Genomic DNA, 230,686 nt, shown 5'->3' with positions numbered 1-230,686 from the left:
ACAGCCACCGCCCGGTGAAGGCCTTCGACGTCCTCGGTGTGTCCTTCTCCACCGAGCTCGGCTACACCAACCTCCTGACCGCCCTGGACCTGGCGGGCATCCCGACGGTGGCCAAGGACCGCACCCTGGACGACCCGATCGTCATGGCGGGCGGCCACGCGGCCTTCAACCCGGAGCCGATCGCAGACTTCATCGACTGCGCGGTGATCGGCGACGGCGAGCAGGCCGTCCTGGAGGTCAGCAAGATCATCCGCGCCTGGAAGGAGGAGGGCCGCCCCGGAGGCCGCGAGGAACTCCTCCTGCGCCTGTCCAAGACGGGCGGGGTGTACGTCCCGGCCTTCTACGACGTCGAGTACCTCCCCGACGGCCGCATCGCCCGCGTGGTCCCCAACCGCTCGGGCGTCCCGTGGCGTGTCGCCAAGCACACGGTCATGGACCTGGACGAGTGGCCGTACCCCAAGCAGCCGCTCGTCCCGCTGGCGGAGACCGTCCACGAACGCATGTCGGTGGAGATCTTCCGCGGCTGCACCCGCGGCTGCCGCTTCTGCCAGGCAGGCATGATCACGCGCCCGGTGCGCGAGCGCTCCATCACGGGCATCGGCGAGATGGTGGACAAGGGCCTGAAGGCGACGGGCTTCGAGGAGGTGGGCCTGCTGTCCCTCTCCTCCGCCGACCACAGCGAGATCGGCGACATCGCCAAGGGCCTCGCGGACCGCTACGAGGACGACAAGATCGGCCTCTCGCTGCCCTCCACCCGCGTGGACGCCTTCAACATCGACCTGGCGAACGAGCTGACCCGCAACGGCCGCCGCTCGGGCCTCACCTTCGCCCCGGAGGGCGGCTCGGAGCGCATCCGCAAGGTCATCAACAAGATGGTCTCGGAGGACGACCTGATCAGGACCGTCGCGACGGCCTACGGCAACGGCTGGCGCCAGGTGAAGCTGTACTTCATGTGCGGCCTGCCGACGGAGACCGACGAGGACGTCCTCCAGATCGCCGACATGGCGACCCGCGTGATCCAGAAGGGCCGCGAGGTCTCGGGCTCCAACGACATCCGCTGCACGGTCTCCATCGGCGGCTTCGTCCCGAAGCCCCACACCCCCTTCCAGTGGGCGCCGCAGCTCTCCTCGGAGGAGACGGACGCGCGTCTGGAGAAGCTCCGCGACAAGATCCGGGGCGACAAGAAGTACGGCCGCTCGATCGGCTTCCGCTACCACGACGGCAAGCCGGGCATCGTCGAGGGCCTGCTCTCGCGCGGCGACCGCCGCATCGGCGCGGTGATCCGCGCCGTCTACGAGGACGGCGGCCGCTTCGACGGCTGGCGCGAGCACTTCTCCTACGACCGCTGGATGGCCTGCGCGGACAAGGCGCTGGCCCCCTACGGCGTGGACGTCGACTGGTACACCACCCGCGAGCGCACCTACGAGGAGGTCCTCCCCTGGGACCACCTCGACTCGGGCCTCGACAAGGACTGGCTCTGGGAGGACTGGCAGGACGCCCTCGACGAGACGGAGGTCGAGGACTGCCGCTGGACGCCGTGCTTCGACTGCGGGGTGTGTCCTCAGATGGACACGGCCATCCAAATCGGCCCGACCGGCAAGAAGCTGCTGCCTCTGACGGTCAAGAACGCGGGTCCGGCGCCGGCTTCGAGCGGTCACGCGCACTGAGGTGGGCGAGGCACTCGATCGGGTGATGGAGGCGGTGGCGGGGGCGAGTGAGGAGGAGGTAGCGGCTGCGCTGGCTGCTGTCGGCGTTTCTGGACGTCGGCCGGCGGCCCAGAAACGGACCCTCTGTACGCCCCTGCCGGAGTCGGCAGGCTGCTCGCGCATTCGCTCAGAGGTGGAGTGGGTCTGAGCTCGCTGCGGTGTCGGGCGTCGATCTTCACCGGCCGGGCACCAGGAGATGGACTCGACGACCGGGCCGGTATCCCGGCAGTGCGCGGATCCGGCCGCGATTGGTCACTTTCCGTCGATGCCGGGCTGGATCTCCAGCGTGAAGGCCGCGTCCTCGGGGCCAGTGCCTTCTTCGCCCGCCCACACGATCACGCGCACGTGCTGCTCGCTGATGCCGTTCACCTTCCACTCGGTCACAGGGTCGGTGACGACGCGGGCGGCGACGTATGTGGCATCCTCGCTCCGGGACTCGGTGGTGACCCTTCCCCGCCACCGGTGGGAAGCGCCGCCGTGGGGGCGCCAGCCGTGCGAGCCGTGTGGCTCCTCCGACTCGGTACGCCCACACCCTCTCGGTGCCCATGGCACCGTTCCTGTCACCAAGGAGCCCTCATGCGCCGGATCGGATCGAGCCCGTTGAGCGGGGCAGTGCGACGGGGCAGTCCTGTCCGGACCTCATCCAGGCCGACGACGGGGACTTCCTCGCGATCGGGAAGCCCGCCTGGCTCAGCTTCCGCGACGGCACTGCGGGTCGTCGCCGCAGGGGGCGACTTCTGGGCGGCCGACTGCTACCACCATCAGCAGTACCTCGACAAGAATCCTGCCGGGCACTGCGGGCTGGGCGGGACGGGGGTCAAGCTGAGTACCCCATTCGAGACCAACTGGGGCGCCTCGTGCCCGACGGGCATCGCTCCGGCGCCTGAGGCCATGGAGCAGTAGCGATCCGCGCTGGCATCTGACCCGGCCGAGGGGCAGACCGAGCAGTCATGAGCGGGCTGGCGACACACGCCTGGAGAGCGTGCGCCGGGCCTCGGTCGACCCCGAACGCCGGGCTTGTGCGCGCGTCCGGCCGGGGGAAACCCGACGGCAGGCGGTGGCCGGGTTAGCGTCGACCTGCATGCGGCGTGGGAGCACGGGAGGTGCCGCGATGTCGACAGCTGGGTCACGCAGCGAGGCGGCACTCCTGCCGATCGTCCTCGGGCTCGCCCTCGCTTTCACGGTCACGGTCCTCGACCCGCTGGTGCTCAGCCTGAACCTGCCGCAGGTGACCCGGGCCCTGCATGTACCGCCGCAGCTCGTCGGGCTGCTGGGGGGAGCGGCGACGCTGGTGATGGCCGCCTCCGTCCTAGCCGCGGGCAGGCTCGGGGACGCCTTCGGGCTCAAGCGGCTGCTGATGCTGGGGCTGGGCGTGGTCACGGTCGTCGACCTGCTCTCCATGCTTTCTCCCGGCTACGGCTTCCTGCTGGCGATGCGCTTCCTGGCCGGCCTGGGGATGACCGCGTTGCTGGGAGTGCCGCTGGCCCTGCTGAAGGTGACCGTGGCGCCGGAGAAACGGCCGGTGGCCATCGGAATCATGATGGCCGTCGACGTGCTCCTGTGCGGGGTGACCCCGACATTCGCGGGCTGGGCGGTGGGAGCCGTCGGCTGGCGCTTCCTGTTCTTGATCGCGCCGCTGGTGTGCCTGGTCTCGCTCTGGTTCATCGCCCGGTGCGTCCCGGAGTCACCCATTCAGCCGGGCCGTCGCCTCGACGTGACCGGTGTCGCTCTGGTCGGGCTGACCCTGCTGGGCCTCGTCATCGGTCTCGCCGCAGCGCAGAACGGACTCTGGCGACCCGAGACCTGGATCCCGCTGGTGATCAGCGCCGCCACCGCGGTGCTGTTCGTGCTCCATGCCCGCAGCGCTCCTGATCCCGTGGTGGACCTGACGCTGTTCCGCAACACGCCGTTCAGCGTGGCCCTGGCCGCGACCCTCACGCTGAATCTTCTGATCGCCGGCCTCAGCATCGTCCTGGGGCAGTTCGGCAGCGTGGTGCTGAGGATGTCCCCCGGGTCCATCGGCCTGCTGTACCTGCCCGGCACACTGCTGATCGCCGTTGCCGTGGTCCTTGCAGGGCGCCTGATCGGGACACACACACCGCGGCCGGTGATGGTCACCGGCCTGCTGGTGATGGCGGCGAGCGGACTGCTGTTGGCGGGCACGGCCGGTCCCACGATGGCGCTGTGGCTGCTGGTGCCGACCACATGGCTGTGCAACCTCGGGTCGGTGGTCACTTCCGCATCGGTGTCCGAGACGGTCCTCTCCCAGGCTCCGCCCGGGCATTCCGGAACGGTGGCCTCCGTACAGATGGCCTTCGCCGTGACCGGCAGTGCTTTGGGGCCCACCCTGTACCTTGTACTGCTCGACTTGTTCTTCCAGCGAGAGTGGCTGGCGGATGCGAAGTCACGCGGGCTGTCGGTGTCCCGGGCCGAGCAGTCCGTGGATGCTGTGCGCAGCGGGATGGCTCAGACGCCGGGCGGCACCGCATACGACCCGAATCTGCTCCGTCAGGCCTCGGGGCTGAATCTCAGTCTGGACTTCGCCGACGGACTGCGGCTCACCATGCTGACGGTCAGCATCCTGCCGCTCGTCGTGGCGGTGGTGGCCTTCATGCTGATGCCTCGCCACAAGGAGTCCCGCGCTTAGGGCTCGGCCTGCTCGGACTCAAGTGGCGGGCCCACCACGACGCTCCTAAAATGTGCGGTTCCTCGCACTGGGTGGTGAGCGTCTCGTTCTGCCACCTGATCTGCCCTGCGATGCCGTGATCAGCACATCCTGGCGCCGGTGTTTCTTGAGCCAGTTCGGTGAGTGGCGTTATCGCAACGGCATGCGTTACCGCGGCAGCGCGCCAGAATTGATATCGCCCGCATGTTCCTCCGCAGTGATACGCGGGGGAGGCGGCAAGCCGCGCATCGGAAGGCGGGCCCTGTTGACCAACGGCGGCGGCAAGGACACTTTGGCCGGAATGCTGATCCTCGGCAGGAGCGGAATCGATCACGACGTGTATGAGGGTTACCTGCCGGTGGGCGGTGACCATGAACTACAGCGTCATTTGCTGAACAAGTTGAGGACCAGCGCGACGACTCGGCGCACCAAGGTGGCTCGCGTGCACGTCCATGACGACTTCTATGGCAGACCGGCCATGGAGTTCACCGACGCCGGCGTAACGGTGGATCATTATCGGACCGATTTCACGGTCGGACACACCGCTTGCTACACCGGTTACATTCCGGTCATCCTGCACGGCGGCTATGATCACGTCTGGTTCAACATCGAGCGATCCGCGGACGACCCCCACGTAGTGTGGGACGGTGAGGAAATCAGCCATCAGTGGTGCAAGAGCAGAGAATATCAATTGATATCGTCACAACTGTTCTCGGACCTTACCGGCTGCAGCTGGTTCAGGGGGTTCGATTCCACGCTGCGCGGGCTTTATGACCACGCGATCTATCGCATAGTCGGCGCTCGACCCGACCTCCTTCGCCAGACACACTCATGCAACTATGAAAAGCCTTGGTGCGGCCGATGCCCTAAATGCTGCTTCTGTTACCTCATGACGACCGCATTTCTGGGCGAAGATTACGCTCGACGATTGTTGGGCGTGAGAGAAAGCTTGCTGGCGGATCCCCGGAACCTTCCAGTATGGGAGTCCCTCATGGATTCGTCCCAGGTAGCCTGGGAATGCGTACCATCTCATCAAGAAATTGTGACCGCGGTGGACCAGTGCCTTGCACGAGGCGTCGATTACCCGGTACTACGCCGCTACGCGCCTGGGCACGCGATGGCGGCGCGACTCCGTGCACATTTCATGGACATCGATTGGTCGAATGTTCCCGCCTCAATAGCGTCGGCCGTCCGTGATCTGGCGCACGAGTCCGCCTGAGCAATGGGATGGGCGTCCCTGAACGGACGCTCCGGTGAGGATCAGGCGTATCCCGAACAGACCGGCGCCCGGGGTGGGTGGCATGACAGCACAACCTCGCGGGGACGAGGGTCAAGCCAAGTGCCCCACCCGGGACGCACTGGGGAGCCTCCTGCCCGACCGGCATCGCGCCCGTTTCCAGGGAGGATGAGCGCTGACCTGCTCGTACACCGGTGACATCGACTCCGGCGAGTGTCTGCAGATGGATACGTGGGTACAAGTAGGCCCGACCGGCAAGAAGTTGCTGCCGCTGACGGTCAAGAACGCTGGTCAGGCGCCCACTTCGAGCGGTCACGAGCACTGACGTGAGCGAGGCGCTCGATCGAGTGATGGAGGCGCTGGCGGGGGCGAGCGAGGACGAGGTGGCGGCTGCGCCGGCTGCGGTCGGCGCTTCGGTCCCTCGCCCGTGGGCGCCGCTGGAGTCTCCTCGGACGCCGTTGCCGGGCCCTGGAAGCACCCCGCACATCGTTTCCGAGGTGGAGTGGGTCTGAGTGACCTGCTGGCTTGTGCGTGACTGCGTGGCTCCGCGAGTCGCCGCCGGGCTGTCCGGCAATAGAGCACGGGAGGTCTCGTAGGCGAGAAGCTGAAGTTGGCCAACTGGGCAAGGCCGAGGAGCCCAAGCAGGAGACCGGATACCGGCCGCCGTCGAGGAGAACCCGCAGGCGGTCATTCGTGGCCGGCGAAGTGATGGCCGCTCGTTGAAAACGACCACCTCCTGCTCGGGGGCGACCCCCCACCTGCTCAGTCGATCTCTCCACCGATATAGCACCTGACCTGCGAACGGACGCCACAGTCGCAGTCCGGCCGGCCAGTGGCTGGAGAAGCTGCCTCGCATGCCATGCCCGGCGGGCACGTAGCGCCTTTGGGTGCTTCGATGGCGGAAGTGTGAAGGGAGACGCTGGTGTCTGTGGCCCGGTCGTTGTCGCCTGAGAGCGTGACCGAGCTGACCCGGGCGCTGGACCTGAGCGGGGTGTTCGCCAACGGCACGCTCGGCGGGGTGCTGGCCCGGGCCAGTCGTCTGGATCTGTTCGGCTTCCTGGTCATCGGCATCGTGTCCGGCCTGGGCGGGGGAATCCTCCGCGACACCCTGCTGCAGCACGGCACGCCCGTGGCCTTGACCGACTACACCTATCTCACGGTCGCCACGGTCGGCACCCTGCTGGCTTTCGTAGCCGATCTGAGCCGCCACACGTCCGGTTGGGCCTTCAACCTCCTGGATGCCTCGGCGCTGAGCGTCTGGGCGGTCGCCGGGGCGCAGAAGACGCTCGCTGTCGGCCTGGGCTGGCTGCCGGCCGTGCTCCTGGGCGCCATCACAGCGGTCGGCGGCGGGGCGATCCGGGACCTGTTGCTCGCACGGACCCCTTCCGTCTTCGGCGGCACGCCGTTGTACGCGACCGTCGCGATCGTGGTGAGCGCGGTGTTGGTGGTCTGCAGCCGGTTCGGCGCATCCACCGTAGGTGTCCTGGCCGGAATCACGGTTGGTATCTCGCTGCGGCTGGCCGCGTTCCACTGGGGCTGGAAGCTGCCGGGCAGCCGCGACTGGCGGCTGGGGTCGTCCAAGCACCGGGATCCCTGACATGAACGGGCGCTGCGATCACCCACCGATAGGGAGGAGTACACAGCCATGACGCCCAAGGACATTGCGGATGCTGTCCTGGCCGGGCTCGGTGACATCCGCTCCGAGCTTGAAAAGGTCTACAAGGACCTGCACGCCCACCCCGAGCTGGGACACCAGGAGCACCGCACCGCGACCCGGGTGGCGGAACGCCTGAGAAACTGCGGCTACCAGGTACACAAGGGGATCGGCGGCACCGGTGTGATCGGTGTGCTGGCCAACGGGGAGGGTCCGACCGTTTTGCTGCGGGCCGAGATGGACGCTCTGCCGGTCCTCGAGGAGACCGGTCTGACCTACGCCAGCACAACCGAAGCTACGGACGCTTCCGGCCGCCGGGTGCCCGTGGCGCATGCCTGCGGTCACGACATGCACGTCACCTGCCTGTTGGGGGCTGCGCGGCTCATGGCCGCCGCGCCGGGGGCGTGGCAGGGCACGCTGGTGGCCTTGTTCCAGCCTGCCGAGGAGCCGGGGGACGGTGCTGACCGGATGCTCGCCGACGGGCTGACCGACCGTGTTCCTCGCCCGGACGTCGCCTTCGCCCAGCATGTGCTTCCCTATCCGGCTGGGCAGGTCGGCACGCGCGCCGGGTCCTTTCTCTCCGCGGCGGACAATGTGAAGATCACTGTCCATGGCCGGGGCGCTCACGGCTCGGCACCGCAGGCCGCCATCGACCCCGTGGTGATTGCCTCGATGATCGTCGTCCGGCTCCAGACCATTGTCTCGCGCGAGCTGGCCGCCACCCAGCCGGTCGTGGTCACGGTGGGCTCCGTCCAGGCGGGCTCGAGCGGCAACGTGATTCCGGAGTCGGCCGAACTGCTGGTGAACGTGCGCACGTACGACGACGAGACCCGGCGGGCCGTCCTGGCAGCCGTGCGGCGCATCGTCCACGCCGAGTGTGACGCCTCCGGGGCGATTCGCGCGCCGCAGATCGAGGAGGGCACCCGCTTTCCACCGACTGTCAACGACGACGTGGTGACCCGCGAGGTCTCCGCCGCTTTCGCCGCGATGTTCGGAGAGCGCGCGGTCACTGTCGAGCTGCAGAGCGCTAGCGAGGACTTCAGCCGGATCCCGGACGCCTTCGGCGCCCCGTACACCTACTGGGCCCTGGGCTGTGTGGATCCGGACGCCTACCAGGCCGCCCGGCAACGCGGCACCGTGGCCCAGGACATCTCCGTCAACCACAGCCCCCGCTTCGCACCGGTCCTGCAGCCCACACTGGACACCGGCGTCCAGACCCTCGTCACAGCCGCACTCACCCACCTCGGGGAACCGACTCGCACGAGTTGATGAGCTTCCGGCCTGCTCGCCTCTGATGCCGCAGCACAGCAGCAATCGGCCGCCTCGGCAGCGCCCGCGCAGCTTGCGCGGCTGCAGTTCTCGACGCCCACAGCACCGGTGCTTCACACCTCCGTCGAGGAATGCGGGTGGGCCGAGGCGGATCCACGCAGTCACCTGGACGGATCTGCCAGCACGCGCCCCGCTCCCGGCCGTGGTTTCGTTCCTTGCATAACTCCCTGATTGGATCGAGGAACCGATGACTACGTACAGGGTCGGCTACTTCGTGGGAAGTCTGGCGACTCACTCCATCAATCGGACGCTCTCGAAGGCTCTGACCCGGCTGGCCCCATCTGATTTGGAATTCTTCGAGATTCCGATCAAGGACCTGCCTCTCTACAGTTACGACTACGACAGCGACTACCCTGCTGAGGGCAAGGCGCTCAAGGATTCCATCGCCTCCGCCGATGCCCTCCTATTTGTGACCCCTGAGTACAACCGATCCATTCCGGGCGCCCTCAAAAACGCCATTGACTGGGCCAGTCGCCCCTGGGGTAGCAACTCATTCGCGCACAAACCCTCCGCTGTGATCGGAGCGTCCCCCGGCGCCCTCGGCACTGCCCTCGCCCAGCAGAGTCTGCGCGGTGTCCTAAGCTTCTGTGACTCGCCGCAAATGAATGCACCGGAGGCCTATGTCAAATTCAAGCCCGATGTTTTCACCAGCAACGGAGAAGTCGTCGACGAGCATACGGAACGTTTTCTCCGAGATTTCATGGAGGAATTCCGGGACCACGTTGTCCGGGTTCTCACGGTGCTCCCGCCAAAACCCTGAAGTGTGCGGACTCGGGTTCGTTACGCTCGCTGACAGGAATCACGAAGGGCTTCATGTGGTCGACCGGCCGACAACGCGGACCTGCATCCCGCGCCCATGCCCGGCTACGCGGGCCGACCTGCTGGGCGAGAGGTTGTTCTCGATGGAACACCTCTACTCCTGGGGTGGAGGTGGAGCAGGTCGACCGTTCTTCGGACCAGGCTACGTCTGGGCGGTCCACCGGTCCTACCGGCAAAAGCTGATGTCACCTTCGAAGGGGCCATCCCTGCGGGTGCGGGGAGTAGCGGGGCGCCCGCCGGCGGGAGGAGTCCCGCACGGGACCGTCCCCGCGGGTGCGGGGAGCAGACCGCGACGGTCGGGGCGCGCCAGTACCCCGCCAGGCGGCGTCCGGCACGTTCTAGGACGCGCCGTCGCCGGCGGTATCGCCGCAGCGCGGTCCGATGCGGTCGACTACTTGCTCGCTCCATGCCCGGATGACCGCCGCCTGCTCGGGGGCGAGTGAGCCGAAGAAGTGGCGGCGGATGTTCTCGGCATGCACGAGGATGGCGCTCTGGGCGGCGCGGCGGCCCTCGGCGGTCAGCCCGACCCCCGCGCGGCGACCATCGGCCCCGTACTGGGTGCGCTTGACGAAGCCGCGCTTTTCCATGCGGGTCAGCTGATGTGAGACGCGGCTCTTGTCCCAGTCGAGCGACTCGGAGAGCTCGCCGACACGCATCTCGCGGCCGGTAGCCCTCCACAGCGTCACCAGCACGCTGAACTCGGCCTTCGAGATATCGCAATCACGCTGCAGACCACGCTCCAGCTCCCTGGTGAGCAGGCGCTGCGCGCGCATCCAGGTATCCCAGAACTCCCACTCCTCGGGTTCCAGCGATCGCGTCTCCGTCATGTCGCCGAGGATATCGCGACCAGCGGAGTTGTCACTTCAACTCCCCCCGATCTAGAGTTGATGTATCAACTCTCCCGGAAGAAGACCATGACACTTCGCATCGCACTCATCCTCGGAAGCACCCGCCCCGGACGCCGCGGCGACCAGATCGCCGCCTGGGCGCTGGAGGCCGCCCGCGCCCACGGGGGCGCCGACTACGAACTCATCGACCTCGCCGACCACAATCTCGGCAACCTCGACGAGCCCGGCAACCCAAACCTCCAGCAGTACCAGTACGACCACACCCGCGCCTGGGGCGCACTCATTGACAGCTTCGACGGCTACGTATTCCTCGTCCCCGAGTACAACCGCTCCTACCCCGGAGCCCTGAAGAACGCCCTGGACTACGTCTACCGGGAGTGGAACGACAAGGCTGCAGGGATCATCAGCTACGGCGGCTGGGTCGCCGGGGCACGGGCCGCCGAGGCACTGCGGCTCGTCCTCGCTGAACTCCAGGTGGCCACCGTCCGGGCCCAGCCCACCATCTCGACACACCCCTCGTTCCACACCGGCACCTTTGTCCCCCAGGAGGGCCTCGACACCGCCCTGGGCGGCATGCTCGACCAGGTGATCGCCTGGTCCGGCGCCCTGCGCGGAGTCCGTGAGGCCAAGGCGCAGACGGCCACGGCTGCATGAGGCCCGGTTCGTGGCCGATCACGTGAGCGGACGTGGCGAGCTGACGGACACTGCAACGCATCCGCCTCGCCATCACCGTCAACGGGCAAGAACAAGCTGACCCGACCCGCTTCAAGAACCGAGGCCGACGCCCATACAGGGCGCCGGCCTCGGCCCGGTTGGGCACGAGCCGTTCTCCGTCCGTCGTGCCAATGCCCGTCCTCGCCGTCCACCACAGAGGAGAATCCGTCGGTCCCGGATCGAACAGGGGTCGAGACCCTTTGGTCCGGCGGGCTGTCGGGGCCCGTCGTCCAGTCCGGATCCGATGTGCTTCACGCCACCGCTCCGCCCCCTCCTCACGGCCAGGGAACCCACTCGCTCGGGGTGGGGCCGGCCATGAGGCAGATGACGGCTTCTTTGCTCATGAGGCGAGGATGCCGATGCCGTCGCCGAGCAGCTTGAGGCCGAGGACGAAGAAGAGCACCGCCATGACGGCGACGTTGTGACGGGTGGCCCACTCTCGCCAGTTGCCGAGCACGCTCTTCGCTCGTTCGCCCATGAGCAGGTAGACGGCGAGTGGTGCGAGTACGCCGATCGAAGCGGTGATCACAAAGATGGCGAGGGTGCCGATCTGTTGCGGGAGGGAGATGTCGGCTGAGCTGATCGAGGCACCGGCGGCAATGGTCAGAGGCGCGTTCTTGGCGTTGGCCGCCGACAGCAGGACCCCGAGTCCGAGAATCTTGAGCGGGGTGAAGCGGTCGATCGCGGCCATCCACTTGGGCAACTGCGCCTGTGAGGGGTCGGCAGGGCGTCGACGCCACAGCCGGGCACCGAACAGAGCCAGGAGCAGGCCGAGGGCGAGTTTCAGGGCGCCTACCCAGATGGCCGGGTGCTTGTGGGTGGAGGCGCCACCCGAGCCTCCCACGGCGAGCATGATCGCTCCCAGGGCGGTGAGGCCCAGGACCCAGCCGAGGGCGAAGAGCGGGCCGTTGAGGTGACCTCGGGGCGTGGCCAGGATGAGGATGATCGCCACGATGGGCAGGGGACTGACTGCGACAGCGGCTGCCAGGCCCAGTACATCACCGACAGCGTGTCCCAAGGTGGCCTCCGTTGAGCGTGGGTCGGACGGCTGGCGGCGAGGTGCCGGTTCTGCCCTGCCGCAGGCAGACCGAGCTTCTGGCCGAAGACGGTGGCGTGTCCATCGTCACCCGACGCGGCACGCCGTGCGCGTTGCGTGCGCCGGAGGAGTTCTGCCGGCGGCTGGAGGCCGGATTTCTTCAGCGCGCGTTCGAACGTTGCCGGTGCCTACGCTGAGGGTGGCCGATCGCTGGGGCCCTGCCTGCGGGCACGGTTCGGCCCCGGCCGCGGATCATCGACAGCTCCCTTCCCGGGGTGCCGGTGCCCAGGCCGAGGACCGGCGCAAGGAGATGAGCGCGCGCATCGGCACGCTCCACGACGCACGGTGGGTCCTCTTCGACGACGACACGCGCCTGATGTTCGCCACGAACTTCGACGGCGACTGGGACGCGTACATCGATGACTTCGCGAAGTACGTCCCTGACGTCTTCGGCGCCATGCTGCGGCACACCGAGGACTACCCGGGCATCAGCGCCCCTGACATCAAGGACCGCATTGTCGAGCACCAGGTCACCGCATGCTCGTACTTCCGTACCTACCCGGAAGCGACAGCCAAGGACATCGACAAGGCGCTGGCCGTCCGGGAGAAGTTCCAAAGCCTGCTCGATGAGGTCGGCTGACGGTCGCCCTCCCGCAGGCAAGACCGCGGCTGAAGCCACCGGGGGACAGCCGCGGTTGGCAACGGGGGCTCGTGGGTGTGTCGACACCCCGTCGATCGGTGGTCGGTGGCAGGCCTGTTGGTTGAGGGACGCGGTTCCGGCGCCGGCAACCCCGCCGGCCTGTGATGAGAATTCCCCTTCGAACGGACTTGGGGAATCATCGGCGGCACGGTGTACTTCAACAAGAGGGAAACGGCCCCACGTGGTCTCGGGCGCGGGCTTCGTGGCCGTGCTCTTCGCTGCCGCACCGCCGCCGTTCGACGCATATGGCATCCTCAACTCGGCGAATATTTCCGGGGTTGCCTGGAACGCCGACTCGGACCACAAGTGCGTGGAGGTCAAGGTGCCTACGTTCCTCCCGTACGAATACTCCGGCGGCCACTGCAAGTAGCCAACTCCCGTAGACCGGACATCCGTAGAGAGAGGATCGAGGACATGGAAACCTTCACCGGGCCGTCCATCCTCATCGCGGCCGCGGCGGTGATCCTGGCACTCAAGTACCGCCGACGTCTGGCCGGGCAGCAGCCGCTGCGTGTCACCTCGACGGCATCCGGCCGTATCACCGTCGCGGTGGCCTTCATCGCGGGGTGCGCCTGGGCGTGGTCGCAGGGGCCGTCCGTCGTCAACGCCGGCGTACTGGGTCTGAGCCTGGCCCTCCTGGTGGGCGTGGTCGCCGAGTTCCTGATGAGCAGGACGGCGCGACGCTGACACGCTGAGGTTCCCGGTGCGGGGCCGGAGTCCGGGAGGGCTCCGGCCCCGCTCGTATGTCGACGGAAGGTGTCCTCGCCGAAGACCGGGTCTGCCACACGGATCGGTTTCGTGGAGGTGCCGGCGGGGGCGAGCGAGGAGCTGTCCGTGGCCGGTGTTCCACGTCCTCGGCTCTGGCCGCCGGCGACCCGGCGGGCGTGATGAGAGGTGGAACCGGGGCGGGCCGGTGACCGTCTCAGGGGTGTGAAGACACGAACGGTCACCGTGCTTCTCGCGGTTGCCGCCTCGACGATGCTGGGCGCGTGCGGCAGAGCGGCGCGGGTCGCCGGACAGAGCGGTCCCCCAACAGCTCCCGTCCGGAACGGAACGCAGCCCTTTTCGGCGGCGCGTCCGATCTCTGTCAGCCAAGACGGGCGTGTCCTGTCCGTCAAGGCGGTCGGAGGTGGCTGTGAGACCCCCGGTCTTGCGGCCCGGGAGGGGACGGGGACGGTGACCTTGACGATCAAGGTCGTCTTCCGGGAGGAGCCGGGCCAGGTCTGTGCCGCCAACGCCGTGGTCGTGCCGCTGCACGCGACGCTGGCGCGGCCACTGGACGGACGCAGGCTCATCGACGGATCCACTGGGCGGCCGGTGCCTTCCCCTGTTCTGACTTCGTCGGACCCGCCTGCGCGCTGACCCGGCCACCTGCTCGGACAGAAGAGCGACCCGAAGGACGGGGCAGCCCCTGAGGGCGGCACCGTCCAGGGCGTCATCCACGCTCGCCCCGGGCGCGGGTGTACGAGGCGGGCGTCGCCGGGGATCGTGTGCCGCAAGATGCTGACGCCTGCCGGGAACATCGGGGGCGCCGGACACGTACTCTAGGTAGCAGTACCACCGCTCTCACGAAGGACTGAACGACACTGGGCAAGCGACAGCCCGAAGGCCCGCCGCCCGCACCCGCGGTGCAGCGCATTCGACTGCGCTACACCAAGCGCGGCCGCCTCCGGTTCACCAGCCACCGTGACTTCCAGCGCGCCTTCGAGCGTGCGCTGCGCCGTGCCGAGGTGCCGATGGCGTACTCGGCGGGGTTCACGCCGCATCCGAAGGTGTCGTACGCCAATGCCGCACCCACCGGCACGGGCAGTGAGGCGGAGTACCTGGAGATCGCGCTCACCGAGGCGCGCGACCCGGAGCGGCTGCGTGTCCTCCTCGACGAGTCGTTGCCCCCCGGGCTCGACGTCCTCGAGGCGGTCGAGACCCGCACGTCGGGGCTCGCCGACCGGCTGACGGCCTCCGTGTGGGAGCTGCGGCTGGACGGCGTCGACCCGGCCGAGGCGGACCGCGCGGTGGCGGCCTTCAACGCGGCCGCGAGTGTGGAGGTCCAGCGCCTGACCAAGAACGGCATGCGCACCTTCGACGCCCGTCCCGCCGTCGCGAGCCTGGAGCGTGTGGAAACGCACAGTTCGCCGGCTGATAGGCCGAGCGACCAGCCCTGTGCGATACTGCGGCTGGTTGTTCGGCACGTGACGCCTGCCGTACGACCCGACGACGTCCTGTCCGGTCTCCGCGCCGTGGCCGACCTGGCGCCGCCGGTCCCCGCAGCGGTGACCAGGCTGGCGCAGGGGCTGTTCGATGAAGAGACCGGCACGGTGACCGACCCGCTCGCGCCCGACCGCGAGGCAGCAGCGACCGAGCCGCATCCGGCCGCCGCCACTGCCGCCGCGACGGCGTCGGCGTAAGGAAGGTCCCGCGTAGGGACGGACGTCGTAGCGCCGCCCTCGTACTCGGGAGCCACCTGGGTCGGGCAGCGCACCGACCAGAAGACTTTCGCCAGGCCGTGCACAACAAGGGGTACGGAACCGGCGAGACAGGACACAGAGAGCTCCCGTGCGGCGCCCGCGCCCCGGACGGCGGCACCGCGCACAGCGCGAGCCGCGGACGTCACCGGTGATCGATGCCGGACCAGGCGCGGCGCCCGGGAGCCTGACGGGAGAAACGCCCGCATGCTCGAACCGATCGAACCCACCGAGGGTTCCGAGAACAACACCCCCAGCGACACCCTGCCGCCGCGCCGCCGACGCCGCGCCGCCTCGCGGCCGGCGGGCCCGCCGAGCGCCGGCGCCGACGCCGCGACCGCCGAGGTCACGGTGACCGACCCCGCGAACGGGTCCGGGCCGGCCACGCCGGCGGAGGCGGAGCCCGAGACCGCTGGGACGGAAGAGACCGAGGAGACCGGGGCGGTGGCCGAGGCCGCCGTTTCCGGTGCCGCCGGAGCCGAGCCCGCCTCCGCGGAGGCGCCCGCTCCGGCCCGTTCGCGTCGCCGTGCCACGCGTCGTGCGTCGGCGCCCACCGGGTCGCCCGCGTCCGCTGAGGCCGTGGAGGTCGTCGTACCCGCCGGTGACGACGGTGACGAGGCAGTCCAGGCCCCCGCGGCCGAGGCGGAGCCGGTCGCCGCGGCGGTGTCCCCGCCGGCCCGTCCGCGTCGCCGTGCCACGCGTCGTGCGTCGGCGCCCACCGGGTCGCCCGCGTCCGCTGAGGCCGTGGAGGCCGTGGAGGTCGTCGTGCCCGCCGGTGGCGACGGTGACGAGGCAGCCCAGGCCCCCGCGGCCGAGGCGGAGCCGGTCGCCGCGGAGGCGCCCGCTCCGGCTCGCCCGCGTCGTCGTGCGACGCGCCGCGTCTCGACGCCCGCCGGATCGCCTGCTGCGGTCGAGGGCGCGGAGGACGCGGAGACTGCCGAAGCCGGGACGAAGGCGGACGAGCAGGTTCCCGCCGCCGAAGAGCCTCAGACGCCTGCCTCCGAAGAGCCTCAGGCGCCCGCCGCCGAAGAGGCCGGCCCTCGCCGGACCCGTCGCCGCGCCACCCGCCGGGTGTCCGTGCCGGCCGCCGGGTCCGAGGGCGCCGCCGACGAGACCCCGCAGGCCGAGGCCGCCCCGACGGCCGGCCCGAGCGAGAAGGCCGAGGCCGTCGAGGAAGGCGCCCACGCCCCCGCCTCGGAGCCTGCCCCCGCCCCCGCAGCGGCTGGCGAGGCCGAGCCGGTCGCCGAGGAGGCCGCCCCGCGCCGCCGCCGTCGCGTCGTCCGCAGGGCCGCCGGCGGCTTCGCCGAGCCCGCGCAGCCCGCGCCCGCCGCCGAGGAGGCGCCCGAGGCCGTGCAGCGGCCCAAGCGGCCCGCCGTCGCCGTCTTCCAGGCGCCGGTGTTCACCGAGCCGATGTTCCAGACCCCGGAGCGGGCCGCCGCTGCGGCTGCCGCCGAGGCCGCGGACCAGGAGGAGGCCGCCGAGGAGGAGGCCACCGGTGCGCGCCGCCGCCGTCGCCGCCGCGGCGGTGACGAGGAGCCCGTGGCCGTGACGGCCGAGACCGCCACCGATGAGGTGGAGGAGGCCGAGGAGCCGGAGGAGTCCGCCGAGGGCGAGGAGGCGGAGGAGACCGGTGCGCGACGGCGTCGCCGCCGTGGTGGCCGTCGCCGTCGCCGTGGCGAGTCCGCCGAGGGCGAGTCCGCGGAGGGCGAGGAGAGCGAGGAAGCCGCCGCCGAGCAGGCCGCGCAGGACGCCGAGGACACCGCCGAGCAGGTGGCGGAGGACATCGAGGAGGCGGCCGGGGAGCACGCCGAGGAGAGCGCGTCCTCCAGCAGCCGGCGCCGCCGCCGTCGGCGCCGCCGGGCCGGTGAGACGGTCGTGGACACCGAGCCCACCACCGACGACCCGGAGCGCACGGTCGTCAAGGTGCGCGAGCCGCGCAAGGCCGCCGAGCCGTCCGACGAGGTGCAGTCCATCAAGGGCTCGACCCGCCTGGAGGCCAAGAAGCAGCGCCGCCGGGAGGGCCGCGAGCAGGGCCGCCGCCGCGTCCCCATCATCACCGAGGCCGAGTTCCTGGCCCGTCGTGAGGCCGTCGAGCGTGTGATGGTCGTCCGGCAGAGCGGCGAGCGCACGCAGATCGGCGTCCTCGAGGACGGCGTGCTCGTCGAGCACTACGTCAACAAGGAGCAGTCGACCTCGTACGTCGGCAACGTCTACCTGGGCAAGGTCCAGAACGTGCTGCCGTCCATGGAGGCCGCCTTCATCGACGTCGGCAAGGGCCGGAACGCGGTGCTCTACGCCGGTGAGGTCAACTTCGAGGCGCTGGGCATGGGGGGCGGCCCGCGCCGCATCGAGACCGCCCTGAAGTCCGGCCAGTCGGTCCTCGTCCAGGTGACGAAGGACCCGATCGGCCACAAGGGCGCCCGTCTGACCAGCCAGGTCTCCCTCCCGGGCCGCTACCTCGTGTACGTCCCCGAGGGCTCGATGACCGGCATCAGCCGCAAGCTGCCCGACACCGAACGGGCCCGGCTGAAGACCATCCTCAAGAAGATCGTCCCCGAGGACGCGGGCGTCATCGTGCGCACCGCCGCCGAGGGCGCGAGCGAGGACGAGCTGCGCCGGGACGTCGAGCGCCTGCAGGCGCAGTGGGAGGACATCCAGAAGAAGGCGAAGAACGGCAACGCGCCGACGCTGCTGTACGGCGAGCCCGACATGACCGTCCGGGTCGTGCGCGACATCTTCAACGAGGACTTCACCAAGGTCATCGTCAGCGGTGACGAGGCGTGGGAGACGATCCACGGGTACGTCTCGCACGTCGCGCCGGACCTCGCGCCGCGCCTGCAGAGGTGGACCAGCGAGGTCGACGTCTTCGCCACCTACCGGATCGACGAGCAGCTCGCCAAGGCGCTGGACCGCAAGGTGTGGCTGCCGAGCGGTGGTTCGCTGGTGATCGACCGGACCGAGGCGATGGTCGTCGTCGACGTCAACACCGGCAAGTTCACCGGTCAGGGCGGCAACCTCGAGGAGACCGTCACCAGGAACAACCTGGAGGCGGCCGAGGAGATCGTCCGCCAGCTCCGGTTGCGCGACCTGGGCGGCATCATCGTGATCGACTTCATCGACATGGTGCTCGAGTCCAACCGGGACCTGGTGCTGCGACGTCTGCTGGAGTGCCTGGGCCGTGACCGCACCAAGCACCAGGTCGCCGAGGTGACCTCGCTGGGCCTGGTGCAGATGACCCGCAAGCGGGTCGGACAGGGGCTGCTGGAGTCGTTCTCCGAGACCTGCGTGCACTGCAACGGCCGTGGCGTGATCGTGCACATGGACCAGGCGTCCGCGAACGGCGGCGGCAAGCGCAGGAAGCGCGGCCGGGGCGGCGCCGAGGCCGAGCCGGAGACGCACGAGGCGGTGGCGGAGGCCGAGGAGGCCGCCGCGGTCGCGGTCGCCGAGGAACCCGAGGTCGCGGTTCCGGCGGCGCTGTCCGAGTCGGCCGTGACGGAGTCGCTGATGGACTCGGTGGCCCCGGACGAGGAGCTGTACAGCAGCGTGGCCGAGGCGGAGGCCGCCGCGTCCCGGGGCCGTACGCGGCGCCGGGTGAGCCGGCGGGCGTCGGCTCCGGCGGGTGCCCCGCGGACCGAGGAGCGGGCGCCGAAGTCCCGTACGGACGAGCGTGTCCCGAAGTCGCGGTCCGAGGCGGAGGCGGAGCCGGTGGCGGCCGAGGACCCGGTCGTCGAGGCGCCCGCGCCGGTCGGGGAGGAGGCCGCGCCCAAGGGCCGTACGCGCCGCCGGGCGACCCGCAAGGTGTCGGCGCCGGCCGGTGCGCCCGCCGAGTCCGCCGCGGTGACGGTCACGGAGGCCGCGCCGCAGCCCGCCGAGGAGCCGGAAGCCCAGGCCTCGACCCAGCCCGTCGCCGAGCCGGTCGAGGCCGTGGAGAGCGCGGCCCCGGCCCGCCCGCGCCGCCGTGCCGTCCGCAAGGCCACGGCGCCGACGTCGTCGGAGGAGACGGCGGTCGTCGTCGTTCCGTCGGCGGCGGAGGCCCCGGGGGAGCAGACGGAGGCTCCCGCGGAAGCCGAGCCCGAGGCGGCTGCGCCCGCCAAGAAGGCGGCCCGCAAGACCGCCAAGAAGGCCACGGCGAAGAAGGCCGCCACCAAGACGGCGGTCAAGAAGACGGCGGCGAAGAAGACGGCCGCGAAGAAGACCGCTGCCAAGAAGACGACCGCCAAGAAGACGGCGGCGAAGAAGACGGCGGCGGCCGAGCAGCGGGCTCAGTCTGCGGTCTCGGTCACCGCGGAGGACTGACCCTCCGACAGGAGGACTGGCCCTCCGACGCCACGGCACCGTGCCGACGGCGGCCCGCCCGGAGAGATCCGGGCGGGCCGCCGTGGTGTGGAGGAGCGGCGAACAGGACCCGGTTTGACCCGTCCCGACCCTGCCCCGTAACCTTGACCGTCGGCGTGTCCACTGATGCGCCACATCCCCGTAAACCTCTTCCTTCCGGACACGGGTCGTGGCCGGGAGAGGTCGCTCGCGTGCGTCGCAGGGCGGCTGGCCTGCGGGGGTGCCGTTCCCGAGCGAAGAGAGTGAGATCCGCGTGTACGCCATCGTGCGCAGCGGTGGTCGCCAGCACAAGGTTGCTGTCGGCGACATCGTTGAGGTTGACAAGATTTCCACTGCCAAGGTTGGCGACACGGTCGAGCTCTCGACCCTGCTCGTGGTCGACGGCGACTCCGTGACCAGCGACCCGTGGGTGCTGGCCGGCATCAAGGTCCAGGCTGAGGTCGTGGACCACCACAAGGGCCAGAAGATCGACATTCTGCGCTACAAGAACAAGACCGGTTACCGCCGTCGCCAGGGCCACCGCCAGCAGTACACGGCGATCAAGGTCACCGAGATCCCCACGGCTGCGAAGTAAGGGACTGAGAACAGATGGCACACAAGAAGGGCGCATCGTCCACCCGGAACGGTCGCGACTCCAACGCCCAGCGGCTCGGCGTGAAGCGCTTCGGCGGTCAGGTCGTCTCCGCGGGTGAGATCCTGGTCCGTCAGCGCGGCACCCACTTCCACCCGGGCGCGGGCGTCGGCCGTGGTGGCGACGACACGCTGTTCGCTCTGCAGGCCGGTGCGGTGCAGTTCGGCACCCACCGTGGCCGCAAGGTCGTGAACATCGTTCCGGTCGCCTGAGTCGCCTGATTCACGGCTTCGACCGAACGTCTCGCGAGGCGGACCTCACTTCCCGGTCGGGAAGGCGGGTCCGCCTTTCGCTTGTTGTACAGCACGTCACCCATACGTTTTCTGGAGGCACTGAACCATGACCACCTTCGTGGACCGCGTCGAACTCCATGTCGCCGCGGGTAACGGAGGCCACGGCTGTGCCTCCGTGCATCGCGAGAAGTTCAAGCCGCTCGGCGGCCCCGACGGCGGCAACGGCGGCCGGGGCGGCGACGTGCTCCTCACCGTCGACCAGTCGGTGACCACGCTGCTCGACTACCACCACTCCCCGCACCGCAAGGCCACCAACGGCAAGCCCGGCGAGGGCGGTTTCCGCTCCGGCAAGGACGGCCAGGACCTGGTCCTGCCCGTCCCGAACGGCACCGTCGTCCTCGACAAGGCGGGCAACGTGCTGGCGGACCTGGTCGGCCACGGCACCTCGTACATCGCCGCCCAGGGCGGCCGCGGCGGCCTCGGCAACGCGGCGCTGGCCTCCGCCCGCCGCAAGGCGCCCGGCTTCGCGCTGCTCGGCGAGCCCGGTGATGTGCACGACATCGTGCTGGAGCTGAAGACCGTCGCGGACGTGGCCCTCGTCGGCTACCCGAGCGCGGGCAAGTCCTCGCTGATCTCCGTGCTGTCCGCCGCCAAGCCGAAGATCGCCGACTACCCGTTCACCACCCTCGTCCCGAACCTGGGCGTGGTCACCGCGGGCTCGACCGTCTACACCATCGCCGACGTCCCCGGGCTCATCCCGGGCGCCAGCCAGGGCAAGGGACTGGGCCTGGAGTTCCTGCGGCACGTCGAGCGGTGCAGCGTCCTCGTGCACGTGCTGGACACGGCCACGCTGGAGTCCGACCGCGACCCCGTCTCCGACCTCGACATCATCGAGGAGGAGCTCAAGCAGTACGGCGGCCTCGACAACCGCCCGCGCATCGTCGTCCTCAACAAGATCGACATCCCCGACGGCAAGGACCTCGCCGAGATGGTGCGGCCCGACCTGGAGGCCCGCGGCTACCGCGTCTTCGAGGTGTCCGCGGTGGCGCACACCGGGCTGAAGGAACTGTCGTACGCCGTCGCCGACCTGGTCGCGAAGGCGCGCGCCGCCAAGCCGAAGGAGGAGGCGACCCGGATCGTCATCCGGCCGCAGGCCGTCGACGACGCGGGCTTCACCGTCACGCGCGAGGCCGACGGGCTCTTCCGCGTGCGCGGCGAGAAGCCGGAGCGCTGGGTGCGCCAGACCGACTTCAACAACGACGAGGCCGTCGGCTACCTCGCCGACCGGCTCAACCGCCTCGGCGTCGAGCAGGAGCTGATGAAGGCGGGGGCGAAGCCCGGGGACGGCGTCGCCATCGGGCCCGAGGACAACGCGGTCGTCTTCGACTGGGAGCCGTCGGTGATGGCCGGCGCCGAGATGCTCGGACGGCGTGGCGAGGACCACCGGCTCGAGGGCGTACGACCTGCCGCGCAGCGGCGCAGGGACCGGCAGGCCGAGCGTGACGAGGCAGAGCGCGAGTTCGACGACTTCGAGGCGTTCTGACGGCCGGGGGCCCCGGATTCGGGGCCCCCGACTCCAGCGGGACCGTCCGATCGTGGGGCGGGTTTGGCCCGTCAGGGTGCGGGACCTGTCCCATCGCGGGGCAGGTCCGGCCCCGTCTCGGCGTGGTCCGGCCCCGTCGCGGCGCGGGACCGCCCCGTCGCGGCGCGGGACCGCCCCGTCGCGGCGCGCGACCGGTCATCGTCCGCTTCCTGGACCGGTGCGCGGCACCCGTGCGTCTTCGCGTAGATTGCCGGGCGGGAGCGGTACCGCGCGCGAGGGGAAGAACAGCAGGTGGCAGGCGCAAGGCAGGCCGTGGAAGAGGCCCACAGGATCGTCGTCAAGGTGGGCTCCTCCTCACTGACCACGGCCGCGGGCGGGCTCGACGCCGACCGCGTCGACGCCCTCGTCGACGTGCTCGCCAAGCACCGTAAGCAGGGGGCGGCCCGAAGGGCCTCCGCCGAGGGCGGTGGCAGGAGGCGGGCGGACGGCGGAGAGAGGGAGGTCGTCCTCGTCTCCTCCGGTGCCATCGCCGCAGGTCTCGCGCCCCTCGGCCTGCGCCGCCGCCCTCGCGACCTGGCCCGCCAGCAGGCTGCCGCGAGCGTCGGCCAGGGCCTCCTGGTGGCCCGCTACACGGCTTCCTTCGCCCGCTACGGCATCCGCGTCGGCCAGATCCTGCTGACCGGCGACGACACCAGCCGCCGTGCCCACCACCGCAACGCCTCCCGCACCCTCGACAAGCTCCTCGCGATGGGCGCGCTGCCGGTCGTCAACGAGAACGACACCGTCGCCACCGACGAGATCCGCTTCGGCGACAACGACCGCCTCGCCGCGCTCGTCGCCCACCTCGTCCGGGCCGACCTGCTGGTCCTGCTCTCCGACGTGGACGGCGTCTACGACGGCGACCCCAGCAAGCCCGGCACGTCCCGGATAGCCGAAGTACACGGGCCGTCCGACCTGGAGGGCGTCGAGATCGGCAGCGCGGGCAAGGCCGGTGTCGGCACCGGGGGCATGGTCACCAAGGTCGAGGCGGCCCGGATCGCGGCGGCGGCCGGCATCCCCGTCGTCCTCACCTCCGCCGTGCACGCCGCCGACGCGCTGGCGGGCCGCGACACCGGCACCTACTTCCACCCCACCGGCAGGCGCTCCGCCGACCGGCTGCTGTGGTTGCAGCACGCCTCCGCCCCGCAGGGCGCCCTCACCCTCGACGACGGGGCCGTGCGGGCGGTCGTCGAACGCCGCAAGTCGCTGCTGCCCGCCGGTATCGCGGCGGTCGAGGGCGACTTCAGCGCGGGCGACCCCGTCGAACTGCGCGACGGCGAGGGACGGGCGGTCGCGCGCGGGCTCGTCAACTTCGACGCCAAGGAGATCCCCCTGCTGATCGGCCGCTCGACCAGGGAACTGGCGCGCGAACTGGGCCCCGCCTACGAACGCGAGGTCGTCCACCGGGACGACCTGGTCGTCCTGCACCCGTGAATCCGTAGGCCCGCATTCCGCACGCCCGCGGTTCCGCAAGCCCGCGTTCCGCACGCCCGCGGTTCCGCAAGCCCGCCTTCCGCACGCCCGCGGTTCCGCAAGCCCGCGTTTCGCGGCGTCCGCGAGGGAGCCGGAAGTCCCGCACTCCCGGCCCGTCCGGTGAGGGACGTTCCGCAAAACCGCCCCATGGGCCCCCGCGGCCTGCTGCACTGGTCGTGGGGACTGCTCGACCGACGGAGTCCCTGGCACCCATTCCGCACGAGCACCGCGTAAGGAGGCCGTCGTGAGACGAGTGCGCCCTGGGGCGGCGCCCCGCGGTCGTGGCACCTCCGGTGCCGCCTGGGGCGGCAGCCCGCGCAGGGCCGACGAGCAGCGCGCGCTGACCAGCGTCCCGGCCGGGCAGGCGTCGTACCAGGAGCCCGGCGAGTTGCCCCGGCTGTGGCACGTCACGCTCAGTGTCTCGGGCGAGGAGACGCCGCTCGAGGAGGTGCGGCGTTCTCTCGAACAACTGGCCAACGACCATCCCTTCCTGCTGACCAGCCGCTACGCGCGCGACCACGCCGAGATCCGCTACTGGGAGGAGGCCCGCGACCTGCACGACGCCGCGGCGGTCGCGCTGCGCCTGTGGGGCGAGCACCGGCAGAGCGCGGGGCTGCCGCCCTGGGAGATCGTCGGCCTGGAGGTCGTCGACCGCGACACCTACCACCAGCGGGTCACCGAGGGGTACGGGCCGCCACCGGCCACACCGGTCGGAGTTCACCCGTTTTGAGCGCGTCTCGGTGTGTGGAACGAGCCCTGAAGGGGGACGTCCGGCGCACTACGCTTCCCTCATGACCACGCTCTCGCCATACGACTCCATGTCCCCGGTGGCCCAGGCCGCCTACCGCGCCCGGGCCGCCGCCGCAGACCTCGCGCCGCTGCCCCGGTCCGAGAAGGACGACGCGCTGCTCGCCATGGCGGACGCACTGGAGGTCCGCACGAGCGAGATCGTCGAGGCCAACGCCAGGGACATCGCCAAGGCCCGGGAAGCCGGCACCAGCGAGGCGATCATCGACCGGCTCACGCTCACCCCCGAGCGGATCCGGGCCATCGCCTCCGACGTCCGGGACGTCGCCGCCCTGCCGGACCCGGTCGGCGAGGTCGTCCGCGGCTCCACCCTGCCCAACGGCATCGACCTGCGCCAGGTCCGCGTCCCGCTCGGCGTCATCGGAATCATCTACGAGGCCCGGCCGAACGTGACCGTCGACGCCGCCGCCCTGTGCCTGAAGTCCGGCAACGCGGTCCTGCTGCGCGGCTCGTCCTCCGCCTACGAGTCGAACACCGCGCTCGTACGGGTGCTGCGCGACGCCGTGGGCGGCGCCGGGCTGCCCGCCGACGCCGTGCAGCTCGTGCCCGGCGAGAGCCGCGAGTCGGTGCGCGAGCTGATGCGCGCCCGCGGCCTGGTCGACGTGCTCATCCCGCGCGGCGGCGCCTCCCTGATCCGTACGGTCGTCGAGGAGTCCACCGTCCCGGTGATCGAGACCGGCACCGGCAACTGCCACGTCTACGTCGACGCCCGGGCCGACATCGACATGGCGATCGACATCCTGATCAACTCCAAGGCGCAGCGGGTCAGCGTGTGCAACGCCGCCGAGACGCTGCTGGTCCACCAGGACATCGCACCCGAGTTCCTGCCGCGCGCCCTGGACGCCCTCGCGGACGCCGGGGTCACCGTGCACGCCGACGAGCGCGTGATGGCGTACGCCAAGGACTCCCGGGCGACCGTGGTGGAGGCGACGCCCGACGACTGGGACACCGAGTACCTGTCGTACGACATCGCCGCCGCCGTCGTGGACTCCCTCGACAGGGCCGTGTCACACATCCGGCTGTGGAGCTCCGGGCACACCGAGGCGATCGTCACCACCTCGCAGCAGGCCGCCCGCCGATTCACCCAATTGGTCGATTCGACGACGGTCGCCGTGAACGCCTCCACGCGCTTCACGGACGGCGGCCAGTTCGGCTTCGGTGCGGAGATCGGGATCTCCACCCAGAAGCTGCACGCCAGGGGCCCGATGGGGCTGCCGGAGCTGACCAGCACCAAGTACATCGTCACCGGCGACGGGCATGTACGGCGCTGAGTGAGCGCTCGTTCCATCCCCGCCGTGACGGTTGCCGGCAGCCACCGGTGAACCGTCTCGCCAGGCGGATGAATTTCCCTACCGCCTGCCCAAAATGACCCCCCAGGTCTACTCTGGATCCGTGCCGGAGGACGTGGGGGGCATGCCGTTCGCTGACGGCCAGGAGCCCGACGACGACCGCGACCGCGGAGCGATGGACGAAGAGTTCGCCTCCGCGGTCTTCGACGAGGCCTGGATACGGGCCGCCGCGGTCCACGAGCCGACGGCCGTGGAGCGACTCCTCGCCGCCGCCCAGGCCCGTGCCGACGCCCAGGAGGCGGAGGCGCGCCGGGCGCGCGGCAGGGCGGCACGGGGCGACGACGAAGCCTATGACGACGGGTTCGGGTCCGACGACGGCTTCGGCCGCGGCCTGGACCCCGACGACCTGGACGACCTGGACGTCCTGGAGGGCCGCTACGGCACCACGGGCCCCTTCGGCAGGGCCTACGGCAAGGGCGCCCGCTGGCACCGCCCGGTCGCCTGGATGCTCGCTCTCGTAATGGGCATCGGCATGGTCGCCCTGGCCTTCACCGCGGTGTACCGGGGCGGGTCCTCCGGCCGTCAGGACCAGGTCCCCTCGCCCGCCCCGACCGGCCTGGAGCAGGGTCAGGAAGCCAGCGCGGGCACCGGCCCCTCGGCTTCCGCGGAATACTCGCCGCCGGCGTTCTCGGCGGTCCCGCGGACTCCCTGACCGCCGAACCGACCGTCGAACCGGGCGTTCCACAAGCTCACGGGGGGATACGCCGTCCCGTCCTCGCAGCGGGCGCCGAGCCGGGTTCGAAACTCGTGCGAAATCCTGGTGAGGACCTGTCAGAACTTGTCGTGTACCAGGGCGTTTACCCGGGCTCCGGGAGACCTACTCTGAAGATATGGGCGGGCCTGGAGACCCACCCGAGGGGCGGCCCGAGGGTGCTCCCAGCGGTGGCGAGGACGAGTACCGATCCGTCGTGTTCGACGAGTCGTTCGTGCGGGCTGCCCGCCTCCAGGAGTACTCCGCCGAGGAGCGGATGGCCGACCACGCCCTCGCCGTCCGCCGTCGCCCGTTCCTGCACCGCTCACTGCCCAGACAGGCGCTGATCCTCGTCCTGCTCATAGCCGTCGCCTTCGCCACCGCGATCTACATGGGCGTACGCCACCCGTACCAGACGCCCAGGGCGCAGACCGTGGAGCCGCTGCGCATGACGGTGATACCCCTGGCCCCGCAGTCCGCCGTACCCGGCGCCACCGACCCGGAGGAGCTGTACGCGCACAGCCCCGCCGCGCAGTTCCGTGTCGGCGCCAAGGGCATCACCTTCCCCGCCGCCCGGAGTACCGCACACTTCTCCGAGAGCCAGGTCTACGCCGCCCTGGGCATCGCCAAGGACTACCTGGTCGAGTCCTCGCTGGACCCGGCCGTCCTCACCGGCGGTGCCGTCCGCCCGGTGCGCCTGCTGCTCGACCCGCAGCAGCTCGACCAGTTCGACCAGAGCTTCTCCCACCCCGTCGCGGACGGGCGGCACGCAGCCACCGGCTGGCTGGTCCGCTTCGATCCCTCCCACGCCCGGCTCGCCGACCAGAACATCCGCGTCCAGGGCACGCTCCAGGCCACGGAGACCAACTCCGACAGGCTCGAGGTCAGCGCCGACCACACCGTGGTGTACGCGCTGAAGCCGGCCGGCTCCGACGCCAGGGCCAGGGCGTCGCTGTTCACCGTGCGCCGCGAGCTGACCTTCCGCTTCGACCGTGACGACCTGCGCCTGAACCAGGCCGAGGTGGTCGCCGCCTACGTCCAGGCCGGACCGCTCGCCTGCACCGAGGACACCGCGAGCCACCTCAGGCCGCTGCTCGCCGGCCAGACCGCCAAGGCGGGCGGCCCGGCCGGCACCGACCCCTTCGCGACCGACAGCCCGACGGCCCTGTGCGGCACGCTGTCGACGAGCGCGGAACCGAGGGTCCAGGCGCACTGATCACCAGGGATTCCGACAGTTGCCGAAGCCGCCGGGCCTGTGCGGTGCGGGTGGCCGTCGCCGGGTCTATCCGGTGCGGGGTCGGCCGTCAGTCGTGGCCGTAGGGGCTCTCTTCGCCCGGGTGGCCGTCTTCCGGATCGCGCGGCGCGTCCTTGGGAGCGCCGCCCGAGAAGCCCGCGAAGCCGCGCCGCACCCGCTCGCCGAGGTCGCCCGCGCCGCCCGCGATGTCGTTGACCAGCTTCATCAGCGGGTCCTTGGACTGCCTGACCTCGTTCGCGTAGCTCGCCGCCGACTGCCGGAACGAATCCGACACCGAGGTGTCCCCGTCCTCGCTGCGGCGCGGGTAGTGACCGTCCATGATCCGCTGGTGGTCCCGGGACGCGGCCCACTTCTTCAGCTCCGCCGCGCGAACCGTGGTGAAGGGGTGCGTGCGGGGCAGCACGTTGAGGATCTTGAGCACGGAGTCCCGCAGATCGCCCCCGGCCTCGTACTCCTCGGCCTGCTCGAGGAACGCGTCCACGTTCATCTCGTGCAGATGGTTCCCGCCCGCCATCTTCATCAGCCCGCGCATGGAGGCCTGCAGATCCTGCCCGACCAGGAGACCGGCCCGGTCCGCGGACAGCTCAGACTTGCGGAACCATTCCCGCAGCGCGGTCACGATCGCCATGATCGCGAGGTTTCCCAGCGGTATCCAGGCGACCCGCAGCGCCAGGTTGGTCAGGAAGAGCAGGACGGTCCGGTAGACCGAGTGGCCCGAGAGCGCGTGTCCCACCTCGTGGCCGACGACCGCCCGCATCTCCTCCTCGTCCAGCAGTTCCACCAGTCCGGTCGTCAGGACGACGATCGGCTCGTCGAGGCCGATGCACATCGCGTTCGGCCGTGGGTCCTGGGTGACGTACATCGGCGGGACCTTCTCCAGGTCCAGGATGTAGCAGGCGTCCCGCAGCATGTCGTTGAGGTGGGGGAACTGCGCGTCCGAGACCCGCACCGAGTCGGAGAGGAACATCAGCCTGAGGCTGCGCTCGGGCAGCAGACCGCTCAGGGCCTTGAACGCCGTGTCGAAGCCGCTCAGCTTCCGCAGGGCCACCAGGGCCGAACGGTCTGCCGGGTGTTCGTACGCGCGCGAGGAGATCCCCGGAAAGCGCCTGCGCTGCCTGCTGGGCGCGTACTCACCGTTCTGACCCTGACCGTCGTCGGACATGTGTTCCCCCACGTGTCTGATGGCTCACTGTGCGCGGCCCGCGCGGTGCGCCTCCGAAGCGGTGTCCAGCCTAGGCGGAGATACGGTGACAGGGCAGCACACCACAAGGAGCGATCTCATGGAGCACACCGCCACCGCCTGGCTCACCGAGGCAGCCGCGGCCACCGCCCGACAGGGCTCGGGCAACCTGCTCCGAGTCGTCCTGATCGTGATGGTCCTCGGCTGCGTCCTGACCGGCTGGTTCCTGCTGCGGGGCTACAAGCGCAAGGACTGAGCCGGTCGCGCCGTGGCGCGGCGCCCGGCAGGCCGGAACCGCCCGCCCGGACCGGCCCGGCGCGATCCGGCGCGCGGCCCCGCGTCCAACGGCGGAGTCGCCGTGATGCCCGGGAACGCGCCCGCATACGATGAGCCGACGTCTTTATCCCGCCCACACCGGATAGGTACTGCCGAAGATGAGCTTCCACAGCACCGCTGCCCAGTTGGCCACCCTCGCCGAGGGGGTGGGCGAGCGCCACGCGAGCCTCAGCCCCTTCGTGACCGGCGGGAGCGCCCTCGCCGTCCTCCTCCTGCTGCTGTGGATCACCACCCGCTTCAACCGCGACCGCTGAGTCCGGCGAACGGTCCGGTCGTGGCCCCCGGGGGGCCTGCGGACCGGTGTCCGCCGACCGGGCCGGTAGGGTCTGCACGCATGGGAGAGCAGCACACGCCCACCGGTCCGGCGAAGGGCACGGGATCCGGCCCCGGGAGCGGGCCGTCGAACCCGGGCAAGCGCCGCCTCGGCGTCATGGGCGGAACATTCGATCCGATCCACCACGGCCACCTGGTGGCGGCCAGCGAGGTCGCCGCCCAGTTCCACCTGGACGAGGTCGTGTTCGTGCCCACCGGGCAGCCGTGGCAGAAGACCGACCGCAAGGTCACCCCCGCCGAGGACCGCTACCTGATGACGGTCATCGCGACCGCCGAGAACCCCCAGTTCTCGGTCAGTCGCATCGACATCGACCGCGGCGGTCCCACCTACACCACGGACACCCTCCGTGACCTGAAGGCCCTCAACCCCGACACCGACCTCTTCTTCATCACCGGCGCCGACGCGCTCAGCCAGATCCTCACCTGGCGCTACACGGACGAGCTGTTCTCCCTGGCCCACTTCATCGGCGTCACCCGCCCCGGGCACACCCTGACCGACCCGGGCCTTCCCGAGGGCGGCGTCTCGCTGATCGAAGTTCCCGCGCTCGCCATCTCGTCCACGGACTGCCGTGCGAGAGTCGCCAAGGGCGAACCCGTCTGGTACCTGGTGCCGGACGGCGTGGTGCGCTACATCGACAAGCGGCAGCTGTACCGCGGCGAGTGAGCCGAGAGGGGCACCGGTGAACGATCGATACGACGGATACGCGGGCGGCGACCAATACGAGCTCGTCGGCTACGACGAGTTCGGACAGCCTGTGTACCGGCAGGTGCCCGCACAGCGGACCCCGCAGGCCTACGACCCGTACGGCACCCAACCCGGCCGGCAGCACCAGGGCTACGGCTACGACCCGTATGCGACCGGCACCCAGCAGCCCGTGGGGCCCAACCACACGGGCCAGCAGCCGCCTGTGTCCTCCCATGACACCGGCCAGCAGCCGCCCGCTCCCTCGTACGATGCCTACGCCCCCTACGGCACCACCTCCGCGAGCGGCGGCCACGACCCGTACGGCCAGGCCGCGACCAGCGGCCGGCAGCCGCGCGTCGCCGAACAGACCGCCTACATCCCGCACCAGGCGGGCCCGGCCGACGGCGCCCCGGGGCACGGGCCCGGAACCGGCTTCGCCGACCGGGGAGCGCCCCGCGACGACGAGACCTTCGCGACGGATCCGCAGGGCGAGCGCGACTACCGCACCGAGCAGTTCGCCTTCGTCGAGGAGCCCGACGGCGACTCCGAGGACGTCATCGACTGGCTGAAGTTCACCGAGAACCGCACCGAGCGCCGCGAGGAGGCCCGTCGCCGGGCCCGCAGCCGGGTGATCTCGCTGGCCGTGGTCCTCGCCCTGGTGGCGTTCGGCGGCGTCGGCTACCTCTGGTACGCGGGCAAGCTGCCCGGCCTCTCCTCCGGCGGCAGGTCCGGCACGGCGACGACGGCCGCCGCCGCCCAGAACCGCGACGTGATCGTCGTCCACCTGCACAACACCAAGGGCGGCGGCACCTCCACGGCGCTGCTCGTCGACAACACCACCACCAAGCAGGGCGCCACCGTCCTGCTGCCCAACTCCCTCGCCCTGACCTCGGACGACGGCAGCACGACCACCCTCGCCAAGTCGGTCGCCGACGACGGCTCCTCCGGCACCAGCGACGCGATCGACTCGGTCCTCGGCACGAAGATCGAGGGCACCTGGCGCCTCGACACCCCCTACCTGGAGAACCTCGTCGAACTCGTCGGCAACATCGAGGTCGACACCAACGCCGACGTCCCCGACCCGGATGCCAAGAAGAAGGGCGGCGCGCCCCTCGTGCACAAGGGGCAGGCCCAGACCCTCAGCGGCAAGATGGCCGTCGCCTACGCGACCTACCGCGCCACCGGGGAATCCCAGGACGCCCAGCTGGAGCGGTTCGGCCAGGTCATGCAGGGCGTGCTGCGCAAGATGTCCTCCGACCCGCAGGCCGCGACGACCACCGTGCAGACGCTCGCCCAGATCCTCGACCCCTCCCTGACCGACAAGGATCTCGGCACCTTCCTGGCCAAGCTCGCGAACCAGGCCAAAGAGGGCGACTACAAGACCGCGCTGCTGCCGGTCCAGTCCGACGGCACCATCGGCCGGAACGCCACCGACACGGTGGTCAGGACCCTGCTCGGTGGCACCGTGAAGAGCCCCCAGGCCGGGGAAGCCGTCCGGGTCGGCCTCAAGAACGCCACCGGTTCGCAGACAACCGCCGAGCAGGCCCGGGTCGCCCTCGTCAACGGCGGCTACACCGCCGTCGGCGCCGGCTCCGGTCCCGCGCAGGCCACCTCCCGGGTCACCTACGCCGACGACGGCGACAAGCAGAACGCCATCGAGGTCGCCAAGACCCTCGGCCTGCCCACCAGCGCCGTCAAGAAGGGCACCGGCGCCTCTAACGTGAACGTCTCGGTCGTGCTCGGCAAGGACTTCAAGTCGTCCTCGTGACGCGGGCCACACCCCAGGCCCCGGGGCGTGCTCCATTAATCACATGGGGTGCCGTCGGCGGTCCGTGAGACCCTTGAGGTATCACTGACCGCCGACGGAAAGCCTTGTAGTGACCGCCACGGACCGCTCTCTGGAACTCATCAACACCGCCGCCCAGGCGGCCGCCGACAAGCTCGCGCACGACATCGTCGCCTACGACGTCAGCGATGTACTGTCGATCACGGACGCCTTCCTTCTGGCATCTGCCCCCAACGACCGCCAGGTCAAGTCGATCGTCGACGAGATCGAGGAGCGGCTGCTGAAGGAGCTCGGCGCCAAGCCGGTTCGCCGCGAGGGCGACCGCGAGGCTCGCTGGGTGCTCCTGGACTACGTCGACATCGTGGTGCACGTCCAGCACAGCGAGGAGCGCGTCTTCTACGCCCTGGAGCGCCTGTGGAAGGACTGCCCCGAGCTGGACCTGCCGCCCGACGCCAAGGCGACCCGCGGCAAGGCCGAGGAGCACGCCAGGCTGCAGGCCGCCCGGGACGCCGCCGAGCTGGACGCCGAGCTGGGCGGGGAGCTGCGGTGACGGTAGCGGGCACCGACACGGCGAAGAAGGGCCGGGGGCGCCGGATCATCCTGTGGCGCCACGGGCAGACGTCCTGGAACGTGGAGCGCCGCTTCCAGGGCTCCACGGACGTCGAACTGACCGAGACCGGCATCGGCCAGGCCCGCCGTTCCGCGCGCCTGCTCGCCTCGCTGAAGCCGGACGCCATCGTCGCCTCCGACCTCAGGCGCGCCACCGCCACGGCCGCCGAGCTGGCCACGCTCACCGGCCTCGAGGTCGCCCTCGACGAGGGGCTCCGCGAGACGTATGCGGGCGTCTGGCAGGGGCTGACCCACGAGGAGATCGTCGTCCGGTACGGCGAGGAGTACGCGGCCTGGAAACGCGGCGAGCCCGTCCGCCGCGGCGGTGGCGAGCTGGAGACGGAGGTCGCCGACCGAGCCGCCCCCGTGGTCCTGCGCCATGCCGAGAAGCTCCCCGTGGACGGCACGCTCGTCGTGGTCAGCCACGGCGGCACGATCCGTACCACCATCGGCCGTCTGCTCGGCCTGGAAGCCCACCACTGGGAGAGTCTCGGCGGTCTCTCCAACTGCTGCTGGTCCGTCCTCGGCGAAGGCACCCGCGGCTGGCGCCTCCTCGAACACAACGCGGGCACCCTGCCCGAACCCGTCCTCGGCGACGACGACTGAGCGGCCTCGCCGGCGCCCCGGACCCGGATTTCACTTTCTGGCAGGTCGCAGGCTAAAGTTCTTCTTGTTCGCCCCGCCGAGCGGGGCGAAACACCATGCGGCCCGCCGCGTGGCGCAAGGGGCTATAGCTCAGTTGGTAGAGCGCCTGCATGGCATGCAGGAGGTCAGGAGTTCAATTCTCCTTAGCTCCACATATCGACACTCTTGAGTTGTCAAAGATCGATACGGAAGATCCCGTCCCGCAGGGGCGGGATTTTTCATGTGCTGCATCCTGCGTGTACCGCGCCCCCCTGGCCGTGTCTCACACCACCTCCGAGGGCGGCCACAGCCGTTGCCGCCGCTCCCGCAGTCGTGCCAGCTTCTCCCAGGAGTCCGCGTTCTCGGGCGTGTACACCACGATCCGGCACTCCGCCATGCCGTCGATCGACAGGGAGAGCGTGGCCAGCCGCAACTCGCCCACCGCGGCATGCCGGAAGGTCTTCCCCCGCGGCCCGGGCGGGACCACCTCGCCGCTCGCCCACAGCTTTGCGAAGTACGCACTGGCCGCCGACAGCTTGCCTATGAAGTCCTCCCACGCCGGCTCACCGACGTGTCTGCCGTACGCGGAGCGAAGGGTGGCCACCATCACCGGCAGCTCCCTTTCCCGGTGCACCACCGGGCAGGCCTCCTCCGACACGGTGAACAGCGTCCACAGCGCGTTCGCCGCGCCGATGTCCGGCGTCCTCGGGATCTGGAACAGGTCGCCGTAGGCGGCGTTCGTGGCGAGGACGTCGTAGCGCGAGTTGTAGACCACCGCCGGACGCGGGTCCAGGGCGTCGATGACGTCCTGGACGTCCTGGCCGACCCGCTGCGGCAGCCCCTCCCCGCCCCGGTCGTAGGGAACGCCGGCCAGCCGGTACAGATGCTCCCGCTCCGGCTGGTCCAGGCGCAGCGTGCGCGCCACCGCGTCCAGGACCTGTGGCGAGGCGTTGATCGGGCGGCCCTGCTCCAGCCATGTGTACCAGGTCACGCCCACCCCCGAGAGCTGCGCCACCTCCTCGCGGCGCAGGCCCGGTGTCCGGCGCCGCAGTCCCGGCGGCATGCCCACGTCGGCCGGCGTCACCCGGGCCCGCCTGCTGCGCAGGAAGGCGGCCAGCTCCGGCCTGCGGCGCTGTGTCGTCGTCATGGTCCCCACGTCCCCCGTCTCCATCGTCGGACCCGGAGCCGACCGCTGCCAGGTGCTGTCGGTACCAGCATCGGCGGGCTCTCGTCACCCGTGTCCGGCCGTCGTCAGGCTTCCAGGCATGACGACGACAACTTCCGCGACTCCCGGAGCCACTCCCGGAATTCGACCTGCGTCCAGTAAAACCCCCACCACTGACAACCGCCCCGGCCGGCTGCTCGCGGTTGTGCTCACCGCCCAGTTCATGGCCCTGCTCGACGTCTTCATCGTCAACGTCGCCGTACCCACGATCGGTTCCGACCTCCGCGCGAGCGGCGCCGGACTGCAGCTGGTGGTCGCCGGGTACTCCATCGCGTACGCCGTGCTGCTGATCACCGGCGCGCGCCTCGGTGACCTGCTGGGCCACCGCCGGGTCCACCTCGTGGGGATCGCGGTGTTCACGGCCGCCTCGCTGGCTTGCGGACTGGCCGGGGGAACGGGCGAGTTGATCGTCTTCCGGCTGGTGCAGGGAGCCGGGTCGGCCCTGATGATCCCGCAGGTGCTCAGCCTGATACAGCGTCACTTCACCGGAGAGGCACGGGCGAAGGCGCTCGGGGCCTACTCCGCCGTCCTGGCCACCGGTGCCGCCGCCGGGCAGGTGCTCGGCGGGGTCCTGGTCAGCGCCGACCTGTTCGGCGCCGGCTGGCGGCCGGTCTTCCTCGTGAACGTGCCCGTCGGCGCGGTGCTGCTGGCTGTCGGCAGCCGCGTCCTGCCGCGGGACGACGCGCATGCCGGGGCGCGCTCGCGCGGCCTCGACCTGTTGGGCCTGGTGCTGCTCGGCGCCGCCGTCTCGCTGCTGACCGTGCCGCTCGTGCTCGGCCAGGAGGAGCACTGGCCGCTGTGGTCCTGGCTGTGCCTCGCCGCCGCGGCGATCGTCTTCGCCCTGTTCCAGGGGTACGAGTCCCGGCTCGCCCGGCGCGGCGGGGCGCCGCTGATCGCGCCGAGGGTGCTGCGCCATCCCGGCGTCGGCCTCGCGGTCTTCCGGCTGCTGGCCGTGATGGCGGTCAACGCCGGTTTCCTCTTCTCGCTCACCCTGCACATCCAGGGCGGCCTCGGCTACAGCGCCCTGCGGGCCGGCCTGAGCTTCGCACCGACCGCCGTGGTGTTCGGACTGGCCGGTCTGACCTGGCGCCAGTGGCCGGCCTCCTGGCAACGCCACCTGATCCCGGCGGGATTCCTGCTCGCCGGCCTGTCCGTGACCGGGGTGGGCCTCGCGCTGCACGGCGGCAGCCACGGCGGAGCCTGGCTGTACGCGGCCTTCGTGGGCCTCGGCGCCGGCCTGGCGCTCGCCTTCAGCCCCACGCTGACCAGGACCCTCGCCACCGTACGGCCCGAGGACGCGGCAGACGCCAGTGGCCTGCTCGCCACGGTCACCCAGCTCGGTCAGCTGGTCGGCGTCGCGGTCTTCGGCGCACTCTTCCTCAACCGGCTTGAGTCACTGGGGGCCCCTGGGGCGTATACCTCTTCGGACGCGCTCCTCGTGTGCATGTACGCGCTGGCTGCGACGGCCACGCTGGGTGCCGTGTCCGGACTGGTACGAAGGCGTCGCTGACCGTATTGGTCCGGCCGTGGCAGAATCAAACGGCCGGAAGGGGGCGCGGCCCGACGGGAGGGAGTAGCGATGCCAGCGAGCATCCGCGGGGAGGTCCACGATCTCCTCGCAGTGGCGGTGACACGTCGGAATGCCACCCTCCTCGACTGCCCCTCGTGCGGCTCGTCCCACGTCGCCCAGGTGCTCGGCGACAACGGTGGAATCTCCTACGTGTGCACGGCCTGCGGCCACAGCTGGAGCTGATCGATGGGTGCACACAGGCGTAAGTGCGACTGGTGCGGCAGCGGCACGCCGATCGTCCGCGACATGGAGCCGGTCAACCCGGACTACCAGTACTGGTGCGAGGAATGCGCACGGGCACTGATCATAAAAGGCGACCCGATCGAGACCTACCGCGAGCTCGAGGGGGAGCCGATCTACGGCCGCCTCCTCGACGAGCACTGCACGCTCAAACGCTTCTACTCGTTCGCCACGGCCTGACGCGGGGACGCGGGAAACGATTTGGTGTTCCACCCGGTGGACCGTGTAATGTTGGCGTCGCCGCCGGGGAAACCGGGCGACAAGGACACGATGCGGCTCCGCCGCGTGGCCACGAGGGGCTATAGCTCAGTTGGTAGAGCGCCTGCATGGCATGCAGGAGGTCAGGAGTTCAATTCTCCTTAGCTCCACAGAAATTGAAGGCGGTTCATCCGAGGGATGGGCCGCCTTCGTCGTACGTTCGGCGCAGACGGCGTGGGACACCCGCGTACGCGGGTGCTGACAAACGGGACGGCGGGCCCCCGGCCGGGTGGCCCGCCGCTTCGTGTGGTCAGCGCCCGAGAGCCCGGCGTCCGCGGCCCTGCGACAGCACGGGCAGGTTGCGTGACGGACCACCGGAGCGCGGGGCCTCCTCCTCGATCCGCAGCGCGAGCGCCGGGCAGCGGCGGACGGCACGCAGGGCTTTCGCCTCCGCGTACAGCGGTACCGGCGCCTGGGCGACCGTGGGGAAGCCGTCGGCGCCCAGTTCGAATACCTCCGGGAGGATGTCCGCGCACAGCCCGTGGCCACGGCACAGCGTCCAGTCCACGTAGATCTTCTGCCGGCTGGCCCCAGCCTCCGGCTCGGCCTGTCCGCCGCCCGGGATGCCCGTCGGGGCCCTGCCGCCCTCGAACAGCGGCAGCACGCCCTCCACGGGCCTGCCGCAGCCGTTGCCGAGGACGTGTGCCGCCAGGTCGTCCGTGAAGGCCTTGATGGTCGATTCCAGGAACATCGCCGAGCCGTCCGGGTGGGAGCAGGCCCCGCGTCTCTTCACGGCCTTGGCGACCTGCTTGAGGGCCTCCAGGGCGGCCGGGCCGCCGCCGTTGAGGATGTCCTCCATACCGCGCGCCGCGGCCGGCAGACCGAGGTAGCAGGGGCCGCACTGGCCCGCGCTCTCCTCCGCCAGCCACTTCGCCACCTGCAGGGACTCGCCCAGCGGGCACGTCTCCTGGCTGATCGGCAGGATCGCGCCGGCGCCGAGCGAGCCGCCCACGGCGTCCAGGGAGTTCCGGGAGACGACCGCCTCGTTGACGGTCGCCGCATCGATCCACTTGCCGTGGTAGCCACCCGTCAGCACGCCCTGCGGGACCGGCGGGGCGCCGGCCAGCTGGAGCACGTACCGCAGCGGCACACCCGTCGGCACCTCGATCACCATGGGGCGGTTGACCGCGCCCGAGACGGTGAGCATGACGGTGCCGGGCTCGTCGTACAGACCGGTGTTGCCGTAACGCTCGGCGCCGATACGCGCCGCGATCGCCAGCTGGGCGAACGTCTCGGCGTTCGACAGAAGCGTGGGCGCGCCGCCCACCCCGCTCTGCGAGGCGCTGGTCTTGCGCCCCGGGGGGATGGCCGGACCGCCGTCGATCGAACGGATCAGCGAGGCGGCCGCACCGGTGACCATGCGTACCGGATTGCGCTGCACGCGCGCGCGGATGGGCGCACCGCGCCGGTCGCTCAACCCGCGTTCGGCCAGGGCCTGCTCCATCGACCGCTCGGTGGAGGCACGTGTCACGCCGACGACGAGCTGGCGGGCGCCCAGGGCCTCCGCGACCAGTAGGGCGCCGTCCAGGATCAGGTGCGGGGCACGGTTGATCAGCACCGTGTCCTTGCGGCAGGCGGGCTCGTCCTCGCTCCCGTTGACGACGACGACCGGCCGGATGCCGCGGCGGATCGCGGACTCGGCGACCGAGCGCAGCTTCTTGTGGAAGGGGAAGCCTGCGCCGCCGCGTCCCCTGAGGTTGATCTGCTCGGCGAGTTGTGCGAGCTGCTCGCCGCCCATCGGCTCCAGCGGGCCGTGCACCTTCAGGTGCATGGGCAGGTCGAGTCTCTCGACAAGGTCGAAGCCCGACGTGAGCTGCGGAAGCCCGACCACCCGGACTTCCGGGACGTCGGGCAGGGCCTCGTTCACTTAAAGCCTCCGGAAGGCGCGTTCCAGGGTTCGCCGGCTCCCGGCGTGTCGAAGGCGCCGGGGAGCGTTTCCGTTGCGGGACCGCTGTTGTACGTGTTGTTCGAGTTGTACGTGCCGAACGGTACGTTCGTCTCACCCGTGTCGTACATCTCACTCGCGCCGTACCCGTTGTACCCCGGATTGTCATAGGTCGGGATGGTGTAGCCGGTGTCCTGGAGCGGGTCGTAGGCCGAGGGAGGAGCCTCCCCGACGGGCGGCGGTGACGGGATCGGCCAACTGCCCGAGGTGCTGCCGCCGACGTCGACGCGCGGCATGGCCCCGGTGGCCTGCGTGTCGAACGGCAGGTCCATGCGCTGGGTCGCGTCCGGCGTCATCGGGGTCTGCGCGCGCGGGGCGGCCGATGTGGCCCGATAGGCGGCCGCGAAACCGTTGCCGGGCTCCGGGGCCATGGTGCGGGCCGCGGGAGCCTCGTACAGGGGCGTGGAGGGCTGCGGGGGGACCAGACCCTCCCGGCCGGTGTCGCGGTCCGCCGAGCGGCTCGAGAAGCCCGCCAGGGCGGCCGCCGCCTCCGCGTTGCGGGCACGACTGGCGTCCAGTCCTTCGCGTCCCGGTCCGCCGTCCGCCCCGACGAACGCGAAGATCCTGTCGGCCACCTTGCGCTTGAACGGGCGCGGCGCCGCGCGCAGGGCCAGTGCCGCCATGACCCCGACGAGGCACATCTCGTACGCGAAGAAGAAGAACGGCTTCGCCAGGCGTCCCGCGTACAGACCGTGGAGCAGTGCCGCGCACCAGGACGGGTAGGCCAGCATGTGCATCGCACGCCAGCGAGCGGCGACCGGTGCCGGGGATGCGAACTGGTTGCGCAGCGCGCCGGTGATGCCCACGAAGATCATGAGCAGACCGGCCAGGGAGCCGAGACCGATGAGCCCGCCGCTGCCCGAGACGCCGAGGCTGAAGGGGATGATCGCTGCGATGAGGACGGTGTGCTGGAGCGCGATCTTGACGGTGACGTGGACGAGGAGGAAGGCGATCGAGGCGACCGCGGTGACCCGGTGGATGCCCTGGGCCACGATGCGCTGGCGGATATTGAGGAAGATGCGGTCCTGGGCGACGAGACCCCAGATCACCGAGCAGCTCAGCGAGACAAGCGAGAGTACGCCAGCACCGAAGTTGAGGAATTGCTGGAGCCAGTCGCCTCCGTTCAGTACCACCACGGGTATGAGCACGAGAACCACAGCCGTCGCCATGCCGTAGGCCGAGCGGCCCGGCTTGGGGAGCGAGCTGTTACTGCGTTGAGGGTTCATGGGGGTCACTCCGAACAGTTCCGGGAAGGCGGTCCCGCTGCCGCACTCTAGGTGGCTCCAAACCGAGCGGTACGTGGTTTCGGTTATTGCGCTGTTATCAAAAGGCGCCGGCGTGGTTGCGATGTCCGAATAGCTACTGTTACGCGAAGTAATGATTGACGTGATCCAGCGTTTCGTGACGTTCACCACGTGACCGTCGATGTCTGAGTACGGCTGCTGGGCGTGTTGAGTTCACTGCGGTCCGCTGCTGTGCGCTCCGGGACGGTCCCGGGGAGGCTGCCGCCGGTGGCCCGTCGCGGCGGCCTCGGGCCCTGCGGTACCCTGACGCCATGCGTGCCGTACGCCTTCTGCTTAGCGAGCCGCGCTGATCAGTCCCGACCACCGGGCGAGTCCGATGGTCGGAATCGGCGCGGCGACCCCTCCTGTGCGAGGGGCTTTTTCATTTCCGCTGGCAGAGACGATCTATGGAGCTTTGAGGATCATGAGCGAGACGAACCCCGCTGCCGCTGCGTCGGCGGAGGCAGCGCCGCACCGCTACACGGCCACTCTGGCGGCCGGGATCGAGGCACGCTGGCAGGACTTCTGGGATGCCGAGGGCACCTATGAGGCGCCGAATCCGAGCGGCGACCTGGCCGGCGACGCCGAGCTGGTCGCCCGTCCCAAGAAGTTCATCATGGACATGTTCCCGTACCCCTCGGGTGCGGGTCTGCACGTCGGCCACCCCCTGGGCTACATCGCCACCGACGTCTTCGCCCGGTTCCAGCGCATGACGGGGCACAACGTCCTGCACACCCTGGGCTTCGACGCCTTCGGCCTGCCCGCCGAGCAGTACGCCGTGCAGACCGGCACGCACCCGCGCGTGTCCACCGAGGCCAACATCCAGAACATGAAGTCCCAGCTGCGCCGGCTGGGCCTGGGACACGACAAGCGCCGGTCGTTCGCCACGATCGATCCGGACTACTACAAGTGGACCCAGTGGATCTTCCTGCAGATCTTCAACTCCTGGTACGACGAGGAGGCCCGCAAGGCCCGCCCGATCTCCCGGCTGATCGCCCAGTTCGAGTCGGGTGAGCGGGCGGTTCCGGGCACCACGCGCGCGTGGAACGAGCTGACCCCCGCCGAGCGCGCCGACGTCCTGGGCGAGTACCGCCTGGCCTACGCCTCCGAAGCGCCCGTCAACTGGTGTCCCGGCCTGGGCACCGTCCTGGCCAACGAGGAGGTCACCGCCGACGGCCGCTCCGAGCGCGGCAACTACCCGGTCTTCAAGGCCAAGCTGCGCCAGTGGAACATGCGCATCACCGCCTACGCCGACCGGCTGCTGGAGGACCTGGACGAGCTGGACTGGCCCGAGGCCATCAAGCTGCAGCAGCGCAACTGGATCGGCCGCTCCGAGGGCGCCCGTGTCGACTTCCCGATCGACGGCGAGACCGTCACGATCTTCACCACGCGCCAGGACACCCTGTTCGGCGCCACCTACATGGTGCTGGCGCCCGAGCACCCGCTGGTGGAGAAGTTCACCCCCGAGGCGTGGCCCGAGGGCACGCACGAGGTGTGGACCGGCGGCCACGCCACGCCCGCCGAGGCCGTCGCCGCCTACCGTGCCCAGGCCGCCTCCAAGTCGGACGTGGAGCGGCAGGCCGAGGCCAAGGACAAGACCGGCGTCTTCACGGGCGCGTACGCCATCAACCCGGTCAACGGCGAGAAGGTCCCGGTGTTCATCGCCGACTACGTGCTGATGGGGTACGGCACCGGCGCGATCATGGCGGTCCCGGCGCACGACACCCGTGACTTCGCCTTCGCGCGCGCCTTCGAGCTGCCGATCCGCTGCGTCGTCGAGCCCACCGACGGCCGCGGCACCGACCCGTCGACCTGGGACGACGCCTTCGTCTCCTACGACGCGAAGATCGTCAACTCCGCCGGTGACTCGGTGACGCTGGACGGCCTGGGTGTCACCGACGCCAAGGCCCGCATCACCGAGTGGCTGGAGCGCAAGGGCATCGGCGAGGGTACGGTCAACTTCCGTCTGCGCGACTGGCTGTTCAGCCGCCAGCGCTACTGGGGCGAGCCCTTCCCGATCGTCTACGACGAGGAGGGCGTCGCCCACGCGCTGCCCGAGTCGATGCTGCCGCTGGAGCTGCCCGAGGTCGAGGACTACTCGCCGCGCACCTTCGACCCGGACGACGCGAACACCCAGCCCGAGACCCCGCTGTCGCGCAACGAGGAGTGGGTCGACGTCACCCTGGACCTGGGCGACGGGCCGAAGAAGTACCGCCGCGAGACCAACACCATGCCCAACTGGGCCGGTTCCTGCTGGTACGAGTTGCGCTACCTGGACCCGCACAACAGCGAGAAGCTGGTCGACCCGGCCATCGAGCAGTACTGGATGGGCCCGCGCGAGGGCATGCCGCACGGTGGCGTCGACCTGTACGTCGGCGGCGCCGAGCACGCCGTGCTGCACCTGCTGTACGCCCGCTTCTGGTCCAAGGTGCTGTACGACCTGGGGCACGTCTCCTCCGCCGAGCCGTTCCACAAGCTGTTCAACCAGGGCATGATCCAGGCCTACGTGTACCGCGACACCCGCGGCATCGCGGTGCCGGCCGCCGAGGTGGAGGAGCGCGACGGCGCGTACTACTACCAGGGCGAGAAGGTCACCCGTCTGCTGGGCAAGATGGGCAAGTCCCTGAAGAACGCGGTCACTCCGGACGAGATCTGCGCCGAGTACGGGGCGGACACCCTGCGCCTGTACGAGATGGCGATGGGCCCGCTGGACGTGTCGCGGCCGTGGGACACGCGCGCGGTGGTCGGCCAGTTCCGGCTGCTGCAGCGGCTGTGGCGCAACGTCGTCGACGAGACCACCGGTGAGGTCACCGTCGTCGACGCGGAGCCCGACGAGGACATCCTGCGCGCCCTGCACAAGGCCATCGACGGCGTGCGCCAGGACCTGGAGGGCCTGCGGTTCAACACGGCGATCGCCAAGATCACCGAGCTGAACAACCACCTGACGAAGGCGGGAGGCCCGGTGCCGCGCCCGGTCGCCGAGTCGCTGGTACTGCTGATCGCCCCGCTGGCCCCGCACATCGCCGAGGAGCTCTGGCACAGGCTGGGCCACACCGACTCCGTCGTCCACCAGGACTTCCCGGTCGCCGATCCGGCCTACGTCGTGGACGAGACCGTGACCTGCGTGGTCCAGGTCAAGGGCAAGGTCAAGGCGCGCCTGGAGGTTCCGCCCTCGATCTCCGAGGAGGAACTGGAGAAGGTGGCGCTGGCCGACGAGAAGGTGGCGGCGGCCCTGGGCGGCGCCGGAATCCGCAAGGTGATCGTGCGCGCGCCGAAGCTGGTGAACATCGTCACCGCCTAGCGGGCCGGCAAGGCGGTCCTCGCCGTCGGTGATCGATGCCGTCCTTGTCGGGGTAGTCCCCTACGGGCAGGTTCGGGGTTCTTCCGGAACCCCGGACCTGCCCGTTGCGTTTACCGTGGAAGGGCGGTGAGCAGCCGCCCGGCCGACCGGAGGAGGAGCGTTGTGGAAGCCGTTCTGACCGTCGTCGCGCTCCTGTTCGTGCTGTGCCTCGTCCTCGGCGTGTACGCGACGGTGAAGGCGGTGGGCGCGGCCAGACGCGGTGTGGACCGCACGATCGCACAGGCCCGCCGCACGGTGGAGGACACCACCCTGCGCGCCAGGACCCTCACCCAGCCCGGTCCGGCCGGTGAACTCGCCGAGCTGCGGCTGAGGCTGCGCACCTCCATGCGCGCGACTCAGGACGCACTCCACGCGGGCGTCGCCGAGGACGAGTCGCTGAAGGAGGCGCTGGGCCTCTTCAGGCGCCTCAGCGCGCACGGACGGGAACTGGACGCCGAACTGCGGCGCCTGGAGACCGAGCCGGACCGTCAGGCGCTCGTCTCCCGGCTGCCCGAGCTGCGCGAACGCACCGAGCGGGTCACCCGGTCGGCGGACTCCCTGCGCTGGGCCGCCCATGACAGGGCACGCCGGTTCGCGGACGACGACCTGGAGGCGCTGAGCGCCCAGATCGACGTGGAGGCGGGCGCGCTGCGCCACTGGAGCACAGGACAGCCGACGGGGTCCGCGCCGTCCTGGCCCGAGGCGCCGGCGCCGGAGGGCGCGGCCTCCTCCGGGCAGAGCTGGCCGGAGACACCCGAGCCGCGTACGGCGCGGGAGCAGACCCGGCCGGCGCTCGGTCCGCGCGCCCAGCGGCCCGTGTACCCCTGGCAGAGGAAGCCACGCCCCGAGAGCACGCGATGACCCCTGCAAGGACCGTCCAGGTCGGCGGGGTCGGTCTGCCCCTGGCGCGTTCCGGCAGGTAACCTCCAGCTCATGTCCCGCCATGTCGCGATCGTCACCGATTCAACGGCCTACCTGCCGCCGCGGACGATGGAGCGCCACGGCATCACCGCGGTGCCCCTGACCGTGGTCCTCGGCGACCAGGCACTCGAAGAGGGCACCGAGATCTCCGCCCGTTCCCTGGCCCAGGCCCTGCAGAAGCGACGGCCCGTCACCACCTCCCGGCCCAGCCCCGAGCTGTTCGCCGAGACCTACCGCAAGGTCGCCGCGACGGGCGCGAGCGACATCGTCTCGCTGCACCTGTCCTCCGAGTTCTCCGGCACGTACGACGCCGCGGTGCTCGCCGGGCGCCAGGCTCCGGTACCGGTGCGTGTGGTCGACACCGGGATGGTCGCGATGGCCCTCGGCTTCTGCGCGCTGGCCGCCGCCCGGGCCGCGGAGGCGGGCGGCACGGCCGACGACGCCGTCACGGCGGCGGAGAAGCGGGCCGCGGACACCTCCGCGTACTTCTACGTCGACACCCTGGACTATCTGCGGCGCGGTGGCCGGATCGGCCCCGCGCAGGCGCTGCTCGGCTCGGCGCTCGCGGTGAAGCCGCTGTTGCAGCTGAACGGCGGCCGAATCGAGTTGCTGGAGAAGGTGCGTACGGCCTCCAAGGCCATCGCCCGCCTGGAGGAGATCGTCGCCGAGCGTGCCGGCGACGGGCCGGTCGACGTCGCCGTCCACCATCTCGCCGCTCCGGAACGGGCGTCGGCGCTCGCCGACCGCCTGCGCGCCCGGGTGCCCGGGCTGGCCGACCTGCATGTGAGCGAGGTCGGAGCGGTGATCGGGGCGCACACGGGGCCGGGTCTGCTGGGGGCTGTGGTGTCGCCTCGCTGACGGGGAAACACCGATTCCCGGGTCGATGGTGACTCATGTGGGTGACGAAGTTATCCACAACTAGCCAGTAATCCCCGGGAATCGCCCAAGATCATCGATGGGTCGGCGATCTGCCCGATCCTCGGCGCATGGCACTTCGATCACGTTCCCACACCACAGCTCCCACCAGCGGACCTGGCCGCATCCCCGGCTCCGACGGCCGCACCCGCCACCGCCCGCGACACCCGCGGACGCATGCCCGACGGGACCATCCCCCGGCCGCAGACGCACTGCGCCTGCGCGCGGAGGCACTCTTCGCCGAACGTGCGGAGGCATTCGCCGAAGGAGCAACGGAACGACGGGCAGGGGGAAACGGGCCGCCAGGGGCGGACCGGGACGTCGGGGGACCCCGGGCGGACACGTCGGCGGGGAGCGCGGCCGCCCGTGCGAGCGGGCCGGCCGCCGTCGGTGACATGGACGCACCCGAGCCCGCCGCCACGGGCCGCGCCTGGCGGGAGCGGGTCGGCCCGGCACTGCGCGAGCGGATGCCGTTGTGGCTGCAGGCCAGGTGCGGGCTGGAGCGCAGGAGCGTGGCCGCGCTGGGCGTACTCCTGCTGGTGGCCGTGGTGTTCGCCGCGGAGCACTTCTGGACGGGCCGGACCGAGCCGGTGCGGGCGCCCGAGGTGGTGCGGGCGGCGGCGCCCTACGGGACGGCGGGAGCAAGACGGCCGACGGAGTCGGGCGCTTCGGCGGGAAGACAGCCGACCGGACCGCAGCCGACGGGCGGCACCGGGGCCGCGACGGAGGTCGCGGTGGTGGTGGACGTCACCGGCAAGGTCCGCAATCCCGGGCTGCAGAGGCTGCCGGCCGGATCACGGGTGGCGGACGCCCTGCGGTCCGCGGGCGGAGTGCCCCCGGGCACCGACACCGACGGCCTCAACCGCGCCCGCCTCCTGGTGGACGGGGAGCAGATCGTGGTGGGCGCCGCGACCCCGGTACCGGGCACCGGCCCGACGGTTCCGCCGGGCGGCGGATCGACCGCTGCCGCCACCCCGGTCTCCCTCAGCACCGCGACCGTGGACCAGCTCGATGCGCTGCCCGGGGTGGGCCCGGTGCTCGCCCAGCACATCGTCGACTACCGGTCCCAGCACGGCGGTTTCCGCTCGGTCGACGAACTCAGGGAGGTCAACGGCATCGGCGAACGCCGTTTCGCCGATCTGCGGAAGCTCGTACGGCCATGAGGCCGCCGGAGCAACCCGGCGTGGCCGGGCCGAAGGCGCCACCGGGCGATCTCCGCAGTCCGCTGGGCGATCCCCACCCCCGGCAGGAGCAACCGGCGGATCTGCGGCTGGCGGCGCCCGCGTTGGCGGCCTGGGGCGCGGCTGCATGGGCTCTGGACGCCCGGGCCGCGTGGGTCACCGGTGTGGCCGTCGGCTGTCTGGTGGCGGCCGGTGGGCTGTTGGTGCTGCGGAGGGGAGATGCCGAGGGCGGGCTTCGGGCCGGGGGCCCGCGGTCTGTGGTGTCGGTCGCTGCCGTGCTGCTCTGTGTCGCCGCTGCCGCCGCGTCCGGCGGACTGCACGGCGCGGATCTGCGACGGGGGCCGGTTCCCGCGCTCGCGCGCCAGTACGCCCAGGTGACCGCGGAGATCGAGGTCACCTCCGATCCACGGCTCACCCGGCCCAGGATCAAGGGCGACCACACCACGGCTGCCGCCGTCCTGCTCGACGGCGAGCTGCGGCGCCTGACGACGGCGGCCGGGACCGCGGTGGCGACGCGGGCGCCCGTGCTGCTGGTCGTCGACCCGCGCACCCGCCGGGTGGGGCCCGAGCGGTCACCGTGGCTCGCGCTGCTGCCCTCCACGCGGGTGCGCCTGACGGGCAGGCTGGCACCCCCGCTGACCGGAGGTGACCGCGCCGCCGCCGTGGTGCGCGTCCGGGACGGGGGACCACCCGATGTGGTGGGCGAACCGTCGACCGCGCAGCGATGGGCGGGAGGGTTGCGCGCGGGGCTGCGCGAGGCGACCGACGGGCTCGGCGCGGACGCGCGGGCGCTGCTGCCGGGACTGGTCGTGGGCGACACCTCGCGCGTCACCCCGGAGCTGGACGACGCCTTCAAGGAGACGGATCTCGCGCATCTGCTGGCCGTGAGCGGAGGCAACTTCACGCTCCTGCTGGCCCTGTTCACCGGCCCTGCCGGACTGGCGCAGCGCGCCGAACGCAGAGGACTCGCGCCGCTGCTCGGCATCCCGCTGCGGGGCACGGCGCTGCTGGGCGGCGTGCTCACCCTCGGCTTCGTGGTCGTGTGCCGGCCGGACCCGAGTGTGCTGCGGGCCGCGGCCTGCGGGACGATCGCGCTGCTCGCGCTCGCCACCGGGCGCCGCAGGTCCCTGCTTCCCGCGCTGGCCGCGGCGGTCCTGCTGCTGGTGCTGTACGACCCCTGGCTGGCGCGGGGCTACGGCTTCCTGCTGTCCGTGCTGGCCACCGGGGCGCTGCTGACGGTCGCTCCGCGCTGGAGCGCGGCGTTGCAGCGGCGGCGGATCCCGCCCGGGCTTGCCGAGGCGCTGGCCGCCGCAGCCGCCGCCCAGGCGCTGTGCGCACCGGTCGTCGCGGTGCTCTCGGCGCGGGTGAGCCTGGTCGCGGTGCCCTGCAACCTGCTCGCGGAGTTCGCGGTGGCGCCGGCCACCGTGCTGGGGTTCGCGGCGCTGGCGGCCGCTCCGGTCGCGATGCCGGTCGCCAAGGCACTGGCGTGGTGCGCGGGTTGGCCGGCCGGGTGGATCGCCGGCATCGCGCGCACCGGGGCGGCGTTGCCGGGCGGCGCGGTGGACTGGCCCGGCAGCTGGACGGGGGCGCTGCTGCTGGCAGCCGTGACGGCGATGGTCCTGCTCGTCTGTCGGCGGCTGCTCAGGCATCCCTGGCTGACCGCCGCCTGTGCCGTGGTGCTGCTGCTCGTGGTGGTGCAGCCGCCGCCCCTGACCCGGGTGATCACCGGGTGGCCGCCGCCGGGCTGGCGGTTCGCGATGTGCGACGTGGGGCAGGGCGACGCGACCGTGCTGTCGGCGGGCGAGGGCACGGCGGTGGTCGTGGACGCGGGCCCCGATCCAGCGCTGGTCGACCGGTGTCTGACCGTTCTCGGCGTCAGCCGGGTCCCGCTGCTCGTGCTGACCCACTTCCACGCCGACCATGTCGCGGGGCTCCCGGGAGTGCTGCGCGGGCGTGCGGTGGGGGCGATCGAGACGACCGGGTTCGAGGAGCCACCGGACCAGGCCGCGTTCGTGCGCGCTCAGGCGGCCGCCCGGCACATCCCGGTGACGCGTGCCGTCGCCGGGGAGAGCCGGCGCACCGGGCAGCTCGACTGGCGGGTGCTGTGGCCTCCCCCGAGCTCTCGGTTTCGCTCGAGCAGGGAGGTACCCCCATCGGACCCCACCCCGTCCCCCGACGGACCGAACGACGCGAGTGTCGCGCTGTTCGTGCGGTCGGCGGGGCTGACCCTGCTGCTGCTCGGGGATCTCGAACCACCGGCGCAGCGGGAGCTGCTGAGATCGCCGGCCGGAGCGGAGCTGGGACCCGTGGACGTCCTGAAGGTCGCCCATCACGGGTCGGCCCACCAGGACCCGGAGCTCATACGCAGGGTGGCGCCGCGGCTCGCGCTGATCTCGTGCGGCAGGGAGAACCCCTACGGTCATCCCGCGCCGAGCACCGTCGCAGCACTGCGGGACGAGGGCGCGCTGGTGTTGCGCACGGACCAGGACGGCGCGATCGCCGTCACGGGGGCGGGCGGGGGGTTGAGCGTGGCGAGAGACTGAGGGCATGGACTCCGCACAGGTTGACGCCTATCTCCGCAGGATCGGGGCGCAGCACCCCGCCTGGCCCACCGGCGATGTGCTGCGCGAGCTGCATCTGCGCCATCTGAGGACCGTGCCGTTCGAGAACCTTTCGATCCACCTCGGCGAGGAGATCGTGCTGGAGGAGGGACGGCTGCTGGACAAGGTCGTGGGGGCGCGCAGGGGCGGCTTCTGCTACGAACTCAACGGAGTGTTCGGGGCGTTGCTGGCCGCGCTCGGCTTCGATGTCACGCTGCTCGCCGGGCGGGTCTACGACGACGAGGGACGACTCGGGATCCCCTACGACCATCTCGCGCTGCGGGTACGGACGGTGGACGGGGGCGACTGGCTGGCGGACGTCGGGTTCGGTGCGCACAGCCACTGTCCGCTGGCGTTCCGGGAGCGGGGCGAGCAGCGGGACCCGGCCGGGGTGTTCCGGGTGGTCGAGGCCGGCGCGGATGCGGCGGGAGCGCGGGGAGGCGGCGGTTCTGCGGAGTTCGAGGATCTGGACGTGGTGCGGGAGGGCAGGCGCCAGTACCGGCTGGAGGTGCGGCCGCGGGTGCTCGGGGACTTCAGGGCCGGGGTCTGGTGGCACAGCACGTCACCCGAGTCGCACTTCGTGCGGTCGCTGGTGTGTTCCCGGGTCACGGAGGACGGAGGGCGGATCACGCTCAGTGGCAGCCGGCTGACGGTGACGACCCCGGACGGGCGGAAGGAGGTGGCGGAGCTGGTGGGTGAGAAGGAGGTGCTGGAGGTCTACCGGGAGCGGTTCGGGGTCGAGTTGGACCGGGCGCCCACGCTGCGGAAGGCCGGCCGAGGCGGCTGATCCGGGCCGGGAGCGGCGGGACGGGCCGCTGGTCGCGTCGCCGGTGCCCGACAATGGGCCTCGTGAGCGATGTGAGACATGTGCTGGTGCTGCCGGACCGTGATGCCGCGGAAGAGGCGGCGCAGGCGCTGGGGGAGCGGTTCGGGGTGGACGAGGAGCCGCGGATCGTCCGGGACGCGCTGGCGGGGGAGGACGATGCCGAGGACGCGCAGTGGCTGGTCGTCCTGCGGGACGAGCAGCAGCTCCTCGACCCGGAGGAGCTGGACACCTTCGCGGGGGAGTGGGACGGCTGGCGGGAGGAGCCGTAGCCCTCGGGCGGCGACAGCGGCGGGCACCTGTTGTCAGTGGCGCGTGGGATGCTGTCCGGGATGGCCAAGAAGACCGCGAATGACGACCCTCTCGCCCCCGTCACCCTTGCCGTGGGCCAGGAGGACCTCCTGCTCGACCGTGCCGTGCGGGAGGTGGTGGCCGCCGCCCGGGCCGCCGACGCCGACACGGACGTACGGGATCTGACCTCGGACCAGTTGCAGCCCGGCACGCTGGCCGAGCTGACGAGCCCGTCGCTCTTCGCCGAGCGCAAGGTCGTGGTCGTACGCGACGCACAGGACCTTCCGGCCGACACGATCAAGGAACTCAAGGGGTACTTCGTCTCGCCCGCAGAGGAGATCACCCTCGTGCTGCTGCACGCGGGTGGCGCCAAGGGCAAGGGCCTGCTCGACGCCGCGCGCAAGGCGGGCGCCCGGGAGGTGGCGTGCCCGAAGATGACGAAGCCGGCGGACCGGTTGGCGTTCGTGCGTGGAGAGTTCCGCACGTCGGGGCGTTCGGCGACGCCCGAGGCGTGCCAGGCGCTGGTCGACGCGATCGGCAGCGACCTGAGGGAGCTGGCGTCCGCGGTGGCGCAGCTCACCGCGGACGTCGAGGGCACGATCGACGAGGCGGTGGTCGGGCGGTACTACACCGGACGGGCCGAGGCATCCAGCTTCACGGTCGCGGACCGGGCGGTCGAGGGGCGGACGGCGGAGGCGCTGGAGGCGCTCAGGTGGTCGCTGGCGACAGGCGTGGCGCCGGTGTTGATCACGAGCGCGCTGGCGCAGGGCGTGCGGGCGATCGGGAAGCTCTCCTCGGCTCGCGGGGGTCGCCCCGCTGACCTCGCGCGGGAGCTGGGCATGCCGCCGTGGAAGATCGATCGGGTCCGGCAGCAGATGCGGGGGTGGACGCCGGAGGGGGTCGCGGTCGCGTTGCGCGCGGTGGCCGAGGCGGACGCGGGCGTGAAGGGCGGCGGGGACGACCCGGAGTACGCGCTGGAGAAGGCCGTGGTCACCATCGCCCGGGCGGCGCGGTCCCGGGGGCGCGGATAGCAGAGGACGCGGCCGCGCACCCGGAGCTTGCGGTAGGCCCACCCGAGGAGGGCCGCCGCCCCACCCGGGTCGCGCCGCCCGAGGAGGGCCGCCGCCCCACCCGGGTCGCGCCGCCCGAGGAGGGCCGCCGCCCCACCCGGGTCGCGCCACCCGAGGAGGGCCGCCGCCCCACCCGGGCCGCCCCACCCGGGGGCCGCCCGCCCACCCGGTGCATGGCTCCAGCTCACCCGTGACCGCCCATGCCCATGCCCGTGACCGGCAGCCCATGCCGACGTGGCTGCCCACAGCGAAGGCCCCGCCCTCCGTCCCGGGGAAGGACGGAGGGCGGGGCCTTCGGTTCAAGCCGGTGAGTCCGTACCCGCGTGGCGAACGCAGGCCGCGTACGGACTCGGGGTGCCGGTCGGGAGCGGATGAGAGAGGGCCCGCTCTGGGTCCTGCCGGCGATTGGATCAGTTCAGATCAAAAGGAAGGGGGTCAGCCCTTGGGGGTCGCGACCTTGGAAGCCAGCGCCGACTTCTTGTTGGCGGCCTGGTTCTTGTGGATGACGCCCTTGGAGACGGCCTTGTCGAGCTGACGCGCGGCGGCGCGCTGGAGCTCGGTGGCCTTCTCGAGGTCGCCCGCGGCAGCAGCCTCGCGAGCCTTGCGGATCGCGGTCTTGAGCGAGGACTTGACGGCCTTGTTGCGCAGGCGCGCCTTCTCGTTCGTCTTGTTCCGCTTGATCTGGGACTTGATGTTCGCCACGAATGAGCCTTTACAGGTTCAGGCACGCGAGACTGGACGTCTCACGTGCCGGTGATTTCTTGAAGACGTGTCTCGCGCTGAGAGGGCAGTGAGACACAGCCACCCAGGCTACCAGCCGCCCTCTGGCCCGCCCAAACCGGCCGCGAGGCCTCGCCCGGCCACCCGTTCCACCGCCCCCGGCACGGCCCAGACCGGTCGTAGCCCCGCGCGCGTGGGACCATGGAGGCTACGTATCGATCCGACCCGAGACCGCAGACACTGCGGACGCCTCAAGAATCAGGACCCTGCGTGCCCGCGATCCCTAGCCATGTGCCCGAGCCGAGCCGTACCGACCCGGCGCTGATCCGCAACTTCTGCATCATCGCGCACATCGACCACGGCAAGTCCACGCTCGCCGACCGGATGCTCCAGCTGACCGGCGTCGTCGAGCAGCGGCAGATGCGCGCTCAGTACCTCGACCGCATGGACATCGAGCGCGAGCGCGGTATCACGATCAAGTCCCAGGCCGTGCGGCTGCCCTGGGCCCCCACCCATGATCCGGGCAACACGCACATTCTGAACATGATCGACACCCCGGGACACGTCGACTTCACCTACGAGGTCTCGCGCTCCCTCGCCGCCTGCGAGGGCACGATCCTCCTGGTCGACGCCGCCCAGGGCATCGAGGCGCAGACCCTCGCCAACCTCTACCTGGCGATGGAGAACGACCTCGCGATCATCCCGGTCCTCAACAAGATCGACCTGCCGGCCGCGCAGCCGGAGAAGTTCGCCGAGGAGCTCGCCAACCTCGTCGGCTGCGAGCCCGGCGACGTGCTGAAGGTCTCCGCCAAGACCGGTCTCGGCGTCGAGGCGCTGCTGGACAAGGTCGTCGAGCAGGTCCCGGCCCCGGTCGGTGTGGCCGACGCGCCCGCCCGCGCGATGATCTTCGACTCCGTCTACGACTCCTACCGCGGCGTCGTCACCTACGTCCGTGTCGTCGACGGCCGGCTCAACAAGCGCGAGCGCATCCGGATGATGTCCACCGGCGCCACGCACGAACTGCTGGAGATCGGCGTCAACTCGCCCGAGATGCTCGGTGCCGACGGCCTCGGGGTCGGTGAGGTGGGTTACCTCATCACCGGGGTGAAGGACGTCCGTCAGTCCAAGGTCGGCGACACCATCACCAGCCAGGCCAAGGGCGCCCAGGAGGCGCTGGGCGGTTACAAGGACCCGAAGCCCATGGTCTTCTCGGGCCTGTATCCGCTGGACGGTTCCGACTACCCGGACCTGCGCGAGGCCCTCGACAAGCTCCAGCTCAACGACGCCGCCCTCGTCTACGAGCCGGAGACCTCCGCCGCCCTCGGCTTCGGCTTCCGCGTCGGCTTCCTCGGCCTGCTGCACCTCGACGTGATCCGCGAGCGGCTCGAGCGCGAGTTCGGGCTCGACCTGATCGCCACCGCGCCGAACGTGGTCTACCGCGTGATCATGGAGGACGGCGAGGAGCACACGGTCACCAACCCGAGCGAGTTCCCCGAGGGCAAGCTCGCCGAGGTGTACGAGCCGGTCGTACGGGCCACGATCCTCGCGCCCACCGAGTTCATCGGCGCGATCATGGAGCTGTGCCAGACCCGTCGCGGCACCCTCCTCGGCATGGACTACCTCTCCGAGGACCGCGTCGAGATCCGCTACACCCTGCCCCTCGCGGAGATCGTCTTCGACTTCTTCGACCAGCTGAAGTCCAAGACGCGCGGGTACGCGTCGCTCGACTACGAGCCCACGGGAGAGCAGTCGTCCAGCCTGGTCAAGGTGGACATCCTGCTGCACGGCGACAAGGTCGACGCCTTCTCGGCGATCACCCACAAGGACCAGGCGTACGCGTACGGCGTCCGGCTCGTCGCCAAGCTGAAGGAACTCATCCCGCGGCAGAACTTCGAGGTACCGGTGCAGGCCGCCATCGGCTCGAGGGTGATCGCCCGCGAAACCATCCGGGCCATCCGCAAGGACGTGCTCGCCAAGTGCTACGGCGGTGACATCTCCCGTAAGCGGAAACTGCTGGAGAAGCAGAAGGAGGGCAAGAGGCGGATGAAGATGGTGGGTTCCGTGGAGGTTCCGCAGGAGGCCTTCATCGCGGTGCTCTCCAGTGATGACAGCGCGGGGTCGAGCAAGGGCAAGAAGTAACGCGGTCACCCTGCGACCGCCCGGCAAACCGGGCGGTACGGGGCCCGTCGTGCGAAAGCGCGGCGGGCCCCGTGCATGCGCCCGGTCGCTCTGTGTACGAAACGACAGGCCACCGCCCCTTACGAACCGGCCGGTCGGGCTCTACCCTGATGCCTGCTCGAGTGTTACTCGTGAGTTAAACAAAAGGTCTCGAGTGACCGCAGCCGCAACGATCCAGCAGCAATGAGCCAGCCAGCCGCACCGCCGCGGGCCCCGGAGGATGTCGTGAGCGACACACAGACCTTGACCGAGAACCGTCCGCCCTCCGTGGCGGCCCTCTTCCTGGAGCGCGTGGCGGCCACGCCGGACGCCGAGGCCTACCGCTACCCCGTACCCCCGGCCTCCGGCGAGGGCCCCGACGACTGGAAGTCGCTGAGCTGGGCGGAGGCCGCCGAGCGGGTCCACGCGATCGCGGCCGGGCTCATCGAACTGGGTGTCCAGCCCGAGCAGCGCGTCGCCCTCGCCTCCTCCACCCGGGTCGAGTGGATTCTCGCCGACCTCGGCATCCTGTGTGCCGGTGCCGCCACGACCACCATCTATCCGCAGACCAACGCAGAGGAGTCGGCCTTCATCCTCTTCGACTCCAACAGCAAGGTCCTCGTCGCGGAGAACGCCGGACAGCTCGCCAAGGTGCAGCAGAAGCGCGACGAGCTGCCCGCCCTGACCCATGTGGTGGTGATCGACCCGGCGGGCGTCGAGACCGGCGACGGGGTGCTGACCCTGACCGAACTGGAACAGCGCGGGGCCGCGTACCTGGAGAAGCACCCGCAGCTGATCAAGGAGCGGGTCGGCGCGATCACCAAGGACCAGCTCGCCACGCTCATCTACACCTCCGGCACCACCGGCCGTCCCAAGGGTGTGCGCCTGCCGCACGACAACTGGGCGTACATGGCGAAGGCGATCGCTGCGACCGGGCTGCTCGGTCCCGAGGACGTGCAGTACCTGTGGCTGCCGCTCGCCCATGTCTTCGGCAAGGTGCTCACCTCCGGCCAGATCGAGGTCGGGCACGTCACCGCCGTCGACGGCCGCGTCGACAAGATCATCGAGAATCTGCCGGTGGTGCAGCCGACGTACATGGCGGCCGTGCCGCGCATCTTCGAGAAGGTCTACAACGGCGTCGCGGCCAAGGCCCGGGCGGGCGGCCCGGCCAAGTACAAGATCTTCCAGTGGGCGGCGGAGGTCGCCCGCGAGTACGCCAAGGTCTCGCAGGACAACTTCCGCCGCACGGGCACGCACGCCGTGCCGTTCGGTCTCGGAGCCAAGCACAAGGTCGCGGACGCGCTCGTCTACGCCAAGATCCGCGAGGCGTTCGGCGGGCGTCTGCGGGCCTGTGTCTCCGGTTCGGCCGCCCTCGCGCCCGAGATCGGGTACTTCTTCGCGGGCGCCGGCATCCACATCCTCGAGGGCTACGGCCTCACCGAGTCCTCCGCGGCCTCCTTCGTCAACCCGGGCGAGGCCTACCGCACCGGCACGGTCGGCAAGCCGCTGCCCGGCACGGAGGTGCGCATCGCGGACGACGGCGAGATCCTGCTGCGCGGCCCGGGCATCATGGAGGGCTACCACGGGCTGCCCGAGAAGACCGCCGAGGTGCTGGAGGCGGACGGCTGGTTCCACACCGGTGACATCGGCGAGCTGTCGCCCGACGGGTACCTGCGCATCACCGACCGCAAGAAGGACCTCATCAAGACCTCGGGCGGCAAGTACATCGCGCCCGCCGAGGTCGAGGGACAGTTCAAGGCGGTGTGCCCGTACGTCTCCAACATCCTCGTGCACGGCGCGGACCGGAACTTCTGCACCGCGCTCATCGCGCTCGACGAGATCGCGATCCTGGAGTGGGCGAAGGAGAACGGCCTGGAGGGGAAGTCGTACGCGGAGGTCGTCGCCGCGCCCGCGACGGTCGAGATGGTCGACGGCTACGTCAAGCAGCTCAACGAGGGCCTCCAGCGCTGGCAGACCATCAAGAAGTTCCGGCTGCTGCCGCGGGACCTCGATGTCGAGCACGGGGAGATCACACCCAGCCTGAAGCTGAAGCGGCCGGTCGTCGAACGGGAGTACAAGCACCTGATCGACGAGATGTACGCGGGCACGCGCGAGGCCTGAGGAGGCCTCAGGGCGTCCGCCCCCCGGCTGCCCACCGCTGCAACTCCCGGACCTGCCGCCGTAGTTCGGACAGGTCCGGGAGCTCGTCCGCGGCCAGGCGTTCCTCCAGCCCGGCCAGGCCCTCCTGCAGCCGCTCCAACCGCCTGTTCCTGCGGTACAGATCGACGAACACCGTCACCTTCGCCCGCAGCACCCACGGATCGAAGGGTTTCGTCAGATAGTCCGCGGCCCCCGTCGCGTACCCCCGGAAGGCGTACCCGGCCTCCGCGTCCGAGCCGGTCAGGAAGACGATCGGGACGTCCTTGGTCCGGTCGAGGCGTTTGATGTGCGCGGCGGTCTCGAAGCCGTCCATGCCCGGCATGCGGATGTCCAGCAGGACGACCGCGAACCGCCGCTCGAGCAGTGCCTTCATCGCCTCCTCGCCCGAACGCGCGCGCACCAGCGGCTCGTTGAGCGAGCGCAGCACGGCCTCCAGCGCGGTCAGGTTGTCCTCCATGTCGTCGACGAGGAGGATTTCGGCGCTGTCCTCGTACGTTGTCTCAGGAGGCATGCCCTGCTCGAATCTGTCCGTCTTCGACCACATGGGTAGCACGGTTCTCACTCATGGCGGGCCACTTCGGTAACTCGGTGCGTAGGGGCGGAGCCAGTCTGTCACCCTGTCCGCATCGCCACAGGCGTATTCGTCCGAACTGCCCGGGGAGCTGTCCATGGGGCCCATTCCCACCCAACGGGAGACCGCCTCCCGTGCCCCCGACGTGCTCGAGTCAGCGGGCCTGCGCACGCTGGTGCGGGTGACGCTTTCCGGCAGCCCGCTCGCCGTCGGCAACGCCCGCCGGCTCGTGCGCGGCGCCCTCAGCGAGTGGGACCGGGCCGGCGAGCCCGACGCCGTCATCGAGCGGCCGGCCGACGACGCCCTGCTCGTCGTCAGCGAACTCGTCACCAACGCCGTCGTGCACGCCGGCACCGACGTCGAGCTGGTCTGCCGCCTCATGGACGCACAGGGCGAGTCGCCCGCGCTCTTCGTCGAGGTCTCCGACCACCACCCCTCCCGCGCCGTACGGGACGAAGGCGCCGACCGCCCTTACGGCATACCGGAGTACGGCCGGGGGCTGCGCCTCGTCTCCTCCCTCTCCACGGCCTGGGGAATCATCTACCGCACCGGCACCAAGACCGTCTGGGCGCTGGTTCCCCTGCACGGCGCCCTGGACGTCGAGGCCGGGATCGAGACGTACGCCGGGGACAGTGCCCTGGGACGCGGGCTGAGTCCCGCCGAGATACTCGGGCCCGAACTCGCCGCCTTCGCCGAGCCCGGGCGCGGCCTGCACGAGGGGGAGTGGCGGGGCCGCGGTGCGCTGTCCTTCCTGGCCGAGGCGTCCGACCTGCTCGCCGGGCAGCTCGACGAGGACCTGGTCGCCGCCCTCACGGGGCAGCTGATCGTGCCCCGGCTCGCCGAGTGGTGCGCGGTGTGGCTGGAGGACGAGGCGACCGGCTGGCACGGGCCGTCTGCGTCCGTCGCCGCCGGGCCACGGCTCGCCCGCGTCTGGCACGGCAGTGAGAACCGCATCGAGGAACTGCGCCGGGCCCTGGAGAAGGACCCGCCCCGACTGCCGGAGTCGGTGCGGTCCCGGGCGGTGCCCGTGCCCTGGCCCGGCGAGGCCCTCGGCCCGCGGGGCGCGACCGGAGCGGCGCTCGCCTACCGGCTGATCGCCGGCGGGCGGCCGCTCGGCACGCTCGTCATCGGGCGGGCCGGGCTCCTGCGCTTCCCCGACGAGGTCACCGGACTCGTCGAGGACCTCAGCCGCCGGGTGGCACTGGCCATCGGGGCGGCCCGGCAGTACGCGCGCCAGGCCACCATCAGCCGGGTGCTGCAGCGCGGGCTGCTGCCGGGCGCGGTCGCCGAGATCCCCGGGGTGAGCAGCGCACTCGTGTACGAGCCGTGCGACAAGGGCGGACCGAGTGGTGACTTCTACGACATCTTCCCCGCCGGCCACGGACGGTGGTGCTTCGCGCTCGGCGACGTCCAGGGCAAGGGGCCGGAGGCCGCGGTCGTGATCGGGCTCGCCCGGCCCTGGCTGCGGCTGCTGGCCCGCGAGGGCTACGACGTTCCGGACGTCCTGGACCGCCTCAACCAGCTCCTGCTCGACGACGCCACGGAGGCCTCCGACGCGGCGGCCCGGGCGCTGGTCGCGGCGGGCACGCCGACACCGGTCGTCGACGACGGCCCCCACGCCCGCTTCCTCTCCCTCCTCTACGGTGAACTCGTCCCCTTCGACGGCGGGGTGCGCTGTACGCTCGCCTCGGCCGGGCATCCACTGCCGCTGCTGCTCGGCCCGGACGGCGGCGTACGGGCCGTGGCCCGGCCGCAGACGCTGCTCGGGGTCGTCGAGGACGAGACGTACACGTGCGAGACCTTCGACCTGCGCTCCGGGGACACGCTGCTGTGCGTCACCGACGGGGTGACCGAGCGGCGCAGCGGGTCGCGCCAGTTCGACGACGGCGACGGGCTCGCGGCGGCACTGGCCGGCTGCGCCGGGATGAACGCGGAGCTGGTCGCCGAGCGGATCAGGACGCTTGTGCACGAGTTCGACGGGAAGCCCCCGGAGGACGACCTGGCGCTGCTGGTACTGCAAGCGGAATGAGCCGGATCGAGTAGTTCCGGCCGTACGGGACAATGGGGGACATGCCTTCCGCACTCCCCGACGGCGATCCGGTCCCCGACGACGGCGCACTGCCCGCGCACGCGCTCACCGGGGCCGCCGAGCGCCCCCTCGGGTTCTACCTCCACGTGCCGTACTGCGCGACGCGCTGCGGCTACTGCGACTTCAACACCTACACGGCGACGGAGCTGCGGGGCACCGGAGGAGTCCTGGCCTCCCGGGACAACTACGCGTCCACCCTGATCGACGAGGTCGGGCTGGCCCGCAAGGTACTGGGCGACGACCCGCGCGAGGTGCGCACGGTGTTCGTCGGGGGCGGCACGCCGACGCTGCTGGCCGCGGAGGACCTCGTACGGATGCTGGGGGCGATCCGCGACGAGTTCGGCCTCGCGGACGACGCGGAGGTGACGACCGAGGCGAATCCGGAGTCGGTCGGTCCGGCGTATCTGGCCACCCTCCGGGAGGGTGGCTTCACCCGGATCTCCTTCGGCATGCAGAGCGCCCGTCCGCACGTCCTGAAGATCCTCGACCGCACCCACACCCCGGGCCGCCCCGAGGCGTGCGTGGCCGAGGCGCGGGCGGCGGGCTTCGAGCACGTGAACCTGGACCTGATCTACGGCACACCGGGGGAGTCGGACGACGACTGGCGGGCCTCCCTGGAGGCGGCGCTGGAGGCGGCCCCGGACCACATCTCGGCGTACGCGCTGATCGTGGAGGAGGGCACACGGCTCGCCCGTCGCATCCGCCGGGGGGAGATCCCGATGACGGACGACGACGTGCACGCGGATCGCTATCTGATCGCTGACGAGGTGCTGGGGTCGGCGGGCTACGACTGGTACGAGGTCTCCAACTGGGCCACGTCGACCTCCGGTCGCTGCCTGCACAACGAGCTGTACTGGCGGGGCGCGGACTGGTGGGGCGCGGGCCCGGGGGCACACAGCCACGTGGGGGGCGTGCGCTGGTGGAACGTGAAGCATCCGGGGGCGTACGCGGCGGCGCTGGCGGAGGGCCGTTCCCCGGGCGCGGGCCGGGAGGTCCTGTCGGAGGAGGACCGCCGGGTGGAGCGCATCCTGCTGGAGCTGCGGCTTCGGGAGGGGGTGCCGCTGGCGCTGCTGCGGGAAGAGGGGCTGTCGGCTTCGCGCCGGGCGCTGGGGGAGGGGCTGCTGGAGGCAGGGCCGTACGAGCAGGGGCGGGCCGTTCTCACGCTGCGGGGGCGGCTGCTGGCGGATGCGGTGGTGCGGGACCTGGTGGACTGATCACTCCGGTGGGTGTGTGCCGACGGACGGGTGTATGCCAACGGAACGGAGGTTCGGTCCCCAACCACCTGGTTCACAGGCTGCCGCGAGATTCCACTGGATCGCCGGCATATCCTCCGGACGCAGGACGTCGACATCGTGGACGAGGCCGGCGAGCCCGTACCGGATCCGGTGGTCGTGGCGCGCGATGCCCTGCCCGGCCCGGGCCGCCCGATGCCGTGCAGCCCGGTCACCATGGTCGTCGAGACCGTCGCCGAAACCAGTGTCCAGCGGGACCGCGCAATCAAGCGGTCGGTCCACGCCGCCGGCAGGGTGCCTGTCCACCTCATCGTGGATCCGATCACGGCGCGGTGCGTCCTGCTGACGAAGCCCGTGGGAAAGGGAGACGGCGTCGACTACCGGCGGCAGGAGATCACCGAGTTCGGAGCGCCGCTGCCGGAGGATCTCGGCCTCGAACTGGACACCGGTTGAGTCCGGGACGTTCCCCGGCGTCAAACCCCGCCGCCGTCCGTAACGAAGTCGATCAGCTCCTCCACCCGCCCCAGCAACTCCGGCTCCAGGTCCTTGTAGGACTGCACCCGCTTCAGGATTGCCTGCCACACCGCGCCGGTGTTGTCCGACGGCCACCCCAGTGCCCGGCACACCCCTGTCTTCCAGTCCTGCCCACGTGGGACCTTCGGCCATCCCGCGATCCCCAGGGAGGCCGGCTTCACGGCCTCCCAGATGTCGATGTACGGGTGCCCGACCACCAACGCGTGCTCACTCGTCACCGACTCCGCGATCCGCCACTCCTTGGTACCGGGCACCAAGTGGTCCACCAGCACGCCCAGCCGCGCGTCCGGGCCCGGGGAGAAGGACTCCACGATCGACGGCAGGTCGTCCACGCCCTCCAGGTACTCCACCACCACGCCCTCGATGCGCAGGTCGTCGCCCCACACCTTCTCGACCAGCTCCGCGTCGTGGCGGCCCTCCACATAGATGCGGCCGGCGCGGGCCACCCTCGCGCGCGCTCCCGGGACGGCGACCGAGCCCGACGCCGTGCGCGTGGGGCGCACCGGCGCCTGCCCGGCAGGACGCACCAGGGTCACCGTCCGGCCCTCCAGCAGGAAGCCCCCCGGCTCCAACGGGAACACCCGGTGCTTGCCGAAGCGGTCCTCCAGCGTCACCGTGCCGGCCTCGCAGCCGATCACCGCCCCGCAGAACCCCGTGCGCGGCTCCTCCACCACCAGACCGGGGTCCGCCGGGACCTCCGGCACGGGCTTCGGCTTCTTCCACGGCGGGGTCAGGTCCGGAGAGTACTGGCGCATTCGGATGACGATAGGAGAAGGTGTTCGCGAGGTCCCACGACACGCCGGGAGTCGCTACGACACGCCGAAACGGGCCGCCAACTCGTCCCGCTGGGCCCGTACGAACCCCGCGTCCACCACCGCCCCGTGCCCCGGCACGTACACCGCGTCCTCGCCGCCCAGCTCCAGCAGCCGGTCCAGGGCCGCCGGCCAGTGCGAGGGGATCGCGTCCGGGCCCGCCTGCGGTTCGCCGGACTCCTCCACCAGGTCCCCGCAGAAGACCACTTCCGGGAAACCGGGGTTCCCGGGGACGAACACCACCAGGTCGTGGGCGGTGTGGCCCGGGCCCACGTTCGCCAGCAGCACCTGCACCCCGCCCAGGTCCAGCGTCCACTCGCCCGAGACCTGGTGGCGCGGGCGGACCAGCAGATCCGCGGCCGCCGCCGCGTCCGCCGGGTCCAAGCCGTTGCGCACCGCGTCGGCGAGCAGTGCGCCCCGCCCGTGGGCGAACACCCCGTCGATGCCGACCGCCCCGAACACCTCCGCGCCCGCGAACGCCGCCGCCCCGAAGACATGGTCGAAATGGGGGTGGGTCAGCGCGAGATGCGTCACACGCCGGTCCGAGCCGAGCGGCTCGAGCAGCCGCTCCGCCGCGTCGCGCAGCCGTGCACCCTCCGCCAGGCTCGATCCGGCGTCCACCAGCAGCGCCGCGTCGTCGCCCACCACCAGCCCGGCCGTGCAGTCCCAGACCGGAAGCCTGGTCCGCCCCACACGCGCCCCGAGCGCCTCCCACCCCGGCTCTTCCCACAACACCGTCATACGGCGACGCTATCCGCAGGCGCCCGAAGCGGCAGGGGACAGGCCGGTACAGGTGGTACACCCGGGCACGGCACCGGCGCCCGCCCTTGCCGGGTGTGTACCCGACAGCCGTACACTGGGCCGGGGAATGCTGGCACTCACAAGCGCAGAGTGCCAGGGGAAGCGCCAAGGGGACATGACCGCTGGAGGTGTGCGCGATGCTCAGTGAACGCAGGCTCGAGGTGCTGCGCGCCATCGTCCAGGACTACGTGGGCACCGAAGAGCCGGTGGGTTCCAAGGCCCTCACCGAGCGGCACAACCTCGGCGTCTCCCCGGCCACCGTCCGCAACGACATGGCCGCGCTGGAGGAGGAGGGGTACATCGCCCAGCCGCACACCAGCGCAGGACGCATCCCCACGGACAAGGGCTACCGCCTCTTCGTGGACAAGCTCGCGGCCGTGAAGCCGATGAGTCCGCCCGAGCGCCGCGCCATCCAGAACTTCCTGGAGGGTGCCGTCGACCTCGACGACGTGGTGGCGCGCACGGTACGGCTCCTCGCCCAGCTCACCCGGCAGGTCGCCGTGGTGCAGTACCCGTCGCTGACGCGTTCGACCGTGCGCCACGTGGAGCTGCTGGCGATGGCGCCGGCGCGTGTGATGCTCGTGCTGATCACGGACACCGGACGGGTCGAGCAGCGCATGATCGACTGCCCGGCGCCGTTCGGCGAGACGTCGCTCGCGGACCTGCGCGCACGGCTCAACAGCCGGGTCGCCGGCCGCCGCTTCGCGGACGTCCCGCAGCTCGTGCAGGATCTCCCCGAGGCGTTCGAGGAGCCGGAGGACCGCAGCACGGTCTCGACGGTGCTCTCCACGCTGCTGGAGACGCTGGTGGAGGAGACCGAGGAGCGGCTGATGATCGGCGGCACCGCCAACCTCACCCGCTTCGCGCATGACTTCCCTCTCACCATCCGCCCCGTCCTGGAGGCGCTGGAGGAGCAGGTCGTGCTTCTGAAACTGCTGGGCGAGGCGAAGGATCCGGCCATGCGGGTGCGTATCGGTCATGAGAACGCGTACGAAGGACTCAACTCCACGTCCATCGTCTCCGTGGGCTACGGTTCGGGCGGCGAGGCAGTAGCGAAACTCGGCGTGGTCGGACCGACCCGCATGGATTACCCGGGAACGATGGGAGCGGTACGAGCGGTGGCACGGTACGTCGGACAGATCCTGGCGGAGTCGTAAGTGGCCACGGACTACTACGCCGTACTCGGCGTGCGCCGCGACGCGTCGCAGGAGGAGATCAAGAAGGCGTTCCGCCGGCTCGCTCGCGAGCTGCACCCGGACGTCAACCCCGATCCGAAGACGCAGGAGCGGTTCAAGGAGATCAACGCCGCGTACGAGGTGCTCTCGGACCCGCAGAAGAAGCAGGTCTACGACCTCGGCGGCGACCCGCTGTCCCAGTCGGGCGGTGCCGGTGCGGGCGGCTTCGGCGCGGGCGGCTTCGGGAACTTCTCCGACATCATGGACGCCTTCTTCGGCACGGCGTCGCAGCGCGGGCCGCGCTCGCGCACCCGCCGGGGCCAGGACGCCATGATCCGGCTCGAGGTCGAGCTGGACGAGGCGGCCTTCGGCACGACGAAGGACATCCAGGTCGACACGGCCGTCGTCTGCAACACCTGCAACGGCGAGGGCGCCGCGCCCGGCACCTCGGCGCAGACGTGTGACATGTGCCGTGGCCGGGGCGAGGTCTCGCAGGTCACGCGGTCCTTCCTGGGCCAGGTCATGACCTCCCGGCCGTGCCCGCAGTGCCAGGGTTTCGGCACGATCGTCCCGAACCCGTGTCCGGAGTGCGCGGGTGACGGGCGCGTGCGCTCGCGCCGGACGCTCACCGTCAAGATCCCGGCCGGTGTCGACAACGGCACGCGGATCCAGCTCGCGGGCGAGGGCGAGGTCGGCCCCGGCGGCGGTCCGGCCGGCGATCTGTACGTCGAGATCCACGAGCTGCCGCACCCGACCTTCCAGCGCCGCGGCGACGACCTGCACTGCACGGTCACCATCCCGATGACGGCGGCGGCCCTCGGCACGAAGGTGCCGCTGGAGACGCTGGACGGCCTGGAGGAGGTCGACATCCGGCCCGGTACGCAGTCCGGGCAGTCGATCCCGCTGCACAACCGCGGCGTCACCCATCTGCGCGGCGGTGGCCGGGGCGACCTGATCGTCCACGTCGAGGTCCAGACGCCCTCCAAGCTGGACCCGGAGCAGGAGCGACTGCTGCGCGAGCTGGCGAAGCTGCGCGGCGAGGAGCGACCGCAGGGGCAGTTCCAGCCGGGGCAGCAGGGGTTGTTCTCGCGGCTGAAGGACGCGTTCAACGGGCGCTGACGCCGGGGCCGGGTGGGCCGGAGGTCCGCGGGTTGGCCCCCGGGCAGGCACGGTCGGCCGGGGCGGCGGGGGTTGTTCTCGCGGCTGAAGGACGCGTTCCACGGGCGCCGCGTCCTTGGCCACCCGGGGGCGGAGCGGCCTTGGCCACCCGGAGGTGGAGCGGTACCCGGCCTCGGTGCCGTCGCCCCTGGGGACTGCCGCCCCGGACCCCGCTTCGGAGCGGGCGGCCCCGTCCTCGTCCTCGGAATCGCCCGAGCTCTTCGAGCACGGGTCCCGGAGGGGCTGGTTGTTCCACCGGCGTATGCCACAGAAGGTCGGATTCCGACTCGTTCGAAAGACGTGACAACATGCCGTCATGCCCTCCCTGACCGATCTCCTCCCGCACCCGATCGTGCAGGCCCCCATGGCCGGCGGCGCCTCCGGGCCGCAGCTCGCCGCCGCCGTGTCCGAGGCCGGTGGCCTGGGGTTCCTCGCGGCCGGGTACAAGACCGCCGACGGGATGTACCAGGAGATCAAGCAGCTTCGCGGGCTGACCCACCGCCCGTTCGGCGTGAACGTCTTCATGCCGCAGCCGGACCATGCCGACCCGGCCGCCGTCGAGGTCTACGCCAACCAGCTCGCCGGTGAGGCCACCTGGTACAGGACCGAGCTCGGTGACCGCGACAGCGGCCGTGACGACGGCTACGACGCCAAACTCGCCGTCCTCCTCGACGACCCGGTCCCGGTGGTCTCCTTCCACTTCGGCGTCCCGGCCCCGGACGTCCTGGATTCCCTGCGCCGCCTCGGCACCCTCACCCTGGTCACCGCGACCACCGCCGAGGAGGCTCTCGCCGTGCAGGAGGCGGGCGCGGACGCGGTGATCGTGCAGGGCGTCGAGGCGGGAGGCCACCAGGGCACCCACCGGGACAGCCACGAGAGCGACGGCGCCGGTATCGGGCTGCTGTCGCTCCTCACCCAGGTCCGCGAGACCGTGGGCATCCCGATCGTCGCCGCCGGGGGCATCATGCGCGGCAGCCAGATCGCCGCCGTCCTCGCCGCGGGGGCGAGCGCCGCGCAGCTCGGCACCGCGTTCCTCGCCACGCCCGAGTCCGGTGCCCACCCCGTGCACAAGCAGGCGCTGACCGATCCCCACTTCGTCCGCACCGAGCTGACCCGGGCGTTCTCCGGGCGTCCGGCCCGCGGTCTGGTCAACCGGTTCATGCGCGAGCACGGCCCCTACGCGCCCGCCGCGTACCCCGAGATCCACCACCTGACCTCCCCGGTGCGCAAGGCGGCCGCCAAGGCCGGTGACGCCCAGGGCATGGCGCTGTGGGCGGGCCAGGGCCACCGCCTGGCGCGGGACCTGCCCGCCGGCCGGCTGGTGGAGGTGCTGGTCACGGAGCTTCGGGAAGCCACGACGGCGTTGTCGACGGGAGGTGCGGGGCGATGACCGCTCCCGTCTTCGTCGTCGACCGACTCGACGTCATCGGCCCGGAGTTCGTGCTCGACGGGCCCGAGGGCCGGCACGCGGTCTCGGTGAAGCGGCTGCGGCCCGGCGAGCACGTCGTCCTCACCGACGGGCGCGGACGGTGGACCGAGGGGGTGGTGAAGGCCGCCGAGGGCAAGGACCGTCTCGTCATCATGGATCTGGCGTCCGTCCACGAGGAGCCCGTCGAGTCGCCCCGTATCACCGTGGTGCAGGCCCTGCCCAAGGGCGACCGCGGTGAACTGGCCGTGGAGACCATGACCGAGGTCGGTGTCGACGCGATCGTCCCCTGGCAGGCCTCCCGGTGCATCACCCAGTGGAAGGGCGACCGCGGGCTGAAGGCGCTCGGCAAGTGGCGGGCCACCGCCCGCGAGGCCGGAAAGCAGTCGCGGCGGGTGCGCTTCCCGGAGGTCGCGGACGCGGCGACCACCAGACAGGTTGCCGCACTTCTCGCCGGAGCGGACCTCGCCGCCGTCCTGCACTCGGACTTCGAGTACGGCAGTGAGCCGCTCGCCACCGCCGAACTCCCCGCCGACGGCGAGATCGTGCTCGTCGTCGGACCCGAAGGGGGCATCTCGGCCGAGGAGCTGACGTTGTTCCGGGAAGCGGGCGCGAAGGCCTACGTCCTCGGTCGTAGTGTCCTTCGTACATCGACCGCCGGCACCGCGGCGGCCGCGCTGCTGCTCGGCCGCACGGGCCGCTGGTCCTGACGCACGGATCCAACGGATTCATCGAGCCACGGGGGAACAGCATGGAACTCGCCCAGGTACGGCTGCTGGTGTCGGACTTCGCCGCCTGCTACCGCTTCTACGCCGATGTCCTCGGCCTCAAGCCGCAGTCGGGCGCGGTGGACGGGCCGTACGAGAAGTTCAGCCCTGCCACCGGATCCGCGGGCATCGCCCTGCAGGACCGGAGGATGATGGCCCAGGTCCTCGGCGAACTGGGGGACGAGGCCACGGGCCACCGCTCGCTGGTGGTGCTGCGCGTGGACGACCTGGACGCGTACTGCGACGGGATCAGCTCCCGCGGCGCCATCCTGCTGCACGGCCCGGCCCCCATGACCGACCGTATGCGTGTCGCCCACCTCAAGGACCCGGAGGGCAATCTGGTGGAACTCCAGCAGTGGCTGTTGTTGCGCGGTTGAGGGCGCGTGGGGGAGGCCGCGGCGGGGCGCTCGCGTGACCGTATGCGCTCTTCCGTCACCGCCGTGGGAGTGGCACGCTGCCCTTCATGGGGGCATTGCGGCGCAATGGGCGACGGCCCGCGTTACGACGGCTCGCCTCGGTCACCGGTCTCGCGGTGGTGGCCGTGGGCGGAGCCGTGGCCTGCCAGCCCGGTGAACTCAGCTCCGCGGCGGTGGCGTACACCACGGACCAGACCGCCACGAAGGAGCTTCAGCGGCACCATGTGAAGGTGCGCTGGCTCAGCTGCTCGGGCGACTACGGCAGCGGCAGGGCCGGCACGTCCGGTGCGGCGCCCTCGGCGAGCGAGGTCGCCGTCGTCACGGTCGACTGCAAGGGGCAGACGGACGACGGCAAGGACATCACCGTCAAGGGCCGGGTCACCCGCGCGATCGACGGCAAGTGCGTCCGCGGGGACCTCAGGGCCGCCGTGGGCGGCAAGGAGCTGTTCCACGTCAGCGGCCTCGGCGACTGCGAGGGCGGTACGCCCGGCCCGCCCGCCGGCCGACCGACCGGCCCCGGGGGGCCCGGGCCCACGGTCACCGTCACCGTCACCAGGACCATCTGGTGCCAGGGCGACCCCACCTGCTGGCCGGTCCAGGGCAAGTGACGGACGCATGGGCCGCGGGCAAGGCGCAGGTGAGGGGGAAAGCCCCCTGTTCGGGACCGCGCTCGCTGCTTAGGGTGACCTGGTGACCGAGTCCGCATCTCCCGCGTATCTCCGTTTCCCGCACCTGCACGGCGAGTTGGTCGCCTTCACGGCCGAGGACGACGTCTGGGTCGCCCCCCTCGACGGTGGCCGCGCCTGGCGGGTCAGCGCCGACAACATACCCGTGAACCACCCCCGCATCTCCCCGGACGGCACGACCGTCGCCTGGACCTCCACCCGCGACGGCGCCCCGGAGGTGCACATCGCGCCGATCGACGGCGGACCCGCCAAGCGCCTCACCCACTGGGGGAGTGGGCAGACCCAGGTGCGTGGCTGGACCCCGGACGGGGACGTGCTCGCGCTCAGCACGGTCGGCCAGATCTCGTCGTGCCGCACCTGGGCGCACGCCGTCCCGCTCGACGGGGGCCCGGCGACCGTGCTGCCCCACGGGCCCGTCGGCGAGGTCGCGTACGGGCCGCACACCGTGCTGCTGTCCGCCGGGGCCCGCGAGGCCGCCCTCTGGAAGCGGTACCGGGGCGGCACGGCCGGCAAGCTGTGGATCGACCGGGAGCGCAACGGCGAGTTCGTACGGCTGCACGAGGCCCTGGACGGCAACATCGAGTACCCGTCGTGGGTGGGGGACCGCATCGCCTTCCTCTGCGACCACGAGGGCGTCGGGGCGCTGTACTCGTCGCTCGCCGACGGCTCCGACCTGCGACGGCACACGCAGATCGACGGCTTCTACGCCCGGCACGCGGCCACCGACGGCACCCGGGTCGTGTACTCCTCGGCCGGCCGGCTGTGGGTCCTCGACGACCTCGACGGCGCGCAGCCCAGGCCGCTCGGCATCCGGCTCGGCGGGCAGCGCGTGGACCTCCAGCCGTATCCGGTCGACCCCTCCCGCTGGTTCGGGGCCGCCTCGCCCGACCACACCGGGCGCGGCAGCGCGATCTCGGTGCGCGGCGCCGTCCACTGGATCACCCACCGCTCCGGGCCCGCCCGCGCGCTCGCCGCCGAGCACGGGGTGCGGGCCCGGCTGCCGCACACCTTCCGCGCGGACGGCGAGGAATGGGTGGTGTGGGTGACGGACGCGGAGGGCGACGACGCGCTGGAGTTCGCGCCCGCCACCGGCCTGGCTCCCGGCGCCGTCCCGCGGCGGCTCGCCGCCGGGCGGCTCGGGCGGGTCCTGGGGCTCGCGGTGTCACCCGACGGCGGCAAGGTCGCCGTCGCCGCGCACGACGGGCGGGTGCTGCTCGTCGAACGGGACAGCGGCGAGGTGCGCGAGGTCGACCGCAGCGAGGACGGCGAGGTGAGCGGGCTCGTCTTCGCACCCGACTCGGGGTGGCTGGCCTGGTCGCACCCCGGTCCGCGTCCGCTGCGGCAGCTCAAACTCGCCAATACCGCCGACCTGTCGGTGACCGAGGCGACCCCGCTGCGGTTCCGGGACCACGCGCCCGCCTTCACCCTCGACGGCAAGCACCTGGCGTTCCTGTCGGCGCGCTCCTTCGACCCGGTGTACGACGAGCACGTCTTCGACCTCGCCTTCGTGGGCGGTTCCCGGCCGTATCTGATCACGCTCGCCGCGACCACCCCGTCCCCGTTCGGACCACAGCGGCACGGCCGCCCCGTCGAGACGCCCGACAAGGACGAGACACCCGACAGCGAGGGCGCGCCCACCACCCGCGTCGACCTGGAGGGCCTGGCCGACCGGATCGTGCCGTTCCCCGTCGAGGCCGCCCGCTACTCGGGACTGCGCGCCGCCAAGGACGGGGTGCTGTGGCTGCGGCACCCGGTGCGCGGTGTCCTCGGCGCCTCCCGCGCCACCCCCGACGATCCGGACCCCAGGAGCGAGCTGGAGCGCTACGACCTCCTCCAGCGGCGCATCGAGCACCTCGCCTCGGACACCGACCACTTCTCGGTCAGCGGGGACGGCAAGCGGGTGCTGCTGTGGACCGACGGCAAACTCAAGGTCGTCCCCAGCGACCGGCGCGCGCCGCACGACGACGACAGCGACGCGAACATCACCGTCGACCTGTCGCGCATCCGGCAGACCGTCGATCCGGCGGCCGAGTGGCGGCAGATGCTCGACGAGACCGGCCGGATCATGCGGGACAACTTCTGGCGACCCGACCTGGGCGGTGTCGACTGGGACGGCGTACTGGACCGCTACCGGCCGGTGCTGGAGCGGGTCGCCACCCACGACGACCTCGTGGACCTGCTGTGGGAGGTGCAGGGCGAGCTGGGTACCTCGCACGCGTACGTCGTCCCCCACGGCCACGGGCCGGGCGCCGACCGGCGCCATGGACTGCTCGGCGCCGACATCTCCCGGCAACCCGACGGCAGTTGGCGCATCGACCGGGTGCTGCCCTCGGAGACCTCCGACCCCGACGCCCGGGCACCGCTGGCCGCGCCCGGGGTGGCGATACGGGCCGGCGACGCGATCGTCGCGGTCGGCGGGCGGCCGGTGGATCCGGTGACCGGACCCGGTCCGCTGCTGGTGGGGACGGCCGGCAAACCGGTGGAGCTGACGGTGTCGCCGGCGGGCGGGGGTGACCTGCGGTACGCCGTCGTCGTCCCGATCGCCGACGAGGAGCCGCTCAGGTACCACGCCTGGGTGGCGGACCGGCGGGCGTACGTGCACGAGAAGTCGGGCGGGCGGCTCGGGTATCTGCACGTGCCCGACATGGTCGGCTCCGGGTGGGCCCAGCTCCACCGCGACCTGCGGATCGAGGTCGCCCGGGACGGGCTGATCATGGACGTCCGGGAGAACTGGGGCGGCCACACCTCCCAACTGGTCGTGGAGAAGCTGGCGCGGCGGATCGTGGGCTGGGACCTGCCGCGCGGACTGCGGCCGTACAGCTACCCGGAGGACGCGCCGCGGGGACCCGTCGTCGCGGTCGCCAACGAGTTCTCCGGCTCGGACGGCGACATCGTCAACGCGGCCGTCAAGGCGCTCGGCATCGGCCCGGTGGTCGGGACCCGGACGTGGGGCGGTGTCATCGGGATCGACAGCAGGTACCGGCTGGTCGACGGGACGCTGGTGACCCAACCGAAGTACGCGTTCTGGCTGGAGAGGTACGGGTGGGGCGTCGAGAACCACGGCGTCGACCCGGATGTGGAGGTGGTCCAGGCCCCGCAGGACTACGCGGCGGGCCGGGACACGCAGTTGGACGAGGCGATCCGCCTGGCCCTGGCGGCCCTGGAGGAACGCCCGGCGAAACAGCCCCCGGAGCTGCCGGCCCTGTGATCCGCCGCCCCGCGGCGGATGCTCCCCGCCCACCCGCCCTTGCGGGGCGGGCGGGCAGGGAGTGCCGATAGCATGCCGTCGTAGTGATCAGTCCGTGTGAGGAGGCACGCATGGCGGGAGAACCGCAGGACGACTGCCTGTTCTGCAAGATCGTCGCGGGGCGGATCCCGGCGACGATCGTCCGGGAGACCGACACCACCGTCGCCTTCCAGGACATCAACCCCCAGGCACCGACCCACGTACTGGTCATCCCCCGGGTGCACCACCGGGACGCCGCCGCCCTCGCCGCCGCCGAACCGGCCATCGCCGCCGACGTCCTCCGCGAGGCCGGCGAGGTCGCCGCGCAGGAGAAGCTCGACAGCTACCGCGTCGTCTTCAACACCGGTAGCGGCGCCGGCCAGACCGTCTGGCACGCGCACGCCCACGTCCTGGGCGGCCGCGGCCTGCAGTGGCCCCCCGGGTAAGACGCCGTGTCCGTACGCGAACTGGTCGTCCTCGGCACCGCGAGCCAGGTCCCGACCCGGCACCGCAACCACAACGGCTACCTGCTGCGCTGGGACGGCGAGGGCATCCTCTTCGACCCCGGCGAGGGCACCCAGCGGCAGATGCTGCGTGCCGGGGTCGCCGCCCACGACCTGCACCGGATCTGCGTCACGCACTTCCACGGGGACCACTCGCTGGGACTCGCCGGCGTCATCCAGCGCATCAACCTCGACCAGGTGCCGCACGAGATCACCGCGCACTACCCGGAGTCCGGCCGCCGGTTCTTCGAGCGGCTGCGCCATGCGACGGCGTACCGCGAGACCGTCCCGCTCACCGAGGCGCCGGTCGCCGCGGACGGCCCCCTCGCCGTCACCGTCGCCTACACCTTGGAGGCCCGGCGGCTCTCCCACCCCGTCGAGTCCTACGGCTACCGGATCGTCGAGCCGGACGGGCGCCGCATGCTGCCCGAACGGCTCGCGGCGCACGGCATCAAGGGGCCCGACGTCGGGCGGATCCAGCGGGAGGGCTCCCTCGGCGGTGTGTCGCTGGAGGAGGTCAGCGAGGTGCGGCGCGGGCAGCGGTTCGCGTTCGTCATGGACACCCGGCTGTGCGACGGCGTCCACGCGCTCGCCGACGGCTGCGACATGCTCGTCATCGAGTCGACCTTTCTCGACGAGGACGCACAACTCGCCGTGGAGCACGGTCACCTGACCGCCGGGCAGGCCGCCCGTGCCGCCGCCGACGCCGGAGTGCGCCACCTCGTGCTCACCCACTTCAGCCAGCGCTACACCGCGCCGGAAGAATTCGAACGGCAGGCGCGGGACGCCGGGTTCGAGGGGGAGCTGACGGTGGCGCACGACCTGATGCGGGTGCCGGTTCCGAAACGGCGGTAAAACGCCCGTACGATGCTTCGATGCCCCTCCCGAAAGCTGAACTGCACCTCCACGTCGAAGGCACTCTGGAGCCCGAGCTGGCGTTCGAGCTGGCCGCGCGCAACGGCGTGAAGCTGCCCTACGCCGACACCGGCGAACTGCGCGCGGCCTACGCCTTCGAGGACCTCCAGTCCTTCCTGGACCTGTACTACGAGCTGATGGCCGTCCTGCGCACCGAGCGGGACTTCGAGGACCTCGCCAACGCCTACCTGGAGCGCGCCGCCGCACAGGGCGTGCGGCACGCCGAGATCTTCTTCGACCCCCAGGCCCACACCGCCCGCGGCGTGGACCTGGGCACGGTGGTGAAGGGGTTGTGGCGAGCGCTCGGCCGCAGCGAGCAGTACCACGGCGTCTCCACCCGGCTGATCATGTGCTTCCTCCGGGACGAGTCCGCCGAGTCGGCCATGGAGACCCTGCAGGCGGCGAGGCCGTACCTCGACCGGATCACCGGTGTCGGCCTCGACTCGGCGGAGGTCGGGCACCCGCCGGTCAAGTTCCGCGAGGTGTACGAGGCCGCCGCCGCCCTGGGCCTCAGGCGGGTGGCGCACGCCGGTGAGGAGGGACCGCCGGAGTACATCACCGAGGCCCTCGACGTCCTCGGCGTCGAGCGCGTCGACCACGGGCTGCGCTGCATGGAGGACCCGGCGCTGGTGGAGCGGCTCGTCCGGGAGCGGATCCCGCTGACCCTGTGCCCCCTGTCCAACGTCCGCCTGCGCGCCGTCGACGTCCTGGCGGACCACCCGCTGCCGGCCATGCTCGACGCCGGGCTGCTGTGCACCGTCAACTCCGACGACCCCGCCTACTTCGGCGGTTACGCCGGCGACAACTTCGACGCCGTCCGCACGTCGCTGGGTCTCGGCGAGGAGCGGCTGCGCGAGCTGGCCCGCAACTCCTTCCTCGCGTCCTTCCTGGAGCACGACGAGGAACGGCGGGCGCGTTACCTCGCCGAGGTGGACGCGTACGAGTTCTCGTAGACGTCGGGTACGCCCACGACGGGTGCTCCCCCGAGCTCTTCGGGCAGGGGGGACGCCCACCCCCGGCGCACCGGCGCCGGCCGCAGCGTGCGGCCCCCGGTGTGCAGGGCGACCGCGGTGAGCGGCAGCGCGACCGCGAACAGCCCGGCGGCGAGGATCGCGCCCATCGCGGGGAAGCCCGCCCGCGCGGACAGCACACTGCCGGTCAGGGGGCCCGCCGCTGTGCCGAGCGAGGAGGCGGAGCCGACGAGGACCGCCCACCGGCCGCGCCCGTCGAGGGAGGCGGCGAGACCGATCAGATACGACAGCACGATCGGGTAGAGCGTGTTCCAGGCGATCTCGCCGGTGGCGAAGGTGCCGAGCCCGGTGGCGGACGCGCTGACCGCGATGCAGCCGGCGATGAGCGCGGTGCCCGCGCCGATGGGCACGGCGCGGCCGAGGCGCGGGCCGAGCGCGCCCGCGCCCAGCACGCCGAGCAGCCCGGCGCCGAGTGCGACCGCGAAGACCGCGCCGACGGTGACCTCCGTCAGGTGGGCCTGGGCGAGGCCGATGCGTCCGCTGACGCCCCACAGGGAGTTCTGGGCGAGGGACCAGCACATGATGCCGGCGGCCAGGACCAGCCCCGAGCGCGGACGGGGCAGCCTGCCGCTGTCGCGGGCGGCCGTGGTGGCCGGGCCGCCGGAGGCGAGGCGACCGGTCGCGGGCCACACCAGCAGCGAGGTGAGGGCGACCGCGGCGAACGGCAGGCCGTGGCCGGGGCCGAGGTGGGGGACCGTCACATAGACGGCACCGGCCAGCGCCGACACCCCGAGCAGGCCGAGCGTGGAGGCGCGGTGGGGGTCTCGCTGGGCGGCGACACCGGTCGCGGCGACCGTGGTGACCGTCCCCGAACCGAACCCGCCGACGACAGCTCCCGCGACGACCACGGGGATGCTGTGGCTGAGGGCGGCCGTGCCGTAGCCGGCGGCGGCGCACAGGAGCCCGGCGCGGGCGAGGCGGCGGGGCCCGATGCGGCGGACGTGCACGGCGAGCAGGAAGCCCGCGGTGGCCGAACTCAGCAGCAGGGCACTGCCGATGGAACCGGCCTCGGTTGCGGAGAGCGGAAGACCGGAGTCGAGCCTGCCGACGATGGTGGGCAGCAGGTAGGAGGCCAGGTACCCGGCCGTGAAAAGGGCGACGAGAGGCCAGGGCGGGGCGGTGCGGGGGGACACGGGCGTTCCAGGGCGTGCGAAGCGAGCGGCTCAGAAAGAGGGGTGGGGCGCCGTCCGTCGAACGACAGGAACGTGCAGGGAATTTGTATCAAGCACGCGGTTCGAGAAGAAGCGGAGAATGTGTGACGTGGGCCACTTTATGGTTTGACCCTGGCGGGGCCGGGTAGCAGCGATCGTCCTCCTTGCCGTCAGTCGCCCTCAGCGCCAGTGCGGAGCGCCCGCGCCGTCCACCGTGACGCCCTCGATCCTGGCCCGGATCTCCCCCATCACCGCGACGATCCGCTCCTCGTGCCCCGGCGTCAGCCGGGCCACCGGCACCGAGCAGCTGATCGCGTCCTGCGCCGGGGTGTCGTAGCGCAGGGCGAAGCCGAAGCCCGCGATACCGGCGACGCTCTCCTCCCGGTCGACGGAATACCCCCGCTCGCGTGTCGCGGCGAGGTCCGCCAGCAGGGACTCCCGTGTCGTGTGCGTGCGGGGGGTCAGGGGCTCGTACGGCCCCTGCGGCACCGCCTCGTCCGGTCGCTCCGCCAGCAGTGCCTTGCCGAGCGCGCCCGCGTGCGCGGGCAGCCGCCGGCCCACGCGGCTGATGGTGCGCAGGTATTCGTGCGACTCGCGCGTCGCCAGGTACGCCACGTCCCCGCCGTCCAGTCGCCCCAGGTGGATCGTCTCGCCGAGCGCCTCCGACGCCTCGTCCAGATGGGGGCGGACGGCGCGGACGCGCGGGTCGGAGTCCAGGTAACTCGTGCCCGTCAGCAACGCGTGGATGCCGATGCCGTACAGCGAGCCGGTGACGTCCGTGCGTACCCAGCCCCGCGAGATCAGGGTCTGCAGCAGGGCGTACATGGAACTGCGCGGAACGCCGAGCTCGTCCGCCAGCTCCTGCAGACGTGCCGGACGGTCGCCGCGCGCGGCGAGCACCTCCAGCAGCTCCACCGTGCGTGCGGCCGACTTCACCTCGCGGACGCCCCCTGTGTCGGACATGCGGCGATGGTAATGCGGGGGCGGCGCGGCACCTCGGTCCCGGCGCGGGGCATTGACGACGTCCGTTCGCCTATCTAACCTTCATCTTCATACGTGGATAGGATCTGTGCGGGGAGATGAACGAGGGTGAGCGGCGGTTCGGACACGGAGGCCGTGGCACGGCGGCTGCGGGACGGTATGGCGCGCGGGGTCCTGTCCTTCCCGCTCACCAGCTTCCACGAGGACGGCTCCCTGGACCTCGACGGCTTCCGCGCCCATGTCACGGCGCAGCTCGCCACCAGCCCCGGCGCCGTCTTCCCCGCCTGCGGCACCGGTGAGTTCTTCTCCCTGGACGAGGACGAGTACGGGCGGGTCGTCGCCGCCGCGGTGGAGGCGGCCCGAGGCCGCGTGCCCGTCGTCGCCGGCGTCGGCTACGGCTGGGCGCAGGCCGTACGGTTCGCACGGGTCGCCGAGGATGCGGGCGCCGACGCGTTGCTCGTCCTGCCGCACTACCTCGTCGCCGCCCCGCAGGACGGGCTCGTCGCCCAGCTGGAGCACATCGCCGCCCGCACCCGGCTGCCGCTGATCGCCTACCAGCGCGGTCAGGTCGCCTACGGCGTCGAGGCGTTCCGGCGCATCACCCGGATCCCCGGCGTCATCGGCCTCAAGGACGGCCACAGCGACCTGGACCGGCTGCAACGGCTCACCCTCGCCGCACCGGAGGGCTTCCTGTTCTTCAACGGCGCCGCCACCGCGGAGGTCCAGGCCCGCGCGTACGCCGCCGTGGGCGTCCCCGCCTACTCCTCCGCCGTCCACGCCTTCGCACCCGAGATCGCGGACGCCTTCTTCGGCGCGCTGCACGCGGGCGACGACGCCACGGTGGACAAGCTGCTGCGCGACTTCTACGTCCCGCTCGTCACCCTGCGCGACCGGGTGCCCGGGTACGCCGTGTCGCTGGTCAAGGCCGCCGCCCGGCTGCGCGGACGCCCCGTGGGACCCGTGCGCGCCCCGCTCACCGAGCCGTCGGCCACCGACCTGGCCGACCTGACGGACCTGCTGACCTGTGGACTCGACCTCGTAGGAGCCGCCCTGTGACCCGCGACCTGACCGTCTCCGAGGTACGGCTGACCCCGGTCCTCGTCGCCGATCCGCCCCTGCTGAACACCCAGGGCGTCCACCAGCCGTACACGCCCCGTCTGATCGTGGAGGTGGTCACGGCCGACGGCACCAGCGGGGTCGGCGAGACCTACGGCGACACCAAGTACCTGGAACTCGCCCGGCCCCTCGTCGCCGAACTGGTCGGCCGCCAGGTGTCCGACGTCAACGGGCTGTTCACGGTCGCCGAAGAGGTGGCCGTCGACGGCTCCCGTACCTGCGACCGGCTCGACGTCGGCGGACTGCGCGGCGTCCAGACGACCGACAAGCTGCGCCTGTCCGTCCTCTCCGCCTTCGAGGTCGCCTGCCTCGACGCGCTCGGCAAGGCGCTCGGGCTGCCCGTGCACGCGCTGCTCGGCGGCAGACTCCGCGACGAGGTCGACTACAGCGCGTACCTGTTCTACAAGTGGGCCGCCCACCCCGAGGGCGTCGCGGGCGAGCAGGACGACTGGGGAGCAGCGCTCGACCCGGCGGGCGTCGTCGCCCAGGCGCGGGCGTTCAAGGAGCGGTACGGCTTCACGTCCTTCAAGCTCAAGGGCGGGGTATTCCCGCCGGATGAGGAGATCGCCGCGATCCGCGCCCTCGCCGAGGCGTTCCCCGGACACCCGCTGCGTCTGGACCCGAACGGCGCCTGGTCGGTGGAGACCTCGGTGAAGGTGGCCGGGGAACTGCGCGACGTCCTCGAGTACCTGGAGGACCCCGCCCTCGGCACGCCCGCCATGGCCGAGGTCGCCGCGCGGACCGGGGTGCCGCTCGCCACCAACATGTGCGTGACCACGTTCGACGAGATCAGGGAGGCGTTCACGCGGGGTGCCGTCCAGGTCGTGCTCAGCGACCACCACTACTGGGGAGGGCTGCGCAACACCCGTGAACTGGCCGCGATCTGCCGCGCGTTCGGGGTCGGGGTGTCCATGCATTCCAACACGCACCTCGGCATCTCGCTGGCCGCGATGACCCATGTCGCCTCCACCGTGCCGAACCTGCACCACGCCTGCGACACCCACTACCCCTGGCAGTCCGAGGACGTCGTCACCGAGCGCGTCGCCATCACCGGCGGCCGGGTCGCCGTACCCGACGGGCCCGGCCTCGGCGTCACCCTGGACCGCGACCGGCTGACCGCGCTGCACGAGCGCTGGCTCGCCGACGACGGCCGCCTGCGCGACCGCGACGACGCGGCGGCGATGCGGGCCGCGGATCCCGGGTGGGTGTCGCCGGCGGTGCCGCGCTGGTAGCGGACCGAGCACCGGCGGGTACGGGCGACCGGCCCGCCCGCGGGGACGCCTGGTGCACACTGGCTGGATCAGCACCACGCCAGGGAGCGCACCGTGACCGCGTCCACCGGAGAGGGACCGCACCGCCACCACGCCCACGTCGACCCCCTTGCCGCGCTGCGCGCGCCCGGCGACCCGCCCTGGGACGTCTACCTCACGGGGACCGTCTTCCTCGACATCATCTTCACCGGCCTCGACTCCGCCCCGGTGCGCGGCACCGAGTCCTGGGCACGGGGCATGGGGTCGAGCCCCGGCGGCGTCGCCAACATGGCCACCGCGCTGGCCCGCCTCGGCCTGCGGACCTGTCTGGCCGCGGCCTTCGGCGACGACCACTACGGCGAGTACTGCTGGGACGAGTTGAAGGAGGGTGAGGGCATCGACCTCTCGCCGTCCCGCAAGGTCCCCGGCTGGCACTCGCCGGTCACGGTCTCGATGGCGTACGAGGGTGAGCGGACCATGGTCTCCCACGGCCACGAACCGCCGCCGGAGGAGCCGGCCCCGGACTGCCCGCCGCGCGCCCGGGCGGCGGTGGCCTCCCTGACACCGGGCAGGCGGGAGCCCTGGATCGCGGCGGCCGCGAAGCAGGGCACGCGGATCTTCGCCGACGTGGGGTGGGACGAGACCGGGGCCTGGGATCCGGCCGGGCTGGCCGACCTCGAACACTGCGAGGCGTTCCTGCCGAACGCCGAGGAGGCCATGCGCTATACGCGCACGGACTGCCCGCGCGCCGCCGCGCACGCGCTCACCGAGTACGTCCCGCTGGCGGTGGTCACCCTCGGCGCGGAGGGCGCGTACGCCGTGGACGGGCGCACCGGGGAGAGCGCGGGCGTGCCCGCGATCGCCGTGGAGGCGCTGGACCCCACCGGGGCGGGTGACGTCTTCGTGGCGGGTTTCGTGACCGGCACGCTGGCGGAGTGGCCGCTGGCCGACCGCCTCGCCTTCGCCGGTCTGACCGCCGCACTGTCCGTGCAGGAGTTCGGCGGCTCGCTCTCGGCGCCCGACTGGTCGGAGATCGGAGCGTGGTGGCGCAGGGTGCAGTCCTACGAGAACCAGAACCCGGCGGCGCTGACGCGGTACGCCTTCCTCGACGGGATGGTTCCGGAGGAGGACGTGGAGCCGTGGCCCCGCCGCCGGGCGGTCCCGACGATCGGCTTCCGCCGGCCGGGGTGACGCTCGCCGGGGCCGCGCGGCTGTGTTGCGCCCCCGCCGCCCCCACCCGTCTGACGCTGCCGCTCGGTGCGGTTTCCCGGGCGCGGTCGAGCGGGCACGCCGCCCGCATGCCTTTCACCGGCGCACACGCCACCCCGAACGCCGCACCTGTGGCCGAGGACAGGCGCGCGGCCGGCTCACCGGCCGTGAGTACCTGCGCGTGTCCCAGGACGATCCCGTCCTTCAGCGGTCCGTGACTCGAGCGAGGGTGGGTGCGCGACGTGACCGGAGACAGACGGTGGCGGCCCGACGGCACATCGAAGCTCCGTTCGGCGCAGGCGACATGCCCTGCGTGGGAGGATCGGCGTACAGGCGGATCGGGGAGGCCGACGCCGACAAGAGCATCAGGTTTTCGTCCGGCCCGGCGAGGCCGGGGGCCGAGGTCGCGCCCGGCAAAGGCCGGCCAAGGGGGGATGGGGGCATGGGCATGTCGGACGGGTTGGATCAGTTGTTCAACTGGCGTGAGCTGGATCGCAAACTGGAGCAGGAACGCGGTCTCGTCCCGGAGAACTTCGCTGGACGGAACATCCTTCGCAGCGGGTTCCGGCCCTGCCTGCTGGCCGTTGTCCGACTGTCGGCACGGTGGGAGACGGCCACCGGCGTCGGACAGTTGCCCGGGGACCTCATGACGGCGCTCGCCCGCGCAGGCCACCTCCCCCGTGCGGCTGAGCAGGCGTACACGATCCGCTGCGAACGTGACCGGGCCCGGGAGCTCGTGGCACTGGTGAAGGCCGCGGCCGGTGCGGGACACCCGCACGAAGCACAGGTACTGGCCGAGTCGATTCCCGTGCGGCAGGACCGGGATCGCGCACTGGCCGCCGTCGTACCGGCGTGGGCGCGTGCCGGCGAACGCGACAGGGCCGCCGCGCTGGCGGAGAGGCTCCGCTATCCGCACACCCGGGCCAGAGCCCTGGCCATGCTGGCGAAGGCGCTGGCCGACAGCGGCGACACCCAGGACGCGCTCAGGTTCGCCGCTCGCGCCGAGGAGACGAGCGACGACCTCCCCGACCGGCAGTGGAGAGCACAGGCACTCGTCGTGCTCGTGGAGGTGGCCGCCGTCACCGGTGACCACGTCTGGGCCCGTACGCTCCCCGACCGCCTGGAGGGCTTCGCCCGAGCCCTGGTGCACGGCTCCACGATCCCCGGCCCGGAAGAGCTGCGGATCACCCAGTCGGTCCTGGCTTCCCTGGCACGCAGAGGAGAACTGGCCCGGATCGACGCTCTCCTGCGTCGATCCGTCAGAAGCCCCCACGCCGCCATGATCATGGCAGGCGTGTTGACGGCGGTCGCCGAAACCGCGGACCAGGAGGTCGCCCTCGCCCTGGCCGACCGGGTGGAGGCACTGCTCGGCACCGACACCGATCACGACTCTTCGTGTCACGGCGTTCTGCTGGGGGCGGTGATACGCCTGCTGGCCCGGCGAGGCCGGATCGGCCGGGCCACCGCCCTCGCCGACACGATCGAATCTCCCCGTCCGCGCGCGCAGCTTCAGGCGTACATCGCCCGGGAGCTCGCCCGCCGCGGGGACACGGACCGGGCCGAGGCCGTCGCCCACTCGATCACCGATGGTTCGGCGCGGGCCGAGGCACTGGCCGAGGTGGCCGGGGAGCTCGCCCGCCGCGGGGACGCGGACCGGGCCGAGGCCGTCGCCCACTCGATCACCGATGGTTCGGCGCGGGCCGAGGCACTGGCCGAGGTGGCCGGGGAGCTCGCCCGCCGCGGGGAGACGGACCGGGCCGAGGCCGTCGCCCGCTCGATCACCGACCGCTGGGAACAGGCCGAGGCACTCATCGAGGTGGCCCGGGAACTGGCCCGCCGCGGGGACACCGACCGGGCCGAGGACGTCGCCCACTCCATCGCCCACCGCGCGACACGGGCCCGCGCACTGGCCGCACTCGCTGAGCTGTCCGAGCCGTGCCACGCCCGCAGGTTCGCCGCACAGGCCGTGGTCCTCGACGGCTGGGCCCCTCACCTCCCCCTCCTGGACCGCATCGCGCCCGGCTCAGTGGCAGCTGTCGTCGATCATGTGAGGGGCTGATGCCCGATGACCGCGGTCATGGCCACCGCCGCGGACACCGGCGACCGTGCCGCCGCCCAGGTCGTGCGGGGGAGTTCGGTGGGGGCGGAGCCCCTGCGGGGCCGGAGGGGCGCAGCCCCTGGAGGACGGGACGGTCAGGGGCGGTGGGGGCGAAAGCCCTCAGAAGCCCAGCCGCCGCAGCTGCTTCGGATCGCGCTGCCAGTCCTTCGCCACCTTCACGTGCAGGTCCAGGAACACCGGCGTACCCAGGAGCGCCTCGATATGCCGGCGCGACTTGATGCCGACCTCCTTCAGACGCTTGCCCTTGGGCCCGATGACGATCCCCTTCTGGCTCGGCCGCTCGATGTAGACGTTCGCATGGATGTCCAGCAGCGGCTTGTCCGCCGGCCGGTCCTCGCGCGGCAGCATCTCCTCCACCACCACCGCGATCGAGTGCGGCAGTTCGTCGCGCACGCCCTCCAGCGCCGCCTCCCGGATCAGCTCCGCGACCATGACCTGCTCCGGCTCGTCCGTCAGGTCACCCTCGGGGTACAGCGCCGGCCCCTCCGGAAGCAGCGGGATCAGCAGGTCCGCCAACAGGTCCACCTGCTTGTTCCCGGTCGCCGACACCGGGACGATCTGCGCCCACTCGATCCCCAGTTCCTTGCCGAGCTGGTCGATCGCGATGAGCTGCTCGGCCAGGGCCTTGGAGTCCACCAGGTCGGTCTTCGTGACGATCGCGACCTTCGGCGTCTTCCTGATCCCCGCGAGCTCCTTGGCGATGAACCGGTCCCCGGGGCCGATCTTCTGGTCGGCGGGCAGACAGAAGCCGATCACGTCGACCTCCGCCCACGTGGTGCGCACCACGTCGTTCAGGCGCTCACCCAGCAGCGTGCGCGGCTTGTGCAGACCGGGGGTGTCGACGAGGATCAGCTGCGCGTCCGGTCGGTGCACGATGCCCCGCACCGTGTGCCGCGTCGTCTGCGGCCGGTTCGAGGTGATCGCCACCTTCTGCCCGACCAGAGCGTTCGTCAGGGTGGACTTGCCCGCGTTGGGACGGCCCACGAAACAGGCGAAGCCCGCCCGGTGGACGGCCTCGGTGGGCTCGGATGGCTGGGTGCGCACGCTCATGGCGCCCATTCTCCCTGATCCACGGAGCCCCTCCGCACGCCCGGCCGAGTCCCGGATTCCCGCCGGGCCCCAGCGAGCCCGCCGGTGAGGTTCCGGAAATCTTCACGCAACATGAAACGTCACGGAAACATGCCTGTACGCGACAGGAAACGAGCGCCGGTGACCCTCGGACGAGCCCCCGCACCGTAGGAGAGCCCGTGACTTTGGCCGCGTCCCTCCCCCTGGCTCTCGACTCCGCTCGAGCAGGGGGGACCCCCGCCGACACCGGCGACACCGCCTGGCTGCTCGCCGCCACCGCCCTCGTGCTGCTGATGACCCCCGGCCTCGCCCTCTTCTACGGCGGCATGGTCCGCACGAAGAGCGTCCTCAACATGCTGATGATGAGCTTCGTGTCGATCGCCCTGGTCACGGTGGTATGGCTGGCCTGCGGTTACTCCCTCGCCTTCGGCGACGACGCGTTCGCCGGCCTCATCGGCGGGCTGAAGCACTCCGGGATGGCGGGCCTCGGCCCGGACAGCGTCCACGGCACCGTCCCGACCCTGCTGTTCGCCACCTTCCAGCTCACCTTCGCGATCATCACCGCCGCCCTGATCAGCGGCGCGATCGCGGACCGCGCGAAGTTCGGCGCCTGGCTGGTCTTCGTGCCCGTCTGGGCCCTGCTCGTATACGTTCCCGTCACCCACTGGGTGTGGGGTCCGGGTGGCTGGATCCTGGACAAGCTGGGTGCTCTCGACTTCGCGGGCGGCCTGCCCGTCGAGATCACCTCCGGCGCGTCCGGACTGGCGTTGTGCCTGGTCCTCGGCCCGCGTCTGGGCTTCAAGAAGGACGCCATGCGGCCGCACAACCTTCCCATGGTGGTGCTCGGCGCCGGGCTCCTCTGGTTCGGCTGGTTCGGCTTCAACGCCGGCTCCGCCCTCGGCGCGAGCGGCCTCGCCGCGGCCGCCTTCCTCAACACCCTGGCCGCCGGCTGCACCGGCCTGCTCGGCTGGCTCTTCGTCGAGCAGAAGCGCGACGGGCACCCGACCACGCTGGGTGCCGCATCCGGCGCCGTCGCGGGCCTGGTCGCCATCACCCCCTCCTGCGGCACGGTGTCCCTGCTCGGCGCGCTGGTCGTCGGCCTCGCCGCCGGCGTCGTCTGCTCCTACGCGGTGAGCTGGAAGTTCAGGCTGAACTACGACGACTCGCTCGACGTCGTCGGCGTCCACCTGGTCGGCGGCGTCATCGGCACCCTCCTCATCGGCCTCTTCGCGGTCCGCGAGATGACCGGCGGCCCCGAGGGTCTCTTCTACGGCGGCGGCATCGCGCAGCTCGGCAAGCAGCTCCTCGCGGTGGCCGCCGTGGCGCTGTACGCGTTCGCCGCCACGTACGGCCTCGGCAAACTGATCGACAAGGCGATGGGCTTCCGCGCGAGCGAGGAGCAGGAGTACACCGGCCTGGACCTTACGGTGCACGCCGAGACGGCCTACGATCACGGGGTCCTGGGGCACGGTGCCCCGGTCGGCGCGTCCCCCGTCGTCTCCTCCGCGCAGAAGGTCAACACGCAGGCATGAAGCTCATCACCGCGATCGTCAAGCCGTACCGCCTCGACGAGGTCAAGACGGCCCTGCAGGAGCTCGGTGTGCACGGCCTGACCGTGACCGAGGCGAGCGGCTACGGCCGCCAGCGCGGCCACACCGAGGTCTACCGCGGCGCCGAGTACCGGGTCGACCTGGTGCCCAAGGTCCGTATCGAGGTCGTCGTCGAGGACACGGTCGCCGACGACGTGATCGACGCGATCGTCAGGGCCGCGCAGACGGGGAAGATCGGGGACGGGAAGGTGTGGGCGCTGCCCGTGGAGACGGTCGTACGCGTGCGGACCGGCGAGCGCGGCCCCGACGCGCTCTGACCAGCAGCACGCCGACCGTCAGGCCCGCGGCGGACACCAGCGTCACCACGAGCCACGGCAGCGCGAGGAAGCCGGCGCTCGCCGACTGCCGGGTGCCGGGCGCGCTCGCCGTCAAGGTCACGTGGCCGCGGTCGAGCTGCGGCGCGCCCCGCCACGTCTCGGTGAGCCGCACCCGCTGTCCCGGCAGCAGTTCGGACGGCACCCGGGTCAGCCGGCGGTCGAGCAGCGTACGGCCGAACAGTCCGTGTGCCGTCAGTTCCACCTTCGGGTCGAGGGTGACGTTCCCGGTGTTGCGCAGGGTGTAGGAGACGGTCGCCGTGCTGTCGCCGAGGCCGGGGACCAGGGGCTGGTGGTGGCTGATGTGCACCTTCTCGACCGAGAGCGCGGGCAGCGTGGGCCCGCCGACCCGGAGGTAGACGCGTGCGGCGACGGCCCGCTGCACGCCGAGGGCCAGCTCGCCGCTGCCCGGGTCCACCCGCTCGTTGAGCGCGACGACAGCGCCCGGGTGGTCGCCGGGTTCGGCACCCTCGGGCACATGCAGCGTGAAGGGCACGGTGACGGTCCTGTGCCCCGGCACGGTGATCCGGGACTGCGCGGGCCTCGCCCAGGCGCCCACCGCCAGCATCCGTTCCGCCGGCGTGCGTACGGCGAAGCCGCCGTCCCTGGGCGTGTTGTAGGCGTCGGCCGCGTAGAGCCGGAAGGTGAGCGGCTCGCCGGTCTTGTTCTGGACGGCGACCTTGTCGGTGAGGGTCTGGCCGGGGTCGGCGGAGAGGTAGAAGTACGGCCGCGCGGCGACTCTCGAGGCGACCGGGTAGACGGACCAGCTGCCGTTGTCGGCGGCGTGCGCGGGCGTGGCCTGCCATGCCAGCGCGAGGCCCACGAGGAGGACGTACAGCTTGCGCATGGGTGCGGACCCCCACGGACGAGGGACAGGGGAACGGGCGGGTGCGGACGCCCTTGCGCTCAGGCGAGCGTCAGCGTGAGCACGCCGGAGTACGAACCCGGAGGTGTGAACGCCGGTACGTCCAGGGACAGCCCGGCGTCGACGGTGAACTCACCGCCGCTGAGCGTGCCGTCGGCCGCCGACGCGAGGGTCGCCCCCGAGGTGCCCACGGCTCCTGCCGACCCGGCCTTGCAGGTGCTCGGGCTGCCGGGCTTGGTCGCGCAGGCCGGGGTCCAGCTCAGCTTCCCGGCGTCGATCTTGCCGCCGGGCCCGGTGAAGTCCGTGACCTTGCCGGTCAGGGACCAGCCGGCGGGGCCGCCGCGGAAGTCCTGCACGGTCACGGTCTGGAGCTTCCCGGCGGAGGCGCCGCCCTTGCCGAAGTCCACCGCCGTCAGGGACACGGCGTCCCCGGCCTGGGACATGGACAGGGTGCCCGCCTTGACGGTGGTGGTCAGCTTCTGACCGCCGGCCGGGACGGGGGTGTTGTCGTCGACCACGTACGCCGCCGGGCCCGCGCCCTTGTCCGCGCTCCAGGAGCTGCCCTCGTAGGCCACGATCCCGGTCGTCGTCCTTTCGTTGACGACCAGCGAACCGCTGAAGGAGCCCTGGGCGTTCGCGGTGACGGTCGCGGTGTCCGCGGTCTGGGCGTTCCCGGACCGGCCGGCCAGGGTGACGGTGGCGCCCGGCGTGAAGTTGCTTCCGGTGACGGTGACACTGGCGCCCGGGTCGCCGGAGGCCGAACTCAGCGAGATGGTCCGGGTGTTGGCGGGAGTGCCGTCGGTCGCCGTCAGGGTCTGGGACACCGGGGCGGGCGGGTCGGTGACTGTGCACGGGGTGTCCAGCTCCAGGATGTAGCTGGTGTGGATGTTGTAGTCGCCCGGCGAGAGGGTGATCTGGCCGGCCTTGGTGACGGTGAACGTCCCGGTCATGGAGAAGGACGGGAAGGCGGCCTTCCCCGGCACCGGCGGGTTCTTCTTCGGTCCGGCGACCGTGACGGCACCGGTCTGGGCGCCACCGAGGGTGACCTTGCCGGTCGGGGTCATGATGTCGGCCGGCAGAGCCAGGTCGGTGGGGTTGGACGCGGCGGCCGTCACCACGGTGTAGGTCACGGTGACGGTGTCGCCGACCTTCGGGCTGGTGTTGTCCACCGACACGCCGGCGGTGGTGGTGCCGTCGATCGGCGGGATGCCCGCGACGGCGGGCGGGATGCAGTGCGTGGCGAAGTCCACGTTCGTGCCGGCGGCACCGGCCGGACTGGCCAGCGCACCGCCCGCGGTGACCGCGAGCGCGGTCGCCCCGAACAGCGACGCCCAGCGCCACCGTCGGGATCTTCGGGGTGTCGAACCCATGGGGCCCCTCCTGAGGGTTGCGGGCGCAGCGGCTCATCTGCGCCGACAGGGGGCATTGATGTGGAGCGGGGGTGAGAAGTCAATGGAACTGCCGCAAGAATCTGACGGATCATCAGTTTCTGTGGCGGCCCCGGGACAACCGGAACAGATCGCTCGGTTCCGTCGGTCGAAGACGAACGGGCAGGGCGACTGCGGAGCGCTCGCCGTACAGGTCACGGTGATCCCGAAGACCGCCGTCTTCAGCGAGCCGCCCTGGACGTCCGGGCTGTCACCGGAGGCGACCGTGCCGCTGAGCGGGCCCACGCCGACCGGGTCGCCGGGGTTCATGGCCGGGTTCTCCGTCCCGCTGAACGCCACGGACGGAACCTCTCAGCGGATCCTGGTGGCTCAGCCCGTGGAAACGGTCAGCTGCACCGTGCCGTCCGGAGCGGCGAGCAGCACAGGCGTCCCCGCACCTCCGAGATCGGCGACGGCGGCCAGGTCCTCGGCCGGCACGGCCTCCACCTCGCTCACCACCGCCGCCGCCTCCAGGGACCGCGCCCCCGAGGCCACGGCCATCGCGACCGCGGTCCGCAACGCGCTCAGCTTCAGGGAGTCCAGGGCCACGGTGCCGGCCACATACGTACGGCCCGTCTCGTCCCGCACGGCGGCGCCCTCCGGAACGCCGTTGCGGGCCCGCGCCGAACGGGCCAGGGTGACGATCTTGCGGTCCTCGGGGTCGAGCGCGTTGCTGTCGGTCATGCCCAGAGCATACGAAGAACGGCCGGGCACCGGCCGCGCCGGGGCGTGCGGGCCGGTCGGGCGGCCGGCTCAGGGCCGGTCGAGGCGGAGCCGGTCGGCCCGCGGCAGACCGGCGACGACCAGGTCGTACGAGTCCTCGACGAGTTCGCGGACCAGACGGTCCGGGAGCCCGCCGTCCACGGTGACCGTGTTCCAGTGACGCTTGTTCATGTGGTAGCCGGGGATGATCAGGCCCTCGTGCTCGGTGCGCAGCCGGATCGCGTCCTCCGGGTCGCACTTGAGGTTGACCGTCAGGGGCCGGGAGTCCATCCAGCTCAGCGCGAACATCTTTCCCCGCACCTTGAAGACCGAGATCTCCGGGTCGAACGGGAAGTCCTCGACCGCCGCGTTGAACGACAGGCAGAAGGCGCGCAGCTCCTGAGGGCTCATGCGGGCTCCTTCTCCTGGTCCTCGGAAAGGTCCACGGGGCGCACCGGCTCCACCAGCACCGTCACGATCTTGTTGCGGCGGCCCGCCGCGGCCTCCGCCGTCAGCCGCAGCTCCCGGCCGTCCGGAAGCTCCACCACGGACGACGCCCCAGCGATGGGCACCCGGCCCAGAGCCTTGGCGAGCAGGCCGCCGACGGTCTCCACGTCCTCGTCGTCGAACGACTCCAGCCCGTACAGCTCGCCCAGGTCGCCGATGTCCAGCCGGGCGGTGACCCGGTAGCGGTCGTCGCCCAGCTCCTCCACCGGCGGCAGTTCGCGGTCGTACTCGTCGGTGATCTCGCCGACGATCTCCTCGAGGATGTCCTCGATGGTGACGATGCCGGCCGTGCCGCCGTACTCGTCGATGACGACGGCGACGTGGTTGCGCTCCTTCTGCATCTCACGCAGCAGGTCGCCCGCGTTCTTGGTGTCGGGCACGAAGGTGGCCGGCCGCATGGCGGTGGACACCAGCTCCGACTCGGCGTCCCTGCTGATGTGCGTCTTGCGGACCAGGTCCTTCAGATACACGATCCCGACGATGTCGTCCTCGCTCTCCCCGGTGACCGGAATGCGCGAGAAACCGGAGCGCAGGGCGAGGGTGAGGGCCTGGCGGATCGTCTTGAAGCGCTCGATGGTGACCAGGTCCGTCCTCGGCACCATCACCTCCCGCACGAGGGTGTCGCCCAGTTCGAAGACCGAGTGCACCATGCGGCGCTCCTCGGCCTCGATCAGGGACTCCTTCTCGGCGAGGTCCACGAGGGCGCGCAGCTCGGCCTCCGAGGCGAAGGGGCCGCGGCGGAAGCCCTTGCCGGGGGTGAGCGCGTTACCGATGAGGATCAGCAGGGACGGGATCGGGCCCATGATCCGGGCCAGCGGCACCAGGACGTACGCCGCCACCGTCGCCGTGTTCAGCGGGTGCTGGCGGCCGATGGTGCGCGGGGAGACGCCGACGGCGACGTACGACACCAGGACCATGACCGCGATCGCCACCAGCAGCGGCTCGGCGGTCCCGGGGAACTCCTTCAGACAGGCATAGGTGACCATCGCGGCGGCGGCCATCTCGCAGGCGACGCGGACCAGCAGCGCCACGTTCAGATAGCGGGTCGGGTCCGCGGCGACCTGGGCCAGCTTGGCGCTGCCGCGCCGGCCCGCCCTCACGGCCTCCTCCGCGCGGAAGCTGGAGACGCGGGCCAGGCCCGCCTCCGCGCAGGCGGCGAGCCAGGCGACGACGACCAGGGCGATCGCGCTGACGACGATCTGGGGGCTCATGAGACGGTGGGGGCCGGGGACGGACCGGTCAGGCCCCTCTCCGCGCGCCAGCCGTCCACGATGGCGGCCTGCAGACCGAACATCTCGGCCTTCTCATCCGGTTCCTCGTGGTCGTAGCCCAGCAGGTGCAGCACTCCGTGGACGGTCAGCAGCTGCAGCTCCTCGTCCATGGAGTGCTGCGTCGGGGCCTCGGCGCCCTGCTTGGCGGCGACCTCGGGGCACAGCACGATGTCGCCGAGCAGGCCCTGCGGGGGCTCGTCGTCGTCCTTGGACGGCGGGCGCAACTCGTCCATCGGGAAGGACATGACGTCCGTGGGCCCCGGCAGGTCCATCCACTGCACGTGCAGCTGCTCCATGGCGTCGGCGTCCACGACGATCACCGAGAGCTCGGAGAGCGGGTGGATGCGCATCCGCGCGAGCGCGTAGCGGGCGATGTCGAGGATCGCCTGCTCGTCGACCTCGGTTCCGGACTCGTTGTTGACGTCGATCGACATGTGGTGCTCGGTCTCTACTTCCCCTTGTGCCCGGCCTTGCCCCGGCTCTGCCCCTTGTGGGTGCCGTTCTGGGTGCCGTGCCTGCTGTCGTACTGCTCGTACGCGTCGACGATACGGCCGACGAGCTTGTGCCGTACGACATCGTGGGACGACAGCCGGGAGAAGTGGACGTCCTCGACGCCCTCCAGGATCTCCTGCACCTGGCGCAGACCGCTCTTGGTGCCGTCCGGGAGGTCGACCTGGGTCACGTCACCCGTGATCACGATCTTCGAGTCGAAGCCGAGGCGGGTGAGGAACATCTTCATCTGCTCGGGGCTCGTGTTCTGGGCCTCGTCCAGGATGATGAAGGCGTCGTTGAGCGTGTTGTGCGTCAGCAGGTAGTCCTGGGTGACGTAGAGGGAGTCCTCGGCCGCGACCTGGATGCAGACGCACTCCTCCCGGCCCGCGGGCTCGATGCTGTCGATGAACCGCGCCGGGCGCCTGCCGCCTCCCGCCGCGTGGTACTTGTCGAGTTTGCGGGCGAGACGGAAGGGGTCGACGCCTTCGGGGAGACGGATGTCGATGACGTGGGCGTCGTACCGGTGGGCGACCTCCCGGCCGCTCGCGCGGCCCGGCTTACGCCCCTTCGCGAACCCGCGACGGTGGTGGGCGACACCGCCGAGCGACCGTACGAGCGAAATGACGTCGTCCCGGAGCAGGATCGACGTGGTCGTGTACCGGATGCGGCACGTGCGGTCGGACCGGGTGACCGATCCACCGTCGGAGTCGAGCAGGCCCTGCAGTACGGCCAGCCGTACCTCGGCGGAATTGTGCAGGTAGTCGTCCGGTACGAACTTCGCGTGGGAACCGGTGCGCAGCAGGTCCGGTTCGCGCAGCACCCGGGTGACCGGGCTTTCCGAGGTGGCCACATCGCCGGGAGACTTGATCCGGTCGAGGACGTGGTCGGGTCCGCCCTTGTGCCCTACCGCCGCACCCGCCAGTGCGGCCTCCAACGCCTCGGCCGGTCCCGCGTCCTCCGTCGCGGACGAAGAGGTCGTGGAAGCCGTCAGGCAACCCTCGCCCAGCAGCAGCCCCAGAGCGTAGGGGTCCATGGGAACCTCGCGCTCCGGGAAGCAGGCCGGCGCTGTGAGCAGCGGAAGCTCATACCGGCGAGCGCGCGCCGCCCGCAGGTTGCCGATCATCTCCTGGGTCTCCAGGACCCGCCACGGCTTGTTACGGCGCTTGTCCGCGGCCGTGCGCACCGTCCACAGGTGCTCGCCGCAGCACAGCGTCCACGAGCCGTCCTGAGCGGTGACGCGGTAGATGTCCTTCTCGCCCTGCGGGTAGACGCCGAGCACCGGTGTCGGCTCACCGTTCGAGCCGATGACCAGGTCACCGACCTGGAGGTCGCCGATGGGGCGCCAGCCGTCCGGTGTCAGGACGTTCGTGCATCGCGGTTGGGCGCGACCGCGCATGTACGCCAGGGGGGCGACCTCGATCGTGCCCGCGGCCATCAGCCTCGGGATCGAGTCGGGGTCGAGCATGTCGTGCAGCGCGTCGTACAGCGGGCGCAGGTAGGGGTCGATCTTCTCGTAGAGGGTGCCGGGCAGGAAGCCGAGACGCTCCCCGGCCTCCACCGCCGGACGGGTCAGAATGATGCGGTTGACCTGCTTGGACTGCAGGGCCTGCACCGCCTTCGCCATGGCGAGGTAGGTCTTGCCGGTACCCGCGGGGCCGATGCCGAAGACGATCGTGTGCTTGTCGATCGCGTCCACGTACCGCTTCTGGTTGAGCGTCTTCGGGCGGATGGTGCGGCCGCGTGACGACAGGATGTTCTGCGTCAGGACCTGCGCCGGGGTCTCCTGGGCGCCCCCGCCGTCCTCGCCCGCCCGGAGCATGGCGATCGAGCGTTCCACTGCGTCCTCCGTCATCGGCTGCCCCGTGCGGAGCACCAGCATCATCTCGGCGAACAGGCGCTGGACCAGGGCGACCTCCGCCGCGTCGCCGGCCGCGCTGATCTCGTTGCCCCGGACATGGATGTCGACCCCAGGGAAGGCCGTCTCGATCACGCGCAGCAGGGAGTCGCCGGACCCCAGCACCATCACCATGGGGTGCTGGGCGGGAACGGTGATCTGGGCACTCGCCTGCCCCTGCGCAGGGGTGTGAGCTGTGGGTGTCTGAGTCATGGGCCGGCTCTGTAGGCCTGCGATTCCTCCTCCGTACGGCCGCGACTTCAGGGGCGGCCTCGCGACTTCAAGGGTACGACGCGGGGCTGACGGAGCCGTAGGGCTTTTCGTCGCGGTCTTGCACCGCCGTTCGGGTGGCGTCCGCCTCGGGCCGCCCACCTCCGGAAGCGGGAGACCCATACCACGTCTTCACGGAACACACTGCTCCGTGTCACGCCTTTTCACCAATCATGGTTGCGAGGGGTGACATCGTCGTGACGCAGTGCGATGGTGCGCCACATGACCAGTCACGGGGGCCACGGGCCCGTCTTCTGCACCATCGTCCCGCCGCACGTCCTCGACAGACTCGCCCGGCACGAGGACGCCGCGCTCGCCGCTCCCGCGCGCCGCACCCTGGAGCGCGACGCCCTGGAGCGCACCCGCCGCCGGCTGACCACGGTCCTCGGCGCACCCGCGGCGACCCCGCCCCAGCAGGCCGCCGACCAGCCGCACCGCACCGTCTACGACGCCCGGCACCAGCAGAACCTGCCCGGCAGGAAGGTCCGCGGCGAGGGCGACCAGCCCGGTGAGGACGCCACCGTCAACCGGGCCTACGCGGGTCTCGGCGCCACCTTCGAGCTGTACCGGAGTGCGTACGGCCGCGACTCCATCGACGGCAAGGGGCTCCCGCTGGACGCCAGCGTGCACTTCGGCGAGAACTACGACAACGCCTTCTGGAACGGCGAGCAGATGGTGTTCGGCGACGGAGACGGCAGGATCTTCCTCGACTTCACCCTCCCGGTCGACGTCATCGGACACGAACTCACCCACGGCGTCACCCAGTACACGGCGAACCTCGCCTACTTCGGCCAGTCGGGTGCCCTCAACGAATCGGTCTCGGACGTCTTCGGCTCGCTGATCAAGCAGTACGCCCTCGGTCAGACCGCCGACCGGGCCGACTGGCTGATCGGCGCCGGACTCCTCGCCCCGCGCGTCCACGGCACGGCGCTGCGCTCGATGAAGGCGCCGGGCACGGCGTACGACGACCCGACGCTCGGCAAGGACCCGCAGCCCGCGACCATGGCCGGGTATGTGCACACGAGCCAGGACAACGGCGGCGTGCACATCAACTCCGGCATCCCCAACCACGCGTTCTACCTGGTCGCCACCGCACTCGGCGGACACGCCTGGGAGCGGGCCGGGCAGATCTGGTACGACGTGCTCACCGGCGGCGAACTGCGGCAGGACGCGGCCTTCTCGGACTTCGCGAAGCTGACCGTGGCGGCCGCCACGTCCCGTTACGGCGCAGCCGGCCAGGAACAGGAGGCGGTTCTCAAGGCCTGGGAGGAGGTCGGGGTGCCGACCGCGTAGTTCCGTACTAGACAGGCACTCATGCGTATTCACGTCAGGCGCACGGGCGGGTTCGCGGGCATCGAGCGCCGGGCCGAGGTGGACACCTCGGAGCGGCCCGACGCGGCCGAGTGGCACGCCCTGGCCGAGCGCGCGCTCGCGGCCGGCCAGGGCACGCCCCCCACGCAGGTTCCCGACGGGTTCAGCTACCAGATCACCGTGGACGGCAGGACGGTGTACGCCGCCGATCCCCGGTTGACCGAGGAACAGCGGCAGCTGGTCTCGCGGGTGCTCGGGGAAGGGGCGTAACCGCCTTCTGCCTCACCGTACGGTCCCGCGCACCCGGAACCCCGTCAGTTCCGCAGATCCACCAGGAGCGGCGGGGCGTGCTCGCCCCTCACGTTCCTCGGCGGGAGCACCGCATGACCCGGCGGCACCGCGTGCGCCGGCTCGGACGCGGACCGCGCGCCGCTCGCGCTCGACCTGGCGGACGGTCACCGCGCGCGGTCGGCGCATGCCCGCTGATCACCCGGCGCAGCACGGGCAGGGCCGTGCCCGCCGGGTCGTTCGTGCCTGCCCGTTGACTTCTGTTACCGGCGGTAAGGATGATCCGCGCATGGTGACTGACGAGCGCATGGCGACGGATCCGATACCTCAGTTCCCGCCCGGCTTCCTGTGGGGCGTGTCCACCTCGGCCCACCAGATCGAGGGGGCGGCCGACGAGCGTGAGCCGTCCGTGTGGGACGCCTTCAGCGCCGGGCCGGGCCGGGTGAAGGACGGCTCGACCGCGGCGGTGGCCTGCGACCACTACCACCGCTACCGCGAGGACGTGGCGCTCCTGGCCGGCCTGGGCGTGGACGCGTACCGCTTCTCCGTCTCCTGGCCGCGGGTGAACACCCCCGGCGGCCTGGACTTCTACGACCGTCTGGTCGACGAGCTGTGTGCGGCGGGCGTACGCCCGGTCGTGACCCTCTTCCACTGGGACCTGCCGGTCACGCTGGACTGGCTCCAGCGGGACACGGCGTCGCGTTTGGCCGAGTACGCGTCGGTGGTGGCCGGCCGTCTCGGCGACCGCGTGCACAAGTGGATCACCCTCAACGAACCCGCCGAGCACACGCTGCTCGGTCATGCGCTCGGCGCGCACGCCCCCGGCAGGCAGCTGATGTTCGACGCCCTGCCGGTGGCGCACCACCAGTTGCTGGCCCACGGCCTGGCCGTACAGGCACTCCGCGCTGCCGGCGCGGGCGACATCGGGATCGCCAACTCCCACGGCCCGACCTGGCCGGCGTCCCGGAGGCAGGAGGACGTGGAGGCAGCCGAGTTCTACGACCTCCTGCTGAACCGGTTGTTCTCGGACCCGCTGCTGCTCGGCCGGTACCCCGAGGGTCTGGCGGAGCTGATGCCGGGAGCCCCCGAAGACGTCGAAGCGGACCTGAAGGTGATCGCGGAGCCGGTCGACTGGTACGGGATCAACTACTACGCGCCGACGCGGGTGGGCGCCCCGCAGGGTGCGGAGATCGAGTTCGGCGGCCTCACCCTCCCCGCCGAACTGCCCTTCTCCGTCCGGGAGGTCGAGGGCCACCCGGTCACCGACTTCGGCTGGCCGGTGGTCCCCGACGCGCTCACCGAGCTGCTGACCGGCTTCCGCACCCGCTACGGCGACCGCCTGCCGCCCGTGGTCATCACCGAGAACGGCTGCTCCTACGAGGGCGTCGACGACCAGGAGCGCATCGCCTACCTGGACGGACACATCCGGGCCCTGCACCGGACGCTGGAGGCGGGCGTCGACGTGCGGGGCTACTTCGTGTGGTCGCTGCTGGACAACTTCGAGTGGGCGGAGGGGTACGCGCGCCGGTTCGGGCTGGTGCACGTGGACTACAGGACACTGGAGAGGACCCCGAAGGCGTCGTACGGCTGGTTCCGGGACCTGCTGCGGGCACAGAGATGACGACGGCCGACCGGGCCGCGCCCACCGTCGACGCCCTCGCCGAACCCGTCGAACGGGTCGGCCGCGGCTGGACCTGCGCCCTGTCGCTTGCCAACGGGGCGATCTGGGTCGGCTGGTACGGCCCCCTGCAGATCCTGCTGGCCTCCCAGGCGAAGGACTTCGCGCCCGGCTCCGGGATGTCCAAGGAGACGATGCTGGCCTGGGTGACGGGTGCGGGCGCGGCGGTGTCGCTGGTCGCGAACCCGCTCTTCGGCGCGCTGTCGGACCGCACGACGGCACGCCGGGGTCGCCGCACGCCGTGGATCGTGGCCGGTACGGCGGGCGGCGCGGTGTCACTGCTGCTGCTCGCGGGCGCGAGCGGTCCCCGGACCATGGCGCTCGGCTGGTGTCTGGTGCAGCTGACGCTGAACGCGGCGTTCGCGGCGGTGACGGCGGCGGTGCCGGACCGGGTGCCCCGGCTGCAGCGCGGCTCGGTGGGCGGCTGGCTGGGCGCGGCGCAGATCCTCGGCGTGGTCGGCGGGACGGGGCTCGCCACCGTGGCCGGGGGCATCGGGGCGGGGTACGCCGCCTGCGCGGTGTTCACGGTGGCGGGCGTCCTGCCGTATGTGCTCGGCCACCGGGACCTGCGGCTGCCGGCCGCGGCCCGGCCGCCCTGGTCCTGGCGGGGCTTCCTGGCCGGCTTCTGGCTGAGCCCCCGCCGCCACCCGGACCTGGGCTGGGCCTGGCTGACCCGCTTCCTGATCAACCTCAGCAACGCCCTGGTGCTCCTGTACCTCCTGTACTACCTCCGGGATCGCGTCCACTACCACGACCCGGGCCGGGGCGTCCTGATCCTCACCGCCGTGAACGGGGTGACGCTGCTGGCGACGGTGGTGGTCGGCGGGGTCTGGTCGGACCGGGTGGGCCGCCGCAAGCCGTTCGTGATCTGGTCGGGAGTGCTCATGGCGGTGGCGACGGCGGCCCTGTCGGCCTGGCAGACCTGGCCGGGCGCGATCGTGGCGGCGGCGGTGCTGGGCGTGGGCTTCGGGGTGTTCACCTCGGTCGACTTCGCCCTGATGACGGACGTGCTGCCGGAGGCACTCGACCGGGGCAAAGACCTCGGGGTCATCAACGTCGCCAACGCCCTGCCCCAGGTCGCGGCCCCCGCACTGGCGGCACCGATCGTCACCCACCTCGGCGGATACCGTGTCCTCTACCTGGTGGCGGCGCTGATCGGGATGGCGGGGGCGGGGTTGGTGGGGCGGATTCGGGGGGTGGACTGAGCCGGCGGCCCCGGGTGCCGCCCCGGGGTCAGGGGCGCCGCCAGTCGTCACCGGCCATGTGCGAGCCGGCCATCGGCCCCATCCGCAGCATGCCGCCGTCCACGCTCCACGAGGCCCCGGTGACGTAGGACGCGTCGGGGCCGGCGAGGAAGGCGATCACGGCCGCGACCTCGCGGGCGTCGCCCGGGCGCCCGAGCGGGACACCGGGGCGGCTCTCGGTGTGCACGTCCGTGTCCTCCTGGCCGGTCATGGGCGTGGCGATCTCGCCGGGTGCCACCGCGTTGACGGTGATCCCGTGCTCCGCCAGTTCCAGGGCCATGACCTGGGTGAGCAGGCCGAGGCCGCCCTTGGCCGCGCAGTACGGGGCCGCGCCCACCCGCGGCTGGTGCTCGTGGACGGAGGTCACGTTGACGATCCGGCCGCCGTCGCCCTGCCGGATCATCCTCCGCGCCGCGCGCTGACCGCACAGGAACGGGCCGAGCAGGTCGACGTCCAGGACCTGGCGCACGTCGTCGAGGCCCAGGTCCAGAAACGGGGTCATGGTGCCCGTACCGGCGTTGTTGACCAGGACATCGACGCGGCCGAGTTCCTCGCACAGCGCGTCGACCGTGTCCGCGGCCTCGGGAAGCCGGGTGAGGTCCACCTGGGCCACGGCGGCCCGCCGCCCCTTGCCGCGGACCTCGTCGGCGGTCTGTTCGGCACCCTTTCGGTCGCTGTGCCAGGTGATGCCGATGTCCATCCCCGCCTCGGCCAGGCGGACGGCGGTGGCGCGGCCGATACCGGAGTCGGATCCGGTGATCACGGCCACCCTGGACACGGCGGGGCTGGGGGCGGGCATACGGGCCTCCCGATCCTGGTCGAGGAGTCGACGAGGGATCGCAGTACCCGGGGACGTACCGGGCAAACGGCGGCCGGTGCCAGGCGCTACAGCGCCCCGGCGTCGCGGGCGGCCCACACGGTCGGGTAGCGGGGCCGGAAGCCGAGGTCCCGCCGTATCCGCTCGGTGGACATGATCCCCGACCACGGGTCGGGATCCGTGCGCGCGCGAGGTGTGGATCGCCCTCGCCGTGGACGAAGGGGAGCCGACCGATCCGCAGGTCCGCACCCTCCGGCGCGAGCGGCTGCCGCTCGGCCTCGGCCTTGGACTCGGCGTACGCGCCCCACATCGCGCCGCCGGGACGCAACCTCGTCGTGCATAAAACATGACTTTAGTAACTTTTTGTCCGAAAGGTGCTCCCGGTCCCGCATACTGATACGGGCCTTCGTGCCCGGCGCGCCTCGGCTAGCATGCGGAGCATCATGCGTTTCGGGCTGCTTCTCCTTAGCTGCCGCGGCGAGGGCCTGTAGTCGAGGCCGACCCCCTCCCCGCGGTGCTTGGCGTTGCGTCGTCGGCCGTCCTTCCGGACCCCTTGAGGAGCCCACGCACCATGGCGAACCGCCAGCAGCCCACCTCCATGCCGATCCACAAGTACCGGCCGTACGAGCAGGTCGACATCCCCGACCGCAGCTGGCCCGACCGGCGGATCACCAAGGCCCCGCGCTGGCTCTCCACCGACCTGCGCGACGGCAACCAGGCCCTGATCGACCCCATGTCGCCGGCGCGCAAGCGTGCCATGTTCGACCTGCTGGTGAAGATGGGCTACAAGGAGATCGAGATCGGCTTCCCGGCCTCCGGCCAGACCGACTTCGACTTCGTGCGCTCCATCATCGAGGAGGAGGGCGCGATCCCCGAGGACGTGACCGTCTCCGTCCTGACCCAGGCCCGCGAGGACCTGATCGAGCGGACCGTGGAGTCCCTGAAGGGCGCGCGCCGCGCGAACGTCCACCTCTACAACGCCACCGCCCCGGTCTTCCGCCGGGTCGTCTTCCGCGGCTCCAAGGACGACATCAGGCAGATCGCCGTCGACGGCACCCGGCTGGTGATGGAGTACGCGGACAAGCTGCTGGGCCCCGAGACCGAGTTCGGCTACCAGTACAGCCCGGAGATCTTCACCGACACCGAACTGGACTTCGCCCTCGAGGTCTGCGAGGCGGTCATGGACGTCTGGCAGCCCGGCCCGGACCGCGAGATCATCCTCAACCTGCCCGCCACCGTGGAGCGTTCGACCCCGTCCACGCACGCGGACCGCTTCGAGTGGATGCACCGCAACCTCTCCCGCCGCGAGTTCGTCTGCCTGTCCGCCCACCCGCACAACGACCGCGGCACGGCCGTCGCCGCCGCCGAGCTGGCGGTGATGGCGGGCGCCGACCGCGTGGAGGGCTGCCTGTTCGGCCAGGGCGAGCGCACCGGCAACGTCGACCTGGTCACCCTGGGCATGAACCTGTTCTCCCAGGGCGTCGACCCGCAGATCGACCTCTCCGGCATCGACGAGATCCGTCGTACATGGGAGTACTGCAACCAGATGGAGGTCCACCCGCGCCACCCCTACATCGGGGACCTCGTCTACACGTCCTTCTCCGGCTCCCACCAGGACGCCATCAAGAAGGGCTTCGACGCCATGGAGGCCGAGGCGCAGGCCAAGGGCGTCACCGTCGACGACATCGAGTGGGCGGTGCCCTACCTGCCGATCGACCCCAAGGACGTCGGCCGCTCCTACGAGGCGGTCATCCGCGTCAACTCGCAGTCCGGCAAGGGCGGTATCGCCTACGTCCTGAAGAACGACCACAAGCTGGACCTGCCGCGCCGGATGCAGATCGAGTTCTCGAAGATCATCCAGGCGAAGACGGACGCCGAGGGCGGCGAGGTCACGCCGAAGGACATCTGGGACGTCTTCCAGGACGAGTACCTGCCGAACCCGGACAACCCGTGGGGCCGCATCCAGGTGCGGACCGGGCAGACAACCACGGACAAGGACGGCGTCGACACCCTCACCATCGAGGCCACGGTCGACGGTGAGGACACCGTCCTCACCGGCACCGGCAACGGCCCGATCTCGGCGTTCTTCGACGCCCTGCAGTCCGTCGGCATCGACGTACGTCTGCTGGACTACCAGGAGCACACGATGAGCGAGGGCGCCTCCGCGCAGGCCGCCTCGTACATCGAATGCGCGATCGACGGAAAGGTCCTGTGGGGGATCGGTATCGACGCGAATACGACACGTGCCTCGCTGAAGGCGGTCGTCTCCGCGGTCAACCGAGCCGCCCGCTGACCTCCACGTTCACGGCCCCGTCCGCCCCGCGAGGCGGACGGGGCCGCGTCGTGCACCGGCCATTTCGGCCGAAGATCACGAGGAGGTCTCGTCCGGGGTACTGACTCCGCCTCACGAATGTGGCTAACATCACGCCAGCAGCGGCGATGTTGCCGCGGCGATACGGAGGTGCGACGTGCTGCCAGGACGGGGACGCAACGGCCCGGAAGCCCGCAAGGGCCGCCTTTCGCAGGTCCTCGGCGTCCGTACCGCATGGACCACCGTCGGCGACGGCGAGTTCTTCTGCCCCGGCTGCGGGGGCGACCGCAACTACCAGCGTCTCACCGGGCGCCGCCGCCTCACCCTCGTCGGCCTGCCGGTCCTGCCACGCGGGGAGACCGGCCCGGTCGTGGAGTGCGCGGCCTGCGGCCACCACTACGGCACCGACGTCCTCGACCACCCGACCACCACCCGCTTCGCCGCGATGCTCCGCGACGCCGTCCACACCGTGGCCCTGGCGGTCCTCGCCGCGGGCGGCACCTGCTCCCGTACGTCCCTGGAGACGGCCGCCGCCGCCGTCCGCTCCGCCGGCTTCGACGACTGCACCGCGGACGGGCTGTGCGCCCTGGTCGACGCCGTGGCCGCCGACACCGGCCGGGTCTGCGGCGAACCGGGCGGCGGCGCGAGTCTGGCCATAGAGCTGCACGAGGCCCTGGACCCGCTCGCCCCGCACCTCGCCCCCACCGGCCGCGAGTCGATCCTGCTCCAGGGGGCCCGTATCGCCCTCGCCGACGGCCCCTACACCCCTGCGGAACGCGACGTCCTGGCCACGGTGGGCGCGGCCCTGACCATCTGCTCCGAGGACGTGACCCGACTGCTCGCGGCGGCCCGCACGGTGTCGTAGCCGCACGGCCCGCACGGTGTCCGACGGCGGCGGCACACCGGCGGTGGCCTGTGGCCGGTGCCCTGCGGCCGACGCGCCCGTCCGCCGCCCGCGAAACGGCACCCCCGCGCCGGCCCGCCGCCCGACACCGGGCCGATGAGCGATCCCGAACCGGACGACCGCACCCGCAGTTCCGACGGCGCAGGCGGGGACCCCGAGGCGCCCGGCGTCCTGCGGCTGCCGTCCGGGCGGCCGGTGCGCGGGCGGGGGCTGCGGCGGCCCCTGCCGGGCGGCCCGCGCCCACGTACGGGCTGTACCTGCTCGGCGAACGGCCCCCGCCGGCGCCCTGGGCCTCCGACTGGCTGCGGTGGCCCGACTTCCTGCCGCCCGGCAGTCGCAGCGAGGCCCGGCGGCTGCTCACCGAGGCCTGGGAGCGGGCCGCGGAGGGGCGCGTCGAGGGCGCCTGCGGCGGCGGGCCGCGGACGTACCGGTACCGCCCTCGCCTGCCTCGCCGTGCTGGACGGCGTCCCGCCGGGGCGTGCCGTGGCCGATGTGCGCGCCCACTACGACCGGCACGCCGTGGAGACACCCCGGCAGCGGCGGTACGTACGGCGCTTCACAGGCCCAGCGTCATGATCAGCCGGTCCTCTCCGGCTCCGAAGTAGTCCGTGCGCACCCCCTCGTCGGACGAGAAACCCAGCGACCGGTACAGCATGATCGCCGCCGCGTTCGCCGGCTCCACCGTCAGCCGCACCTCGCGCACCTCCTCGGCCCGCAGCCGGCGCAGCACCTCCAGCATCAGCCGCCGTCCCAGCCCGCGGCCGCGCTGGTCGCGGGTCACACCGAGGCTGACGATCCAACTCCGGTAGCCGTCCTGCGTGGTGACGTACAGGACGTACCCGTGCAGGCTCTCCCCGTCGTCCAGCACCAGCAGACAGTCCCCGTGCAGGTCGAACAGCTGGCGCAGCACGAAGTACGGGTACGGGTCGTCGGGGAACGCCTCCCGGTCCACCCGTACCAGTTCCGGCAGGTCGTCCTCCGTGACACCCCGCATCGTCAGAGGGCGGTCGACGAACGCCCGGTCGTGGAACAGGGCCGGTCCGGTGGGCCCGCCACGCGAAGGGAAACGTTCTTCTGGAAACACGGTCATGCCGCCCCCCTGCGGAATGGAGTCAAGCATGCGTGACCCTCCGTACGGGTGGTACGAATGGGACGCGCGCTGTCTGCCGTTCGGATGTGTTCGACAGATTTCCGACCATCTTGAGCGGGATGATCCAGCCCCTTCAAGGCCGGATCAGGTCCAATGAGTCATTCGCCCCGGTGCGCCCTCGGTGCGCCCCGAGCGGCGTAACCGCCTCGCCCGGTTGGCCGAAGGGGGATCCGGACCCGCCTTCCGGGCGGTACCCTCGACCAATGACCTTCAGATCGTCGGGGGATGTACAACTGAATGCGGACGTGTCATGGGCCGCATTCGACCCCATTGCCTACGTCGAGCACAATTACCGCGGCCTGCAGGCGGAGGACGCGGAGATCCTTCAGATCGTGGGCGATCATTTCGGCGATCATTTCCGGGGGTGCGGCACCGCCGGTGTCTCGGGCATCGACGTCGGGGCCGGTGCGAACCTCTACCCGGCGCTCGCCATGCTGCCCTGGTGTGAGGAGATCACCCTCTACGAGCGCTCGCCCTCGAACGTCCGCTACCTCAAGGGCCAGGTCCCCTCCTACGACGGGAACTGGGACAAGTTCTGGGAGCGGCTGTGCAGGAACAAGGCATACGACGCACTGGAGTTCGACCCGCGGGCCAGGTTCCGGGACGTGGTCCGGGTTCAGTCGGGCAACCTCTTCGACCTGGTGCGGCACGAGGGCCGCTGGTCCATGGGGACCATGTTCTTCGTCGCGGAGTCGATGACCGCCTCGCACGACGAGTTCCGCCGCGCCGTCGAGTGCTTCCTGCGCGCCCTCGCCCCCGGGGCGCCGTTCGCCGCCGCGTTCATGGAGCATTCGATCGGGTATTACACGGGTGACCATTTCTTCCCGGCGTGCGACGTGGGAGAGTTGGAGGTGTACGAGAGTCTCCGGCCTTTCGCGGGCGAGTTCGAGACAACGCGTCTCAAGGCCTCGGCCGCCGTACGTGAGGGCTATTCGGGAATGATCGTCGCCTGTGGCCGGAGGAATTCGGAGCCGAACATTCCGGAATCTGGAATTCCGGAGTCCGGTATTCCGGTCGGTTGAGGACCACATCGTCGCAACAGAAGACGGCACGTCCTCCAACGATGGCAGCGCGGCCTGTGTGAGGGGCATGGGATGCAGATCAAGCCACGCCAGCATCTGCTGGACATCTGGCAGGCGGTCGCCCGCCATTCGTTCGACGACGGGGAGTGGAACTGGGGCAAACAGGGCGGGGAAAGCAGCGTCGCGGACGCCGAGCGACTGCTCTGCATCCTGTACCCGGCCACGGAGATCCCCGCCTTCCGCCTGGACGACCCGGACACCACACAGGACGACGTCCAGAAGGCGATGAGGAAGGCCGGTGGGCGCCTCGAGCTCCCCGCCAACCTGGTCACGGCAACCGCCGAGTTCATGCGCAGGCACATGGACGAAAAGAGACCCACCTTCGCCGGTGGCCACTACTTCGTGTCCGGGGACGAGGACCGTGACCTCACCCAGGAACAGCGCGAACTGGGAGTCGTCGACTCCTACTCCATGTCGATCACCCTGTGCCTGGCCACCCTCGGCTTCCTCAAGATCTACGAGTCCAAGACCCGCCGCGGCGACATCCTGGAGACCATCCAGGAAGTGCGCACCGCCACCAGCAACCGCCTCACCGCGGCCATGGTGAGCCTGCTGCGCTCCTTCACCATCAACGTCTTCGACATCGACGCCTCCCAGGGGCGCACGCTGTGCGAACTCCTCGGCCAGGGACGACTGTCGCAACGGCATGTGCTGCGCAGGTTCCAGGACCGCTTCGAGGCCCTGCGCGCCGCCATCGTCGAGAGCTTCGTCCTCGGTGTCGACGTCGAGGAGGGCCTCAAGGACCCCAACCAGCTCTTCGAATGCGGCTGGGGCTGGAGCATCATCAAGGACGCGCCCGAGGTCGTGACCGAAGACCCCATCGGGCCGCAGCCCCAGGGCGTCGCCAACCCGGTGCCGTACCTCTACTTCACCGTCGTCGCCCTCGACGGCATCCAGGACCTCTTCTCCGACCGCACCCTCACCCTCGGCCTGCTCAACCCCGAACAGCAGCGGCTCGCCGAGGCGTTACGGCTGCGCTGGGAGATCACCCAGCAGTTCTGGTCCGGGATCGCGCGCTTCGGCGGCGACCGCTGGCCCCTGGAGGACATTCCCTGGCGTACCACGGGCCAGAAACTGGAGTCCGAGTACTTCTCCCTCTCCGTCGCCGCCATCCTCGTCCACGACCTGATGCGGCGCCGCGCCACCGACGACGACCTGACCCGCACCGTCAGCGTCATGGAACGCCTCGCCGAACGCGGCCGCGTCACCAGCCGCATGACCCGCGACGACCCCATGATCCGACTGCACCACCCCGGCGTCACCCTGCCGCTGCAGGGCAGCGAGAGCGCGGGGCCGCCCATGCAGTGGATCATGAGCGACTTCTCCGCGCAGCTGCTCAAGCGGACCATCCAGCTGTGCACGCTCTCCCGCAACCTCGCCTCGCACGACCGGCTGCTCCGTCTCGCGGAGGACATCTTCGAGCACCTGTGGCGGCGCCGGATCGGCGACGGCGAGGGCACCGGCCTGTGGGACAACGTCCACGCCGCCTATCCCGACACCCCGGCGTACGAGGGGCAGGTGTCCTGGAGCGTCACCGAGCGCGTCACCGAGGTGATGGTCCAGGTCCACCAGATGTACAGGCAGCCCCCCATCCGCAGCACCGAACTCAGCGTGCTGGCACGGGCGTTGCTGAGCGAGTCGACCCACCTCCTCGGCAACGAACAGATGGAGCCCGCGCCGGCCTCCGAGGGCAACCGCGGTATGGAACTGAGGAGCATCGAGGTCAAGTTGCGACGCGCCCGAAAGCTCATCGACGAACAGCCCGGTACCGCCTGCTCGTTGACCCTCGACGTCCTCGGACAACTCGACGCCCTCGCCCGGGCCCGGGAAGCCGCGGCCCAGGGGGTGTGACCGTGCTCGTCTTCGCGGCCTCCGACAAGGGAGGCACGGGCCGCTCCGTCACCAGCGCCAACCTCGCCTACCACCGGGCGCTGGCCGGTGACGACGTCTGCTACCTGGACTTCGACTTCGGCTCGCCCACCGCGGCGGCCGTCTTCGACGTGCCCGACGCCCGTCGCGCCGCCGAGGACCGCGGCCTGCACTCCTACCTGACCGGCGAGGTCGCCGAACCGGCCCGCATCGACGTCTGGGCCGACACCGAGCACCCGGTGCTGCGCAACCGGCCCCCCGGCTCCGGCAGCCTGGTCCTGATGCCCGGCGACGTCAGCGGCGGCGAGTTCGCCACCACCGACGACACCCTGCGCCGCTGCGTCGACCTCCTGCTGCGGCTCAACGGCGAGTTCGACATCATCGTCGTCGACCTCAGCGCCGGCCGCAGCTACGCCGTCGACATGGCCCTGGAGGCCACCTCGCAGCGCGAGCTGCGCGGTGTCCTGGCGCGCTGGCTGGTCTTCCACCGCTGGACCCGGCAGCACGTCGCGGCCGCCGCGAGCCTGGTCCACGGCAGGCGCGGCATCGTCGCCGGCGGGGTGGCCCGCGGCCACGACGAGACGGCGCTGCGGAACGTCATCCGATTCGTCCGGGCCGCCGTACCCGACCCCGAGTCGGCGCTGTGGTCCCAGGTGTCGGCGACCCAGTCGGCGTGGATGCGCGCCTGCGACCGCGACCTGAAGCAGATGTCCTCCACCCTCGGCATCGGGTACACCCAGGTGCTCGGCTCCGTGCCGCTGGAGCCGGTCCTGCAGTGGCGCGAGCAGCTCATCACCGACGAGGACGTCCTCGACAGCCAGATCGCCAACCGGGAGACCTGGGAGGCACTGAGCGAACTGGCGAACCGGCTGACCGACGACAAGTACTGGGAGCAGCCGTGACGGAAGCAGTGTTCCGCGAGACCTCCGCAGAGCCCCGCACCCAGTCCGTACCGCTCGCCCACCTCTCCCTCGAACTCGGCCACCTCTACATGGAGGACTTCGAGGCCGGGCCCGAGCGGCTGCGCGAGCACTTCGCGGAGGTCCGCGTCTGGGTGGACGCCGCCCGGGCCGCCGCCACCCGCCGCACCGGCGGCAAGAGGCCGCGCATCAGCACCTGCTTCCTCGTCGACGACTACTTCACCCGCTTCTCCACCCCCGCCGAACTCGTCCCGGTGGTACTGGAGGAGGCCGAGCACGCCGGGCTCGTCATCGACTACCTGGCCCGCGAGTCGGGCTGCGCCGTCGCCGACAGGATCGAGCTCGCCGAGGCCGTCATGCACCGCCTCGTCGAGTCGCCGCCCCCGGGCAGCCACGGCTCCCGCCCGCCCGTCAGCCGGACCGGCTGGCTCGCCAACGGGGAGCGCAGCCCCGGCTCCCGCAGCGCCATGGGGGAGATCACCGGCTGGCAGCCGCCCCAGGAGACCGCCGCCCGCAACCACTCCGTGTTCATGGACATCGAGCTGTGGTCCGAGAAGGACGGACAGCGGCTGTGGTCCTGCCCGTTCCTCGCCGCCGTCTGGCAGCTCGCCCGGCTCGGCCTGCTGCGCCACCTCGGCGAACCGGTCCTCGTACCGCGCCCCTGGAACGGGCGCGACTTCCCCCACGAGTGGGACAGGCTGCCGCCGCTGATCCAGCTCAACCCGGCGGCGGCGCCGTTCAGCGCGTACCGCACCTGCACCCTGATGCCCAACCGCTTCCTCGCCGTCGAGGACGCCGTCCGGCTCATCCTCGACCAGATAGACGTCGACTCGGGCGCGCTCAAGCAGGTCGCCGAGCGCTCCGCCCGCGAGGGCGCGGCGGTGCCGGACGCGGTCGCCCAGCGCGCCACGTACGTCTTCTACGAGGAGCCCGCCGGCACCTGCCCGGCCGAGGGGGGCTGAGATGCCGGCCGGGGGACAGCCGGCGCGCCCGGTGCTCGCCTGCGGTGAGGTGCGCACCGGTCTGCTGCCGTCCTTCCACGCACTGGACGGCCGGGCCGCCGCCCAGCTGCTGAGGCTGCGCGCCGACGAGAACGTCCGGGTCTCCGAGCGGCCCAACCTGTACGCGCTGTCCCCGGACGTCCTGACCGGCGTGGACTGCCGGCTGCCCACCTCCAACGGTGCCAAGGTACGCGCCGTCGGCACGGTGGCCGCCCGCGCCGCGCTCACCGAGGGCCGCGTCCTGCAGGCCACCGCCTACTTCGCCGCCCCGGCCACCGGTCCCGACACGCGCCGTCCCTGGGGCCACTACCTCGTCAGGCCCGGCCTGGTCGAACCCTTCGGCAAACTCCCCGAACAGGCCACCGCCGAGGGCGTCCTGCGCGGCGGCGCACGCGGCGAACTCGACCTCGGGATGATCGCCGAGGGCCTGCTCGCCCAACTGCTGCGCCATCCGCTCCTCGACCACAAGGCGCCCTTCAAGTCCCGGCGCACCCATCTGCGCTGGGCCGCACGACGCGCCCCCGAGGGCGAGGGACCGTCGCTCGAGCGCTTCACCCTCGCCGAGCACGGGCTGCGGACCGTGGAACTGAGGCTGCCGGAGGGCACCCCGGCCGCCGCGGCCGCCGGCCTGTGCGAGGACCTCGCCCTGCACGACTGGCTGCTGACGACCGTCGTGCACATGCTGGACAGCAGCCGGCTCGGTGCGGCGGACGGCCCCGCGGCCGTCCTCGCGCTGCGTCCGGCCGTCGATCACCTGCTGCATCTGTGGATGCCGCGCGCACACGTGGACCGCACGCTGGGTCACCTGTGGGACGTGCTGGAACGGGAGCCGGGGTTCACCCGTCAGTGGCAGACCCTGGTCCAGCGCATCCGCGACCAGCTGGCCGTCCAGGCCATTCCGTTGCTGCACGAAGCACTGAGCACGCGCTGAAGGGCGGCACCAACCACAACCGTGACGGGGGAGAGCCGACATGACCGGAGCGTCAGGAGCGTCATCGGGGGAAGCACACACGGCGTCGAGGAGCGAGGAGGGGCAGCACTCACCGAACCTGTTACGGAAGACACTGGTCACGGCGGTGGTGGCCGCCGCCACCTACCTCCTGACCAACGTCCTGGACCAGGACAAGAACCAGGTCTGGCAGCTGACCGTGTCCGTCGTCCTCGGCGGCGCCGCACTGATCATCCAGTACCTCGTGGACTTCGAGCAGCGGCTGAACTCGATGGAGCAGGGCCTGGACAAGTACCACCTGGAGATGCGCAGGGAGGTCGAGGGGGCCTTCGCCCGGATCAGCGAGGCGACCGAGCTGTTCAGCGAGGTGGACCGCTCGGTGCTGCGGTCCGACGGGGTGGCCCGGCTGGCGCGCGCCTACACCCATGTGGGCCGTCAGGAGTCACAGCTGGTGAAGGACTTCGCCCAGGACCGGATCGCCCAGCTCGCGGCCACGATGGAGAGCCTCAGTCGCGGCAGCACGGACTGTCCGGGCGAGGAGCACGACTGGCTGATCGCCCTCACCGCGTGCTGTACCCAGACCCTGGTGGCCACCAGCACCCCCGTGGACCGCGACTTCTGGACCAGCGAGCCCGCCAACCGCTACCTGAAGGCACAGGAGGAGGCCGTCAAGCGGGGAGTGCGGGTGCGGCGGCTGTTCCTCGTGAAGAACCCGCGGGAACGCACCGAGGAACTGGAGGAACTCTGCCGCAGCCAGCGGGACCTCGGCATCGACGCGCGCATCGCGGTCCGCTCGGAACTGCCGCAGCGCGCCCGCCTCACGCTCACGAACGACTTCATCGTCTTCGACGGGCAGCTCTGCTACGAGATCGAGCCGGACGTGGACGTCGTACCGGCCAAGACCCTCCTGAAGATGACACCCGCGCACGTCCAGGAGCGCATGAAGCGGTTCCACGTCCTGTGGGAGGCCACCGAGCCCACCGGCCCGGGCACCGTGCCCGCACCGACCGTCGCGTCCGGCTGAACGGCACACCCCAGGTCCTACGTCGCGGCGGTCCACGGCGACCACCGCGACGACGGCCGCCACGGGCGCCCACGCCGCGACCACGGTCCAGCCGCCCGACACCGTCGTCGGACGGCGCGACACCGGGGCGGAGCACCCGCTGACGGCGGCGGTTCCGGAGGTCGGCTCGATCGGCCCGAGCAGCATCCGCGGGGTGGTGGCCGCGGGCCGGTGTCGACCGTGGTTGTACGTCCACGGTCCGATGACCGCCGCCCCGCCTCGCGCCTACGATCACCGCATGTCCGCACCCCCGCCGCTTCTCCTGCTCATGCTCAGGCGCGTGCCGCCAGGTGTGTGGACGGCCGTGCCCTGGCTGTACGCCACCGCCTTCTCCGTGCGCGCCTATTTCGGCATCCCCTTCATGCCGACCGCTCCGCACCAGCCGGGCACCACCGGCTGGGCACTCGTCGTGGCGGGCGCCGCCATCGGACCGATGGGCTGCAGACTGCTGCGCCGTCATCCGGTACCGGCGCTCGCCCTCCTGCTGACGGGGACGTTCCTCGTGACTCTGGGCGTGGACTGGCTCGTCATCGGCTTCACTCACTACCTGGTGGTGGACATCGCGCTGGGCTGGATCGTCGCCACCCGCACCCGATGGGAGGGCATAGCGGCACTCGTCATGGCAGTCGCCCTGCTGCCGTCCTACCAACTCGCCCGGACCCTCCTCAGCCGCCCCCTCCGCGTCCCGACCAGTCTGATCGACGGCACCTGGCGCGGCTGGGCATCGCTCGCTCTGACGGCCGTCGTCGCCTGGCTGATCGGCAACAGCGTCCGTCAGAGCCGCGCGTACGTGCAGCGGCTGAGCGCCGAGACCACCGTCCGCGCCGTCACCGCCGAACGGCTGCGCATCGCCCGGGAGATGCACGACACGGTGGCGCACAGCATCGGCATCATCGCCCTCCAGGCGGGCGCCGCGGCCCGGGTGGCGGCCACCCGCCCGGAGGCGGCACGCGAGGCGATGCGGGCGGTGGAGACGGCGGGCCGGGAGACGCTGGCGGCGCTGCGGCGCATGCTGGTCGCGCTCAGGGCCGCGGACGAGGACCAAGGGGGCGGCCCGGAACAGGTGCCGGCCGCCGGCCTGGACGACGTCGACCGCCTCGCCGCCGCGACGACGGCGGCGGGGGTGCGGGTGGAGGTGCGGCGGCTGGGGGAGCCCCGCCCCCTTCCGCCCGACCTCGACCTGTCGGCGTTCCGCATCATCCAGGAGTCGGTCACCAACGTCGTACGGCACTCCGGCACGGACGCCTGCCGGGTGACCGTGGACTACGCCGACGACGTACTCGCCCTGGAGGTGACGGACGACGGCCGGGGCCACGGCACGTCGACGGACACCGGCTTCGGCCTGGCGGGCATGCGGGAGCGGGTCGCGCTGCTGCACGGGGAGTTCAGCGCCGCCCCGCGTCCGGAGGGCGGCTTCCGGGTGGCGGCGCGGCTGCCGGTGCCGGAGGGCGCCGGATGACGGTCCGGGTGGTCCTCGCCGACGACCAGCAGTTGATCCGTACGGCGTTGCGCATGGTGATGGAGGAGATCGAGGACCTCGAGGTGGTGGGGGAGGCGGCCACGGGCGAGGAGGCCGTGACGCTGGCGGAGGAACTCCGCCCGGACGTGGTGGTGATGGACATCCGTATGCCGCGGCTGGACGGCATCGAGGCGACGCGCCGCATCACCGCCGGGCCGGCGGACACGCGGATCGTGGTCCTGACGACCTTCGACGACGACGATCACGTGTACGGGGCGTTGCGCGCGGGTGCCTCCGGCTTCCTGGTCAAGGACATGGCGCTGGACGACATCATCGGGGCGGTGCGGGTGGTGGCGTCCGGCGACGCGCTCCTGGCCCCCGGTGTGACCCGGCGCCTGATCCAGGACTTCGCGGCCCGGCCGGGACCTGCCCGGAACCGCCGGGACCTGACGGGCATCACGGACCGGGAGCGCGAGGTCCTCACCCTGGTGGGCTCCGGCCTGTCCAACGCGGAGATAGCGGCCGAACTGTGCATCAGCGTGGCCACGGCCAAGACGTACCTGACCCGCCTGCTGACCAAGCTGGACGCGAGGGACCGCGTCCAGTTGGTGATCACGGCGTACGAGGCGGGGCTGGTGTCGGTGGGATAGGTCCTTCCGCTTCGCCCGGGCGGTGCGCGGGCGGATCTGGCCCGCTACCGGGCCGCGGCGCGGCGCCGCCGTTTGCCGAGCGGTGCCAGGGAGAGGTCCTCGGCGCCGGACCGGAGGTTCTTGTAGCCGTAGCCGCGCTGGGTCAGCCAGGCCTCCGCGGCTTCCTCGGCGCGTTCGGTCGCCTCCAGGATGTCCTCCTCTTCCTCCCCCGAGTCCAGGAAGCGGAAGGTGAAGGCCGAGCGTACGGCCAGGTCGTAGCTGAGGTGGCCCTCGGGGGTGAACGCCGCGCGCAGCACGTCGTGCTCCGCGGCTTCGGCCAGGAGTTCCGCGCGCTGGTCGGTGCTGAGTCCGTCGAGACACCGCGGACGATGACGCGGAAGGTGCGGGTGGTCATCCCGCGACCCCAGCCGGCCGGTTCGGCGAGGCTCCAGCGGATTTCCGTGCGGTGTGTGTGGCTCGGCGGGGCCGGGGAGCGATCCGCTTGCGGTCGGTGCGGCAGGAGGCCGACGACCGAGGCGCAGCCGCCGGGCCGGGCTGCGTCGGAGCTGCCCGGCAATCCGTCCGCCGAGGTGCACGCCGTCGGATCACCCGGTGCATCCACGGCGCTCCTCTCCCGATGCGCGGACGCAGCGGGGCCGCCGGTCACGGAAGCCACCGACGGGATCGTCCGCCGCTTCACCGTCCGGCGCGGCGACCGCACCGCCGATATCTGCTTGCGCACACTCGTCACGGGGTTCAATGGCGCCTGACACCCGACGAAGGCAGAGAAGATGAACCCGCAGACCCACGACGTCGACCACGAACTCGTCGAAGCCGCCGCCCACGTCGCTCGCACGCGCTGCCGAGGTGACAACCACACCATGGCGGCCGCGGCCCGTGCCCGGGACGGCCGGATCGTCACCGCGGTGAACGCCTACCACTTCACCGGGGGGCCCTGCGCCGAGCTCGTCCTGATCGGCGCGGCAGCGGCCCAGGGCGTCTACGAGCTGGAGACGATCGTCGCCGTGGGCGACCGTGACCGCGGGGTCGTCCCCCCGTGCGGTCGGTGCCGTCAGGTCCTTCTCGACTACTTTCCCCGTGTCCAGGTCATCGTCGGCGAAGGCGATCGCATCCGAAGCGTCCTCATCACCGAGTTGCTGCCCGAGAGCTACGTCTGGGCCGACCACCAGCTGAAGGTCGGGGAAACCGCGCCACTCGCCAGGGACTGACGGTCGTACGACTCGTGCGCGGGACCAGGCGCCTGCGCACGGAACGCCGCCCGGGCGGCCGGGCCAGGAGGAGGACGGGACCGCCGGACACCGTGCTGTCCGGGACGGGGACGGCATCGGGGACTTCGTCGGCCACCTCGGCGCAGCCATCGGGTTCGAATACGGCGACGACCTGCTGTTCACTCCGCTCGGTCGAGAAATCCGCGCCACTCAGCAAGGGGCGCGGGGCCCGCTTCCCCCCGCCGTCGTCTCGGCTCGGCGCCGAAGGACTCCTGCGCCGCCTGCCGTGTGCTGTCGGCCATGGCTCAACCCACCCCCGCTGCCTCGCACTTGTAGGGCACAGACGCCTGACGAGTGTAGATGCAGAGCGTCACCAAGGTGATGCGAAGAGTGAAAGTCCCAGGGGAAGGGGAGCTCGGTGACTGCAGTACACACATCGCTCGGGGGACGAGACTCGGCGCACCGCGTCGAAGAGGCGGAGGAGACAGTGAAGGAATTGCGGGCTGCGCTCGCGAGCGTCGGAATCACGTTGCCGTCGCTCCGGCTCGACCCGGCAAGTCCGGCACGGGAGACACCCTGTCCGCCGGTGGAATCGGGCGGCTGTTCCGTGGACGTCGCTGCCCGGCTCGCGGCGACCCTGCGGGCGCGGCCGGCGGCGGAGGTGCGATGAAGAAGAAGCCGCCGATCGGGTCGTACGCCGTCGACACCCGCACCGGGAGGGTGGGCGTGGTCATGGGGCACGAGGGCCCGTACGTACAGCTGAGACCGTACGGCGGGGGCAAGGAGTGGGACGTCGAGCCGGAGGCCGTGCGCCCGGCGACCCAGGCGGAGCGTCTGCGGGCGGCGACGGCGTACGCCAACGCACGCAGTCGCGGGGAGGTCCCTTGAGGACCTGGGGGGACCCGGCCCGAGGCGGGCGAGCCGTAGGCGAGAATGGACGCCATGAGTCTGTTCCGCGACGACGGCATCGTGCTGCGCACCCAGAAGCTGGGTGAGGCGGACCGGATCATCACGCTGCTCACGCGGGGTCACGGACGGGTCCGCGCCGTGGCCCGCGGGGTGCGCCGGACGAAGTCGAAGTTCGGGGCCAGGCTCGAGCCGTTCTCGCACGTGGACGTGCAGTTCTTCGCACGAGGGAGCGAGCTGGTCGGGCGGGGCCTGCCGCTGTGCACCCAGAGCGAGACCATCGCGCCGTACGGCGGCGGAATCGTCGCCGACTACGCCCGGTACACCGCCGGCACCGCCATGCTGGAGACCGCCGAGCGGTTCACCGACCACGAGGGGGAGCCGGCCGTCCAGCAGTATCTGTTGCTGGTCGGGGGCCTCAGGACGCTCGCCCGCGGTGAGCACGCGCCGCACCTCGTGCTGGACGCCTTCCTGCTGCGCTCCCTCGCCGTCAACGGCTACGCGCCCAGCTTCAGCGACTGCGCGAAGTGCGGCATGCCCGGACCGAACCGTTTCTTCTCGGTCGCCTCGGGCGGGTCCGTGTGCGTCGACTGCCGGGTGCCCGGCAGCGTCGTACCCTCGCCGCAGGCCCTGGAACTGCTCGGCGCGCTGCTGACGGGGGACTGGGAGAGCGCGGACGCGTGCGAGGCGCGGTACGTCCGGGAGGGCAGCGGGCTGGTGTCGGCGTACCTGCACTGGCACCTGGAGCGGGGGCTGCGCTCGCTCCGGTACGTGGAAAAGTAGAGCGTCGCACGACATGGCGCCGACAGACCCATGGACAGCAGCAGAGCAGCACAGCGACCGAGCCGACAGACGAACAACCGAGGAGCGAGAAGCACATGGCCGTACGCGGGTTTCTGGGCCGCCAGCGCCGGGAGTACAGGACGCCGGAGCCGCACCCGTCCGGCGCGCGGCCGCCGAAGCTCCCCGGGGAGCTGGTCCCGAACCACGTGGCGATCGTCATGGACGGGAACGGGCGGTGGGCCAAGGAACGCGGCCTGCCCCGCACGGAGGGACACAAGGTCGGTGCCGAGCGCGTGCTGGACGTGCTGCAGGGCGCGATCGAGATGGGCGTGGGGAACATCTCCCTCTACGCCTTCTCCACCGAGAACTGGAAGCGCTCGCCCGACGAGGTGCGCTTCCTCATGAACTTCAACCGCGACTTCATCCGCAAGACCCGCGACCGGCTCGACGAACTCGGCGTGCGGGTGCGCTGGGTCGGCCGTATGCCCCGGCTGTGGAAGTCCGTCGCCAAGGAGCTCCAGGTCGCCCAGGAGCAGACCAAGGGCAACGACCGGCTCACCTTGTACTTCTGCATGAACTACGGCGGCCGCGCGGAGATCGCGGACGCGGTGCAGGCCATCGCTGAGGAGGTGAAGGCCGGCCGGCTCGACCCGTCGAAGATCTCCGAGAAGACGGTCGCGAAGCACCTGTACTACCCGGACATGCCGGACGTGGACCTGTTCCTGCGCCCGAGCGGCGAGCAGCGCACCTCCAACTACCTGCTCTGGCAGAGCGCGTACGCCGAGATGGTCTTCCAGGACGTGCTGTGGCCGGACTTCGACCGGCGCGACCTGTGGCGGGCGTGCGTCGAGTACGCCTCCCGCGACCGCCGCTTCGGCGGCGCGATCCCGAACGAGGAACTGCCGGCGATGGAGGGCCGGACCGAGGACAGCTGATCAGGGCGGTACGATCACGTCCCATGAACCAGGGGGAGACAACGGGGCGGGACTCGGCGCAGGACGTCGTCGAACTGACCTACCGGCCGGACGTCAAGGATCTGACGTCGGCGCTGCGGGCGCGGTTGCGGGTGAGCCGGGCGGGCCGCCGGCAGCGCTGGTTCCCGTATGTGATCGGTCTCTGCGTCGCCGTGGAGGTCCTGTTGCTCGCGACCGGACACGACGGACTGTCACCCGGCTTCCTGGTGGGGATGAGTGTGGCCGCCTGCCTGATGGCCCTCTCTCCATGGTTGCAGGCCCGCACGTTTCAGCGTCTCGCCGAGCGGCAGGGCCTGTTCCGGGTGACGGTGACGGACGCCGGTGTCTCGGTGGCCACCGACCACACCACGACGTCCGTCAGCTGGGCCGCGCAGCCCCGTTACCGGGAGACACCGCGTGTGTTCGTCCTCGTCAGCGATGACAAGAACGCCACCGGCTTCACCGTGCTTCCCAAGAGCGGCCTGTCCGCTCCGGCGGACGCCGACCGGTTGCGCGCGATCCTGGACCGCCACCTCACCCGCGTCTAGTGCCGCAGCAGGCGACGTTCGCCCGTCGAGGAGCGGCGTCCGGTGCGTGCTCTGGGGGCACCCCGTGCTCGAAGAGCTTGGGGGAGCGTGCCGGGCGTCGCGACGGGGCGAACGGCGCCCGTTGCGGCACAAGGGGCTCAAGCGCCCTGACCGGTGCAGTCGGCGCAGGTGCCGAAGATCTCCACCGTGTGGGCGACGTTGACGAAGCCGTGCTCTGCCGCGATCGCATCCGCCCACTTCTCCACCGCCGGGCCCTCGACCTCGACGGCCTTGCCGCAGACGCGGCAGACCAGGTGGTGGTGGTGCTCGCCGGTCGAGCAGCGGCGGTAGACGGACTCGCCGTCGGAGGTCCGCAGGACGTCGACCTCGCCGGCGTCGGCGAGGGACTGCAGGGTGCGGTAGACCGTCGTCAGTCCGACCGAGTCGCCCTTGTGCTTGAGCATGTCGTGGAGCTCCTGCGCGCTGCGGAACTCGTCGACCTCGTCGAGGGCCGCCGCGACAGCGGCACGCTGCCGGGTGGCGCGGCCCTTCACGGGCGGTCCTGCGGTGGTCACCGGTTGCCTCCTTCTTGATGGCTCGTTCGCCTGCGGGGTGCTTCGTGCCGGCGTCGAGACCGCGACCGTGCTCGGCCCTTCCGGCCTCCGCGTGCCTGCGCTCCGGACACCGGCCCGCCCCTCCGGCTCTCTCGCGGCCACGGCCACGGCCACGGCTGCGCCTGCCGGGCCATTGTGCCAGCCCGGCCCGGGCGTGGTCAGGCTCCGACCTCGTGCGCGGCCTCCCGGGTGGCCGGAATCGCGCACTCCGCGGGGTCCCCGGAGGGCTGTGCGGCGGCGAGTGCCCGCGCGCGTCGCCGGGCCAGCGGAGTGGCGAGCGCGGTCAGTGCGATGAAGGTCGCGATGGTCAGCAGCACGATCGTCGCGCCGGGCGGTACGTCCTGGTAGTAGGAGGTGATCGTGCCGCCGAGGGTGACGGTCACGCCGATGACGACCGCGATCGCGAAGGTCGCCGCGAAGCTGCGGCCGAGCTGCTGTGCCGCAGCCACCGGGACCACCATCAGCGCGGAGACCAGAAGGAGCCCGACCACGCGCATGGCGACGGTCACCGTCACGGCCGCCGTGACGGCCGTCAGCAGGTTCAGCGCGCGGACCGGCAGCCCCGTCACCCGGGCGAACTCCTCGTCGTGGCTGACCGCGAAGAGCTGGCGGCGCAGCCCCAGGGTGACCACGACGACGAAGGCCGCGAGCAGGCAGATCGCCGCCACGTCCGACTGCGAGACCGTGGAGAGGGAACCGAACAGGTACGACGTCAGGTTCGCGTTGGAGCCGCCCGGCGCGAGGTTGATGAACATCACGCCGCCCGCCATACCGCCGTAGAACAGCATCGCGAGGGCGATGTCGCCGCGTGTCCTTCCGTACCAGCGGATCAGCTCCATGAGGACCGAGCCGAGGACCGAGACGGCCGTCGCCATCCACACCGGGGAGGTGGACAGGAGGAAGCCGAGGCCGACGCCGGTCATCGCCACGTGCCCGATGCCGTCGCCCATCAGGGCCTGGCGGCGCTGCACGAGGTAGATGCCGACGGCGGGGGCCGTGATGCCGACCAGGACGGCGGCGAGCAGGGCCCGCTGCATGAAGGCGTAGTTCAGGAAGTCCATCAGTTCAGCAGTCCCGTGCGGATCGGCGCGGCGCCGGTGGCGTCATGCGCATCGAGGCAGTGGTGGGAAGCACCTCCGCCAAGGGCGGTGGTGGGTGACGGGTGGGCATGGTCGTGGCCGGGCAGGGCGTGTTGCCCCACGGCCTGTCCGGGCGGGCCGTCGTGCAGCACGCAGCCGTCGCGCAGGACGACCGCCCGGTCGATCAGCGGCTCCAGGGGGCCCAGTTCGTGCAGTACCAGCAGCACGGTCGCGCCGGAGGCCACCTGGTCCCCGAGCGTCCGCGCGAGCACCTCCTGGCTCGCCAGGTCGACGCCCGCCATCGGCTCGTCCATGATCAGCAGTTCGGGTGCGGAGGCGAGCGCGCGGGCGATCAGGACCCGCTGGTGCTGACCGCCGGACAGCGCGCCCACCGAGTCCTTGGCCCGGTCCGCCATGCCGACGAGGTCCAGGGCGTGGCGTACGGCCTCGTGGTCGGCCCTGCGCAGGATGCCGAAGCGGGCCCGGGACAGGCGTCCGGAGGAGACCACCTCGGTCACCGTGGCGGGCACGCCGCCCGCGGCCGTGGTGCGCTGCGGCACGTAGCCGACGCGCCGCCAGTCGCGGAAGGCACGCCGCGGTGTGCCGAAGAGTTCGATCTCCCCGGCGCTCAGCGGCACCTGGCCGATGATGCTTCGCACGGCGGTCGACTTGCCCGAGCCGTTCGCCCCGAGCAGCGCGACGACCTCACCGCGCTGCACGGCGAGGTCGATGCCGCGCAGGACGGGGCGTGCGCCCAGGTCGGCGCGCACACCGCGCATCGATATGACGGGCTCGCCCACGGCGTCCCTTTCGTCCATGGCGTCCTCCGTTGCGATCACTTGGTGCCCAATGCCGTCTGCAGGGCCTTGAGGTTGGACTGCATGACCTGGAAGTAGTCCCTGCCGCGGGACTTCGGCGTGATGCCCTCGATCGGGTCGAGGACGTCCGTCTTCAGGTTGGCGTCCTCGGCGATGGTCTTCGCGGTCTTGTCGCTGACGAGCGTCTCGTAGAAGACCGTGGAGACGCCGTCGGCCTCGGCCGTCTTCTCCAGGTCGCGAACGCGGGCGGCGCTGGGTTCGGACTCCGGGTCCAGGCCGTTGATGGCCTCCTCGATGAGGCCGTAGCGCTCGGCGAGGTAGCCGAAGGCGGCGTGCGTGGTGATGAAGACCTTGGTCTTCGTGTTCTTCAGGCCGTCCGCGTACTGGGCGTTCAGCTCGTCGAGCTTCTTCACCAGCGCGTCGGTGTTCTTCCGGTAGGTGTCCGCGTGCTGGGCGTCCGCCTTCTCGAAGGCCGCGCCGACGCCCTGGGCGACCTGGGCGTAGCGCACCGGGTCGAGCCAGATGTGGGGGTCCTTTCCGGCGGGCTCCTCGCTCTGGTGGGTGTCGTGGGCGGCCGCGTGCCCGCCGACCTCGTTGCCGTGCTCCTCCAGGGAGGTCAGGGCGGCGGCGTCGACCTTCGTCCTGATCCCCGACTGGGCCACCGCGTCGTCGACGGAGGGCTGCAGGCCCTTGAGGTAGAGGGCCGCGTCGGCCTCCTGGAGCCGGGCGGTCTGCTGGGCGCTGATCTCCAGGTCGTGCGGCTCCTGGCCGGGCTGGGTCAGACTGGTCACGTGGACGTACGACCCGCCGATCTGCTCGGCGAGGAAGGCCAGCGGGTAGAACGACGCCACCACGTCGAACTTGCCGCTGCCTCCCCCCGCGGCGCCGGCCGAGGAGCAGGCGGAGAGGGCTCCGAGGCCGAGGGCGGTGGCCGCCGCGACCGCGGTCCCGGGTATGAGGCGTCGTCGTGCGTTCATGACAGTCATTTTCATCAACAATGGAAACCGTTGTCAACAAACTCCTGTCCAAGCCTGGGAACGGCACCGATTTGATTGAGGGGGAGCCACCGCCGGTACCCTGAAGCATTCGCTTTGAAGCGTCTCGCTTCGTCGCCCGTCGTCGTAATGAAGAGAGCACCGTGGCCGCCGACAAGATCGACACCATCGTCAGCCTGAGCAAGCGCCGTGGCTTCGTATTCCCCTGCAGCGAGATCTACGGCGGTCAGCGTGCCGCCTGGGACTACGGACCGCTGGGTGTCGAGCTCAAGGAGAACATCAAGCGCCAGTGGTGGCGCTACATGGTGACGTCGCGCGAGGACGTCGTGGGTATCGACTCGTCGGTGATCCTGGCGACCGAGGTCTGGGTGGCCTCCGGTCACGTCGCCACCTTCACCGACCCGCTCACCGAGTGCACCTCCTGTCACAAGCGCTTCCGTGCCGACCATCTGGAGGAGGCGTACGAGGCCAAGCACGGCCGCCTCCCGGAGAACGGCCTCGCGGACATCAACTGCCCCAACTGCGGCAACAAGGGCCAGTTCACCGAGCCGAAGCAGTTCTCGGGTCTGCTCTCCACCCACCTCGGCCCGACGCAGGACAGCGGCTCGATCGCCTACCTGCGCCCGGAGACCGCGCAGGGCATCTTCACCAACTTCCTCCAGGTCCAGCAGACCTCGCGCCGCAAGCCGCCGTTCGGCATCGCGCAGATGGGCAAGTCGTTCCGCAACGAGATCACGCCGGGCAACTTCATCTTCCGCACCCGTGAGTTCGAGCAGATGGAGATGGAGTTCTTCGTCAAGCCGGGCGAGGACGAGAAGTGGCAAGAGTACTGGATGCAGGAGCGCTGGAACTGGTACACGGGTCTCGGCCTGCGCGAGGAGAACATGCGCTGGTACGAGCACCCGAAGGAGAAGCTCTCCCACTACTCCAAGCGCACCGCCGACATCGAGTACCGCTTCCAGTTCGGCGGCTCGGAGTGGGGCGAGCTGGAGGGCGTCGCGAACCGCACCGACTACGACCTCGGTGCCCACTCCAAGGCCTCCGGCCAGGACCTCTCCTACTTCGACCAGGAGGCCGGCGAGCGCTGGACGCCGTATGTCATCGAGCCGGCGGCGGGCGTCGGGCGCACCATGCTGGCCTTCCTGCTCGACGCGTACGTCGAGGACGAGGCGCCGAACGCCAAGGGCAAGATGGAGAAGCGCACGGTGCTTCGCCTCGACCACCGCCTGGCTCCGGTGAAGGTCGCGGTGCTGCCGCTGTCCCGGAACCCGGAGCTGTCGCCGAAGGCCAAGGGGCTCGCGCAGGCGCTGCGCAAGCACTGGAACATCGAGTTCGACGACGCGGGCGCGATCGGCCGCCGTTACCGCCGCCAGGACGAGATCGGCACGCCGTACTGCGTGACGGTGGACTTCGACACGCTGGACGACAACGCGGTGACGGTGCGTGAGCGTGACTCCATGAAGCAGGAGCGGGTGTCCCTCGACCAGATCGAGGGGTACCTGGCCGGGCGGCTCCTGGGCTGCTAGGCGCTCCGCACGGACCGCCGGGCGAGCTGGAGGATTCCGGCTCGCCCGGCGTTTTTCACGCGCGGGGGCCGGGGGACCGGCCCCGGTCGGGTCAGCCGGCGGTGCCGAGCACGGTGCTGCTGTCGGCCCGCCCCACCAGGGAAGGGCATCCGCCGGGGCGGACGCCCCCTCGCCACCGTGGCCTGAACAACCCGTCGAACCTGCGCGGTCACCGCACACTAGCCACGGTGTTCGTCCTCTTCTTGGGCGGTCTGCCGTCTGATCTCCGCACCGTGCGAGGACGATTCCTGCGCTCGTTGGGCGAAGGCGAGCTCCATGCCGGCCAGCAGCGGGTAGACGACGGACACCGCGAACGCTGTCACCGGCCAGGCGGCCACACCACCGAGGAAGTGAGCGATGCCCCAGGCCAGAGCAGCGGAGGAGCCCACGGACATCAGGCTCAACGAAATGCCCAGCGCTGTGACCGTACCGGGCTCCTGCTCCAGCGGGCGTCGGAATCCCATGGAAGTGACGGCCTCCAACACGCTGAAAGCGACGGCCGCGCCCAGCGCGAAATAGACAAGATGCGCTGATCCGGAGACCTTGGCCTCGGCGTTCAGCAGTCCGAGGGCAACGGTGATCACCACGGAGAACCCGTACGCCTGCCCGTTATTGCGCAGCGAGGCCCGCAGCCCATGTGCCATGTGCGTCAGACGCATGCCTGCCCATCTCCGTCCTGGGACATGTATCCAGCTTGCGCCGCACTGCTCGGCAGCCTCACCACGGTCCCCTGGGGCGGAGAAGCCGGCCCCTTCCGCGCGATGAGAACGACAAACAGAAACGAACGCCGGCAATCGTCCATCTACGGTACGCAAGCTAGCGCGGGCCCCCATCGAGTACGGCGCTCGAACCGCCGACCGCGGTCTCACAGCCCCCGTCCGGGAGGGGTACAGCGCCCCGACTGTACGAGCAAGGGACACAGCCGGGGGCGCCTCGCTGTGGTTGCGTCTTCGCTGCGACTTGCGTCGGGGACGTCCTGGGAGAGGAGGCGGCGGCCCCGGCCGATGCCCGGCTCCCTGTCGTACCGGTCGTCCGGGTGCCGGATGGCGGCGAAGCCCCGGAAGATCCGCGTGCCGTCGTGCTCCGCGGCCGCCGGCTGTGGGAGCTGACCCGCTGTCAGCGGGTGGTTGGCCAGTGCGCTGTTGTCCTCCAGCCGGTACCCGGGGCCGCCGCCCAGAAGTCCGCGAGGGCGGTGCGTCATGCGAGTCGACGACCGGTTTCCAGTCCAGGTGGCTGCCGTGCGACCACTGTTCCGTACGGCGCCGGCACCTGCCCGGGATGCGGGGCCCCAGTCTCAGGGGCTGCGGGGCCACGTCCGCCGGGAGGCCGCGTCAGCTGATCGTGCGCGGCAGGCGCAGGCTCAGGGCAGCCGTCAGGGCGATGCCGGCCAGTTGGACCAGCAGCGTCGTCACCAGCGCGTCCCGCATGCCCATGCCCGGTACCAGCGTCAGGAACAGCGTGCCGAGCGTCGCCACGCCCAGTGCCAACGCCGACTGCTGAGTCGTCACCATGACGCCGCTGCCGACGCCCGCCCGCGCCGTCGGCACTTCGGACAGGATGATCCGCAGCGTGATCGGCAGCTGGAGCGCCTGGCCCGCGCCCGCCACCGCCGCGCCGGGCAGCAGCTGCCACACGCCCAGGTGCGGCCAGGAGCGCCAGGCGGTCACGACCAGCAGCCCGATGCCGACCGCCTGGATCAGCCCGCCGACGGTCACCACCCGGGCGCCGAAGCGGGCGACCAGCCGCGGCCCCCACAACGAGACCACGAAGAACGCAACCGCCATCGGCGTCAGCGCGAGACCCGCGGCGACCGGCCCGAGCCCCGCGCCCTGCTGCAGCGACACCGCGATCACGAACATGAACCCGCTGAAGCCCATCGAGAACGGCACGATCATCGCCAGCCCCCGCCGCAGCGACGTGAGCGCGAGCAGGCTCGGCGGCACCAGCGGCGTACGGCCCGTGCGGTCCGCGCGGCGCTCCACCGCGTAGAACGCCCACGCCGCGAACGGGAACGCGGACAGCGCCAGCCAGGTCCACAGCGGCCAGCCCGCGGCCCGGCCCTCGGTCAGCGGCGCCAGCAGGGTCAGCAGCGACACGGCGAGCAGCACCGTGCCGGGCCCGTCCACCGGCTCCGGGTGCTGCGAGCGGGTCTCCGGGACCGCCCGCGCGCCGAGGAACAGGCCGACCACCACGACCGGCACGTTGACGAGGAACACCGAACGCCAGCCGGTGCCCCAGACGTCCGCCGCCACCAGCACACCGCCGAGGATCTGCCCGGCCACCATGGAAAGCCCGGCCGTCGCGCCGTACAGGCCCATCGCCTTGGCGCGGCGCTGCCCGCTGGTCGCCGCCTGGATGGTGGCGAGCACCTGCGGCAGCATCGCCGCGGCCGCCGCGCCCTGTGCCACGCGGGCCGCCACCAGCGTCCCGGCGGTCGGGGCGAGCCCGCACGCCAGCGAGGTCGCACCGAAGGCGGCCATGCCGTAGAGGAAGAACTCACGCCGGCCGAACAGGTCGCCCAGCCGGCCACCGAGCACGAGCAGCACGGCGTACGACACCCCGTACCCGGCGACGACCAGTTCGAGGACGGCCTCGCCCGCGTGCAGGTCCCTGCCGATCGTCGGAAGGGCGACGTTGACGATGAAGAAGTCGATGAGAGGCAGCGCCGCGCCCAGCAGCACCGTGAACAGTCCGAGCCCGCCCAGCCGGGGGGTCGCCACCGGCGGGCGGACGGTACGGGAAGTGAGAGTCTCGGTCACGCCATCGAGCCTCCGCCGACTCTCAGAGTGGTACCAGAGTGTCCTTATCCTGGTACCGGCACTACCTGGAAACAGGCTCGGCGGGGCGGCAGGCTGGGGGACATGACGACCATGGTGCAGGAGACGGCGGCGGCCCGGGAGACCGAGGCGCCCGATCGGCGCGCCTCCGAGATCCGGCGGCACGAACTGGCCGCCTTCCTGCGGCACCGCCGCGAGCACATCACCCCCGAGCAGGTCGGACTGCCCCGCGGCCGGCGCCGCCGCACCCCGGGGCTGCGCCGCGAGGAGGTCGCGCAGCTCGCCGCGGTCGGTGTCACCTGGTACACCTGGCTGGAGCAGGCCCGGGCCATCCAGGTCTCCGTCCAGGTCCTCGACGCCCTCGCCCGCACCCTGCTGCTCGACGCCAGCGAACGCGCCCACCTGTTCAACCTGGCCGGGGCCGTCGACCCCGCGCCCGGGGCGCACTGCCCGTCGGTCACCGACGCCCAGCGCATCCTGCTGGAACAGCTCGAGCCGCTCCCGGCGTGCATCTCCAACAGCCGGTACGACATCCTCGCCCACAACCGCACCTACGGCCTGCTGATGTGCGACCTCGACGCCGTCCCGCCGGCGGACCGCAACTGCATGGTGCTGTGCTACACGCACCCGGACTGGCGCGCGGCGATCGTCGAGCACGAGGCGACCATGCGGCTGATGGCCGCCAAGTTCCGCGCCAACATGGCCGATCACCTCGGTGAGCCCGCCTGGAAGATGCTGCTCAACCGGCTGATGACCGAGTCCGCCGAGTTCCGCGAGGCCTGGGAACTGCACGAGGTGGTCGGCGCCCGCAGCAAGCGCAAGCAGTTCCGCAACGCCCATGTGGGCCTGCTGACCCTGGACCACACCGACCTGTGGCTCGGGCCGAACAACGGGCCCCGGATGGTGACGTACGCGCCGGCGGATCGGGAGTCACGGGAGCGGCTGGAGAAGCTGCAGGCGATCGCGTTGGAGCGGAGTGCCGCGTGAGGTGGGAGGCGCGACGGCCTGATCCGTTGGGGTGCCCAGGGCTTCGAGCCGGCGTTCCTTCTCTCCGGCGGGAAGGGCTTCTTCGGCTGATTCGCCCCGCGTGTCGGCGCTGTCCGGGCACGGATCCCTCATGCCGCTCCAGCGCCGTCTCAAGGCCGACTCGCCCACCCTGGCCCAGTCCACACGGGACCTCGCGGAGCAGTTCCTGGAGGACCTGCGCGACTGGGCGCTCACCCGCGAGGCCGACGAGGTCGCCGCGGCCCTGCAACTGAACGTGGCCCTGGCTGCCAACCGGACCGCCTACCAGCTCTGGGGCCCCGACGACCCCTACGAGCGCTACCTCCAACTCCTCGACGAGTGCCCGCACCGCGCGGGCACCGGCTTCACCACCAAGGCTGAAATCGCGGAGGGCTCGGACACGACTGCGGCCCTGGAGTAGCTCCCGGCGGTACTGCCCGAACCGGGAGAAGCGGACTGCGCGACCTTGAACGTCAGCGAGTGATCAAGCAGAGCGCTAGGCGGAGATGCCCGAGGCCTCACGAACCTCGGGGGACCGGAGCCGGTCGGCCGTGCGTTCGGCCGTCCTCCTGGCCCACCGGCCGGTGGTGAGCGCTCCGAGGATCAGCACGGCCGCACCGCAGGCGACGAGGATCCACCAGCCGGGGCGGGCCGCCGAGACGAACGTCTCCCGGTAGGCCGACGCCGTGACGCCGGAGGCCAGCACTGCGCCGACCACGGCCACGCCGAGGGTCTGGCCGAGCTGGCGGCTGGTGGAGGCGACCGCCGCGGCGACGCCGGCCTGGGCGCGGGGCATGCCGGAGACGGCGGTGTTGGTGATCGGGGCGTTGACGAAGCCGAAGCCGATGCCGAACAGGATGTAGCCGACGAGCAGCATGGTGTTCGACGTCTCCGCCTCGAAGGCCGCGAACAGCACCGCGCTCGCGGTCATCGCGCAGCCCGCCACCAGCAGCGGCAGACGCGGCCCCCGGTTGCCGACCAGGCGGCCGGACAGCGGGGCGCACAGCATCGTCGGGGCCGCCAGCGCCAGCATCCACAGGCCCGCGTGCAGTGCGTCCAGGCCGCGTACGTTCTGCAGGTACAGCGTGGACAGGAACAGGAAGCCGCCGAGGGACGCGAACGCGCTGATGGCGATCACCGTGGCGCCACTGAACGGCACCGAGTGGAAGAAGCGCAGGTCGATGAGCGGTTCGGTGCGGCGCGGCTCGTACCGGAGCAGACCGAGCAGCGCCACGAACGCCACCGCGGCGAAGGGGACGATCGTCGCGGCACCGGCGTCCGGGGCCTCGATGATCGTGTACGTCAGGCAGCCGAACAGGGCGATCACCAGCAGCTGGCCGATCGGGTCGGGGCGGCGCGCCCTGGGCGCCCGGGACTCGGGGACGAAGCGCAGGGTGAGCAGGAGCGCGGCCAGTCCGACCGGCAGGTTGACCCAGAAGATCGACCGCCAGCCGACCGACTCCACCAGCAGCCCGCCGACGAGCGGGCCCGCGGCCATGGATATGCCGACCACGGCACCCCACGCGCCGATCGCGCGGGCGCGTTCACGAGCGTCGGTGAAGGTGTTGGTGATGATCGACATCGCGACCGGGTTGAGCATCGAACCGCCCACCGCCTGCACCATGCGGAACACGACCAGAAGTTCGAGGTTCGGCGCGATCGAGCACAGCAGGGAGCCGAAGCTGAAGACGGTCAGGCCCGCCATGAAGACCCGCTTGCGGCCGATCCGGTCGGCCGTGGAGCCGGCGAGCATCAGCAGCGAGGCGAGGACCAGCGTGTAGGCGTCGATCGTCCACTGCAGGCCGGACACGCTCGCGTGCAACTCCCGCTGCATGGAGGGCAGCGCCACATTGAGGACGGTGTTGTCGAGACTCACGATCAGCAGGCTCATGCAGCAGATCGCGAGCACCAGCAGACGCCGGCGGTGGCTGAGCTCGGGCATGGCCCCATGATACGCCGACATCGATAGTGTGTCTAACTAATGACTGCTCCATGGTCATGGCCGATACGCGACAATGGGCCAATGCCCATGACCGAGTCCCCCCTGCAGATCGGCCCGCACACCGTCCGGCCGCCCGTCGTGCTCGCGCCCATGGCCGGTATCACGAACGCGCCGTTCCGGACGCTGTGCCGAGAGTTCAGCGGCGGCAAGGGCCTGTTCGTGAGTGAGATGATCACGACGCGGGCGCTGGTCGAGCGGAACGACAAGACCCTGCAGCTGATCAAGTTCGACGCGAGCGAGAAGCCGCGGTCGATCCAGCTCTACGGCGTGGACCCGGCGACCGTCGGCAAGGCCGTCCGCATGATCGCGGAGGAGGACCTCGCCGACCACATCGACCTGAACTTCGGCTGCCCGGTGCCGAAGGTGACCCGCAAGGGCGGCGGCTCCGCGCTGCCCTACAAGCGGAACCTGCTGCGGGCGATCCTGCGCGAGGCGGTCAGCGGGGCCGGCGACCTCCCGGTCACCATGAAGATGCGCAAGGGCATCGACGACGACCACATCACCTACCTCGACGCCGGGCGGATCGCCGTCGAGGAGGGCGTCACCGCCATCGCGCTGCACGGGCGCACGGCCGCCCAGCACTACGGCGGCACGGCGGACTGGGATGCCATCGCGCGGTTGAGGGAGCACGTGCCGGAGATCCCGGTGCTGGGAAACGGCGACATCTGGTCGGCCGAGGACGCGCTGCGGATGATGCGCGAGACGGGTTGCGACGGGGTGGTCGTGGGCCGCGGCTGCCTCGGGCGTCCGTGGCTGTTCGCGGACCTGGTGGCGGCGTTCGAGGGGCGTACCGACGACTTCCGGCGACCGACCCTCCGCGAGGCCGCCGACGTCATGGTCCGCCACGCCACCCTGCTCGGCGAGTGGATCGGGGACGAGTCGAAGGGCGTCGTCGACTTCCGCAAGCACGTGGCCTGGTACCTGAAGGGCTTCGCGGTCGGCTCCGAGATGCGCAAGCGGCTCGCGATCACCTCCTCCCTCCAGGAGCTGCGCGCCGGCCTCGACGAGCTGGACCTCGACCAGCCCTGGCCGGCCGGCGCCGACGGACCCCGCGGCCGTACGTCCGGCAACAACCGGGTGGTGCTGCCGGACGGCTGGCTGAAGGACCCCTACGACTGTGCCGGGATCAGCGAGGACGCGGAGCTGGACACCTCCGGAGGCTGAGCCCGCCCGCGCCGGTGCTCACTTCCTGGCGTGGGGGGTCGAGCCGTAGGCCGTGAGGAACTTGTCGCGGAAGGCGCTCATCTTCCACACCGGGGCGTCGTGCGCCGGGCGCAGGCCGTCCGTCCAGCCCCAACTGCCGATCCTGTCCAGTACCTTGGGGTCCTTGGCGACGATCGAGATCGGCACGTCGTGGCTGGCGTTGTTGCCGCTGACATGGGCGTTCGCCTGGTGGTCGCCGAGGAAGACGAGCACGGTGTCGTCCTTGCCGTAGCGCTGCAGCCACTCGGACAGGGCGGTCACCGTGTACTGCACGGACTTGCCGTACTCCTGCTTGGAGTGCAGGTCGCTGGTGTAGGTGTAGGAGGGCTCGTGGCCCGCCTTCTCGATGGAGTCGAAGATCGATCCGTCGCCCAGCCGGTCCCAGGGGACCATCTTGGGGATCGGTGCCCAGGGCGTGTGGCTGGAGGTCAGGATCACGAACGACATCCGCGACTTGCCGTCGGCCGGCTGCTTGCTGTGCACCAGCTTCTGGTACTGCTCGAGGGTGTACTGGTCCGGCATGGTCGACCAGCTGAACTTGGGGCCCTTGTAGCCCAGCTGGAAGGCGTTGTAGACCTTGTCCAGGCCGTACCACTTCGCTTCCGGCCAGCCCTTCTGAACGCCCGGCATGATGCCGACGGTGTCGAAGTCACCGGTCTTCTTGAAGGCTTTCGTCAGGGTGAGGTGGTCGCCCGCGCCGCCCCGGGTCACCGTCCGGTAGCGGTTCTGGTTGTTGATCCACAGGCCCGACATGGTCGTCGAGTGGCCGAGCCAGCTGCTGCCGCCGTACGTCGCCGAGGTCAGCCAGCCGCTCCTGGCGTGGAAGCCGGCCTTGGCGAGGGCCTTGGTCTGCCCGTCGAGCGTGGCGTCGACGCCGGGCCCCTCGACCGGGTCCTCGAGGGCGCTGCGGCCGTAGCTCTCGATGAACGTGAAGATCATGTCCTTGCCGCGCAGGTCGGGCACGAGCTGGGAGCCCGGGGTGGCGCCGAAGGCGTCGACCCGCTCGGTCTTCGCGAAGACCCGCTCGTCCCTGATGGTCTGACGAATGAGGTCGGAGCGGACCTTGAGCATCGTGACGGTGCGCTCGGCCGCCAGCGGCACGCCGCCGAACTGGAGGCTCAGGACCGTGCAGGTCATCCACACCATGCTGAGGACGAGAACGGTGCGGGTGGTGGTGAAGCGGTGCCGGGCCATGACGCTGCTCAGCCGGACGACGGAGAGTGCCGAGACGGTGAGGACGACGAGGACGATCGTGATGGCCGCGACGAGGGTCCCGAGGGCGCCCGCCCCGCCCAGGGTGTCCTGGAGGTAGGAGTAGGCATCGCCGAAGAGGGGCCAGTCGAGGATCGCGTTGAAGTCGCGGCCCAGATACTGGTAGAAGCCGGCGTCGAGCACGTTGAGCACGGTCTGCACGCCGAGCGCGACACCGCCGAGCCAGGCGGCGACCAGCCGTGGCCGCCGGGGCAGAGCGGTCAGCACGACGGCTCCGATCAGTGCCTCCACCGGGATCCGCGTGAACATCTCCGGCCTGAAGCTCGCGGGCCTGTTGGGCATGACGAGCGAGGCGACGACGAGGACACCGGCCAGAACGGTGACGGTGACACCGAGGACGCGGGCGGCGAGCGGGTGGTCGGCCTGCCAGGTGCGCAAGCGGAAGCGGGGGCGGAAGCGGAGGCGAGGGCCGTCGGCCATGGCGGCTCCGCTTTCCGCCGCCTCGCTTTCAGCGCCCTTCTCGGCCCCGTCTTCGGCTTCCTCGTGGGCCCTGTCTTCGGCCCCGTCCTCCAACCCGTCTTCGGCCTCGGTGCCAGGGGACGCGGCGGGTTCGCTCTCGGTGGCGGTTGGGGTGAGGGCGACGGGCCCGGCCGCCGACTCCGTGTCGGTCTCGCGGGCGCGTGCCGCCGTGACGTGCCCGGGCTCACGGGTCGCGGCGTCCGCCTCGGCCTCGGGTGCCAAGTCGTGGTCCGTCTCGGCGTCGGGTGGCGTGTCGTGGTCCGTCTCGGCGTCGGGTGGCGTGTCGTGGTCCGTCTCGGCGTCGGGTGGCGTGTCGTGGTCCGTCTCGGCGTCGGGTGGCGTGTCGTGGTCCGCCTCGGCCGTGGGGGACTGCGCGGCGTCCGGCTCCGCCGTGCGGTCGGTGGGCTCGTCGGGAGCGGCCGCTGTCTCCTCCGGCACCGGCGGCTCGCCCTCCTCCGCAGGCAGGCCCCCGTCCGCGGCTGCCCCAGCCTTGCTCGTCGTGTGTGGTGCGCGCGTGTTGAGAGGCAACCCGAGGGTCCTTCCGTGCGAAGCCCGTGGTGGAGGGCGGGCCACGCTGGGGAGGCCTGGCCCGCCGTCATCCCGTACGGGCGGCCGGGTACATGCGTTCACCACGGTGCCCCAGCGCCCGGCAAACACCCGGCAAATCCCAGGTCAACCGACTCCGGGGACAAGCTGGACCGCGGAGGCGAACGGTCGGAGGAGGTACCGCCCCGGGGCCGCGCGCCGCCCGCCCATTGGCTCCGCGCGGTCCCGGGTGTCTGTGCGGGGCTAGGCCCCACCCACCGCCGTGAGCAGGGCGAGTGGCGCCGCCGCCGAGCGGGACTCGCGGACGCAGGCGTGCGGGTAGGGCACCGGCTCCGGGTGGGTGTCGCGGTCGTATCCGGCCAGCACCTCCGGCAGCCGGTGGCCCGTCGCCGTCGCCGCGTCGACCAGGGCGTGGGCGACCGTACGGGCCTCGTCGTGCAGGCCGTAGCGGGCGAGGCCCAGCGTGATCAGGGCGTTGTCGTGCGGCCAGACCGAGCCGCGGTGGTACGACATCGGGTGGTACGCCGACTGGTCCGCGGCCAGGGTGCGGACGCCCCAGCCGGAGAAGAAGTCGGGTTCGAGCAGGCGGCGGCCCACCAGTTCCCCGTACTCCTTGTCCAGCAGGCCCGACCACAGCAGATGCCCCGCGTCCGAGGCCAGCGCGTCCACCTGACGGCCCTCGCCGTCCAGCGCCAGCGCGGGGAACGCCCGGTCGTCCATCCAGAAGTCCCGCTGGAAGCGGTCGCGCAGATCCCCGGCCGCCTGTTCGAGCAACGCGGCGTAGACCTCGTCCTCCCACACGGTGCGCGCCAGGTGCGCGGTGCGGCGCAGCGCGTCGTACGCGTACCCCTGCGCGCCCGCCGCCATCACCGGCCCGGTGGGGCGGCTCCCGTCGGCGGAGCAGATCGCGCCGGGGGAGTCCTTCCAGTTCTGGTTGGCGAGGCCGCCCCGGTCGGCGCGGTAGACCAGGTAGCCGCGCGAGGTGAGGCCGCCGTGGTCCAGCATCCAGCCGATCGCCGCGCGAGCGTGCGGTTCCAGACGGCGGGCCGTCGCCGCATCACCGGTCTGCTCGACGTACGCCCCGAGCAGCACCAGGAACAGGGGCGTGGCGTCGACCGAGCCGTAGTAGCGCCCGTACGGGACCTGCCCGAAGTGCGCCAGCTCCCCGTCCCGTACCTCGTGCACGATCTTGCCCGGCTGGGCGACCGGACCCGTGGCGACCTCGGTGGCCTGGGTCGCGGCGAGTGCGGGCAGGGTGGCCGCCGCCAGTTCGGGGCGGTAGGGGAGCGCGAAGAGGGAGGTCAGGAGTGCGTCACGGGCGAGGAGCGTGAGGAACCAGGGCGCGCCGGCAGCCGGCACGCGCAGCTCCTCGCCGTCCGGACCGGCCGCCGGGATCTGGAGCGCGGCCAGGTCGGACAGTCCCCGCGCACAGGCGGTGGCCAGCTCCGGCCAGCCGGTGGGGAAGGCGATGCCCTCCATGAACTCGCCCTCCAGGCGGAGGAGCCGGTGGTTGGCGGCGGCCGGGGACGCGGGGACCACCGGGTCCTGCGCCGCCCCGTGCGGCCGGGCGGCGACCCGCAGTGCCAGTTCCGCCGAGCTGTGCGGCTGAAGTTCCAGTGTCCACACCAGGCGCCGGGCGCCCGTGCCGGTCTCCTCGACACCGTCCGGTGGGGGCTCGGCCGTGACCTTCGTACCGGAACGCCACTCGCCGCGCCGGTAGCCGAACTCCACGCCGTCCTCGAGGACCTGACGCGAGCGCACGGCACCCGTCTTGGCATACGTACGGTGGTCGGAGCGCAGCTCGAACTGGTCCGTGAAGTCGGCGTCGGCGGTGACCGCGACCCGGACCGTGGTCGGCACCGGGCGGTTGCTGGTGAGGCGCAGCGACTCCACGAACGCGCCGTCGACGACGGCCTGTTCGCGGAAGAGCGTGTACGCGGGCGGCTCCTGGCGGCCTCCGCGCGGCACGAGCACGCAGCGGGCCGTGTCCCCGTCGGCGACCGGCGTCAGCGTTTCCGGCACCGCGCCGTCCAGGGTGAGCTGCCAGCGGCTGAGATGGCGCGCGTCCCGTACGAACAACCCCGACGGGGAGTTGCCTCCCCGCACCCCGCTGATGTCCCCGCTGTCGCTCACGGCGGCGAACGTCCCGCCGCACACGAGCAGATGATGCCGGTCCGTCATCCCCGGTCCCCTCCTTTGTCACTCGTGTCGAACGTGCCGGTGCCCGTCGGGGACACGCCCTGTCCGGGGTGGTCGTGGAGCAGGTCGAGGGTGAGGGCGGCGGTCCAGCCGAAGCCGACCGCTCCGCACGCCTCGCCGGTGTACGGGTCGACGTACTCCGCGAAGTCGGAGGTGCCCGCGGTGTCCAGCAGTGCCTCGCGCAGCGCGTCGGCGTCCGCCTGCTCGCCGTGCACGCGCAGCCCGCGCTCCAGCAGCCAGCCGGTGTTGAACCAGGCGGGCCCGCGCCAGTACCGGTGCGGATCGAAGGCCTCGCCGAGCAGGTCGTAACTCGGCACGAGCCGGGTGGCGTCGCCGAGCGAGAAGTGCGGTCCGCGCAGGGTGCGGACGAGGGTGGTGGCGATGTCGCGCGGGAGGGCGGGCAGCAGCAGGGGGACGAGGCCGGAGACGGTGCGCTCGGGGACGAGGACGCCCCCGTCACAGGCGTACACGTCCCGGCAGAAGAACATCCCCTCCGCGGGGTCCCACAACCGGTCGACGAGGGCTCCCGTCAGGCGCTCCGCGCGGGCGTGCCGTGCCGTCCCCGGTGCGCCGAGCTCCTGTGCGATGCGGGCCAGCGCGTGCTCCGACGCGATCAGCAGCGCGTTGAACGCCGGGTCCTCCACCGCGAACGCGCCCGTCCCGCCACCACCGCCCGCGACGGAGGCCCTGCGGGCCACCGCCCTGTCTGTTCCGTCCGCGTATCCGCCGTCGCGGTACTCCGTCGCCAGTCGTACGTACCGCCCGTAGTCCAGATCCGTCGGCCGGTCCTCCGGCGCGCCGTGGGCCAGGTCGGCGCGGCGGAACGAGCGGGCCGGGGCCGGTGTGATCCGGGCGAGCGGCGCGTCCCAGGCGGGGCTGTTGTCCATGCCCTGCTCCCAGGGATGCACCACCGAGGCCAGCCCGCCGCCGCCCAGGTCGCGGCGGTGCAGCAGATAGCGGTGCCAGGCCGCCAGGTGCGGGTACACCCGGGCGAGGAAGCCGCGCGCCCGGGACAGCCCCGGATCGGCCAGGTGCACCAGCCAGGCCGCGAGCGCGTGCACCGGTGGCTGCACGATGCCCGAAGTCTGTACGGTGCGAGGGGCGCCCGCGGCGCGCCCGGCCGTGGAGGAGCGCCAGAAGTCGGGGCTCGGGAAGTACGCGTCCAAGGGCACGGAGGGGTTGAAGACGATGTGCGGAATCCGCCCGTCCGCCCACTGCGCGTCCAGCAGCGTCTCCAGCTCGGTCTGCGCCCGTAACGGCGAGATGTGGCGCAGCCCGATCGCGATGAACGCCGAGTCCCACGACCACTGGTGCGGGTAGAGCCCGCGCGAGGGGACCGTGGAGGTGCCCGTCCAGTTGGCGTCGAGTACCCGCGCCGCCCTGACGTGCAGCGATCCGGGAGCGGCCGCATCGTGTACACGGGCCTCGGAAGCGGTCGTCCCCCACGGGCCGGACGTGGCCGGCGAGCCCGGGGGATACCCGGGAGGCGTGAGTTCCGTACGGTGGGCGGCGAGTTGGGTCGTGCGGTCCACTCAGGTCTCCCCGAAAGACGTGCGGTCCGAGCGGTTCGGCAGTGGCTACCGTAGAGTTACGTCTATTTAACACGCAAAACTCAATATGTAATGCAAGGTTGGTGAACGCAAGGGGGTGCGCATGAGTGGAAGAGCCGGAAAGCCGGGTGCGTCGGCCGGTGCCGGAGATCTGCTCGAACTGGTGCGCAGCGGCCGCGCCACGACCCGGGGCGCCCTGCAGCAGGCCACCGGCCTGTCCCGGGCCACGGTCGGCCAGCGCCTGGACCGGCTGTTCCGGGCCGGCTGGCTGCGCGAGGGCGCGGGCGGACCGGTCGACTCGCCGCTGGGCGGACGCCCCTCGATCACCCTGGAGTTCGACGACGAGCATGCCGTGGTGCTCGCCGCCGACCTCGACACCCGGCACGCCCGTGCCGCCGTCCTCACCCTGGCCGGGGAGATCCTGGCCGAGCACACGGGCACCCTGCTCCTGGAGGACGGCCCGGACGCCGTCCTCGGCGAACTGGGTCGCTGGCTCGCGGGACTCCTCGACAGGGTGGGTCACCAGGCGCGCGAGGTCTGCGGGATCGGCCTCGCCGTGCCGGGGCCCGTCGACAGCGACACCGGTCGGGTCGTGCAGCCGCCGATCATGCCGGGCTGGGACGGCTACGACATAACGGGGCGCCTCTGCCGCGCCTTCGCCGAACAGGTGGGCGATGCCGCCGACGTGCCCGTCCTGGTCGACAACGACGCGAACCTGATGGCGTACGGCGAACAACGCACCGCGCACCCGGACTGCGGGGCGTTCGTGCTGGTCAAGGTCTCCACCGGGATCGGCGCGGGCGTGGTCGTGGACGGCCGGATCTACCGCGGCATCGACGGGGGTGCCGGCGACATCGGGCACATCCGCGTCCCCGAGGGCGCCGACGCGCTGTGCCGGTGCGGGTCCTACGGCTGCCTCGCCGCCGTCGCGAGCGGTGGTGCCGTGGCGCGCCGGCTGTCGCGGGCAGGGGTGGCGGCCGCCTCGGGCTCGGACGTGCGGGACCTGCTGGCCGCGGGGCACCCGGAGGCCGTCGCGCTCGCGCGGGAGGCCGGGCGGAGGGTCGGGGAGGTGCTGGCGACCGTGGTGACCCTGCTGAACCCGGGGGTGCTGATGGTCGCGGGCGACCTGGCCGGGACGCCGTTCCTCACGGGCGTGCGGGAACTGCTGTACCAGCGGGCGCTGCCCCGCTCCACCGCGCACCTGGACGTGGTGGTCTCGCGGCTCGGGGAGCGGGCGGGGCTCGTGGGGGCCGGCGCGTTGGTCGTCGAGCACCTGTACGCACCGGAGCGGGTGGAGCAGCGGCTGAAGGCACTGGGTGTCTGAAGCCCGGGTCGACTCGGGCGTCCTCCCCTGTCGTGTGCGTGACAGTCGTATGTCCCTTCGGATCCGCGTCCGCATGGTGGAATCGGGCGACCTCGGTTAGCGTGATTCTCGCCACCCCTGATAGGGGTTGCGCTCAGATGAGCGGATCTTGGGCGGTTGCACTTCCTCAAGGGGTGGCACTGAGTGTCACGCCGCGATCGTTCATCGATCGAAAATCAGAAGTGCCGAGAGCTGCTCATGTGAGCATCAAACCCCCTCTACGGGCGTTGATGTCTTCAAGAAGTGAAAACATCGCCCGGTTGCCACTTGCCAAGGCTTGACTTTCGATCCGGTGGCGGACGAGTGGTTACGGGCGCATGACGCGCAAGTGGACGTACCCAGACGCCTTTGATCTGGGTATGTTCCTCGCCGTCAGGGCAGCCACCGCGTCCTCGAGGAGTCGAGACCGTGTCGGAAAACAAAGATCGCCACGTAACAGAGAACGGCGCCGAGGGCCTGAAGTTCGTTTACGACTTCACCGAAGGCAACAAGGACCTCAAGGACCTCCTCGGCGGCAAGGGCGCGAACCTCGCCGAGATGACCAACCTCGGCCTGCCGGTACCTCCGGGCTTCACCATCACCACCGAAGCCTGCAAGGTCTACCTGGACAGTGGCGAGGAACCCCCGGCGCTGCGTGACGAGGTGAGTGCGCACCTCGACGCCCTCGAGCAGAAGATGGGCAAGAAGCTCGGCCAGGCCGACAACCCCCTGCTCGTCTCCGTCCGCTCCGGGGCCAAGTTCTCGATGCCCGGCATGATGGACACCGTCCTGAACATCGGGCTCTCCGACAAGTCCGTGCAGGGCCTGGCGAAGCAGGCCGGCGACGAGCGCTTCGCGTGGGACTCCTACCGTCGGCTCATCCAGATGTTCGGCAAGACGGTCCTGGGCGTCGACGGCGAGCTCTTCGAGGACGCGCTGGAGGCGGCCAAGGAGGCCAAGAAGGTCGCCGACGACACCCAGCTCGACGCGGCCGACCTGAAGAAGCTGGTCACCAAGTTCAAGAAGATCGTCAAGACCGAGGCCGGGCGCGACTTCCCGCAGGACCCGCGCGAGCAGATGGACCTCGCCATCAAGGCGGTCTTCGACTCCTGGAACGGCGACCGCGCCAAGCTCTACCGCCGCCAGGAACGCATCCCGCACGACCTCGGCACCGCGGTCAACGTCTGCTCGATGGTCTTCGGCAACCTCGGCCCCGACTCCGGCACGGGCGTCGCCTTCACCCGCGACCCCGCCTCCGGCCACCAGGGCGTCTACGGCGACTACCTGCAGAACGCGCAGGGCGAGGACGTGGTCGCGGGCATCCGCAACACGGTCCCGCTCGCGGAGCTGGAGAACATCGACAAGAAGTCCTACGACCAGCTCCTGCAGATCATGGAGACGCTGGAGAACCACTACAAGGACCTCTGCGACATCGAGTTCACCATCGAGCGCGGCAAGCTCTGGATGCTGCAGACCCGCGTCGGCAAGCGCACCGCGGCCGCGGCCTTCCGCATCGCGACCCAGCTGGTGGACCAGGGCCTGATCGACGAGGCCGAGGCGCTGCAGCGGGTCACGGGCGCGCAGCTCGCCCAGCTGATGTTCCCCCGGTTCGACGAGAAGGCGAAGGTCCAGCAGGTCTCCCGCGGCATCGCGGCCTCGCCGGGCGCGGCGGTCGGCAAGGCGGTCTTCGACTCGTACACCGCGGTGAAGTGGTCCCGCTCCGGCGAGAAGGTCATCCTGGTCCGCCGCGAGACCAACCCCGACGACCTCGACGGCATGATCGCGGCCGAGGGCATCCTCACCTCCCGCGGCGGCAAGACCTCGCACGCGGCCGTGGTCGCCCGCGGCATGGGCAAGACGTGCGTGTGCGGCGCGGAGGAACTGGAGGTCGACACCAAGCGCCGCCGGATGACGGTGCCCGGCGGGCAGCTCGTCGAGGAGGGCGACCTGATCTCCATCGACGGCTCCAGCGGCAAGGTGTACCTGGGCGAGGTACCCGTGGTCCCCTCCCCGGTCGTCGAGTACTTCGAGGGCCGGATGCACGCGGGCGCCGACGACGCCGACGAGCTGGTCGAAGCGGTCCACCGCATCATGGCCTTCGCGGACCGCAAGCGCCGCCTGAGGGTGCGCGCCAACGCGGACAACGCCGAGGACGCGCTGCGCGCACGCCGCTTCGGCGCCCAGGGCATCGGCCTGTGCCGCACCGAGCACATGTTCCTCGGCGACCGCCGGGAGCTGGTGGAGCGCCTGATCCTCGCGGACACGGAGGCCGAGCGCGAGGAGTCGCTCAAGCAGCTCCTGCCCCTCCAGAAGCGCGACTTCGTCGAGCTCTTCGAGGCCATGGACGGCCTGCCCGTCACGGTCCGTCTGCTCGACCCGCCGCTGCACGAGTTCCTCCCGGACATCACCGAGCTGTCGGTCCGTGTGGCCCTCGCGGAGTCCCGCCAGGAGCCGCACGAGAACGAGCTGCGCCTGCTCCAGGCCGTGCACCGCCTGCACGAGCAGAACCCGATGCTGGGCCTGCGCGGCGTGCGTCTGGGCCTGGTCATCCCCGGCCTGTTCACCATGCAGGTCCGGGCGATCGCGGAGGCGGCGGCCGAGCGCAAGGCGGCCAAGGGCGACCCGCGCGCCGAGATCATGATCCCGCTCGTCGGCACGGTCCAGGAGCTGGAGATCGTCCGCGAGGAGGCCGACAAGGTCATCGCGGAGGTCGAGTCGGCGACGGGCACCGAGCTGAAGCTGGCGATCGGCACGATGATCGAGCTGCCGCGCGCCGCACTGACAGCCGGTCAGATCGCCGAGGCCGCCGAGTTCTTCTCCTTCGGCACCAACGACCTCACGCAGACGGTCTGGGGCTTCAGCCGGGACGACGTGGAGGCGAGCTTCTTCACGGCATACCTGGAGAAGGGCATCTTCGGCGTCTCCCCGTTCGAGACGATCGACAAGGACGGCGTGGGCAAGCTGGTCCGCGACGCCGCGAAGGCGGGCCGCGCCACCCGCCCCGACCTCAAGCTCGGCGTGTGCGGCGAGCACGGCGGTGACCCGGAGTCGGTGCACTTCTTCCACGAGGTGGGCCTGGACTACGTCTCCTGCTCCCCGTTCCGCATCCCCGTGGCCCGTCTGGAGGCCGGCCGGGCGGCGTCGCAGTCACAGGGCAGCGACCACCGCTAGGTCTTCGGACGGACCGGCATCGAACGCCGGGACCGCTGCCGGTCACCCCGACCCTCATCGACGCGGCAGCGGTTCCGGAGCACCAGGAGAGGGCGGCACCCCTGTGCGGGGGGTGCCGCCCTCTCGCTTCAGTACAGGAAGCGGTGCAGGGGAGCGGACTCCGTCAGCAGCATGGTGACCCGGTGGGCGAGCCGCTGCCACGCCTCCTCCTGGACGGGGGAGAGCCGCACGTCGTCCTCCCCGGCCGTCCGCAACACCGCGAAGAGGACATCGGTGTCGGCGTCGGGCACGAGGTCCACCATCGACAGCACCCGCGCCAGCGCGCCGACCAGGCCGGCCGCGGACTCCCCGCCGGCAGACACCTCGCCGGGGAACGTGGCGACGCCGCCCGACGACGGTGGCGGCGCGACGAGGGCCGCGGACAGCTCACGCAGCAGTGCGTACAACAGGTCCGTCTCCTCGGTGGGCAGACGGACGACGCGCAGGCCCTGGTGCTCCCAACGCCCGTTCGGCGTCCACACCCGCGGTCCGCGCGCCACCGCTTCGGCCAGTGCGGCCCGGACGCGCCGGAAGGCCGCGAGGCCGTCGGTGAACAGGGCGTGATCACCGCCGCGACGAGAGGCCCCGGCCAGGGGCCCCAGCAAGCGCTGCTCCACCCACTCGCATTGAGCGTCGAGTTCCGGGTCCACCACGACGAGGCGAACTGACGTGCGCTGCTCCTGCTCCATGCCGAACACTGTGCCAGTCGGCTCTGACAACGGGGCGGGGCGTGCCCTTGCCCGTCGCGAGCCGGTCATGCCGTCACTCGCAGGCGATGCCGTCCCCGTCCCGGTCGAGATGGGAGTCGTAGCCGGGGTCGCCGACGTGCAAGGGCGCGGCGCCGGCGGCGCGGGCCTCGCTGCAGTTCGCGTAGTACACGCTGCCGCCACCGGAGCCCGACCCCGATCCCGATCCCGACCCCGAGCCGGTGCCGTTGTCCGCCGGCTGCGCGGTGATCGTCCGGGTGACCCTGACGGTCTTCGTGGCGGTCACCGTGGGGGCCGGCTCGGGTTCGGCGGTCTCGGTCTCGGTCGCTGTGGCCGTCACGGTCACCGTCGGCTGCGGCTTGGCGGCCGTGGATTCGGCGTCGTGCGTCGTGGTCCCGCCCCCGGCCGCGATGCCCAGAGCGAACGCCAGTCCGAGCGCAGGCAGAACGTACCGCTTCCGGGCCCATGCGGGCCCGGTCCGGACAGGCTGGGCCATGGGTGGCGTGATGTACGGATTGGTCATGTCGTCCCCCACTGGGTTGTGCGTGGTGGTGACCGTATGACCCGGACGCCGATCGTGGAGGAATAGTGGCCTTTTCGTGATGGACCGGTGCGCCTGTGGGTCCCCGGCAACCGGCCGGCGCCGGAACACCGGTGGGAGGCCGCCGCGTTCCGGGGCGGCACCCTGTGTGGGGGATGCCGCCGTCCGGCTCAGCGACCGCCGGAGCGCTCAGTCGACATAGTCGAGGGGGATGGTCCGGTAGCCCTTGACGTGTTCCGGCACTTCCAGCCTGCGGTTGGTGGCCGATGCCACCATGGAGTTCAACAAGCTGATCAGCGCGCTCCGCAGCGCCCCCCTGTCGTCACCCCTGTTCTCCGCGACGAATGCCGCCGCGGTGGCGATGCGCTTGATCACGGCCTCGCGGGCCTTGCCGAATCCGTACGCGATGGTGTTGGGGTGCGCCTTCCAGTGCGCGTCCAGCAGTTCGTCGAGGTGGTCCTCCCAGGGATCACCCGGCAGATCCTCGGCATCGGTGGGAATACCGTCCGTCAGGATGAAGACCACAGGCCGAAGGACCCGGATACCACGGTCCACCAGGGCGGGTACGTCCGTCTCTATTCGGGAGCGCACCAGCTGGAGCATCGGCCCGAAGTTGGTACGTCCCGAGCAGGTGACCGTGGGCAGGCTGTCCATCTTGTCGAAGTCGGTCATGTTGGTGACCACGTGCGGCCGGCTGTTGAAGGACAGCACGGACAGGTGGACGAACTCCTTCACTTGCGGAGTCGTGTCGATGGTGTCGTAGATCGTCTCCAGAGTCTCGTTCAGCAGGTGCTCGGACTTCGCCATGGAGCCCGACGTGTCCAGCACCACGTACACGGGAAGTCCGGAGTCGGGTGCGTACCTCATGTGGGTCCTCTTCTGCAGCGCGGAGGGGTGGGGCGCGGTCGGCGGGAGCTCATGACCGCAGCAGGAGCCAGGTGGCGACGATGACGATGGCCAGGAAGCACACGACGGGCAGCCCGAGAAGGACACCGCGACCGCTCTTCTTCGGGCTCCGGGTCGGCGAAGCGGGCGCCCGGCGCCCCGCCCCCGCACGGCCGGGGGTGGTACCGGACTGTGGCACCCGTGCCGGTTCGGGCGCGGGGGGCGGCGCAGGCGACGGAGCCGACGAGGCCTGCCCCGCGGGTGCGCGCGTGCGGCTGCGCACCGGGCGGAAACCCGTGACGTTGCTGCCGGGTGTCGGCGACGTCGAGGAATGGCTGCCGCCCGGGTTCTGCAGGGCTTCCAGCAACGCGGCGACGTGGGGCCGCCGCTGCGGGTCGTCGGTGGTGAGCGCCTGACGAAGCAACCGCGGGAACCCGTCCCCCGTCGACCCGTCGCGCTCCAGCCGGGTGAGCCCTTCCAGCGGCCGTCCACGCGTCCCTGTCATGCAGCGCAGGGCGAGCAGGGCCATCCGGTATCGGTCCGTGCACACTGTCAGGGGTGTGGGATACGGGTACTCGGGGTCCTCCCAGGAGGGCGATCCGATCCACGCCCGGCTGCCGATTCCGCAGGAATCCAGGTCGATCAGGAACACCGCGGCGCTGTGGTGGTCCCACAGTGCGTTGCGGTAGGACCAGTCCCCGTAGACCACTTCATGCCGCTCCATCACCGCGCCCAGTGCCAGGAACTGGCAGGTGATCTCCTTTCTTCGCCGAAAGGACGGGGCGCGCACCCCCTTGGCCGTGAGCCAGTCCGAGTCGTTGACGAGATGGTCCAGTTGGAGCTCCTGCGGCTGGCTGAGCCGGCCTCCTCGCAGGTTGAACCGCACATAGAAGTCGCTGGGCAGCTGTGCCATGACCACTCCGGTGGTGGCGCCCTCGTCCGTGATGCGGGCCACGGGCCAGGCCGCATTGCGGTCCAGGACCTCCAGGTCGTCGTCCGTCATCGAGTACGGCAGCTCGATGATCCGGTCCAGCAGGGCCGCGTCGGCGTCCGACAGGGGCGACTTGTAGAACTTGGCGACCCAGCCCGGATGGCCTGCGATGCACCGCACCGCGTGCGACTCCCCGCCCGCGCCCAGGCTCTCCCCGACGAGATCGATCGAAGACATCGCAACCTCGGACGGGAAGGTGCTGTCGGACCACGTCTTCATGGCGTTCCTTCCGGGGACGTGGCCCAGATGACGACGGCGGTTCGGTCGTCATTGCGCTGCTGGGCGTCGTAACTGATGTGCAGCAGCAGGTCGAGTGCGCTCACAGGTGCGGCCCACTGACGGTGGAACCAGTCGTGCGCCTGGGGCAGCAGGGCGAACGCGTCCCCGACCCCATCGGTGGTCAGGGCGAGAACGCTGCCCGCCGGAAGCGTGAGGAGACGACGCTCCACGTCCTCCGGGGTGTGCGGCAGGTAGCTGCGCAGGCGTCCGGTGTCGAGTCCCTGGTCCTTGAGCCCGAGCAACGGCGCCCAACGGCCCGGTTGGCGTGCCCATGCGCTGACGTCCCCGACACCGGCGACCCAGACGTCGCGGTCGCCTTGGGGGGAGGCGGTCGTCGGTACGACCGCGGCGGCCGCCACGGTGCGCACGTCGTCGGCAGACCAGCCCCGCTGCCGGGTGATGCCGTGCACCTGCCCCGCCGCTTCGAGGAACACCGCCTCGTGGTCCAGTCCGGACGGCGGGACACCTCGGTCGAGTTGCCGCCGCAGGGAACTGACCAGCGACAGACTCGCCACTGCCGCTGCGGTGTCGGAGTGATCGCTGTCGGACATGCCGTCGGCGACGGCGACGATCAGATGCCGGGACGCGGCGTCCCGGCCGACCCGGTAGGCGTCCTGGCGGGGAGTCGCGCGCTCCTGGTCGATCCGGTGTCCGGGTCCCACCACCGACGCGGCGCGGACTTCCAGATCACCGACGCGCGCGGCGTCGGCGGCCATGCCCGGCGGTGCGGGCTGCTCGGGCAGTCGCCAGGGCAGCGCCGCCAGCTTCGAGCGGCGGTACAGGGCAGGGGGCAGGGGCAGGGGATCCATGGCCCGCACCGGACGCGGTGCGGCGCGGGTCCCGGGCGAAGCGACCGGCTGCCGTGCCGAAGGCACCGGGACCTCACCAGCGCTGACACCGGCAGCGGCCGATGCCGCGGCCGAGGGGGAGCCGTACCGCGTGAGCTGCGGACCGGGCGGGGCGGCGGCCCGGTGCGCCGGACCGTGGGCAAGGCCCGCCGCAGCCGCGCGCTCCTCCTCCCGCCGGGAGATGATCGCCTGAACGCCCGCGGCGACGAAGCACAGAGCCACTCCGATGCCGAACCCGGCACCGACGCCCGTCGGACCTGCCACGATTCCCCCCAGGGTGGTCAGTACTACCGTCGCCGTCGACCATGTGACCGCGGCCGGGTTGCGCCGCACCCTGCCAGTGGGCCCGGCACGGTGTGCAGTCGGGGTTCCGGCGCTGCGGAAGCCCTTCTCTTCGGGGTGGCCGCTGACCGTTCCGGGCGGGAGCGGTCCTGTCCCGTGCCCGTGCCGATGGCCCGGCCCCGGGTCGGCCGGCCTCCCGGCGGATGAGACAGGCCGATGCGGTGGCACCGGAGGCGCCGAACGGATCCGTTCGGCGTACGGCGAGGACGGTGTCGTACGGTCCGGCTGCCGGGCCTCGCCGTGCCCGGTCTCCCGGTGACCGCCGATTGCTCCGGATCCGGTCGACGCCGGTTCGTCGCCGGTGCCGTAGGGGTCTGCGCTCATGCCGTGTGGTCTCCCCGGCCCGGGTCCTGCGCCTTGGGGGTGGACCCGCGCCGTTTGCCGACCGGCTTCCAGCCGACGACTCCGTCCCCGGGTTCCTCCGGCCGACGACCGCCGACCGGCGCCGCCGGGTTCGCCGCTGTCTGCGGCCTGCTACCGGCGGCGCCCGGCGCACCCAACTGCATCGGGCCCTCCGAGGGGACCGGGGCCGGCGCCTCACCCCCCAGGGCGGGGCCCGCGTAGGGCAGCGGCTCGCCGATGAGCCGCTGCATCCACTCGGCGAACTCCGCGGGATGCAGCCTGTCCCTGTTGTCCAGAAGGATCTTCTGCTTCTTGTCCAGTGCGATGTCCTGCCGCGTGGCTATCTCCTGGAGAATGCTGCGCAGTTGGCCGGGGTCCTGGGCGATCAGGTGCATCAGAAGGCCGCCCTCGCCTCGCTTGGCAGCCACCAGCGCCTCGGTCCGCTCCCGCACCCGGCGTGCCTCATGGCGTTCGCTGAGGGACGTCAACTCCTCCGCGCCCTCCGCCTCCAGCACCCTGAGCTGGTGCAGACGCATCGCGTTCTCCTGCTGCCACGCCACGTCACGGTGCTGGCGCAGGTGGCGCTCGGCGGCCTCGTCGAGAGCGAGCCGCACGGCACAGGCGAACACGGTCAGCCCACGGTCCAGCACGTGTTCACGGCCCCGCAGGAAGCGGTTGGCCGACTCCTCGGCGCGTGCGAAGTCCTCGATGTCGAATCCCCGGGTGTGCGGGCGCAGACGGTCCACCAGGGCACCCCGCACCAGAGCCTCGGCCTTGGCGACCGTGGTGATACTGCGTTCGACTGCCACGTCCGCGGCGCTGACCCGCCAGGCGGTGCTGACCTCGGCACGGAAGTCGTACCCCTTGGTCCGGCTGGGCAGGGACTCCCGCCAGTCCGTGTGGTGATCGGTGCTGTCCACCTCATAGCGGTAGTGGTAACGGGTCGATTCGAGCAGGGACGGGCGACGGTCCAGCACCACGCACTTGCCGTTGACGAGCGAGAAGACCAGGGTGGTGCCCGGCCGCGGCGTGTCGCCGCGATGGCCCAGGCCGACCGGCCAGGGCCCCTCTATCAGCCGGTCGGGAACTGCAGCGTTCATCGTGCGGTACCTCCGTTGTCGAAATGGCTCAGGACTTGTTCCGCGGTGCGGGTCGCACGGCTGTCCGGATCCCGCCAGGTGGAAAGGTGTCGCAGCATGAAGCGCCTGCTGCGGTCGGTCGAGGCGGCGGCATGCAGCAGACGGGCCAGTGCACGGCGGCCGGACGGGTCCGCGTCCACCGTGCGGGCCCACTCGGTGAGCACCTCGGTGGCTGCCTGGAAGGGCTTCGGGGACAGAAGCACCGTCTCCCAGAGGGCGGCGATCTCCCGCTGGCGCAGTGGGTCGCGGGCGGCCAGTGCGAGCAGCTTCGGCCATCGGCGGGGGCCGCCGTCCCCGGGCCGCCCCGGCAGCTCCTCCAGCAGGTCGGCAGCGGCGAACAGGAACGCGAGTTCGCCGACGGTCCGCCGCTGGGGATCGCGCCCGCAGACCCAGTGCCGGACGAGGCTCAGGGCATTGCGTTCCTGGTGGCGGTCCGACATCGAGAGCGCCTCGGCGACACCGACGCAGATCGCCTCCACCACTTCCGCCTTGTCCGTCGCGGCGAGAGCATCCAGCAAGGTGAAGGCTTCGCCGCCGTTCTCCTCGCCCGGGCGGAGCAGCACCGCCCAGGCGCGCGCGGCGGTGGCCTGCAGGTGCGTGGCGCGGTCGCCGGCCGCCCAGGCCCGGACCATGTCACGTACGGGATCCGCCAGTTCGGGACGTTCGGCGGCGACGCCCAGCGCGGTCGCCGCCGCTTCGCGCAGCCTCGGCACGGCACTCGCCGCCCAAGGGTGCAGCACACCCGCCCGCAGGGTGTCGAAGGACAGCTCGGCGAGGAACCCGACGGCAACCGCCGACCGCGTCCGCACGGTACCCAGTTCATGGCCCGCGCAGTTCTTGAGCCAGCCCGGCAGCTCTTGGCGAAAGACGTCGTACTCCTCCCACACGGTCTGCAGGACACGGCAGGCCATCCGCCGGTCGAGGAAACGCACGACTTTCGCGGGTGCGCCGCCGTGCCGGGAGGCGACCTGTTCGGTGACGAGTGAGGCGTGCAGCCGCCTCAGCCGGGTCGCACGGGTGGCGACGATCGCCTCGTTGCGGGGACGGTCCGGGTGCTCCGCGGTCGGCGGCGGCTGGAGCTGACGGCCGAGGGAGGTGGCCAGCGCCGACACGGTCTCGTACCCCTCCCCGCCGAAGACCGCGATGGACACGGCCAGACACTGGGTGGGGAGATCGTCGAGGTTGCTGAACCATTCCTCGAATTCCTGACTCTCGCGCAGCGTCAGACGCGTGCGCACCTGCTCCACGGCCTCCGAGGGAGTTCCCGACGACTCGGACAGCAGCCGGGCCGTCTCGGCGGCCCTGCCGAGCGCCAGGCCGGAGGCTCCGAGGCCGGTGATGAGCGCGGCCGTCTCGGGGGCGCTCAGCAGCTGGTCCGCCCGTCCCGCCTTGCCGGGCCCGAGCCACCAGCGGAGGTGTCCTTCGAAGACGTCCTGGGGTGCAGCCGGCCCGCTCACCACGAACGTCTGCCTGTCGAGTTCGGGATCCGCGGTCCGGGCGCCGTCGCGCACCGTGATGACGAGGCGGCAGCCGCGGGCACGCATCACGGCGTTGAGGCGGCGTACTTCGAAGCCCGTCAGGGCGGCGGACCCCGGATCGAGGTCCGGCAGCAGGTAACCGTGGCGGGTGCGCAGCGACGTCTCCTCGAGGCACGTCAGGTCGGCATCCGGTTCCAGGCACTGCAGCGTCGTATGTCCGCTGTCGAGCAGCAGGCGTTGCGCCACCGCGTACTTTCCGTGCCCCTGCGCACCGCTCACGAGGACCACTGGGAAGGACTCGACGGCCTGCAGGATGCCGTCGTAGCCGGATGGCGGCAGGAAGACGGATCGTGCGAGGTCGATGTCCTGTGCCGACAGCTGGTACGCGCGGACCGTGCGACGGCCCTGCCCGAGGATCACCTCGATGTGGTCTCCGCCGTACACCCGATCGCTGCTGACCTGCGACTGCGCGAAGCGGGAGAGGGAGAACCGGGCGTCGCGCTCCGCGTCGAGGCGTTCCCCGGTGGTGCCGGGCCGAGCCGCACGGGCCGAGAGGCCGCGGCGGATGTCGTCGAGCCCCAGTTCCTCGGGCGACTTCCGGGCCTCTGGTTCCGGGGCCGGGGCCTCGTGGGCCGGGGGAGAGGTCTCCGCGCCTGCCCGGGCAGGGTCCTGCGTCGCCTCGGCCATCAGGAGTGCGCCTCGTCCCGGTCGTCGTCCGTCGGAAGCACCTCCGGCGGCACGCCTTCGTAGTGGTCTCCGCCGTACACCCGGCCCGGCGTCTGGAAGACCGCACCGGCGAAGCGGCCGTGGTTGCCGCCCGCGGGGACGTCCCCGGCCGTGACGGGAGCGGGCGTTCCGGATGCGGTGGGCCGGGACGACGGGGACTCCGGAGCGGCGGCTGTGGCACCGAGTCCGGGAGGGGCGTCATAGCCGGGTACGCACAACCACGCGTGGGAGGAGATCTCCTTCGACCGGAACGGCACCTTGCGGAATCGGGCGGCGGGCAGCTCGGGATAGTCATGGCGGACCACCGCGTCGTGCCAGTGGGCGGAGACGGCCAGCGCGAGACCGGAGCGGTGCGCGGCGGAGAGGGTGGCGCGCAGCGCGTCGAGGTCGACCAGCCGGCAGGCGGTGTTGAGTTCCTCTCCCACCCAGCCGTGGATGTCCCGGCCGACGTCACCGGCGTGCAGAGCGACGCGCACCCGCAGGGCCGCCTCCTCACTGCTGCGCCGGCTGTGACCACGCAGGCCGGCCTGCAGCTCTTCGATGAAACGCGCTGTCAGGTCGAGTTTGGAGACGGTCGGGCGGATCAGCAGGAAACCGCCGTCCCCCCGGTCGCAGAACGCCTCGATGTCCTCGGGGCCGATCCCCGCCTTCTCGAGCGCCGTCTTGACGACGGCGTACAGACGCTCTCTCAGCCACTCCTGCGTGGGGTCGCTTCGGCGGCCGAACTTCTCTATGTCCAGAACGACGATGAGGTAGTAACGCCGGGCGTTGCTCATGAAGGATGTGCCCCCCTTGCTGCCGTCGGTGGACGACGGCACTCACGCTCCTCAGCACCCGCTGGGCCGCGACGGCCGCCGCTCCCTCAGTAAGCCGGTTCCGCAGCCGCTTTTCCGCATCAGATGACGCACAAGGAGGGATTCGGTCGGTCAAAGACGGCCGGGATGCCAGGTGGCGAGTCCCTCGGGGTCCAGTACGACGATGACGCCCCTGCCGGTGGCGACGAGTTCGAGCAGCTGCAGCTCGCGGAGCGTGCGCACGACGGACTCCCGCGAAGCGCCGACGGCGCCGGCGAGGTCCTTTTGCGTGATGTTCACCAACCGCGCCTTCGGCGCCCAGCCGGGGGCGTCCGTCCCGTGCCGGCCGGCGATCTCGACCAGCAGCCGCGCTATGCGTGCCGCGGCCGGCTCCGCGCCCAGCGCCTCGCGGTGTGCGTCGGCGGTGCGCAACCGTGCGCCGATACTGCGCAGCACGGCAAGTGCGAGGTCTCCGTGTGCCTCCAGGAGCGTGGTGAACTTCCTGGCGGCCATGACGACTCCGAGCCCGTCCTGTGTGGCGATCACGGACGCGGAGCGCGTGCCACCGTCCAGGCAGGCGAGTTCACCGACCAACTCTCCCGGTCCGCGGAAGGCCAGCAGGCTGGTGTAACCGCCGACGGACTCGGACACGACCTTGACGACACCCTGCCGCAGCAGGATCACCCGGTCACCCGGTTCCCCCTGACGCATGAGGACTGCGCCCTGCCGCCAGGTCTCCACCACACCGGCCCCGCGCAGCAGGGCCAGTTGCTGGTCGTCGAAGGACTGCGGGGCAGACGCGGGGGAGAACCCGGAAGCCGGTAATGGACGTGCGGGTCCGCGCACGGAATCCCCCCTCACCTGTTCGCGTGGGCACCGGCCGTGGCGGGGGCCCGCGGGGGCACCACTGTAGAGCTGCGGAATCCGTCTTGTGACATGTTCAACCAATAATCGTTGATTCACCCGCTTCCCTCCCGTGCGCGACGACAAGCGTGGTAGGACTGCGAGCGCGGGGACGCGGACCGGGGCCCGAGGCCGGCTGTCCCCGCGCGCCCACGGTCTCGCGGGGAGGGGGGCCAGGCGCGCGCCCCGCCCCGCCGCCGGTCGGTGTCTCCACGGCCGTGTCCGCGGGGAGGCGGCCGGAGGGCGCGGACAGCCGTACGGATGGCAACGGGGACCGCTCACAGGTGCCTCCCACCCCGCTCCCGGAACCCTCACACCCACCCCCCGCTCCCGCTGAGGGCAGCGTTCCCCATGGGAAACAGGGGTGATGCCGCCGGGTAACGTCGGCACCGCACGCTCGACACATGACCTCGAATACGCGTGTGGTGGTGATCGGCGCCGGGCTCGCGGGCGTCCGTCTCGCCCGGCGGCTCGGCGAGCTCGGGACGCCCGCCCTGATCGTCGGGGAGGAGGAGCATCCCCCGTACAACCGTGTGCTGCTCGCCGACGTGCTGGCCGGCCGTTACGCGCCCGAGGTGATCTCCCTCCCGGCGCCCGAGCGCCTCGTCCGCGCCCGGGTCACCCGGATCGACCGGGCGGCCCGCGAGATCCACTGCCCGGACGGCGCGGTGATCGCATACGACACGCTCGTCCTCGCCACCGGTTCGAACCCCGTCCTGCCGCCCCTGCGGGGACTGCTCACCCCCGACCGGCCCGAGCTGCCCGAGGGCGTCCACGCGTTCCGCACGATGGACGACTGCCTGGGCCTCGCCAAGGCCGTCCGCCCGGGTGTGCGCGCCGTCGTCATCGGCGGCGGGCTCCTCGGGGTCTCCGCCGCCCGCGCGCTCACCGCCCGCGGCGCCCAGGTCGTCCTCGCCCAGCAGGCCGAGCGCCTGATGGAACGCCAGCTCGACCCGCCCGCGTCCAAACTGGTGCGCCGTCACCTCGCCGACCTCGGCGTCGAGGTCCACACCGAGACCCGCGTGCGCGGCGTGCGCACCCTCGGCGGCGCCGTCCGCACCGTCGAGATGGCCGACGGCTACGCCCTCGACACCGACCTCGTCGTCCTGGCCTGCGGTGTCCATCCGCGTGTCGGCCTCGCCCAGGACGCGGGTCTCGCCGTCCACAAGGGCATCCTCGTCGACGACGAACTGCGCACCTCCGACCCCCGTATCCGGGCCATCGGCGACTGCGCCCAGCACGACGGCACGGTCTACGGACTCGCCGCGCCCGCCCTCGAACAGGCCGAGGCACTGGCCGAGTTGCTGGCCTCGGACGCCGACTCCCGCTACACCGGCACCCGCTACACCGGCACCCGCTCCCTGACCCGGCTCACCCTCGCCGGACGGGACTTCCTGGACCTCGCCGCCTTCGGCGAGACCGAACCCCGCCCCGGTGACGACGTCGTGCAGCTCACCGACGCCACCCGCGGCACCCACAGGAAGGTCGTCGTCCGCGACGACCGCCTGGTCGGCGGCGTACTCGTCGGCGAACTCGGCACCGTCGGCGCGCTCGCCCGCGCCTGGGAGGGAGCAGAGCCGCTCCCCACGGACGGCGCCCCGCTGCTCCACCTGCTCACCAACGATGGAGGCTCCTGATGTCCACCGGCACCCCCACGATCGTGCTCGTCGGCCACGGCATGGTCGGCCAGCGCTTCCTCGAAGCGCTGGCCGAGCGCGGCCTGACCGCCACGCACCGCGTGGTCGTGCTGTGCGAGGAGCCTCGCCCCGCCTACGACCGCGTGGCACTCACCTCGTACTTCTCGGGCAAGACGCCCGAGGAGCTGTCCCTGACGGACGGGGAGTTCATCGACACCCACGGCATCGAGCTGTACGTCGGCGACGGGGCCGAGACCATCGACCGCGAGGCAGGGAAGGTCACGGCCAGGTCCGGCCAGGTCTTCGAGTACGACACGCTGGTCCTCGCCACCGGCTCGTACCCCTTCGTCCCGCCGGTCCCCAACAAGGACGCCGAGGGCTGCTTCGTCTACCGCACGATCGAGGACCTCCTGGCGATCGAGGAGTACGCGAAGACGAAGGCTCGGGTCGGCGCCGTGGTCGGCGGCGGACTCCTCGGACTCGAGGCGGCCGGCGCGCTGAAGGGTCTCGGACTCGCCTCCCACATCGTGGAGTTCGCACCGCGTCTGATGCCCGTGCAGGTCGACGAGGGCGGCGGCGCCGCCCTGCTCCGCACCATCGAGGACATGGGGCTGACCGTCCACACCGGCGTCGGCACCCAGGAGATCGTGGTCGACGGGGCCGGCGCCGTCACCGGCATGAAGCTCTCCGACGGCTCCGAACTCGCCACCGACATGGTCGTCTTCTCCGCCGGTGTCCGCCCCCGCGACCAGCTCGCCCGCGACTGCGGTCTCGCGGTCGGCGAGCGGGGCGGCATCAGCGTCGACGAGCAGTGCCGCACGGTCACCGACCCGCACGTGTTCGCGATCGGCGAGTGCGCGCTGGCGGCGGACGGCAGGGTGTACGGCCTGGTGGCGCCCGGCTACGAGCAGGCCGAGACGGCGGCCGCGGCGATCGCCGCCGACGAGGCCTCCTTCACGGGTGCCGACCTGTCCACCAAGCTGAAGCTGCTCGGCGTGGACGTGGCCTCCTTCGGCGACGCGCACGGCACCACCGAGGACTGCCTCGACGTCGTCTACTCCGACTCCCGCTCGGGCCTGTACAAGAAGCTGGTCATCGGCCGCGACGGCACGCTGCTCGGCGGCATCCTGGTCGGCGACGCGGAGGCGTACGGCACGCTGAGGGCCTTCACCGGTTCGGTGCCGCCCGTCTCGCCCGAGTCGCTGGTGCTGCCCGCCGGCGCCGGAGAGCCCGCCCAGCTCGGCCCGACGGCGCTGCCGGACGACGCGATCATCTGCTCCTGCAACAACGTCACCAAGCGCACGATCCGCGGCGCCGTCACCGAGCACAGGTGCACCACGGTGCCCGAGGTGAAGAAGTGCACCAAGGCCGGCACGACCTGCGGCAGTTGCGTCAAGGTCCTCGGCCGGCTGGTCACCGCCGAACTGGAGGCGTCCGGCGTCGAGGTCGACAAGGGGCTGTGCGGCTGCTTCTCACAGACACGCGAGGAGCTCTACGAGATCGTCCTCGCCCTGCGCATCAACACCTACCAGGACCTGCTCGACCGCTACGGCCGCCAGGAGGCCCGCGGCGGCGACGGCTGCGAGACCTGCAAGCCGGCCGTCGCCTCGATCATCGCCTCGCTCGCCCCCACGATCGGCGCGAGCGGCTACGTCCTGGACGGGGAGCAGGCCGCGCTGCAGGACAGCAACGACCACTTCCTCGCCAACCTGCAGAAGAACGGCTCCTACTCGGTCGTGCCGCGCATCCCCGGCGGTGAGATCACTCCCGAGAAGCTGATCGTGATCGGCGAGATCGCCCGGGACTTCGGCCTCTACACGAAGATCACCGGTGGTCAGCGGATCGACATGTTCGGCGCGCGGGTGGAGCAGCTGCCGCTGATCTGGGCCCGTCTGGTGGACGCCGGCTTCGAGTCCGGGCACGCCTACGGAAAGGCACTGCGCACGGTGAAGTCCTGCGTGGGCTCCACCTGGTGCCGCTACGGGGTCCAGGACTCGGTCCGCATGGCGATCGACCTCGAGCTGCGCTACCGGGGCCTGCGCTCCCCGCACAAGCTGAAGTCGGCCGTCTCCGGCTGCGCACGCGAGTGCGCCGAGGCCCAGTCCAAGGACTTCGGTGTGATCGCCACCGCGGGCGGCTGGAACCTCTACGTCGGCGGCAACGGCGGCGCCACCCCGCGCCACGCGGACCTGCTCGCCCAGGACCTCTCCGACGCCGAACTCGTCCGCCTGATCGACCGGTTCCTGATGTTCTACATCCGCACCGCCGACCGCCTGGAGCGCACCTCGACCTGGCTGGAGCGGATCCCCGGCGGTCTGGACCACGTGCGCGACGTGGTCGTCCACGACTCGCTCGGCATCTGCGACGAGTTGGAGGCGCTGATGGCCGCCCATGTCGCGAACTACCGCGACGAGTGGTCCGAGACCATCAACGACCCGGAGAAGCTCGCCCGGTTCGTGTCCTTCATCAACGCGCCGGACACCCCCGACCCGGTCGTCGGCTTCGTCCCCGAGCGCGACCAGATCAAGCCCGACCTGCCTCTGCTCACCATCGGCACGCGACCCCTGGAAGGAAGCGCCCAGCGATGACCCTGGCACTCGAGACCACCGACCTGAAGGTGCAGCTCCGGATCGACGCGGACACCTGGTTCACGGCCTGCGACCTGAGCCGGCTGATCCCGGGCCGCGGCGTGGCGGCACTGCTGCCGGACGGCCGCCAGGTCGCCCTCTTCCGCGACCGCGCGGACCGGCTGTACGCCATCGACAACCGGGACCCCTTCGGCGGCGCCGCGGTGCTCTCCCGCGGTCTGACCGGCACCCACCGGGGCCGCCCCTTCGTCGCCTCGCCGCTGCTGAAGCAGCGCTTCGACCTGGAGACCGGCCAGTGCCTGGACGACGAGACGGTCCGGGTGGCGGCGTACGAGGTACGGGCCGCCTGAGCACGACCCTCCAGGACCGTCCCTCCGGCCGCCGGACCGGCACAGGTCCGGCGGCCGGGCCTGTGACCGGCCGGGCGGCACCCTCGGAAGCCCCTGGTGCCGCTGACGGCGGGGTGCGCGCCGGTCGTGAACCCGCCTGCGAGCAGTGGCCGGCCCGAGGGTCAGCGGCTGCCCGTGAGATGGGCGAAGACGACCACGTTGCCCTCGTAGCCCGTCGCCTTCGAGTAGCCGCCACCGCAGGTGATCACCCGCAGCTCCGGGCGCCCCGCCGCGCCGTACACCTTGTCGTCGGGGAAGTTCCGCGCGGCGTAGACCTCGACCGCGTCCACCGTGAACACGGCGGTCGAACCGTCACGTCGGTCGATCTCGATCGTGCTGCCCTTGTGCAGGACGCCCAGGTCGTAGAAGACGGCCGGGCCCCGGGTGTTGTCGACGTGCCCGGCGACGATCGCGGTGCCCGTCTCGCCGGGCATGGTGCCGGCCTCGTACCAGCCGGCGAGGTTCTTGTTGTCGGCCGGAGGGACGTCCAGGCTTCCGGCACCGGTCAGCCGCAGGCCCATCAGCGGGGCGTCCACATGGATCGAGGGGATGCGGATCCGGTCGGGCGGGGAGGGCGGCAGCGCCGGGGCGGCGGAGCCCTCGCGGTCCGGATCCGCGGCGCCCTGGGCGGCGGACGGCTGAGGCGGCGCATCGTGTCCGTAGGCGCTGTGCAGCAGCCATGCGCCGGAGCAGAGGGAGACCATTGTGACGGACGCTATCGCCGCGTTGCCCACCTTGTGCACACGAACCTCCTTCCGGGAGAACGGGGGGACCCCGGGCCCCCTCCGGGCCGCGAGGGGCAGTCGGACCCGGAGGGGGATGGGGACGGCGGTACCGGCGGACGGACGGCGGAGGCGTCCGTCACATCCCGTCGCCTTTCAGCTGGCGATGCAGGAGCCAGGTACCGCCCGCGGCGGCGACGGCGAGTGCCGTCACACCGGCCGCGGTCCGCACGGGGTCGGGGCCGAGTGCACCGCCGACCCCCGTCTTCACGCTTCCTCGCGGACGCGTCTGATCCTTGGCCGCGACCAGGGTGACCGTCAGGTCGCCGGTCACCCTGGCCCGCCGGCCGCCGGAGCACGTGGCGACGATCTCGTACGTCCCCGGCTGCGCGCTCGGCGGCACCCGGAACCGGCCGATCACATCCTGCTCGTGCGTGCTGGGCGCGAGCGGGAACGTGCCGCCGCCGACCGCGGTGGCGTCACCCGCCGCGGAGCCGTCGGCGCCGCACGCCGCCGTGTTGACGGTGACCTCGCTCCCGGGCACGGCCATGGAGGGGAAGACCTCCAGGCGTCCGGTCTCACCGCCGTACGCGGGCGCGGCGGCGAGCCCCGCGGCGGCGAGGGCCAGCGCGGTGCCGGTCAGCGAACGGGCCGTACGTCGCATCGTGGTGCTCCTCGGGCGGGACACGGCCCGCGGCATCCCCAGGTGTGCCGCTGTGTCGGTCGTGTCCCCGCACTGTCGAGGAAAAGGCCGGCGGGCCGGAACCGCTCGCTGGGAGAACGCCGAAGGTGCGGTGAACGGGTGTCCGGCAGCGGTGGCCGAAGCGGCGTTTCGGCAGGTCAGCGGCGCAGGGACGGTGAATGGCAGAAGAACACCCGAGGGTGAAGGCGGGTGGTGAACGGGTGACCGGTCGTCAGGTACCGGATTCCGTCCGCTGTGCCGATGCGAAGCCCCGGTCCCCAGGACCTCGGTCACCGCCCGGTGCCCCACCGCCACCAGGACCGGACCCAGCCGGTACACGGCGTCGTCCGTCGCGGCGGACGGCACCTCGCCGACCGGCGGCCCGGCCCACCGGGGGAACCGCTCGGCGACCGGCCGGCGCACCGGCGCGGTGTCCACGTCCAGTTCGTCGGCGTGCATCCGCACCGGCGGCCATCGGGCTCGAGCCGGGGTACGGCGGTCGGGTGCCGCAGCCCGGGCAGGGCGGCACCCGACCGCCACCGCGTTTCCCTCAGCCGACGTTCACGGCGCTCCAGGCCGCCGCCACCGCGTCGTACTCCGTGCTGCCCGCCCCGTACAGGTCCTTCGCCGCGTTCAGCGTCGCCGTGCGGGCGCCCGCGTAGTTCGTCGAGGACGTCATGTAGACCGTCAGCGCCCGGTACCAGATCGCCCCGAGCTTGTCCCGGCCGATGCCCGTCACCGTGGAGCCGTTGCAGGTGGGGGAGTCGTAGCCGACGCCGTTGAGGGTCTTGGCGCCGCTGCCCTCCGCGAGCAGGTACGCGAAGTGGTTCGCCACGCCGGACGAGTAGTGCACGTCCAGCTTGCCCACCGAACTGCTCCAGCAGTCGGCCGAGTTGCCGTCCTTGGACGGCTTGTCCATGTAGCGCAGCGCCTTCCCGCCGAAGCCGGAGCGGACGATCTTCTCGCCGATCAGGTAGTCACCCGGGTCGGAGGCGTTGTTCGCGTACCACTCCACCAGCGTCCCGAAGATGTCCGAGGTCGCCTCGTTCAGACCGCCCGGCTCGCCGGAGTACGTCAGCGCCGCCGTCTTGGACGTCACACCGTGCGTCATCTCGTGTCCGGCCACGTCCAGCGCCACCAGCGGTCCGAACGTCGTGCCGTCGCCGTCGCCGTACGTCATGCAGAAGCAGTTGTCGTCCCAGAAGGCGTTGTTGTAGTTCGTGCCGTAGTGGACGCGGTTGTACGAGCCCCTGCCGTCGCCCGCGATGCCGCTGCGTCCGTGCACGTTCCGGTAGTAGTCCCAGGTCACGTCGGTGCCGTACTGCGCGTCCACCGCCGCCGAGGCGCGGTCCGACACCGTGCCCGAACCCCAGTGGTCGTCGGAGTCGGTGAAGAGGGCGGCGGGGGCGCGGCTGACGCAGATGGAGGTGAGGAAGCACAGGTCGGTCTTGTTCTGGGCGTCGCCCGTGTACGTGTCACCGCGCGTGGGGTCCTTGAGCTGGTACGCCGCCCCGGACTGCGTGGTCTGCAGCGCAACCGTGCCGCTGTAGAGGGACTTCCCGTCGCCGGTCGCCGTCTCGATGCTGTCCCAGGCGTCGATCTGCCGCCCGGTGGCGGCGTCCGTGACGACGGTGCGCGCGACCGGGTTGCCGAGCGAGTCCTGCCCCGTGACGTCGGTGCGCCAGGCCAGCCGGGGTGCGCCGTGCAGCGCGTCGACGACGAGCTGCGGCCTGGCGGTCAGGTGCCTGAGCAACTCCCCGGCGTTCGCGGCGCGCAGCGCGGCGGTGGCGAGGTCGGCGGCCTTGGAGGCCTTCACGGCCGGGGTGATCGTCGTTACGGACAGGGCGCGCCGCGTGGCCCGGTCGGCGCCGCGGTAGGACCCGTCGGGCGCCATGTGGACAACGAAGTCGCCGCCCAGTACCGGGAGCCGGCGGTAGGTCCGGTCATAGCGCACATGCCGGCTGCCGTCCGGGTCCACGATGACGTCCCGTACGTGCGTGCCCTGCGCCGACGTCAGGCCCAGGCGTGCGGCCTCGCGCACCAGCACCGCCGCGGCGTCGCGGATCACGGCGGAGCGGCCGGGTCTGCCGGCGGCGCCGGCGGCGGGGGCCGGGGCGAGCGCGGCGGCCAGCAGGGCGGCGGCGGTCGCGGCGGTGCCGGCCGCGGTGAGACGGGAACCTCGGGCAGGCCGTATCCGGCTCATCGGTCTCCTAGGGAAGGCGCCCGGGGGCGCGTGGGGAGGGCAGGGGCGGGGACCCCCTGGCGTCCCTCCGATTGAAGGGTTCAGGACATGTCATGTCCATGGATCAGCAGAGGAGATGTGTGAGGAGGAAGAATCGGTTCTGTGACCCTGCCGTTCTTCGTCTACGGGACCCTGCGCCCCGGGGAGCACAACCACGCGCTCTTCCTGCGCGGCCGCACCGGCTCCGAGGAGCCGGGGCTGCTGCGCGGCGCGGTGCTGTACGAAGGGCCCGGCCACCCCTACGCGGTGGCGGACGAGAACGGCGGCACGGTCACCGGCGAGGTCGCCACCGCGCGGCCCGAGGCGTACGAGGAACTGCTCGCCGCCCTGGACCACCTCGAGGAGTACCGGCCGGGCGATCCCCACAGCCTCTACGAACGGGTCGAGCGGGACGTGACGACCGCGGACGGCAGGACCGTACGGGCCTGGGTCTACCTCGCCGCGCCCGCCGTCGCGGCCCGGCTGCGCACGCGGGGCAGGCTGATCGAGAGCGGGGACTGGCTCAGCCGGCGGAGTCCGGAAACGGGATGAGCCCCGGCGCGGGGTGCCGCGGCTCACCGGAGGGATCGGACATGTGATCGGCTTCCCCGTACGGCCTTGCCCCGCCCGCTTCCCGGACCGCCCCAACTCCCCTGTGTGCGTCGCTCGTGTGGGGGACCGTGCCGTGCGCCCCCGCACCCTTGCGCGCCGCCCCGCCTTAGGGTCCGGCCATGACCGATAGCGACCTCACCCGGCGGCGTGCGCTCGCGCTGGGCGGTGCCGCCGCGGGTGCCGTCCTGGGACTGGGGGCAGGCGCCTGCTCCTCCCCCCGCCGGCGTGAGCCGGACGCCCACAAGGCACCCGGAGCCGAGCTGTGCGTGCTCAACCCCAGCGTCGCACAAGGGCCGTACCACCTGGCCGGCGCTCCCTTCCGCCGGGACATCACCGAAGGCAAGCAGGGCGTCCCGCTCACCGTGCGGCTCACCGTGCGCGACGAGCCCCACGCCTGCGCCCTCCTCAAGGACGCGGCCGTCGAGATCTGGCAGTGCGACGCCTGGGGCTACTACTCCGGCTTCCCCGCCGTGCACCCGGGAGGCACGGTGCCCGCCGAGAGCCACAACAGCGGCGGGAACCCGACGTACCTGCGCGGCTTCCAGACCACCGGGCCCGACGGCGTCGCCGAGTTCGTGACGATCTTCCCCGGCTGGTACACCGCGCAGGCCCCGCACCTCCACGTCAAGGTGCACACCGGCGGCAGGAGGACCGCCGGCACCTACAGGGGCGGCAGGGTCAACTGGACCGGGCAGCTCTTCTTCGCCGACAGCCACGCCGACGCGGTGTACCGGAAGGCCCCGTACACCTGGCACACCGGCACCCGTACCCGGCTCGCGCACGACCCGGTCTACCGCGGCGGGGGCGCGAGGGACGGGCTCATGACGGTCACCGGGGACGTCGAGAGGGGACTCGTCGCGACGCTCACCGTCGGCATCGACCCCACCCGGGAGAACACCGGAGCGGGCGGCGCGTCCACCTCCCCCCTGCCGAACGCGTCCGCGGACGGCACGGCACCGCCGGACAGCGCGGCGAGCGCGTCCCGCACGCCCACCTCCGGCGTCAGTCCGCGGAGCCCTGCCCCAGGCGCTCCAGCCGTACCGCACACACCTTGAACTCTGGCATGCGGGAGGTCGGATCGAGGGCGGGGTTGGTCAGCGTGTTGGCGCGGCCCTCGCCCGGCCAGTGGAACGGCATGAACACGGTGTCCGGACGGATGGCGCGGCTGATCCGCGCGGGCGCCACGGCCCGCCCCCGCCGCGACACCACGGCGACCGCGTCCCCGTCGGCCGCGCCGAGCCGCTCGGCCAGCCGCGGGTGCATCTCCACGAACGGCCCGGGCGCGGCGGCGTTCAGCTCCGCGACCCGCCGCGTCTGCGCCCCGGACTGGTACTGGGCCACCACGCGCCCGGTGGTCAGCAGCACCGGGTACGCGTCGTCGGGCTCCTCGGCCACCGCCCGGTACGACACGGCGGTGAACCGGGCCCGGCCGTCCTCGGTGGCGAAACGGTCGAGGAAGAGCCGGGGGGTGCCCGGATGGACACCGGACGCCGGTTCGCCGGAGGGGGCCGCGGGGGCGTCGGGGAGCACGTCCGGCAAGGCGTTCTCCCCCTTCTCCCCCTCCTCCGCGACCTCCTGCGCCGGGCACGGCCAGAACACCCCGTTCTCCTCCGCCAGCCTGCGGTAGGTGACCCCGGAGTAGTCCGCCGGGCCGCCCGCGCTGGCGCGGCGCAGTTCCTCGAAGACCTCCTCCGGGTCCGTGGGGAAGCCCTTCTCCACGCCGAGGCGGGCGGCCAGTTCGTGCATGACCTCCAGGTCGCTGCGCACCCCGGGCGGCGGGGTCAGCGCGCGGCGGCGCAGCAGGACCCGGCCCTCCAGGTTGGTGGTCGTGCCCGTCTCCTCCGCCCACTGCGTCACCGGCAGCACCACGTCCGCGAGTTCCGCCGTCTCCGACAGGACCACGTCGCACACGGCGAGGAAGTCCAGCGAGCGCAGCCGGTCCTCGATGTGCGCGGCGCGCGGTGCCGACACCACCGGGTTGGAACCCATCACCAGCAGCGTGCGGATGTCCGTGCCCAGCGCGTCGAGAAGCTCGTAGGCGCTGCGGCCCGGGCCCGGCAGCGAGTCCGGGTCGACTCCCCACACCTCCGCCACGTGCCGGCGTGCCGCCGGGTCCGTCAGCCTGCGGTACCCGGGCAGCTGGTCGGCCTTCTGGCCGTGCTCGCGTCCGCCCTGCCCGTTGCCCTGCCCCGTCAGACAGCCGTAGCCGGACAGCGGGCGGCCCGCGCGTCCGGTGGCCAGACACAGGTTGATCCACGCGCTCACCGTGTCCGTGCCCTTGGCCTGCTGCTCGGGTCCCCGCGCGGTCAGCACCATCGCGTGCTCCGGCTCGCAGAACAGCCGCACCGCCTCCCGCAGCTGCGGAACGGGCACCCCCGTTATCCGCTCCACGTACTCCGGCCAGTGCGCCATCGCCGCCGACCGGGCCTCCTCCCAGCCGCTGGTGCGTTCCCGGATGTACGCCTCGTCCGTGCGCCCCTCGGCGACCACCAGGTGCAGCAGGCCGAGCGCCAGCGCCAGGTCCGTGCCCGGACGCGGCGCCAGGTGCAGATCCGCCTGCTCCGCCGTCCGCGTCCGCCGGGGATCGACGACGATCAACGTGCCGCCGTTCTCCCTCAGCTCCGTCAGGTACCGCAGCGACGGCGGCATCGTCTCGGCCAGGTTGGAGCCGACGAGGATCACACACCCGGTCTTCGGGACGTCCTCCAGCGGGAACGGCAGCCCGCGGTCCAGCCCGAACGCCCTGGTACCGGCCGCCGCCGCGGACGACATGCAGAACCGCCCGTTGTAGTCGATCTGCGAGGTGCCGAGCACCACCCGGGCGAACTTCCCGAGCGTGTACGCCTTCTCGTTCGTCAGCCCGCCCCCGCCGAACACCCCGAGCGCGTCCGGTCCGTGCTCCGCCCGCGCGCGCGAGAGCGCCCCCGCGATACGGTCCAGCGCCTCGTCCCAGGTGGCGGGGGTGAGCACGCCCCCGGAACGCACCAACGGCGAGGTCAGCCGCACCCGTGACGACAGCACCTCCGTCGCCGTACGGCCCTTGCCGCACAGCGCGCCCCGGTTCACCGGGAAGTCCGCACGCTCGGCCACCTCGACGCCCCCCTCGGGCGTGGGCTTCAGGTTCATCCCGCACTGCAGGGCGCAGTACGGGCAGTGGGTGGGCGTCGAGGTGGTCTGCATGGGCTCAGCCTGCGTCGGGCGTGTTACACGCCGGGGCGCCGCCCGTTACACGGCCGGGACCATGACCTCCCCGCCGGGCCGGGGACGGCGTGAGGTCCCGGACCCCCGCTTCCTACTGCCGGTTCAGCGAACGGGTGGCGCCCGCCGCGATCGTCGTCGCCAGCACCCAGCCGGTGGCGATCAGCAGGTACGACAGCCACTGGTACCAGCCCCGCGGCGCGTACGCGCCCTCCTGGCCGAAGTCGATGATCGGCAGCAGCAGGTCCAGGGTGTAGAAGAGCGGGTTGAACCCGGGCGCCTCGGAGGGCTTGAGCGCGGGCGGGCGGTGCAGCGCGAAGGCGAGCGTGCCGGTGCACAGCAGCACCAGCAGCCAGCCCGCGGCCCGCATCGGGCGGAAGCCGTAGCCCACGGCGGCGTCCTGCACCCAGCCCCACAGCCGGGCGTACCGCGGCAGGGTGCGGCGGTGGCGGCGGAGCTTGGCCAGCTGGACGGTGCGGGCGGCGGCGTCGTCCCCCACCGTGCGGTACGCCGTGGTCAACTCCCACACCCGGCGCTCCGCGGGCGTCAGATCCGTGATCTCCACGCTCAGTCCCGTGCCCCCGCCAGCGCCTGCGCGACCCCCTGCTCCTTCGGTCCGAGGAACGTCGGATCCGGGTGGAACAGCGCGTCCAGGGCCGCCTTGTCCGCCGCGAAGACCTCCCGGGTGCCGCCGTAGTACCAGGTCACGTCGTGCTTGTCCTCGACCCTCACGCCGTACGACGTCACGCCCGCCGCCCGGCACAGGGCGATTGCGCGGCGGATGTGGAAGCCCTGGCTGATCAGGACGGCCCGGTCGACGCCGAAGATCTTCTTCGCCCGGACACAGGAGTCCCAGGTGTCGAAGCCGGCGTAGTCGGTCACGACCCGCCCGCGCGGTACGCCGTGCCGTGCCAGGTACGCGCGCATGGCGTCCGGCTCGTCGTAGTCCTCGCGGCTGTTGTCCCCGGTGACCAGGACGACCTTGACCCGGCCCGCCCGGTACAGGTCCGCCGCCGCGTCCAGGCGGTGGGCGAGGTACGGCGACGGCTCGCCGTCCCACAGGCCCGCGCCGAAGACGACGGCGACCTCGGTGCGCGGCACATCGGCGACGGTGCGCAGCCGGCCGCCCGTGGTCAGGTACAACCAGGTGGCCGGCAGCAGCGCCAGCACACACAGCGCGACCAGGACCTGCACGGCCCTGCGCTGTCCGGCGCGCGTGCGCGGCAGTCCCGGTCTGCGGATCTTCATGCCCAAGGGGACGCGGCGGGGGGGCGATCCGGTTTCGCGCGGCAGCCGGGAGTGGGCAAGCCTTCTCACACCCCCCGCCCCCGCACCGTGAAACGCCGGAAAACAACGCGGTCACGGCCGCGCAACGGCGTGGCAACCTCCTGCCCTCAGGATCGGTGCATGACGCCGTCGAATCCTCCTCGCGACGAGCCCCACCCCCGCTCCGGCGCCCACCTCGACAGTACGGCCCAGCTCATGAACCGGATCACCAGCCAGCTCGGCAGCCGGCTGAGGCACGTCTCGCTCCACGGCAGCCGACGCCCCGCCCGGCCCGCGCTGGTCCTCGTGGCGCACGGCAGCCGCGACCCGCGCGCCCTGGCGACCGTGCGCACCCTCATGGAACGGGTCCGCGAGCTGCGCCCGCACCTGCCGGTGCGCCTCGGGCACATCGAGCTGAACGAGCCGCTGCTGCCCGACACCCTCGCCTCCCTCGGCGAGGAGCCCGCCGTTCTCGTACCGCTGCTGCTCAGCCGCGGCCACCACGTCAAGCAGGACATCCCCGAGGCGGCGGCAGCGGCCCGTGCCCACACGCGCGTGGCGGCCCCGCTCGGCCCGCACCCGCTCCTCGCGGAGGTCCTGTACGCCCGGCTGGTCGAGGCAGGCTGGCCGACCGGCCCGAACGACGCCCGGCACCGCAGCAGCGCGGTGGTACTGGCCGCCGCCGGCTCCCGCGACCCCGAATCCGCCGTCGACACCCGCCGCACCGCCCGGCTCCTCGCCGAGCGCCTCGGTGTCCCCGTCGTCCCCGCCTACGCCTCCGCGGCCACGCCCACCGTGCCCGAGGCGGTCCGCGCGCTGACCGCCCGCGGCCGCCACCGGATCGCCGTCGCCTCGTACTTCACCGCCCCCGGCCGCTTCCACACGGAGTGCTCCGAGGCCGCACCGTGGATCGCCGCCGCTCCTCTCGGGGCCCACGCGGCGATGACCCGACTGGTGCTGCACCGCTACGACCAGGCCCTCGCGACAACCGAGGCGGCCACGGAAGCCGCGCTGGCGACGGCCTGAACCACGCCTGACAGCGCGGCGGGACCTGACGCCCCGGCGAGAAGCGGACGACGACATCCCGATTGTCCGTGGCTGCGATTACTGTCAGGTCATGGAAGGGATCGCACCGAAGGACCACGAGACCCCCACACGCTGCGAGAACGGCTCGGCGTACGACGCGTCGGACACCGAGCGCTGGGCCGCCGAGCCCGACAAACGGCCCGGCCGCACCGCCTTCCAGCGCGACCGCGCCCGCGTCCTGCACTCGGCCGCGCTGCGCCGTCTGGCGGGCAAGACCCAGGTCGTCACCCCCGGCACCCGGAGCGAGGCCTGGGACGCCAGCCCCCGCACCCGCCTCACCCACTCGCTGGAATGCGCCCAGGTCGGCCGGGAGCTCGGCGCCGCCCTCGGCTGCGACCCCGACCTGGTGGAGGCCGCCTGCCTCTCCCACGACCTCGGCCATCCGCCCTTCGGGCACAACGGCGAACAGGCGCTGAACGAGTTCGCCCACGACTGCGGCGGCTTCGAGGGCAACGCCCAGTCCCTGCGCCTGCTCACCAGGATCGAGCCCAAGCGGTTCGTCCCCCGGGTCAGCACCGGCGAGCTCGTCAGCGTCGGCCTGAACCTCACCCGCGCCGTCCTCGACGCCGCCACCAAGTACCCGTGGCCGCGCGGCGCCCACCCCACCGACCCCGCCTCCGCGAAGTTCGGCGTCTACGAGGACGACCGCGCCGTCTTCGACTGGTTCCGCAAGGGCGCCCCCGGCCACCGGACCTGCTTCGAGGCCCAGGTCATGGACTGGTCCGACGACGTGGCCTACTCCGTGCACGACTTCGAGGACGGCCTGCACGCCGGGTACCTCGACCCGGGCGCCCTGCGCGCCGAGCCCGAACGGCAGGCGGTCTTCGCCGTCGCCCTCGGCCGGTACGTGCCCGCGGACACCGACCCCGAAGAGCTCGCCGAGGCCCTCGACCGGCTCCTCGCCCAGCAGTGGTGGCCCTGCGGCTACGACGGTTCGGCCATCGCCCAGGGCCGTCTCAAGGACGCCACCAGCCAGCTCATCGGCCGCTTCTGCCTGGCCGCCGAGGCGGCCACCCGGGCGGCATGGGGGCACCTCCCGGGCCGTTCGGGCTCGGGGGGAGGCGGCGGGCGCCTGAGCAGATACGCCGCCGAGCTGGTCGTGCCCCGCAGCACCCGCATGGAGTGCGCGGTCCTCAAGGCGGTCGCCGACCTGTATGTGATGCAGCGCGCCGAGCAGGAGCGCATCCGTGCCGGCCAGCGTGTCGTCGTCGCCGAACTGGCCGAGGCGCTCACCGCCCGCGCGCCCGACGGGCTGGACCCGCAGTTCCGGGCACTGTTCGAAGAGGCCGCCGACGACCGTGCCCGCAAACGGGTGATCGTCGACCAGATCGCCTCGCTCACGGACGCCTCGGCCGGCTCCCTGCACGCGCGGCTGACGGGGCGCACGCGATCCGGACACGACTGAACATGACGGCGGCACGTGACGGCCGGTCGTGCCCCTCCCCGGCCTGATCGGGGCACCCCCTCTTCCCGCAGCCCGCTCCCGTGCGGGAGGCTCGCACATGGCGACATCCTTACGAGGAGGCATCAAGTGGTCGACGCGGATGAGACATTCGTCATCGTCGGAGGAGGTCTCGCCGGCGCCAAGGCGGCCGAGACGCTCCGGGAGGAGGGCTTCACCGGCCGCGTGATACTGATCTGCGACGAACGCGACCACCCCTACGAACGGCCTCCCCTCTCCAAGGGCTACCTGCTCGGCAAGGAGGAGCGCGACAGCGTCTTCGTCCACGAGCCCGCCTGGTACGCGCGCAACGACATCGAGCTGCACCTCGGCCAGACGGTGGACGCCGTCGACCGCGCCGCGAAGACGGTCCGCTTCGGCGACGACGGCACGCTCGTCCACTACGACAAGCTGCTCCTCGTGACCGGCGCCGAGCCCCGCCGCCTGGACATCCCCGGCACGGACCTCGCCGGTGTCCACCATCTGCGCCGGCTCTCCCACGCCGAGCGCCTCAAGGGCGTGCTCACGGCCCTCGGCCGGGACAACGGCCACCTCGTGATCGCGGGCGCGGGCTGGATCGGCCTGGAGGTCGCGGCGGCGGCCCGCGAGTACGGCGCGGAGGTCACCGTCATCCAGTCCGCGCCGACCCCGCTGCACCACGTCCTCGGCCCCGAGCTGGGCGAGCTGTTCACGGAGCTGCACCGCGACCACGGGGTCCGCTTCCACTTCGGGGTGCGGCTCACCGAGATCGTCGGCCAGGACGGCATGGTGCTGGCCGCCCGCACCGACGACGGCGAGGAGCACCCCGCGCACGACGTGCTCGCCGCGATCGGCGCGGCCCCCAGGGTCGCTCTCGCGGAGGCGGCGGGGCTGGAGATCGCCGACCCGGTGTACGGCGGGGGAGTGGTCGTCGACCAGCAGCTGCGCACCTCCGACCCCGACATCTACGCCGCCGGCGACGTGGCCTCCTTCCACCACCCCCTCTTCGGCACCCGGCTGCGCGTCGAGCACTGGGCGAACGCGCTGAACGGCGGCCCGGCCGCCGCCCGCGCGATGCTCGGGCGCGAGGTGACGTACGACCGGGTGCCGTACTTCTTCTCCGACCAGTACGACGTGGGGATGGAGTACTCGGGCTGGGCGCCGCCCGGGACGTACGACCAGGTGGTGATCCGGGGGGACGCCGGCAAGCGGCACTTCGTCGCCTTCTGGCTGAAGGAGGGCAGGGTGCTGGCCGGGATGAACATGAATGTGTGGGACGTCACGGACCGGATCCAGAAACTGATCCGGGAGCGGACGGTGGTGGATCCGGATGCGTTGGCGGACCCGGGGGTACCGCTGGAGAGCCTCACCTCGTGATCCGACATGAGCCGCCCCCTGTCACACCACCCCCGTAGAATCTCCTCGTGGCAGGACGGATCAACGACGAGGACGTGAAGGCGGTACGGGACGCGGTCCCGATCGACGCCGTCGTGTCCGAGTACCTCCAGCTGCGCAACGCCGGCGGGGGGAACCTGAAGGGGCTGTGCCCCTTCCACGACGAGAAGTCGCCGTCCTTCCAGGTCAGCCCCGGCAAGGGACTGTTCCACTGCTTCGGCTGCCAGGAGGGCGGCGACACCATCACGTTCGTGATGAAGGTCGACCACCTGTCCTTCTCGGAGTCGGTCGAGCGGCTCGCCGCCCGCGCGGGCATCACGCTGCGGTACGAGGAGGGCGGGTACAACCCCACCCATCAGCGCGGCGAACGCATCCGCCTGATCGAGGCGCACCAGCTGGCCGCCCAGTGGTACGCCGAGCAGATCGACGCGAGCGCGGAGGCCGAGGCGGGGCGGAAGTTCCTGGCCGAGCGCGGCTTCGACCAGGCCGCCGCGGTGCACTTCGGCGTCGGCTACAGCCCGCAGGGCTGGGACCACCTCACCCGCTATCTGCGCGGCAAGGGCTTCAGCGACAAGGAGCTGCTCCTCTCCGGTCTGTCCCAGGAGGGCCGCCGAGGCCCCATCGACCGTTTCCGCGGCCGGCTGATGTGGCCGATCCGGGACATCGGCGGCGACGTGGTCGGCTTCGGCGCCCGCAAGCTCTACGAGGCGGACACCGGCCCGAAGTACCTCAACACCCCCGAGACGCCGATCTACCGCAAGTCCCAGGTCCTGTACGGCATCGACCTGGCGAAGAAGGAGATCGCGAAGACCAGCCGGGCGGTGGTCGTCGAGGGCTACACCGACGTCATGGCCTGCCACCTGGCCGGCGTCACCACGGCCATCGCGACCTGCGGCACGGCCTTCGGCGGCGAGCACATCAAGATCCTGCGGCGGCTGCTGATGGACAACGGCAGCGCGCGCGTCATCTTCACCTTCGACGGCGACGCGGCCGGTCAGAAGGCGGCCCTGCGGGCCTTCGAGGACGACCAGAAGTTCGCCGCCGAGACGTACATCGCGATCGCGCCGGACGGCATGGACCCCTGCGACCTGCGGCTCGCCAAGGGGGACGAGGCGGTCGCGGACCTGGCGGAGCCGCGGACGCCGCTCTTCGAGTTCGCGCTCCGGCAGATCGTCGGCCGCTACGACCTGGAGACCCCCGCGGGCCGGGCGGCCGCGCTGGACGAGGCGGCACCGGTCGTGGCCCGCATCAAGAACAGTGGCGCCCAGCACGAGGTCGCGGTCCAGCTCGCGGGCATGCTCGGCATCCTGGACACGCAGTTCGTGGTCAAGCGGGTGGCGCAACTGGCCCGTTGGGCGCGCGACCGGGGCGGCAGGGGCCCGGCGCCGACGGGACAGCGCCCGGCGCAGCACTACGAGGCGGCCCCCCGCCCGGCCGTCTCCGGCCCGGCGCTCACCCTCCGCAACCCGGTCTACGCCACCGAGCGCGAGCTGCTGAAACTCGCCCTCCAGCGACCGGAGTTGGTGTCGCCCGCGTTCGACGCCTACGGGGGCGACGAGTTCACGGCGGCGCCGTACGCGGCCGTACGGCAGGCGATCATGGAGGCGGGTGGCGCCGAGTGGGGCGCGCAGGACCCGCAGGAGTATCTGGTCCGGGTCCGCGAGGCGGCGCCCGACGACGCGGTGCGCGCCATGGTCACGGAACTGGCGGTCGAGGCGATCATGCGCAGGACGGTGGACGAGGTGTACGCCGGCACGGTCCTGGTCACGGTCCGCCGCCGCGCGGTCGAACGCCGGATCCGCGACATCCAGTCCACCCTGACCCGCCTGGGCACGCACGGCGACCCGGCCCAACTGGCCGCCGTGCAGAACGAACTGTGGGTGCTCCAGCAGTACGACCAGGCATTGCGGGAGCGGGGGGCGGCGGCCCTCTAGCCGGTGTGCCGCCCCTGAGTGCGGCAGCGTAACCACCCGGTCACGGACCGGACTCAAAAAGTGGGCGCACAACCCTCGTGGCGGCGATGTGTCGTACTCCACACTGGGTTCCGGTGCCTGAGAGCCCCGAACAAGATGGGCGACCGCCCCGCGAGCTGATCGGACTCCCATTGTGTTCGGGGCTCTGAGTCCTCGGAGCGCGGCCGGCCCGCCCCGCGGTTCCGCTCACCGACGTACCGCTGCCGCACGCCTGAAGCAGCGACACCCCTGGAGGTCGCCCCCGTGCAGACCCGGACCCTCACACAACCGGACATCGTGAACGGCGAGCCGGACGCGGAGGCCGATGTCCTCCCGGCGGCGCCTCCGCGGAACCGGCTCGCGCACGGCCCCGAGACGGAGCCCGAGCCCGAGCCCGAGCCACCGGGCCCCTCCGAGCTGGACGAGCCGTCAGAGCCCGCCGAGGCCGTGGAGGCCCTCCGCGACCGTGCCGACACCGGTGGCCCCTCCTCCGACCTGTTCCGCCAGTATCTGCGCGAGATCGGCCGGATCCCCCTGCTCACGGCCGCCGAGGAGGTCGAACTCGCCCGCCGTGTCGAGGCCGGCCTGTTCGCCGAGGAGAAGCTCCTCAACAGCCCCGACCTGGACACCCGGCTCGCACTCGACCTGGACCGGCTGGTGGTCATGGGCCGCATGGCCAAGCGGCGGCTGATCGAGGCCAATCTGCGCCTCGTCGTCTCCGTCGCCAAGCGGTACGTCGGCCGCGGGCTGACCATGCTGGACCTGGTGCAGGAGGGAAACCTCGGTCTGATCAGGGCCGTCGAGAAGTTCGACTACGCCCGCGGCTACAAGTTCTCCACGTACGCGACCTGGTGGATCCGCCAGGCCATGTCCCGCGCCCTCGCCGACCAGGCCCGCACCATCCGCGTCCCGGTCCACGTCGTCGAGCTGATCAACCGGGTCATCCGCGTCCAGCGCCGCATGCTCCAGGAACGCGGCTACGAACCGACCCCGGACGAGGTCGCCGCCCATCTGGAACTGCCCAGCGAGCGGGTGAGCGAGGTGCTGCGGCTCGCCCAGGAGCCGGTCTCGCTGCACGCTCCCGTGGGCGAGGAGGACGACGTGGCCCTGGGCGACCTCATCGAGGACGGCGACGCGGCCAGCCCGGTGGAGTCCGCCGCGTTCCTGCTGCTCAAGGAACATCTGGAGGCCGTCCTGTCCACGCTCGGCGAGCGGGAGAGGAAGGTCGTGCAGTTGCGCTACGGCCTCGTCGACGGCCGCCCCCGCACCCTGGAGGAGATAGGCCGCATCTTCGGCGTCACCCGCGAACGCATCCGTCAGATCGAGTCCAAGACGCTGAACAAACTGCGGGACCACGCCTTCGCGGACCAGCTCAGGGGCTACCTCGACTGAGGGGGCCGCCCGTTCGGGCGGCCCCCGGCGAGCAGTCGGTCGGTCCGCCGGCCGACCAGTTGACCGGTCGGTCAGTCCACCTCGGCCACAGCCTGGGAGAACTGCGCCTTGTACAGCCGCGCATAGGCCCCGTCCGCGGCCAGCAGCTCCGTGTGCGAGCCCTGTTCGACGATGGACCCGTTCTCCATCACAAGGATCGTGTCGGCGTCCCGGATCGTCGACAGCCGGTGCGCGATCACGAACGACGTGCGCCCGTGCGCCAGCTTCGCCATCGCCTTCTGGATCAGCACCTCCGTCCGCGTGTCCACGGAACTCGTCGCCTCGTCCAGCACCAGGATCACCGGATCCGACAGGAACGCCCGCGCGATCGTGATGAGCTGCTTCTCGCCCGCGCTGACCCCCGCCCCCTCGTCGTCGATCACGCTGTCGTAGCCGTCCGGCAGCGTACGGACGAACCGGTCCGCGTGCGCCGCGCGCGCCGCCTCCTCGATCTCCGCGCGCGTGACCTCCCGCGAGGCGCCGTAGGCGATGTTCTCCGCGATCGTGCCGCCGAACAGCCAGGTGTCCTGCAGCACCATCCCGATCGAGGACCGCAGCTCGTCGCGGGACATCTTCGCGATGTCGACCCCGTCGAGCGTGATCCGCCCGCCGGTGACGTCGTAGAAGCGCATGAGCAGGTTGACGAGCGTGGTCTTGCCCGCTCCCGTCGGGCCGACGATCGCGACCGTCTGTCCCGGCTCCACCTTCAGCGACAGGTTCTCGATGAGCGGCTTCTCCGGGTCGTAGCGGAACGACACGTTCTCCAGCGCGACCCGCCCGCGCAGTTCCTCCGGCCGCAGCCCGGGCGCGGGGTCGGCCGACTGCTCCTCCGCGTCCAGCAGGTCGAAGATCCGCTCCGCCGACGCCACACCCGACTGCACCAGGTTCGCCATCGACGCGACCTGCGTGAGCGGCATCGAGAACTGCCGCGAGTACTGGATGAAGGCCTGCACGTCACCGATCGACAGGGCGCCCGACGCGACCCGGAGACCGCCGACCACCGCGACCAGGACATAGTTCAGGTTGGAGATGAACATCATCAGCGGCTGCATCACACCGCTGTTGAACTGCGCCCGGAAACCCGCCTCGTACAGGGCGTCGTTCTGCTCCGCGAACTGCTTCGCCGACTCCTCCTGCCGCCCGAACACCTTCACCAGCGTGTGCCCGGTGTACATCTCCTCGATGTGGGCGTTCAGCTTGCCGGTGGTGCGCCACTGCTGCACGAAGTGCGGCTGCGACCGCTTGCCCACGCGGGTCGCGACGAAGAACGACAGCGGCACGGTCACCAGGGCGACCAGCGCCAGCAGCCACGACACCCAGAACATCATCGTCAGCACGCCGACGATCGTCAGCAGCGAGTTGATGAGCTGGCCCATCGACTGCTGCAGCGTCTGCTGGATGTTGTCGATGTCGTTGGTCGCGCGGCTGAGCACCTCGCCGCGCTGCCGCTGGTCGAAGTACGACAGGGGAAGCCGCGACAGCTTCCCCTGCACCTCCTCGCGCAGACGGTAGACCGTCTTGTTGATGGCCCGGTTGGAGAGCCTCGTCGACACCGCCATCAGCAGGCCGGCCACCAGGAACGTGCACAGCGCGAGCAGCAGGACGTTCCCCACGGCACCGAAGTCGATGCCCTTGCCCGGGGTGAAGTCCGTACCGGAGAGCATGTCGGCGATGCCGCCCTGGCCCCGCTTCCGCATGGAGTCGAGGACCTGCTCCTTGCTCAGCCCGGCCGGCATCCGACGGCCGATGATCCCGGCGAACACCAGGTCCGTGGCCCTGCCCAGGATCTTCGGCCCGACCACGGACGACCCGACGCTCAGCACGCCGCAGAACAGCATCGCGATCATGGTGGGGCGTTCGGGTCTGAACTGGGCCAGGAGCCGTTTCCCGGACCCCCTGAAGTCCATCGAGCGCTGGTCGGGGCCGCCCCCGCCCATCATCCCCCGCATGGGCCCTGCCATCAGGCAGCCTCCGCTTCCGTGAGCTGGGAGAGCACGATCTCCCGGTAGGTCTCGTTGTCCGCCATCAGCTCGTGGTGGCGGCCTGCGCCGACGACGCGGCCCTCGTCCAGGACCACGATCCGGTCGGCGTCCCGGATGGTCGCCACCCGCTGGGCGACGATGACGACGGTCGCCTCGGCGGTCTCCCGGGCGAGCGCCGCCCGCAGGGCAGCGTCGGTGGCGTAGTCGAGTGCGGAGAAGGAGTCGTCGAAGAGGTAGATCTCCGGGCGCTGCACCAGGGTGCGGGCGATCGCGAGACGCTGCCGCTGGCCGCCGGAGACATTGGTGCCGCCCTGTGCGATGGGGGAGTCGAGCCCGTTCTCCAGCTTGGAGACGAAGTCCTCGGCCTGCGCCACCTCCAGCGCGTGCCACAGCTCCTCGTCGGTGGCGTCCGGATTGCCGTAGCGCAGGTTGGTGGCGACCGTGCCCGCGAACAGGTAGGGCTTCTGCGGGACCAGACCGACCGTCCTGGCCAGCAGCTCCGGGCCGATCTCCCGCACGTCCACGCCGTCCACGAGGACCGCGCCCTCGGTGGCGTCGAACAGGCGGGGGATCAGCCCGAGCAGGGTGGACTTGCCGCTGCCGGTGGACCCGATGACGGCCGTGATCTCGCCGGGCCGCGCCACCAGGTCGATGGCCTTGAGCACCGGCTCCTCGGCACCCGGATAGCGGAAACCGGCGCCCCGGATCTCCAGATGACCGCGCCGGCGCAGTTCGGTGACGGGCGCGGCGGGAGGCACGACGCTGGAGGAGGTGCCGAGGACCTCCTGGATGCGTTCGGCGCAGACCTCCGCGCGCGGCACCATCATGAACATGAAGGTGGCCATCATCACGGACATGACGATCTGCATCAGGTAGGCGAGGAACGCCGTCAGGTCGCCGATCTGCATGCCGCCGCTGTCGATGCGGTGGGCACCGAACCAGACCACGGCGATCGAGGAGAGGTTCACCACGGTCATCACCATGGGGAACATCAGCGCCAGCGTGCGGCCGGTGGCCAGGGACACCTCGGTGAGCTCGGTGTTCGAGCCCTTGAAGCGGTCCTTCTCGTAGTCGTCGCGGACGAAGGCGCGGATGACCCGGTTGCCGGAGATCTGCTCGCGCAGCACCCGGTTCACCGTGTCCAGGCGGACCTGCATGGTGCGGAACAGCGGCCTCAGCCGGCGCACGATCAGGGTCACGCAGACGCCGAGCACGGGCACCACGGCGACCAGGACACCGGACAGCGGTACGTCCAGGCCGAGCGCCAGGACGATGCCGCCCACGCACATGATCGGCGCCGACACCATCAGGGTGAACGTCATCAGGACGAGCATCTGCACCTGCTGCACGTCGTTCGTGGTGCGGGTGATCAGCGACGGTGCGCCGAAGTGACCCACCTCACGGGAGGAGAACGACTGCACCCGGTCGAAGACGGCCGCCCTCATGTCCCGGCCGACGGCCGACGCGGTACGGGCTCCGAAGTAGACGGCGCCCATGTTGCACACCACCTGGCACAGCGAGACCCCGATCATGAGGCCGCCGAAGGTGAGGATGTAGTCCGTGTCCCCCTTCACGACACCGTTGTCGATGATGTGCGCGTTCAGGGTGGGCAGGTACAACGTGGCGCAGGTCTGCAGGAACTGCAGCAGCACCAGCAGGGCTATCGGTTTCTTGTACGGACCCACATGGGTCCTCAGAAGTCGTATGAGCACGCGTGGTCTCTCGGAGTGGTCGACGAAAGGGGAGGCGGACGGTGGTGCATCACCCCCTATCGTCGGACACTCCACCCGCGTTACCTCAACCGATTAAGCCGAGAGCGGTCATACGACCGAGCGGGCTCGGTCTTCCGGCGTAGTCCTCCAGGGCGGTGTCGTGCCTCATCGCCGGGCGGCTGCCATACGGGTGACACCGTGTGAGGTGGGCGACATGCCCGTCACCGTGACCGCAGTGACCATCGTCACTGCGGTCACGGTGCTCACCGCGTCTACGGCCGGAACGCTCCCGGATGCGTCTGCTCACGTACCGACACGTACTGCTGCCGTACGGCCTGGCCCACCGCGAGTTCCTCGCCCGGCTCCAGGACCTGAGCCGCCGCACCCTGCCACGGGGGCGGGGTGCGCGGGTCCAGGGTGCCCTGCGAGACACCGAGCGACCAGGCCGCCTGCCGGGCCGCGCCGATCGCGGCATAGTCCGCGGGCTGGGGGACGACGACCTGCGCGCCGAACAGCGGGGGCGCCGCCGCCTGCACGGCGGGCAGCTCCGCCGCGGCACCCAGCAGGAAGATCCGCCGCACCTCCACGCCGCGCCCGCGCAGCACGTCGAGGGCGTCCGCGAGCCCGCACAGCATGCCCTCGAACGCGGCCCGCGCCAGGTGCTCCGGTTTCATCGACTCGCGCCGCAGTCCGGCCAGGGTGCCCGCGGTGTGCGGCAGGTTCGGGGTCCGCTCGCCCTCCAGGTACGGCAGCAGGACCAGCCCGTGCGCGCCCGGCGTCGACTTCATCGCCAGGTCGGACAGCGACTCGAGGTCCGGCAGACCGAGGAGTTCGACGGCGCCGCGCAGGGTGCGCACGGCGTTGAGGGTGGTCACCACCGGCAGGTGCATGCCCGTGGCGTCCGCCAGCGAGGTGATCATCCCGGAGGAGTCGACGAGCGCCTCGGGGTGGACGGCCATCACGGATCCGGAGGCGCCGAGCGAGACCACCGCGTCGCCGAGTCCGATGCCCAGACCGAGCGCGGCGGCCATGGTCTCCCCGGTCCCGGCGGAGATCAGCAGTCCCTCCGGCGTCGTGCCGGCCGCCTCGGAGGGACCGATCACCTCGGGCACCATGGCCTGGTGGCCGAGGGCCAGCTCGACGAGGTCGCCGCGGTAGGCGCCGGTCGCCGCCGACCAGTACCCGGTCCCGGAGGCGCCGCCCCGGTCCGTGGTCCGTCGCGCGGGACGCCCGAGCAACTGCCACACCAGCCAGTCGTGGGCCTGCATCAGCACGGCCGTGCGCAGCGCGTTGTCGGGTTCCGTCTTGGCGAGCCACCGCAGCTTGGTCACGGGCTGCGCGGCCTGCGGGACGCAGCCGACGGCCTCGGCCCAGGCCTGCCGGCCGCCGAGCGCGTCGATCAGGTCGGCCGCCGCGACCTGCGCCCGCTTGTCGCCGCCGACCAGCGCGGGCCGCACGGTGGCGCCCTGTGCGTCGAGCGGGACCAGCGCGTTCTGCTGCGTGGACACGCCGATGGCCTGCACGCCCTCCAGCAGCCCACCGCCGGCCGCCTCCCCCAGGGACAGCAGCCACGCCTGCGGGTCGACGTCGGAGGGACGACCGCCACCCTCGGGAGCCTCCACCGGATGCGGTGCATACCCCTGCCTGAGCACGGCGCCCGTGTCCGTGTCACAGACGACGATTCGAGTGAGATCGGGTGAACTGTCCAACCCGGCGACTATCCCCATGACGGAAATTCTGCCGCACGGAGGGGATGGACGTGCCTCCCCCGGTGCCTGGACGGCGCGCCGGGGAACCTCGTCGGGAGAGCCGCTGGGGGTCCCCGGCCTGCCGTCACCGACGTCAGCTGTCGCTGGAGCCCCAGTCGTCCGGGCGGCTGCCGTTCGTGCCGCGTTCCCGCAGCGAGCGCACACGGTCGGTGACCGAGTCGGGCATGTGATCGCCCACCTTGGCCCCCACGGCGTGCAGGGCCTTTCCGGCGATCTCGCGGCCCTGCTGGGCGGCGGTCTCGGCGGTGTTGCGCACGGCGGGGTTCTGCGCGACCTGCCGGGCGGACTTCTTCAACTGCTCGTAACGCTCGCGCCCGGCCCGTGTGCCGAGCACATAGCCCAGGACCAGCCCGGCGACGAACGTGAGCCGGTAGCGCATGGCGGCCATCCTTCCCTTGCGTCTGCGTCGTCCCTTGCGTGGGCACCGGTCGCGGGGGACTACCGGTTGGCGGAGCACCCCCCTGCTTGCGCTAATGTATGTGTCGCAGCGAGCGAGCGCCCCCTGGCGGATACCCAGGGAGGTACGTTCGATGCAACGAGGCATTCCTCCGTAGCTCAATTGGCAGAGCAGCCGGCTGTTAACCGGCAGGTTACTGGTTCGAGTCCAGTCGGGGGAGCTCGGTCCTCCGTAGCTCAATTGGCAGAGCAGCCGGCTGTTAACCGGCAGGTTACTGGTTCGAGTCCAGTCGGGGGAGCACGCTGAACGAGGACCCTTCGGGGTCCTTTTTCATGCCCGGGGAACCGCCGCGTCCGTGGCGAAGTCCTCAAGGTCATGAAGGGCCGCCGGAAGACGACCATCCGAAGCAGGAGATCGTATGAGCGGCTATGCTGCGGCAGACGGCGCGCACACATGTACGCGACGCGCCGTGACGGGGCGGTAGCTCAGCCGGTTAGAGCAGCGGACTCATAATCCGTCGGCCGTGGGTTCGAGTCCCACCCGCCCCACCAGGACGCTACACGCGCAGAAGCGTTTCTATCTGCGGCAACGTGAGGACGGGGGCCGCCACGCCAGCGTGGCGGCCCCGTTCACCCGCCCGGACCAGGATCAAGTGGCTCCGTGGCGACCCGGAGGGACCAACCGTGGCCGAGGGGCCGGGGACACCTGGGGGCGAGGAGCTCGAGAGCCCGGTCCCCGCGGTGGTCCAGGCGTCTCCGCCCGGCCGGCAGGGCCCTCACCGCGACGGTGCGGCCGCCGGGCGCCCGGCCCGGACGCGCCCGGCCCGGCCCCCCTGACGCCCCTTTCCCCGGCGTCGACGCCCCTTTCCCCGGCGTCGCGGCCTGCGGAACCGGCCGGATCGTACCCGTCCGGCGCGGCCGTGCCGGCAGTCGCCGCGCTCCGGCGGCTGCCGCCTCGGGGCCCGCAGGGGAACCGGTCGTCACCGGGGCGGCCGGCTTCTTCCGGGCCGGGGCCCAGCGGTTCACGCCGGGCGAGCAGGGTGGGGGCCGTCCAGTTCGGTCTCGACCGGCTGCCCGTCGTCCGTCGGCGTGATCGTCGCGTAGCCCGGGGGCCGGCGCTCGACAGCCCGCACGGGATCGAGAACCGCGAGCGCCTGAACATCTCGACGGCCGTCGGCGGCCCGGTCCTCGCCGCGGGCGGCGGTGCGGTGCGCGTGTCCGTCCGTCTCCGCCGGGCCGCCGAGGTCGGTGCACTGTCGCGGTGACGTCCTGGCGCGGCGGGTCCGTTCCCGGACCCGGGTGCCCGTCGTCGGCGGGACGGGACGCCGGTCACCCGGGGTTCGGCGAATCTGCACCGTGAATGCGCAACTGCGGCACGAGGTGCGAGGGAGTTCCACGCCGGCCTGGCGCGGCACGCTCCATTGGTGCGGAATGTCTTGTTCCGTATCGTGGGGGAAACGTCGGTCCCGCTCCCGCCTCGCCCCGCGTGTGGAGAAACCGCCGCCAAGCCGTGCGCACACCTTTACGGATGCGTGGCCTGAGCGGTCAACCACCCTGCTGCAAGCGCCGATTGATTGGATAGCCGGCGCACTCCGTGCTTTGATCTCTGGCGCCGCGGGGTCGTGCGAAGGATGGCCGGCAACGGATGCCGCACGCCCGCGGTCGCGGCCCGCCACCTGTCCCCAGCGGGACGCTCCCCTTGTGGAACGCACATGCGAAGGGAAGTTCCATCATGAACTCCGCTCCCCAGGTTCACACCGCCGAGCTGTCCGACGTCGAGCTCGACCACGTCTCCGGCGGCCTGGCCCCGCACGCCGACGCGGCCGTCGGCCCGACCTCGGTCAGCGACGCGGACGTCCTGGCCCAGGTCGGCACTGTCGAGGGCGTGGCCCTGGGCACCGTCGGCACCCTCGGTGCCTACCACCAGGCCGCCGTCAACGTCTCCTTCTGATCGGCAGCTCGTTGAGGGGCCGCCCGCCCCGCGCTCCTCGCGCGGGCGGGCGGCCCCGCGCCGTCCCCTCGCCCCCGCCCGGCTCACGCCGGGTAGGGGGCGGCCTCGCGCGCCGGCCGAAAGGGCCCGACCACCAGGCGGGTTGGCACAGCAACGTCTTGGCGTGCCCGGGGGCCTGCGGGTCGAGCGGCTGACCGTCCTGCCACCGTCGTGCCGGGCGGGCGTCCCCGTCGGCGACGGCGACGCGGGGCAGCGGCTCTGCCGCCGCCGCCCCGCACCGGCCCCTCGGACTACCGCTCGCCGAGCATCTTCTTCATCTCGGCGATCTCGGCCGACTGCGAGGTGACGATCGACTTCGCCATCGCTCGGGCGGGACCGTAGGCGCCCTTGGCCTGTTCGGTCCGCGCCATGGCGATCGCGCCCTCGTGATGGCCGATCATCATCTGGAGGAACGCCTTGTCGAATGCGTCACCCGGCAGTTTCTGAAGCTTCTTCATGTCCGCGTCCGACATCATGCCGGGCGCCGACGAGCCGGAGTGGTCCATGCCGGGCATGCTCTCCCTGCCCGACCCGCTGCCGTCGGGGACCTTGGCGCCCCATGACTTCAACCAGCCCGACATGGCGGCGATCTCCGGGGCCTGCGCCTTTTCGATCCTCGCGGCGAGGTCCTTCACGCCCTGCGAGGCGGCCCGTGACGGGACCAGGCCGGCCATGGTCACGGCCTGACGGTGGTGCGGGATCATCTCCTGCGCGAACGTCACGTCCTGCGTGTTGTGTCCGCCCCGCGTCGCGGAGGCGGTGCCCGAGGGGCCCGCCGGGGGCATCGAGCCCAAGGCGTGGCCGGAGTTCGCCGACGAGGCGGAGTAGGGGGAGTCGCTGCCGCCGCAGGCGGTCAGCACCACCGCGGCGGTCGCGGCCGCGACCAGCGCGGCGGTACGGCGGATCGTGGAACGGCGAAGTGCCATGAGAGGTTCAGCTCCTTGGAAGAACCGCGCAGGCGCGCGGGAAGAACGGATCGCGAGACGGGCCGGAGCACGCCACCGGTGAGCGGGAGCGGCGTGCGGGCGCCTCTGGTGCCGCATCAGGCGACGTTCGCCACGCCGCGACGGGGCGAACGTCGCCTGCCACAGCACTAGATCCGCAGAAGCTGAAGTTCGGACAGGTCGGGCGGAGCCCGGCTGCCGGCCGCCCGTGCGGCCGGACCGGAGGGGAGGGCCGCCGCGCACTCGGGAACCGCGAGCGCGGGCAGCAGGGCGGGCGGGACGTACGGGCCGGCCGTGCCGCCTGCCGCGCAGGTGCCGCCGGCGTGGTCCATGGCCATCCCGTCGTGACCGGCGTTCGACAGAAGGCGGCACGCGCAGTCGTCCGTGTGAGCGGATGCGGCCGCGGGCCGGTGTGCCGTACCCGGTACCCCCGCCATGACGTGCAGCCCGGCCGACGGCGTCCCGGACGGCGACAGGGCGTGCATGGCCAGTACCCCGGCCAGCACCGCCATCACCAGCAGCACCCAGCGGGCACGGCCCGACGAGGAGCGGGTGCGCACGCCGGACGTCATGGTGCCGATCGTACGAGCACCCCCCTCAACTGCCCGCGCAGACCCGCCCGGTGCCGTACGGCCGCCACCGGAGGTTCAGGCGGCCAGCGGATCGAGGGTCAGCGGCTGGATCCTGCCCTCCAGCATCGCGCCCAGGCCCTGGACCGCGCAGATGTCGGGCCGTTCGGCGATGTGCACGGGCATGCCGGTCGCCTGACGCAGCATGTCGTCGAGCCCCGGCAGCAGCGCGCTGCCCCCGACCATCATGATCCCGCGGTCGGCGAGATCGGCCACCAGATCGGGCGGGCAGTCCCGCAGCACCTTGCCGATGCCGTCGAGGACGGCGGTCAGCGGAGTCCGGATGGCGTTCCGCACGGCCGCCGTGTCGACCTTCACGGAGCGCGCCAGCCCGGTCGCCACGTCCCGGCCCATGATCTCGGTGGAGGCGGGCCCGTCCGAGGTGAACCCGCCCGCGCACAGGGCGAGCCGCAGCGGCCGTACGGACTGGCTCGGCAGCATCAACGCGTGCTCGTGCCGCAGATGTTGCACTATGGCGTGATCGACGGCCTCACCGCCCACCGGGATCCGCTCGGCGGTCACGATGTTTCCCAGCGACAGCACCGCGATCTGCGTGGCGGCGGCACCGCACACCATGATCATGGAGGCCTCGGGCTGCTCGACCGGCAGCCCGCACCCCACGGCCGCCGCGACGAGCGTGTCCACCAGCTCCACCCGGCGCGCCCCCAGCCCGACCAGCGTCTCCACGGCGGCGCGCTGCGCCAGCGGGTCCGCGTCGTGCGGGGTGCAGGCGGCGGCCCGCAGCCGTGGCTTGCGGCGCAGGCTGCGGCGCAGTTTCTCGCCGAGCAGATGCCGCAGCATGCGCTGGGCCATCTCGATGTCGACGACGGTACCGCCGGAGACCGGCCGCATGACGCGGATGTACGACGGTGTGCGGCCCGTCATCTTCTCGGCGAACTCGCCGACCGCGATCAACGCGCCCGTCCGGGTGTTCACGGCCGCCGCACTGGGCTGGTCCACCACCAGACCTGCGCCCTTGACGTAGACGCGGGTCCTCGCCGCGCCCAGGTCGACGGCGAAGTGGCAGCGGCGCAGCTGGTCCAGGCTGACGGTCATGGCGGTACCTCCCGAGAACGGACCGCGGGCGGGCCGCCGGGCGGCGGGCCTCTTCTCCGATCCTGGGCCGTGCCACGGGCCCGCGCCCCCCGGGTGGTCCGGGCGGGTGGTCCTGGCCGCACCGCGCGCGGAGAACCTTGTGCGGGGCCCGCTCGCTACCCGGCGGCGCCGGCGATCCCCCGCACGACTCCCAGGGCGACCAGATCCTGGGGCCGCACCCGCAGCTGGTCGGCCGTCGCCCGCACCTGTTCCGGCGGGCGTTTGAGTATCGCGGCGGCGAGTTCCGGCGCGATGACGGAGAAGTAGCTGTCCGGGGTGACCCAGGTGTTGCCGGGCGCGGCGAGCGCGAGGGCGCCGCCCGAGCCGCCCTCGCCGACGACCAGCGTGGTGACGGGCGTGCGGGCGGTGGCGACCGCGGTGAACAGGTCGGCGATCGCGGCGCCCGCGCCCTGTCGTTCGGCGTCGGCGTCGTTGGCGGCGCCCGGGGTGTCCACCAGCGTCAGGACGGGGATGGACAGCCGGTCCGCGAGGCGGATCAGCCGGGCGGCCGTACGGTATCCGGCGGGCCGGGTCGCGGTGCCGGTCTGCGCGGCGTAGGCGATGGTCCGGCCGTCGTGGGTGCCGAAGCCGCACAGCACGCCGTCCGGGTCGCTGCCGCCCGAGCGGTCGCCGCCGAGGGCCGCCCGGCGGGTGAAGTAGGCGTCCAGGTAGGCGTGCGCGCGAGGGCGCTCGGGGGCGCGGGCACGCCGGACCGCGTCCCAGCCGGTGGCCGGGAGGTCCGTCCGGCCGAGCGCGCCGGGCACGGGCGCGGGCTCGGTGGAGGGCGCCGTCAGCAGCGCCAGCAGGCGGCCCAGCGTCTCCCGCAGTTCCGCCGGCCGTACGACCGCGTCGACGGTGCCCGCCGTGAGCTGTGCCTCCGCGGTGTACGCCGCCGGGTCCGCGTCCGGCGGGCGCACCCGGGAGCCCGCGAAGCCGACCTGGACGCCGGGCAGGGCCAGCACCACGTCGGCGCCCGCACCCAGGGTGGCCCAGCCGCCGCCGGTCGTCGGGTCCCGCAGCACCGAGACCTGCGGAAGCCCGGCCGCGCGCGTGAGCGCCGACTGGCGGGCCACGCGCTGCAACTGGGTGAGGGCGAGCATGCCCTCCTGCATCCGGCTGCCGCCCGTGGCGACCAGCGAGACGACGGGCAGCCGGTGTTCACGGGCGTGGACGTGCGCCGCCTCCAGCCGATCGCCGGTGCCCTCGCCCAGGGAGCCGCCGAGGAAGCCGAACTCGAACGCGATCAGCACGGCGGGGGTGCCGCCGACGTCGGCGTGCCCGCAGACGACGGACTCCTCCTCGCCGGTGCGCGCGGCGGCGCGGGCACGGGAGGCGCCGTAGCCGGGCCACTCCAGAGGGCCGTCGGGCCCGGACTCCCGCCTCGGGTGGGGCAGTTCCCGGAACTCGTCGCAGAGGAGGGCGAGGGCCTCCCGCGCGGACAGCCGCTCAGGCATCCCGCAGCACCCGCTTCATGATCTTCCCCATGTCGTTGCGGGGCAGGGCGTCCAGGTACCGCACGACGCGCGGACGCTTGTGCGGGGCGAGCCGGCGGGCGACGTGGTCGGCCAGCTCCCCGGCACCGGGTGGCGCGGCCGGATCCACCGGCACCACCCAGGCGACGATCCGCTCGCCCAGGTCGTCGTCGGGCTCCCCGGCGACGGCGGCCTCCCGTACGCCCGGGTGCTCGAGAAGGGCGTTCTCGATCTCCCCGGCGCCGATCTTGTAGCCGCCGCTCTTGATGAGATCGGTCGCCTTGCGCCCCACGATCCGCACATACCCGTCGGGTTCCCGGACCGCCATGTCCCCGGTGCGGAACCAGCCATCGGGGGTGAACGCGGCGGCGGTGGCGTCGGGCCGGTTGAGGTACCCGGTGAACAGGTTCGGCCCGCGCACCTGGATCTCCCCGACGCTCTCCCCGTCGCAGGCGGTGATGACGGCCCCGTCCTCCTCGACGAGCCGCAGCTCCACGCCCGGCAGCGGAACCCCCACCGTTCCCGGGCGCGCCTCCCCGTCCACCCGCACGCCGGTGTTCATCAGCGTCTCGGTCATCCCGTACCGCTCGACGACCCGGCGGCCGGTCGCGGCGGCGATCCGCTCGTGGTCGTGCACGGGAAGCGCGGCGGACCCGGAGACGAGCAGCCGGGCCCCGGCGAGCGCCTTGGCCAGCCCGGGGTCGGCGGGCAGGGCCTCGGCGATGCGGTGGTACATCGTCGGCACGCCGAACAGCATGGTCGCGCCCTCGCTCAGCTCCCGCGCCACACCGTCGGTGCTGAACCGCCCCAGGTGCCGCACGGACCCGCCGCGCCTCAGCGGCCCGAGGATCCCCAGCACCAGCCCGTGCACATGGAACAACGGCAACCCGTGCACGAGCACGTCGTCACCGGTCCACTGCCAGGCGTCCGCGAGCGCGTCGAGCGTGGCGGCGACGGCACGTCGGGGGATGACCGCGCCCTTGGGGGGTCCGGTGGTGCCGGAGGTGTAGACGACGAGGGCGGGGTCCTCGTCGCCGGCGGCGTCCTCCGGGAGGCTCCCGGAGGCCCGCACATCGATGTCGACGCGCGCCAGGGTGCCGACCGGCCCGGGCAGTTCGACGCCGGGCTCGGTGAGCACCAGCGACGGCGCGCTGTCCGCCACGACATGCCCGAGCTCCCGCTCGCCCGACTTGGGGTTGAGCGGTACGAAGGGCACCCCGGCGCTCAGCGCGGCCACCGCGGCGACGGCGGTCTCCAGGGAGGGCGTGGCCCACACGGCCACCCGCCGGGCACGATCGATCCGCCCGGCGAGCGCCCCCGCCGCCGAGGCCAGCTCCGCATACGTCAGACCGCGCTCCCCGAACCGCAGAGCGGGCCGCCGCCCGGCCGAGGAATCGGACAGCACCGGAAAGAGGGAGGACACGCGGGCACTCCTTGCGTCGAGGCGGACGTACGGACGGGACGTACGGCCTTATCGTTCCGCACGCCCCTGTCCGCCATGCGGCCTCCACCACGTGTGCCACCCCACAGCCCACGTCGTCCGGGCCGCCGGCCGCGTTCGCCGACGACGAAGGCCAACGGCCCGTGCCGGGTTCCCCGCCCCGGTTGCTAACCTGCGCGCAGCCGTCATCGTACGAACAGGAGTTCCCTCGTGGTCCGAGTCGCACTCGTCACCTGCCGGCCCGGGCCCGAGGTCAGCGCCGACCGCGACCTGCCGGTGCTCATGGGGGAGCTGCGGGCGGCGGGGGCCGAGGCCGACGGTGTGTACTGGGACGACGCGGACGTCGACTGGGCGGGATACGACCTGGCGGTGATCCGGTCCACCTGGGACTACAGCTGGCGGGCGGCCGAGTTCACCGCGTGGGCCGAGCGGTGCGGGAAGACCACGCGGCTGGCCAATCCTGCGGACGTCGTGCGCTGGAACACCGACAAGCGGTACCTCGGGGACCTGGCCGCCGCGGGTGTCCCCGTCGTTCCCACGCGGTACATCGCCCCCGGGGACCCCGCCGGCCTGCCCGATGACCACGAGTTCGTCGTCAAGCCCACCTCGGGTGCGGGCGCCCGGTTCGCCGCCCGGTACACGCCCGGGGAACACGACACCGCCGCACGGCAGCTCGCCCGCATGCACGCCGAGGGGTTCACGGCGATGGTGCAGCCCTATGTGCAGGGCATCGACGTGAGCGGGGAGCGGGCGGTGCAGTTCTTCGGCGGGCGGCTGCTGCACGCCAGCCGCAAGGGCGCCGTCCTCGCGCCCGGCACCCCGTACGACGAGAAGAAGGTGGCCCACCCGGGCCTGGAGCCCTGGAGTCCGACCCCGGCCGAACTCGCCGTCGCCCAGCGCGCCCTGGACGCCGTACCGGGCGGGACGGACCTCCTGTACGCCCGTGTGGACCTGGTGGACGGCGCGGACGGGGAGCCGTGTGTGATGGAGCTGGAACTGGTGGAGCCGAACCTGTTCCTGTCGCTGCACACGGGGTCGGTGCCGCGGGTGGTGGAGGCGGTCCTCACCGCTGCCCGCTGACGCCCACCCGCTGCAGCAGCCCCCAGGTGAACTCGGCGGCGACCCGGTGACGCACTCCCCGCGCGTCCGGCGCGGTGAACGCGAGCCCCCAGCGGGTGGGGGCCGTGCCCTCCAGGGGACGGGCCGGGGCGAAGGCGTGGGCCGCCTCGTCGACCGTGCAGGACCAGGGGGTCAGGTCCTCCAGGGTCGCCAGCTCGGGCGGCGGCGCGCCCGGGGCCCGTACCAGCCACTCGTTCCACACCACGCCGTTCGGCGCGACCAGCACCTCGAAGCGCAGGTCGGGCCAGAGCGGGACCGGCCACAGCAGGGCGTCGCAGTCCAGGTCGCCGATGCGGCGCGGGGTCGTGGACTCCGGGTCGCCCAGGATCGAGCGGTAGCGGGCGAGGGACGAGCGGGCGCGCGGGGAGCGGACCATCGCCTGCCAGCGTTTGTTGGCCTCGCGCATGTCCGCGACCGAGACGCCGAGTTCATGGCGGGCGTCCTCCACCAGACCCGGATTGTGGTCGGCCATGCGGCGCAGCAGGACCAGCTGGAAGTCACGGGGCGTGAAGGCGGACGGCATGGGTCCATCCTCACCGACTCGCCGAGCCGACTCGCAGGACCCTGCGAAATCGCACACCTCGCACGACCATTGCCGCCCCAGCGCACTATGACTAGCCTGTGTTCGTCATGCCGATCGTCAGTTGATATTTCGAACATGGAGAGGGGGCCGGTCGTGGGACGCCTCGTACCTGCCGTCACCCGGGCTCTCGACATCCTGGAGCTCTTCCTCGACGGGGACGGCACGCTGTCCGCCCCCGACATCGTGCGCAAGCTCCAGCTGCCGCGCACCACGGTGCACGAGCTCGTCACCACGCTCGCCGCGCGCTCGTACATCGTCCCGGTGCCGGGGCAGCCAGGACGTTACCGCCTCGGCGTCCGCCCGTACCAGCTCGGCAGCCGCTACGCCGAGCAGCTCGACCTCGCCGCCGAGGGCCTGCAGGTCGCCCGGTCCGTGGCCGAGACCTGCGACGAGACCGTCCACGTGGCCATCCTCGAGGGCACCGACGTCATCTACATCGCCAAGGTCGACTCCACGCACGCCGTCCGCATGGTGTCGGCGGCCGGGCGCCGGCTCCCCGCCCACTGCACCTCCGTCGGCAAGATGCTCCTCGCGTCCCTGCCCGAGCCGGAACTCGCCGCCCGTATCCCGGACGGTGCCGAGCTGGTCGCGATGACCCCCAACAGCATCACCGACCCGGCGGCCCTGCGCGAGAGCCTGGCCGGCATCCGCGCCCGCGGGATCGCCGTGGAGAGCCGCGAGTCCAACCCGGACGTCAGCTGTGTCGCCGCCCCCGTGCGCGACCGCACCGGGCAGGTCGTCGCCGCCCTGTCCGTCTCCGTCCCCATGATCCGCTGGAGCGACGGGCGCCTCGCCGAGCTGGAGCAGCTCGTCGCGAAGGGCGCCGCGGAACTGTCCGAGCGGCTCGGCCACCGGAGCGTCGCATGACGACGACGTACGAGCTCGCCGTACGCGAGGAGGCGGCCCTCGGCGAGGGCCCGACGTGGGACGCCGACGGCGGGCGGCTGATCTGGGTCGACATCCTCGGTTCGCGGGTGCACACCCACGACCCCGCCTCCGGGCGCCGCACGGTCATGACCACCGGGCAGCACGTGGGCGCCGCCAAGCCATGCACCGGCGGCGGCCTGGTGCTCAACCTCCGTGACGGCGTGGGCCTGCGCGCCGCCGACGGCACCTTCCGCTGGCTGCACCACGAGCCCGTGCCCGGCCGCCGCGGCAACGACGCGGCCGTCGCCCCGGACGGCTCCCTGTGGGCCGGCACCATGCGCTACGACGAGGCGCCGGGCGGCGGCAGCCTGTCCCGGATCACCGGCGACGGCACCGTCCGCACCGTTCTGGACGACGTCGCCGTCAGCAACGGCACCGGCTGGAGCCCCGACGGCCGGCTGATGTACTACATCGACTCCCCGACCCGCCGCGTCGACGTCTTCGACGTGGGCGACGACGGGCTCCCCGCGGGCAGGCGCGCCCTCGCCCACGTCGACCGCGGCTTCCCGGACGGACTGACCGTCGACGCCGACGGCTGCGTGTGGGTCGCCCTGTGGGACGGCGGCGCGATCCACCGCTACACCCCGGCCGGGGACCTGGACCGCGTCCTGGAGCTGCCCGTCAGCCGCCCCACCGCCTGCGCGTTCGGCGGCGCCGAGCTGGCCGACCTGTACATCACCACGGCCCGCACGGGCCTGACCGCCCCGCACCCGCTCTCCGGCTCGCTGCTCGTCGTCCCCGGCGCCGGAAAGGGCCTGGCGCAGCCCGCGTTCGCCGGCTGACCTCCCGAGGTCAGCCGGCCGGAGTGCCCGAGAAGCCGGGGGAGTCCACCAGCGTCACCGGGACTCCTCCGGCCGCCCGCCCCAGCAGCGTCAGCGCGACGCCGCCCGGCCCCGACGGCGTGGTCCCGTCTGCGAGGACCGCCAGCGCGAGCGTGTTGGGGCCCCGGGGGTCGAGCACCCCGTTCGGCAGGACGAAGGTGTGCTGGGGGCCCACGTCGTTGATGTACTGGCCCACGTTCCAGCCGTTGAGGAAGATCTGCACCCGGTAGGCACGGACCGGATCGTCCGTCAGGGTGAGCCCGATGGACGCGTCCGTACCGGCATCGACGGCCAAGAGGAACCGCGTCCGGTACCAGACCACGCCCTGCCCCCGCTCGGCACGCGGCAGGCGGGCCGCCTCCCAGCCGCCGTCCGGGAAGCCGGGCAGATGCCAGCCGTGCCGCTCCCCGTACAGCCCGCCGTTGTTCAGCGGGCCGCGCACCGGGTCGGGGCCCGCCTCCCCCTGGATGCGCCAGCGCACCGCGGGCGACGCCCCGTCGAAGGCGGCCGAGAGCAGGCCCCGGCCCGCCTTGTGGCTGTCGTTCGCCCTGCCGTCCTCGTCGTGCTGCATACGCCGGACCAGCACGGACAGCACATGCGCTCCCTCACCCGGCGCGATCGGGAACGTCGCCGTGGCCGACCACGTCCCCTTGCGTACCGTCTTCGCGTCCGGGACGGGCATCCGGTGCGTCCCCAGCGGCTTCCCGTCCAGCCACGCCATCAGCAGCCCCTGGGTGCCGGAGAGGTACGTGAGCGACACGGACCCGGTGCCCGCCGCGCCCTCGAAACGGCCCCGGTACCAGACGTCCCCGTAGTGGAAGCCGTAGTCGTCGGCGAACAGGACGGGCTGCCCGGCGGGCACACGTGTCGTGGCGTGCGACGTCGTCCGGTCGGCCGTCCGCCACGCCGAGTCGTCGAAGTCGGCGGCCGCCTCGGGGTTCTCCGCCCGCCGGCGCCACGCCGTCAGCGCCGGCAGCCGGACCGGCGCCGCGCCGGACAGCCTTCGGGTGGCGCGCAGACTGCCGGACGGGGTGCCGCGCGCGGGCACGGGAGCCCCGTTCCAGGCCACCTCGGTCACCCCGGGCGGCGCCCACACCTCCAGCTCCGCGTCGTCGACCGTGTCGCCGGTCAGCCGCGCCGTGGCGCCGCGACGCTCGGCGGTGCGCAGCAGGGCGGGCCCGTACACCAGGAACGGCCCCGATGCTGTGCGGTGGGGCCACAGCCGTACGGACGTCTCGTCGTCCGCGAGGAGGAGCAGCAGTGGACGGGCCACGCCTCCGCCCTCCACCAGCACGCGGACGAGCCCCCCGAGCCGGACGTCCAGGCGCAGGGCGCCCCGCACGTACGCGTGTGCCGCCTTCCCCTCCAGCACGGTGACCCCCGGTTCGCGCGCGCACTCCAGGACGGTGGTCGTCGCCTCGCCCGAACGGCCCGTGAACACGGCGATGTCCTGCCGCCCGACGGCAAGGCGCAGCATGGGCTGCGCAGAGGAGTACCGCAGCGTCCGCCGCCCGAGCGAGAGCCCGGCGGCCAGCAGCCGGGCGTCGAGGCCGGGCACGGTCACCCGGACGGTGGTCCCGGCGACGGGAACGGCGGCCTCGGCTTCGTCGGCCGAGTCGTTGCGCAGCACGTGGATGTGCGCCCCGGTCGTCCGATTGACGAGGTGGTAGGCCTTCAGCAGGGGGCCGCCGCCGACGTCGACGCTCTTCGCCCGGTCCAGCTCGGCCAGGTCCGGCGCGGTGTGCAGCAGATGCCCCATCTGATGCATGGGGACCAGCTTGGCGGTCGGCTGCCTGGCCTCGTCGAGGGCGGCGCCGTAGTCGTACGACGTGTAGACGACCGGCGCGGGCAGCCAGCCCCACGACGTGCCGCCGAACGTCATGTACACGTTGTGGATGGTGATGCCGTTGGCGAGGTTGGTCAGGTGGAAGCGCCGCTCGTACGCCGCGTCCCGGGTGCGGCGCGACTCCGCGTACCCCTTCCCGCCGAACTCCACCCCGCCCCACGGGTCGAACCAGCCGCCCCCGAACTCCGCCAGGAAACCCGGCGTGTCGGGACTCGCGGTGGACCCGCCCGTCGTCCCGCCCGGACCGAAGCGCCCCCAGTCGGGCGGCGGTCGCAACGGCGAGGGGTACCCGTCGAAGCCGTAGAGCCAGCGCCCCTTCTCCCCGCCGGTGTCGAAGGTGCCGGGCGCCCAGTAGCCGTTGCGCCCCTTGTCGTTGTGGAAGAGCGGCACATCGATGCCGTCGGCGCGGACCTTGGCGTACAGGTGGGCCATGTAGTCGCGACCGGTGGCCTCGGTGACGTGGTTCGCGTACTCGTTCTCGAGCTGGTACAGGACGATCGTGCCGCCGCCGCCCGTGTACAGATGCCGTACGGCGATCCGGTTGACGGCCGTCAGCCATGCGTCGACGTGGGCGAGGTACGTCGGGTCCGAGGTGCGGGCCGTGCCGGGTGTCGCGGTCAGCCAGCCGGGGAAGCCGCCCGCGTCGACCTCGGCGTTGATGTAGGGGCCCGGGCGCAGGATCACGTACAGACCGGTTTCGGCCGCGGTGCGCAGGAACAGACCGAGGTCGCGCACGCCCGTGAAGTCGTGCGAGCCGGGGGCGGCGGAGTGGAAGTTCCACGCCACGTAGACGCTGACGGTGTTGTACCCGTGGCCGCGCAGCTTCTGCAGCACGTCCCGCCACAGCGACGGGCTCGGCAGCCGGAACGGGTGCATCTCGCCCGACCACAGCACGACCCGCCGGCCGTCGACGAGCATCGAGTACCGGTCGAGGCCGACGGTGTGCGCCCGCCCGTCCGCCTGCGGCGGTTCCGGGGGCGACGACCCGGTCGGGGTGCTGTGGGCTGCGCGCACCTCGCCGCTGCCGCCGAACGCCAGACCGAGCGCGGCGGTGCCGGTGACCGCATGGAACGTACGTCTGCTCATCGCCACGCCGGGATTGTCACCCCTGGCAGGCAGTGGAACGACGGCACGAGGATCTCGGCACGGGCGGATTACGCGGTACGGGCGGCACCGGAACGGGTCGTGCGCGAGGACGGCGCCCCGGCGAAGGGGGAGACGGTCACGGCCGCGCGGGGCATCCCGCACAGGTTTCCGGAGGGCGTCCCGGGCGACCCGCGCCGCGCGGGCCCGGTCGCCGGCCGACGCGGCGGAACCAGTGGCCACGCCCTGGCCCGGGAGCCGTCCGCGATCACCGCGCGGACGTCATCCGCGCGAGGGACGGGTCGATCGTGCCGGTGCGGGGCGAACGCCCGACGGGGCCCACCCGCACGCCCCAGCCGCTCTGCCCCTGTGGATCGCCCTGCGGGCGACCGCACGCAAGATCCTCGAGGGCGTCGCTCCCGCCGACAGCGCGACGGACGCCCTCCCGGATCCGGTCCGCCGCCCGGCCGCGGCACCGGCGTCCTGGCAGAACCCGTGAGGACGGGCTGGTACCGCGGTCAACTCGGGCGGCACAGCAGCGGCTTCTGCAGTTCCGCGCAGGGGCGGTCGCCGTGGGAGCGGATGATGTCCTTGCCGACCTCGTTGTCCAGGTAGCGCAGGAAACCGGCGGCGAGGGAGTCGGCGGGCGGCTCGCCGTAGGTGTAGGCGTACTCCGTCTGCCAGTACGGGTACTCGCCGCCGTCGACGCCCTCCAGAGTGGCCGGGAAGCCGTCGATGCGGACCGGCTGGATGTCACGGTGGGCCGTGGCCGCGCCGACCTCGCTGTGGCCGAGGGCCCCCCTCGTCGAGGCCACGGTGTCGAGGAGGGTCCCGGTGTCGCCGACCTCGCAGCGGCCCGGCCTGGTGGTGTCCATGGCGGCGCAGTCGCTCGCCGTGACCGCGAGGAGGGGTTTGCCGGCGAGTACGTGGCGTTCGAGTGTGGTGCGGGTACCGGAGCCGGGGTTGCGGCTGACGAGGTGGACGGGCACGTTGTTGCCGTTGACCTGGTTCCAGTTGGTGACCTTGCCCGCGTAGATGTCGCGGACCTGCTTGAGCGAGAGGTCCTTCACACCCGTGTCCGGGTTGACGACCAGGGTGAAGAGGGAGAGGGCCACGGGGCGGGGCAGCAGCTGCGGGCGGCCGTCCTCGCTCTTCGGGCCGTCGCTGAACGCCAGCCGGTCGCCGAGGCCCTTGCTCCCCGTCGGCTTCATGTTCTTCCCCGCCGCGTCGAGGGCGTCGAGGCCGGGGACACTGCCCTTGAAGGTGTCGTCCGACAGGGGGATGTGCGCGTCGGGACAGGTCTTCTCGTACTGCTTCGCGGCCTCCCGCAGCACCGGCGCGAACGCGGTGGACCCGGACAGCGTGAGCGTGCCCCTGGCGCAGTCCAGCGGCGCGGGCCTGGGGTCGCTGCGCAGGAGCACGTAGAGGGACTCCCCGATGAGCACCAGCACCAGGAGGACGAGCAGCACCCGGACCGGCTTGGAGGCGAACGGGTAGTACTCGGTCCTGCGCATCCTGCCGCGGCGCACCCCGCCCACGATGCCGCCGACCACCTCCGGGTCGGGGAACGTGCGCTCCGTGAAGCCCTGCTCGCGTTCCAGGACAGCCAGCACCTTGTAGTGGTCGCGGCGGTTGAGTTTGACCTTGGGCAGTTCGATGAGGCCGTCGGTGACCCCGAGTCCCGGCACCGGCTGCGGGGCGCCCCGGCCGTCGGCGGCGGGGACGAAGAAGCCGCGCAGTTCGCTGCGGCTGAGTTCGGTCACGACCATGCCCACGACGCGGCGGCCCTGGAACCTGACCTGGATGCCGGCCCGGGCGCCGTCGGGCGCCAGGTAGTCGCTCTCCACGATCGGCGCCCGGCCGCTGTTCTCGATGCGCAGCAGGACGAACGAGGGGTCGTGCAGGGACGTGCCGTTGTGCTGCATCTGCCGCAGCACTCCCGCGTACGGCGCGGCGGCCGCGTCCTGGGCGGTCGTGTCCATCTGCACGCGGTAGCCGAGGAGCTTCCGGCTGCCGACGACGAACTCCCACAGGGCCGCGGCGCCGGAGACGGCCAGACCGACGACGGCCAACGTGGTGTCCCAGGGGAAGCCGTTCACGGCCAACTCCCAGACAGAGCGGGGTGGATGGGGAGGTCATAGTGACCGGGGCGGGCGGGTGCCGGGGAGGGGGAAAGGTCGGCTTCTGTGGTGAATTCACGGGCATGTCATGCGCGGGCACCCGGCGTTTGCCGGCCGTTCGGTGTGCGGGGCGTGCGCGGGTCGTTGACGCGGGTGCCGTCCACCGCGTCCGCGTACCCGCCCCCCGAGGCCATGGCCCCGACCTCTTCGGGAACGGCGGACGGGGCGGGGGTCGCGCGACGCTGCGCGACTCCCACCCCGTCGGGTGCGGATCAGGTGCCTCAGTAGGGACCGTTGACGTTGTCGATCGAGCCGTAGCGGTGGTACGCGTAATTGCACGCGGCCGTGATGTTGGCGACCGGGTCGTAGATGTTCCACGAGGTGCCCGGCACGTGGTATGCGCGGAAGGTCGGGTCGATCACCTGGAGAAGCCCCTTGGACGGGGTGCCCTTCGCGGCGTTGGAGTCCCACAGGTTGATGGCGTTCGGGTTTCCGGAGGACTCACGCATCACATTGCGGTGGATGCCGTTGTAGGAACCCGGGATGCCGTTCTTCGCCATGACGGCCAGCGAGTGCCTGATCCAGCCGTCCAGGTTGTTGGGGTAGGCCTGGACGGTGGCGGGGGACACGGTTTTCGTGGCCGTGGAAGGCGCGGTCTTCGGGGCGGTGGAAGCCGCGGTCTTCGCCGGCGTGGACGATCCGGCAGGAAGCTTCAGGACCTGGCCCGGCTGGATCGTGTAGGGGCTGTAGAGGTGGTTGGCCGCTGCGATCGCCGGCCAGCCGCCCGGCACGTTGAGGGCCCGGGCGATCGAGGCCAGGTGGTCCCCGGCCCGGACGACGTAGGTGGTGGGCGCGGCGGACGCGACGGTCGGCTTGGCGGGAGCGGCGTGGGCGGCCCCGGCGGTTCCCAGCGTCGCCGAGCACGCGAGAACGAACGAACCGAGAGCGACTGCGCGACCGGTGGTGAACCGGCGCGCCCAGGACGGGCGGTTGGCGGCGTGTTTGGGCATAGAGCGGTCCTTGGTCAATGGATTGCATTGCCCGCAGTTGCCGTCTCCCCTCGACAAACCGCACCGCATTTCGTTTGCGGTGCGCTGCGGCGGGGACATTCTTAGCCGCTGGGAATAACTAGACAATTACTGTTTTTACTAAGCAGGGTAGTTGCCCACCGGAGTCTTGCATTGCCCATCTCTGCAAAATCGGGCGGTTAAGGACCGGGTAAGGCACTAAGGCGCGTCGTAAGTGAAGTGCGTCACGCGGGGGCGAGTGGCGTTCCGCACGGGACTTTTCGACGGGCGAAACGGTGAATTGGTAATGCTTGGCATTTATATGAGCGAATCGGACATCATGGAATAAGGCGACCTCTTTTGCGTCGCTCCGGACGGAACCCGCGCCGCGGGCTCAGCCCGCCTGACCCATCCCCGCCGCGTTCGGCCAGGCCGGCGGGCTGGGCCAGCCGGTGGCCGGGGCCGGCGCCAGACCGGGGGCGCCGGGCGCGGGGGCGGTCATGCCGCGCACCTGGGCGGCGGTCAGGCCGCCGCGCGCGGGGACGCCCGGCGGGGTGAGGCCGGTCGCCGCGGCCGGGGCGGGGAGCGGGGTGGGCGCCGGGAACGGAGCGGGAGCCGCGGGGGGCGCCGGGAAAGAAGCAGGAGCTGCGAGGGGCGCCGGGAACGCCGCGGGGGCCTGGGCGGGTACGGGAGCGGGCAGCGGGGCCGGAACCGGTGCGGCGGCGGGAGTGAGAAGCGGCGCGGGCGCCGCGGGCCGGGGAGCGGCCTGGGCCGCCGCCGGCATCGGCACTCCGCCGACGGCCGGCTGCGCGGCGGGGAGCGGTGCGGCGGGGAGCGGTGCGGCGGCCGGGAGCGCCGGAGCGGACCCCGCGGCCTGGGCGGCGAGCTCCTGCAGTCCGGTCCCGTTGGTCTCGCTGACCAGGCGGTCCACCGCCGCCGTGCCCGAGCTGTAGCCGGTCCCCTGGCTCGGCTCGGGCACGGCGGCTCCCCTCCTGGACCCGTAGAGCACCTGCTCCAGGGCGGACACCAGGCGACGCACGTCCACCTGGGGGCGCACCACGAGTCGCAGGAAGCGGCTGGAGGAGCCGATCTTGTTGCCACACTCGCGGACCAGGATCCGGTGCTCGGTGAGCAGCCGGTCGCGGACCACGGTGCCCTCGGCACCCACGGGGAGGCGCACGAAGAGGAAGTTGCCCTGGGACGGGTAGACCGTCAGGCCGGGCAGCGCCGAGAGGTGGCCGGCCATCTCCAGACGGTCGCGGCGCACCTGCTGCAGGCTCTGCCGGTACTCCGCGCCGTGCTCCTTGAGCATGAAGACCACGTGCTCGGCGAGGGAGTTGACGTTCCACTTCGGCAGCATGGAGCGGACCCTGCCCGCGAGTGACGGGTTGGCGACCAGGTAGCCGAAGCGGACGCCGTGCAGACCGAAGTTCTTGCCCAGGCTGCGCAGCACGACGACGTTGGGCCGCAGCATGGCCTCCTGCACGAGGCTCGGGTCGGCCTCGGCGTCCGAGAACTCCAGGAAGGACTCGTCGACGACTACCAGGTCGAGGTCGGCCATCCGGTCCAGGAACTGCACCAGGTCGTGCCTGTACTGGTAGCCGCCGTCGGGGTTGTTCGGGTTGCAGACGACGGCGACCCGGGTGCCCCGCTTGTGGATGAACTCGCCGTACTGGGCGAGGTCCAGGGAGAAGCCGCCGGACTCCTGGAGCGGGAACATGTCGACCCGCTTGCCGGTCTCCATGGGCTGGTCGGTCCAGCGGCCGAAAGCGGGGACGGGCACCGCCAGGGACTCGCGGACCAGCAGGTGGTCGATCCAGGTGATCAGCTCGGTGGAGCCGTTGCCCATGACGACGCACTGCGGCGGCAGCTGGAGCAGACCGCACAGCTCGGCCGTGATCGTCTCGGCGTCGCTCGGGCAGTGGGTGAGGATCTCACGCAGGTTGCCCGCCATCTCCTCGAACATGGCGGGCGTGGGGAAGTACGGGTTGCAGGGGATGCAGAAGTCCACCGGGCCGACTCCGTCGTCCTCCCGTGTCAGCGCGGCCATCGAGGGGTTGTGCGCCGTCGAGCCGCGGAACAGCGAGGTGACGTTGTCTGCCAAGGCAACCTCCGTACGGTGGGTGGCCCGTGCGGGGGAACACGGGCCGTCCACTCGTACGGATACGGAGGTGACGTTGTTCAACCGGTGTGCGACCGGTGTGACTCCGATCGCGGTTGCGCGCCGGACGACCGCTACGCGCTGAACGAGAAGAGCGACGTCGTCCGGTACGTCTGCCCGGGCCGCAGCACGGTCGACGGGAAGCCGGCGTGGTTCGGCGAGTCCGGGAAGTGCTGCGTCTCCAGGCACAGCGCGTCGCCCTGGCGGTAGGTGCGGCCGCCGGTGCCGACCAGGGTGCCGTCGAGGAAGTTGCCCGAGTAGAACTGCAGCCCCGGCTGGTCGGTGAAGACCTTCATCGTGCGGCCCGAGTGCGGGTCGCGGAGCGTGGCGACGTGTTCGGGCTTCGCCGTGACGCCCTTGTCCAGCACCCAGTTGTGGTCGTAGCCCTTGGCCCGCACCTGCTGCGGATGGCCGGCCCGGATGTCCCGGCCGACCGCCTTGGCGTGGCGGAAGTCGAAGGGGGTGCCGGCGACCTTCGCCAGCTCGCCGGTGGGGATGAGTCCCGAGTCGGTGGGCGTGTAGCGGGAGGCGGCGATCTGGAGCTCGTGGTCCTCGATCGTGCCGCTGCCCTCCCCGGCCAGGTTCCAGTAGACGTGGCTGGTGAGGTTGACGACGGTGGCCTTGTCGGTGGTGGCCTCGTAGTCGATGCGCCAGTCCCCGTGCCGCGTGAGGGTGTACGTCACCTTCGCCCTCAGCGTGCCCGGGTATCCCATCTCGCCGTCGACGCTGGTGCGGCGCAGGCGCAGGCCGACGTCGGAGTCCTCGGTGAACGGCTCGACGTCCCACACGTGCTTGTCGAAGCCCTCGGCGCCGCCGTGCAGGCTGTTCACGCCGTCGTCGACGGAGAGCCGGTACTTCTGGCCGTCGAGGGTGAACCGTCCCTTGGCCATCCGGTTGCCGTAGCGGCCGATGAGGGCGCCGAAGTACGGGCTCTTCGCGACGTAGCCGTCGAGGTCGGCGAAGCCGAGGGAGACGTTCTCGCAGCGGCCGTGGCGGTCCGGGATCTCCAGGGACTGGACGATGCCGCCGTAGGAGAGGACCTTCAGCCGGGTGCCGCCGTTCTCCAGGGACCAGCGGTGGACCTCGGTGCCGTCGGCGAGCTTGCCGAAGAGTTCCTTCACGGGCTTCCTGCCTTCTGCTGCCTGCGTCGTGCCCACGGTGGCCGCGGTCATGCCCGCTGCCGCCGCTCCCGCGGTGACCGTGCGTCCGCTCAGTTCCACGTACGGCTCCAGTACCGGGAGAAGGGCCCCCGCCTTTCGGCGGTGGCCCTTACCGGCTCACGAACCGGACTTGCGCTTGTTCCACACGTCGAAGCCGACGGCCACCAGGAGGGCCAGGCCCTTGATGACCTGCTGCCAGTCGGTGCCGACGCTGAGGAGGTTCATGCCGTTGTTCAGCACACCGAGCACGAGACCACCGATGATCGCGCCGAGGACCGTACCGACACCGCCGCTCATGGACGCGCCACCGATGAAGGAAGAGGCGATCGCCTCGAGCTCGAAGTTCACCCCCGCCTTCGGCGAGGCCGCGTTCAGGCGGGCGGCGACCACCAGACCCGCCAGGGCCGCGAGCACGCCCATGTTCAGGAACACCTGGAAGGTGACCCGCTTGTCCTTCACGCCGGACAGCTTCGCGGCCGGCAGGTTGCCGCCGATCGCGTAGATGTGACGGCCGAAGACCGCGTTGCGCATGACGTAGCCGTAACCGACCACCAGGACACCGAGGACGATGAGGATGATCGGTGCCCCCTGGTAGCTGGCCAGCAGCATCGTGAGGGCCAGGATCGCGGCGACGATCGCGACGATCTTCAGCGCGAACAGCCGCGCGGGCAGCACGTCGAGGGAGAACTCCTGCTGGCGACGCCGGTCGCGCACCTCCTGCCACACCACGGCGGCGATCATGACGAGGCCGAGCAGCAGCGTGAGGTTGTGGTAGTTGGTGTTCGGGCCGACCTCGGGCAGGAAGCCGTTGCCGAGCTTCTGCAGCCCGTCGGGGAACGGACCGAGGGTCTGCCCCTTGAGCAGGATCTCCGTCAGACCGCGGAAGAGCAGCATGCCCGCGAGCGTGACGATGAACGACGGTATGCCGAGATACGCGATGAGGCATCCCTGCACGGCGCCCGCCACCGCACCCACCAGCAGGCACAGCACGAGCGCGATGGGCCAGGCCACGCTGTGCTGCACCGTCAGCACGGCCGCGAACGCGCCCACGAACGCCGTCAGCGAGCCGACCGAGAGGTCGATGTGCCCGGCGATGATGACCAGCATCATGCCGATCGCGAGGATCAGGATGTAGCTGTTCTGCAGCACCAGGTTGGAGACGTTGCGCGGCAGCAGCAGGTCGCCGCCGGTCCAGACCTGGAACAGGACGACGATCAGGCCGAGCGCGATCAGCATGCCGTACTGCCGCATGTTGCGGCGCAGGCCCTTCAGCATCAGCTGGAGCAGGCCCTCGCCGGTGGCCGATCCGCTCTTGCCCGGCGGCGCCGGGGCCGGGGTCCTGGCGGTCACATCGGTGCTCATCGGGTTACCTCTTTGTCCTTCGTCATCTGGCGCATCAGCACTTCCTGCGTGGCCTCGGCCCGCGGAACCTCGCCCGTCAGCCTTCCTGCGGCCATGGTGTAGATGCGGTCGCACATGCCGAGCAGCTCGGGCAGCTCGGAGGAGATGAAGACGACCGCCTTGCCCTGCGCGGCCAGTTGGTCGATGACCGTGTAGATCTCGTACTTGGCGCCCACGTCGATGCCGCGGGTGGGTTCGTCCAGGATCAGCACGTCCGGGCCCGCGAAGATCCACTTGCTGAGGACGACCTTCTGCTGGTTCCCGCCCGACAGCTTGCCCACCGGCTCGAAGACGGTCGGCGCCTTGATGTTCATGGACTTGCGGAAGCCCTCGGCGACCTGCCGCTCCTGGTGCTCGTCGACCACGCCGCGCTTGGCGACCTTGTACAGGGCGGTCAACGAGACGTTCCGGTTGATGGTGTCGATCAGGTTGAGGCCGTAGTGCTTGCGGTCCTCGGTGACGTAGGCGATGCCGTGCCGGACCGCATCGGCGACGGTCTTCGTCCGGATCTCCTTGCCGTCCTTGAGGACCGTGCCGCCCGCGTAACGGCCGTAGGCCCGCCCGAAGACGTTCATGGCCAGCTCGGTACGGCCGGCGCCCATCAGCCCCGCGATCCCGACGATCTCCCCGCGGCGCACCTGGATCGACACGTCGTCGACGACCTTGCGCTGCTGGTCGATCGGGTGGAACACGGTCCAGTTGCGGATCTCCAGCGCCGGGGCCGCGCCCTCCTCGGCCTGGTGCGGAGTGCGGTCGGGGAAGCGGTTGTCGAGGTCGCGGCCGACCATGCCGGCGATGATCCGCTCCTCGGTCGTCTCCGGCGCCTTCACGTCGAGCGTCTCGATGGTGCGCCCGTCGCGCAGGATCGTCACCGAGTCGGCGACCTTGCGGATCTCGTTCAGCTTGTGGGAGATGATGATCGAGGTGATGCCCTGCTTCTTCAACTCCAGGATCAGATCGAGGAGCTTGCCGCTGTCCTCGTCGTTCAGCGCCGCCGTCGGCTCATCGAGGATGAGCAGCTTCACGGACTTCGACAGCGCCTTCGCGATCTCCACGAGCTGCTGCTTGCCCACGCCGATGTCGGCGATCCGGGTCTCCGGGTGCTCGTCGAGGCCGACGCGGCTCAGCAGTTCGGTGGCGTGCTGGAGGGTGTCGTTCCAGTCGATGAACCCGCGCGTGGCGTGTTCGTTGCCGAGGAAGATGTTCTCGGCGATGGAGAGAAACGGCACCAGCGCCAGCTCCTGGTGGATGATCACAATGCCGTGCTGCTCGCTCGCCCGGATGTCCTTGAAGCCGCAGACCTCTCCCTCGAAGAGGATCTCCCCCTCGTAACTTCCGTGGGGGTGGACGCCGGAGAGGACCTTCATGAGGGTCGACTTGCCGGCGCCGTTCTCCCCGCAGATGGCGTGGACCTCGCCCTGGCGGACGGTCAGGTTGACGTCCGACAGCGCCTTGACGCCGGGAAAGGTCTTGACGATCGAGCGCATTTCCAGGACGGGTCCCGCCATGGTCGTGCCTTCCAGTCGTGTGCGGTCGGTGAGGGTGTGCGCCGGTTACTTGAGCTGGGCGTCGGTGTAGTAGCCGCCCTTGACCAGCACGTCCTCGTAGTTCGACTTGTCGACGCTCACCGGCTGCAGCAGGTAGGCGGGGACGACCTTGGTGCCGTTGTTGTAGGTCTTGGTGTCGTTGACCTGCGGCGTCTTGCCGTTGAGGACGTCGTCGACCATGGTCGCGGCGACCTTGGCGAGCTGGCGGGTGTCCTTGTAGACGGTCTGCGTCTGCTGCCCGGCGATGATCGACTTCACCGAGGCCAGCTCGGCGTCCTGGCCGGTGATGACCGGCAGCGGCTTGTTCGCGGAGCCGTAGCCGTCCGACTTCAGCGCGGACAGGATGCCGATGGAGATGCCGTCGTAGGGCGAGAGGACCGCGTCGACCTTGCCGCTCTTGTAGGCGGAGGTGAGGATGTCCTCCATGCGCTTCTGCGCGGTGGTGCCGTCCCAGCGCAGGGTGGTGACCTGGTTGAGCTGGGTCTGGCCGGACTTGACGACCAGTTCCTTCTTGTCGATGTACGGCTGCAGCACGCTCATCGCGCCGTTGAAGAAGTACTTGGTGTTGTTGTCGTCGTTCGAGCCGGCGAACAGCTCGATGTTGAACGGCCCCTTCCTGCCCTTGTCCAGACCGAGCTTCTGCACGATGTACGTGCCCTGCAGCACGCCGACCTTCTCGTTGTCGAACGAGGCGTAGTAGTCGACGTTCTTGGTGCCGAGGATCAGGCGGTCGTAGGCGATGACCGGGATCTTCGCCTGGGCGGCCTGCTGGAGGACGTTGTTCAGCGACTTGTTGTCGATGGCCGCGATGATCAGGCCCTTGACGCCCTGGGTGATCAGGTTCTCGATCTGCGAGACCTGGGTGTCGGGGTCGTCCTCGCCGTAGACCAGCTTGGTCTTGTAGCCCGCGGCCTGGAGGTTCTTGACGACGTTGTTGCCGTCGTTGATCCAGCGCTCGGAGGACTTCGTCGGCATCGCGATGCCGATGGTTCCGCCCTTGGCGCTGCCCGCCTTCTCCTTGCTGCCGCCCTCCCCGCTCTGGCCGCAGGCCGACAGGGTGAGAGCGAGGGAGGCGGCTCCGGCTATCGCGGTGAGAGCGGCTCTGCGAGTGCGCATGGTGATCAGTCCTTGGTGTGCGGGGCGGTTCGGCCAGGCGGATGTTGTGCGGTCTGTCGACCGAGAAGGGATGCGTGGGATTCTGCGCGGGTCTGTCGGCTGGTGTGAAGCCGAGTTTCCGGAACGTTATGACGGAACGTCGAACCGGCTGAGCGGCCCCGGCAGCCGCGAACCGAGCGGCGCCATGTCGCCGTCCGCTCCGTGGCGTGCCAGCAGGTCGAGAGCCAGCCGGCCGCGGCGTACCCGTTCCTTGGCGGTGGCCAGGGTCAGCTCCCGCAGGTGGTTTCCGTACGGGTAGATTCCGGGCGCCTTGGACAGGCCGAACTTCAGGTAGAGCGGCGCGCCGCGTCTGATCAGTTCGGCGACCTCGTACATGCGGACGTAGCCGCCGAGGTCGTCCGGGGCCTCGATGTACATGTCCATCGGTGCCCCGGAAACCCTGCGGATCTCGGTGAGGTGATCCAGCGTGAGGTCGCTGGGCACGTTGATCGAGTCGGCGCCCAGGCGCTCGTACACGGCGTACGCCGCCGGATTGACCGGACCGATCAGCGCCGACACCTTGAGCGTGGTGTCGGCCGGGACGATGCCCTTCTCGCGGGCCTGGTGCAGCGTCCACAGCACGCCCTCGTCGGCGACGAGCAGGCACTTGACGCCGAGTTCGGTCGCCCGGACGGCGTCCTCGACACAACCGGCGACCGCGTCGTGGCCACGCGCCCTGAGGCCGGCGCCCCGCGAGTCGGTGCGGACCGAGGCGCCGATGTCCCATGTGCCACGCGGGCCCGTGAACAGGCAGAGCTCGATGTCACGCTCGGCCGTGGCCTCCACCATCTCGGTGATCTCGGCGTCGGTCAGCATCCATACGCCGGAGCCCTGGCTGATCCGGTGGATCGGCACATCGAGCCGGGACGACTCCTTGAGGACCACCGCGAGCGCCTCGGGCCCCTCGCACGAGGGGATCTCGGTGCGCCAGCGGCCGCCCTCGGGGAAGGTGTGCGGCGAGGCGTCGGCGGGAGAGGGGTCGGGCGCACGCAGGCCGAGCGCGGCGAGCGCCTGCTCACCGGGCCTGCGGGCTGCAGCAGCGGAGTCGGTCACAAGGAGTCCTTCATGTTCGGGATATCGGACGAAGTTCGCGGCGCAGGGTGCGGGTGGCCGGGGTGGTACACCGGTACGGAACTGGTCAGGCAGCCCCGTACCGGCGTACGACTGGGGGTGGAGGTCAGGGCCGGAGCAGGACCTTGCCCACCTTCGGATCGCCGGACCCCACCAGCTCGATGGCCTGCGGGAACTCGGCGAGCGGCAACTCGTGCGTGACCAGCGGCGAGGGGTCGAGCAGCCCCGCGCCGAAGACCCGCACCGTGTGCGCCCAGGCGTCCGGCGGCGCACCGAACACGGTGTGCACCTCCAGCTGCCGTACGACGAGATCGGTGGGGTCGAGGCCCTCCGCGCCCGGCGCCGGGATGCCCGTCAGGACGAGACGCCCGCCGCGCCTGAGCAGTGAGGCGGCGGTGCGCGCGGCGGACGCGGACCCGGCGGTCTCGATGACGACGTCGAAGTCGTCGGGGAGCTCCTGGTCCTTGGTGCGGAAGTCCGTGGCGCCGAACGTCCGTGACAGCGCCTCACGGTCGTTCCGGGTGCCCACCACCAGCAGCTCCGCCGGGGAGATCGCCTTGAGGAATTGCACCGCGAACATGCCCAGCGTGCCCGTGCCGACGACCGCGACGCGCTCGCCGGGCTGTGCGTTCCCCTTCAGCGCGGCGGCCGCGACGCAGGCGGCCGGCTCCAGCAGGGCGGCGGCGGTGAGATCCGCGTCGTCCGGCAGGATGTGCAGCAGGCGGGCCGGGAGCGTGAGGGTGGTGGCCATCGCGCCCGGCTGGGTGAAGCCCGTCTCCTCGTACCCCGAGGTGCACAGGGTCGTCTCGCCCGCGTGGCAACGGTCGCAGACCTGGCAGTTGCGGAAGCCCTCACCCACGGTCTTGCGGCCGACGAGCGTCCCGGGTACACCCGCTCCGACCGCCTGCACCGTGCCCGACCACTCGTGGCCGGGCACGAGGGGGTAGCGGACGTAGCCCTCGGGCCGGTTGCCCTGGTAGACCTCGCGGTCGCTTCCGCAGATGCCCACGGCGTGCACGCGCACCAGGGCCTCGCCCGGACCGGGGTCGCGCGGCGTGCGGGACTCGAGCCGGTGCACGCCCGGGGCCTCGACGACGACAGCGGTGCTCACTGCCCGTCCTTCGGGTTCCGCTTCTCCCAGCCCTCGGCCCACAGGTCGAAGTGGGCCCGCTGCTGCGGGAACTCGGCCGCCGCGTCGGTGTCCAGTTCGACACCGAGCCCCGGGGCGTCGGAGATGTGGAAGCAGCCGTCCTCCGGGTCCACCTGCGGAGCCCCCTTGATCACCTTCTTGATCTCCGCGTCCGCGAAGTCGTTGAAGTGCTCGAGGATCTTGAAGTTCGGTGTGGTGAAGCCGACCTGGAGGGAGGCGGCGGTGAGTACCGAGCCGCCCACGTTGTGCGGGGCCACCAGCATGTAGTGCGTCTCGGCGGTCGCGGCCAGCTTCCGCGTCTCCCAGATGCCGCCGATGTGGCCGAGATCGGGCTGGATGATGTCCACGGCCTGGCTGTCGAACAGCTCGCGGAACTCGATGCGGTCGTGGATGCGCTCGCCCGTGGCGACCGGCATGTCGACCTTGGCGGCGACCTTCTCGAGCGCCTTGAGGTTCTCCGGCGGAACAGGCTCCTCCAGCCAGGCGGGCTTGAAGGGTGCCAGCTCCTTGGCGAGCCGCACGGCGGTCGCGGGGGAGAAGCGGCCGTGCATCTCCAGCATCAGCTCGGCGTCCGGCCCGATGGCGTCGCGCACAGCTTCGATGAGGGAGACCGCGTACATGGTCTGCTCATGGTCGAGTTCGAAGTGGCCGGTACCGAAGGGGTCGATCTTGAGGGCCCGGTACCCGCGCTCCATGACCCCCTGGGCGGCCTTGTGATAGGCCTCCGGAGTCCGCTCGGTGGTGTACCACCCGTTCGCGTAGGCCTTGACCTTGTCGGTGACCCTGCCGCCGAGCAGCTGCCAGACGGGCACCCCGAGGGCCTTGCCCTTGATGTCCCAGCAGGCCATCTCGACCACGGCGATGCCGGACATCACGATCTCACCGGCGCGCCCGTAGTCGCCGTACTTCATACGGCGTACCAGGTCCTCGACAGCGAACGGGTCCGAGCCGAGAATGTGATTGACCTCGGCCTCTCTCAGGTAGCCGATCAGCGCGTCGGTGTGCCCCAGCATGCGGGTCTCGCCGATGCCCGTGATGCCCTCGTCGGTGTGCACCTGGACGTACGTCAGATTCCGCCAGGGGGTCCCGACCACGTGTGTGCTGATTCCGGTGATGCGCACGGAAATCGCCTTTCAGCTGTTCGAGATTTCGGCACTCGTTCGAAATGCTGGCCAGACAGTAAGTTTGGCGTGGCGGGAGTGTCAATGGGGCGAACGAGTAACGGTGTCGATACTTTCCCGGGCCTGTTATGTGGTGGCATCAGGGGGATGGCCGAGGATGCCGGGGTTGCCGGGGGGATGGCGCGAGATGGCGTGGAATGTGGAGTACCGGTATCAAGTCGCCGCGCGGGAACGGCCTGTTTCCCACACAACTTTCACAGGCACTCCCAGAAACGTCACCGACGGGGGACCTAGTCTTCCCGCGTCATGGACTTCTGCCACCCGTGCCGACGGCACCTCAATGGCGCCCTCGCCTGCCCGGGGTGCGGCACAGCAGTCGAAGAACTCCGCGCGTACGCGGAGGAAGCGGATGTGTCCGTGCAGTCGGACAGCGCCGTCGAGCCGTACGGCAACGAGGGCTCCGGCAGCCCCGACCGGCACGCGCACGGTCCCGACGACGGAGGTGTGCCGCAGGGGCGGGCGGCCAGGCGCCGGGCGCAGGGGCGCCGGCGGGAGCCTGGGCCAGAAGCCGATGAGGAGACGACCGGACCGGCCGGCGGTGGCAGTGCAAGTCGTCGTGACCGCAAGGCCGCGGCCCACCGGCGGCGCCGTCGGCGCACCCTCCTGATCACCGCGGGCTTCGTCCTCGCGGCGGCCGGTCTGAGCCTCGCGGAACTCGGCGTCGACGCGCCCTTCGCCGCCTCCAGGCCCCCGGCGGCCGGGGGTGCGAACACCGGGGGCGGTACGTCGTCGGAGGCGCAGAAGACGGCGCGGCCGGCACGGTCGCCGGACCGCCCGACGAGCAAGGGCACCCGCTCGACGTCTCCGAACCCCTCGGCGTCCGCATCGGCCTCGAAGTCCCCCTCGCCCTCCGCGTCCCACAGCGCCGGCGGCGAGGCCACCCGGTCGGCGACCGCGGGCGCTTCACCGGTCATGCCGACGGAGGGTCCGACGACGACGCACCCGGCCGGGACGGGCGGGCCGACGGCGCGTCCCACGACGTCGAACCCGGATCCCTCGCCGTCCCGGACGTGTACGCGCTTCCTGTGGTGGTGCACGTAGGGCGAGGGGGACTCCGAGGCGGCTTGCCTGTCGCCCTCGCGCCGCGAACGTCCCCGGCGTGGCCGCGTCGGCGTGTTCCCGTCGCTGTGGCGTGGGCGAGGCGCCGCTCCCGACGACGGGTGGCCGGGAGGCCGCCCCGGGGCTCGGGCCGGGGCGGATGCGCCGCCGCCAGGCGCGTTACTCAACCGTGAACGACGATATGGTGCAGCCCCCTTGACTCCCGTGAATTGTTAACGCTCACAATAGCCCCCGCATTCACCAGTCAGCGGTCGACGCAGGACGGAAGGTACGAGCGTCGTGTCCACAGCGCCCCAACCCGCCCTTCCGACCGGCGTCGTCGGGCTTTTTGGAACCGCGGAGTGAAGCCCGCGGCGCGGCGGCAACCGCCCACATCGCAGGACTTACCGGCAGACGAGCGCCAGGGGAGGTGTGGTCGTGCCAGACGGTGAACTTCGACCGCCCACCATGGCGGACGTGGCGCGCGTGGCCGGTGTGTCCCACCAGACCGTGTCCCGTGTGCTGGGGGACCACCCCCACGTCCGGGACGCGACACGGGTCAGGGTGCTGCGCGCGATCGAGGAGATGGGCTATCGCCGCAACTCCTCCGCACGGGCCCTGGTGACCCGGCGCACCCGGACGCTGGGTGCGGTCGCCTCCGACACCACCCTCTACGGACCGGCCAGCACGCTGTTCGCGCTCGAAGAGGCGGCGCGCGCCGAGGGATATCTCGTCTCGACGGTCAGCCTGCGCAAGCTGACCATGGAGACGCTCTCCGAAGCCATGGACCACCTCAGCGAGGGCGGAGTGGAAGGAGTGGTCGCCATCGCTCCGCAGCAGTCGGCGGTGGACGCTCTTGCCGAACTCCGTTATCCCTTCCCGGTGGTGGTCGTCGGCAGCGCGCCGGGCGTCGACATCCCCCGCGTCAGCGTGGACCAGCACCTGGGAGCGACGCTGGCCACCAGTCACCTGCTGGCCGCCGGCCACCGCACGGTCTGGCACCTCGCCGGGCCCGAGGACTGGCAGGAGGCGGCCGACCGGGCCGCCGGTTGGCGGGCGACCCTGGCGGCGGCGGGCGTCGACGCGCCCGAGCCGCTGCGCGGCGACTGGAGTCCGCTGTCGGGTTACCGCGCAGGCCAGGAACTGGCCGGCTGGGCGGGCCGAGGGCTGACCGCCGTCTTCGTGGCCAACGACCAGATGGCACTGGGAGTGTTGCGGGCCCTGCGTGAGGCGGGGATCCGAACGCCCCAGGACGTCGCGGTGGTCGGTTTCGACGACATCCCGGAGTCGGAGTTCTACGCTCCCCCTCTCACCACCGTTCGGCAGGACTTCTCGGCGGTGGGCAAGCGCGGCATCGCGCTGCTCCTGGAGTTGATCGAGGGCCGGCCGCCGGCCACCACGGCCCGGATCACGATCGAACCCCAACTCGTCGTCCGCGCCAGCACTTTCCCGTACGCCGCTCGAACGGAGGGCGTACCCCACTGACCGACCGGTCGACCGCACCGCGCAGTGGTGTGGCCGATATCTCGAACAATGATCGACAGGCTGGACGCACCGCGGCCGGCCCCCCTCCAGCACCAGCGGGTCCCAACCCCCGGGTCGGCTCTTCGAAGGAGAAGAACATGCTCAACAGAAGGAACTTCCTCACGGCGGCGGTCGGCGTGGCGGCCGCGGGCGGCCTTGCGGCCTGCGCCAAGAAGGACGACAGTTCCTCCGGCTCCTCCGGGGGCGGCAGCAAGACGATCACCCTCGGCTTCTCCCAGGTCGGTTCGGAGAGCGGCTGGCGCAGCGCCAACACCACCTCGGTGAAGGACGCGGCCAAGGCGGCGGGTTACCACCTCAAGTTCTCCGACGCCCAGCAGAAGCAGGAGAACCAGATCTCCGCGATCCGCAGCTACATCGCGCAGAAGGTGGACGTCATCGCCTTCTCGCCGGTGGTCGTCACCGGCTGGGACGCGGTGCTCAAGGAGGCCAAGGCCGCGAAGATCCCGGTGGTTCTCACCGACCGCTCGGTGCAGACCTCCGACGACTCCCTGTACGTGACCCTGGTCGGCTCCGACTTCACCGACGAGGGCCGCCGTGCCGCGAAGATCCTGGAGAAGGTCCTGCAGAAGGCCGGCCACAAGGGCGTGGTGAAGATCGCCCAGCTGGAGGGCACCACCGGCGCCGCCCCGGCGATCGAGCGTGCCAAGGGCTTCAAGGAGGTCATGGACGCGGAGCACAAGGACGACTGGAAGATCGTCGTCAGCCAGACGGGTGACTTCACCCGCGCCGGCGGCAAGCAGGTCATGGCGGCCTTCCTGCAGTCCAACCCGGACGTCAACGTGCTCTTCGCGCACAACGACGACATGGCCCTCGGCGCCATCCAGTCCATCGAGGCGGCGGGCAAGAAGCCCGGCAAGGACATCCTGATCGTCTCGATCGACGGCGTCCACGACGGCTTCGTCGCCATGTCCCAGGGCAAGATCAACGCCATCGTCGAGTGCAACCCGCTGCTCGGCCCCCAGCTCATGGAGGTCGTGAAGAAGGTTCACGAGGGCCAGCCGGTCGAGCGCTGGATCAAGACCAAGGAGAGCGACTACATGCAGGACCAGGCCGCAGCCGCGCTCCCGAACCGCAAGTACTGACCGACCGCGCCCACCGGCAGGGAGCCTCCGTCCGGCCGAGCCCTCGGTCACGGGGCTCCCTGCGGGCCTGAACCAGTCTCAATGAGGAGCGCTGCCATGGCAGAGCCGCGGCCCGTCCTGGAAATGACGGGCATTGTCAAAGAGTTCCCGGGGGTACGGGCTCTGTCGGACGTCGACTTCCGGCTCTTCCCCGGCGAGATACACGCCCTGATCGGCGAGAACGGCGCGGGCAAGTCCACCTTGATCAAGGTGCTGACGGGGGTCTACTCCCTGGACGGCGGCACGGTCACGCTGGACGGGAAAGCCGTGCGGTTCGGCAGCCCGCTGCAGGCACAGCAGGCCGGCATCAGCACGGTCTACCAGGAGGTCAACCTCTGCCCGAACCTGTCGGTGGCGGAGAACATCTTCGTCGGGCGCGAACCGACCCGTATGGGCCGCATCCAGTGGAAGCGGCTGCGCAAGGAGGCGGCTGAGCTCGTCGATCGGCTCGGCCTCGACATCGACGTCACCGCTCCCCTGTCCTCGTACCCGCTGGCCGTGCAGCAACTGGTCGCGATCGTGCGGTCGGTGGGTACCGGCGACAGCGGCGACGGGGGGCCGGGCACCAAGGTGCTGATCCTCGACGAGCCGACCTCCAGCCTCGACCGGGACGAGGTCCTCGAACTGTTCGCACTGATGCGGCGGTTGAAGGACGCGGGCGTCGCGATTCTGTTCGTCTCGCACTTCCTCGACCAGATCTACGAGGTCTGCGACCGGATGACCGTGCTGCGCAACGGCACCCTCGTCGGCGAGCACATGGTGCGCGAACTCGATCAGGTCGGCCTCGTCCAGCTCATGCTCGGCAAGGCACTGGACCAGCTGGAGGAGCTCCACGACCAGCAACTGCACTCCGACCTCGGCGAGACGCTGCTCCAGGCGGACGGCCTCGGCAGGACCGGTGGCATCGCCCCCTTCGACCTGGAGATCAAGAAGGGCGAGGTGGTCGGACTCGCCGGCCTGCTCGGATCGGGCCGGACCGAACTCGCCCGGTTGCTCTTCGGCGCCGACCAGCCGGACAGCGGCACGGTGTCCATCGGCGGCAAGCGGGTGTCGATGAGCGCTCCCAACGACGCGATCGGCGCCGGCGTCGCGTTCTGTTCCGAGAACCGCAAGACCGAGGGCCTGGTGCCGGATCTCACCGTGCGGGAGAACATCATCCTGGCCCTGCAGGCCTCGCGCGGCTGGATCCGGCCCCTCCCGGTCTCGCAGCGCGACGAACTCGTCGCCAAGTACATCAAGGCGCTGGACATCCGCCCCGCCGATCCCGAGGCCCGGGTCGGACAGCTCAGCGGCGGCAACCAGCAGAAGGTGCTGCTGGCCCGCTGGCTGATCACCCGGCCGAAGCTGCTGATCCTGGACGAGCCGACGCGCGGCATCGACATCGGGGCGAAGGCGGAGATCCAGAAGCTCGTGGTCTCACTCTCCGAGGACGGCATGTCCGTCCTGTACATCGCGGCCGAGCTGGAGGAGGTACTCCGGCTCAGTCACACCATCGGAGTGCTGCGCGACCGCCGGCTGGTGGCGCAGATCGCCAACGGGCCCGAGATCACCACCAGCCGGATCCTGGAGACCATCGCGAGCGGAGAGCACCAGTGACCACCCCTTCCCGATGGCGAGCGCTGACCCAGCACCACCTCTTCTGGCCCGTAGCGGTCCTTGTCGTCCTGCTGCTCGTCAACGTCCCCTTTACGCCCGGCTTCTTCTCCGTCCGGATGTCGGACGGCCACCTGTACGGCAGCCTCGTCTCGATCGTGCTGTTCGGATCGCCCCTCATCCTGGTGGCGGTCGGCATGACCCTGGTCATCGCGACCGGCGGCATCGACCTCTCCGTCGGCGCGGTGGTCGCCATCACCGGAGCGCTGGCCTGCTCGTACATCAGCCACCAGGCCGACCAGAACGCCCTGTCAGGAGTGCTGCTCGCCATGGGCCTGGGCCTGCTGGCCGCGGTCGTCTGCGGTCTGTGGAACGGCTTCCTGGTCGCCAGGATGGGCATCCAGCCGATCATCGCCACGCTGATCATCATGGTCGCCGGTCGCGGTGTCGCCCAGCTGATCAGCGGCGGCCAGATCATCACCGTCAACAGCGACCCGTACAAACTGATCGGCGGCGGCTACTGGCTGACGCTGCCGTTCTCCATCTTCGTGGTGGCCGTGGTCGTGGCCGTCACCGTCGCGCTGACCCGCCGCACGGCACTCGGTCTGCTCGTCGAGTCGGTCGGCGGCAACGCCGAGGCCAGCCGCCTGGTGGGCATCAGGTCCCTGCGCATCAAGATCATGGTGTATGTGTTCTGCGCGCTGTGCGCCGGCATCGCGGGCCTGATGATCAGCTCCAACACCTCGGCAGCGGACGGCAACAACGCCGGCCTGTGGATCGAACTCGACGCGATCCTCGCCGTGGTGATCGGCGGCACCTCGCTCATGGGCGGCCGGTTCTCCGTCGGCGGCACGGTGGTCGGCGCCCTTGTCATCCAGACCCTGACCACCACGATCTACACCATCGGTGTGCCGACCCAGACCAACCTGGTCTTCAAGGCCGCAGTCGTCATCGTCGTCTGCCTGCTGCAGTCCCCGAAGTTCCGCGCCAGGCTGCTCGGCGCCAGGTTCGGCACGAGGGGGAGCGCCACACCGGCCGCGGCCCCGGCGGACACCGCCGCGGCGGCCGACGCCGCTCCCAGGATGGAGGTGTCGTGATGAGCGCGACCACCCAGAGCCCCACGGCGTCGGACAGCCGTACCCCGTCCAGGACCCGGCGCCTGCTCGGTGACCAGCGCCTGCCCGTCGTGGCGACGGCACTGCTCTTCCTCGTGATGTACGGCGTGGGCCTGAGCCGCTACCAGTACTACGGGTTCGCAGAACCGCAGGTCTTCCTGAACCTGTTCATCGACAACGGCTATCTGCTGGTCGCGGCCGTCGGCGCCACCTTCGTCATCCTGTCCGGCGGCATCGACCTGTCCGTCGGCTCGATGATCGGCTTCACGACGATGTTCACGGCCTGGCTGGTGGAGCGCCAGGGGGTGCCGCTGCCGCTCGTGATCCCCATGGCGCTGGGCGTGGGTGCCTTCGGGGGCTTCCTGATGGGCTATGTGATCCACAACTTCGAGATCCAGCCCTTCATCGTGACCCTCGCCGGCCTCTTCCTCTTCCGCGGCCTGTGCCTGGTCATCAGCAAGGAGTCGATCTCCATCAGCGACTCCTCGGTGAGCAGCATGGCCCAGGCGCAGGTGTCGCTGGGGGTGGGCTTCCTGTCGATCGGTGCGATCGTCGCGCTGGTCGTCCTCGCCGTGGCGTTCTACGTCCTGCACTACACGCGCTTCGGGCGCCGGGTGTACGCCATCGGCGGCAGCGAGCAGTCGGCCCTGCTGATGGGTCTTCCGCAGGGCGGCACGAAGATCGCTGTGTACACGGTGAGCGGCTTCTGTTCGGCGCTCGCCGGTCTCCTGTTCACCCTGTACATCCAGTCCGGTGACCCGCTGCACGCCACCGGCATGGAACTCGACGCGATCGCCGCGGTCGTGATCGGCGGCACGCTGCTGACGGGTGGCTCCGGCTACGTGCTGGGAACCCTGTTCGGTGTGCTGGTGCTGGGCCTGATCAAGAGCATCATCCAGTTCGAGGGCACGCTCAGCTCCTGGTGGACGAAGATCGCCACCGGTGTGCTGCTGTGCGTGTTCATCCTGGTCCAGCGGTTCATGACGACCCGTAAGAAGACCTGACCCGAAAGGGACGTTCCCAGTCCGAGCGGTCCGGGGCACCCCGTGCACCGGACCGCTCGTCCGTTTCCGCCCCGGTGGCGCGCGAGGCCGACCGGGCCTGCGGCACCACTCGCTCTCAGTGTCCCCGGGTGCCCGAGGTCAGCATCCGCTGAAGCAGCCCCCGCATCAGGTGGCGCTCCTCCTCGGTGAGCGCGGCCAGGGGCTCTCTGGCGAAGCGCAGTGACTCGCGCAGGCTGCGGGCGACGCGGCGGCCGTCGTCGGTCGCAGCGGCCAGCTTCACCCGGCGGTCCGCCGGGTCCGGGCGGCGTTCGACCAGACCGCGGGACTCCAGGCGGTCGACGATGCCGGTGACGTTCGACGGCTCGCACTTCAGTTTCTGGGCCAGCTTGCGCATCGGCAGCGGCTCCAGCGACAGCAGGCTGAGCAGGCGTGCCTGTGCGCCGGTCAGCGCGTGTTCGCCGGCCGCGGTCTCGTAGTCCTCGTAGAAGCGGGCCACCACCTCGCCGATGAGCTCGACGACTTCCATGGTCAGGGCGTCGGGGCGAGGGATCTTCCGCGGAGTGGCCATGCGCTTCAGGATACCCCGTTACTTGACATGCTGAAATATTCAGGAGCATGGTTGTTTTAGGTACTGAAGTAAATTCGAAAGGCGTAGTCATGATCAACCGCGAATGGCACCTGCTCAGCCGGCCGGTCGGCTGGCCGAAGCCCGAGGACTTCGCCCTGGTCGACACGGAGGTCCCGACGCCGGGCGAGGGCCAGGTGCTGGTGCGGAACAAGTACCTCTCCGTCGACCCGTACATGCGTGGCCGTATGAGTGCCGCCAAGTCCTACGTCGCCCCCTTCGAACTCGGCAAGGTCATGCAGGGCGGAGCGGTCGGCGAGGTCGTGGCCTCCAACGCCGACGGCCTTGCCGTGGGCGATCACGTGCTGCACTTCTTCGGCTGGCGCGAGTACGCGGCGGTGGACGCGAAGAACGCCGTCAAGGTCGACCCCGGGACCGCGCCCCTCTCCACGTACCTGGGCGTCCTCGGCATGACCGGGCTCACCGCCTACGCCGGCCTGCTGCGCACCGCGGCCTTCAAGGCGGGGGACTCCGTCTTCGTCTCCGGTGCCGCGGGCGCCGTCGGCAGCCAGGTCGGCCAGATCGCCAAGCTCAAGGGCGCCTCCCGGGTCATCGGATCCGCGGGCTCGGACGAGAAGGTCGAGCTGCTGCTGGAGGAGTACGGCTTCGACGCCGCCTTCAACTACAAGAACGGCCCCGTGAGCGAGCAGCTCCGTGCCGCCGCCCCCGACGGGATCGACGTCTACTTCGACAACGTCGGCGGCGACCACCTGGAGGCCGCCGTCGGCTCCCTCAACCAGGGTGGCCGCATCGCCGTCTGCGGCATGATCTCCGTCTACAACAACACCGAGCCCGCGCCCGGCCCGAAGAACCTCGCCCGGCTCATCCAGACCCGCGGCCGGATCGAGGGCTTCCTGGTCGGCGACCACTACGACCTCCAGCCGCAGTTCGTGGAGGAGGTCGGAGCCTGGGTGCGCTCCGGCGAGCTCAAGTACCGCGAGACCGTCGTCGAGGGCATCGAGAACAACCTGGAGGCGTTCTTCGGCGTCCTGCGCGGCGACAACGTCGGCAAGATGATCGTCAAGCTCTGACCGGCGGAACACCGCCCGCCGCACCGTGACGCCCGCCGGGCGGAGCTCGTTGCGCACCACGGAGGCCGCACCCCTGGACGTGGGGTGCGGCCTCCGCCACACCGCCCACCCGTCAGCATCGCCGCCTCCGGAAGGCGCGGGCACGGCCCTGCGGTGACGGATGCCCCAACGCGGGACTCGGCGCCCGAACCCGCGCGCACCGCCGAGGCGTTGACGGCCGCGCCGGCCCCGTTGCGTGGTCACGTGGCACCGGCATGACAATCGATGACCTGACCGCCGATAGGGTTTTCCCATGCATGATCTGGGCGCGGGACTCGGCTATCTCCTCAAGGGCCAACGCTGGGTGGCCCGCCACGGCACACAGTACGGCTTCGGCATCCTGCCGGGCCTGATCACCCTCATCCTGTACGCTGCGGCGCTCGTCGCGCTCACCCTGTGGGGGGACGACCTCGTCACCTGGGCCACCCCCTTCGCCGACAGCTGGCCGGACCCCTGGCTCGGACTGTTCCGCGGTTTCCTCACCGTCGTACTGTTCGCCCTCGCCCTCCTCCTCGCGGTCCTCACCTTCACCGCGGTCACCCTCCTCATAGGCCAGCCCTTCTACGAGAACCTCTCGGAGAAGGTCGACCGCGACGTCTCCCCGGACGGCACGGCACCCCGGTCGGACCTGCCCCTCCATCGCGAGATCTGGATATCGGCCCGCGACAGCCTCCGCATCCTCGTACGGGCCACGCTCTGGGGCGTCCTCCTCTTCGCCCTCGGTCTGCTGCCGTTCGTCGGCCAGACCGTCGTCCCGGTCATCGGTTTCCTCGTCACCGGCTTCTTCCTCACCGAGGAACTCACCGCCGTCGCGCTCCAGCGCCGGAGCGTCGAACTCCGCGAGCGTCTCACCCTGTTGCGCTCCCGCAAGCTGCTGGTCTGGGGCTTCGGCACACCCCTCGGCCTCGCCTTCCTCGTCCCGTTCGTCGCCGTCTTCCTGATGCCGGGCGCGGTCGCGGGTGCCACGCTGCTGGCCCGGGACCTGCTGGGGGAGGAGAACGCCCGGGAGGAGGACTCCGAGGCGGAGCGGATCAGCCACCTCCCCTGACGGCCGCCCCCGGCACGTATGCCGCCGCCTTCCGCGAGGCGGCCACGAAGGGAGGGACGCTCTCGCCGGGGCGAGGCGGGGGCCTCCTAGACGGACACCGTGTGAAGGGTTCGTACGAAAACCGGGCCGGACGCCCGATCGCCGGCCACCGGGTCACGACGACGGTTAACGTCTGGGGCGGGACCGAGTCCCCTGACGAACAGCCCCGGTCCGGGACCTGACGGCCGGACCGGGGCTCGTCTCCCGGAGCCCGGGCTGATCCAGGCGAGAGCCCCTGGTGCCGCATCAGGAAACGTTCGCCCCGTCGCGACGCCCGGCACGCTTCCCCACGTTCTTCGAGCAGGGGGTGCCCCCGGAGCACGCACCGGACGCCGCTCCTCGACGGGCAGACGCTGCCTGCTGCTTGACGGGCGAACGTTGCCTGCCGCGGCACTAGCGAACGGCGAAGCCGTAGACCGTCTCCGACCGGTACACCTCGCCCGGCCGCAGCCGTGTGCTCGGGAAATCCGGGCGGTTCGGGGAGTCGGGGAAATGCTGGGTCTCCAGGGCGATGCCGTCGCCGGGGGCGAACGGGGCGCCGAGGTGGTCGGCGGTGTACAGCTGGAGGCCCGGCTCGGTCGTGGATACGGTGAGCAGGCGTCCGGACGCCGGGTCGTGCAGCTCGGAGACCGTCACGGGAGTGCGCGTCACGCCCTTGTCGAGCACGAAGTTGTGGTCGTAGCCGGAACCCGCCTTCCGGGACTCCCGGAAGTCGAAGCGGCTGCCCTCGACGCTCTCCAGCGCCCCCGTCGGGATCAGGTCCGCGTCCACCGGGGTGTACCGGGAGGCGGCGATGCTCAGCTCGTGCCCGTCCGCGTTCCCCGAACCCGCCAGGTTCCAGTACGAGTGGTTCGTCAGGTTCACCACGGTCGGCGCGTCCGTGACCGCCTCGTACGCGATCCGCAGCGCGCCGTCCGCGTCGAGGGCGTACGTCGCCGAGACCTCGAGCCGGCCCGGGAAGCCCTCCTCGCCGTGCGGGCTGACCCGGGACAGCCGGACGCCGTGCTCCACCGGCTCCACGTCCCACACCCGTTTGTCGAAGCCCCGCGCCCCGCCGTGCAGCGCGTGGGGGCCGTTGTTCGGCTCCAGGGCGTAGGTCCGGCCGTCGAGCGGGAAGCGGGCGCCCGCGATGCGGTTGGCGTACCGCCCGACCAGGGCCCCGAGGTACGGTCCGGGATGGCGCAGATAGCCGTCCAGGTCCGGGAAGCCCAGCACCACGTCCGCCAGGGCCCCGTCCCGGTCCGGAACCGCGACCGACTGCACGATCCCCCCGTACGACAGGACGCGCACCCGCACCCCGCCCCGCTCCAGCGTCCAGCGGTGGACCGCCGTGCCGTCGGAAAGTGTGCCGAAAAGTTCGCTCATGTGGGGAACCCTAGGTCACGGGATCCTTGGCGGTGACGGCACGGTAGGCGATCTCGGCGAGTCGTGCCTGGCCGTTCGTGCTCGGGTGGAACCAGTCCCAGGGGCTCAACTGCGCGGGCCCGAAGCGGTAGTCGAACACCGCGTTGCCGTCGAAGCGGCATCGTCGGTCCTTCGCGCACACCTCCTTCAGGACCTTGTTGTACGCCTCCACCCGCGACTGCACCGTGGCGCGCCGCTGGGTGGACGCGGCGTCCAGCGCGTCCGCGTCGCCCAGCATCGACGGGCAGATGCCGAGCTTCCACACCTGCTTGCCGAGCGCGCTGGTGCGGCCCTCGGACCACAGCCGCATCAGGTTCGGCACGCTGGAGACGTACACCTGCGCCTTCGGCAGCGAGCGGCGCAGGACGGCCATCGCGTCCTCGAACTGCTCACGGAAGTCGTCGACCGGTGTCATCGCCGAGGGGGAGGAGCGGCAGGCGTCGTTGGCCCCCACCATCACCGTCACCAGCTCCGGCCTGCGCCGCACCGCCTGCGCGACCTGCCCGGCCAGGTCGGCCATCCGCGCCCCGGTCACCGCGTAGTTCCAGCTGCGCTCCGCGGCCCCGGCCGGCCCCAGCAGCCGTACGGCCAGGCTGTCGACGCCGCTGTCGGTACCCGTCGCCCACGACACCCGGGGGCAGTCGGACAGCACGGTGCAGGCGTCGAAGCCGCGCGTGATGGAGTCGCCGACGGCGGCGATCGAGTCGGGGGAAGGGTTCCAGACCGGCTTCGGGGACGGCCGTGACGACGCGGTGCCCCGCGCCCCGCTGCCGCCGGAGGCGTCGCATCCGGCCAGGCCCAGGACGGCCGCGACCGCGACCGCGGCGACGGCCCTCAAGCGGTGGCTTCGCTTCCGCATCCCTGGTCCCCTCGTTCGGCAGCGCTTCGAACACGCTGGGTCAGCCCCGCGTCCCCTTGGGTGAAACCTCGGCATTCCCGGGCAACGGGACCGACGGTACGTCACACTCCTCGGCCCGCCGCACGGTAGCCTCGCCCCGTGGCCGCCCTTGCCACGCCCGTTCCGTAAAGTTACAAGATGTCGCGGTCTGCCCGGAGGTTCAGGTGACGACACGTGGAGTCCTGTACGTGCACTCCGCGCCCCGCGCACTGTGCCCGCACGTCGAGTGGGCCGTCGCGGGTGTGCTGGGCACCCGTGTCAACCTCGACTGGATCCGGCAGCCCGCGGCCCCCGGCACCTGGAGATCGGAGTTCTCCTGGCAGGGCGAGGCCGGCACCGCCTCCAAGCTCGCCTCGGCGCTGCGCGGCTGGCAGCTGCTGCGCTTCGAGGTCACCGCGGAACCGTCCCCGAGCGCCGAGGGCGAGCGCTACAGCTGCACCCCCGACCTGGGCATCTTCCACGCGGTCACCGGCATCCACGGCGACATCCTGATCCCCGAGGACCGGCTGCGCGCGGCCCTCATCCGCTCCCAGCGCGGCGAGAGCGACCTGGAGGCGGAACTGGCCCGGCTCCTGGGCAAGCCGTGGGACGACGAACTGGAGCCCTTCCGGTACGCGGGCGAGGGCGCCCCGGTGCGCTGGCTGCACCAGGTCGTCTGAAGAACCCCTGACACCACGTGAGGGCCCCCACCGGGTCTGGGTTCCAGCGGTGGGGGCCCTTGAGCGTGTGACGGGAGACGCTCCCGCGTCCGTCCCGCGTCAGACCGTACGGAACGCGAGCACCACGTTGTGCCCACCGAACCCGAACGAGTTGTTCAGCGCGGCGATCCGGCCCTCGACGGGCAGCTTGCGCGCCTCGCCGCGGACGACGTCGGCGTTGGCCTCCGCCTCCGGGTCGAGGTTCTCGATGTTGATGGTCGGCGGGGCCACCCGGTGGTACAGGGCGAGCACGGTCGCGACCGACTCGATGCCGCCCGCGCCACCCAGCAGGTGACCGGTCATCGACTTCGTCGCGGACACCGCGATGTGGTCGGTGTCGTCACCGAACACCTTCCGCAGCGCCTTCAGCTCGGCGATGTCACCGGCCGGAGTGGACGTCGCGTGCGCGTTGGCGTGCACGATCTCCGCCGGGTCCAGGTCGGTGCGCTCCAGCAGGTTCTGCAGGGCGTGCGCGATGCCCCGTCCCTCCGGCTCGGGCTGCACGATGTCGTGGCTGTCGGCGGAGATGCCCTGCCCGACCGCCTCGGCGTACACCCGCGCCCCGCGCTTGGCGGCGTGCTCGGCGGACTCCAGGACGACCACGCCGGCACCCTCGCCGAGGACGAAACCGTCGCGGGCGACGTCGTAGGGACGCGAGGCGCCCTGCGGGTCGTCGTTGTTCTTGGACATCGCCATCATGTTGCCGAACGCGGCGATCGGCAGCGGGTGGATCGCGGCCTCAGTGCCACCCGCGACGACGACGTCGGCGCGCCCGGTGCGGATCATCTCGATGGCGTAGCCGATGGCCTCGGCGCCCGACGCGCAGGCGGAGACCGGGGTGTGCACGCCCGCACGGGCGCCCACGAGCAGGCCCACGTTGGCCGAGGGGCCGTTCGGCATCAGCATGGGGACGGTGTGCGGGGAGACACGGCGGACGCCCTTCTCCTTGAGCACGTCGTACTGGTCGAGCAGGGTCGTCACACCGCCGATGCCGGAGGCGATGACCGCACCGAGCCGGTCGGGGTCGACGCTCGAGTCCTCCCCGGCCTTGGCGGTGAAGCCGGCGTCCTTCCAGGCCTCCTGAGCCGCGATGAGCGCGAACTGCGCCGAACGGTCCAGACGGCGGGCCTGGGGCCGAGGGATGACCTCGGAGGGTTCCACGGCGATCTGCGCGGCGATGCGGACCGCCTGCTCGGCGGCCCACTCCTTCTCCAGGGGGCCGACGCCGGACTTCCCGGCGATCAGGCCCTCCCAGGTAGAGGCCGCGTCGCCACCCAGCGGTGTGGTTGCGCCGATACCGGTGACGACCACGGTGCGATTGGTCGAGCTCACGGGAATTCTTTCTCCAACGGATACGAGGATTCAGCGGCGCCACCGCCGGGTGGCGGGGCAACGGCCCGATGTCCGGGCCTACGGCCCGGGGTTGAGCTGTCTGCCCAGGTGATCGGTCGATCAGGCCTGGTGCTTGAGGATGTACTCGGCGGCGTCACCGACCGTCTTGAGGTTCTTGACGTCGTCGTCGGGGATCTTGACGTCGAAGCGCTCCTCGGCGGCGACGACGACCTCGACCATGGACAGCGAGTCGACGTCCAGGTCGTCGGTGAAGGACTTGTCCAGCTGGACGTCCTCGGTGGGGATCCCGGCGATCTCGTTCACGATCTCGGCGAGACCGGCGACGATCTCTTCCTGAGTGGCGGCCATGTCAGGCGCTCCTTCGTTGATATCCAGATGTGTGCACCCACCGCGTCAGCGGCAGGTTGTGCAGTTCCCGCACCGGACCGCGTGATCCGGCACGGAGTGCCTAGGGGAGGGTAACGACCGTGGCGGCGTAGACGAGACCCGCCCCGAAGCCGATGACGAGCGCGGTGTCGCCGCTCTTCGCCTCGCCGGTCGCCAGGAGCCGCTCCATCGCGAGCGGGATCGAGGCGGCCGAGGTGTTGCCGGTGGTGCGGATGTCACGGGCGACCGTGACGTGCTCCGGCAGCCCCAGAGTCTTCACCATCGAGTCGATGATCCGCACGTTGGCCTGGTGCGGGATGAAGACGTCCAGGTCGTCCGCGGTGATCCCGGCCGCGTCCAGCGCCTGCTGGGCGACCTTCGCCATCTCGAACACGGCCCAGCGGAAGACCGCCTGGCCCTCCTGCGTGATCGCGGGAAACCTGACGTTGCCCTCGCTGTCGAGCGGGAGCTGGGAGACGTCGCCGACCCGGAAGCGGCTCCACGGCACCGTCTGCTTGATGGTCTCGGCCTTGTCGCCCTCCGAACCCCACACCGTGGGGCCGATGTGCGGCTCCTCGGAGGGGCCCACGACGACCGCGCCCGCGCCGTCCCCGAACAGGAAGGCGGTGGCCCGGTCCTCCCGGTCCGTCAGGTCCGACAGCCGCTCCACGCCGATGACGAGGACGTACTCGGCGGAACCTTCCACCACCATGCCCTTGGCGAGCGTGAGGCCGTAGCCGAAGCCCGCGCAGCCCGCCGAGATGTCGAAGGCGGCGGCCTTGTTCGTCCCGAGCTTGTCGGCGATCTCGGTGGCGATGGCCGGGGTCTGGCTGAAGTGCGAGACGGTCGAGACGACGACGGCGCCGATCTGGCCGGCGGCGATCCCGGCGTCGGCGATCGCCTTGCCGGCCGCCTCGATCGACATCGCGGCGACGGTCTCCTCGTCGTTCGCCCAGTGCCGGGTCTCGATGCCGGAGCGGGAGCGGATCCACTCGTCGGAGGAGTCGATCTTCTCCAGGATCACCTCGTTCGGCACCACCCGGACCGGGCGGTACCCGCCGACGCCGAGGATGCGCGCGTACGGGGCGCCTGCGCGTGCCTTGATCTTCGACATGCTCTCGCTCTCCTGATCAGGCGCTGTGCTCGGCGATGAGCTCGCGAGCCGCGTCGAGGTCGTCGGGGGTCTTCAGGGCGAGGGTCTTGACGCCCGGCAGCGCGCGCTTGGCGATGCCGGTGAGGGTGCCGCCGGGGCACACCTCGATCAGCGCGGTCGCGCCCAGCTTCTCGAAGGTCTCCATGCACAGGTCCCAGCGGACCGGGTTGGCGACCTGGCCGACCAGGCGCTTGAGCACCTCGGCGCCGGTCTCGACGGTCTGCCCGTCCTTGTTGGAGACGTAGGTGACCTTCGGGTCGGCGGGCGTCAGCGCCTCGGCGGCGTGCGCGAGGGCGTCGACCGCGGGGGCCATGTGGTGCGTGTGGAAGGCGCCGGCCACCTTCAGCGCAACGACCCGGCGCACCCCCTCGGGCTTGTCCGCCTCCAGGGCGGCGAGCTGCTCCAGGGTGCCGGCGGCGACGATCTGCCCGGCGCCGTTCACGTTCGCCGGGGTCAGGCCGAGCCTGGCCAGGTGCGGCATCGTCGTCTCGGGGTCGCCGCCGAGCAGGGCCGACATGCCGGTGGGCGTGATCGCGGCGGCGTCCGCCATGGCCAGGCCCCGCTTGCGGACGAGGGTCAGCGCGGCGGTGTCGCCGAGGACGCCGGCGAAGGCCGCCGCGGTGATCTCACCGACGCTGTGCCCGGCGACGGCTCCGGGGGTGTCGGCACCGAGTGCCGTGGCGGACAGCAGCCCGGCAGCCACCAGCAGGGGCTGGGCCACGGCGGTGTCCCGGATGGCGTCGGCGTCGGCCTGTGTGCCGTAGTGGACGAGGTCCAGTCCGATGGCCTCGGACCACGCGCCGACGCGGTCGGCGGCGCCGGGGAGGTCGAGCCAAGGGGTCAGGAAGCCGGGCGTCTGGGCGCCCTGGCCGGGAGCGACGAGTACGAGCACTCTCACACTCTCTCTTGAGGACGGTCGGGGCCGCCCGTGGGGACAAGGACGAAGAACCGCAGGGGGTTTTGTGGGCCCCCGACAAAAGACTAGGTCTGGGGATCACCCTCGGCCAGACGCCCCAGGATCAGCGCGATCCGCAGCGTGAACGCGGAGCGTACATCAGAGGGCGACCAACCGGTGACGTCAGTCACACGTCGGAGCCGGTAGCGGACGGTGTTCGGGTGAACGAAGAGCATCCGTGCGGCGCCCTCGAGACTGGACGCCTGCTCCAGATACACGCTGAGCGTTTCCAGCAGCGCCGAGCCCGCCTCCTCCAGCGGTCTGTAGATCTCCTCCACCAGTTGCTCGCGCGCGCTCGGATCACCGGCGATCGCGCGCTCCGGCAGCAGATCGTCCGCCAGTACCGGGCGCGGCGCGTCCTGCCAGGCAGAACACGCCTTCAGACCCGCCGCGGCGGCCTGCGCGGACCGGGTCGCGGCCAGCAGATCGGGCACGATCGGCCCGGCGACGACGGGCCCGGCGGCGAACGGCCCGATCAGCGACCTGGCGACGGCGAGCGGATTGTCGCTCCCGCCCGCGATGACCACGAGCCGGTCCCCGAGCACCCCGGTGAGCACCTGGAGCTTGGCGTGCCGCGCGGCACGCCGAATGGCCTCGACGGTCAACTCGCTGTCACCGTCGGGCGCGGTCCCCAGCACCACGCACACATGTTCAGGCGAGTTCCAGCCAAGTGCGGCGGCCCGGCTGACAGCCCCCTCGTCGGCCTCCCCGCTCAGCACGGCGTTCACGACGAGCGACTCCAGCCGCGCGTCCCAGGCGCCACGGGCCTCGGCGGCCTGGGCGTAGACCTGCGCGGTGGCGAAGGCGATCTCCCGCGCGTACACGAGGAGCGCCTCGCGCAGCACGGACTCGTCACCGGGAGCGGCCACCTCGTCGATGGCGGACTCCATGACCTCGATGGTGGTGCGCACCATCTCCACGGTCTGCCGCAGCGTGATCGCCCTGGTCAGCTCGCGCGGGGCGGTCCCGAACACATCGGTGGAGATGGCCTGCGGGGCGTCCGGGTGCCGGAACCACTCGGTGAACGCGGCGATGCCGGCCTGCGCCACCAGCCCGATCCAGGAACGGTTCTCCGGAGGCATCGCCCGGTACCACGGCAGCGTCTCGTCCATGCGCGCGATGGCCTGCGCGGCGAGGCTTCCGGACGACTTCTCCAGCCGCTTCAGGGTCGCGGCGTGCGGATGGATGGAATGCGCTGCGGGCTCGGTGCGGCGGGCTTCGGGTTCGGGCACGGGGACAAGACTGCCTTATCGGGACGGGACCGTGTGGTGCGGGTCCCGGGAGGCGGCGGGTACGGGGCTACCGTGGGGGACGTGATGGACGTACGGCGCGCCGGCGAGCGCTACCGCGGAGGGGACCCGGCAGCCGGGATCGAGTCCCTGCACGCCTTCAGCTTCGGCCCGCACTACGATCCGGACAATCTCCGCTTCGGCGCGGTGATCGCCTGCAACGAGGAGCGGCTGGCACCGGGCGCCGGCTTCGACGAGCACCCGCACAGTCACACGGAGATCGTCACATGGGTGGTGGAGGGCGAACTGACCCACCGTGACTCCACGGGCCACACGTCGCTGATCCGCCCCGGCGACGTCCAGCGCCTGAGCGCGGGCGCCGGCGTCCGCCACGTGGAACGCAACGACGGGGACACCCCTCTGACCTTCGTCCAGATGTGGCTGTCCCCCCTGACACCCGGCGGCGACCCGGTGCACGAGGTCGTCCACGGCATCGCGGACTCCACCCCCTACGCGGTCCCTGAGGCCGGCGCGCTGCTGCACGTACGGCGCCTGGGGGCGGGGGAGCGGACGGCGGTGCCGGACGCTGCGTATGTGTATGTGCACGTGGTGCGGGGCGAAGTGCGTCTGGACGGGGAGGAACTGGGGGCGGGGGACGCGGCGCGCGTCACGGAGGCGAAGGGCCTGGAACTGGTTGCGGCAACGGGGGCGGAGCTTGTGGTGTGGGAGATGACGGATCGATGGTCTTCGGGGGCCGCGCCCATGTGAAGTTCGCCTGCGCCGTCGGCGACCGTCGCGTCCACGGGACGTTGCCGTCCGCCGCCTGCGAGCGCGGTACGGACGGCGCGACCTGCCCGGCACCTGCACCGCGTTCTCCGGCTCCCCCTCACCGGCTCCGGGGTCCTCGCGGCAGCCGGCGCCGCCGAACCGGCGCTGCCGGAGCTCGTCGCCGATGTGATGCGGCACGCACCCGGCCGTCGGTGCCGTACGCGCACTGCTGTACGTGCAGTGCCGTACGTGCTACCTGCTCATGCCCGGCGGTGTGCGGGTGGAGGTCGACGACGGTTGCCCGTGGCCGCCCGTTCGGGCGGCCGGGGACGCGCTCGCCGACAGCGGCCGCGCTCTGCTTCTCGTCGAGGCACCGACCGGTCGGTGGGGCGTGGCGCCGAGAACGGACGGGAGCGGCGAGACGGTGCGGTTCGAGTGCCCGGCCGAGGTGCCGGGCAGGGGCGCCGTCAGCCCCGTACCTCCGCCAGCACCGCGTCCGTGAACGGCGTCCACGTCTCGATCGCCCACGGCCCGAAGGCCCGGTCCGTCAGCGCCACGCACGCCACCCCCGCGTCCGGGTCGATCCACAGGAACGTGCCCGACTGGCCGAAGTGGCCGAACGTCCGCGGGGAGGACGAAGAGCCCGTCCAGTGCGGCGACTTGGAGTCGCGGATCTCGAAGCCGAGCCCCCAGTCGTTCGGGTTCTGGTGCCCGTAGCCGGGCAGCACCCCCTTCGTCCCGGGGTACTGCACCGTCATCGCCTCCGCCACCGTGCGCGGATCCAGCAGCCGCGGCGCCTGCACCTCCGCCGCGAACCGGGCCAGGTCCGCCACCGTGGAGACGCCGTCCTTCGCCGGGGAGCCGTCGAGGGTCGTGGACGTCATGCCGAGCGGCTCGAGGACCGCCTGCCGGGCGTACTCGGCGAACGGGATGTCCGTCGCCTTCGCCACATGGTCGCCCAGCACCTCGAACCCCGCGTTCGAGTACAGCCGCCGCTCCCCGGGCGCCGACGTCACCCGGTGTTCGTCGAACGCCAGCCCGGAGGTGTGCGCGAGCAGATGACGCACCGTCGCACCGGTCGGCCCGGCGGGCTCGTCCAGCTCGACGGCCCCCTCCTCGTACGCGACGAGCACCGCGTACGCGGCCAGCGGCTTGGTCACCGAGGCCAGCGGGAAGCGGTGGTCGACCGGACCGTGCGTACCGAGCACGGTGCCGTCCGCCCGGACGACCGCCGCCGCGGCGGTGGGAACGGGCCAGTCAGCGATCAGGGCCAGGCTCTGCAGGGGCATGTCCCCGAGCCTATGCGGCTCACAGCTGCAGCCGCATCGAGGGGTCGGGCTTGCGGACAAAGCCCAGGGAGGCGTAGAGGGGCTCCGCCTCGGCGGACGCGTTCAGGTCGACCTGAGGGACGTCCTGCTCGCGGAACCAGTCCAGCAGCTCCTCCATACAGGCACGCGCACAGCCCCGGCGGCGCACGTCCGGATCGGTGGCCACGCTGAAGACGTACCCGACCCGGCCGTGCGGATTGCCCGCCCGCCCGATCCGGTACTCGATCGTCCCGGCCGCCAGCGCCGCCAGCGCCCCCGGCCGCTCCGGATGGTCCACGACGAACGCCGCGAAGCCGCCGTCCGGGTCGGCGAGCCGGCCGCGCAGGGTCGGCAGGGACTCCTCGTGCCACTCGGTGGAGGAGGCGGAGGCATGCGCCGCGAAGACCGAGTCGATCATCACCTGGCGCAGGCGCAGCACTTCTTCGGCGTCCTCGGGCACGGCCCGGCGTACGAGACTCATGTCCGGCACGCTAGTCACAGTCTGTCGGGCCGGTCTCGCCGTTTTCATTTGTTCCGCTTGCTTGGAGTGCACTCGAAGGTCCTAGCGTGGAGGCCATGACGGTGATCGAGACCTTGGCCGAGGCGGCCGAAGACGGGACCGACATCTGCGGCGTACCGCCCGGGCGGCATCCCCGTCCCGACGGGCAGGACAGCTACACGATCAGCGAGGTCGTCGCTTTCACCGGCCTGACGGCGCACACCCTGCGCTGGTACGAGCGGATCGGGCTGATGCCCCACGTGGACCGCTCGCACACCGGACAGCGCCGCTACTGCAACGCCGACCTCGACTGGCTCGACCTCGTGGGCAAGCTCCGGCTCACCGGCATGCCCGTGGCGGACATGGTGCGCTACGCGGAACTGGTGCGCGCCGGAGACCACACCTACGCCGAGCGGTACGAACTCCTGGAGGCGACCCGGCGGGACGTGCTCGCCCGGATCGCGGAGCTCCAGGACACGCTCGCGGTGCTCAACCGAAAGATCGATTTCTACGCGGACGCCGGGCGTGCCCTGGCGTCGGAGAGGCCCCGATGACGGACAGCAGGATCTCGCAGGTGCGGCTCGGCGACGACGGCCCCGAGGTGGGTGTGCAGGGACTCGGCTGCATGGGCATGAGTTTCGCGTACGGCCCCGCGGACGCCGAGGAGTCGCGCGCCGCCCTGGAGCGGGCGCTGGAGCTCGGCGTCACCCTGTACGACACGGCGGACATGTACGGCGCGGGGGAGAACGAGAGGTTCCTGTCGCCGTTCTTCAAGGCGCACCGGGACGAGGTCGTCATCGCCACCAAGTTCGCGATCTCCACCTCGCCCGACGACCCGCTGACGCGGATCGTCCGCAACGACCCGCCCTACATCCGCCAGTGCGTCGAGGCGAGCCTGAGGCGCCTGGACGTCGACGTGATCGACCTCTACTACATGCACCGCCGGGACGTGAACGTGCCGATCGAGGAGACCGTCGGCACCATGGCGGAACTGGTGCGCGAGGGCAAGGTCAAGCACCTCGGCCTCAGCGAGGTCACCGCCGACGAGCTCCGGGCGGCGCACGCGGTGCATCCCGTCGCCGCGGTGCAGTCGGAGTGGTCGCTGTTCAGCCGGGACATCGAGGCCAGGGTGGTGCCGGCCGCCAAGGAGCTGGGCGTGGCCCTGGTGCCGTACTCGCCGCTCGGCCGCGGCTTCCTCACGGGCTCCTTCGCGAACGCGCAGACGGACCTCACGGAGCAGGACTTCCGCCGTACGATGCCCCGCTTCACCGGCGAGAACGCGGCGGCCAACGCCGCGCTCCTGGAGCCGGTCCGGTCGGTCGCGAAGGCCCACGGCGCCTCGCCGGCGCAGATCGCACTGGCCTGGGTGCAGCAGCAGGCCGTGGTGCGCGGCCTCGCGGTGGTCCCGATCCCGGGCACGACCAAGCGCCACCGCGTCGAGGAGAACGTCGGGGCCACGCGGATCGTCCTGACGGAGGAGGAACTGGCCCTGCTGGAGCCGATCGCGGCGAAGGTGGCCGGCGACCGCTACGCGGACATGACCTTCACGTCGGCGGGACGGGAGTAGGACACGCCTCGAGGGCGGGGTGGTGCGCCGCGATGGGGGTGCGGGGCTGTATCGATGTGCGGCTCCGCCGCCGTGGGCGCGACCAGCCACGACGCGGCCGCGGCGGACATCGCCCCGCACCCGGCAGGGCTGGTGCCTGTTGCGGCACTAGAGCTCTGCCAGCAGCTCCGCCTTCTTGACGGAGAACTCCTCGTCCGTGACGAGCCCCGCCTCGTGCAACTCACCGAGGTGCCGGATCCGCTCGGCGATGTCCGCCGGGTCCCGGCGGGCGGCCGGCACCACACCCGAGGCGGGGCCCGCGGCCCGCACCGCGGCCAGTACGGCAGCGGCGAACGGCAACGACTCATGGACGGGGCCGTAGCCGAGCCCGAACACCACGGCCGCCGGGTCCTGGTCCGGCTGAGCGGGCTGCCCGCCCTCCCGCGTCAGCAACCGCAGGTACCCGTCGAACACCTCGGGGGACCGCCACTCCACCCCGCTGAGGCCGGCGACCGGGAAACTCTGGTCGCCGGCCTTCCACTTGGCTGAGGACGCGCCCGTCCAGAACCACCGGAAGGACACCGCCCTGCCGTCGAAGGACGCCTTTGCGTCGTATGCCTTGAACTGCAGCGGCGCCTCGGGTGGCGCGACCAGGAACCGCTCGGCCGGGGTGCCGTCCGCGCCGATACGGGCGCGCAGCTCGTCCGCGTAGGCCTGCGCGAGCCACTCGCGGTCGGCGGGCAGGACCAGCCGGTAGGGGTCGCAGGTCTCCCTGAGCTGTCCGTCCGCCGCCTCCATCAACGGGTCGGCTCCGGGTCTCGGCACGGCGTGCAGGACCACGGTCCCGCGTCTGCCGGGGCTGAGGGTGACCCCCGCTATCGCCTCCAGGGGGATACGGCGCCGCCCGAGCGCCTGGAACAGCTTCGGAGTGCGGATCCCCCGTTCGAAGCGGATGAGCACGGAGTCGGACTCGAACTCCCAGACGGCATGAAATCCGGCCAGTACGTCACCCATGCGGCTCATCGTATGCGGCACGCGCTCCTCCGTCGCTCCCCGAGCAGACCGCAGTTCCTGGTCTTCTACGCGCGTCCGACGGGCGCGGTGCCGGGCAGATCCGCCCGGCACGCCTCATCGGCGTGTGCACAGTGCACCGTGTCGTAGGCGCCGACGCCGATCTCGGCGAAGTTGCGCAGGCTCTCGGTGCCCGGCGCGAAGTAGCCGGCGTGCCCCTGCGCCCCCTGCGCGGACAGCACCCGCGCGCCGAAGCCGCGGGAGACCGGGTCGGCGCCGTGGCCGAGACCCCCGACCTCCAGGTACGGCACGTCCTGGATCCAGTCGTCGGCGTCCCGCATGGACCACACCCGGGCCACGGTGTGCAGCCCGGCGGCCGACTGGGTGCGCATGCCGGGGCTGCCCGCCACCGCTATGTCGGACACCCGTGCGGGCAGCGTGTGCGCGGCGATCCCGCACAGCACCGAGCCGTAGCTGTGGCAGTACAGCTGGACGGACGAGCGGCCGGGCAGCGCGCGCAGCAGGGCGTTCAGCCGGACGGCGCCCTGCTCGGCGCGCAGCGCGGTCGCGGCCTCCACGCCGAGGCCGCCGGGCGCGGTGTAGTCGGCCCAGGCGATCACGGCGGTACGGGTACCGGGGCTCGCCGCGCGCTCCGCCGTGTACAGCGACTGGGCCATGCCGACCGGGGCCGAGTACTTGCGGTCGGTGCGCTCGAAGGTGAGCAGGTCGGTGTCGACGCCGGGCACGACGACCGAGATCCGCCGGGCGGAGTCCAGGTCGCCGAAGACCTCCGCGATGCGGCCCGAACCGTCCGGGTCGAAGGCGAGGATCTGCCGCCCCTTCTGCATCAGCGCCTCGAAGCGGTGCATCAGGCGGCCCGCCTCCTGGTGGCCCACCGGGGACAGCCGGTCGTCGTGCATCCGGGCGCGCTCGACCTTGCGCTGCTGGTCGAGGGCGATGCGGTTGGCCTGGTAACGCAGGCCGACGGGCGCCCCGTTCATGTTGCCGACCGCGAGCGGGTAGCGGTGGGCGAGTCGGGAGCGCTGGGGGGCGCTGAGCGATGAGAAGAAGCGGGCGAGGTGGGCGGGGGAGTCATCGGGATCCGGCAGCCCGTGCCCGGCGACCCTGCCGTGCTCCCACGCCGAACGCGACGCCTCGAGGGGCGTCGCGCCACGGTGGCTGCGCACGGCGGTCCAGCCGGTCGTCGCGAGCATCACGAAGACCACGGCCAGCGCGAGCAGTGCGCGCCAGACGTTGAGTTGCGGGGAGGTGTCGAAGGAAGTCACTGGAAGGACACACTAGGAGAACGAGAGGGTCTCGCGTTAACCGAGTGACACGTCTCACGTTTCTCGTATGTCAATTAGGGCAAAACGGGTAGGCTTTGCGTTCGATCGTCACGCTGGGTTGCTGAGGTGTGCGTCACTTCGCACGCACTGTCACCGCGGGGTCACCCGAGCGGCCGCCGCCCCACCCGTACGCATCGGCAATTCACTTGACGCCCACGTGGTCGACACGACATCAGTTCCCGCGCCAGGCGCAGGCCGTCACTCCGTGTGCCACGTGTCCGCCAACGTGGGGCGCAGGGCGTCGAGATAGGAGGCCGTCAGCCCGCGGATCGCGGCCACGCTGGGGTCGCCGCCCGCGCTCCACAGGCGTTCGGTGACCCGGATCACTCCGCCGAACACGGCCACCGCGACGCGCGGCCGAGGGTCCGTGTCCACGTCGACCCCCTCGCGCTGGGCGATGATCCGGGCGATCTCCTCCTCCAGCTCCGCCGAGCGCCGCAGATGGGTGGCGAAGAGGCTGGGCGTCGACTCGATCAACCGGTAGGTGCGCATGTGGAGTTCCAGGGGGACGATCCGGTCGATGGACTCGCCGATGCCGTCCCACCCCTCCAGCACCGCCTGCCGCAGCGCCTCCAACGGGGCCTCGTCGAGCGGGCGTCCGCGCAGCAGGTCCACGAAGTGCTCCTCCGCGACGGAGTGGGCGAAGAAGACGGCGTCCTCCTTGCCGGCGAAGTACCGGAAGAAGGTGCGCTGCGAGACGTCCACGGCCTCCGCGATGTCGTCGACGGTCGTCTCCTCGTACCCCCGGGTGGTGAACAGCTCCAAGGCGGCACGCAGCAGTGCGTCCCGGGTGCGCCGCTTCTTGCGCTCACGCAGTCCCGGCCGCGACGCCGTCTCCATCAGTCCTCATTCCGTTCATCCGCCCCGTTCACCCTATCCGGCAGTGGCGTGACAGTTACCGACTTGTGAACTGGTTTGTCAATTGTCAGTGGCTGTCACTAGCCTCGAACGCATGACTAGTCAGACCGTCGACACGACAGGGCCGGGGGACAGGGCGCCGGCAGCCCCGTCGGGCCCCGCGCCGGGCAGGGGACTGCGCGGGCACCCGTGGTTCACCCTGATCACCGTTGCCGTGGGGGTCATGATGGTGGCTCTGGACGGCACCATCGTGGCCATCGCCAACCCGGCCATCCAGAAGGACCTCGGTGCCAGCTTCGCCGATGTCCAGTGGATCACCAACGGCTACTTCCTCGCCCTCGCGGTCTCCCTGATCACCGCGGGCAAGCTCGGCGACCGCTTCGGCCACCGGCAGACCTTCCTCGTCGGCGTGACCGGCTTCGCCGCGGCCTCGGGCGCCATCGGCCTGTCGCACAGCATCGCCGCGGTCGTCACCTTCCGCGTCTTCCAGGGCCTGTTCGGCGCGCTGCTGATGCCGGCCGCGCTGGGACTGCTGCGGGCCACCTTCCCCGCCGAGAAGCTGAACATGGCGATCGGCATCTGGGGCATGGTCATCGGCGCCTCCACCGCCGGTGGCCCCATCCTCGGCGGCGTCCTCGTCGAGCACGTCAACTGGCAGTCGGTGTTCTTCATCAACGTGCCGGTCGGCGCCCTCGCCCTGATCCTGGGGCTGCTGATCCTGACCGACCACCGCGCCGAGAACGCGCCGCGCTCCTTCGACATCCTCGGCATCGCGCTGTTGTCGGGCGCGATGTTCTGCCTGGTCTGGGCACTGATCAAGGCCCCGGCATGGGGCTGGGGCGACGGGAGGACCTGGCTGTTCATCGGCGTGTCCGTGCTGGGCTTCGCCCTCTTCTCCTTCTGGGAGACGAAGGTGAAGGAGCCTCTGATCCCGCTGTCGCTGTTCCGCTCGGTGCCGCTGTCCGCGGGTGTCGTCCTGATGGTCCTGATGGCGATCGCCTTCATGGGCGGCCTGTTCTTCGTCACCTTCTACCTGCAGAACGTGCACGGGATGAGCCCGATCGACGCCGGCCTGCACCTCCTGCCGCTCACCGGCATGATGATCGTCGGCTCGCCGCTCGCGGGCGCGCTGATCACCAAGCTGGGCCCGCGCATCCCGCTCGCCGGCGGCATGCTCGCCACCGCGGTCGCCATGTACGGCATGTCCACGCTCAAGGCGGGCACGGGCAGCGCCACCATGGCGCTGTGGTTCGCCCTCCTGGGCCTCGGTCTGGCCCCCGTGATGGTCGGCGCCACCGAGGTCATCGTCGGCCGCTCGAGCCGAGCGCGATGTCACGTCACGCGTCGCCGCCCGCCGCGCCCGGATGCGCCGCCGTCACGTCCAGCAGCTGGTAACGGTCGATCGCCTGCTTCAGCACCGAGCGGTCGACCCTGCCCTCCTTCGCCAGCTCGGCGAGCACCGCGACCACGACGGACTGCGCGTCGATGTGGAAGAAGCGGCGCGCCGCCCCGCGCGTGTCCGCGAAGCCGAAGCCGTCCGCGCCCAGGGACTGGTAGGTGCCCGGCACCCAGCGCGCGATCTGGTCCGGAACCGACCGCATCCAGTCGGACACGGCCACGAACGGCCCTTCGGCACCGCTGAGCTTCCGCGTCACATACGGGACCCGTTGCTCCTCCTCCGGATGCAGCAGGTTGTGCTCCTCGCACGAAACGGCCTCGCGCCGCAGCTCGTTCCAGGAGGTCGCCGACCAGACGTCGGCCTTCACGTTCCACTCCTCGGCGAGGATCTTCTGCGCCTCGATCGCCCAGGGCAGGGCCACACCGGAGGCCATGATCTGCGCCGGGACGGAGCCCGCCGTGCCCTCGCTGAAGCGGTAGACGCCCTTCAGGATGCCCTCGACGTCCACGTCGGCCGGCTCGGCCGGGTGCTGGATCGGCTCGTTGTAGACGGTGAGGTAGTAGAAGACGTCCTCGCCGTGCGGGTGCTCGGGCGAGGAGCCGTACATCCGGCGCAGACCGTCCTGCACGATGTAGGCGATCTCGAAGGCGAACGCCGGGTCGTACGCCACGCACGCCGGGTTGGTCGACGCCAGCAGCTGCGAGTGGCCGTCCGCGTGCTGCAGACCCTCACCGGTCAGCGTCGTACGGCCGGCGGTCGCGCCGAGGACGAAACCGCGCGCCAGCTGGTCGGCCATCTGCCAGAACTGGTCGCCGGTGCGCTGGAAGCCGAACATCGAGTAGAAGACGTACACCGGGATGAGCGGTTCGCCGTGCGTGGCGTACGCCGAACCCGCCGCGATCAGCGACGCCGTGCAGCCCGCCTCGGAGATGCCGTCGTGCAGCATCTGCCCGGTCGGCGACTCCTTGTACGCGAGCAGCAGGTCCCGGTCCACGGCCTCGTACTGCTGGCCGAGCGGGTTGTAGATCTTCGCGCTCGGGAAGAACGAGTCCATGCCGAACGTGCGGTACTCGTCGGGCGCGATCAGCACGAACCGCTTGCCGAGCTCCTTGTCCCGCATGAGGTCTTTCAGCAGCCGTACGAACGCCATGGTGGTGGCGATGGACTGCTGACCGGAACCCTTCTTCACGGTCGCGTACGTCTTGTCGTCCGGCAGCGCCAGTGGCTTCGACCGCACGACACGCGTCGGGACGTACCCGCCGCACGCCTTGCGCATGTCGTGCATGTACTGGATCTCCTCCGAGCTCCGGCCCGGGTGGTAGTACGGCGGCGGGCCGGACTCCAGCTCCTTGTCGGAGATCGGCAGGTGCAGGCGGTCCCGGAAGTGCTTCAGGTCGCTGACCGTCAGCTTCTTCATCTGGTGGGTGGCGTTGCGGCCCTCGAAGTTCGGGCCCAGCGTCCAGCCCTTGATCGTCTTGGCCAGGATCACCGTCGGCTGGCCCTTGTGGGCCTTGGCCGCGGAGAAGGCGGCGTAGATCTTGCGGTGGTCGTGACCGCCACGGCCCAGATGCAGGATCTGGTCGTCGGTCATGTTCTCGACCATGGCGCGCAGCCGCAGGTCGTCGCCGAAGAAGTGATCGCGGATGTACGCGCCCGACTCGGTGGCGTACGTCTGGAACTGACCGTCCGGCGTGGTGTTCATCTTGTTGACCAGCACGCCGTCCCGGTCCTGGGCCAGCAGCGGGTCCCAGGAGCGGTCCCAGATCAGCTTGATCACGTTCCAGCCGGCGCCCCGGAAGACCGACTCCAGCTCCTGGATGATCTTCCCGTTGCCGCGGACCGGGCCGTCCAGGCGCTGCAGGTTGCAGTTGACCACGAACGTGAGGTTGTCGAGGCCCTCGCGGGCGGCGATCGTCAGCTGCCCGAGGGACTCCGGCTCGTCCATCTCGCCGTCACCCAGGAACGCCCACACGTGCGACTTGGAGGTGTCGGCGATGCCGCGCGCCTCCATGTAGCGGTTCATCCGGGCCTGGTAGATCGCGCCGATCGGGCCGAGGCCCATGGAAACCGTCGGGAACTCCCAGAAGTCCGGCATCGAGCGCGGGTGCGGGTAGCTGGAGAGGCCGTACGGCGCCTTGGACTTCTCCTGGCGGAAGCCGTCCAGGTGCTGCTCGGTGAGCCGGTCGAGGAGGTACGCGCGGGCGTAGATGCCCGGCGAGGCGTGCCCCTGGAAGAAGACCTGGTCGCCGCCGTCGCCCTCGTCCTTGCCGCGGAAGAAGTGGTTGAA

191 protein-coding genes, 5 tRNA genes and 9 pseudogenes (2 of these 205 cut by a window edge) are annotated in these 230,686 nt (G+C 71.4%); 117 read left to right on the top strand and 88 right to left on the bottom strand.

Features of this window, described 5'->3' with window-relative positions:
- The 6 genes from AC5WS8_RS05960 to AC5WS8_RS05935 form a co-directional block, all read left to right on the top strand.
- Positions 1-1,667, top strand: the 3' portion of a protein-coding gene (locus AC5WS8_RS05960) for a TIGR03960 family B12-binding radical SAM protein (RefSeq protein ID WP_496102215.1). 304 nt of this gene lie to the left of the window's left edge; only the last 1,667 of its 1,971 coding nucleotides appear in the window; the start codon falls outside the window, past its left edge; it ends in the stop codon at positions 1,665-1,667.
- Positions 1,668-2,817: 1,150 nt separating this feature from the next.
- Positions 2,818-4,353 carry an MFS transporter gene (locus AC5WS8_RS05955; RefSeq protein WP_496102214.1) on the top strand — a complete coding sequence of 512 codons (1,536 nt, stop codon included), beginning with the start codon at positions 2,818-2,820 and terminating at the stop codon, positions 4,351-4,353.
- Between the two features lie 52 nt (positions 4,354-4,405).
- Complete coding sequence (locus AC5WS8_RS05950) at positions 4,406-5,590, top strand: MurL C-terminal domain-containing protein (protein WP_496102213.1); 1,185 nt, start codon at positions 4,406-4,408, stop codon at positions 5,588-5,590.
- 973 nt (positions 5,591-6,563) lie between these two features.
- Positions 6,564-7,205: a trimeric intracellular cation channel family protein gene (locus tag AC5WS8_RS05945; RefSeq protein WP_496102212.1), complete on the top strand. Its 642-nt coding sequence runs from the start codon at positions 6,564-6,566 to the stop codon at positions 7,203-7,205.
- A 48-nt stretch (positions 7,206-7,253) separates the two neighbouring features.
- Positions 7,254-8,531, top strand: coding sequence for an amidohydrolase (locus AC5WS8_RS05940; RefSeq protein WP_496102211.1), 1,278 nt, complete (start codon positions 7,254-7,256; stop codon positions 8,529-8,531).
- A 247-nt stretch (positions 8,532-8,778) separates the two neighbouring features.
- Entirely contained in the window at positions 8,779-9,351 is a 573-nt protein-coding gene (locus tag AC5WS8_RS05935; protein WP_496102210.1) for an NADPH-dependent FMN reductase, read from the top strand.
- Between the two features lie 397 nt (positions 9,352-9,748).
- On the opposite strand, the gene AC5WS8_RS05930 is transcribed toward AC5WS8_RS05935, so the two are convergent.
- Complete coding sequence (locus AC5WS8_RS05930; protein WP_496102209.1) at positions 9,749-10,237, bottom strand: MarR family winged helix-turn-helix transcriptional regulator; 489 nt, start codon at positions 10,235-10,237, stop codon at positions 9,749-9,751.
- Positions 10,238-10,324: 87 nt separating this feature from the next.
- On the opposite strand from AC5WS8_RS05930, the gene AC5WS8_RS05925 reads away from it, so the two are divergent.
- Complete coding sequence (locus AC5WS8_RS05925; RefSeq protein ID WP_496102208.1) at positions 10,325-10,912, top strand: NADPH-dependent FMN reductase; 588 nt, start codon at positions 10,325-10,327, stop codon at positions 10,910-10,912.
- A 400-nt stretch (positions 10,913-11,312) separates the two neighbouring features.
- On the opposite strand, the gene AC5WS8_RS05920 is transcribed toward AC5WS8_RS05925, so the two are convergent.
- Positions 11,313-11,990 carry a GAP family protein gene (locus tag AC5WS8_RS05920; protein WP_496102207.1) on the bottom strand — a complete coding sequence of 226 codons (678 nt, stop codon included), beginning with the start codon at positions 11,988-11,990 and terminating at the stop codon, positions 11,313-11,315.
- A 328-nt stretch (positions 11,991-12,318) separates the two neighbouring features.
- Here AC5WS8_RS05920 and AC5WS8_RS05915 point away from each other — a divergent pair, with 328 nt between their 5' ends.
- The 13 genes from AC5WS8_RS05915 to AC5WS8_RS05855 all read left to right on the top strand — a co-directional run bounded on the left by AC5WS8_RS05915 (position 12,319) and on the right by AC5WS8_RS05855 (position 27,487).
- A complete protein-coding gene (locus AC5WS8_RS05915) occupies positions 12,319-12,648 on the top strand; it encodes a hypothetical protein (RefSeq protein WP_496102206.1) in 330 nt (109 codons plus the stop codon).
- 474 nt (positions 12,649-13,122) lie between these two features.
- A complete protein-coding gene (locus tag AC5WS8_RS05910) occupies positions 13,123-13,395 on the top strand; it encodes a hypothetical protein (RefSeq protein WP_496102205.1) in 273 nt (90 codons plus the stop codon).
- A gap of 495 nt (positions 13,396-13,890) precedes the next feature.
- The gene (locus AC5WS8_RS05905; RefSeq protein ID WP_496102204.1) at positions 13,891-14,070 is read left to right on the top strand and encodes a hypothetical protein; all 180 of its coding nucleotides are present in this window, start codon (positions 13,891-13,893) and stop codon (positions 14,068-14,070) included.
- A 266-nt stretch (positions 14,071-14,336) separates the two neighbouring features.
- The gene (locus AC5WS8_RS05900) at positions 14,337-15,113 is read left to right on the top strand and encodes a TIGR03936 family radical SAM-associated protein (RefSeq protein ID WP_496102203.1); all 777 of its coding nucleotides are present in this window, start codon (positions 14,337-14,339) and stop codon (positions 15,111-15,113) included.
- 264 nt (positions 15,114-15,377) lie between these two features.
- Positions 15,378-19,466, top strand: a complete 4,089-nt coding sequence (locus AC5WS8_RS05895) for an Rne/Rng family ribonuclease (protein ID WP_496102202.1) — start codon at positions 15,378-15,380, stop codon at positions 19,464-19,466.
- Between the two features lie 292 nt (positions 19,467-19,758).
- Positions 19,759-20,079, top strand: coding sequence for a 50S ribosomal protein L21 (rplU, locus tag AC5WS8_RS05890; RefSeq protein ID WP_004001309.1), 321 nt, complete (start codon positions 19,759-19,761; stop codon positions 20,077-20,079).
- Positions 20,080-20,093: 14 nt separating this feature from the next.
- Positions 20,094-20,348 (top strand): 50S ribosomal protein L27, encoded by a 255-nt coding sequence (rpmA, locus tag AC5WS8_RS05885; RefSeq protein ID WP_471439037.1) that lies wholly within the window; start codon positions 20,094-20,096, stop codon positions 20,346-20,348.
- Between the two features lie 127 nt (positions 20,349-20,475).
- A complete protein-coding gene (obgE, locus tag AC5WS8_RS05880; RefSeq protein ID WP_496102201.1) occupies positions 20,476-21,912 on the top strand; it encodes a GTPase ObgE in 1,437 nt (478 codons plus the stop codon).
- A gap of 291 nt (positions 21,913-22,203) precedes the next feature.
- Complete coding sequence (proB, locus tag AC5WS8_RS05875; protein WP_496102200.1) at positions 22,204-23,385, top strand: glutamate 5-kinase; 1,182 nt, start codon at positions 22,204-22,206, stop codon at positions 23,383-23,385.
- Between the two features lie 283 nt (positions 23,386-23,668).
- Positions 23,669-24,154, top strand: coding sequence for a DUF8830 family protein (locus AC5WS8_RS05870; protein WP_496102199.1), 486 nt, complete (start codon positions 23,669-23,671; stop codon positions 24,152-24,154).
- Positions 24,155-24,215: 61 nt separating this feature from the next.
- Complete coding sequence (locus AC5WS8_RS05865; protein WP_496102198.1) at positions 24,216-25,502, top strand: glutamate-5-semialdehyde dehydrogenase; 1,287 nt, start codon at positions 24,216-24,218, stop codon at positions 25,500-25,502.
- 121 nt (positions 25,503-25,623) lie between these two features.
- Positions 25,624-26,232, top strand: a complete 609-nt coding sequence (locus AC5WS8_RS05860) for an SCO2584 family spore wall biosynthesis protein (RefSeq protein ID WP_496102197.1) — start codon at positions 25,624-25,626, stop codon at positions 26,230-26,232.
- Between the two features lie 178 nt (positions 26,233-26,410).
- A complete protein-coding gene (locus tag AC5WS8_RS05855) occupies positions 26,411-27,487 on the top strand; it encodes an SCO2583 family membrane protein (protein WP_496102196.1) in 1,077 nt (358 codons plus the stop codon).
- An 88-nt stretch (positions 27,488-27,575) separates the two neighbouring features.
- Here AC5WS8_RS05855 and AC5WS8_RS05850 read toward each other — a convergent pair whose 3' ends face one another.
- The gene (locus AC5WS8_RS05850; protein WP_496102195.1) at positions 27,576-28,688 is read right to left on the bottom strand and encodes a M48 family metallopeptidase; all 1,113 of its coding nucleotides are present in this window, start codon (positions 28,686-28,688) and stop codon (positions 27,576-27,578) included.
- 118 nt (positions 28,689-28,806) lie between these two features.
- On the opposite strand from AC5WS8_RS05850, the gene AC5WS8_RS05845 reads away from it, so the two are divergent.
- The 7 genes from AC5WS8_RS05845 (at position 28,807) to AC5WS8_RS05815 (ending at position 33,252) form a co-directional block, all read left to right on the top strand.
- On the top strand, positions 28,807-28,962 hold the full coding sequence (locus tag AC5WS8_RS05845; RefSeq protein WP_496102194.1) for a hypothetical protein: 156 nt from the start codon (positions 28,807-28,809) through the stop codon (positions 28,960-28,962).
- 178 nt (positions 28,963-29,140) lie between these two features.
- Positions 29,141-29,296, top strand: coding sequence for a hypothetical protein (locus AC5WS8_RS05840; RefSeq protein ID WP_496102193.1), 156 nt, complete (start codon positions 29,141-29,143; stop codon positions 29,294-29,296).
- A gap of 80 nt (positions 29,297-29,376) precedes the next feature.
- The gene (gene nadD / locus AC5WS8_RS05835; protein ID WP_496102192.1) at positions 29,377-30,039 is read left to right on the top strand and encodes a nicotinate-nucleotide adenylyltransferase; all 663 of its coding nucleotides are present in this window, start codon (positions 29,377-29,379) and stop codon (positions 30,037-30,039) included.
- Positions 30,040-30,055: 16 nt separating this feature from the next.
- Positions 30,056-31,828: an LCP family protein gene (locus AC5WS8_RS05830; RefSeq protein WP_496102191.1), complete on the top strand. Its 1,773-nt coding sequence runs from the start codon at positions 30,056-30,058 to the stop codon at positions 31,826-31,828.
- Positions 31,829-31,937: 109 nt separating this feature from the next.
- The gene (gene rsfS / locus AC5WS8_RS05825) at positions 31,938-32,396 is read left to right on the top strand and encodes a ribosome silencing factor (RefSeq protein WP_496102190.1); all 459 of its coding nucleotides are present in this window, start codon (positions 31,938-31,940) and stop codon (positions 32,394-32,396) included.
- The gene (locus tag AC5WS8_RS05820; protein WP_496102189.1) at positions 32,393-33,061 is read left to right on the top strand and encodes a histidine phosphatase family protein; all 669 of its coding nucleotides are present in this window, start codon (positions 32,393-32,395) and stop codon (positions 33,059-33,061) included. Before rsfS ends, AC5WS8_RS05820 begins: the two co-directional genes overlap by 4 nt.
- 118 nt (positions 33,062-33,179) lie before the next feature.
- Positions 33,180-33,252 (top strand) — tRNA-Ala (locus tag AC5WS8_RS05815).
- Between the two features lie 110 nt (positions 33,253-33,362).
- Here the strand turns inward: AC5WS8_RS05815 and AC5WS8_RS05810 are convergent.
- Positions 33,363-34,226: a helix-turn-helix transcriptional regulator gene (locus AC5WS8_RS05810; RefSeq protein ID WP_496102188.1), complete on the bottom strand. Its 864-nt coding sequence runs from the start codon at positions 34,224-34,226 to the stop codon at positions 33,363-33,365.
- A gap of 223 nt (positions 34,227-34,449) precedes the next feature.
- Here AC5WS8_RS05810 and AC5WS8_RS05805 point away from each other — a divergent pair, with 223 nt between their 5' ends.
- From AC5WS8_RS05805 to AC5WS8_RS05790, 4 genes are all read left to right on the top strand, one after another.
- Positions 34,450-35,814 carry an MFS transporter gene (locus AC5WS8_RS05805; RefSeq protein ID WP_496102187.1) on the top strand — a complete coding sequence of 455 codons (1,365 nt, stop codon included), beginning with the start codon at positions 34,450-34,452 and terminating at the stop codon, positions 35,812-35,814.
- A gap of 69 nt (positions 35,815-35,883) precedes the next feature.
- Complete coding sequence (locus AC5WS8_RS05800) at positions 35,884-36,057, top strand: hypothetical protein (RefSeq protein ID WP_200417343.1); 174 nt, start codon at positions 35,884-35,886, stop codon at positions 36,055-36,057.
- A gap of 3 nt (positions 36,058-36,060) precedes the next feature.
- The gene (locus AC5WS8_RS05795; RefSeq protein WP_016643127.1) at positions 36,061-36,294 is read left to right on the top strand and encodes a hypothetical protein; all 234 of its coding nucleotides are present in this window, start codon (positions 36,061-36,063) and stop codon (positions 36,292-36,294) included.
- A gap of 115 nt (positions 36,295-36,409) precedes the next feature.
- Positions 36,410-36,482: transfer RNA gene (locus tag AC5WS8_RS05790), tRNA-Ala, on the top strand.
- A 140-nt stretch (positions 36,483-36,622) separates the two neighbouring features.
- On the opposite strand, the gene AC5WS8_RS05785 is transcribed toward AC5WS8_RS05790, so the two are convergent.
- Both AC5WS8_RS05785 and AC5WS8_RS05780 read right to left on the bottom strand, forming a co-directional pair.
- Complete coding sequence (locus AC5WS8_RS05785) at positions 36,623-38,239, bottom strand: NADH-ubiquinone oxidoreductase-F iron-sulfur binding region domain-containing protein (RefSeq protein WP_496102186.1); 1,617 nt, start codon at positions 38,237-38,239, stop codon at positions 36,623-36,625.
- Positions 38,236-39,543, bottom strand: coding sequence for a cytochrome b/b6 domain-containing protein (locus AC5WS8_RS05780; protein WP_496102185.1), 1,308 nt, complete (start codon positions 39,541-39,543; stop codon positions 38,236-38,238). Before AC5WS8_RS05780 ends, AC5WS8_RS05785 begins: the two co-directional genes overlap by 4 nt.
- A gap of 481 nt (positions 39,544-40,024) precedes the next feature.
- On the opposite strand from AC5WS8_RS05780, the gene leuS reads away from it, so the two are divergent.
- The 8 genes from leuS (at position 40,025) to holA (ending at position 50,702) form a co-directional block, all read left to right on the top strand.
- Positions 40,025-42,901, top strand: coding sequence for a leucine--tRNA ligase (leuS, locus tag AC5WS8_RS05775; RefSeq protein WP_496102184.1), 2,877 nt, complete (start codon positions 40,025-40,027; stop codon positions 42,899-42,901).
- A 162-nt stretch (positions 42,902-43,063) separates the two neighbouring features.
- The gene (locus tag AC5WS8_RS05770; protein WP_496102183.1) at positions 43,064-43,801 is read left to right on the top strand and encodes a hypothetical protein; all 738 of its coding nucleotides are present in this window, start codon (positions 43,064-43,066) and stop codon (positions 43,799-43,801) included.
- A 72-nt stretch (positions 43,802-43,873) separates the two neighbouring features.
- On the top strand, positions 43,874-44,719 hold the full coding sequence (locus tag AC5WS8_RS05765; protein ID WP_496102182.1) for a DegV family protein: 846 nt from the start codon (positions 43,874-43,876) through the stop codon (positions 44,717-44,719).
- Between the two features lie 128 nt (positions 44,720-44,847).
- Positions 44,848-45,939 carry a ComEA family DNA-binding protein gene (locus tag AC5WS8_RS05760; protein ID WP_496102181.1) on the top strand — a complete coding sequence of 364 codons (1,092 nt, stop codon included), beginning with the start codon at positions 44,848-44,850 and terminating at the stop codon, positions 45,937-45,939.
- Positions 45,936-48,500: a ComEC/Rec2 family competence protein gene (locus AC5WS8_RS05755; RefSeq protein ID WP_496102180.1), complete on the top strand. Its 2,565-nt coding sequence runs from the start codon at positions 45,936-45,938 to the stop codon at positions 48,498-48,500. Before AC5WS8_RS05760 ends, AC5WS8_RS05755 begins: the two co-directional genes overlap by 4 nt.
- A gap of 4 nt (positions 48,501-48,504) precedes the next feature.
- Positions 48,505-49,344: an arylamine N-acetyltransferase family protein gene (locus AC5WS8_RS05750; RefSeq protein ID WP_496102179.1), complete on the top strand. Its 840-nt coding sequence runs from the start codon at positions 48,505-48,507 to the stop codon at positions 49,342-49,344.
- A gap of 62 nt (positions 49,345-49,406) precedes the next feature.
- Positions 49,407-49,652 carry a hypothetical protein gene (locus AC5WS8_RS05745; protein WP_496102178.1) on the top strand — a complete coding sequence of 82 codons (246 nt, stop codon included), beginning with the start codon at positions 49,407-49,409 and terminating at the stop codon, positions 49,650-49,652.
- A 60-nt stretch (positions 49,653-49,712) separates the two neighbouring features.
- Complete coding sequence (gene holA, locus AC5WS8_RS05740; protein WP_496102177.1) at positions 49,713-50,702, top strand: DNA polymerase III subunit delta; 990 nt, start codon at positions 49,713-49,715, stop codon at positions 50,700-50,702.
- 474 nt (positions 50,703-51,176) lie between these two features.
- Here holA and rpsT read toward each other — a convergent pair whose 3' ends face one another.
- Positions 51,177-51,443: a 30S ribosomal protein S20 gene (gene rpsT, locus AC5WS8_RS05735; protein ID WP_496102176.1), complete on the bottom strand. Its 267-nt coding sequence runs from the start codon at positions 51,441-51,443 to the stop codon at positions 51,177-51,179.
- Between the two features lie 288 nt (positions 51,444-51,731).
- Between rpsT and lepA the strand changes: the two genes are divergently transcribed.
- Positions 51,732-53,600 (top strand): translation elongation factor 4, encoded by a 1,869-nt coding sequence (gene lepA, locus AC5WS8_RS05730; protein WP_496102175.1) that lies wholly within the window; start codon positions 51,732-51,734, stop codon positions 53,598-53,600.
- Between the two features lie 264 nt (positions 53,601-53,864).
- Complete coding sequence (locus tag AC5WS8_RS05725) at positions 53,865-55,739, top strand: AMP-dependent synthetase/ligase (protein WP_496102174.1); 1,875 nt, start codon at positions 53,865-53,867, stop codon at positions 55,737-55,739.
- Positions 55,740-55,746: 7 nt separating this feature from the next.
- Here the strand turns inward: AC5WS8_RS05725 and AC5WS8_RS05720 are convergent, their stop codons facing one another.
- Positions 55,747-56,289 carry a response regulator gene (locus tag AC5WS8_RS05720; RefSeq protein ID WP_496102173.1) on the bottom strand — a complete coding sequence of 181 codons (543 nt, stop codon included), beginning with the start codon at positions 56,287-56,289 and terminating at the stop codon, positions 55,747-55,749.
- A 157-nt stretch (positions 56,290-56,446) separates the two neighbouring features.
- On the opposite strand from AC5WS8_RS05720, the gene AC5WS8_RS05715 reads away from it, so the two are divergent.
- The 3 genes from AC5WS8_RS05715 to AC5WS8_RS05705 are packed head-to-tail and all read left to right on the top strand — an operon-like array spanning position 56,447 to position 60,123.
- Positions 56,447-58,378, top strand: a complete 1,932-nt coding sequence (locus AC5WS8_RS05715) for a SpoIIE family protein phosphatase (RefSeq protein ID WP_496102172.1) — start codon at positions 56,447-56,449, stop codon at positions 58,376-58,378.
- Positions 58,379-58,419: 41 nt separating this feature from the next.
- A complete protein-coding gene (gene hemW / locus AC5WS8_RS05710) occupies positions 58,420-59,652 on the top strand; it encodes a radical SAM family heme chaperone HemW (RefSeq protein ID WP_496102171.1) in 1,233 nt (410 codons plus the stop codon).
- A gap of 12 nt (positions 59,653-59,664) precedes the next feature.
- Positions 59,665-60,123 (top strand): Uma2 family endonuclease, encoded by a 459-nt coding sequence (locus AC5WS8_RS05705; RefSeq protein ID WP_496102170.1) that lies wholly within the window; start codon positions 59,665-59,667, stop codon positions 60,121-60,123.
- Between the two features lie 20 nt (positions 60,124-60,143).
- On the opposite strand, the gene AC5WS8_RS05700 is transcribed toward AC5WS8_RS05705, so the two are convergent.
- Together AC5WS8_RS05700 and AC5WS8_RS05695 are read right to left on the bottom strand one after the other, a co-directional pair.
- Positions 60,144-60,959: a DUF3097 domain-containing protein gene (locus AC5WS8_RS05700; RefSeq protein ID WP_496102169.1), complete on the bottom strand. Its 816-nt coding sequence runs from the start codon at positions 60,957-60,959 to the stop codon at positions 60,144-60,146.
- A 54-nt stretch (positions 60,960-61,013) separates the two neighbouring features.
- Positions 61,014-61,757: an MBL fold metallo-hydrolase gene (locus tag AC5WS8_RS05695; protein ID WP_496102168.1), complete on the bottom strand. Its 744-nt coding sequence runs from the start codon at positions 61,755-61,757 to the stop codon at positions 61,014-61,016.
- 197 nt (positions 61,758-61,954) lie between these two features.
- Between AC5WS8_RS05695 and hrcA the strand changes: the two genes are divergently transcribed.
- The 10 genes from hrcA to AC5WS8_RS05645 all read left to right on the top strand — a co-directional run bounded on the left by hrcA (position 61,955) and on the right by AC5WS8_RS05645 (position 73,042).
- On the top strand, positions 61,955-62,974 hold the full coding sequence (gene hrcA / locus AC5WS8_RS05690; RefSeq protein ID WP_496102167.1) for a heat-inducible transcriptional repressor HrcA: 1,020 nt from the start codon (positions 61,955-61,957) through the stop codon (positions 62,972-62,974).
- On the top strand, positions 62,975-64,111 hold the full coding sequence (dnaJ, locus tag AC5WS8_RS05685) for a molecular chaperone DnaJ (RefSeq protein ID WP_496102166.1): 1,137 nt from the start codon (positions 62,975-62,977) through the stop codon (positions 64,109-64,111). It begins immediately after the preceding gene.
- Positions 64,112-64,466: 355 nt separating this feature from the next.
- Complete coding sequence (locus AC5WS8_RS05680) at positions 64,467-65,540, top strand: nitronate monooxygenase (RefSeq protein WP_496102165.1); 1,074 nt, start codon at positions 64,467-64,469, stop codon at positions 65,538-65,540.
- Complete coding sequence (locus tag AC5WS8_RS05675; protein WP_496102164.1) at positions 65,537-66,286, top strand: 16S rRNA (uracil(1498)-N(3))-methyltransferase; 750 nt, start codon at positions 65,537-65,539, stop codon at positions 66,284-66,286. Before AC5WS8_RS05680 ends, AC5WS8_RS05675 begins: the two co-directional genes overlap by 4 nt.
- A gap of 41 nt (positions 66,287-66,327) precedes the next feature.
- Complete coding sequence (locus AC5WS8_RS05670) at positions 66,328-66,720, top strand: VOC family protein (RefSeq protein ID WP_496102163.1); 393 nt, start codon at positions 66,328-66,330, stop codon at positions 66,718-66,720.
- Positions 66,721-66,806: 86 nt separating this feature from the next.
- On the top strand, positions 66,807-67,367 hold the full coding sequence (locus tag AC5WS8_RS05665) for a hypothetical protein (RefSeq protein WP_496102162.1): 561 nt from the start codon (positions 66,807-66,809) through the stop codon (positions 67,365-67,367).
- An 82-nt stretch (positions 67,368-67,449) separates the two neighbouring features.
- Complete coding sequence (locus tag AC5WS8_RS05660; RefSeq protein WP_496102161.1) at positions 67,450-70,653, top strand: S41 family peptidase; 3,204 nt, start codon at positions 67,450-67,452, stop codon at positions 70,651-70,653.
- A gap of 110 nt (positions 70,654-70,763) precedes the next feature.
- Entirely contained in the window at positions 70,764-71,117 is a 354-nt protein-coding gene (locus AC5WS8_RS05655; protein ID WP_496102160.1) for a histidine triad nucleotide-binding protein, read from the top strand.
- A gap of 6 nt (positions 71,118-71,123) precedes the next feature.
- Positions 71,124-72,029, top strand: a complete 906-nt coding sequence (locus tag AC5WS8_RS05650; protein WP_496102159.1) for a ribonuclease Z — start codon at positions 71,124-71,126, stop codon at positions 72,027-72,029.
- A gap of 20 nt (positions 72,030-72,049) precedes the next feature.
- Complete coding sequence (locus AC5WS8_RS05645; protein ID WP_496102158.1) at positions 72,050-73,042, top strand: adenosine deaminase; 993 nt, start codon at positions 72,050-72,052, stop codon at positions 73,040-73,042.
- On the opposite strand, the gene AC5WS8_RS05640 is transcribed toward AC5WS8_RS05645, so the two are convergent.
- Positions 73,006-74,253 carry an MFS transporter gene (locus AC5WS8_RS05640; RefSeq protein ID WP_496102157.1) on the bottom strand — a complete coding sequence of 416 codons (1,248 nt, stop codon included), beginning with the start codon at positions 74,251-74,253 and terminating at the stop codon, positions 73,006-73,008. The genes AC5WS8_RS05645 and AC5WS8_RS05640 overlap by 37 nt on opposite strands.
- A gap of 198 nt (positions 74,254-74,451) precedes the next feature.
- Complete coding sequence (locus AC5WS8_RS05635) at positions 74,452-75,234, bottom strand: IclR family transcriptional regulator (RefSeq protein ID WP_496102156.1); 783 nt, start codon at positions 75,232-75,234, stop codon at positions 74,452-74,454.
- A 177-nt stretch (positions 75,235-75,411) separates the two neighbouring features.
- On the opposite strand from AC5WS8_RS05635, the gene AC5WS8_RS05630 reads away from it, so the two are divergent.
- The 4 genes from AC5WS8_RS05630 to AC5WS8_RS05615 all read left to right on the top strand — a co-directional run bounded on the left by AC5WS8_RS05630 (position 75,412) and on the right by AC5WS8_RS05615 (position 80,886).
- Positions 75,412-76,308 (top strand): 5-dehydro-4-deoxyglucarate dehydratase, encoded by an 897-nt coding sequence (locus tag AC5WS8_RS05630; RefSeq protein ID WP_496102417.1) that lies wholly within the window; start codon positions 75,412-75,414, stop codon positions 76,306-76,308.
- Positions 76,305-77,600 carry a glucarate dehydratase family protein gene (locus AC5WS8_RS05625; RefSeq protein WP_496102155.1) on the top strand — a complete coding sequence of 432 codons (1,296 nt, stop codon included), beginning with the start codon at positions 76,305-76,307 and terminating at the stop codon, positions 77,598-77,600. The genes AC5WS8_RS05630 and AC5WS8_RS05625 overlap by 4 nt, the downstream gene beginning before the upstream one ends.
- A 93-nt stretch (positions 77,601-77,693) precedes the next feature.
- Positions 77,694-78,809, top strand: coding sequence for a carbohydrate kinase family protein (locus tag AC5WS8_RS05620; RefSeq protein ID WP_496102154.1), 1,116 nt, complete (start codon positions 77,694-77,696; stop codon positions 78,807-78,809).
- Positions 78,810-79,269: 460 nt separating this feature from the next.
- A complete protein-coding gene (locus AC5WS8_RS05615) occupies positions 79,270-80,886 on the top strand; it encodes a tetratricopeptide repeat protein (RefSeq protein WP_496102153.1) in 1,617 nt (538 codons plus the stop codon).
- A gap of 159 nt (positions 80,887-81,045) precedes the next feature.
- Here the strand turns inward: AC5WS8_RS05615 and era are convergent, their stop codons facing one another.
- Positions 81,046-81,996 (bottom strand): GTPase Era, encoded by a 951-nt coding sequence (gene era, locus AC5WS8_RS05610; RefSeq protein ID WP_496102152.1) that lies wholly within the window; start codon positions 81,994-81,996, stop codon positions 81,046-81,048.
- 203 nt (positions 81,997-82,199) lie between these two features.
- Between era and AC5WS8_RS05605 the strand changes: the two genes are divergently transcribed.
- Both AC5WS8_RS05605 and AC5WS8_RS05600 read left to right on the top strand, forming a co-directional pair.
- Positions 82,200-83,546 carry an ammonium transporter gene (locus AC5WS8_RS05605; RefSeq protein WP_496102416.1) on the top strand — a complete coding sequence of 449 codons (1,347 nt, stop codon included), beginning with the start codon at positions 82,200-82,202 and terminating at the stop codon, positions 83,544-83,546.
- Entirely contained in the window at positions 83,543-83,881 is a 339-nt protein-coding gene (locus tag AC5WS8_RS05600) for a P-II family nitrogen regulator (RefSeq protein ID WP_496102151.1), read from the top strand. Before AC5WS8_RS05605 ends, AC5WS8_RS05600 begins: the two co-directional genes overlap by 4 nt.
- Here AC5WS8_RS05600 and AC5WS8_RS05595 read toward each other — a convergent pair.
- The 8 genes and pseudogenes from AC5WS8_RS05595 to AC5WS8_RS05560 form a co-directional block, all read right to left on the bottom strand.
- Positions 83,775-84,785: a DUF916 domain-containing protein gene (locus tag AC5WS8_RS05595; RefSeq protein ID WP_496102150.1), complete on the bottom strand. Its 1,011-nt coding sequence runs from the start codon at positions 84,783-84,785 to the stop codon at positions 83,775-83,777. The genes AC5WS8_RS05600 and AC5WS8_RS05595 overlap by 107 nt on opposite strands.
- Positions 84,786-84,844: 59 nt before the next feature.
- Positions 84,845-86,173, bottom strand: coding sequence for a WxL domain-containing protein (locus AC5WS8_RS05590; RefSeq protein WP_496102149.1), 1,329 nt, complete (start codon positions 86,171-86,173; stop codon positions 84,845-84,847).
- Between the two features lie 165 nt (positions 86,174-86,338).
- Positions 86,339-86,533, bottom strand: a pseudogene (locus tag AC5WS8_RS05585) (hypothetical protein); the annotation flags it as partial.
- Between the two features lie 27 nt (positions 86,534-86,560).
- On the bottom strand, positions 86,561-86,914 hold the full coding sequence (locus AC5WS8_RS05580) for a cytidine deaminase-like protein (protein ID WP_496102148.1): 354 nt from the start codon (positions 86,912-86,914) through the stop codon (positions 86,561-86,563).
- Positions 86,915-86,983: 69 nt separating this feature from the next.
- Positions 86,984-87,343, bottom strand: a complete 360-nt coding sequence (locus AC5WS8_RS05575; RefSeq protein WP_496102147.1) for an MmcQ/YjbR family DNA-binding protein — start codon at positions 87,341-87,343, stop codon at positions 86,984-86,986.
- Positions 87,340-88,650, bottom strand: coding sequence for a hemolysin family protein (locus tag AC5WS8_RS05570; protein WP_496102146.1), 1,311 nt, complete (start codon positions 88,648-88,650; stop codon positions 87,340-87,342). The genes AC5WS8_RS05575 and AC5WS8_RS05570 overlap by 4 nt, the downstream gene beginning before the upstream one ends.
- The gene (ybeY, locus tag AC5WS8_RS05565) at positions 88,647-89,144 is read right to left on the bottom strand and encodes an rRNA maturation RNase YbeY (protein ID WP_103838288.1); all 498 of its coding nucleotides are present in this window, start codon (positions 89,142-89,144) and stop codon (positions 88,647-88,649) included. Before ybeY ends, AC5WS8_RS05570 begins: the two co-directional genes overlap by 4 nt.
- A gap of 14 nt (positions 89,145-89,158) precedes the next feature.
- A complete protein-coding gene (locus tag AC5WS8_RS05560; RefSeq protein WP_496102145.1) occupies positions 89,159-91,309 on the bottom strand; it encodes a PhoH family protein in 2,151 nt (716 codons plus the stop codon).
- 279 nt (positions 91,310-91,588) lie between these two features.
- Here AC5WS8_RS05560 and AC5WS8_RS05555 point away from each other — a divergent pair, with 279 nt between their 5' ends.
- Both AC5WS8_RS05555 and AC5WS8_RS05550 read left to right on the top strand, forming a co-directional pair.
- Complete coding sequence (locus AC5WS8_RS05555) at positions 91,589-92,659, top strand: M4 family metallopeptidase (protein WP_496102144.1); 1,071 nt, start codon at positions 91,589-91,591, stop codon at positions 92,657-92,659.
- Positions 92,660-92,680: 21 nt separating this feature from the next.
- Positions 92,681-92,947: a protealysin inhibitor emfourin gene (locus AC5WS8_RS05550; RefSeq protein WP_496102143.1), complete on the top strand. Its 267-nt coding sequence runs from the start codon at positions 92,681-92,683 to the stop codon at positions 92,945-92,947.
- Between the two features lie 44 nt (positions 92,948-92,991).
- Here AC5WS8_RS05550 and AC5WS8_RS05545 read toward each other — a convergent pair.
- Positions 92,992-93,200 (bottom strand): annotated as a pseudogene (locus AC5WS8_RS05545) (ATP-binding protein); the annotation flags it as partial.
- Positions 93,201-93,254: 54 nt separating this feature from the next.
- Here AC5WS8_RS05545 and AC5WS8_RS05540 point away from each other — a divergent pair.
- Together AC5WS8_RS05540 and AC5WS8_RS05535 are read left to right on the top strand one after the other, a co-directional pair.
- Positions 93,255-94,586: a GH1 family beta-glucosidase gene (locus AC5WS8_RS05540; protein ID WP_496102142.1), complete on the top strand. Its 1,332-nt coding sequence runs from the start codon at positions 93,255-93,257 to the stop codon at positions 94,584-94,586.
- Positions 94,583-95,848 (top strand): MFS transporter, encoded by a 1,266-nt coding sequence (locus tag AC5WS8_RS05535; protein WP_496102141.1) that lies wholly within the window; start codon positions 94,583-94,585, stop codon positions 95,846-95,848. Before AC5WS8_RS05540 ends, AC5WS8_RS05535 begins: the two co-directional genes overlap by 4 nt.
- Positions 95,849-95,876: 28 nt before the next feature.
- Here AC5WS8_RS05535 and AC5WS8_RS05530 read toward each other — a convergent pair whose 3' ends face one another.
- Together AC5WS8_RS05530 and AC5WS8_RS05525 are read right to left on the bottom strand one after the other, a co-directional pair.
- Complete coding sequence (locus tag AC5WS8_RS05530; protein ID WP_496102140.1) at positions 95,877-96,686, bottom strand: SDR family oxidoreductase; 810 nt, start codon at positions 96,684-96,686, stop codon at positions 95,877-95,879.
- Positions 96,687-96,772: 86 nt separating this feature from the next.
- Positions 96,773-97,029, bottom strand: a pseudogene (locus AC5WS8_RS05525) (NAD-dependent epimerase/dehydratase family protein); the annotation flags it as partial.
- Positions 97,030-97,275: 246 nt separating this feature from the next.
- On the opposite strand from AC5WS8_RS05525, the gene leuA reads away from it, so the two are divergent.
- The 3 genes and pseudogenes from leuA (at position 97,276) to AC5WS8_RS05510 (ending at position 100,495) form a co-directional block, all read left to right on the top strand.
- On the top strand, positions 97,276-98,997 hold the full coding sequence (gene leuA, locus AC5WS8_RS05520) for a 2-isopropylmalate synthase (RefSeq protein ID WP_496102139.1): 1,722 nt from the start codon (positions 97,276-97,278) through the stop codon (positions 98,995-98,997).
- Positions 98,998-99,172: 175 nt separating this feature from the next.
- Positions 99,173-99,880 (top strand): TerB family tellurite resistance protein, encoded by a 708-nt coding sequence (locus AC5WS8_RS05515; RefSeq protein ID WP_496102138.1) that lies wholly within the window; start codon positions 99,173-99,175, stop codon positions 99,878-99,880.
- Between the two features lie 135 nt (positions 99,881-100,015).
- Positions 100,016-100,495, top strand: a pseudogene (locus AC5WS8_RS05510) (protein phosphatase).
- Here the strand turns inward: AC5WS8_RS05510 and AC5WS8_RS05505 are convergent.
- Positions 100,476-101,009: a GNAT family N-acetyltransferase gene (locus AC5WS8_RS05505; RefSeq protein WP_496102137.1), complete on the bottom strand. Its 534-nt coding sequence runs from the start codon at positions 101,007-101,009 to the stop codon at positions 100,476-100,478. The pseudogene AC5WS8_RS05510 and the gene AC5WS8_RS05505 sit on opposite strands and share 20 nt — an antisense overlap.
- A gap of 305 nt (positions 101,010-101,314) precedes the next feature.
- Here AC5WS8_RS05505 and AC5WS8_RS05500 point away from each other — a divergent pair, with 305 nt between their 5' ends.
- The 8 genes from AC5WS8_RS05500 (at position 101,315) to AC5WS8_RS05465 (ending at position 110,062) form a co-directional block, all read left to right on the top strand.
- Complete coding sequence (locus tag AC5WS8_RS05500; RefSeq protein WP_496102136.1) at positions 101,315-102,091, top strand: SCO2525 family SAM-dependent methyltransferase; 777 nt, start codon at positions 101,315-101,317, stop codon at positions 102,089-102,091.
- Between the two features lie 72 nt (positions 102,092-102,163).
- Positions 102,164-104,002 carry an SCO2524 family protein gene (locus AC5WS8_RS05495; RefSeq protein ID WP_496102135.1) on the top strand — a complete coding sequence of 613 codons (1,839 nt, stop codon included), beginning with the start codon at positions 102,164-102,166 and terminating at the stop codon, positions 104,000-104,002.
- Between the two features lie 2 nt (positions 104,003-104,004).
- Positions 104,005-104,922 carry an SCO2523 family variant P-loop protein gene (locus tag AC5WS8_RS05490; RefSeq protein ID WP_496102415.1) on the top strand — a complete coding sequence of 306 codons (918 nt, stop codon included), beginning with the start codon at positions 104,005-104,007 and terminating at the stop codon, positions 104,920-104,922.
- A complete protein-coding gene (locus tag AC5WS8_RS05485; protein WP_496102134.1) occupies positions 104,919-105,902 on the top strand; it encodes an SCO2522 family protein in 984 nt (327 codons plus the stop codon). Before AC5WS8_RS05490 ends, AC5WS8_RS05485 begins: the two co-directional genes overlap by 4 nt.
- Before the next feature lies 1 nt (position 105,903).
- On the top strand, positions 105,904-106,872 hold the full coding sequence (locus tag AC5WS8_RS05480; protein ID WP_496102133.1) for an SCO2521 family protein: 969 nt from the start codon (positions 105,904-105,906) through the stop codon (positions 106,870-106,872).
- A gap of 40 nt (positions 106,873-106,912) precedes the next feature.
- Entirely contained in the window at positions 106,913-107,914 is a 1,002-nt protein-coding gene (locus AC5WS8_RS05475) for a DUF6879 family protein (RefSeq protein ID WP_496102132.1), read from the top strand.
- A gap of 277 nt (positions 107,915-108,191) precedes the next feature.
- Entirely contained in the window at positions 108,192-109,412 is a 1,221-nt protein-coding gene (locus AC5WS8_RS05470; protein ID WP_496102131.1) for a sensor histidine kinase, read from the top strand.
- Positions 109,409-110,062, top strand: a complete 654-nt coding sequence (locus AC5WS8_RS05465; RefSeq protein ID WP_496102130.1) for a response regulator — start codon at positions 109,409-109,411, stop codon at positions 110,060-110,062. Before AC5WS8_RS05470 ends, AC5WS8_RS05465 begins: the two co-directional genes overlap by 4 nt.
- Positions 110,063-110,106: 44 nt before the next feature.
- Here AC5WS8_RS05465 and AC5WS8_RS05460 read toward each other — a convergent pair.
- Positions 110,107-110,456: pseudogene (locus AC5WS8_RS05460) on the bottom strand (DUF6204 family protein).
- A gap of 376 nt (positions 110,457-110,832) precedes the next feature.
- Here AC5WS8_RS05460 and AC5WS8_RS05455 point away from each other — a divergent pair.
- From AC5WS8_RS05455 to AC5WS8_RS05435, 5 genes are all read left to right on the top strand, one after another.
- A complete protein-coding gene (locus tag AC5WS8_RS05455) occupies positions 110,833-111,270 on the top strand; it encodes a cytidine/deoxycytidylate deaminase family protein (protein WP_496102129.1) in 438 nt (145 codons plus the stop codon).
- A 666-nt stretch (positions 111,271-111,936) separates the two neighbouring features.
- Entirely contained in the window at positions 111,937-112,158 is a 222-nt protein-coding gene (locus tag AC5WS8_RS05450; protein WP_388573178.1) for a hypothetical protein, read from the top strand.
- A gap of 54 nt (positions 112,159-112,212) precedes the next feature.
- Complete coding sequence (gene recO, locus AC5WS8_RS05445; protein WP_496102128.1) at positions 112,213-112,959, top strand: DNA repair protein RecO; 747 nt, start codon at positions 112,213-112,215, stop codon at positions 112,957-112,959.
- Between the two features lie 95 nt (positions 112,960-113,054).
- A complete protein-coding gene (locus AC5WS8_RS05440; RefSeq protein ID WP_496102127.1) occupies positions 113,055-113,894 on the top strand; it encodes an isoprenyl transferase in 840 nt (279 codons plus the stop codon).
- 23 nt (positions 113,895-113,917) lie between these two features.
- Positions 113,918-114,460 carry a YcxB family protein gene (locus AC5WS8_RS05435; RefSeq protein WP_496102126.1) on the top strand — a complete coding sequence of 181 codons (543 nt, stop codon included), beginning with the start codon at positions 113,918-113,920 and terminating at the stop codon, positions 114,458-114,460.
- Between the two features lie 137 nt (positions 114,461-114,597).
- Here AC5WS8_RS05435 and AC5WS8_RS05430 read toward each other — a convergent pair whose 3' ends face one another.
- The 4 genes from AC5WS8_RS05430 to AC5WS8_RS05415 form a co-directional block, all read right to left on the bottom strand.
- Complete coding sequence (locus tag AC5WS8_RS05430) at positions 114,598-115,014, bottom strand: Fur family transcriptional regulator (RefSeq protein WP_496102125.1); 417 nt, start codon at positions 115,012-115,014, stop codon at positions 114,598-114,600.
- 197 nt (positions 115,015-115,211) lie between these two features.
- Positions 115,212-116,114, bottom strand: a complete 903-nt coding sequence (locus AC5WS8_RS05425) for a metal ABC transporter permease (RefSeq protein ID WP_496102124.1) — start codon at positions 116,112-116,114, stop codon at positions 115,212-115,214.
- Positions 116,114-116,950 (bottom strand): metal ABC transporter ATP-binding protein, encoded by an 837-nt coding sequence (locus AC5WS8_RS05420; protein ID WP_496102123.1) that lies wholly within the window; start codon positions 116,948-116,950, stop codon positions 116,114-116,116. Before AC5WS8_RS05420 ends, AC5WS8_RS05425 begins: the two co-directional genes overlap by 1 nt.
- Before the next feature lie 17 nt (positions 116,951-116,967).
- Positions 116,968-117,927, bottom strand: coding sequence for a metal ABC transporter substrate-binding protein (locus AC5WS8_RS05415; protein ID WP_496102122.1), 960 nt, complete (start codon positions 117,925-117,927; stop codon positions 116,968-116,970).
- A 161-nt stretch (positions 117,928-118,088) separates the two neighbouring features.
- On the opposite strand from AC5WS8_RS05415, the gene AC5WS8_RS05410 reads away from it, so the two are divergent.
- Positions 118,089-119,471, top strand: coding sequence for a glycine--tRNA ligase (locus tag AC5WS8_RS05410; protein WP_496102121.1), 1,383 nt, complete (start codon positions 118,089-118,091; stop codon positions 119,469-119,471).
- Between the two features lie 218 nt (positions 119,472-119,689).
- On the opposite strand, the gene AC5WS8_RS05405 is transcribed toward AC5WS8_RS05410, so the two are convergent.
- The 3 genes from AC5WS8_RS05405 to AC5WS8_RS05395 all read right to left on the bottom strand — a co-directional run bounded on the left by AC5WS8_RS05405 (position 119,690) and on the right by AC5WS8_RS05395 (position 122,269).
- A complete protein-coding gene (locus AC5WS8_RS05405) occupies positions 119,690-120,169 on the bottom strand; it encodes a hypothetical protein (protein ID WP_496102120.1) in 480 nt (159 codons plus the stop codon).
- Between the two features lie 206 nt (positions 120,170-120,375).
- A complete protein-coding gene (locus tag AC5WS8_RS05400; protein WP_496102119.1) occupies positions 120,376-120,711 on the bottom strand; it encodes a hypothetical protein in 336 nt (111 codons plus the stop codon).
- A 130-nt stretch (positions 120,712-120,841) separates the two neighbouring features.
- The gene (locus AC5WS8_RS05395) at positions 120,842-122,269 is read right to left on the bottom strand and encodes an MFS transporter (protein WP_496102118.1); all 1,428 of its coding nucleotides are present in this window, start codon (positions 122,267-122,269) and stop codon (positions 120,842-120,844) included.
- Between the two features lie 102 nt (positions 122,270-122,371).
- Here AC5WS8_RS05395 and AC5WS8_RS05390 point away from each other — a divergent pair, with 102 nt between their 5' ends.
- The gene (locus AC5WS8_RS05390) at positions 122,372-123,274 is read left to right on the top strand and encodes a helix-turn-helix transcriptional regulator (protein WP_496102117.1); all 903 of its coding nucleotides are present in this window, start codon (positions 122,372-122,374) and stop codon (positions 123,272-123,274) included.
- A 130-nt stretch (positions 123,275-123,404) separates the two neighbouring features.
- Positions 123,405-123,713, top strand: a complete 309-nt coding sequence (locus AC5WS8_RS05385; RefSeq protein WP_496102116.1) for a hypothetical protein — start codon at positions 123,405-123,407, stop codon at positions 123,711-123,713.
- 75 nt (positions 123,714-123,788) lie between these two features.
- Here the strand turns inward: AC5WS8_RS05385 and AC5WS8_RS05380 are convergent, their stop codons facing one another.
- Complete coding sequence (locus tag AC5WS8_RS05380) at positions 123,789-125,234, bottom strand: MFS transporter (RefSeq protein ID WP_496102115.1); 1,446 nt, start codon at positions 125,232-125,234, stop codon at positions 123,789-123,791.
- An 81-nt stretch (positions 125,235-125,315) separates the two neighbouring features.
- Between AC5WS8_RS05380 and dusB the strand changes: the two genes are divergently transcribed.
- Positions 125,316-126,458: a tRNA dihydrouridine synthase DusB gene (dusB, locus tag AC5WS8_RS05375; protein WP_496102114.1), complete on the top strand. Its 1,143-nt coding sequence runs from the start codon at positions 125,316-125,318 to the stop codon at positions 126,456-126,458.
- 18 nt (positions 126,459-126,476) lie between these two features.
- Here dusB and AC5WS8_RS05370 read toward each other — a convergent pair whose 3' ends face one another.
- The 3 genes from AC5WS8_RS05370 to AC5WS8_RS05360 form a co-directional block, all read right to left on the bottom strand.
- The gene (locus AC5WS8_RS05370) at positions 126,477-128,666 is read right to left on the bottom strand and encodes a sulfatase-like hydrolase/transferase (RefSeq protein WP_496102113.1); all 2,190 of its coding nucleotides are present in this window, start codon (positions 128,664-128,666) and stop codon (positions 126,477-126,479) included.
- Positions 128,667-129,017: 351 nt separating this feature from the next.
- On the bottom strand, positions 129,018-130,955 hold the full coding sequence (locus tag AC5WS8_RS05365; protein ID WP_496102112.1) for an amylo-alpha-1,6-glucosidase: 1,938 nt from the start codon (positions 130,953-130,955) through the stop codon (positions 129,018-129,020).
- Entirely contained in the window at positions 130,952-132,505 is a 1,554-nt protein-coding gene (locus AC5WS8_RS05360) for an MGH1-like glycoside hydrolase domain-containing protein (RefSeq protein WP_496102111.1), read from the bottom strand. The genes AC5WS8_RS05365 and AC5WS8_RS05360 overlap by 4 nt, the downstream gene beginning before the upstream one ends.
- Positions 132,506-132,626: 121 nt before the next feature.
- Here AC5WS8_RS05360 and AC5WS8_RS05355 point away from each other — a divergent pair, with 121 nt between their 5' ends.
- Together AC5WS8_RS05355 and ppdK are read left to right on the top strand one after the other, a co-directional pair.
- Positions 132,627-133,847: an ROK family protein gene (locus tag AC5WS8_RS05355; protein ID WP_496102110.1), complete on the top strand. Its 1,221-nt coding sequence runs from the start codon at positions 132,627-132,629 to the stop codon at positions 133,845-133,847.
- Between the two features lie 447 nt (positions 133,848-134,294).
- Entirely contained in the window at positions 134,295-137,036 is a 2,742-nt protein-coding gene (ppdK, locus tag AC5WS8_RS05350; protein ID WP_496102109.1) for a pyruvate, phosphate dikinase, read from the top strand.
- A gap of 128 nt (positions 137,037-137,164) precedes the next feature.
- Here ppdK and AC5WS8_RS05345 read toward each other — a convergent pair whose 3' ends face one another.
- From AC5WS8_RS05345 to AC5WS8_RS05305, 9 genes are all read right to left on the bottom strand, one after another.
- Positions 137,165-137,764 carry a hypothetical protein gene (locus AC5WS8_RS05345; RefSeq protein WP_496102108.1) on the bottom strand — a complete coding sequence of 200 codons (600 nt, stop codon included), beginning with the start codon at positions 137,762-137,764 and terminating at the stop codon, positions 137,165-137,167.
- Positions 137,765-137,837: 73 nt separating this feature from the next.
- On the bottom strand, positions 137,838-138,305 hold the full coding sequence (locus AC5WS8_RS05340) for an excalibur calcium-binding domain-containing protein (RefSeq protein ID WP_496102107.1): 468 nt from the start codon (positions 138,303-138,305) through the stop codon (positions 137,838-137,840).
- 207 nt (positions 138,306-138,512) lie between these two features.
- Entirely contained in the window at positions 138,513-139,190 is a 678-nt protein-coding gene (locus AC5WS8_RS05335; protein ID WP_496102106.1) for a vWA domain-containing protein, read from the bottom strand.
- A 49-nt stretch (positions 139,191-139,239) separates the two neighbouring features.
- Positions 139,240-140,418: a hypothetical protein gene (locus AC5WS8_RS05330; RefSeq protein WP_496102105.1), complete on the bottom strand. Its 1,179-nt coding sequence runs from the start codon at positions 140,416-140,418 to the stop codon at positions 139,240-139,242.
- Positions 140,415-141,590 (bottom strand): protein phosphatase 2C domain-containing protein, encoded by a 1,176-nt coding sequence (locus AC5WS8_RS05325; RefSeq protein ID WP_496102104.1) that lies wholly within the window; start codon positions 141,588-141,590, stop codon positions 140,415-140,417. The genes AC5WS8_RS05330 and AC5WS8_RS05325 overlap by 4 nt, the downstream gene beginning before the upstream one ends.
- Positions 141,591-141,988: 398 nt before the next feature.
- The gene (locus AC5WS8_RS05320) at positions 141,989-143,110 is read right to left on the bottom strand and encodes a hypothetical protein (protein ID WP_496102103.1); all 1,122 of its coding nucleotides are present in this window, start codon (positions 143,108-143,110) and stop codon (positions 141,989-141,991) included.
- Positions 143,107-145,314: a hypothetical protein gene (locus tag AC5WS8_RS05315; RefSeq protein WP_496102102.1), complete on the bottom strand. Its 2,208-nt coding sequence runs from the start codon at positions 145,312-145,314 to the stop codon at positions 143,107-143,109. Before AC5WS8_RS05315 ends, AC5WS8_RS05320 begins: the two co-directional genes overlap by 4 nt.
- Complete coding sequence (locus AC5WS8_RS05310; RefSeq protein ID WP_496102101.1) at positions 145,314-146,171, bottom strand: hypothetical protein; 858 nt, start codon at positions 146,169-146,171, stop codon at positions 145,314-145,316. Before AC5WS8_RS05310 ends, AC5WS8_RS05315 begins: the two co-directional genes overlap by 1 nt.
- Before the next feature lie 108 nt (positions 146,172-146,279).
- Positions 146,280-146,888, bottom strand: a complete 609-nt coding sequence (locus AC5WS8_RS05305; RefSeq protein ID WP_496102414.1) for a Crp/Fnr family transcriptional regulator — start codon at positions 146,886-146,888, stop codon at positions 146,280-146,282.
- A gap of 566 nt (positions 146,889-147,454) precedes the next feature.
- Here AC5WS8_RS05305 and AC5WS8_RS05300 point away from each other — a divergent pair.
- Genes AC5WS8_RS05300 through nirD form a run of 3 tightly spaced genes read left to right on the top strand, consistent with a single transcriptional unit; the run spans position 147,455 to position 151,625 of the window.
- Positions 147,455-148,687, top strand: a complete 1,233-nt coding sequence (locus tag AC5WS8_RS05300; protein WP_496102100.1) for an NAD(P)/FAD-dependent oxidoreductase — start codon at positions 147,455-147,457, stop codon at positions 148,685-148,687.
- The gene (nirB, locus tag AC5WS8_RS05295) at positions 148,687-151,275 is read left to right on the top strand and encodes a nitrite reductase large subunit NirB (protein WP_496102099.1); all 2,589 of its coding nucleotides are present in this window, start codon (positions 148,687-148,689) and stop codon (positions 151,273-151,275) included. Before AC5WS8_RS05300 ends, nirB begins: the two co-directional genes overlap by 1 nt.
- The gene (gene nirD, locus AC5WS8_RS05290) at positions 151,272-151,625 is read left to right on the top strand and encodes a nitrite reductase small subunit NirD (protein WP_496102098.1); all 354 of its coding nucleotides are present in this window, start codon (positions 151,272-151,274) and stop codon (positions 151,623-151,625) included. The genes nirB and nirD overlap by 4 nt, the downstream gene beginning before the upstream one ends.
- Positions 151,626-151,786: 161 nt before the next feature.
- On the opposite strand, the gene AC5WS8_RS05285 is transcribed toward nirD, so the two are convergent.
- The 3 genes from AC5WS8_RS05285 to AC5WS8_RS05275 all read right to left on the bottom strand — a co-directional run bounded on the left by AC5WS8_RS05285 (position 151,787) and on the right by AC5WS8_RS05275 (position 155,271).
- Entirely contained in the window at positions 151,787-152,368 is a 582-nt protein-coding gene (locus tag AC5WS8_RS05285) for a class F sortase (protein ID WP_496102413.1), read from the bottom strand.
- Positions 152,369-152,525: 157 nt separating this feature from the next.
- On the bottom strand, positions 152,526-153,050 hold the full coding sequence (locus AC5WS8_RS05280) for a hypothetical protein (protein ID WP_496102097.1): 525 nt from the start codon (positions 153,048-153,050) through the stop codon (positions 152,526-152,528).
- 568 nt (positions 153,051-153,618) lie between these two features.
- Positions 153,619-155,271: a M4 family metallopeptidase gene (locus tag AC5WS8_RS05275; RefSeq protein ID WP_496102096.1), complete on the bottom strand. Its 1,653-nt coding sequence runs from the start codon at positions 155,269-155,271 to the stop codon at positions 153,619-153,621.
- A gap of 141 nt (positions 155,272-155,412) precedes the next feature.
- Here AC5WS8_RS05275 and AC5WS8_RS05270 point away from each other — a divergent pair, with 141 nt between their 5' ends.
- Complete coding sequence (locus tag AC5WS8_RS05270) at positions 155,413-155,841, top strand: gamma-glutamylcyclotransferase family protein (RefSeq protein WP_496102095.1); 429 nt, start codon at positions 155,413-155,415, stop codon at positions 155,839-155,841.
- Positions 155,842-156,020: 179 nt separating this feature from the next.
- Positions 156,021-156,956, top strand: coding sequence for an intradiol ring-cleavage dioxygenase (locus tag AC5WS8_RS05265; protein WP_496102094.1), 936 nt, complete (start codon positions 156,021-156,023; stop codon positions 156,954-156,956).
- Here the strand turns inward: AC5WS8_RS05265 and AC5WS8_RS05260 are convergent.
- From AC5WS8_RS05260 to AC5WS8_RS05250, 3 genes and pseudogenes are all read right to left on the bottom strand, one after another.
- A complete protein-coding gene (locus tag AC5WS8_RS05260; RefSeq protein WP_496102093.1) occupies positions 156,904-159,081 on the bottom strand; it encodes a molybdopterin oxidoreductase family protein in 2,178 nt (725 codons plus the stop codon). The genes AC5WS8_RS05265 and AC5WS8_RS05260 overlap by 53 nt on opposite strands.
- 112 nt (positions 159,082-159,193) lie before the next feature.
- Positions 159,194-159,622, bottom strand: a pseudogene (locus tag AC5WS8_RS05255) (membrane-associated oxidoreductase); the annotation flags it as partial.
- A 44-nt stretch (positions 159,623-159,666) separates the two neighbouring features.
- Positions 159,667-160,347 (bottom strand): SanA/YdcF family protein, encoded by a 681-nt coding sequence (locus AC5WS8_RS05250; RefSeq protein WP_496102092.1) that lies wholly within the window; start codon positions 160,345-160,347, stop codon positions 159,667-159,669.
- A gap of 159 nt (positions 160,348-160,506) precedes the next feature.
- Between AC5WS8_RS05250 and AC5WS8_RS05245 the strand changes: the two genes are divergently transcribed.
- From AC5WS8_RS05245 to AC5WS8_RS05225, 5 genes and pseudogenes are all read left to right on the top strand, one after another.
- Positions 160,507-161,391: a sirohydrochlorin chelatase gene (locus AC5WS8_RS05245; RefSeq protein ID WP_496102091.1), complete on the top strand. Its 885-nt coding sequence runs from the start codon at positions 160,507-160,509 to the stop codon at positions 161,389-161,391.
- Between the two features lie 91 nt (positions 161,392-161,482).
- The gene (locus tag AC5WS8_RS05240) at positions 161,483-162,856 is read left to right on the top strand and encodes a deoxyguanosinetriphosphate triphosphohydrolase (RefSeq protein WP_496102090.1); all 1,374 of its coding nucleotides are present in this window, start codon (positions 161,483-161,485) and stop codon (positions 162,854-162,856) included.
- Positions 162,857-162,982: 126 nt separating this feature from the next.
- The gene (locus tag AC5WS8_RS05235) at positions 162,983-164,248 is read left to right on the top strand and encodes an NAD(P)/FAD-dependent oxidoreductase (RefSeq protein WP_496102089.1); all 1,266 of its coding nucleotides are present in this window, start codon (positions 162,983-162,985) and stop codon (positions 164,246-164,248) included.
- A gap of 47 nt (positions 164,249-164,295) precedes the next feature.
- On the top strand, positions 164,296-166,200 hold the full coding sequence (gene dnaG, locus AC5WS8_RS05230; protein WP_496102088.1) for a DNA primase: 1,905 nt from the start codon (positions 164,296-164,298) through the stop codon (positions 166,198-166,200).
- 267 nt (positions 166,201-166,467) lie between these two features.
- Positions 166,468-167,610: pseudogene (locus AC5WS8_RS05225) on the top strand (RNA polymerase sigma factor); the annotation flags it as partial.
- A gap of 71 nt (positions 167,611-167,681) precedes the next feature.
- On the opposite strand, the gene AC5WS8_RS05220 reads toward AC5WS8_RS05225, so the two are convergent.
- From AC5WS8_RS05220 to AC5WS8_RS05205, 4 genes are all read right to left on the bottom strand, one after another.
- The gene (locus tag AC5WS8_RS05220) at positions 167,682-169,610 is read right to left on the bottom strand and encodes an ABC transporter ATP-binding protein (protein WP_496102087.1); all 1,929 of its coding nucleotides are present in this window, start codon (positions 169,608-169,610) and stop codon (positions 167,682-167,684) included.
- On the bottom strand, positions 169,610-171,343 hold the full coding sequence (locus AC5WS8_RS05215) for an ABC transporter ATP-binding protein (RefSeq protein ID WP_496102086.1): 1,734 nt from the start codon (positions 171,341-171,343) through the stop codon (positions 169,610-169,612). Before AC5WS8_RS05215 ends, AC5WS8_RS05220 begins: the two co-directional genes overlap by 1 nt.
- A gap of 272 nt (positions 171,344-171,615) precedes the next feature.
- Positions 171,616-173,070, bottom strand: a complete 1,455-nt coding sequence (locus AC5WS8_RS05210; RefSeq protein ID WP_496102085.1) for a xylulokinase — start codon at positions 173,068-173,070, stop codon at positions 171,616-171,618.
- 115 nt (positions 173,071-173,185) lie between these two features.
- Entirely contained in the window at positions 173,186-173,491 is a 306-nt protein-coding gene (locus AC5WS8_RS05205) for a YtxH domain-containing protein (RefSeq protein WP_496102084.1), read from the bottom strand.
- A 165-nt stretch (positions 173,492-173,656) separates the two neighbouring features.
- Between AC5WS8_RS05205 and AC5WS8_RS05200 the strand changes: the two genes are divergently transcribed.
- The 3 genes from AC5WS8_RS05200 to AC5WS8_RS05190 all read left to right on the top strand — a co-directional run bounded on the left by AC5WS8_RS05200 (position 173,657) and on the right by AC5WS8_RS05190 (position 174,060).
- A tRNA-Asn gene (locus AC5WS8_RS05200) sits at positions 173,657-173,729 on the top strand.
- Between the two features lie 5 nt (positions 173,730-173,734).
- A tRNA-Asn gene (locus AC5WS8_RS05195) sits at positions 173,735-173,807 on the top strand.
- A gap of 176 nt (positions 173,808-173,983) precedes the next feature.
- Positions 173,984-174,060: transfer RNA gene (locus AC5WS8_RS05190), tRNA-Ile, on the top strand.
- A gap of 470 nt (positions 174,061-174,530) precedes the next feature.
- Here the strand turns inward: AC5WS8_RS05190 and AC5WS8_RS05185 are convergent.
- Complete coding sequence (locus tag AC5WS8_RS05185; protein ID WP_496102083.1) at positions 174,531-174,863, bottom strand: hypothetical protein; 333 nt, start codon at positions 174,861-174,863, stop codon at positions 174,531-174,533.
- A gap of 377 nt (positions 174,864-175,240) precedes the next feature.
- Here AC5WS8_RS05185 and AC5WS8_RS05180 point away from each other — a divergent pair, with 377 nt between their 5' ends.
- The gene (locus AC5WS8_RS05180) at positions 175,241-175,459 is read left to right on the top strand and encodes a hypothetical protein (RefSeq protein ID WP_496102082.1); all 219 of its coding nucleotides are present in this window, start codon (positions 175,241-175,243) and stop codon (positions 175,457-175,459) included.
- Positions 175,460-175,749: 290 nt separating this feature from the next.
- Here the strand turns inward: AC5WS8_RS05180 and AC5WS8_RS05175 are convergent, their stop codons facing one another.
- From AC5WS8_RS05175 to AC5WS8_RS05155, 5 genes are all read right to left on the bottom strand, one after another.
- Positions 175,750-176,424: a DUF305 domain-containing protein gene (locus tag AC5WS8_RS05175; protein ID WP_496102081.1), complete on the bottom strand. Its 675-nt coding sequence runs from the start codon at positions 176,422-176,424 to the stop codon at positions 175,750-175,752.
- Positions 176,425-176,591: 167 nt separating this feature from the next.
- Positions 176,592-177,014, bottom strand: coding sequence for a DUF6153 family protein (locus tag AC5WS8_RS05170; RefSeq protein ID WP_496102080.1), 423 nt, complete (start codon positions 177,012-177,014; stop codon positions 176,592-176,594).
- Between the two features lie 75 nt (positions 177,015-177,089).
- On the bottom strand, positions 177,090-178,127 hold the full coding sequence (locus AC5WS8_RS05165; RefSeq protein ID WP_496102079.1) for a rod shape-determining protein: 1,038 nt from the start codon (positions 178,125-178,127) through the stop codon (positions 177,090-177,092).
- Between the two features lie 155 nt (positions 178,128-178,282).
- Positions 178,283-179,620 (bottom strand): carboxyl transferase domain-containing protein, encoded by a 1,338-nt coding sequence (locus AC5WS8_RS05160; protein WP_496102078.1) that lies wholly within the window; start codon positions 179,618-179,620, stop codon positions 178,283-178,285.
- Positions 179,613-181,061, bottom strand: a complete 1,449-nt coding sequence (locus AC5WS8_RS05155) for an acyl-CoA synthetase (protein ID WP_496102077.1) — start codon at positions 181,059-181,061, stop codon at positions 179,613-179,615. Before AC5WS8_RS05155 ends, AC5WS8_RS05160 begins: the two co-directional genes overlap by 8 nt.
- Before the next feature lie 228 nt (positions 181,062-181,289).
- On the opposite strand from AC5WS8_RS05155, the gene AC5WS8_RS05150 reads away from it, so the two are divergent.
- A complete protein-coding gene (locus tag AC5WS8_RS05150; protein WP_496102076.1) occupies positions 181,290-182,159 on the top strand; it encodes an ATP-grasp domain-containing protein in 870 nt (289 codons plus the stop codon).
- Here AC5WS8_RS05150 and AC5WS8_RS05145 read toward each other — a convergent pair.
- Positions 182,143-182,721: a hypothetical protein gene (locus tag AC5WS8_RS05145; RefSeq protein WP_496102075.1), complete on the bottom strand. Its 579-nt coding sequence runs from the start codon at positions 182,719-182,721 to the stop codon at positions 182,143-182,145. The two genes, AC5WS8_RS05150 and AC5WS8_RS05145, sit on opposite strands and share 17 nt — an antisense overlap.
- A 153-nt stretch (positions 182,722-182,874) precedes the next feature.
- On the opposite strand from AC5WS8_RS05145, the gene AC5WS8_RS05140 reads away from it, so the two are divergent.
- Together AC5WS8_RS05140 and AC5WS8_RS05135 are read left to right on the top strand one after the other, a co-directional pair.
- Positions 182,875-183,648, top strand: a complete 774-nt coding sequence (locus AC5WS8_RS05140) for an IclR family transcriptional regulator (protein WP_496102074.1) — start codon at positions 182,875-182,877, stop codon at positions 183,646-183,648.
- Positions 183,645-184,490: an SMP-30/gluconolactonase/LRE family protein gene (locus AC5WS8_RS05135; protein WP_496102073.1), complete on the top strand. Its 846-nt coding sequence runs from the start codon at positions 183,645-183,647 to the stop codon at positions 184,488-184,490. The genes AC5WS8_RS05140 and AC5WS8_RS05135 overlap by 4 nt, the downstream gene beginning before the upstream one ends.
- A 10-nt stretch (positions 184,491-184,500) precedes the next feature.
- Here the strand turns inward: AC5WS8_RS05135 and AC5WS8_RS05130 are convergent, their stop codons facing one another.
- Positions 184,501-187,467: a beta-galactosidase gene (locus AC5WS8_RS05130; RefSeq protein WP_496102072.1), complete on the bottom strand. Its 2,967-nt coding sequence runs from the start codon at positions 187,465-187,467 to the stop codon at positions 184,501-184,503.
- 6 nt (positions 187,468-187,473) lie between these two features.
- Between AC5WS8_RS05130 and AC5WS8_RS05125 the strand changes: the two are divergent.
- Positions 187,474-187,957: pseudogene (locus AC5WS8_RS05125) on the top strand (Rrf2 family transcriptional regulator).
- 19 nt (positions 187,958-187,976) lie between these two features.
- Here the strand turns inward: AC5WS8_RS05125 and AC5WS8_RS05120 are convergent.
- From AC5WS8_RS05120 to AC5WS8_RS05075, 10 genes are all read right to left on the bottom strand, one after another.
- Complete coding sequence (locus tag AC5WS8_RS05120) at positions 187,977-189,557, bottom strand: substrate-binding domain-containing protein (RefSeq protein ID WP_496102071.1); 1,581 nt, start codon at positions 189,555-189,557, stop codon at positions 187,977-187,979.
- A gap of 302 nt (positions 189,558-189,859) precedes the next feature.
- Positions 189,860-190,588 (bottom strand): transglycosylase SLT domain-containing protein, encoded by a 729-nt coding sequence (locus tag AC5WS8_RS05115; RefSeq protein ID WP_496102070.1) that lies wholly within the window; start codon positions 190,586-190,588, stop codon positions 189,860-189,862.
- Between the two features lie 391 nt (positions 190,589-190,979).
- A complete protein-coding gene (locus AC5WS8_RS05110; RefSeq protein WP_496102069.1) occupies positions 190,980-192,689 on the bottom strand; it encodes a pyridoxal phosphate-dependent aminotransferase in 1,710 nt (569 codons plus the stop codon).
- Between the two features lie 131 nt (positions 192,690-192,820).
- Positions 192,821-193,966: an aldose epimerase family protein gene (locus tag AC5WS8_RS05105; RefSeq protein WP_496102068.1), complete on the bottom strand. Its 1,146-nt coding sequence runs from the start codon at positions 193,964-193,966 to the stop codon at positions 192,821-192,823.
- Between the two features lie 57 nt (positions 193,967-194,023).
- Positions 194,024-195,268 carry a multiple monosaccharide ABC transporter permease gene (gene mmsB / locus AC5WS8_RS05100; protein WP_496102067.1) on the bottom strand — a complete coding sequence of 415 codons (1,245 nt, stop codon included), beginning with the start codon at positions 195,266-195,268 and terminating at the stop codon, positions 194,024-194,026.
- A complete protein-coding gene (mmsA, locus tag AC5WS8_RS05095; protein WP_496102066.1) occupies positions 195,265-196,815 on the bottom strand; it encodes a multiple monosaccharide ABC transporter ATP-binding protein in 1,551 nt (516 codons plus the stop codon). The genes mmsB and mmsA overlap by 4 nt, the downstream gene beginning before the upstream one ends.
- A gap of 45 nt (positions 196,816-196,860) precedes the next feature.
- Positions 196,861-197,970 carry a multiple monosaccharide ABC transporter substrate-binding protein gene (gene chvE / locus AC5WS8_RS05090; protein WP_496102065.1) on the bottom strand — a complete coding sequence of 370 codons (1,110 nt, stop codon included), beginning with the start codon at positions 197,968-197,970 and terminating at the stop codon, positions 196,861-196,863.
- 126 nt (positions 197,971-198,096) lie between these two features.
- Entirely contained in the window at positions 198,097-199,062 is a 966-nt protein-coding gene (locus AC5WS8_RS05085; RefSeq protein WP_496102064.1) for a hypothetical protein, read from the bottom strand.
- A gap of 124 nt (positions 199,063-199,186) precedes the next feature.
- Complete coding sequence (locus tag AC5WS8_RS05080; protein WP_496102063.1) at positions 199,187-200,191, bottom strand: zinc-dependent alcohol dehydrogenase; 1,005 nt, start codon at positions 200,189-200,191, stop codon at positions 199,187-199,189.
- Positions 200,188-201,351 (bottom strand): mandelate racemase/muconate lactonizing enzyme family protein, encoded by a 1,164-nt coding sequence (locus AC5WS8_RS05075; RefSeq protein WP_496102062.1) that lies wholly within the window; start codon positions 201,349-201,351, stop codon positions 200,188-200,190. Before AC5WS8_RS05075 ends, AC5WS8_RS05080 begins: the two co-directional genes overlap by 4 nt.
- A gap of 306 nt (positions 201,352-201,657) precedes the next feature.
- Here AC5WS8_RS05075 and AC5WS8_RS05070 point away from each other — a divergent pair, with 306 nt between their 5' ends.
- The 6 genes from AC5WS8_RS05070 (at position 201,658) to yjfF (ending at position 208,827) form a co-directional block, all read left to right on the top strand.
- Positions 201,658-202,452: an SCO2400 family protein gene (locus AC5WS8_RS05070; RefSeq protein ID WP_496102061.1), complete on the top strand. Its 795-nt coding sequence runs from the start codon at positions 201,658-201,660 to the stop codon at positions 202,450-202,452.
- 465 nt (positions 202,453-202,917) lie between these two features.
- A complete protein-coding gene (locus AC5WS8_RS05065; RefSeq protein WP_496102412.1) occupies positions 202,918-203,934 on the top strand; it encodes a LacI family DNA-binding transcriptional regulator in 1,017 nt (338 codons plus the stop codon).
- A 137-nt stretch (positions 203,935-204,071) separates the two neighbouring features.
- A complete protein-coding gene (locus AC5WS8_RS05060; RefSeq protein ID WP_496102060.1) occupies positions 204,072-205,076 on the top strand; it encodes an ABC transporter substrate-binding protein in 1,005 nt (334 codons plus the stop codon).
- Positions 205,077-205,172: 96 nt separating this feature from the next.
- Positions 205,173-206,711 (top strand): sugar ABC transporter ATP-binding protein, encoded by a 1,539-nt coding sequence (locus tag AC5WS8_RS05055; protein ID WP_496102059.1) that lies wholly within the window; start codon positions 205,173-205,175, stop codon positions 206,709-206,711.
- On the top strand, positions 206,708-207,805 hold the full coding sequence (locus AC5WS8_RS05050; protein ID WP_496102058.1) for an ABC transporter permease: 1,098 nt from the start codon (positions 206,708-206,710) through the stop codon (positions 207,803-207,805). The genes AC5WS8_RS05055 and AC5WS8_RS05050 overlap by 4 nt, the downstream gene beginning before the upstream one ends.
- Positions 207,805-208,827, top strand: a complete 1,023-nt coding sequence (gene yjfF / locus AC5WS8_RS05045; protein ID WP_496102057.1) for a galactofuranose ABC transporter, permease protein YjfF — start codon at positions 207,805-207,807, stop codon at positions 208,825-208,827. Before AC5WS8_RS05050 ends, yjfF begins: the two co-directional genes overlap by 1 nt.
- 115 nt (positions 208,828-208,942) lie before the next feature.
- Here yjfF and AC5WS8_RS05040 read toward each other — a convergent pair whose 3' ends face one another.
- Positions 208,943-209,395 carry a MarR family winged helix-turn-helix transcriptional regulator gene (locus tag AC5WS8_RS05040; RefSeq protein WP_496102056.1) on the bottom strand — a complete coding sequence of 151 codons (453 nt, stop codon included), beginning with the start codon at positions 209,393-209,395 and terminating at the stop codon, positions 208,943-208,945.
- An 89-nt stretch (positions 209,396-209,484) separates the two neighbouring features.
- On the opposite strand from AC5WS8_RS05040, the gene AC5WS8_RS05035 reads away from it, so the two are divergent.
- The gene (locus tag AC5WS8_RS05035) at positions 209,485-210,483 is read left to right on the top strand and encodes an NADP-dependent oxidoreductase (protein WP_496102055.1); all 999 of its coding nucleotides are present in this window, start codon (positions 209,485-209,487) and stop codon (positions 210,481-210,483) included.
- A gap of 292 nt (positions 210,484-210,775) precedes the next feature.
- A complete protein-coding gene (locus AC5WS8_RS05030; protein ID WP_496102054.1) occupies positions 210,776-211,570 on the top strand; it encodes an EI24 domain-containing protein in 795 nt (264 codons plus the stop codon).
- A gap of 432 nt (positions 211,571-212,002) precedes the next feature.
- On the opposite strand, the gene AC5WS8_RS05025 is transcribed toward AC5WS8_RS05030, so the two are convergent.
- On the bottom strand, positions 212,003-212,974 hold the full coding sequence (locus tag AC5WS8_RS05025) for an aldose epimerase family protein (RefSeq protein ID WP_496102053.1): 972 nt from the start codon (positions 212,972-212,974) through the stop codon (positions 212,003-212,005).
- A 10-nt stretch (positions 212,975-212,984) separates the two neighbouring features.
- Positions 212,985-213,872, bottom strand: a complete 888-nt coding sequence (locus AC5WS8_RS05020; protein ID WP_496102052.1) for an SGNH/GDSL hydrolase family protein — start codon at positions 213,870-213,872, stop codon at positions 212,985-212,987.
- Between the two features lie 203 nt (positions 213,873-214,075).
- Here AC5WS8_RS05020 and AC5WS8_RS05015 point away from each other — a divergent pair, with 203 nt between their 5' ends.
- Positions 214,076-214,570, top strand: coding sequence for a DUF3145 domain-containing protein (locus AC5WS8_RS05015; RefSeq protein WP_496102051.1), 495 nt, complete (start codon positions 214,076-214,078; stop codon positions 214,568-214,570).
- 99 nt (positions 214,571-214,669) lie between these two features.
- Here the strand turns inward: AC5WS8_RS05015 and fabF are convergent, their stop codons facing one another.
- The 5 genes from fabF to fasR form a co-directional block, all read right to left on the bottom strand.
- Positions 214,670-215,941: a beta-ketoacyl-ACP synthase II gene (gene fabF / locus AC5WS8_RS05010; protein WP_496102050.1), complete on the bottom strand. Its 1,272-nt coding sequence runs from the start codon at positions 215,939-215,941 to the stop codon at positions 214,670-214,672.
- A gap of 120 nt (positions 215,942-216,061) precedes the next feature.
- Positions 216,062-216,310, bottom strand: a complete 249-nt coding sequence (locus AC5WS8_RS05005; RefSeq protein WP_043440034.1) for an acyl carrier protein — start codon at positions 216,308-216,310, stop codon at positions 216,062-216,064.
- Positions 216,311-216,410: 100 nt separating this feature from the next.
- A complete protein-coding gene (locus AC5WS8_RS05000; RefSeq protein ID WP_496102049.1) occupies positions 216,411-217,442 on the bottom strand; it encodes a ketoacyl-ACP synthase III in 1,032 nt (343 codons plus the stop codon).
- Positions 217,443-217,458: 16 nt separating this feature from the next.
- Positions 217,459-218,373, bottom strand: a complete 915-nt coding sequence (locus AC5WS8_RS04995; RefSeq protein ID WP_496102048.1) for an ACP S-malonyltransferase — start codon at positions 218,371-218,373, stop codon at positions 217,459-217,461.
- Between the two features lie 89 nt (positions 218,374-218,462).
- Positions 218,463-219,668 carry a fatty acid biosynthesis transcriptional regulator FasR gene (gene fasR / locus AC5WS8_RS04990; protein WP_496102047.1) on the bottom strand — a complete coding sequence of 402 codons (1,206 nt, stop codon included), beginning with the start codon at positions 219,666-219,668 and terminating at the stop codon, positions 218,463-218,465.
- 81 nt (positions 219,669-219,749) lie between these two features.
- On the opposite strand from fasR, the gene AC5WS8_RS04985 reads away from it, so the two are divergent.
- On the top strand, positions 219,750-220,433 hold the full coding sequence (locus AC5WS8_RS04985; RefSeq protein WP_496102046.1) for a pirin family protein: 684 nt from the start codon (positions 219,750-219,752) through the stop codon (positions 220,431-220,433).
- Between the two features lie 467 nt (positions 220,434-220,900).
- On the opposite strand, the gene AC5WS8_RS04980 is transcribed toward AC5WS8_RS04985, so the two are convergent.
- Positions 220,901-221,722 carry a serine hydrolase domain-containing protein gene (locus AC5WS8_RS04980; protein ID WP_496102045.1) on the bottom strand — a complete coding sequence of 274 codons (822 nt, stop codon included), beginning with the start codon at positions 221,720-221,722 and terminating at the stop codon, positions 220,901-220,903.
- 19 nt (positions 221,723-221,741) lie between these two features.
- Positions 221,742-222,221, bottom strand: coding sequence for a GNAT family N-acetyltransferase (locus AC5WS8_RS04975; protein WP_496102044.1), 480 nt, complete (start codon positions 222,219-222,221; stop codon positions 221,742-221,744).
- A 95-nt stretch (positions 222,222-222,316) separates the two neighbouring features.
- Between AC5WS8_RS04975 and AC5WS8_RS04970 the strand changes: the two genes are divergently transcribed.
- Both AC5WS8_RS04970 and AC5WS8_RS04965 read left to right on the top strand, forming a co-directional pair.
- The gene (locus AC5WS8_RS04970) at positions 222,317-222,793 is read left to right on the top strand and encodes a MerR family transcriptional regulator (protein ID WP_496102043.1); all 477 of its coding nucleotides are present in this window, start codon (positions 222,317-222,319) and stop codon (positions 222,791-222,793) included.
- Complete coding sequence (locus tag AC5WS8_RS04965) at positions 222,790-223,806, top strand: aldo/keto reductase (protein ID WP_496102042.1); 1,017 nt, start codon at positions 222,790-222,792, stop codon at positions 223,804-223,806. The genes AC5WS8_RS04970 and AC5WS8_RS04965 overlap by 4 nt, the downstream gene beginning before the upstream one ends.
- Positions 223,807-223,953: 147 nt before the next feature.
- Here AC5WS8_RS04965 and AC5WS8_RS04960 read toward each other — a convergent pair whose 3' ends face one another.
- From AC5WS8_RS04960 to AC5WS8_RS04950, 3 genes are all read right to left on the bottom strand, one after another.
- Complete coding sequence (locus AC5WS8_RS04960; protein WP_496102041.1) at positions 223,954-224,799, bottom strand: DUF4429 domain-containing protein; 846 nt, start codon at positions 224,797-224,799, stop codon at positions 223,954-223,956.
- A gap of 65 nt (positions 224,800-224,864) precedes the next feature.
- Positions 224,865-226,082 (bottom strand): alpha/beta hydrolase, encoded by a 1,218-nt coding sequence (locus tag AC5WS8_RS04955; RefSeq protein WP_496102040.1) that lies wholly within the window; start codon positions 226,080-226,082, stop codon positions 224,865-224,867.
- A 258-nt stretch (positions 226,083-226,340) separates the two neighbouring features.
- Positions 226,341-226,982: a TetR family transcriptional regulator gene (locus tag AC5WS8_RS04950; RefSeq protein ID WP_496102039.1), complete on the bottom strand. Its 642-nt coding sequence runs from the start codon at positions 226,980-226,982 to the stop codon at positions 226,341-226,343.
- Positions 226,983-227,094: 112 nt separating this feature from the next.
- On the opposite strand from AC5WS8_RS04950, the pseudogene AC5WS8_RS04945 reads away from it, so the two are divergent.
- Positions 227,095-228,318 (top strand): annotated as a pseudogene (locus AC5WS8_RS04945) (DHA2 family efflux MFS transporter permease subunit); the annotation flags it as partial.
- Between the two features lie 19 nt (positions 228,319-228,337).
- On the opposite strand, the gene aceE reads toward AC5WS8_RS04945, so the two are convergent.
- A protein-coding gene (gene aceE, locus AC5WS8_RS04940; protein ID WP_496102038.1) for a pyruvate dehydrogenase (acetyl-transferring), homodimeric type crosses the window boundary here: on the bottom strand, positions 228,338-230,686 show its 3' portion. It continues 399 nt past the right edge of the window; only the last 2,349 of its 2,748 coding nucleotides appear in the window; its start codon lies off the right edge, out of view; its stop codon occupies positions 228,338-228,340.

It is taken from the genome of Streptomyces sp. PTL18 (assembly GCF_059510295.1).
The sequence above is the reverse complement of the archived record's forward strand: the minus strand, read 5'-3'. Positions and strand labels throughout refer to the sequence as shown.

Excerpts from the sequence above, each read along its gene's own strand:
- AC5WS8_RS05955 (WP_496102214.1), top strand. The coding sequence starts at position 2,818 with ATGTCGACAGCTGGGTCACGCAGCGAGGCGGCACTCCTGCCGATCGTC.
- AC5WS8_RS05940 (WP_496102211.1), top strand. The coding sequence starts at position 7,254 with ATGACGCCCAAGGACATTGCGGATGCTGTCCTGGCCGGGCTCGGTGAC.
- AC5WS8_RS05935 (WP_496102210.1), top strand. The coding sequence starts at position 8,779 with ATGACTACGTACAGGGTCGGCTACTTCGTGGGAAGTCTGGCGACTCAC.
- AC5WS8_RS05930 (WP_496102209.1), bottom strand. The coding sequence starts at position 10,237 with ATGACGGAGACGCGATCGCTGGAACCCGAGGAGTGGGAGTTCTGGGAT.
- AC5WS8_RS05925 (WP_496102208.1), top strand. The coding sequence starts at position 10,325 with ATGACACTTCGCATCGCACTCATCCTCGGAAGCACCCGCCCCGGACGC.
- AC5WS8_RS05915 (WP_496102206.1), top strand. The coding sequence starts at position 12,319 with ATGAGCGCGCGCATCGGCACGCTCCACGACGCACGGTGGGTCCTCTTC.
- AC5WS8_RS05910 (WP_496102205.1), top strand. The coding sequence starts at position 13,123 with ATGGAAACCTTCACCGGGCCGTCCATCCTCATCGCGGCCGCGGCGGTG.
- AC5WS8_RS05895 (WP_496102202.1), top strand. The coding sequence starts at position 15,378 with ATGCTCGAACCGATCGAACCCACCGAGGGTTCCGAGAACAACACCCCC.
- rpmA (WP_471439037.1), top strand. The coding sequence starts at position 20,094 with ATGGCACACAAGAAGGGCGCATCGTCCACCCGGAACGGTCGCGACTCC.
- obgE (WP_496102201.1), top strand. The coding sequence starts at position 20,476 with ATGACCACCTTCGTGGACCGCGTCGAACTCCATGTCGCCGCGGGTAAC.
- AC5WS8_RS05865 (WP_496102198.1), top strand. The coding sequence starts at position 24,216 with ATGACCACGCTCTCGCCATACGACTCCATGTCCCCGGTGGCCCAGGCC.
- AC5WS8_RS05855 (WP_496102196.1), top strand. The coding sequence starts at position 26,411 with ATGGGCGGGCCTGGAGACCCACCCGAGGGGCGGCCCGAGGGTGCTCCC.
- AC5WS8_RS05850 (WP_496102195.1), bottom strand. The coding sequence starts at position 28,688 with ATGTCCGACGACGGTCAGGGTCAGAACGGTGAGTACGCGCCCAGCAGG.
- AC5WS8_RS05845 (WP_496102194.1), top strand. The coding sequence starts at position 28,807 with ATGGAGCACACCGCCACCGCCTGGCTCACCGAGGCAGCCGCGGCCACC.
- AC5WS8_RS05840 (WP_496102193.1), top strand. The coding sequence starts at position 29,141 with ATGAGCTTCCACAGCACCGCTGCCCAGTTGGCCACCCTCGCCGAGGGG.
- nadD (WP_496102192.1), top strand. The coding sequence starts at position 29,377 with ATGGGAGAGCAGCACACGCCCACCGGTCCGGCGAAGGGCACGGGATCC.
- AC5WS8_RS05810 (WP_496102188.1), bottom strand. The coding sequence starts at position 34,226 with ATGACGACGACACAGCGCCGCAGGCCGGAGCTGGCCGCCTTCCTGCGC.
- AC5WS8_RS05800 (WP_200417343.1), top strand. The coding sequence starts at position 35,884 with ATGCCAGCGAGCATCCGCGGGGAGGTCCACGATCTCCTCGCAGTGGCG.
- AC5WS8_RS05795 (WP_016643127.1), top strand. The coding sequence starts at position 36,061 with ATGGGTGCACACAGGCGTAAGTGCGACTGGTGCGGCAGCGGCACGCCG.
- AC5WS8_RS05780 (WP_496102185.1), bottom strand. The coding sequence starts at position 39,543 with ATGAACCCTCAACGCAGTAACAGCTCGCTCCCCAAGCCGGGCCGCTCG.
- leuS (WP_496102184.1), top strand. The coding sequence starts at position 40,025 with ATGAGCGAGACGAACCCCGCTGCCGCTGCGTCGGCGGAGGCAGCGCCG.
- AC5WS8_RS05765 (WP_496102182.1), top strand. The coding sequence starts at position 43,874 with ATGTCCCGCCATGTCGCGATCGTCACCGATTCAACGGCCTACCTGCCG.
- AC5WS8_RS05760 (WP_496102181.1), top strand. The coding sequence starts at position 44,848 with ATGGCACTTCGATCACGTTCCCACACCACAGCTCCCACCAGCGGACCT.
- AC5WS8_RS05755 (WP_496102180.1), top strand. The coding sequence starts at position 45,936 with ATGAGGCCGCCGGAGCAACCCGGCGTGGCCGGGCCGAAGGCGCCACCG.
- AC5WS8_RS05750 (WP_496102179.1), top strand. The coding sequence starts at position 48,505 with ATGGACTCCGCACAGGTTGACGCCTATCTCCGCAGGATCGGGGCGCAG.
- holA (WP_496102177.1), top strand. The coding sequence starts at position 49,713 with ATGGCCAAGAAGACCGCGAATGACGACCCTCTCGCCCCCGTCACCCTT.
- AC5WS8_RS05720 (WP_496102173.1), bottom strand. The coding sequence starts at position 56,289 with ATGCCTCCTGAGACAACGTACGAGGACAGCGCCGAAATCCTCCTCGTC.
- AC5WS8_RS05715 (WP_496102172.1), top strand. The coding sequence starts at position 56,447 with ATGGGGCCCATTCCCACCCAACGGGAGACCGCCTCCCGTGCCCCCGAC.
- hemW (WP_496102171.1), top strand. The coding sequence starts at position 58,420 with ATGCCTTCCGCACTCCCCGACGGCGATCCGGTCCCCGACGACGGCGCA.
- AC5WS8_RS05700 (WP_496102169.1), bottom strand. The coding sequence starts at position 60,959 with ATGCGCCAGTACTCTCCGGACCTGACCCCGCCGTGGAAGAAGCCGAAG.
- AC5WS8_RS05695 (WP_496102168.1), bottom strand. The coding sequence starts at position 61,757 with ATGACGGTGTTGTGGGAAGAGCCGGGGTGGGAGGCGCTCGGGGCGCGT.
- hrcA (WP_496102167.1), top strand. The coding sequence starts at position 61,955 with ATGCTCAGTGAACGCAGGCTCGAGGTGCTGCGCGCCATCGTCCAGGAC.
- AC5WS8_RS05680 (WP_496102165.1), top strand. The coding sequence starts at position 64,467 with ATGCCCTCCCTGACCGATCTCCTCCCGCACCCGATCGTGCAGGCCCCC.
- AC5WS8_RS05675 (WP_496102164.1), top strand. The coding sequence starts at position 65,537 with ATGACCGCTCCCGTCTTCGTCGTCGACCGACTCGACGTCATCGGCCCG.
- AC5WS8_RS05670 (WP_496102163.1), top strand. The coding sequence starts at position 66,328 with ATGGAACTCGCCCAGGTACGGCTGCTGGTGTCGGACTTCGCCGCCTGC.
- AC5WS8_RS05665 (WP_496102162.1), top strand. The coding sequence starts at position 66,807 with ATGGGGGCATTGCGGCGCAATGGGCGACGGCCCGCGTTACGACGGCTC.
- AC5WS8_RS05655 (WP_496102160.1), top strand. The coding sequence starts at position 70,764 with ATGGCGGGAGAACCGCAGGACGACTGCCTGTTCTGCAAGATCGTCGCG.
- AC5WS8_RS05645 (WP_496102158.1), top strand. The coding sequence starts at position 72,050 with ATGCCCCTCCCGAAAGCTGAACTGCACCTCCACGTCGAAGGCACTCTG.
- AC5WS8_RS05635 (WP_496102156.1), bottom strand. The coding sequence starts at position 75,234 with ATGTCCGACACAGGGGGCGTCCGCGAGGTGAAGTCGGCCGCACGCACG.
- AC5WS8_RS05630 (WP_496102417.1), top strand. The coding sequence starts at position 75,412 with ATGGCGCGCGGGGTCCTGTCCTTCCCGCTCACCAGCTTCCACGAGGAC.
- AC5WS8_RS05615 (WP_496102153.1), top strand. The coding sequence starts at position 79,270 with ATGGGCATGTCGGACGGGTTGGATCAGTTGTTCAACTGGCGTGAGCTG.
- era (WP_496102152.1), bottom strand. The coding sequence starts at position 81,996 with ATGAGCGTGCGCACCCAGCCATCCGAGCCCACCGAGGCCGTCCACCGG.
- AC5WS8_RS05600 (WP_496102151.1), top strand. The coding sequence starts at position 83,543 with ATGAAGCTCATCACCGCGATCGTCAAGCCGTACCGCCTCGACGAGGTC.
- AC5WS8_RS05595 (WP_496102150.1), bottom strand. The coding sequence starts at position 84,785 with ATGCGCAAGCTGTACGTCCTCCTCGTGGGCCTCGCGCTGGCATGGCAG.
- AC5WS8_RS05590 (WP_496102149.1), bottom strand. The coding sequence starts at position 86,173 with ATGGGTTCGACACCCCGAAGATCCCGACGGTGGCGCTGGGCGTCGCTG.
- AC5WS8_RS05580 (WP_496102148.1), bottom strand. The coding sequence starts at position 86,914 with ATGACCGACAGCAACGCGCTCGACCCCGAGGACCGCAAGATCGTCACC.
- AC5WS8_RS05575 (WP_496102147.1), bottom strand. The coding sequence starts at position 87,343 with ATGAGCCCTCAGGAGCTGCGCGCCTTCTGCCTGTCGTTCAACGCGGCG.
- AC5WS8_RS05570 (WP_496102146.1), bottom strand. The coding sequence starts at position 88,650 with ATGAGCCCCCAGATCGTCGTCAGCGCGATCGCCCTGGTCGTCGTCGCC.
- ybeY (WP_103838288.1), bottom strand. The coding sequence starts at position 89,144 with ATGTCGATCGACGTCAACAACGAGTCCGGAACCGAGGTCGACGAGCAG.
- AC5WS8_RS05560 (WP_496102145.1), bottom strand. The coding sequence starts at position 91,309 with ATGACTCAGACACCCACAGCTCACACCCCTGCGCAGGGGCAGGCGAGT.
- AC5WS8_RS05555 (WP_496102144.1), top strand. The coding sequence starts at position 91,589 with ATGACCAGTCACGGGGGCCACGGGCCCGTCTTCTGCACCATCGTCCCG.
- AC5WS8_RS05550 (WP_496102143.1), top strand. The coding sequence starts at position 92,681 with ATGCGTATTCACGTCAGGCGCACGGGCGGGTTCGCGGGCATCGAGCGC.
- AC5WS8_RS05540 (WP_496102142.1), top strand. The coding sequence starts at position 93,255 with ATGGTGACTGACGAGCGCATGGCGACGGATCCGATACCTCAGTTCCCG.
- AC5WS8_RS05535 (WP_496102141.1), top strand. The coding sequence starts at position 94,583 with ATGACGACGGCCGACCGGGCCGCGCCCACCGTCGACGCCCTCGCCGAA.
- AC5WS8_RS05530 (WP_496102140.1), bottom strand. The coding sequence starts at position 96,686 with ATGCCCGCCCCCAGCCCCGCCGTGTCCAGGGTGGCCGTGATCACCGGA.
- leuA (WP_496102139.1), top strand. The coding sequence starts at position 97,276 with ATGGCGAACCGCCAGCAGCCCACCTCCATGCCGATCCACAAGTACCGG.
- AC5WS8_RS05505 (WP_496102137.1), bottom strand. The coding sequence starts at position 101,009 with ATGACCGTGTTTCCAGAAGAACGTTTCCCTTCGCGTGGCGGGCCCACC.
- AC5WS8_RS05495 (WP_496102135.1), top strand. The coding sequence starts at position 102,164 with ATGCAGATCAAGCCACGCCAGCATCTGCTGGACATCTGGCAGGCGGTC.
- AC5WS8_RS05480 (WP_496102133.1), top strand. The coding sequence starts at position 105,904 with ATGCCGGCCGGGGGACAGCCGGCGCGCCCGGTGCTCGCCTGCGGTGAG.
- AC5WS8_RS05475 (WP_496102132.1), top strand. The coding sequence starts at position 106,913 with ATGACCGGAGCGTCAGGAGCGTCATCGGGGGAAGCACACACGGCGTCG.
- AC5WS8_RS05470 (WP_496102131.1), top strand. The coding sequence starts at position 108,192 with ATGTCCGCACCCCCGCCGCTTCTCCTGCTCATGCTCAGGCGCGTGCCG.
- AC5WS8_RS05465 (WP_496102130.1), top strand. The coding sequence starts at position 109,409 with ATGACGGTCCGGGTGGTCCTCGCCGACGACCAGCAGTTGATCCGTACG.
- AC5WS8_RS05455 (WP_496102129.1), top strand. The coding sequence starts at position 110,833 with ATGAACCCGCAGACCCACGACGTCGACCACGAACTCGTCGAAGCCGCC.
- AC5WS8_RS05450 (WP_388573178.1), top strand. The coding sequence starts at position 111,937 with ATGAAGAAGAAGCCGCCGATCGGGTCGTACGCCGTCGACACCCGCACC.
- recO (WP_496102128.1), top strand. The coding sequence starts at position 112,213 with ATGAGTCTGTTCCGCGACGACGGCATCGTGCTGCGCACCCAGAAGCTG.
- AC5WS8_RS05440 (WP_496102127.1), top strand. The coding sequence starts at position 113,055 with ATGGCCGTACGCGGGTTTCTGGGCCGCCAGCGCCGGGAGTACAGGACG.
- AC5WS8_RS05435 (WP_496102126.1), top strand. The coding sequence starts at position 113,918 with ATGAACCAGGGGGAGACAACGGGGCGGGACTCGGCGCAGGACGTCGTC.
- AC5WS8_RS05425 (WP_496102124.1), bottom strand. The coding sequence starts at position 116,114 with ATGGACTTCCTGAACTACGCCTTCATGCAGCGGGCCCTGCTCGCCGCC.
- AC5WS8_RS05420 (WP_496102123.1), bottom strand. The coding sequence starts at position 116,950 with ATGGACGAAAGGGACGCCGTGGGCGAGCCCGTCATATCGATGCGCGGT.
- AC5WS8_RS05415 (WP_496102122.1), bottom strand. The coding sequence starts at position 117,927 with ATGAACGCACGACGACGCCTCATACCCGGGACCGCGGTCGCGGCGGCC.
- AC5WS8_RS05405 (WP_496102120.1), bottom strand. The coding sequence starts at position 120,169 with ATGCGTCTGACGCACATGGCACATGGGCTGCGGGCCTCGCTGCGCAAT.
- AC5WS8_RS05400 (WP_496102119.1), bottom strand. The coding sequence starts at position 120,711 with ATGACGCACCGCCCTCGCGGACTTCTGGGCGGCGGCCCCGGGTACCGG.
- AC5WS8_RS05390 (WP_496102117.1), top strand. The coding sequence starts at position 122,372 with ATGACGACCATGGTGCAGGAGACGGCGGCGGCCCGGGAGACCGAGGCG.
- AC5WS8_RS05385 (WP_496102116.1), top strand. The coding sequence starts at position 123,405 with ATGCCGCTCCAGCGCCGTCTCAAGGCCGACTCGCCCACCCTGGCCCAG.
- AC5WS8_RS05380 (WP_496102115.1), bottom strand. The coding sequence starts at position 125,234 with ATGCCCGAGCTCAGCCACCGCCGGCGTCTGCTGGTGCTCGCGATCTGC.
- dusB (WP_496102114.1), top strand. The coding sequence starts at position 125,316 with ATGCCCATGACCGAGTCCCCCCTGCAGATCGGCCCGCACACCGTCCGG.
- AC5WS8_RS05365 (WP_496102112.1), bottom strand. The coding sequence starts at position 130,955 with ATGACGGACCGGCATCATCTGCTCGTGTGCGGCGGGACGTTCGCCGCC.
- AC5WS8_RS05355 (WP_496102110.1), top strand. The coding sequence starts at position 132,627 with ATGAGTGGAAGAGCCGGAAAGCCGGGTGCGTCGGCCGGTGCCGGAGAT.
- AC5WS8_RS05345 (WP_496102108.1), bottom strand. The coding sequence starts at position 137,764 with ATGGAGCAGGAGCAGCGCACGTCAGTTCGCCTCGTCGTGGTGGACCCG.
- AC5WS8_RS05340 (WP_496102107.1), bottom strand. The coding sequence starts at position 138,305 with ATGACCAATCCGTACATCACGCCACCCATGGCCCAGCCTGTCCGGACC.
- AC5WS8_RS05335 (WP_496102106.1), bottom strand. The coding sequence starts at position 139,190 with ATGAGGTACGCACCCGACTCCGGACTTCCCGTGTACGTGGTGCTGGAC.
- AC5WS8_RS05330 (WP_496102105.1), bottom strand. The coding sequence starts at position 140,418 with ATGAAGACGTGGTCCGACAGCACCTTCCCGTCCGAGGTTGCGATGTCT.
- AC5WS8_RS05320 (WP_496102103.1), bottom strand. The coding sequence starts at position 143,110 with ATGAACGCTGCAGTTCCCGACCGGCTGATAGAGGGGCCCTGGCCGGTC.
- AC5WS8_RS05315 (WP_496102102.1), bottom strand. The coding sequence starts at position 145,314 with ATGGCCGAGGCGACGCAGGACCCTGCCCGGGCAGGCGCGGAGACCTCT.
- AC5WS8_RS05300 (WP_496102100.1), top strand. The coding sequence starts at position 147,455 with ATGACCTCGAATACGCGTGTGGTGGTGATCGGCGCCGGGCTCGCGGGC.
- nirB (WP_496102099.1), top strand. The coding sequence starts at position 148,687 with ATGTCCACCGGCACCCCCACGATCGTGCTCGTCGGCCACGGCATGGTC.
- nirD (WP_496102098.1), top strand. The coding sequence starts at position 151,272 with ATGACCCTGGCACTCGAGACCACCGACCTGAAGGTGCAGCTCCGGATC.
- AC5WS8_RS05285 (WP_496102413.1), bottom strand. The coding sequence starts at position 152,368 with ATGGTCTCCCTCTGCTCCGGCGCATGGCTGCTGCACAGCGCCTACGGA.
- AC5WS8_RS05280 (WP_496102097.1), bottom strand. The coding sequence starts at position 153,050 with ATGCGACGTACGGCCCGTTCGCTGACCGGCACCGCGCTGGCCCTCGCC.
- AC5WS8_RS05275 (WP_496102096.1), bottom strand. The coding sequence starts at position 155,271 with ATGAGCCGGATACGGCCTGCCCGAGGTTCCCGTCTCACCGCGGCCGGC.
- AC5WS8_RS05265 (WP_496102094.1), top strand. The coding sequence starts at position 156,021 with ATGACCGATAGCGACCTCACCCGGCGGCGTGCGCTCGCGCTGGGCGGT.
- AC5WS8_RS05260 (WP_496102093.1), bottom strand. The coding sequence starts at position 159,081 with ATGCAGACCACCTCGACGCCCACCCACTGCCCGTACTGCGCCCTGCAG.
- AC5WS8_RS05250 (WP_496102092.1), bottom strand. The coding sequence starts at position 160,347 with ATGAAGATCCGCAGACCGGGACTGCCGCGCACGCGCGCCGGACAGCGC.
- AC5WS8_RS05245 (WP_496102091.1), top strand. The coding sequence starts at position 160,507 with ATGACGCCGTCGAATCCTCCTCGCGACGAGCCCCACCCCCGCTCCGGC.
- AC5WS8_RS05240 (WP_496102090.1), top strand. The coding sequence starts at position 161,483 with ATGGAAGGGATCGCACCGAAGGACCACGAGACCCCCACACGCTGCGAG.
- AC5WS8_RS05220 (WP_496102087.1), bottom strand. The coding sequence starts at position 169,610 with ATGGCAGGGCCCATGCGGGGGATGATGGGCGGGGGCGGCCCCGACCAG.
- AC5WS8_RS05210 (WP_496102085.1), bottom strand. The coding sequence starts at position 173,070 with ATGGGGATAGTCGCCGGGTTGGACAGTTCACCCGATCTCACTCGAATC.
- AC5WS8_RS05205 (WP_496102084.1), bottom strand. The coding sequence starts at position 173,491 with ATGCGCTACCGGCTCACGTTCGTCGCCGGGCTGGTCCTGGGCTATGTG.
- AC5WS8_RS05180 (WP_496102082.1), top strand. The coding sequence starts at position 175,241 with ATGAACTCCGCTCCCCAGGTTCACACCGCCGAGCTGTCCGACGTCGAG.
- AC5WS8_RS05175 (WP_496102081.1), bottom strand. The coding sequence starts at position 176,424 with ATGGCACTTCGCCGTTCCACGATCCGCCGTACCGCCGCGCTGGTCGCG.
- AC5WS8_RS05170 (WP_496102080.1), bottom strand. The coding sequence starts at position 177,014 with ATGACGTCCGGCGTGCGCACCCGCTCCTCGTCGGGCCGTGCCCGCTGG.
- AC5WS8_RS05165 (WP_496102079.1), bottom strand. The coding sequence starts at position 178,127 with ATGACCGTCAGCCTGGACCAGCTGCGCCGCTGCCACTTCGCCGTCGAC.
- AC5WS8_RS05160 (WP_496102078.1), bottom strand. The coding sequence starts at position 179,620 with ATGCCTGAGCGGCTGTCCGCGCGGGAGGCCCTCGCCCTCCTCTGCGAC.
- AC5WS8_RS05145 (WP_496102075.1), bottom strand. The coding sequence starts at position 182,721 with ATGCCGTCCGCCTTCACGCCCCGTGACTTCCAGCTGGTCCTGCTGCGC.
- AC5WS8_RS05135 (WP_496102073.1), top strand. The coding sequence starts at position 183,645 with ATGACGACGACGTACGAGCTCGCCGTACGCGAGGAGGCGGCCCTCGGC.
- AC5WS8_RS05115 (WP_496102070.1), bottom strand. The coding sequence starts at position 190,588 with ATGCCCAAACACGCCGCCAACCGCCCGTCCTGGGCGCGCCGGTTCACC.
- mmsB (WP_496102067.1), bottom strand. The coding sequence starts at position 195,268 with ATGAGCACCGATGTGACCGCCAGGACCCCGGCCCCGGCGCCGCCGGGC.
- mmsA (WP_496102066.1), bottom strand. The coding sequence starts at position 196,815 with ATGGCGGGACCCGTCCTGGAAATGCGCTCGATCGTCAAGACCTTTCCC.
- chvE (WP_496102065.1), bottom strand. The coding sequence starts at position 197,970 with ATGCGCACTCGCAGAGCCGCTCTCACCGCGATAGCCGGAGCCGCCTCC.
- AC5WS8_RS05070 (WP_496102061.1), top strand. The coding sequence starts at position 201,658 with ATGGACTTCTGCCACCCGTGCCGACGGCACCTCAATGGCGCCCTCGCC.
- AC5WS8_RS05065 (WP_496102412.1), top strand. The coding sequence starts at position 202,918 with ATGGCGGACGTGGCGCGCGTGGCCGGTGTGTCCCACCAGACCGTGTCC.
- AC5WS8_RS05060 (WP_496102060.1), top strand. The coding sequence starts at position 204,072 with ATGCTCAACAGAAGGAACTTCCTCACGGCGGCGGTCGGCGTGGCGGCC.
- AC5WS8_RS05055 (WP_496102059.1), top strand. The coding sequence starts at position 205,173 with ATGGCAGAGCCGCGGCCCGTCCTGGAAATGACGGGCATTGTCAAAGAG.
- yjfF (WP_496102057.1), top strand. The coding sequence starts at position 207,805 with ATGAGCGCGACCACCCAGAGCCCCACGGCGTCGGACAGCCGTACCCCG.
- AC5WS8_RS05040 (WP_496102056.1), bottom strand. The coding sequence starts at position 209,395 with ATGGCCACTCCGCGGAAGATCCCTCGCCCCGACGCCCTGACCATGGAA.
- AC5WS8_RS05035 (WP_496102055.1), top strand. The coding sequence starts at position 209,485 with ATGATCAACCGCGAATGGCACCTGCTCAGCCGGCCGGTCGGCTGGCCG.
- AC5WS8_RS05030 (WP_496102054.1), top strand. The coding sequence starts at position 210,776 with ATGCATGATCTGGGCGCGGGACTCGGCTATCTCCTCAAGGGCCAACGC.
- AC5WS8_RS05025 (WP_496102053.1), bottom strand. The coding sequence starts at position 212,974 with ATGAGCGAACTTTTCGGCACACTTTCCGACGGCACGGCGGTCCACCGC.
- AC5WS8_RS05020 (WP_496102052.1), bottom strand. The coding sequence starts at position 213,872 with ATGCGGAAGCGAAGCCACCGCTTGAGGGCCGTCGCCGCGGTCGCGGTC.
- AC5WS8_RS05005 (WP_043440034.1), bottom strand. The coding sequence starts at position 216,310 with ATGGCCGCCACTCAGGAAGAGATCGTCGCCGGTCTCGCCGAGATCGTG.
- AC5WS8_RS05000 (WP_496102049.1), bottom strand. The coding sequence starts at position 217,442 with ATGTCGAAGATCAAGGCACGCGCAGGCGCCCCGTACGCGCGCATCCTC.
- AC5WS8_RS04980 (WP_496102045.1), bottom strand. The coding sequence starts at position 221,722 with ATGCCCCTGCAGAGCCTGGCCCTGATCGCTGACTGGCCCGTTCCCACC.
- AC5WS8_RS04975 (WP_496102044.1), bottom strand. The coding sequence starts at position 222,221 with ATGAGTCTCGTACGCCGGGCCGTGCCCGAGGACGCCGAAGAAGTGCTG.
- AC5WS8_RS04970 (WP_496102043.1), top strand. The coding sequence starts at position 222,317 with ATGACGGTGATCGAGACCTTGGCCGAGGCGGCCGAAGACGGGACCGAC.
- AC5WS8_RS04965 (WP_496102042.1), top strand. The coding sequence starts at position 222,790 with ATGACGGACAGCAGGATCTCGCAGGTGCGGCTCGGCGACGACGGCCCC.
- AC5WS8_RS04960 (WP_496102041.1), bottom strand. The coding sequence starts at position 224,799 with ATGGGTGACGTACTGGCCGGATTTCATGCCGTCTGGGAGTTCGAGTCC.
- AC5WS8_RS04950 (WP_496102039.1), bottom strand. The coding sequence starts at position 226,982 with ATGGAGACGGCGTCGCGGCCGGGACTGCGTGAGCGCAAGAAGCGGCGC.